At 59.4% G+C, this 224675-nt stretch carries 226 protein-coding genes, 1 tRNA gene and 1 riboswitch (2 of these 228 only partly in view); of the genes, 107 read left to right on the forward strand and 120 right to left on the reverse strand.

The window, feature by feature from the left end; genetic code table 11:
- From ACR0KL_RS02270 to ACR0KL_RS02290, 5 genes are all read left to right on the forward strand, one after another.
- On the forward strand, positions 1-737 hold the 3' portion of the coding sequence (locus ACR0KL_RS02270; RefSeq protein WP_170676296.1) for a DUF2927 domain-containing protein. 628 nt of this gene lie to the left of the window's left edge; 737 of the gene's 1365 nt are visible here — the last part of the coding sequence; its start codon lies beyond the left edge, outside the window; its stop codon occupies positions 735-737.
- A gap of 7 nt (positions 738-744) precedes the next feature.
- Positions 745-915, forward strand: a complete 171-nt coding sequence (locus ACR0KL_RS02275; RefSeq protein ID WP_170373958.1) for a hypothetical protein — start codon at positions 745-747, stop codon at positions 913-915.
- A gap of 3 nt (positions 916-918) precedes the next feature.
- A complete protein-coding gene (locus tag ACR0KL_RS02280) occupies positions 919-2103 on the forward strand; it encodes a vWA domain-containing protein (RefSeq protein ID WP_170638441.1) in 1185 nt (394 codons plus the stop codon).
- Between the two features lie 686 nt (positions 2104-2789).
- On the forward strand, positions 2790-3476 hold the full coding sequence (locus ACR0KL_RS02285) for a hypothetical protein (RefSeq protein WP_480776598.1): 687 nt from the start codon (positions 2790-2792) through the stop codon (positions 3474-3476).
- Between the two features lie 85 nt (positions 3477-3561).
- Positions 3562-4248, forward strand: coding sequence for a M48 family metallopeptidase (locus tag ACR0KL_RS02290; protein ID WP_170373962.1), 687 nt, complete (start codon positions 3562-3564; stop codon positions 4246-4248).
- 70 nt (positions 4249-4318) lie between these two features.
- Here ACR0KL_RS02290 and ACR0KL_RS02295 read toward each other — a convergent pair whose 3' ends face one another.
- Genes ACR0KL_RS02295 through ACR0KL_RS02315 form a run of 5 tightly spaced genes read right to left on the reverse strand, consistent with a single transcriptional unit; the run spans position 4319 to position 9586 of the window.
- Entirely contained in the window at positions 4319-4861 is a 543-nt protein-coding gene (locus tag ACR0KL_RS02295; RefSeq protein ID WP_170373963.1) for an RSP_2648 family PIN domain-containing protein, read from the reverse strand.
- On the reverse strand, positions 4858-6060 hold the full coding sequence (locus ACR0KL_RS02300) for an RSP_2647 family RNA methyltransferase (protein WP_170676301.1): 1203 nt from the start codon (positions 6058-6060) through the stop codon (positions 4858-4860). The genes ACR0KL_RS02295 and ACR0KL_RS02300 overlap by 4 nt, the downstream gene beginning before the upstream one ends.
- A gap of 38 nt (positions 6061-6098) precedes the next feature.
- Positions 6099-6371: a hypothetical protein gene (locus tag ACR0KL_RS02305; protein ID WP_170676303.1), complete on the reverse strand. Its 273-nt coding sequence runs from the start codon at positions 6369-6371 to the stop codon at positions 6099-6101.
- Positions 6355-9150, reverse strand: coding sequence for a [protein-PII] uridylyltransferase family protein (locus tag ACR0KL_RS02310; RefSeq protein WP_170676305.1), 2796 nt, complete (start codon positions 9148-9150; stop codon positions 6355-6357). Before ACR0KL_RS02310 ends, ACR0KL_RS02305 begins: the two co-directional genes overlap by 17 nt.
- A 49-nt stretch (positions 9151-9199) precedes the next feature.
- Positions 9200-9586, reverse strand: coding sequence for a DUF4440 domain-containing protein (locus ACR0KL_RS02315; RefSeq protein ID WP_480554460.1), 387 nt, complete (start codon positions 9584-9586; stop codon positions 9200-9202).
- 143 nt (positions 9587-9729) lie between these two features.
- Between ACR0KL_RS02315 and ACR0KL_RS02320 the strand changes: the two genes are divergently transcribed.
- From ACR0KL_RS02320 to ACR0KL_RS02335, 4 genes are all read left to right on the forward strand, one after another.
- Positions 9730-10152, forward strand: a complete 423-nt coding sequence (locus ACR0KL_RS02320; protein WP_170373967.1) for a DUF2852 domain-containing protein — start codon at positions 9730-9732, stop codon at positions 10150-10152.
- Between the two features lie 66 nt (positions 10153-10218).
- On the forward strand, positions 10219-10650 hold the full coding sequence (locus ACR0KL_RS02325) for an RDD family protein (protein WP_170482976.1): 432 nt from the start codon (positions 10219-10221) through the stop codon (positions 10648-10650).
- A gap of 75 nt (positions 10651-10725) precedes the next feature.
- Entirely contained in the window at positions 10726-11550 is an 825-nt protein-coding gene (locus ACR0KL_RS02330; protein ID WP_170676309.1) for an arginyltransferase, read from the forward strand.
- Between the two features lie 7 nt (positions 11551-11557).
- Entirely contained in the window at positions 11558-11947 is a 390-nt protein-coding gene (locus ACR0KL_RS02335; RefSeq protein WP_170676311.1) for a VOC family protein, read from the forward strand.
- A 124-nt stretch (positions 11948-12071) separates the two neighbouring features.
- On the opposite strand, the gene ACR0KL_RS02340 is transcribed toward ACR0KL_RS02335, so the two are convergent.
- From ACR0KL_RS02340 to ACR0KL_RS02350, 3 genes are all read right to left on the reverse strand, one after another.
- A complete protein-coding gene (locus tag ACR0KL_RS02340) occupies positions 12072-14426 on the reverse strand; it encodes a TRAP transporter large permease subunit (protein ID WP_170676313.1) in 2355 nt (784 codons plus the stop codon).
- Between the two features lie 17 nt (positions 14427-14443).
- The gene (locus ACR0KL_RS02345) at positions 14444-15370 is read right to left on the reverse strand and encodes a TRAP transporter small permease subunit (RefSeq protein ID WP_170466343.1); all 927 of its coding nucleotides are present in this window, start codon (positions 15368-15370) and stop codon (positions 14444-14446) included.
- A 120-nt stretch (positions 15371-15490) separates the two neighbouring features.
- Positions 15491-16573, reverse strand: a complete 1083-nt coding sequence (locus tag ACR0KL_RS02350) for a TRAP transporter substrate-binding protein (RefSeq protein WP_170373973.1) — start codon at positions 16571-16573, stop codon at positions 15491-15493.
- Between the two features lie 248 nt (positions 16574-16821).
- Here ACR0KL_RS02350 and ACR0KL_RS02355 point away from each other — a divergent pair, with 248 nt between their 5' ends.
- On the forward strand, positions 16822-18255 hold the full coding sequence (locus ACR0KL_RS02355) for a cache domain-containing protein (RefSeq protein ID WP_170466340.1): 1434 nt from the start codon (positions 16822-16824) through the stop codon (positions 18253-18255).
- Positions 18252-18890 carry a response regulator transcription factor gene (locus ACR0KL_RS02360; RefSeq protein ID WP_170373975.1) on the forward strand — a complete coding sequence of 213 codons (639 nt, stop codon included), beginning with the start codon at positions 18252-18254 and terminating at the stop codon, positions 18888-18890. Before ACR0KL_RS02355 ends, ACR0KL_RS02360 begins: the two co-directional genes overlap by 4 nt.
- 79 nt (positions 18891-18969) lie before the next feature.
- On the opposite strand, the gene ACR0KL_RS02365 is transcribed toward ACR0KL_RS02360, so the two are convergent.
- Positions 18970-19353 carry a bleomycin resistance protein gene (locus tag ACR0KL_RS02365; RefSeq protein WP_170676315.1) on the reverse strand — a complete coding sequence of 128 codons (384 nt, stop codon included), beginning with the start codon at positions 19351-19353 and terminating at the stop codon, positions 18970-18972.
- 46 nt (positions 19354-19399) lie between these two features.
- On the reverse strand, positions 19400-20245 hold the full coding sequence (locus ACR0KL_RS02370) for a HalD/BesD family halogenase (RefSeq protein WP_170676317.1): 846 nt from the start codon (positions 20243-20245) through the stop codon (positions 19400-19402).
- A 425-nt stretch (positions 20246-20670) separates the two neighbouring features.
- On the opposite strand from ACR0KL_RS02370, the gene ACR0KL_RS02375 reads away from it, so the two are divergent.
- The 3 genes from ACR0KL_RS02375 (at position 20671) to ACR0KL_RS02385 (ending at position 24032) form a co-directional block, all read left to right on the forward strand.
- A complete protein-coding gene (locus ACR0KL_RS02375) occupies positions 20671-22422 on the forward strand; it encodes an acetolactate synthase 3 large subunit (RefSeq protein ID WP_480776599.1) in 1752 nt (583 codons plus the stop codon).
- A 66-nt stretch (positions 22423-22488) separates the two neighbouring features.
- Positions 22489-23049, forward strand: a complete 561-nt coding sequence (gene ilvN / locus ACR0KL_RS02380; protein WP_170373979.1) for an acetolactate synthase small subunit — start codon at positions 22489-22491, stop codon at positions 23047-23049.
- A gap of 281 nt (positions 23050-23330) precedes the next feature.
- Positions 23331-24032: a helix-turn-helix domain-containing protein gene (locus ACR0KL_RS02385; RefSeq protein WP_170676321.1), complete on the forward strand. Its 702-nt coding sequence runs from the start codon at positions 23331-23333 to the stop codon at positions 24030-24032.
- On the opposite strand, the gene ACR0KL_RS02390 is transcribed toward ACR0KL_RS02385, so the two are convergent.
- The 6 genes from ACR0KL_RS02390 to ACR0KL_RS02415 all read right to left on the reverse strand — a co-directional run bounded on the left by ACR0KL_RS02390 (position 24029) and on the right by ACR0KL_RS02415 (position 32697).
- Positions 24029-24802, reverse strand: a complete 774-nt coding sequence (locus tag ACR0KL_RS02390) for a DUF2189 domain-containing protein (protein ID WP_170676323.1) — start codon at positions 24800-24802, stop codon at positions 24029-24031. The genes ACR0KL_RS02385 and ACR0KL_RS02390 overlap by 4 nt on opposite strands.
- Before the next feature lie 23 nt (positions 24803-24825).
- Positions 24826-26226 carry an amidase gene (locus ACR0KL_RS02395; RefSeq protein ID WP_170676325.1) on the reverse strand — a complete coding sequence of 467 codons (1401 nt, stop codon included), beginning with the start codon at positions 26224-26226 and terminating at the stop codon, positions 24826-24828.
- Positions 26227-26416: 190 nt separating this feature from the next.
- Positions 26417-27541: a peptide chain release factor 2 gene (gene prfB / locus ACR0KL_RS02400; protein WP_170373982.1), complete on the reverse strand. Its 1125-nt coding sequence runs from the start codon at positions 27539-27541 to the stop codon at positions 26417-26419.
- Between the two features lie 112 nt (positions 27542-27653).
- Positions 27654-30143: a penicillin-binding protein 1A gene (locus ACR0KL_RS02405; RefSeq protein WP_480776600.1), complete on the reverse strand. Its 2490-nt coding sequence runs from the start codon at positions 30141-30143 to the stop codon at positions 27654-27656.
- Between the two features lie 106 nt (positions 30144-30249).
- Positions 30250-31470, reverse strand: coding sequence for an N-acetylmuramoyl-L-alanine amidase (locus ACR0KL_RS02410; protein WP_480776601.1), 1221 nt, complete (start codon positions 31468-31470; stop codon positions 30250-30252).
- A 66-nt stretch (positions 31471-31536) separates the two neighbouring features.
- Positions 31537-32697, reverse strand: coding sequence for a pyridoxal phosphate-dependent aminotransferase (locus tag ACR0KL_RS02415; protein ID WP_480668879.1), 1161 nt, complete (start codon positions 32695-32697; stop codon positions 31537-31539).
- On the opposite strand from ACR0KL_RS02415, the gene ACR0KL_RS02420 reads away from it, so the two are divergent.
- On the forward strand, positions 32696-34078 hold the full coding sequence (locus ACR0KL_RS02420; protein WP_480776602.1) for a M48 family metalloprotease: 1383 nt from the start codon (positions 32696-32698) through the stop codon (positions 34076-34078). The genes ACR0KL_RS02415 and ACR0KL_RS02420 overlap by 2 nt on opposite strands.
- A complete protein-coding gene (locus tag ACR0KL_RS02425) occupies positions 34075-34833 on the forward strand; it encodes a DsbA family protein (protein WP_480776603.1) in 759 nt (252 codons plus the stop codon). Before ACR0KL_RS02420 ends, ACR0KL_RS02425 begins: the two co-directional genes overlap by 4 nt.
- Positions 34834-34869: 36 nt before the next feature.
- On the opposite strand, the gene ACR0KL_RS02430 is transcribed toward ACR0KL_RS02425, so the two are convergent.
- The 4 genes from ACR0KL_RS02430 to hemA form a co-directional block, all read right to left on the reverse strand.
- The gene (locus tag ACR0KL_RS02430) at positions 34870-35439 is read right to left on the reverse strand and encodes a hypothetical protein (protein ID WP_170676335.1); all 570 of its coding nucleotides are present in this window, start codon (positions 35437-35439) and stop codon (positions 34870-34872) included.
- A gap of 89 nt (positions 35440-35528) precedes the next feature.
- Complete coding sequence (gene ispG, locus ACR0KL_RS02435) at positions 35529-36650, reverse strand: flavodoxin-dependent (E)-4-hydroxy-3-methylbut-2-enyl-diphosphate synthase (protein WP_170676337.1); 1122 nt, start codon at positions 36648-36650, stop codon at positions 35529-35531.
- A gap of 70 nt (positions 36651-36720) precedes the next feature.
- A complete protein-coding gene (locus tag ACR0KL_RS02440) occupies positions 36721-37917 on the reverse strand; it encodes a helix-turn-helix domain-containing protein (RefSeq protein ID WP_480776604.1) in 1197 nt (398 codons plus the stop codon).
- A gap of 129 nt (positions 37918-38046) precedes the next feature.
- The gene (gene hemA / locus ACR0KL_RS02445; RefSeq protein ID WP_170660136.1) at positions 38047-39270 is read right to left on the reverse strand and encodes a 5-aminolevulinate synthase; all 1224 of its coding nucleotides are present in this window, start codon (positions 39268-39270) and stop codon (positions 38047-38049) included.
- 328 nt (positions 39271-39598) lie between these two features.
- On the opposite strand from hemA, the gene ACR0KL_RS02450 reads away from it, so the two are divergent.
- Positions 39599-40984, forward strand: a complete 1386-nt coding sequence (locus tag ACR0KL_RS02450) for a dipeptidase (protein WP_480776605.1) — start codon at positions 39599-39601, stop codon at positions 40982-40984.
- Between the two features lie 136 nt (positions 40985-41120).
- Here ACR0KL_RS02450 and lpdA read toward each other — a convergent pair whose 3' ends face one another.
- Entirely contained in the window at positions 41121-42515 is a 1395-nt protein-coding gene (gene lpdA / locus ACR0KL_RS02455; protein WP_480776606.1) for a dihydrolipoyl dehydrogenase, read from the reverse strand.
- Between the two features lie 216 nt (positions 42516-42731).
- On the opposite strand from lpdA, the gene ACR0KL_RS02460 reads away from it, so the two are divergent.
- Positions 42732-43166 carry a hypothetical protein gene (locus tag ACR0KL_RS02460; RefSeq protein ID WP_170676344.1) on the forward strand — a complete coding sequence of 145 codons (435 nt, stop codon included), beginning with the start codon at positions 42732-42734 and terminating at the stop codon, positions 43164-43166.
- Here ACR0KL_RS02460 and ACR0KL_RS02465 read toward each other — a convergent pair.
- From ACR0KL_RS02465 to ACR0KL_RS02480, 4 genes are all read right to left on the reverse strand, one after another.
- Positions 43163-43741 carry a DUF924 family protein gene (locus ACR0KL_RS02465; protein ID WP_170373995.1) on the reverse strand — a complete coding sequence of 193 codons (579 nt, stop codon included), beginning with the start codon at positions 43739-43741 and terminating at the stop codon, positions 43163-43165. The two genes, ACR0KL_RS02460 and ACR0KL_RS02465, sit on opposite strands and share 4 nt — an antisense overlap.
- 100 nt (positions 43742-43841) lie before the next feature.
- Positions 43842-45122, reverse strand: a complete 1281-nt coding sequence (locus ACR0KL_RS02470) for an MFS transporter (protein ID WP_170466251.1) — start codon at positions 45120-45122, stop codon at positions 43842-43844.
- Between the two features lie 112 nt (positions 45123-45234).
- Positions 45235-46281, reverse strand: coding sequence for a tRNA preQ1(34) S-adenosylmethionine ribosyltransferase-isomerase QueA (gene queA, locus ACR0KL_RS02475; RefSeq protein ID WP_170676700.1), 1047 nt, complete (start codon positions 46279-46281; stop codon positions 45235-45237).
- A gap of 41 nt (positions 46282-46322) precedes the next feature.
- Positions 46323-49706 (reverse strand): YhdP family protein, encoded by a 3384-nt coding sequence (locus ACR0KL_RS02480; RefSeq protein WP_480554467.1) that lies wholly within the window; start codon positions 49704-49706, stop codon positions 46323-46325.
- Positions 49707-49774: 68 nt separating this feature from the next.
- Between ACR0KL_RS02480 and ACR0KL_RS02485 the strand changes: the two genes are divergently transcribed.
- From ACR0KL_RS02485 to aqpZ, 6 genes are all read left to right on the forward strand, one after another.
- Complete coding sequence (locus ACR0KL_RS02485) at positions 49775-50236, forward strand: peroxiredoxin (RefSeq protein WP_480776607.1); 462 nt, start codon at positions 49775-49777, stop codon at positions 50234-50236.
- A gap of 86 nt (positions 50237-50322) precedes the next feature.
- Complete coding sequence (locus tag ACR0KL_RS02490; protein ID WP_480776641.1) at positions 50323-51141, forward strand: ferritin-like domain-containing protein; 819 nt, start codon at positions 50323-50325, stop codon at positions 51139-51141.
- A 174-nt stretch (positions 51142-51315) separates the two neighbouring features.
- Complete coding sequence (locus tag ACR0KL_RS02495; protein ID WP_480776608.1) at positions 51316-52647, forward strand: DUF5930 domain-containing protein; 1332 nt, start codon at positions 51316-51318, stop codon at positions 52645-52647.
- Positions 52637-53137, forward strand: a complete 501-nt coding sequence (locus ACR0KL_RS02500; RefSeq protein ID WP_170676405.1) for a bactofilin family protein — start codon at positions 52637-52639, stop codon at positions 53135-53137. Before ACR0KL_RS02495 ends, ACR0KL_RS02500 begins: the two co-directional genes overlap by 11 nt.
- A 125-nt stretch (positions 53138-53262) precedes the next feature.
- Positions 53263-54078 carry a M90 family metallopeptidase gene (locus tag ACR0KL_RS02505; RefSeq protein ID WP_480776609.1) on the forward strand — a complete coding sequence of 272 codons (816 nt, stop codon included), beginning with the start codon at positions 53263-53265 and terminating at the stop codon, positions 54076-54078.
- Between the two features lie 92 nt (positions 54079-54170).
- Positions 54171-54857: an aquaporin Z gene (gene aqpZ, locus ACR0KL_RS02510; RefSeq protein WP_170458789.1), complete on the forward strand. Its 687-nt coding sequence runs from the start codon at positions 54171-54173 to the stop codon at positions 54855-54857.
- Positions 54858-54914: 57 nt separating this feature from the next.
- On the opposite strand, the gene ACR0KL_RS02515 is transcribed toward aqpZ, so the two are convergent.
- Positions 54915-55469, reverse strand: coding sequence for a peptidylprolyl isomerase (locus tag ACR0KL_RS02515; RefSeq protein WP_170374003.1), 555 nt, complete (start codon positions 55467-55469; stop codon positions 54915-54917).
- Positions 55462-55968 carry a peptidylprolyl isomerase gene (locus ACR0KL_RS02520; protein ID WP_170374004.1) on the reverse strand — a complete coding sequence of 169 codons (507 nt, stop codon included), beginning with the start codon at positions 55966-55968 and terminating at the stop codon, positions 55462-55464. Before ACR0KL_RS02520 ends, ACR0KL_RS02515 begins: the two co-directional genes overlap by 8 nt.
- Before the next feature lie 132 nt (positions 55969-56100).
- On the opposite strand from ACR0KL_RS02520, the gene ACR0KL_RS02525 reads away from it, so the two are divergent.
- From ACR0KL_RS02525 to ACR0KL_RS02555, 7 genes are all read left to right on the forward strand, one after another.
- Positions 56101-57291 carry a phosphoglycerate kinase gene (locus tag ACR0KL_RS02525; RefSeq protein WP_170676409.1) on the forward strand — a complete coding sequence of 397 codons (1191 nt, stop codon included), beginning with the start codon at positions 56101-56103 and terminating at the stop codon, positions 57289-57291.
- Between the two features lie 161 nt (positions 57292-57452).
- Entirely contained in the window at positions 57453-57752 is a 300-nt protein-coding gene (locus ACR0KL_RS02530; RefSeq protein ID WP_170482904.1) for an FtsB family cell division protein, read from the forward strand.
- A 129-nt stretch (positions 57753-57881) separates the two neighbouring features.
- A complete protein-coding gene (gene pdhA, locus ACR0KL_RS02535; RefSeq protein WP_170676411.1) occupies positions 57882-58871 on the forward strand; it encodes a pyruvate dehydrogenase (acetyl-transferring) E1 component subunit alpha in 990 nt (329 codons plus the stop codon).
- 15 nt (positions 58872-58886) lie between these two features.
- Positions 58887-60260, forward strand: a complete 1374-nt coding sequence (locus tag ACR0KL_RS02540) for a pyruvate dehydrogenase complex E1 component subunit beta (protein WP_425082999.1) — start codon at positions 58887-58889, stop codon at positions 60258-60260.
- Positions 60260-60520, forward strand: coding sequence for a hypothetical protein (locus ACR0KL_RS02545; RefSeq protein WP_170374009.1), 261 nt, complete (start codon positions 60260-60262; stop codon positions 60518-60520). The genes ACR0KL_RS02540 and ACR0KL_RS02545 overlap by 1 nt, the downstream gene beginning before the upstream one ends.
- A 1-nt stretch (position 60521) precedes the next feature.
- Positions 60522-61826 (forward strand): pyruvate dehydrogenase complex dihydrolipoamide acetyltransferase, encoded by a 1305-nt coding sequence (locus ACR0KL_RS02550; protein WP_480776610.1) that lies wholly within the window; start codon positions 60522-60524, stop codon positions 61824-61826.
- A gap of 148 nt (positions 61827-61974) precedes the next feature.
- A complete protein-coding gene (locus ACR0KL_RS02555) occupies positions 61975-62214 on the forward strand; it encodes a hypothetical protein (RefSeq protein ID WP_170676417.1) in 240 nt (79 codons plus the stop codon).
- A 3-nt stretch (positions 62215-62217) separates the two neighbouring features.
- Here ACR0KL_RS02555 and cysE read toward each other — a convergent pair whose 3' ends face one another.
- The 17 genes from cysE to ACR0KL_RS02640 form a co-directional block, all read right to left on the reverse strand.
- Positions 62218-63027 carry a serine O-acetyltransferase gene (gene cysE, locus ACR0KL_RS02560; protein WP_170374012.1) on the reverse strand — a complete coding sequence of 270 codons (810 nt, stop codon included), beginning with the start codon at positions 63025-63027 and terminating at the stop codon, positions 62218-62220.
- 132 nt (positions 63028-63159) lie between these two features.
- Positions 63160-63456 (reverse strand): DUF7742 family protein, encoded by a 297-nt coding sequence (locus ACR0KL_RS02565; RefSeq protein ID WP_170676419.1) that lies wholly within the window; start codon positions 63454-63456, stop codon positions 63160-63162.
- Positions 63457-63461: 5 nt separating this feature from the next.
- Entirely contained in the window at positions 63462-67403 is a 3942-nt protein-coding gene (locus ACR0KL_RS02570; RefSeq protein WP_480776611.1) for a baseplate multidomain protein megatron, read from the reverse strand.
- Entirely contained in the window at positions 67403-67849 is a 447-nt protein-coding gene (locus tag ACR0KL_RS02575) for an NlpC/P60 family protein (RefSeq protein ID WP_170676423.1), read from the reverse strand. Before ACR0KL_RS02575 ends, ACR0KL_RS02570 begins: the two co-directional genes overlap by 1 nt.
- A complete protein-coding gene (locus ACR0KL_RS02580) occupies positions 67846-68733 on the reverse strand; it encodes a DUF2163 domain-containing protein (RefSeq protein ID WP_480776612.1) in 888 nt (295 codons plus the stop codon). The genes ACR0KL_RS02575 and ACR0KL_RS02580 overlap by 4 nt, the downstream gene beginning before the upstream one ends.
- Positions 68733-69365 carry a DUF2460 domain-containing protein gene (locus tag ACR0KL_RS02585; RefSeq protein WP_170676427.1) on the reverse strand — a complete coding sequence of 211 codons (633 nt, stop codon included), beginning with the start codon at positions 69363-69365 and terminating at the stop codon, positions 68733-68735. The genes ACR0KL_RS02580 and ACR0KL_RS02585 overlap by 1 nt, the downstream gene beginning before the upstream one ends.
- A 12-nt stretch (positions 69366-69377) precedes the next feature.
- A complete protein-coding gene (locus ACR0KL_RS02590; protein ID WP_170676429.1) occupies positions 69378-70040 on the reverse strand; it encodes a phage tail tape measure protein in 663 nt (220 codons plus the stop codon).
- Positions 70027-70236, reverse strand: coding sequence for a rcc01693 family protein (locus ACR0KL_RS02595; RefSeq protein ID WP_170482874.1), 210 nt, complete (start codon positions 70234-70236; stop codon positions 70027-70029). The genes ACR0KL_RS02590 and ACR0KL_RS02595 overlap by 14 nt, the downstream gene beginning before the upstream one ends.
- The gene (locus ACR0KL_RS02600) at positions 70233-70550 is read right to left on the reverse strand and encodes a gene transfer agent family protein (protein WP_170458820.1); all 318 of its coding nucleotides are present in this window, start codon (positions 70548-70550) and stop codon (positions 70233-70235) included. Before ACR0KL_RS02600 ends, ACR0KL_RS02595 begins: the two co-directional genes overlap by 4 nt.
- Complete coding sequence (locus ACR0KL_RS02605) at positions 70550-70963, reverse strand: phage major tail protein, TP901-1 family (RefSeq protein WP_170374021.1); 414 nt, start codon at positions 70961-70963, stop codon at positions 70550-70552. The genes ACR0KL_RS02600 and ACR0KL_RS02605 overlap by 1 nt, the downstream gene beginning before the upstream one ends.
- A gap of 20 nt (positions 70964-70983) precedes the next feature.
- Positions 70984-71397, reverse strand: a complete 414-nt coding sequence (locus ACR0KL_RS02610) for a DUF3168 domain-containing protein (protein ID WP_170458824.1) — start codon at positions 71395-71397, stop codon at positions 70984-70986.
- Positions 71394-71732, reverse strand: a complete 339-nt coding sequence (locus tag ACR0KL_RS02615) for a phage head closure protein (RefSeq protein WP_170639586.1) — start codon at positions 71730-71732, stop codon at positions 71394-71396. Before ACR0KL_RS02615 ends, ACR0KL_RS02610 begins: the two co-directional genes overlap by 4 nt.
- Positions 71729-72328 (reverse strand): head-tail connector protein, encoded by a 600-nt coding sequence (locus ACR0KL_RS02620; protein ID WP_170676432.1) that lies wholly within the window; start codon positions 72326-72328, stop codon positions 71729-71731. The genes ACR0KL_RS02615 and ACR0KL_RS02620 overlap by 4 nt, the downstream gene beginning before the upstream one ends.
- Positions 72329-72498: 170 nt before the next feature.
- Positions 72499-73677, reverse strand: a complete 1179-nt coding sequence (locus ACR0KL_RS02625; RefSeq protein ID WP_170676434.1) for a phage major capsid protein — start codon at positions 73675-73677, stop codon at positions 72499-72501.
- A 33-nt stretch (positions 73678-73710) separates the two neighbouring features.
- A complete protein-coding gene (locus ACR0KL_RS02630; protein ID WP_480554474.1) occupies positions 73711-74256 on the reverse strand; it encodes an HK97 family phage prohead protease in 546 nt (181 codons plus the stop codon).
- A gap of 26 nt (positions 74257-74282) precedes the next feature.
- On the reverse strand, positions 74283-74501 hold the full coding sequence (locus ACR0KL_RS02635) for a GTA head formation protein, RCAP_rcc01685 family (RefSeq protein ID WP_170676437.1): 219 nt from the start codon (positions 74499-74501) through the stop codon (positions 74283-74285).
- Positions 74494-75642: a phage portal protein gene (locus tag ACR0KL_RS02640; RefSeq protein ID WP_170676439.1), complete on the reverse strand. Its 1149-nt coding sequence runs from the start codon at positions 75640-75642 to the stop codon at positions 74494-74496. Before ACR0KL_RS02640 ends, ACR0KL_RS02635 begins: the two co-directional genes overlap by 8 nt.
- A gap of 239 nt (positions 75643-75881) precedes the next feature.
- Between ACR0KL_RS02640 and ACR0KL_RS02645 the strand changes: the two genes are divergently transcribed.
- Positions 75882-76730 (forward strand): SDR family NAD(P)-dependent oxidoreductase, encoded by an 849-nt coding sequence (locus ACR0KL_RS02645; RefSeq protein ID WP_480776613.1) that lies wholly within the window; start codon positions 75882-75884, stop codon positions 76728-76730.
- A gap of 261 nt (positions 76731-76991) precedes the next feature.
- Positions 76992-77246: a hypothetical protein gene (locus ACR0KL_RS02650; RefSeq protein WP_170640794.1), complete on the forward strand. Its 255-nt coding sequence runs from the start codon at positions 76992-76994 to the stop codon at positions 77244-77246.
- Between the two features lie 72 nt (positions 77247-77318).
- Here ACR0KL_RS02650 and ACR0KL_RS02655 read toward each other — a convergent pair whose 3' ends face one another.
- Together ACR0KL_RS02655 and ACR0KL_RS02660 are read right to left on the reverse strand one after the other, a co-directional pair.
- Positions 77319-78620: a DNA-packaging protein gene (locus ACR0KL_RS02655; protein WP_480554476.1), complete on the reverse strand. Its 1302-nt coding sequence runs from the start codon at positions 78618-78620 to the stop codon at positions 77319-77321.
- On the reverse strand, positions 78598-78942 hold the full coding sequence (locus tag ACR0KL_RS02660; RefSeq protein ID WP_170466153.1) for a hypothetical protein: 345 nt from the start codon (positions 78940-78942) through the stop codon (positions 78598-78600). Before ACR0KL_RS02660 ends, ACR0KL_RS02655 begins: the two co-directional genes overlap by 23 nt.
- A 414-nt stretch (positions 78943-79356) precedes the next feature.
- Here ACR0KL_RS02660 and ACR0KL_RS02665 point away from each other — a divergent pair, with 414 nt between their 5' ends.
- Together ACR0KL_RS02665 and ACR0KL_RS02670 are read left to right on the forward strand one after the other, a co-directional pair.
- The gene (locus ACR0KL_RS02665; RefSeq protein ID WP_170676443.1) at positions 79357-80862 is read left to right on the forward strand and encodes a peroxidase family protein; all 1506 of its coding nucleotides are present in this window, start codon (positions 79357-79359) and stop codon (positions 80860-80862) included.
- Positions 80863-81181: 319 nt separating this feature from the next.
- Positions 81182-82438 (forward strand): DEAD/DEAH box helicase, encoded by a 1257-nt coding sequence (locus ACR0KL_RS02670; RefSeq protein WP_170676445.1) that lies wholly within the window; start codon positions 81182-81184, stop codon positions 82436-82438.
- Between the two features lie 43 nt (positions 82439-82481).
- Here the strand turns inward: ACR0KL_RS02670 and mltG are convergent, their stop codons facing one another.
- The 7 genes from mltG to fabD all read right to left on the reverse strand — a co-directional run bounded on the left by mltG (position 82482) and on the right by fabD (position 88803).
- On the reverse strand, positions 82482-83639 hold the full coding sequence (gene mltG / locus ACR0KL_RS02675) for an endolytic transglycosylase MltG (protein WP_170676447.1): 1158 nt from the start codon (positions 83637-83639) through the stop codon (positions 82482-82484).
- On the reverse strand, positions 83640-84905 hold the full coding sequence (fabF, locus tag ACR0KL_RS02680; protein ID WP_170676449.1) for a beta-ketoacyl-ACP synthase II: 1266 nt from the start codon (positions 84903-84905) through the stop codon (positions 83640-83642).
- Positions 84906-85094: 189 nt separating this feature from the next.
- A complete protein-coding gene (locus ACR0KL_RS02685) occupies positions 85095-85838 on the reverse strand; it encodes a 1-(5-phosphoribosyl)-5-[(5-phosphoribosylamino)methylideneamino] imidazole-4-carboxamide isomerase (RefSeq protein WP_170676451.1) in 744 nt (247 codons plus the stop codon).
- A gap of 124 nt (positions 85839-85962) precedes the next feature.
- On the reverse strand, positions 85963-86502 hold the full coding sequence (locus ACR0KL_RS02690; protein ID WP_170676453.1) for a GNAT family N-acetyltransferase: 540 nt from the start codon (positions 86500-86502) through the stop codon (positions 85963-85965).
- A 139-nt stretch (positions 86503-86641) separates the two neighbouring features.
- Positions 86642-86875 carry an acyl carrier protein gene (locus tag ACR0KL_RS02695; RefSeq protein WP_008756330.1) on the reverse strand — a complete coding sequence of 78 codons (234 nt, stop codon included), beginning with the start codon at positions 86873-86875 and terminating at the stop codon, positions 86642-86644.
- A 209-nt stretch (positions 86876-87084) separates the two neighbouring features.
- Positions 87085-87822, reverse strand: coding sequence for a 3-oxoacyl-[acyl-carrier-protein] reductase (gene fabG, locus ACR0KL_RS02700; protein WP_170676455.1), 738 nt, complete (start codon positions 87820-87822; stop codon positions 87085-87087).
- A gap of 42 nt (positions 87823-87864) precedes the next feature.
- Positions 87865-88803 carry an ACP S-malonyltransferase gene (gene fabD / locus ACR0KL_RS02705; protein WP_170676457.1) on the reverse strand — a complete coding sequence of 313 codons (939 nt, stop codon included), beginning with the start codon at positions 88801-88803 and terminating at the stop codon, positions 87865-87867.
- Between the two features lie 174 nt (positions 88804-88977).
- On the opposite strand from fabD, the gene ACR0KL_RS02710 reads away from it, so the two are divergent.
- Entirely contained in the window at positions 88978-90204 is a 1227-nt protein-coding gene (locus ACR0KL_RS02710; RefSeq protein ID WP_480776614.1) for a cytochrome b/b6 domain-containing protein, read from the forward strand.
- Positions 90205-90265: 61 nt separating this feature from the next.
- Here ACR0KL_RS02710 and ACR0KL_RS02715 read toward each other — a convergent pair whose 3' ends face one another.
- Both ACR0KL_RS02715 and ACR0KL_RS02720 read right to left on the reverse strand, forming a co-directional pair.
- Complete coding sequence (locus ACR0KL_RS02715; RefSeq protein ID WP_170676461.1) at positions 90266-90838, reverse strand: YceI family protein; 573 nt, start codon at positions 90836-90838, stop codon at positions 90266-90268.
- Positions 90839-90968: 130 nt separating this feature from the next.
- A complete protein-coding gene (locus ACR0KL_RS02720) occupies positions 90969-91487 on the reverse strand; it encodes a hypothetical protein (RefSeq protein ID WP_170553073.1) in 519 nt (172 codons plus the stop codon).
- A gap of 284 nt (positions 91488-91771) precedes the next feature.
- Here ACR0KL_RS02720 and rpsF point away from each other — a divergent pair, with 284 nt between their 5' ends.
- The 6 genes from rpsF to ACR0KL_RS02750 all read left to right on the forward strand — a co-directional run bounded on the left by rpsF (position 91772) and on the right by ACR0KL_RS02750 (position 95532).
- Complete coding sequence (gene rpsF / locus ACR0KL_RS02725; RefSeq protein WP_068332653.1) at positions 91772-92125, forward strand: 30S ribosomal protein S6; 354 nt, start codon at positions 91772-91774, stop codon at positions 92123-92125.
- A gap of 27 nt (positions 92126-92152) precedes the next feature.
- Complete coding sequence (rpsR, locus tag ACR0KL_RS02730; RefSeq protein WP_005608650.1) at positions 92153-92380, forward strand: 30S ribosomal protein S18; 228 nt, start codon at positions 92153-92155, stop codon at positions 92378-92380.
- A 12-nt stretch (positions 92381-92392) separates the two neighbouring features.
- Entirely contained in the window at positions 92393-93013 is a 621-nt protein-coding gene (gene rplI / locus ACR0KL_RS02735) for a 50S ribosomal protein L9 (protein ID WP_170374042.1), read from the forward strand.
- Between the two features lie 149 nt (positions 93014-93162).
- Positions 93163-93648, forward strand: a complete 486-nt coding sequence (locus ACR0KL_RS02740; protein WP_170374043.1) for a lytic transglycosylase domain-containing protein — start codon at positions 93163-93165, stop codon at positions 93646-93648.
- Between the two features lie 220 nt (positions 93649-93868).
- A complete protein-coding gene (locus ACR0KL_RS02745) occupies positions 93869-94570 on the forward strand; it encodes an autoinducer binding domain-containing protein (protein ID WP_170374044.1) in 702 nt (233 codons plus the stop codon).
- 107 nt (positions 94571-94677) lie between these two features.
- Entirely contained in the window at positions 94678-95532 is an 855-nt protein-coding gene (locus tag ACR0KL_RS02750; RefSeq protein ID WP_170676467.1) for an acyl-homoserine-lactone synthase, read from the forward strand.
- A 94-nt stretch (positions 95533-95626) separates the two neighbouring features.
- Here the strand turns inward: ACR0KL_RS02750 and tig are convergent, their stop codons facing one another.
- The 3 genes from tig to ACR0KL_RS02765 all read right to left on the reverse strand — a co-directional run bounded on the left by tig (position 95627) and on the right by ACR0KL_RS02765 (position 100219).
- The gene (gene tig, locus ACR0KL_RS02755; protein ID WP_170660300.1) at positions 95627-96958 is read right to left on the reverse strand and encodes a trigger factor; all 1332 of its coding nucleotides are present in this window, start codon (positions 96956-96958) and stop codon (positions 95627-95629) included.
- A 184-nt stretch (positions 96959-97142) separates the two neighbouring features.
- Positions 97143-98267, reverse strand: coding sequence for a porin (locus ACR0KL_RS02760; RefSeq protein ID WP_170553061.1), 1125 nt, complete (start codon positions 98265-98267; stop codon positions 97143-97145).
- Between the two features lie 308 nt (positions 98268-98575).
- Positions 98576-100219, reverse strand: a complete 1644-nt coding sequence (locus tag ACR0KL_RS02765; protein WP_170676469.1) for an NAD(P)H-hydrate dehydratase — start codon at positions 100217-100219, stop codon at positions 98576-98578.
- Between the two features lie 169 nt (positions 100220-100388).
- On the opposite strand from ACR0KL_RS02765, the gene ACR0KL_RS02770 reads away from it, so the two are divergent.
- The 5 genes from ACR0KL_RS02770 (at position 100389) to ACR0KL_RS02790 (ending at position 104867) form a co-directional block, all read left to right on the forward strand.
- Positions 100389-100727 (forward strand): P-II family nitrogen regulator, encoded by a 339-nt coding sequence (locus tag ACR0KL_RS02770; RefSeq protein WP_170325301.1) that lies wholly within the window; start codon positions 100389-100391, stop codon positions 100725-100727.
- Between the two features lie 33 nt (positions 100728-100760).
- Positions 100761-102167 (forward strand): type I glutamate--ammonia ligase, encoded by a 1407-nt coding sequence (glnA, locus tag ACR0KL_RS02775; protein ID WP_170374049.1) that lies wholly within the window; start codon positions 100761-100763, stop codon positions 102165-102167.
- Between the two features lie 103 nt (positions 102168-102270).
- Positions 102271-102915, forward strand: coding sequence for an MSMEG_1061 family FMN-dependent PPOX-type flavoprotein (locus ACR0KL_RS02780; protein WP_170676471.1), 645 nt, complete (start codon positions 102271-102273; stop codon positions 102913-102915).
- A gap of 63 nt (positions 102916-102978) precedes the next feature.
- A complete protein-coding gene (locus ACR0KL_RS02785) occupies positions 102979-103770 on the forward strand; it encodes a lytic murein transglycosylase (RefSeq protein WP_170676472.1) in 792 nt (263 codons plus the stop codon).
- Positions 103771-103970: 200 nt separating this feature from the next.
- Positions 103971-104867, forward strand: a complete 897-nt coding sequence (locus tag ACR0KL_RS02790) for a hypothetical protein (RefSeq protein WP_170639565.1) — start codon at positions 103971-103973, stop codon at positions 104865-104867.
- Positions 104868-104903: 36 nt separating this feature from the next.
- On the opposite strand, the gene ACR0KL_RS02795 is transcribed toward ACR0KL_RS02790, so the two are convergent.
- The gene (locus ACR0KL_RS02795) at positions 104904-105647 is read right to left on the reverse strand and encodes a heme-dependent oxidative N-demethylase family protein (protein ID WP_170676474.1); all 744 of its coding nucleotides are present in this window, start codon (positions 105645-105647) and stop codon (positions 104904-104906) included.
- 124 nt (positions 105648-105771) lie between these two features.
- Between ACR0KL_RS02795 and dddP the strand changes: the two genes are divergently transcribed.
- Positions 105772-107115, forward strand: a complete 1344-nt coding sequence (gene dddP / locus ACR0KL_RS02800) for a dimethylsulfonioproprionate lyase DddP (RefSeq protein WP_480776615.1) — start codon at positions 105772-105774, stop codon at positions 107113-107115.
- 4 nt (positions 107116-107119) lie between these two features.
- Here dddP and ACR0KL_RS02805 read toward each other — a convergent pair whose 3' ends face one another.
- A complete protein-coding gene (locus ACR0KL_RS02805; RefSeq protein WP_170666482.1) occupies positions 107120-107311 on the reverse strand; it encodes a hypothetical protein in 192 nt (63 codons plus the stop codon).
- Positions 107312-107527: 216 nt separating this feature from the next.
- Here ACR0KL_RS02805 and ACR0KL_RS02810 point away from each other — a divergent pair, with 216 nt between their 5' ends.
- Positions 107528-108742, forward strand: a complete 1215-nt coding sequence (locus tag ACR0KL_RS02810; protein ID WP_480776616.1) for a bifunctional alpha/beta hydrolase/OsmC family protein — start codon at positions 107528-107530, stop codon at positions 108740-108742.
- A gap of 12 nt (positions 108743-108754) precedes the next feature.
- Here the strand turns inward: ACR0KL_RS02810 and ACR0KL_RS02815 are convergent, their stop codons facing one another.
- The 4 genes from ACR0KL_RS02815 to ACR0KL_RS02830 form a co-directional block, all read right to left on the reverse strand.
- Positions 108755-109090: a hypothetical protein gene (locus ACR0KL_RS02815; RefSeq protein ID WP_170374057.1), complete on the reverse strand. Its 336-nt coding sequence runs from the start codon at positions 109088-109090 to the stop codon at positions 108755-108757.
- Between the two features lie 9 nt (positions 109091-109099).
- Positions 109100-109657 (reverse strand): hypothetical protein, encoded by a 558-nt coding sequence (locus tag ACR0KL_RS02820; RefSeq protein WP_480776617.1) that lies wholly within the window; start codon positions 109655-109657, stop codon positions 109100-109102.
- A gap of 140 nt (positions 109658-109797) precedes the next feature.
- Complete coding sequence (locus ACR0KL_RS02825; protein WP_170676482.1) at positions 109798-110385, reverse strand: biotin transporter BioY; 588 nt, start codon at positions 110383-110385, stop codon at positions 109798-109800.
- Positions 110386-110457: 72 nt separating this feature from the next.
- Positions 110458-110886: a DUF6314 family protein gene (locus tag ACR0KL_RS02830; RefSeq protein WP_170676484.1), complete on the reverse strand. Its 429-nt coding sequence runs from the start codon at positions 110884-110886 to the stop codon at positions 110458-110460.
- A gap of 117 nt (positions 110887-111003) precedes the next feature.
- Here ACR0KL_RS02830 and purB point away from each other — a divergent pair, with 117 nt between their 5' ends.
- The 4 genes from purB (at position 111004) to ACR0KL_RS02850 (ending at position 115202) form a co-directional block, all read left to right on the forward strand.
- Entirely contained in the window at positions 111004-112308 is a 1305-nt protein-coding gene (gene purB / locus ACR0KL_RS02835) for an adenylosuccinate lyase (RefSeq protein ID WP_170676486.1), read from the forward strand.
- Between the two features lie 174 nt (positions 112309-112482).
- The gene (locus ACR0KL_RS02840; protein ID WP_170676488.1) at positions 112483-113031 is read left to right on the forward strand and encodes a tetratricopeptide repeat protein; all 549 of its coding nucleotides are present in this window, start codon (positions 112483-112485) and stop codon (positions 113029-113031) included.
- Positions 113032-113108: 77 nt separating this feature from the next.
- Positions 113109-114194: a flagellar motor switch protein FliG gene (locus ACR0KL_RS02845; protein WP_480554486.1), complete on the forward strand. Its 1086-nt coding sequence runs from the start codon at positions 113109-113111 to the stop codon at positions 114192-114194.
- 84 nt (positions 114195-114278) lie between these two features.
- Positions 114279-115202 (forward strand): lysophospholipid acyltransferase family protein, encoded by a 924-nt coding sequence (locus tag ACR0KL_RS02850; protein WP_170666470.1) that lies wholly within the window; start codon positions 114279-114281, stop codon positions 115200-115202.
- On the opposite strand, the gene ACR0KL_RS02855 is transcribed toward ACR0KL_RS02850, so the two are convergent.
- On the reverse strand, positions 115203-115904 hold the full coding sequence (locus tag ACR0KL_RS02855) for a DUF1223 domain-containing protein (RefSeq protein ID WP_480776618.1): 702 nt from the start codon (positions 115902-115904) through the stop codon (positions 115203-115205).
- 222 nt (positions 115905-116126) lie between these two features.
- On the opposite strand from ACR0KL_RS02855, the gene acnA reads away from it, so the two are divergent.
- Positions 116127-118817 carry an aconitate hydratase AcnA gene (gene acnA / locus ACR0KL_RS02860; RefSeq protein WP_170676491.1) on the forward strand — a complete coding sequence of 897 codons (2691 nt, stop codon included), beginning with the start codon at positions 116127-116129 and terminating at the stop codon, positions 118815-118817.
- A gap of 144 nt (positions 118818-118961) precedes the next feature.
- On the forward strand, positions 118962-119663 hold the full coding sequence (locus tag ACR0KL_RS02865; protein WP_170676492.1) for an SDR family oxidoreductase: 702 nt from the start codon (positions 118962-118964) through the stop codon (positions 119661-119663).
- Here the strand turns inward: ACR0KL_RS02865 and ACR0KL_RS02870 are convergent.
- From ACR0KL_RS02870 to yajC, 10 genes are all read right to left on the reverse strand, one after another.
- Positions 119660-120199, reverse strand: coding sequence for a DsbE family thiol:disulfide interchange protein (locus ACR0KL_RS02870; protein ID WP_170374068.1), 540 nt, complete (start codon positions 120197-120199; stop codon positions 119660-119662). The genes ACR0KL_RS02865 and ACR0KL_RS02870 overlap by 4 nt on opposite strands.
- On the reverse strand, positions 120192-120350 hold the full coding sequence (ccmD, locus tag ACR0KL_RS02875) for a heme exporter protein CcmD (RefSeq protein ID WP_170374069.1): 159 nt from the start codon (positions 120348-120350) through the stop codon (positions 120192-120194). Before ccmD ends, ACR0KL_RS02870 begins: the two co-directional genes overlap by 8 nt.
- Positions 120347-121120: a heme ABC transporter permease gene (locus tag ACR0KL_RS02880; RefSeq protein ID WP_170676493.1), complete on the reverse strand. Its 774-nt coding sequence runs from the start codon at positions 121118-121120 to the stop codon at positions 120347-120349. The genes ccmD and ACR0KL_RS02880 overlap by 4 nt, the downstream gene beginning before the upstream one ends.
- A gap of 61 nt (positions 121121-121181) precedes the next feature.
- On the reverse strand, positions 121182-121838 hold the full coding sequence (gene ccmB / locus ACR0KL_RS02885) for a heme exporter protein CcmB (protein WP_170676494.1): 657 nt from the start codon (positions 121836-121838) through the stop codon (positions 121182-121184).
- Entirely contained in the window at positions 121835-122449 is a 615-nt protein-coding gene (ccmA, locus tag ACR0KL_RS02890) for a heme ABC exporter ATP-binding protein CcmA (RefSeq protein WP_170676495.1), read from the reverse strand. Before ccmA ends, ccmB begins: the two co-directional genes overlap by 4 nt.
- Before the next feature lie 145 nt (positions 122450-122594).
- A complete protein-coding gene (locus ACR0KL_RS02895) occupies positions 122595-122948 on the reverse strand; it encodes an Mth938-like domain-containing protein (protein WP_170721748.1) in 354 nt (117 codons plus the stop codon).
- 9 nt (positions 122949-122957) lie between these two features.
- On the reverse strand, positions 122958-123704 hold the full coding sequence (locus ACR0KL_RS02900) for a TSUP family transporter (protein WP_170721747.1): 747 nt from the start codon (positions 123702-123704) through the stop codon (positions 122958-122960).
- Positions 123697-124665: a protein translocase subunit SecF gene (secF, locus tag ACR0KL_RS02905; RefSeq protein WP_170374075.1), complete on the reverse strand. Its 969-nt coding sequence runs from the start codon at positions 124663-124665 to the stop codon at positions 123697-123699. The genes ACR0KL_RS02900 and secF overlap by 8 nt, the downstream gene beginning before the upstream one ends.
- A gap of 2 nt (positions 124666-124667) precedes the next feature.
- Positions 124668-126329, reverse strand: coding sequence for a protein translocase subunit SecD (gene secD / locus ACR0KL_RS02910; RefSeq protein WP_480776619.1), 1662 nt, complete (start codon positions 126327-126329; stop codon positions 124668-124670).
- Between the two features lie 33 nt (positions 126330-126362).
- Positions 126363-126650, reverse strand: a complete 288-nt coding sequence (yajC, locus tag ACR0KL_RS02915; protein ID WP_155151194.1) for a preprotein translocase subunit YajC — start codon at positions 126648-126650, stop codon at positions 126363-126365.
- A gap of 345 nt (positions 126651-126995) precedes the next feature.
- On the opposite strand from yajC, the gene ACR0KL_RS02920 reads away from it, so the two are divergent.
- Together ACR0KL_RS02920 and serS are read left to right on the forward strand one after the other, a co-directional pair.
- Positions 126996-128510 carry a mechanosensitive ion channel family protein gene (locus tag ACR0KL_RS02920; RefSeq protein WP_480554490.1) on the forward strand — a complete coding sequence of 505 codons (1515 nt, stop codon included), beginning with the start codon at positions 126996-126998 and terminating at the stop codon, positions 128508-128510.
- Between the two features lie 88 nt (positions 128511-128598).
- Positions 128599-129891: a serine--tRNA ligase gene (gene serS / locus ACR0KL_RS02925; RefSeq protein ID WP_170676501.1), complete on the forward strand. Its 1293-nt coding sequence runs from the start codon at positions 128599-128601 to the stop codon at positions 129889-129891.
- A 60-nt stretch (positions 129892-129951) separates the two neighbouring features.
- On the opposite strand, the gene ACR0KL_RS02930 is transcribed toward serS, so the two are convergent.
- The 5 genes from ACR0KL_RS02930 to ACR0KL_RS02950 all read right to left on the reverse strand — a co-directional run bounded on the left by ACR0KL_RS02930 (position 129952) and on the right by ACR0KL_RS02950 (position 135351).
- Positions 129952-130578 carry a helix-hairpin-helix domain-containing protein gene (locus tag ACR0KL_RS02930; RefSeq protein ID WP_480776620.1) on the reverse strand — a complete coding sequence of 209 codons (627 nt, stop codon included), beginning with the start codon at positions 130576-130578 and terminating at the stop codon, positions 129952-129954.
- A 72-nt stretch (positions 130579-130650) separates the two neighbouring features.
- Positions 130651-131640, reverse strand: a complete 990-nt coding sequence (locus ACR0KL_RS02935; protein WP_480776621.1) for a fatty acid desaturase — start codon at positions 131638-131640, stop codon at positions 130651-130653.
- Between the two features lie 162 nt (positions 131641-131802).
- Positions 131803-133266, reverse strand: a complete 1464-nt coding sequence (gene der / locus ACR0KL_RS02940; protein WP_170688891.1) for a ribosome biogenesis GTPase Der — start codon at positions 133264-133266, stop codon at positions 131803-131805.
- A 48-nt stretch (positions 133267-133314) separates the two neighbouring features.
- A complete protein-coding gene (locus ACR0KL_RS02945; protein WP_419739937.1) occupies positions 133315-134637 on the reverse strand; it encodes a PQQ-like beta-propeller repeat protein in 1323 nt (440 codons plus the stop codon).
- Positions 134638-134679: 42 nt separating this feature from the next.
- Complete coding sequence (locus tag ACR0KL_RS02950; protein WP_170466010.1) at positions 134680-135351, reverse strand: hypothetical protein; 672 nt, start codon at positions 135349-135351, stop codon at positions 134680-134682.
- A 224-nt stretch (positions 135352-135575) separates the two neighbouring features.
- On the opposite strand from ACR0KL_RS02950, the gene ACR0KL_RS02955 reads away from it, so the two are divergent.
- Both ACR0KL_RS02955 and ACR0KL_RS02960 read left to right on the forward strand, forming a co-directional pair.
- On the forward strand, positions 135576-136808 hold the full coding sequence (locus tag ACR0KL_RS02955; protein ID WP_170676510.1) for an efflux RND transporter periplasmic adaptor subunit: 1233 nt from the start codon (positions 135576-135578) through the stop codon (positions 136806-136808).
- Complete coding sequence (locus ACR0KL_RS02960; RefSeq protein WP_480776622.1) at positions 136805-140596, forward strand: efflux RND transporter permease subunit; 3792 nt, start codon at positions 136805-136807, stop codon at positions 140594-140596. Before ACR0KL_RS02955 ends, ACR0KL_RS02960 begins: the two co-directional genes overlap by 4 nt.
- 56 nt (positions 140597-140652) lie before the next feature.
- Here the strand turns inward: ACR0KL_RS02960 and ACR0KL_RS02965 are convergent, their stop codons facing one another.
- The 3 genes from ACR0KL_RS02965 to ACR0KL_RS02975 all read right to left on the reverse strand — a co-directional run bounded on the left by ACR0KL_RS02965 (position 140653) and on the right by ACR0KL_RS02975 (position 144442).
- Positions 140653-140976, reverse strand: a complete 324-nt coding sequence (locus ACR0KL_RS02965; RefSeq protein WP_170666440.1) for a hypothetical protein — start codon at positions 140974-140976, stop codon at positions 140653-140655.
- Between the two features lie 98 nt (positions 140977-141074).
- Positions 141075-142880 carry an ABCB family ABC transporter ATP-binding protein/permease gene (locus tag ACR0KL_RS02970; RefSeq protein ID WP_480554537.1) on the reverse strand — a complete coding sequence of 602 codons (1806 nt, stop codon included), beginning with the start codon at positions 142878-142880 and terminating at the stop codon, positions 141075-141077.
- Between the two features lie 77 nt (positions 142881-142957).
- On the reverse strand, positions 142958-144442 hold the full coding sequence (locus ACR0KL_RS02975) for a LysM peptidoglycan-binding domain-containing protein (RefSeq protein ID WP_480776623.1): 1485 nt from the start codon (positions 144440-144442) through the stop codon (positions 142958-142960).
- A gap of 126 nt (positions 144443-144568) precedes the next feature.
- Between ACR0KL_RS02975 and ACR0KL_RS02980 the strand changes: the two genes are divergently transcribed.
- The gene (locus ACR0KL_RS02980) at positions 144569-145108 is read left to right on the forward strand and encodes a TIGR00730 family Rossman fold protein (protein ID WP_170766970.1); all 540 of its coding nucleotides are present in this window, start codon (positions 144569-144571) and stop codon (positions 145106-145108) included.
- Between the two features lie 36 nt (positions 145109-145144).
- Here ACR0KL_RS02980 and ACR0KL_RS02985 read toward each other — a convergent pair whose 3' ends face one another.
- The 3 genes from ACR0KL_RS02985 to ACR0KL_RS02995 form a co-directional block, all read right to left on the reverse strand.
- Positions 145145-145603, reverse strand: coding sequence for a host attachment family protein (locus ACR0KL_RS02985; RefSeq protein ID WP_170482702.1), 459 nt, complete (start codon positions 145601-145603; stop codon positions 145145-145147).
- A gap of 234 nt (positions 145604-145837) precedes the next feature.
- Complete coding sequence (locus ACR0KL_RS02990; protein WP_480724142.1) at positions 145838-146623, reverse strand: ABC transporter permease subunit; 786 nt, start codon at positions 146621-146623, stop codon at positions 145838-145840.
- A gap of 185 nt (positions 146624-146808) precedes the next feature.
- A complete protein-coding gene (locus ACR0KL_RS02995) occupies positions 146809-147408 on the reverse strand; it encodes a superoxide dismutase (protein WP_170666430.1) in 600 nt (199 codons plus the stop codon).
- A 100-nt stretch (positions 147409-147508) separates the two neighbouring features.
- Between ACR0KL_RS02995 and ACR0KL_RS03000 the strand changes: the two genes are divergently transcribed.
- Positions 147509-148270: an FkbM family methyltransferase gene (locus ACR0KL_RS03000; RefSeq protein ID WP_480776624.1), complete on the forward strand. Its 762-nt coding sequence runs from the start codon at positions 147509-147511 to the stop codon at positions 148268-148270.
- Between the two features lie 109 nt (positions 148271-148379).
- On the opposite strand, the gene ACR0KL_RS03005 is transcribed toward ACR0KL_RS03000, so the two are convergent.
- The 4 genes from ACR0KL_RS03005 to ACR0KL_RS03020 all read right to left on the reverse strand — a co-directional run bounded on the left by ACR0KL_RS03005 (position 148380) and on the right by ACR0KL_RS03020 (position 153662).
- Positions 148380-148946 carry a sarcosine oxidase subunit gamma gene (locus ACR0KL_RS03005; protein WP_170676523.1) on the reverse strand — a complete coding sequence of 189 codons (567 nt, stop codon included), beginning with the start codon at positions 148944-148946 and terminating at the stop codon, positions 148380-148382.
- Positions 148939-151968: a sarcosine oxidase subunit alpha family protein gene (locus ACR0KL_RS03010; RefSeq protein ID WP_170676525.1), complete on the reverse strand. Its 3030-nt coding sequence runs from the start codon at positions 151966-151968 to the stop codon at positions 148939-148941. The genes ACR0KL_RS03005 and ACR0KL_RS03010 overlap by 8 nt, the downstream gene beginning before the upstream one ends.
- Before the next feature lie 43 nt (positions 151969-152011).
- The gene (locus ACR0KL_RS03015) at positions 152012-152341 is read right to left on the reverse strand and encodes a sarcosine oxidase subunit delta (protein ID WP_170676527.1); all 330 of its coding nucleotides are present in this window, start codon (positions 152339-152341) and stop codon (positions 152012-152014) included.
- Positions 152342-152417: 76 nt separating this feature from the next.
- On the reverse strand, positions 152418-153662 hold the full coding sequence (locus ACR0KL_RS03020; RefSeq protein ID WP_170666423.1) for a sarcosine oxidase subunit beta family protein: 1245 nt from the start codon (positions 153660-153662) through the stop codon (positions 152418-152420).
- 175 nt (positions 153663-153837) lie between these two features.
- Between ACR0KL_RS03020 and ccmI the strand changes: the two genes are divergently transcribed.
- The 3 genes from ccmI to ACR0KL_RS03035 are packed head-to-tail and all read left to right on the forward strand — an operon-like array spanning position 153838 to position 155773.
- Positions 153838-155064, forward strand: coding sequence for a c-type cytochrome biogenesis protein CcmI (gene ccmI, locus ACR0KL_RS03025; protein WP_170676529.1), 1227 nt, complete (start codon positions 153838-153840; stop codon positions 155062-155064).
- The gene (gene ruvX, locus ACR0KL_RS03030; protein WP_170676531.1) at positions 155061-155525 is read left to right on the forward strand and encodes a Holliday junction resolvase RuvX; all 465 of its coding nucleotides are present in this window, start codon (positions 155061-155063) and stop codon (positions 155523-155525) included. The genes ccmI and ruvX overlap by 4 nt, the downstream gene beginning before the upstream one ends.
- A 17-nt stretch (positions 155526-155542) precedes the next feature.
- Positions 155543-155773: a DUF1289 domain-containing protein gene (locus ACR0KL_RS03035; protein ID WP_170374099.1), complete on the forward strand. Its 231-nt coding sequence runs from the start codon at positions 155543-155545 to the stop codon at positions 155771-155773.
- 523 nt (positions 155774-156296) lie between these two features.
- Here the strand turns inward: ACR0KL_RS03035 and ACR0KL_RS03040 are convergent.
- From ACR0KL_RS03040 to dusA, 3 genes are read right to left on the reverse strand one after another with little or no spacing between them, the layout of a single operon-like run.
- A complete protein-coding gene (locus tag ACR0KL_RS03040) occupies positions 156297-157082 on the reverse strand; it encodes a hypothetical protein (protein ID WP_480776625.1) in 786 nt (261 codons plus the stop codon).
- The gene (locus tag ACR0KL_RS03045; protein WP_170676535.1) at positions 157076-157900 is read right to left on the reverse strand and encodes a sulfite exporter TauE/SafE family protein; all 825 of its coding nucleotides are present in this window, start codon (positions 157898-157900) and stop codon (positions 157076-157078) included. Before ACR0KL_RS03045 ends, ACR0KL_RS03040 begins: the two co-directional genes overlap by 7 nt.
- A gap of 38 nt (positions 157901-157938) precedes the next feature.
- Positions 157939-158946: a tRNA dihydrouridine(20/20a) synthase DusA gene (gene dusA, locus ACR0KL_RS03050; protein ID WP_170676537.1), complete on the reverse strand. Its 1008-nt coding sequence runs from the start codon at positions 158944-158946 to the stop codon at positions 157939-157941.
- A 146-nt stretch (positions 158947-159092) separates the two neighbouring features.
- Between dusA and ACR0KL_RS03055 the strand changes: the two genes are divergently transcribed.
- On the forward strand, positions 159093-161150 hold the full coding sequence (locus ACR0KL_RS03055; protein ID WP_480776626.1) for a CocE/NonD family hydrolase: 2058 nt from the start codon (positions 159093-159095) through the stop codon (positions 161148-161150).
- Positions 161151-161182: 32 nt separating this feature from the next.
- Here ACR0KL_RS03055 and ACR0KL_RS03060 read toward each other — a convergent pair whose 3' ends face one another.
- The gene (locus ACR0KL_RS03060; RefSeq protein WP_170488757.1) at positions 161183-161794 is read right to left on the reverse strand and encodes a TetR/AcrR family transcriptional regulator; all 612 of its coding nucleotides are present in this window, start codon (positions 161792-161794) and stop codon (positions 161183-161185) included.
- A gap of 138 nt (positions 161795-161932) precedes the next feature.
- On the opposite strand from ACR0KL_RS03060, the gene ACR0KL_RS03065 reads away from it, so the two are divergent.
- The 7 genes from ACR0KL_RS03065 to ACR0KL_RS03095 all read left to right on the forward strand — a co-directional run bounded on the left by ACR0KL_RS03065 (position 161933) and on the right by ACR0KL_RS03095 (position 170791).
- Positions 161933-162397, forward strand: coding sequence for a (2Fe-2S)-binding protein (locus ACR0KL_RS03065; protein ID WP_170374105.1), 465 nt, complete (start codon positions 161933-161935; stop codon positions 162395-162397).
- A gap of 3 nt (positions 162398-162400) precedes the next feature.
- A complete protein-coding gene (locus tag ACR0KL_RS03070; RefSeq protein WP_480776627.1) occupies positions 162401-164587 on the forward strand; it encodes a xanthine dehydrogenase family protein molybdopterin-binding subunit in 2187 nt (728 codons plus the stop codon).
- A 130-nt stretch (positions 164588-164717) separates the two neighbouring features.
- Complete coding sequence (locus tag ACR0KL_RS03075) at positions 164718-166037, forward strand: glutamine synthetase family protein (protein ID WP_170676543.1); 1320 nt, start codon at positions 164718-164720, stop codon at positions 166035-166037.
- A 59-nt stretch (positions 166038-166096) separates the two neighbouring features.
- Complete coding sequence (locus ACR0KL_RS03080) at positions 166097-166777, forward strand: type 1 glutamine amidotransferase (RefSeq protein WP_170676545.1); 681 nt, start codon at positions 166097-166099, stop codon at positions 166775-166777.
- Positions 166777-168135, forward strand: coding sequence for a glutamine synthetase family protein (locus tag ACR0KL_RS03085; protein ID WP_170676547.1), 1359 nt, complete (start codon positions 166777-166779; stop codon positions 168133-168135). Before ACR0KL_RS03080 ends, ACR0KL_RS03085 begins: the two co-directional genes overlap by 1 nt.
- 20 nt (positions 168136-168155) lie before the next feature.
- Positions 168156-169460, forward strand: coding sequence for an NAD(P)/FAD-dependent oxidoreductase (locus tag ACR0KL_RS03090; RefSeq protein ID WP_170676710.1), 1305 nt, complete (start codon positions 168156-168158; stop codon positions 169458-169460).
- A 116-nt stretch (positions 169461-169576) separates the two neighbouring features.
- Complete coding sequence (locus ACR0KL_RS03095; RefSeq protein WP_170676549.1) at positions 169577-170791, forward strand: aminotransferase class I/II-fold pyridoxal phosphate-dependent enzyme; 1215 nt, start codon at positions 169577-169579, stop codon at positions 170789-170791.
- Here ACR0KL_RS03095 and ACR0KL_RS03100 read toward each other — a convergent pair.
- The 4 genes from ACR0KL_RS03100 to ACR0KL_RS03115 all read right to left on the reverse strand — a co-directional run bounded on the left by ACR0KL_RS03100 (position 170779) and on the right by ACR0KL_RS03115 (position 174621).
- The gene (locus tag ACR0KL_RS03100) at positions 170779-171534 is read right to left on the reverse strand and encodes a trypsin-like serine protease (RefSeq protein WP_170676551.1); all 756 of its coding nucleotides are present in this window, start codon (positions 171532-171534) and stop codon (positions 170779-170781) included. The two genes, ACR0KL_RS03095 and ACR0KL_RS03100, sit on opposite strands and share 13 nt — an antisense overlap.
- Positions 171535-171545: 11 nt before the next feature.
- Entirely contained in the window at positions 171546-172094 is a 549-nt protein-coding gene (gene phaR / locus ACR0KL_RS03105) for a polyhydroxyalkanoate synthesis repressor PhaR (protein WP_170552879.1), read from the reverse strand.
- A gap of 134 nt (positions 172095-172228) precedes the next feature.
- A complete protein-coding gene (locus ACR0KL_RS03110; protein ID WP_170374114.1) occupies positions 172229-172675 on the reverse strand; it encodes a phasin family protein in 447 nt (148 codons plus the stop codon).
- A gap of 143 nt (positions 172676-172818) precedes the next feature.
- Positions 172819-174621, reverse strand: coding sequence for a PHA/PHB synthase family protein (locus ACR0KL_RS03115; RefSeq protein ID WP_480776628.1), 1803 nt, complete (start codon positions 174619-174621; stop codon positions 172819-172821).
- A gap of 111 nt (positions 174622-174732) precedes the next feature.
- Here ACR0KL_RS03115 and phaZ point away from each other — a divergent pair, with 111 nt between their 5' ends.
- Together phaZ and ACR0KL_RS03125 are read left to right on the forward strand one after the other, a co-directional pair.
- Entirely contained in the window at positions 174733-176004 is a 1272-nt protein-coding gene (gene phaZ, locus ACR0KL_RS03120; protein ID WP_170374116.1) for a polyhydroxyalkanoate depolymerase, read from the forward strand.
- Positions 176005-176009: 5 nt separating this feature from the next.
- Positions 176010-176588, forward strand: a complete 579-nt coding sequence (locus ACR0KL_RS03125) for a DUF6151 family protein (protein WP_170676555.1) — start codon at positions 176010-176012, stop codon at positions 176586-176588.
- Here the strand turns inward: ACR0KL_RS03125 and ACR0KL_RS03130 are convergent.
- From ACR0KL_RS03130 to ACR0KL_RS03145, 4 genes are all read right to left on the reverse strand, one after another.
- Complete coding sequence (locus tag ACR0KL_RS03130; protein WP_170640898.1) at positions 176585-177295, reverse strand: alpha/beta fold hydrolase; 711 nt, start codon at positions 177293-177295, stop codon at positions 176585-176587. The two genes, ACR0KL_RS03125 and ACR0KL_RS03130, sit on opposite strands and share 4 nt — an antisense overlap.
- An 82-nt stretch (positions 177296-177377) precedes the next feature.
- Entirely contained in the window at positions 177378-177992 is a 615-nt protein-coding gene (locus ACR0KL_RS03135) for a hypothetical protein (RefSeq protein WP_480776642.1), read from the reverse strand.
- Positions 177993-178032: 40 nt separating this feature from the next.
- A complete protein-coding gene (locus ACR0KL_RS03140) occupies positions 178033-179028 on the reverse strand; it encodes an alpha/beta hydrolase (RefSeq protein ID WP_480523201.1) in 996 nt (331 codons plus the stop codon).
- Positions 179025-179774 carry an alpha/beta fold hydrolase gene (locus ACR0KL_RS03145; RefSeq protein WP_170676557.1) on the reverse strand — a complete coding sequence of 250 codons (750 nt, stop codon included), beginning with the start codon at positions 179772-179774 and terminating at the stop codon, positions 179025-179027. The genes ACR0KL_RS03140 and ACR0KL_RS03145 overlap by 4 nt, the downstream gene beginning before the upstream one ends.
- Positions 179775-179989: 215 nt before the next feature.
- Here ACR0KL_RS03145 and thrS point away from each other — a divergent pair, with 215 nt between their 5' ends.
- The 5 genes from thrS (at position 179990) to ACR0KL_RS03170 (ending at position 184676) form a co-directional block, all read left to right on the forward strand.
- Entirely contained in the window at positions 179990-181948 is a 1959-nt protein-coding gene (thrS, locus tag ACR0KL_RS03150; protein WP_170676559.1) for a threonine--tRNA ligase, read from the forward strand.
- Positions 181949-182169: 221 nt separating this feature from the next.
- Positions 182170-182472, forward strand: coding sequence for a BufA1 family periplasmic bufferin-type metallophore (locus ACR0KL_RS03155; RefSeq protein WP_170374122.1), 303 nt, complete (start codon positions 182170-182172; stop codon positions 182470-182472).
- A 73-nt stretch (positions 182473-182545) separates the two neighbouring features.
- Positions 182546-183403: an MNIO family bufferin maturase gene (bufB, locus tag ACR0KL_RS03160; RefSeq protein WP_170676561.1), complete on the forward strand. Its 858-nt coding sequence runs from the start codon at positions 182546-182548 to the stop codon at positions 183401-183403.
- Positions 183400-184161, forward strand: coding sequence for an HvfC/BufC N-terminal domain-containing protein (locus ACR0KL_RS03165; RefSeq protein ID WP_170660229.1), 762 nt, complete (start codon positions 183400-183402; stop codon positions 184159-184161). The genes bufB and ACR0KL_RS03165 overlap by 4 nt, the downstream gene beginning before the upstream one ends.
- Positions 184158-184676: a DoxX family protein gene (locus ACR0KL_RS03170; RefSeq protein ID WP_170459064.1), complete on the forward strand. Its 519-nt coding sequence runs from the start codon at positions 184158-184160 to the stop codon at positions 184674-184676. The genes ACR0KL_RS03165 and ACR0KL_RS03170 overlap by 4 nt, the downstream gene beginning before the upstream one ends.
- Before the next feature lies 1 nt (position 184677).
- On the opposite strand, the gene ACR0KL_RS03175 is transcribed toward ACR0KL_RS03170, so the two are convergent.
- A complete protein-coding gene (locus tag ACR0KL_RS03175; protein ID WP_170660230.1) occupies positions 184678-185046 on the reverse strand; it encodes a hypothetical protein in 369 nt (122 codons plus the stop codon).
- 41 nt (positions 185047-185087) lie between these two features.
- Positions 185088-185405 (reverse strand): ArsC/Spx/MgsR family protein, encoded by a 318-nt coding sequence (locus ACR0KL_RS03180; RefSeq protein ID WP_170660231.1) that lies wholly within the window; start codon positions 185403-185405, stop codon positions 185088-185090.
- A 213-nt stretch (positions 185406-185618) separates the two neighbouring features.
- On the opposite strand from ACR0KL_RS03180, the gene ACR0KL_RS03185 reads away from it, so the two are divergent.
- A complete protein-coding gene (locus ACR0KL_RS03185) occupies positions 185619-185825 on the forward strand; it encodes a cold-shock protein (protein WP_008758035.1) in 207 nt (68 codons plus the stop codon).
- Between the two features lie 87 nt (positions 185826-185912).
- Here ACR0KL_RS03185 and ACR0KL_RS03190 read toward each other — a convergent pair whose 3' ends face one another.
- Both ACR0KL_RS03190 and thyX read right to left on the reverse strand, forming a co-directional pair.
- Positions 185913-186215 (reverse strand): hypothetical protein, encoded by a 303-nt coding sequence (locus ACR0KL_RS03190; protein ID WP_170488721.1) that lies wholly within the window; start codon positions 186213-186215, stop codon positions 185913-185915.
- Positions 186216-186273: 58 nt separating this feature from the next.
- Positions 186274-187185: an FAD-dependent thymidylate synthase gene (gene thyX / locus ACR0KL_RS03195; RefSeq protein ID WP_170676563.1), complete on the reverse strand. Its 912-nt coding sequence runs from the start codon at positions 187183-187185 to the stop codon at positions 186274-186276.
- Between the two features lie 177 nt (positions 187186-187362).
- On the opposite strand from thyX, the gene ACR0KL_RS03200 reads away from it, so the two are divergent.
- Genes ACR0KL_RS03200 through ACR0KL_RS03210 form a run of 3 tightly spaced genes read left to right on the forward strand, consistent with a single transcriptional unit; the run spans position 187363 to position 189202 of the window.
- Entirely contained in the window at positions 187363-187791 is a 429-nt protein-coding gene (locus ACR0KL_RS03200; protein WP_170374130.1) for a VOC family protein, read from the forward strand.
- The gene (locus tag ACR0KL_RS03205) at positions 187758-188492 is read left to right on the forward strand and encodes a DUF1194 domain-containing protein (RefSeq protein WP_170676565.1); all 735 of its coding nucleotides are present in this window, start codon (positions 187758-187760) and stop codon (positions 188490-188492) included. The genes ACR0KL_RS03200 and ACR0KL_RS03205 overlap by 34 nt, the downstream gene beginning before the upstream one ends.
- Positions 188489-189202 carry a DUF1194 domain-containing protein gene (locus ACR0KL_RS03210; RefSeq protein WP_170676567.1) on the forward strand — a complete coding sequence of 238 codons (714 nt, stop codon included), beginning with the start codon at positions 188489-188491 and terminating at the stop codon, positions 189200-189202. Before ACR0KL_RS03205 ends, ACR0KL_RS03210 begins: the two co-directional genes overlap by 4 nt.
- Here the strand turns inward: ACR0KL_RS03210 and ACR0KL_RS03215 are convergent.
- From ACR0KL_RS03215 to ACR0KL_RS03225, 3 genes are all read right to left on the reverse strand, one after another.
- Positions 189196-189693: a winged helix DNA-binding protein gene (locus tag ACR0KL_RS03215; RefSeq protein ID WP_170676569.1), complete on the reverse strand. Its 498-nt coding sequence runs from the start codon at positions 189691-189693 to the stop codon at positions 189196-189198. The genes ACR0KL_RS03210 and ACR0KL_RS03215 overlap by 7 nt on opposite strands.
- Before the next feature lie 77 nt (positions 189694-189770).
- Positions 189771-190028: a succinate dehydrogenase assembly factor 2 gene (locus ACR0KL_RS03220; RefSeq protein ID WP_170676571.1), complete on the reverse strand. Its 258-nt coding sequence runs from the start codon at positions 190026-190028 to the stop codon at positions 189771-189773.
- Positions 190021-190419, reverse strand: coding sequence for a helix-turn-helix transcriptional regulator (locus tag ACR0KL_RS03225; protein WP_170374367.1), 399 nt, complete (start codon positions 190417-190419; stop codon positions 190021-190023). Before ACR0KL_RS03225 ends, ACR0KL_RS03220 begins: the two co-directional genes overlap by 8 nt.
- Positions 190420-190511: 92 nt before the next feature.
- Here ACR0KL_RS03225 and ACR0KL_RS03230 point away from each other — a divergent pair, with 92 nt between their 5' ends.
- On the forward strand, positions 190512-191714 hold the full coding sequence (locus ACR0KL_RS03230) for a pyridoxal phosphate-dependent aminotransferase (protein WP_170676573.1): 1203 nt from the start codon (positions 190512-190514) through the stop codon (positions 191712-191714).
- Positions 191715-191727: 13 nt separating this feature from the next.
- Positions 191728-192129 carry a hypothetical protein gene (locus tag ACR0KL_RS03235; RefSeq protein ID WP_170676575.1) on the forward strand — a complete coding sequence of 134 codons (402 nt, stop codon included), beginning with the start codon at positions 191728-191730 and terminating at the stop codon, positions 192127-192129.
- Positions 192130-192132: 3 nt separating this feature from the next.
- Here ACR0KL_RS03235 and ACR0KL_RS03240 read toward each other — a convergent pair whose 3' ends face one another.
- The 3 genes from ACR0KL_RS03240 to ACR0KL_RS03250 all read right to left on the reverse strand — a co-directional run bounded on the left by ACR0KL_RS03240 (position 192133) and on the right by ACR0KL_RS03250 (position 195297).
- Entirely contained in the window at positions 192133-193485 is a 1353-nt protein-coding gene (locus ACR0KL_RS03240) for an MATE family efflux transporter (RefSeq protein WP_480776629.1), read from the reverse strand.
- A gap of 149 nt (positions 193486-193634) precedes the next feature.
- A complete protein-coding gene (gene ppk2 / locus ACR0KL_RS03245) occupies positions 193635-194564 on the reverse strand; it encodes a polyphosphate kinase 2 (RefSeq protein WP_170676577.1) in 930 nt (309 codons plus the stop codon).
- Positions 194565-194688: 124 nt separating this feature from the next.
- On the reverse strand, positions 194689-195297 hold the full coding sequence (locus ACR0KL_RS03250) for a peroxidase-related enzyme (protein ID WP_170676579.1): 609 nt from the start codon (positions 195295-195297) through the stop codon (positions 194689-194691).
- Between the two features lie 155 nt (positions 195298-195452).
- Between ACR0KL_RS03250 and ACR0KL_RS03255 the strand changes: the two genes are divergently transcribed.
- From ACR0KL_RS03255 to ACR0KL_RS03265, 3 genes are all read left to right on the forward strand, one after another.
- Positions 195453-196001 carry an NYN domain-containing protein gene (locus tag ACR0KL_RS03255; RefSeq protein ID WP_480776630.1) on the forward strand — a complete coding sequence of 183 codons (549 nt, stop codon included), beginning with the start codon at positions 195453-195455 and terminating at the stop codon, positions 195999-196001.
- Between the two features lie 111 nt (positions 196002-196112).
- Positions 196113-198071, forward strand: coding sequence for a DNA topoisomerase IV subunit B (parE, locus tag ACR0KL_RS03260; protein WP_170374141.1), 1959 nt, complete (start codon positions 196113-196115; stop codon positions 198069-198071).
- Between the two features lie 1141 nt (positions 198072-199212).
- Positions 199213-199494, forward strand: a complete 282-nt coding sequence (locus ACR0KL_RS03265) for a DUF1496 domain-containing protein (protein ID WP_170676585.1) — start codon at positions 199213-199215, stop codon at positions 199492-199494.
- A gap of 13 nt (positions 199495-199507) precedes the next feature.
- On the opposite strand, the gene ACR0KL_RS03270 is transcribed toward ACR0KL_RS03265, so the two are convergent.
- Entirely contained in the window at positions 199508-200278 is a 771-nt protein-coding gene (locus tag ACR0KL_RS03270) for an alpha/beta fold hydrolase (protein WP_170676587.1), read from the reverse strand.
- A gap of 103 nt (positions 200279-200381) precedes the next feature.
- On the opposite strand from ACR0KL_RS03270, the gene ACR0KL_RS03275 reads away from it, so the two are divergent.
- From ACR0KL_RS03275 to ACR0KL_RS03285, 3 genes are all read left to right on the forward strand, one after another.
- On the forward strand, positions 200382-201209 hold the full coding sequence (locus ACR0KL_RS03275; protein WP_419739984.1) for a hypothetical protein: 828 nt from the start codon (positions 200382-200384) through the stop codon (positions 201207-201209).
- An 89-nt stretch (positions 201210-201298) separates the two neighbouring features.
- Positions 201299-202036, forward strand: coding sequence for a CAF17-like 4Fe-4S cluster assembly/insertion protein YgfZ (gene ygfZ / locus ACR0KL_RS03280; RefSeq protein WP_480776631.1), 738 nt, complete (start codon positions 201299-201301; stop codon positions 202034-202036).
- Between the two features lie 109 nt (positions 202037-202145).
- The gene (locus ACR0KL_RS03285; protein WP_170639490.1) at positions 202146-203081 is read left to right on the forward strand and encodes an ABC transporter transmembrane domain-containing protein; all 936 of its coding nucleotides are present in this window, start codon (positions 202146-202148) and stop codon (positions 203079-203081) included.
- A gap of 55 nt (positions 203082-203136) precedes the next feature.
- Here the strand turns inward: ACR0KL_RS03285 and efp are convergent, their stop codons facing one another.
- Complete coding sequence (gene efp, locus ACR0KL_RS03290) at positions 203137-203700, reverse strand: elongation factor P (RefSeq protein ID WP_170459112.1); 564 nt, start codon at positions 203698-203700, stop codon at positions 203137-203139.
- A 218-nt stretch (positions 203701-203918) separates the two neighbouring features.
- On the opposite strand from efp, the gene ACR0KL_RS03295 reads away from it, so the two are divergent.
- Positions 203919-204239 (forward strand): DUF6280 family protein, encoded by a 321-nt coding sequence (locus tag ACR0KL_RS03295; RefSeq protein ID WP_108785849.1) that lies wholly within the window; start codon positions 203919-203921, stop codon positions 204237-204239.
- Between the two features lie 67 nt (positions 204240-204306).
- On the opposite strand, the gene ACR0KL_RS03300 is transcribed toward ACR0KL_RS03295, so the two are convergent.
- A complete protein-coding gene (locus ACR0KL_RS03300) occupies positions 204307-204876 on the reverse strand; it encodes a cobalamin biosynthesis protein CobQ (protein WP_480776632.1) in 570 nt (189 codons plus the stop codon).
- Between the two features lie 60 nt (positions 204877-204936).
- Between ACR0KL_RS03300 and ACR0KL_RS03305 the strand changes: the two genes are divergently transcribed.
- Positions 204937-206394 (forward strand): cobyric acid synthase, encoded by a 1458-nt coding sequence (locus tag ACR0KL_RS03305; RefSeq protein WP_170676592.1) that lies wholly within the window; start codon positions 204937-204939, stop codon positions 206392-206394.
- A 4-nt stretch (positions 206395-206398) separates the two neighbouring features.
- On the opposite strand, the gene ACR0KL_RS03310 is transcribed toward ACR0KL_RS03305, so the two are convergent.
- From ACR0KL_RS03310 to ACR0KL_RS03320, 3 genes are all read right to left on the reverse strand, one after another.
- The gene (locus tag ACR0KL_RS03310) at positions 206399-207154 is read right to left on the reverse strand and encodes a hypothetical protein (RefSeq protein ID WP_480554514.1); all 756 of its coding nucleotides are present in this window, start codon (positions 207152-207154) and stop codon (positions 206399-206401) included.
- An 86-nt stretch (positions 207155-207240) separates the two neighbouring features.
- Positions 207241-208659 (reverse strand): TolC family outer membrane protein, encoded by a 1419-nt coding sequence (locus tag ACR0KL_RS03315; RefSeq protein WP_170676596.1) that lies wholly within the window; start codon positions 208657-208659, stop codon positions 207241-207243.
- Between the two features lie 94 nt (positions 208660-208753).
- Positions 208754-209407 (reverse strand): protein-L-isoaspartate O-methyltransferase family protein, encoded by a 654-nt coding sequence (locus ACR0KL_RS03320; RefSeq protein WP_170676598.1) that lies wholly within the window; start codon positions 209405-209407, stop codon positions 208754-208756.
- A gap of 221 nt (positions 209408-209628) precedes the next feature.
- Between ACR0KL_RS03320 and ACR0KL_RS03325 the strand changes: the two genes are divergently transcribed.
- Positions 209629-209702: transfer RNA gene (locus ACR0KL_RS03325), tRNA-Cys, on the forward strand.
- Between the two features lie 39 nt (positions 209703-209741).
- On the opposite strand, the gene ACR0KL_RS03330 is transcribed toward ACR0KL_RS03325, so the two are convergent.
- Complete coding sequence (locus ACR0KL_RS03330; RefSeq protein ID WP_480554516.1) at positions 209742-210812, reverse strand: NAD(P)-dependent oxidoreductase; 1071 nt, start codon at positions 210810-210812, stop codon at positions 209742-209744.
- A gap of 26 nt (positions 210813-210838) precedes the next feature.
- Positions 210839-211042, forward strand: a riboswitch (cobalamin riboswitch).
- A gap of 83 nt (positions 211043-211125) precedes the next feature.
- On the opposite strand from ACR0KL_RS03330, the gene ACR0KL_RS03335 reads away from it, so the two are divergent.
- The 7 genes from ACR0KL_RS03335 to cobJ are packed head-to-tail and all read left to right on the forward strand — an operon-like array spanning position 211126 to position 219096.
- Positions 211126-211506 carry a DUF1636 domain-containing protein gene (locus ACR0KL_RS03335; protein WP_170676600.1) on the forward strand — a complete coding sequence of 127 codons (381 nt, stop codon included), beginning with the start codon at positions 211126-211128 and terminating at the stop codon, positions 211504-211506.
- The gene (cobW, locus tag ACR0KL_RS03340; protein ID WP_170676602.1) at positions 211503-212558 is read left to right on the forward strand and encodes a cobalamin biosynthesis protein CobW; all 1056 of its coding nucleotides are present in this window, start codon (positions 211503-211505) and stop codon (positions 212556-212558) included. Before ACR0KL_RS03335 ends, cobW begins: the two co-directional genes overlap by 4 nt.
- A gap of 5 nt (positions 212559-212563) precedes the next feature.
- Entirely contained in the window at positions 212564-215857 is a 3294-nt protein-coding gene (cobN, locus tag ACR0KL_RS03345; protein ID WP_170676604.1) for a cobaltochelatase subunit CobN, read from the forward strand.
- Positions 215854-216993, forward strand: coding sequence for a precorrin-3B synthase (cobG, locus tag ACR0KL_RS03350; RefSeq protein WP_480776633.1), 1140 nt, complete (start codon positions 215854-215856; stop codon positions 216991-216993). The genes cobN and cobG overlap by 4 nt, the downstream gene beginning before the upstream one ends.
- A complete protein-coding gene (locus tag ACR0KL_RS03355) occupies positions 216993-217622 on the forward strand; it encodes a precorrin-8X methylmutase (protein WP_170676609.1) in 630 nt (209 codons plus the stop codon). Before cobG ends, ACR0KL_RS03355 begins: the two co-directional genes overlap by 1 nt.
- The gene (locus ACR0KL_RS03360) at positions 217619-218347 is read left to right on the forward strand and encodes a precorrin-2 C(20)-methyltransferase (protein ID WP_170488651.1); all 729 of its coding nucleotides are present in this window, start codon (positions 217619-217621) and stop codon (positions 218345-218347) included. Before ACR0KL_RS03355 ends, ACR0KL_RS03360 begins: the two co-directional genes overlap by 4 nt.
- Complete coding sequence (gene cobJ / locus ACR0KL_RS03365) at positions 218344-219096, forward strand: precorrin-3B C(17)-methyltransferase (RefSeq protein ID WP_170676611.1); 753 nt, start codon at positions 218344-218346, stop codon at positions 219094-219096. Before ACR0KL_RS03360 ends, cobJ begins: the two co-directional genes overlap by 4 nt.
- Here the strand turns inward: cobJ and ACR0KL_RS03370 are convergent.
- Complete coding sequence (locus tag ACR0KL_RS03370; protein WP_480776634.1) at positions 219069-219833, reverse strand: cobalt-precorrin-6A reductase; 765 nt, start codon at positions 219831-219833, stop codon at positions 219069-219071. The genes cobJ and ACR0KL_RS03370 overlap by 28 nt on opposite strands.
- Here ACR0KL_RS03370 and cbiE point away from each other — a divergent pair.
- The 6 genes in view from cbiE to cobF are tightly spaced (each overlapping or abutting the next) and all read left to right on the forward strand, a layout consistent with a single transcriptional unit that may run on beyond the window.
- Entirely contained in the window at positions 219832-221031 is a 1200-nt protein-coding gene (gene cbiE, locus ACR0KL_RS03375) for a precorrin-6y C5,15-methyltransferase (decarboxylating) subunit CbiE (RefSeq protein ID WP_170676615.1), read from the forward strand. The genes ACR0KL_RS03370 and cbiE overlap by 2 nt on opposite strands.
- Positions 221028-221396, forward strand: coding sequence for a cobalamin biosynthesis protein (locus tag ACR0KL_RS03380; protein ID WP_170676617.1), 369 nt, complete (start codon positions 221028-221030; stop codon positions 221394-221396). The genes cbiE and ACR0KL_RS03380 overlap by 4 nt, the downstream gene beginning before the upstream one ends.
- A complete protein-coding gene (gene cobM, locus ACR0KL_RS03385; protein ID WP_170676619.1) occupies positions 221393-222187 on the forward strand; it encodes a precorrin-4 C(11)-methyltransferase in 795 nt (264 codons plus the stop codon). The genes ACR0KL_RS03380 and cobM overlap by 4 nt, the downstream gene beginning before the upstream one ends.
- Complete coding sequence (locus ACR0KL_RS03390) at positions 222180-223508, forward strand: cobyrinic acid a,c-diamide synthase CobB (protein WP_480554519.1); 1329 nt, start codon at positions 222180-222182, stop codon at positions 223506-223508. Before cobM ends, ACR0KL_RS03390 begins: the two co-directional genes overlap by 8 nt.
- On the forward strand, positions 223505-224233 hold the full coding sequence (gene cobA / locus ACR0KL_RS03395; RefSeq protein ID WP_170676621.1) for a uroporphyrinogen-III C-methyltransferase: 729 nt from the start codon (positions 223505-223507) through the stop codon (positions 224231-224233). Before ACR0KL_RS03390 ends, cobA begins: the two co-directional genes overlap by 4 nt.
- Positions 224226-224675, forward strand: the 5' portion of a protein-coding gene (cobF, locus tag ACR0KL_RS03400) for a precorrin-6A synthase (deacetylating) (RefSeq protein ID WP_170676623.1). Its footprint extends 294 nt past the window's final position; only the first 450 of its 744 coding nucleotides appear in the window; its start codon is at positions 224226-224228; its stop codon lies off the right edge, out of view. Before cobA ends, cobF begins: the two co-directional genes overlap by 8 nt.

Below are 224675 nucleotides of genomic sequence, written 5' to 3' on the forward strand. Positions count from 1 at the left end.
CCGATTCCGTGTTCAACGATGACAATATCCACACCGTTCTGACCGGGTTCGATATGTTGATCCTGCGGGCAGCCTATTCTCCTGAACTGCGCTCGGGGATGTCCCGTGAACAGGTCGAGGCCGTAATCCCCGGCCTGCTCAGCCGCCTCAACCCGCGCGGCGACCGGCTGCCGGTGCAACCGTTGACCGAAACCCCGCGCGAATGGGTCGACGCGATCAATAAAGCCCTCGGCCCCGGTCCCGGTTCCCCCCGACAGCTGCGCGCAGCAAAACGCGCGGCCGAGATCGGACGGCGGCAGGGCTGGACCGACCACCGCCGTGCTTATCCGCATTACCTTATGGGCCGCATGATCCAGTTTCGCGATCCCGCCGCCGCCTTGCAGAACTATCAGATCGCGCTGCAATTCCTGAACGCCACCCCCGGAACCGAGGTTCACCGCGCGCATGTCACGGCCCAAACAGCCTCTTTTGCGCTGGCGCAGGACAGAGGGCCCGAAATCCTGCCCGATCTGAACTCCGCAATTGACGTGATAACACGAGCCGAGAACGCCTCACTTCTGGCGACGTTGCTGCTATTGAAATCCGAGGCTCTGAAACAAGCCGGACAGGAGCAGCAGGCACGTGCCGTCAGGCTGGACAGTATCGGATGGGCGCGATACGGGTTTGGCTCGGATCTGGTGGCCCGGTCTCTGGCAGAGGGCGACGCGGGAACGTCGAGAAAGAATACAGGCGGATGACAGACGAATGCTCGTAGTAGTGGGAATGGCTGTTTTGGGTGCGATCCTGGGCGTAATGGCCGCGCGCAAGCGCAACGGCAACCGGGCCGACATGGCGCAATACGCCGCCGGTTACGGCATCGCCTTTGCGCTTTTGGGCCTGATCCTGTCTCTGATCCTTGTGCGGTTCTTGGTGTAGCCCATGTTCCTGCCCTTTTTCGAAAACCTCAGAAAAGCAGGCATTCCGGTCTCTCTTCGGGAATATCTGACCTTTCTGGAGGGGATGAAAAAGGGCCTGGCCACCTATGATGTCGAGGCGTTCTACTACCTCGCCCGTGTCTCGATGGTGAAGGATGAGCGCAATATCGACAAGTTCGACCGCGCTTTTGCCGCCAGTTTTGAGGGGCTGGGTGAGATCAATTTTGATCAAGTGTTGGAGGCGGTCGACATCCCCGCGGACTGGCTGGCCAAGATGGCCGAAAAACACCTATCAGACGAGGAAAAAGCTGAGATCGAAGCGCTTGGTGGCTTTGACAAGCTGATGGACACCTTGCGTGAACGTCTGAAGGAACAGCAAGGCCGCCATCAGGGGGGCAACAAGTGGATCGGCACGGCGGGGACCTCTCCGTTCGGGGCTTATGGCTACAACCCCGAAGGCGTGCGGATCGGCCAGAAAGAAAGCCGCCATCAGCGCGCGGTGAAAGTCTGGGACAAGCGCGAATTCAAGAACTTAGACGACACTGTTGAACTAGGAACGCGCAATATCAAGGTCGCCTTGAAGCGTCTGCGCCGCTGGGCGCGCGAGGGCGCTGCAGAGGAGTTGGACCTCGACGGCACAATCCGCGCCACTGCCGAACACGGCTATCTGGACGTCAAAACCCGCCCCGAGCGGCATAACGCGGTCAAGGTCCTGCTGTTTCTGGACGTTGGCGGATCTATGGACCCGCATATCAAGGTGGTTGAAGAGCTGTTCTCGGCTGCGCGGACCGAGTTCAAGCATCTGGAATACTACTACTTCCACAATTGCCTCTATGAAGGCGTCTGGCGCGACAATCGCCGCCGTTGGGACCAACAGATCCCAACCCACGAGGTGCTGCGCACCTATGGCGGCGACTACAAATGCATCTTCGTCGGAGACGCATCGATGAGTCCCTACGAGATCGCCTACCCCGGCGGCGCCAACGAGCACTGGAACCAAGAAGCAGGCCAAGTCTGGCTGCAACGCGCGCGCGAGCAGTGGACGTCAAACCTTTGGATCAACCCGGTGCCCGAGAAATACTGGGGTTACACCCACTCCATCGGCATGATCCAAGAGATTTTCGAGGACCGCATGGTGCCAATGACGCTGGCTGGGTTGGAACAGGGTATGAGAGAGTTGACTCGCTAGACGTCACTGCGCGCCGAAGTAGATCAACGCTGCTAAAAACAAGACAAAGTCATAGATTTTGCCCTCGAAATAGCTTCAGAGGAAACAATCGAAGCGATACTCCCCACATTTTTGAGATTCGTGGTATAACCCAGATGGATCGATGCTGGGGGGCTGAGATGACCGAATCTAAACTTCGCAATTACCTGACATCTTTTTTGACCATTTCTGCATTGGTGCTGGCGTCCGGTGCCGTTGCAACTTTTGCCTTTGCGCCGGATGCGGCTTACGCAAAAAACGATAAAGGCAACGGCAAAGGAAAGGGGAACGGAGGTGGCAAGGGGAATTCCGGTAAGGGAGGAAAAGACGGGGGCAAGAGCGGCGAAAAGGGAAAATCTGGCAAAAGCAACGGCGCAAAAAATGCCGGTAAGGATCATGGAAAAGCCAAATCCAAAACCCTGAGTTCTCGCAACCAATTCGGAAGTAGCAACAAGCAGAAAGCGAAGTCCAAAACCCAACGCTCTGGCAACCTATTTGGAAATGGCAAGAAGCAAAAAGCCAAGTCCACAACTCAACGCTCTCGCAACATATTCGGAACTGGCAACAAGCAGAAAGCGAAGTCCCAAAAACCTTCCAGCAACAAGTCGCGAAGCGGCAAAGTTCAGAAAACAACCCTGGCGAACGTTGGGCGAGAGTTCAAACGCGATGTGGAAGAACTGTTCGGCAAACGCTCACGCGTGAAACCCAAGGCCAGCGGAAAACGCGTAAACAAAGCCTACCGCAAAGCGTCCATTGCTCCGGTCGAATACTCCCCGCGACCAGTTGCTCGCTCGGACTATCGCACCAAGCGATACGACGAACAAAACCCGGACAAGCTTAGGTACCGCGATCCGCTTGTGGCTGCGATTACCGACCCCTATGGCTCGGACAAGTTGCGCAACCTGAACGCATCGAAAGCGGCGGCTCCGGCGTTTCGCAACGCGTCTCCCAACAGCAATGTCGGCAAGATCGCGACCTATCAGGCCGCTGCGGAAACCTACTATGACCTGCGCGGGGATCTCTATGACGCACGGCGCGAGCTACGTGATCTGAACGCAAGCTATGACGGTCGTAGCAGCGACGACATTGCGGACGACATTGCCGCGCTTGATCCTTCAGACCCCAATTACGAAGACGACCTGAACGCGCTTGAGGACGAACTGCGTGACGCCGAAACCTATGAAGAGGCACGTGACGACCTGCGCGCAGATGTAAGGGATTTAAGAGTGGATGCATTGGTCGCTGAGAAAGAGGCAGAACATGCCTTTTTCGAGGCTTCAAAAGGTGCGACTTTGACGAAATCGTCCCTTTCTGAATTCCATTCGAACTTGCAGCTTCCTCTGCCGGGTAGGTAGGTTCAGCATTCGGGGCATGTTTTGACCTAGGACTTAACTGCAATTGCGGCTTGCCTAGACTGGGTGGGCCGCCCATATCTATGTCATGCTTCGCTTAACTCCGATCCTTCTGGCGATTGCCTATGGCCTTGTGATGTACCGGATTTCCATCTGGCGCACCCATCGTGAGTTGGATCAGAAGTCGACCGAACTGGCTGACCCTGCCCTCAAACGGATGACGGACAGGCTGGCCGCTGCTTTGAATATCGCGCGGGTGCCGGTCTATATCTACGAGATTGACCCGGTGAACGGGTTGGCAGCTCCGGACGGGCGGATCTTCATCACGCGCGGGTTTTATCGCAAGTTTCGCAACGGTGAGGTCTCGGCCGAGGAAATGGCCAGCGTGATTGCCCATGAGCTGGGTCATGTGGCCTTGGGGCATGCGAAACGGCGGATGATTGATTTCTCAGGCCAGAACGCAATGCGCACCGCGTTGATCATGGTGTTGAACCGGTTCATTCCGTTCATCGGGGCCATGATTGCGAATGCGTTGACCTCGTTGCTGGCGTCGCGCTTATCCCGGCAGGATGAGTATGAGGCCGACGAATATGCCGCCGCCTTGCTGACGAAGGCCGGGATTGGGATCGCACCGCAGAAATCTCTGTTCCACAAGTTGGAAGACCTGACGCAGCAGCGTGCAGGAATTGTGCCTGCGTGGCTGATGAGTCATCCAAAGACGGATGAGCGGATTGCGGCGTTGGAGGCTTTGGAGCAGCGTTGGGCGCGTGGCTGAGGGTGTACAGCGAGAGGCCAGCCTCTCGCGCTCTCCGGGATATTTTTAGCCAGATGAAGGGGGATCCCGTTTAGGTGGTCAGGGCTTTGCCCAGGCGCGGCAGGCGGGCTTTTTTCATGAGCGCGCGTAGGGTCCATTGATCGCCCGATAAGCGGTTGGCTTCGGACAGGACCGCCTTGGCCGCGTTCGTCATGCCCGTAGGGTCGGTTTGCCAGAAGCTGTGGAGCAGATTGTCTGGGTCACGGCGCTCAAGGCCCTCTTCGGACAGGATGTTTCTGGGGAAGTCCTTGGCGTTGACGGTGACGATGACATCCGCCGAGGCCTCGATGGCCGTGGCCAGAACGTGGATATCGGCCTTGTCGGGCAGCCAGAGACGTTGTTCGATACCCATTGCTACCTTGCGTTCGGCTTTGGGCCAGTGCGCTTGGGCCAGAGCGATCTCGGCGCGGGCCTGTGCTTCGCCTTCGGGGCCGAGTTTGCGGGCGGCGCGGGCCCATTCTTCGAGGATACGCGCGGACCATATGGGGGTGAAATGGCCCAGTTTTGCCGCGCCCAGCAGCATCTCACGCATCACCGTGGGGTAGATGACGCATGTATCCAGAACCGCCTTCACAGCCGGTAGAATACGGCTTTGAGGTAACCGCTTTCAGCCAATTGCGGCAATTGTGGATGATCGGGTCCGGCAAAGCCCGTGTGGATCAATTGCGCCTGCCGCCCGGCCCGTCCGATCCCGCGAGATGAGGCATCGCGGAAACGGCCCAGATCTGCGGCATGAGAGCAGGAGCAGAGGCCCAGATAGCCGCCGGATTTGACCAGTGGGGCGGCGAGGCGGGCGATGCGTTCATAGGCGCGCAGACCAGCGTCGAGGGCTTGTTTTGAGGGCGCAAAGGCGGGCGGGTCGCAGATGACGACGTCGAACTGTGCGCCCTCTTCGCCCAGTTGCGTCAGCACATCGAAGGCATCGCCTTGGCGGGTTTGGAACCTGTCAGCACATCCGCTTGCTTGGGCCCCTTTGGTGGCTAGGTCCAAAGCGGCGGCAGAGCCATCGACGGATAGTGCCTGTGCCGCCCCTCCAGCCAGCATGGCGAGGCCGAAGCCGCCCACGTGGCTGAACACGTCCAGCACCTGAGCTTCGGGATGCACCAAACGCGCCGCAAAAGCGTGGTTGGGACGTTGATCGTAGAACAGGCCGGTTTTCTGACCGCCGGTCAGGTCGGCCATATAGGTCGCGCCGTTCATGGGAACGGGCAGAGGCGCGTAAGGCGCGGTTCCGCGCAGGGTTTTGTTGACGTCGTCCAACCCCTCCAATCCGCGAGTCCGGCCAGAGGCGTTTTTCAGAACCGTCGTCACGCCAGTCACCTTGAGCAGCGCGTCGGTTAGCGCCTCCAGATGCGCTTCGGCCCAGGCGGCGTTGGGCTGTATCACGCAGGCGTCACCAAAACGGTCGATGATCACACCAGGAAAGCCATCGGCCTCGGCGTGGATCAGACGGTAGTATGGCGCGTCGAACAGGCACTCGCGCATCTCAAGCGCGCGCTGCAGGCGGGATTCGAACCAGTTCGTGTTCAGATCGGCCTCAATATCGCGATCCAGAACGCGACACATGATCTTCGACTCAGGGTTCACCGCGACCAGAGCGATCGGAGCGCGCTTTTCATCCTCAAGCACGGCCAGCGCCCCGGCGGGGATTTTGCGAGTGCGCCGATCAGTGACGATGTCATTGGCATAGACCCATGGGAAACCATGGCGCAGCCCGCGCGCATTGGCTTTGGGTTTCAGGCGGATACGGGGGCGGTCTACGGCTTGGATCATGACCGCCTCATAGTCGCGAACAGCCCGAAGGAAAACCCCTAGCGCGGACGAGAGCGCCAGCCCCCGCGCCGTTTAGGCGCTTGGGCGGCCTGCAACCCCTCGGTCATCACCTGAGTCATGGGATGTTCGGGCTCCTGAGCGGAATAGACCGCATGCAGCTCGGCCAGAGCCTGTTTCTGGTCCACGCCATCGGGCAGGCTGAGCGCCCAGTCCAGAAAGATGCTGCGGCATTCGGGCATAGAGATACCTTCGATGTTATACGCCTCGCGGATCAGGCCCTTGGGGTCGTTTGGATCAGTGCTGCGCGCCATCTTCATCCTCTTTGATTACGCTGCCGATGATTTCGGCGGCGGTGGAATAGCTGTCCTGCAATGCGGATTGCAGCGCTTCGACCTGTTCGAACCCGGTGGCACGGCACAGGAAGGCCGCTCCGCCCTCGCCGATTTTGTCCGCCTCAATCACCTTGCCCGAAAGCAGCCGCGCCGCGCATTGTACCGACCAGCATAGATCGTAGCTGTCCTTCAATGTTTGTGCCTGCGCGACATCCAACAAACCGGCAGCGACCGCCCCGTCGAGGCCAGACATCACATCCCGGTTTGCGAGGCCTGCCATCAGCGCTCCGGTCTCGGCCATCAACTCGATATCCATCATTCGGCCCGGGCCGTTCTTGGCATCCCAAACGCCCGCCGGGGCCTTTGCCGCCGCCAGACGCGTCCGCATTTCGGCCACTTCGCGCAGAACTTTGCCTGCCTCCCGAGGGCGCGATAAAAGCTCAGTTCGGAAGGCTTCGATATCCTGAGCCAAGCCCGAGTCTCCGGCGACGACATGAGCGCGGGTCAGGGCGAGATGTTCCCACACCCACGCCTCTTCCTGCTGGTAGTGCGTGAAACTTGCCCAACTGGTCGCCACCGGCCCCTGATTGCCCGAAGGGCGCAGGCGCATGTCGACCTCATAAAGCCGCCCCTGAGACATGGGAGCCGAAAGCGCCGTGATCAGCGCCTGCGTGAACCGAGCGTAGTAGGTGCGCGTGGCCAGCGGGCGGGGACCGTCGGACATGTCCTGATCAAGCGGATCGTAAATCACAATCATATCCAGATCGGATTGCGAGTTGATCCGCCCTGCCCCGAGCGACCCCATGCCCAGAATGGCGGCTCCGCGCCCCGGTGCCGGGCCGTGTTTGCGGGCGAAGGCGTCGGTCACAAAGGGAAGGATCGCGGCGATAACGGCTTGCGCCAGCTCTGTATATTGTCGGCCGGCTTGCGCCCCATCGATCAGGCCGCGCAGGTGGTGAACGCCAATGCGGAAATGCCATTCCTTGCACCAGCGCCGCGCCAGATCGAGTTGCGTTTCATAGTCGGCTTCCTGCGCCAGTGCTTCCACCAACTCGGCCTGCAAAGCCTTCAAACCGGGCCAATCGCTGAAAAAACTGCCTCCGATCACCGCGTCAAAAACGGAAGCGTTGCGCGACAGGTGGGACGCCAGCGCATGAGAGGTGCCGACGATGTCGATCAACAGGTCGTTCAGATGTGGGTTGGCCTCAAAGAGCGAGAACAACTGAACACCCGCAGGCAGGCCTGCCAGAAACCCATCCAGCGCCAGCAGCGCCTCGTCAGGTTGCGCGGTTTTGGCGAGGCGCGAGAGGAGCTCGGGCTTCAACCGGTCGAAGATGCGCCGCGCGCGCTGGGACCTTAGGGCCGGATATGTGGCCCAGCGGGCGAGGATATTCTGGTCGAACGTCACCTCAGGCGTGGGCGTCGGCGCGGGCCCTGCACCCGGTGCAAAGAAGCCTTCCGTCAGCTCATGCACTTCGGTCAGGCGGCGGGTCAGACCCTTGGTCAGATCGCCGCTACTAAGCGCCAGCAGACAGGCGACCCGTTCGATCCCATCGTCAGATTGAGGGACCTTATGGGTCTGAGCGTCGTGGATCATCTGAATGCGATGTTCGACCTCGCGATGCGCGCGATAGTGATCGGTCAGCTTTTCCGCAACCTCTTCCGGCACCCAGCCCTTTTGCGCCAGAGCCGCCAGCCCGGGCACCGTGCCGCGCACGCGCAGATCGGGGTCGCGCCCACCTGCAATCAACTGCCGGGTTTGGGTGAAAAACTCGATCTCGCGAATACCGCCCTGACCCAGTTTCATATCATGACCAGGGATCGAGAGGCTACCGCCCGTCCCTTTGTTTTCTCGTATGCGCAGGCGCATGTCATGGGCGTCTTGAATGGCGGCAAAGTCCAGATGCCGACGCCAGACAAAGGGTTTCAGCGTATCCAGAAACCGCTCTCCGGCCGCCAAATCACCCGCACAGGCGCGTGCTTTGATATAGGCTGCCCGCTCCCATGTGCGGCCGAGGCTCTCATAGTACCGTTCGGCCGCCTCCGTCGCCATGCAGACCGGGGTCACCGCCGGGTCGGGCCGCAGGCGCAGATCGGTGCGGAACACGTAGCCGTCGGCGGTCTTGTCACTGAGCGTGGCGCAGAAATTGCGCGTGGCCCGCACCATCCCGTGCCGGGCTTCGTAGAAGTCATCCGGGTCAAAGCGTGTTTCATCAAACAGAACGATCAGGTCGATATCCGAGCTGTAGTTCAGCTCATGCGCGCCCATCTTGCCCATCGCGAGAATGACCATCCCGGCTGCGGTTTCGACATCATCCTCAGTCATTCCGGGCAGCTTCTTGCGGCGGATCAAGGCGGCAATCTCGGCCTTTGCGGCCACATCTGCCGCCAGCGCACCAAACTCGGTCAACGCTGCCGTGACCCTTTCCAGCGGCCAAGCACCTGCAATATCCGCCAAAGCGGTTAGTACCGCCATCCGCCGCTTGGCCAGCCTTAATCCCGGCTTGAGCAGATCTGGTGCCAAGGCGCGCGCGGCCTCCATCACCTCTGCCAAAGCGTGGTCCGGCTGGTGCAAGGCCTGCGGCAGCCACTCCCTCTCTTGCTCGATCAGGCCCTTCAGATACGGGCTGGACCCGGCGGTTCCGGCGATCAAATCGCCTTGTTCGGGCGTCAGGTCGGCAAGCAGAGCGCGGGTTTCATCGCCCAAAGACTGGTCGAACGCGCGCGGCAGACGGTTGATGGTCAAACTCTCAGTCATACCCGGACCCTGCGCACCGCTGGGCGGCAAGGTCAATGCGGCAAACGCATTATTCCTGTTCGACCGGAGTGTCCTGACTGAAACTGTTGATCCAAGCCCCCGCCCGACGTTCCCAAAGGGAAGATATGAGCATCGCCTCCCACTCCTCCGCGCCCGGTCGCACATAATCGGCCCGATAGGACAGCAACACGATATCCGGGGTCAAAATCCGCAGGTGCTCTTCGCTCAACTTGAATTCCGCCATTGTCGGAGCCTCAGCGAACTGCCCTACATGGTCGTCCCGATTTGCAAAACCCGACGGGTAGACACCCAGAAAATCGGCGCTCAGAAGCGCCCTGTCAGCCTGGGCGTCGCCTGTTGCCAAAGCAGACCATACCTGTTTTTCCAGCTCCAAGATCTCAACAAGCGTTGACGCATTTGCGTTCTCATTCATCATGTCCGCACCCTGCTGCCCGAGGCCTGCGTCGTCAACCAAATCCGAAAATGTAAATCTTTTTCACATCGACCCCTTGCAACCCCGCAAGCGCTCCCCATCTAGATCATGTGAAAGGAATTTACATCAACCCCAGGAGAGACCACATGACCGCATTGTCCGAACCCGCCGCACCCGCAAATCCGGGGTGGCTCTATCGTGCCGAGGCTTGGATGGACGACAAAGGCAAAGGCGCCTGGATCGCCGCCATGGTTCTTGGGTTCATCTTCTTCTGGCCCGTAGGCCTCGCCCTTCTGGCCTATATGATCTGGAGCAAACGCATGTTCAGCAAGTCCTGCAGCCGCCGCAAATCCTGGCACAGTCACATGAGTGCAATGAAGCCATCAGGCAACAGCGCCTTCGACGCCTACAAGGCCGACACTTTGGCCCGTCTGGAACGTGAACAGCAGGATTTCGAAGCCTTCCTGCGCCGCCTGCGCGAAGCCAAGGACAAAGCCGAGTTCGACCAGTTCATGGATGAACGCGCACGTGAAAACCACGAAGACGATGGCAAAGGCGAACCGGCCTGAATTGACTTGCCCTGTCCCGACCATTCGGGACAGGGTAACACGACCTACCCTTTCGGAAACCTGACAATGAACCATCTGCCCGATCCCGATACTCAACCCGAGTTCTACCAGTCCGTCGCAACCAAGCGTTTTGTCGCATGGTTGTTCGACATCGCCTTTATCTCACTTCTGTGCATCGTCCCCGTCTTCCTGACACTTGGGGCCGGGCTGTTCTTCTTGCCGCTGATCTATGCCGTGATCAGCTTTGTCTACCGGGTCATCACAATCTCGAACGGATCTGCCACGCTTGGCATGCGGTTCATGGGGATCGAGCTGCGCGACGCGTTCGGCGAACGGATGGATATGGGCAAGGCCGTGGCCCATACGGCCGGATACTTCATCAGCATGGCGTTCTTCGTTGTTCAGATCGTATCTGTCATCATGATGCTGACCAGCGCGCGCTGCCAGGGTCTGACGGATGCCTTCCTTGGCACAGTCATGATCAACCAGCGGGCCTGAACGCAACACACTTGAATCACTTGGCGGCTTGAAAATCCGTTGCTATCATCCGGTCCGAGGCTACATGGGACCTTCATGCGACACACGCTGCCAATTGCGCCACAATTCTATGTGACGGCCCCCCAGCCCTGCCCTTACCTTGAGGGCAGGATGGAGCGCAAACTCTTCACCGCTCTGCAAGGCGCAGGCGCGGATCAGTTGAACAATTCGCTGTCCCAACAAGGGTTTCGCCGGTCGCAGAACGTCCTCTATCGCCCATCCTGCACTGATTGCGCTGCGTGCCTTTCCGCCCGGATCGACGTCTCGGCCTTCCGCCCGACCAAAAGCCAGAAACGCGCGGCCAAACGTAATGGTTATCTAGAGCGCCGCGCAACCTCGCCCTGGGCCACCGATGATCAATACGAGCTGTTCCGTCGCTACCTCGATACCCGCCACGCTGATGGCGGCATGGCCGATATGGACGTTTTCGAGTTCGCCGCGATGATCGAGGAAACCCCAATCCGCAGCCGCGTTGTGGAGTATGCCGACCCCGAGACTGGAAACCTGATCGCCGTCAGCCTGACCGATGTTCTGGATGACGGCCTCAGCATGGTTTATTCCTTCTACGACCCAAACCAGCCGCAGAACTCTTTGGGCACCTACATGATCCTCGACCATATCGAGATCGCGCGTGAGGCCGGCCTGCCCTATATCTACTTAGGCTACTGGGTCCCGGGCAGTCCGAAAATGGGCTACAAAGCCAAGTTTTCCGGGCTAGAGGCCTATGTTCGGGGGCGCTGGGAGAAAATCTCCAACCCCGAGGCTTTCGCAGATGCCTCGCACCACCCTCTCGCCTCGGCCCCTATAGCCGAGCAAGTGGCAAACATCCAACTGCCTGACCGCCACCCCACTAAAGGCTGATCCTTTCATGAAACAGAGCCTGCACGCTGTCACCCTTGTGGTGCCTGACTACGATGCTGCGATCAATTTCTACACCGAAAAGCTAGACTTCACTCTTTCCAAAGATATTGATCTGGGAGGCGGAAAACGCTGGGTCCTCGTCACGCCGCCGGGTTTAGGAGAGGCCTCCTTACTGCTGGCCAAAGCCGACGGTCTTGAACAAGAAACTGCTATCGGCAACCAAACCGGGGGGCGTGTTGGGTTCTTTCTGCAAACAGATGACTTCCAACGCGATCACGCAGCAATGCGGGCAAAGGGTGTCCATTTCGAAGAAGAGCCCCGTGTTGAACCCTATGGCACAGTCGCGGTATGGCAGGACCCTTTCGGAAATCGTTGGGACCTCATCCAGTTCGCATGATCCCGTTCATCCGGCCGAAGATAACTCTTTTAAAGTCCGCGCAAGCTCTTCGCCTTAAACCTAAAATAAGAAAGTAAAAGGGGGCCTTCCAGGCCCCCTTTTTCATTTGGACTACACTCAGTGATCAGTTCGGAATCAGATCCGGCACGATGGTCACAATGGTCGGGAAGAACCATAGGATCGCAATACCGACGACCTGAATGATCACGAACGGTACGACGCCACGATAGATATGGCCCGTCGTCACCTCTTTCGGGGCGACCCCTCGCAGGTAGAACAAGGCGAACCCGAAGGGTGGCGTCAGGAACGAGGTCTGCAGGTTCACCGCCACCATGATGGTCACCCATTTCGGATCGAACGACCCGCCATAGATCACCGGCCCAACAATCGGGATCACGATGTAGATGATCTCAAGGAAGTCCAGCACAAAGCCCAGAATGAACAGCACCAGCATCACGATCAGGAAGACCGTGAACTCGTTGTCGAAGCTGCGCAGGAACTGCTGGATGTAATGCTCACCCCCGAAGGAGATCACCACAAGGTTCAGCAACTGCGACCCGATCAGGATGGTAAACACCATCGAGGTCACCTTCGCCGTCTCGCGCACCACCGGCGTCAGAACCCCGCTTGAGAACAGGACCCAGCAGCCGAACAACAGACCGAACAGAGCGTACAGGTACGTCGCATAAGCCAGAATGAAGGCGATCCAGGTCTCAACCGGGACATTGCCCTGATTGATACGCAGATCGAAATTCACACCCATCAGCAAACAGATGATGACTGCAAAGGTCGACCAGATGATCACACTTCCGGACCGGCCCTGATCCTGCAGCTTGCGGTACGCAGCCAACATGATCGCACCACCGGCACCCAGTGCCGCAGCAGGTGTCGGATTGGTAACACCGCCAAGGATCGAACCCAGCACCGCGATGATCAGAACCAGCGGCGGGAACACAACTCGTATCAGATCGTTGGTGGCACAACGCGCGGCAGCCTCCTTACAGCCGTAGATCGCGATGGCGAAGGGAATCGCCAGCAACACGAATGTCGCCCCGGATGAGGTTGTTGGCTGGATGAAGAGAATATCCACCAACAGCATCAACAACAGGCCAATCGCCCCAACGATCAGAGGTTGCGGCGAGCGTGAAGGCGCGATGCCACGACCCAGAACCAAGGTCAGCGCCAGCAGCACCACAACAATCGAAACGCCGGTTCCGATCGGAGCCGCATTGGCGATCTTGGCGTCACGGGCGGCGGCGAGTTCTTCGTCGCTCAGGCGCTCAGCGCTGGCAACGCCACCGGCGGCGTCGATTGCCTCTTGCTCGGCCACAGCTTGATCCCAGGCGGATTGGCCATGCAGTTCGATCATCGAGGCCTGACACTCAGCCGAGACATTCGTGCGCAAAGACGCGCCCTGCCCCACATCCGAGAAGGCCGAGACCGAGATGTTCTGGCTACCGATCACACCCGCGCTGCCCAGAAGCACCGCACCCACGATGATCGCAACCGGCGCACCCAGCAGCCAGGTCAGACCCTCAGAGCGGGTGATCGTCTCACCAGAGCCACCCGACAGCTCAACCGCAGGAGCCTTGTCCGGGTTCAGCAGTGCATAACCAAAGGCATAAAGCGCATAGAGCAGCGCCAGCATGATCCCCGGCAACAAAGCCGCTTGGAACAAGGTTCCAACCGAGACCACCGCAGGTTCGCCCAAAAAGGTCAGGGCATCGGTACAGCCTGCCTCGACCGCACGCTCTTCCTGCGCCGTCGAGTACAAGTCACCCGCCAAAGTGCCCAACAAAACGATCACGATCGACGGAGGGATGATCTGCCCCAGCGTGCCCGAGGCCGCGATCACACCTGTCGCCAACTCGGGCGAGTAGTTGTTACGCAACATCGTCGGCAGCGCCAGCAGGCCCATGGTAACCACGGTCGCGCCAACTATACCGGTCGAGGCGGCCAGAAACGCACCCACAACAACAATCGACACGGCCAGACCACCGGGCAGCGGGCCAAAGACACGTGCCATCGTTGTCAACAGGTCGTTTGCGATCTTGGAACGCTCCAGCGTGATGCCCATCAGAACGAACATCAAAACGGCCAGAAGGGTCTCAATCGACTGACCGGCCAGAACCCGTTCGTTCATGCGGTTGACGATGAAGGAAACGTTTCGGTCCAGCGCGGTTTCCCATCCCGAGGGGAAGACCGGCTCGCCTATCCTTGGTAAGTCCGGGTATCGGAAGACCGAGACCGTATCGGGTTTGACCCCCGAATTCACCAGGTCTCGGTAAGCTTGTGAACCAGTGTCAATCGCCTGGTGGATAAGCAGTCCAGCGCTGTCCAGCGCGGCGATGATCCCGAAGGAGATCACACCCGCTCCACCGATGGCGAAGGCCACCGGGAAGCCTGAGAGAATGCCTCCGAAAAGGCAAAAGAATACGATAATGAGGCCTATCTCGACGCCATCAAGTCCGAATAGCATTGTCTTGGTCTCCGTCCTTAATGTGCGCCTTCGTAGGCTTCTTCACCCTCACCAAGGCTATCCTTGTCGAGGTATTTTCCGGCGCTTTCCGGCCCTTCCACGTATTCCAGATACGACCGCCACAGGAAGGCAACCGCGTGCAGGAACACCATGCCCGCAAAGATCACGAGCAGGATTTTGAACAGGAAATACGCGTTGAAACCGTTCGGGCTGAAGCCGATGGTTTCCACGTTCCAGCGCAGGGCGCGCGACTTGGCCACCAGCCTGTCCAGTGTGTCACTGGCAGAGGGTTTCGGTACGATCAGGTGCCGCCACATGAAGTACCAGCCATACATCCAGGTCAGCACGGCCATCGGCATCATGAACAATACCGCTCCGCACATATCGACCACCCGCTTGGCGCGGTGGCTGATACCGGCATAGATCAGGTCAACCCGCACATGCCCGCCCTGCACGAAGGTGTAGGTGCAGCACAGGCAGACGACCATCGCGTTATAGAGCTTCAGCTCTTCGGCAAACCAACTGATGTCCTGATTGAAGGGAATACCCAGGCCAAAGGACATGTCAGGCCGGGCAAAGACCCGCTGCATGAACACGATAACGATCTGCTGGATCACCATAAGCAAACCCGCCCAGGCAAAGAAACGTCCGGTCGTGTTGGCGAAAGCCTCCAGTCCGCGCACCATGCCCCACATCACGTTTCGGTAGTAGAGGCCGATGGCCGTAAGAACCAGAAACAGCGTGAACACCACGAAGAAGAACTCGACCGAGCCTCCGTAGTAGACAAAGCGCATGATGGATTCTTTGTCGGACCAATCCAGCCACAGCTGCGGATGCGTGATCGCATATCCAAAATTATAGAAGGCTTCGGCAATGTTCTGAATGAACCAGATCAGTCCATTCCACAGGGCGCCGAAAAACGAGATACCGTTATCGTCCTGCATGTTGTCCCCGGGTCACGTCAGTTGCACTGCAAATTATAGCGGCATGATGGGTCCGCGCATATGCAACAAGAAAGGCTCCCCCGCGATTGCGGGGAAACCGTTTTGTCAGTTCACTTGGGATTAGCCGCGAACGCGGTCGCGCTGAGCGGTGTAAGCACCCGACGACAGGTTCAACCAGCCCGAGGACGATGCCATCGATGCCATTGCACTGTCGTGGATCTTCTTGAACAGCTCGTCGCCCATGTTCTCGTCCAGAACCTCTTGCGAAGCCTGACCGAACGCATCCCAAACGCTGTCTGGGAATTCCATGACCTTCACGCCACCCGACTGCAGACGCTGCAGAGCTGCACCGTTGTTGGCCAGGAACTGCGCCAGGTTCCACTGGTGCGCTTCGGCCGCTGCGATCTCGATGATCTTCTGCTGGGCCGGTGTCAGTTCGTCGAACACGTCGCGGTTGGTCGCCAGCGACAGACCTGCGCCCGGCTCGTGGAAGCCCGCGGTGTAGTAGGTCTTGGTGATTTCCTGGAAGCCCGCTTTTTCGTCCGCCCAGGGGCCGATCCACTCGGTGCCGTCAATCGCACCCGAGGACAGCGCCTGATACACTTCGGAACCCGGAATGTTCTGAACCGATGCGCCCAGTTTGCCAAGTGCCTGGCCACCCAGACCTGGCATACGGAACTTCAGACCCTGGAAATCCTCGGGGCCGTTGATCTCTTTCGAGTACCAGCCGCCTGCCTGCGCGCCGGTGTTACCCGCCAGGAAGGACTTCAGGCCGAAGATCGAGCCCAGCTCGTCATGCAGCTCCATGCCGCCGTCGTGGTAGTACCAGTTCACCAGTTCCTGCGCGGTCATGCCGAACGGAACAGCGGTGAAGAAGGCATAGCCTGGGTGCTGACCCACAAAGTAGTAGTCAGCCGCGTGGTACATGTCGGCCTGACCGGACGAAACGGCGTCGAACACTTCGAACGCGCCAACCAGTTCGCCTGCGGCCTTGATTTCTACGTTCAGGCTGCCATCGGACATCGCGTTGATGCTATCGGCGCAGCGCTGTGCGCTGTCGAACACCCCGGCCAGACCACGACCCCACGAGGTAACCATGGTCAGGGTCCGCTGACCCTGCGCATAAGCCGGTGCCGCCAGTGCGGTTGCCGCAGCAGCCGAGCCGCCCAGAGCAGATTTCTTCAGAAATGAACGACGATCCATATGAGTGTTCCTCCCCTTCATAAGTCATCACCCGGAGGTGTCCGGGCCTGTCGCTTTCAATGGATCGGAGCCTAGAGGCAGGGATATGAAAGGGAATACCTACTACTGCGTAGAAACCCGAATTTCTGCCCGTTTTTCGCAGATAAAATCGGCAAAAAAGCCAGCCATCCCACGTTCCCGAGGGCATTTACCCCCAGAAACGCTCAATCTTTTTGCATTTTCGCCGCCGCTTGCGTATCGATTCGACCATGCAAAGACTCCGACATCTGGTTTCGCTGACCTATGCGCAGAAACTGTCTTTGGTTGCGGCCATCCCTCTGGTCGTTGCCGTCGCGGCCATTGCCTTTCTGGTCGCCTATCAGGCCCGAGCGACATCCGAGCGCGAAATACAGGCGCTGGAGCTACGCCTGATCGAGGCCAAGAAGGAAGAACTGAAGAACTACGTCACACAGGCGCGCAACGGGTTTGCCTATATCTACGGGCGCGCTGAACCTGACGATGACGTCGCCAAAACGCTGGTAACTCAGATTCTGTCGGCGATGATCTACGGGCAGGACGGGTTCTTCTTTGTCTATGACTATGACGGCACGAACTTGGTCAGCCCCCGCCAGACCCAGTTCATCAACCGCAATTGGGACGGTCTGACCGACAGCGACGGTACTCCGGTCGTGGATGAGTTCATCCGTCTCGCACGCCAAGGTGCAGGCTGGCACAGTTTCATGTGGGAAAAGCCCTCGACCGGGGAAGAGGCGCAGATGATCGCCTATGTTGTGGGCCTGCAGGATTGGCGTTGGGCCGTGGGCACCGGTGTCTTCATCGACGACATATTGGCAACCGTCGCCAATGCCCGCGCGGAGGTCGAGGACCGGGTCCAACGCACCTTCATGTATATTGGCGCCATCGTTGTAGCCTCAGTCCTGATCGTCTTTGCCTCGGGCATGTTGCTGAACATACGCGAGCGGCGGCTGGCCGATGCAAAGCTGAAAGAGCTGACCCAGCGAGTGTTCGACGCTCAGGAAGAAGAACGCGGCCGGGTCGCGCGCGAGCTGCATGACGGGATCAGCCAGATTCTTGTCGGTGTCCGCTATGCTCTTGATAATGCGCGAAGGCGCTTGTCCCGAGGCGATGACGCGGGCGCGCAGGCCCCATTGGACAAGGGCATTGATCATCTCGGCACGGCGATCACCGAAGTACGCCGCATCAGCCGCGACCTACGCCCCGGCGTGCTGGATGATCTAGGCCTCGGCCCGGCCCTCAAGGCGTTGACCGATGACTTCCGCGAGCGCACAGGGATCGAAACCGAGTTTTCGACCGTTGTCTTCCGCAACCGGCTGGATCAGGACAGCAAGATCGCCCTCTACCGCATCGCTCAAGAAGCTTTGACCAATATTGAGCGCCACGCAGACGCCTCGCATGTTACAATCGACTTGCGCGGGCACAAGAAAGGCGCGACCATGCGGATCACTGATGACGGGCGCGGGCTGCGCTCTGAACCGGATCAGAGCGGCACCGGCATCGGGCTACGCAACATGCAGGAACGGATCGAACAGCTTGACGGCACGTTGCGTATTCTGTCATCACGCGGCCCGCACGGGGGCACGGTGATCGAAGTCAGCCTGCCCCTCAGCCACCTGCTGCCGCCGCAGGAAGACGCAACACCGAACCGAAAGGCCGGGACATGACCATCCGAGTCCTCATTGTCGACGATCACCCCATGGTGGCCGAGGGCATCCAGTCGATCCTCGAAAGCTATGATGAGATAGAGGTCGTCGGCACTCTGGGCAGCGGTCAGGCCGCGGTTGATCACGCGGCCGAGTTGACACCCGACGTGATCCTGATGGACCTCAACATGCCCGGTCTCGGCGGCCTGAGCGCGACCGAACTGATCCTCGAACGCCTGCCCGAAACCCGCATTCTGATCCTGTCGATGCATGACAGCCCCGAATACATCTCAACCGCGCTCAGCCACGGCGCCAAAGGCTATGTGCTGAAAGACGTCCCCACGGATGAGATCAAAGAGGCGATTGATGCCGTGATGAAGGGCGAGCAATATCTATGCACCGGCGCCAGCGGGTCCTTGAAGCCCAAAGGCGACAGCGCCCGCGAAGCCCTTACCGGGCGCGAACAGACCATCCTTCTTGAACTTGCGCAGGGAAAATCCAACAAAGAAGTCGCCCTGGCACTCGATATCTCGGTCCGGACTGTCGAGACGCACCGAAAGAACATCAAACGCAAACTGGGCATCTCCTCTACAGCAGGCCTGACCCGTTATGCGCTGGAACATGGCGTATTGCAGGGTACCGGCGTCGGCTTCTGAGCCACCCACAGCGCGGCACGCGCTGCCCGGCCCAACCAGAGGAGGCGCGCCGCAGGCGCGTTGACGATGGGCGGGAGGGCTACCCGCGCGGCCTGATATCCTCGCCGAAAAAGATCAATGTCCCATCCTCGTCAATGACGTGAAACTCGCGTTGCTGGTACGGCTGATCAAACGGAGAGCGCACACGTCCGTCGGGCAGATCTTCCAACCCCGGTTTGAGGCTGTCATACAGCGCATCAACCCCCTCGACATCTATGTAGAAGGACTGCTCTTCCCCCAGCAGCTTGCCATCGTCTCGCGGCGGGCATTCCAGCAGCCGAATAGCCAACGGTCCGCGCGAAAGAAAAGCATAATTGTCCTGTCGAAACCCGCAGCTGAATCCCAAGCGCTCACAATAGAAATCAATCTGGTTCTGCAACGACGAACACAAAACAAACGGAGTGAGTTGCAGTATACGCGCCATGCCAAAGCCCTCCCTGAATGGGCCCTAACCTACCTGTGTCGGCAACTCAGTCCAATAATTCATCGGCCCGGCGGCCCTCTCGCGCGTAGTGATGCGGCAGAACCCGACCATAGAGCTGCCGCGTCCTCTCAACCCCGCCACACATGCCTTCGGTGTCCACAAATGAGAAGATGCCAACGTAGCGCTTGCGCGCGCCTTCAACCGGCGCAACACGATGCAAGGCATAGCGACCCTTGAATATTTGCAGATCACCGGGCTGCAAGTCGATCCGGTGAACGGCCTGCATATCGCCATCCAGAACTCTTCTTACCGCCGAAAAATTCTCATCCTCAGAACTGCGTAGATCCGGGGCATATTCAAACGCGCCGCCTGTCTCGGCGTTCTGAATGGCCAAGGTCACCGTGTAGTTGTTGGTGTCGAAATGCCAGGGAAACCCCTGCCCCTCTTCCACGACGTTGATGATGACATCCGCCAGCGGATCATCATAGCGAAAGAACCGATCCTCAGGCTCATCCAGCGCATCGCGAATGAACGGCAGAAAACCGTCAAACTCATAAATACGCCGCAGAGGACCCGATCCGGGGAAATTGTCTGCAGGTACAAACGCATTCGACCTATCATAGAACCGACGCACCGGATGCCCGATCCCATAGCTGGGGTCATCCTTGGTGAAATAAACATTCGTACGGTTGAAAGACCGATGAGCCTTGGGCGCGACGGCATCTGCCTCTACCAGTAACTGCTCCAACCCGCCCTCATGCACAAATCCCGGCAGAACCGCGCAACCGTCATGCTCAAGCTCTCGGCGCAGATCACCGATCAACTGGCGGTACGCGGTCGAGTCCGGACGATCAATCGGATAGCGCCCCAAATCCACGAGTTCCTGCAGCAAGGCCGACCTCCCTATTTGCCCCTCATAAAAGGCAGCCTGCCGCAGCACATGACGCGCTTCTGGTTCATTTCAGACATCGCGTTGGCGGTTTTGGACAAGTCGGAAATCCGTCAAAACACCGCGCGCGCCCTATGGTTTTACCGGAAATTCCCGACATGCGGCATTTTGCGCAACAAAATGTCGCAAAATTCATCAATCCGGTCATGAAATTCATACGATTGACTGTTGACGCTCCGTCGTGCCGAACATAATGTCCCCTGCAAGCTGATAAGGAGCCTCTGGCGATGAACACGCTAGTCGTAATCGTAGGAAACACGCGTATGGGCCGGTAACGGAAAACCACAATCGAACCCATGCGCCTCCGAAAAACTCGGGGGCTTTTTTTTGGCAAACGCAAGACACATGTCGCGAACGGAGCAAAGCAGATGACACGTGAGATGACCGGCGCAAAGATGGTGGTTCAGGCCCTCAAGGATCAGGGCGTGGACACAGTATTCGGATATCCCGGTGGCGCCGTCCTACCGATCTATGATGAGATCTTTCTGCAAAACGACATTCGCCACGTCCTGGTGCGGCATGAGCAAGGCGCGGTCCACGCGGCCGAAGGCTATGCCCGCTCGACGGGCAAACCCGGCGTTGCGCTTGTGACATCCGGCCCCGGCGCGACCAATGCGGTCACCGGTTTGACGGATGCGCTGATGGACTCGATCCCGATCATTGTTCTGACCGGTCAGGTCCCGACCTTCATGATCGGCTCGGATGCGTTCCAAGAGGCCGACACCGTTGGCATCACCCGCCCCTGCACCAAGCATAACTGGCTGGTGAAGGACACGGATTCGCTGGCCGAAACCATGCACGAGGCGTTCCACGTCGCCACCTCGGGCCGTCCGGGTCCGGTGCTGATCGACATTCCCAAGGACGTGCAGTTTGCATCCGGAGACTATACTGGCCCCAAGACCTCGACCTCTCGCTATCAGCCTGTTCTGAAGGGCGATCTGGAAGAGATCACCGAACTGGTCGCTGCGATGGAGATCGCCAAGAAACCCGTTTTCTACACCGGCGGCGGCGTCATCAACTCGGGCCCCGCAGCCAGTCAATTGCTGCGTGAGCTGGTGGATGCGACGGGTTTCCCGATCACCTCGACCCTGATGGGCCTTGGCGCTTACCCGGCCTCGGGTGAGAACTGGCTGGGCATGCTGGGGATGCATGGTCTCTATGAGGCCAACCTGGCGATGCATGACTGTGACCTGATGATCAACATCGGCGCTCGGTTCGACGACCGGATCACCGGCCGCATCGACGCGTTCTCACCGAACTCGAAAAAGGCGCATATCGACATTGATCCGTCTTCGATCAACAAGGTGATCCGCGTCGACATCCCGATCGTCGGCGATGTTGCGCATGTTCTGGAAGATATTTTGAAGGTCTGGAAATCGCGCGGTCGCAAGACCGATGCGGCCTCGGTCGCCAAGTGGCAGGAGCAGATTGCCGACTGGCGCAAGGTCAACTGCCTTGCCTACACCAACAGCGAGAAGACCATCAAACCGCAATACGCGCTGCAACGCCTTGAAGAGCTGACGAAAAACCACGATCGCTACATCACGACCGAAGTTGGTCAGCACCAGATGTGGGCCGCGCAGTACCTTGGGTTCGAGGACCCCAACCGCTGGATGACCTCAGGCGGTCTGGGCACGATGGGCTACGGCACTCCGGCTTCGATCGGTGTGCAGATGGCGCATCCGGATGCGTTGGTCATCAACGTCGCGGGTGAGGCTTCGTGGCTGATGAACATGCAGGAAATGGGCACCGCCGTTCAGTACCGCCTGCCGGTGAAACAGTTCATCCTGAACAACGAACGCCTCGGCATGGTCCGCCAATGGCAAGAGCTGCTGCATGGTGAGCGCTACTCACATTCGTGGTCCGAAGCCCTGCCCGATTTCGTCAAACTCGCCGAGGCCTTCGGGGCCAAGGGCATCCTGTGTTCCGACCCAGCCGATCTGGACGACGCGATCATGGAGATGATCAACTATTACGGCCCGGTGATCTTTGATTGCCTTGTAGAAAAGCACGAGAACTGCTTCCCCATGATCCCGTCGGGCAAAGCTCATAACGAGATGCTGCTGGGCGAGGCCGAAACGCAGGGCGTGATCGATTCCAAAGGTTCGGTTCTGGTTTAACAACATTCGTCGGAATTGACCGGGCGCCCGACGCCCGGTTTTCGCAAGATGATGAAAGGGACATAAATGTCTGCCCTACATATCAAAAAAGGCTCCACCCGCCACTCGGCCTATAACCTACGCCCGACCTTTTCGGACGTGCAGGAGCGCCATACGATTGCGGTTCTGGTAGAGAACGAGCCAGGCGTTCTAGCCCGCGTGATCGGCCTGTTCTCGGGCCGTGGTTATAACATCGAAAGCCTGACCGTGGCCGAGGTCGACCATACAGGACACCTCAGCCGCATCACCATCGTGACCACCGGTACCCCGCAGGTGATCGAGCAGATAAAGACCCAATTGGGCCGCATCGTACCAGTTCACGAGGTCCATGACCTGACAGTCGAAGGCCCTTCGGTCGAGCGGGAACTGGCGATCATCAAGGTTGTTGGCGAAGGCGACAAGCGGGTCGAGGCGCTGCGTCTGGCCGATATTTTCCGCGCCAATGTGGTCGACAGCACGTTGAACTCGTTCATATTTGAGATCACGGGCGCGCCCGACAAGATCGATGCTTTTGCTGACCTCATGCGCCCGTTGGGGCTCGTCGAAATCGCCAGAACTGGCGTGGCCGCCCTGTTGCGCGGCGACTGACAGTTGCAAGGTCCCGGCAGGGTACCGCTGGGACCTTTCGCTTTTTACAACAAGTACCCATTTGATACTTCATTACAAAAAAGCCTGCAAATAAACCATAAAGATCACCACCAGCAGACAAATACCTATTGCCTTTACCCTACGTCCGATTAGCATCTCAAGTGCAACGCGGCGTGGGGAAACGTTGCTTTGGGGTCATCTTTACGATTTCGGTCACACATCCGGTCCGCCGGTCCGCACCGCTGTTTTCACGACTGAAACCGCCGATGCAGGGGGAACCGATGCCAGAGGATACGCGCAGCCCGGACGAACTTCGCGCCATGTTCGGTGCAAACCTCAGACGCTTGGCACGAAACTACCCTTCGATTTCGGCATTGTGCCGCGAACTGGGCATCAACCGAACTCAATTCAACAGATATCTTGCGGGCGAGAGTTTTCCGCGCGCGGATGTTCTGGACCGGATGTGTCGCTTCTTTGATGTGGATGCCCGCATCGTTCTCACCCCGCTTGACGACATCCCGGATGCCAATACGCATCATGTGAACGCCACTCTGACGCAATTCCTCGGCTCGGGCGCCCAGGCCACACATGACTGCACCTTTCCACCGGGTTTTTATGCGGCGACGGACACCCGAACGTCCATCGTATTGCACGCGAAAAGGCTGCCGCAATGCACGTTGATCCGAGGCTTCACACCGCGCAGCGCCATGCCCGGCAGCCCATCCATTGCACGAGAGGTGCGCGGCATAGCAAGCTGTTCCGGCGACTATGTCTACATGCTGATTTCCGGTCGTAACGGCCAGAACAGCCGGGTCTATGTGGTCAGCAAGAAAGATACCCTCTGGCAAGGCACAAGCTACACCCGCCCGGACAAAGACGACGCGCGCGCCGTGACCCTGACCCGATTGGGGCAGGATGCAACAGATGCGCTTGGTGTCGCGCGCAAGCTGATGCGGGCCAACAGGCCCGACGAACGGCGCTAGCTCGGGCCATCCTCGCAGATCAGGCGATACAGGTGCCAGCTTGCATGACCTAAAAGCGGCAGCACCAGAAGCAGTCCCAAGAACCATGGCACCATCGCGACAAACGTCAGCACGGCGATGAAAATGCCCCACCCGATCATGACCGGAAAGTTGTCCCTCACGTAGGAGAAACTTTCGATCATTGCCGTCACAAAATCCAGTTCGCGGTCCAGCAGCATCGGGATCGACAGTACGGTGATCATATAGAGGATGGTGGCAAAGACCGCCCCGACGGCCGACCCTACGGCCAGCATCATCAACCCGTTTGCCGTCAGATACACTTCGAGCGAGGAGGACACGTTCGTAAGCGTCGACAGCCCCATGAACAGGGCAAAGATCATGTGGCCCAGAAAGAACCAGAACAGAAACATAACCACAATGATCGCGCATATGGAGGGCAGCTGGCGACGGCTCTGCTGCAGCACAACCCCGAATATCGCGTTAAAATCAAGCTCCTCTCCGGCCTCCAAACGACGCGACACCTCATATAGCCCGACTGCCGCAAACGGACCGATCAGAGGGAACCCGATCGCGGCGAGGACCAACCAATAGCTTGTTCCTGTCCGGAGGGTCACCCAAGCGATCGCCCAGCCCGCCAACACATAGAACCCCGCAAATATCAAGCCGAACAGCGGCGCCCTGCGAAGGTCAACCCACGCCCGCCGCATCGCCTGTTTTAGCATCCCACTGTCAACAGGGCGCATCTGAGGCGCTCCGAAAGGTCTTTCCATCTGTTTCTCCTCCCCGTCTGGCCCTATCTCATCGCGGGCCTTTTCTGCGGCCATGTCGTTGCCTCGTGATACGCCGCCCCCATGGACAGCAGCCGCGCATCCGACCCTTTGGGTCCCAATAGCTGAAAGCCCATTGGCAGGCCTTCCGCTCCGAACCCGGCAGGCGCAGCCAGACAGGGCAAGCCAATCAGGCTGACCGGCACTGTCACCTGCATCCAGCGATGATAGGTATCCATCACTCGCCCCATGATCTCACGCGGATACGGCGTCTCGATATCGAAGGGCCAGACCTGTGCGGCCGGCAGAACCAAAACATCATAGTCCTGAAACAGCCCAGCCGCCCGCCGGAACCACTCCGACCGGGTAACGCTGGCCTCGTGCACCTGCATGGCGGATAGCATCAGGCCACGCTCCAACTCCCACTGTGCGCTGTCCTTCAAGGCCTCTGATTTGCCCTGCAACGGCTGCAATCCCGCCGCCACCGCCCAGGACCGCAGGGTAATCCAACTGTCCCACATCTTTTCGGCATCGAAGGGCGCAGACACATCTTCGACCACTGCACCCAGGTCTTCGAAAACGCTTAGGGCATCGCGGCAAAGGTCCAGAATGCCGTCCTCAAACGGAAATGCGTCGCCCCAATCTCCCAACCACCCAATCCGCGCCCCGCGCAGATCAGCGGCTTGAACGGGACTCACGTGCCCGGCATCCGAGACCAAAGGTGACCGGGGATCAGCGCCCGAGATCACGTCGAGCAAAAGCCCCAAATCCTCAGGGCTGCGCGCCATTGGCCCCAGAGTCGACAACTGATGCAGAAACCCTTCTCCAACGGGTTCCGACGGCACCCGCCCCCAGCTGGGGCGAAATCCGTAAACGTTGTTCCACGCGGCCGGGTTGCGCAGGCTTCCCATCATGTCCGAGCCATCGGCCAACGCGACCATCCCAGTCGCCAACGCAACCGCCGCGCCACCAGACGACCCCCCACAGGTACGCGCCCCATCATAAGGGTTCCGGGTTGCTCCATAGACAGGGTTGAACGTGTGCGAGCCAAGCCCAAACTCGGGTGAGTTAGTCTTGCCAATCAAGATTGCCCCAGCCGCGCGCATCCGCGCCGCGATCAGATCGTCCTGTTCGGGCACAAAATCACGAAACAGTGGCGATCCCTGCGATGACACTATCCCGGCGACATTGACCAGATCCTTCACCGCAATCGGCAACCCATGCAATGGCCCCCGCTTGGGACCCGTATCCATTGCCGCCGCCTCGGCCATCAGATCATCCGCATCGCGCAGCGCCACAATCGCATTGACCGTTCCATTCACGGCCTCAACCCGCTCCAGCGTCGCAGCCATCACCTCGACCGCTGAAACAGCACCAGATGACAACTGATCGACCAGCGTCTTTGCGGAAAGCTGAGTGATATCCATCCGGGTTTCAATCACCTCGATCTGTTTGGTTCAAATCCAGCCTAGCCGCGCACCCCGACCAATAAAACCCATTGTTTAAATACATCTTTTCCCGAATGGCTAAGCACCACCCGGATCCCCTTCATCTGGCTAAAAATATCTCGGGGGAGTCGCGGCTTGCCGCGGCGGGGGCAGCGCCCCCTGCCCAGACTTAGTCGCCCTGCGCCTCGGACCGGCTTTTGCCCGCCACGTTCAACGCCAGCGTCGCCGCCATGAACCCATCCAGATCTCCGTCCAAAACACCTTTGGTATCCGAGGTCTCATGATTGGTCCGCAGATCCTTCACCATCTGATAAGGCTGCAAGACGTAGGATCGGATCTGGTTGCCCCAGCCCGCATCCCCCTTTGCCTCATGCGCCGCGTTGATATCGGCGTTCCGACGGTCCAGCTCTTGTTGGTAGAGGCGCGATTTCAGCGCTTTCATGGCAATATCGCGGTTCTGGTGCTGCGACTTCTCGGATGAGGTCACAACAATCCCGGTCGGGATGTGCGTGATCCGCACCGCCGAGTCCGTGGTGTTCACGTGCTGTCCACCCGCTCCCGAGGACCGATAGGTATCAATACGAATATCGGCTGGGTTCACCTCAATCTCGATATTGTCGTCGACCACGGGGTAAACCCAGACCGAACTGAACGATGTATGCCGCTTGGCCGCCGAGTCATAAGGCGAGATTCGCACCAGACGATGCACGCCGCTTTCCGATTTCAGCCAGCCATAGGCATTGTGACCCGAAATCTTGTAGGCCGCCGACTTGATCCCGGCTTCTTCGCCGGCTGTCTCGGATTGCAGCTCGACCGTGTAGCCCTTCTTTTCCGCCCAACGCACATACATCCGCGCCAGCATCGAGGCCCAGTCACAGCTCTCGGTCCCACCCGCGCCCGAGTTGATCTCGAGGAAGGTATCGTTGCTGTCAGCCTCGCCATCGAGCAGAGCCTCCAGCTCTTTCTTGGCGGCTTTGTCCTTCAGAGACTTGATCGAGGCTTCGGCGTCCTGAACAACCTCTTCATCCTCTTCCATCTCGCCCAGCTCGATCAGCTCGATATTGTCGCTGAGATCGGTTTTGATGGACTCGTAGGTCTCGATCGCGTCGACCAGCATCTGCCGTTCGCGCATCAGTTTCTGTGCGTTCTCGGGGCTGTCCCACAGGTTCGGATCCTCGACCCGCGCGTTGAATTCCTCAAGCCGATGGGGCGCGGTTTCATAGTCCATGCGCTGCGCCAGCAGCTCTAGTGACTTTTCGATTTCCGCCACGATATTCTGGGTTTCGGCGCGCATGGTCTTGCCCCAACTTGGTCAAACAGGACTGCGTGATAGCAAGAGCGGAAGGCCACCACAAGACGGGCCAGACGGGATTGCACGTCTGGCCGAAAGAGATTTCACGAAGCGATCAGTAAAGGCCGCCGGTACTCAAATCCCCTTGCGAGGCTTTGGGGCCAACAGTGACAGTGCTGCCCGTCGAGGTCTGCACCTGAACGCCCGCGCGTTGCGCCTCTTCGAACAGCGGAAGGTCCGATCCGATGGCAAAGCCGCCGTCATAAACGCGGTCGATAAACCCATCCACACCATCCCGGAAGAACTCGGCCACGACATATTCGCCGGATGCGTCATCAGGCAGGCGCGCGCCACTGAAACGGTCGATCTTGATGAAGTGACCACCCTCGGGCACTTCGAACGGACCACCGCCGTATTTCTCAACGGCTTTTTCCATGAAGCTCTGGAAGACCGGCCCGCACATGGTGCCACCATAAGCCCCCCGGCCCATCGGACGCGGACGGTCATAACCGATATAGCAACCGGCCACGATGTTCGAGGTGAAGCCGATGAACCACGCATCCTTGGATTCGTTGGTCGTTCCGGTCTTGCCCGCCGTCGGCACCGGCAGGTTGACATAGCGCGACGCTGTCCCGCGATCCACAACACCCTTCATCATCGAGGTCAGCTGATAGGCGGTAATCGCATCCATGACCTGCGAGCGGTTGGTCTCGATGGTCGGCGACTCGTTTTGCTCCAACCAGGTCGAGTTGCAATCGAGGCACTGGCGATCGTCATGGCGATAGATTGTCTTGCCAAAGCGGTCCTGAATCCGATCGACCAGAGTAGGTTCGACCCGCTCACCGCCATTTGCGAACATCGCGTAGGCCGCAACCATTTTATACAGTGTGGTTTCTTCGGACCCGAGCGAGTTGGCCAAGAACGCACCCATCCGTTCATAGACACCAAACCGTTCCGCATAACCCGCAACGACGGGCATCGTGACCTCTTGCGCCAGACGGATGGTCATCAGGTTCCGCGACTGTTCGATCCCGGTGCGCAGCGGTGTCGGGCCGTAGAACTTGTTCGACGAGTTCTTGGGGCGCCACAGGCCCTGCGGTGTATTCACCTCAATCGGCGCGTCCACAACGATCGTCGCCGGGCTATAGCCACTGTCGAGCGCGGCGGCGTAAACGAACGGCTTGAATGAAGACCCCGGCTGGCGCTGCGCCTGCGTGGCGCGGTTGAACACGGTATCTTGATACGAGAACCCGCCCTGCATCGCCAGAACACGGCCCGAGTTCACGTCCATCGCGACAAAGCCACCCTGCACTTCGGGCACCTGACGGGCGGACCATTGGCCCTCTTCCCCGGCCATGACAAGGATCACGTCGCCACGTTTGAAATTGTCGAAGAAGTTGCCCTGCATCCACTTGATGTCAGAGCGAGGAATGGTGCCATCGGCGGGGCCATCCTCGATTCCGACGGTCAATTGTTGCTCAGCCACATCCAGCACAACGGCCGGGTACCACTGGGTCGGCAGGACGACGTCACGGGGGATCTCCATCTGCGCCAGCGCATCGCGCCATTGGGCCTCATCCGCCAGCTGTTCTTCTGCGATCACCTCGCCCGTGCCACGCCATCTGCCGCGTGACAGGTCGTATTTCTGCAACGCCTCGCGCAGCGCACGCGCGGCCTCGACCTGCATTTCTTCGTCAACCGAAGCGCGCACGGTGAAACCACCCGTAAAGAACTCACCCTCACCAAAATCCTCGCTCAGCTGGCGGCGGATTTCGTCGGTGAAATAGTCACGTGGCGGCAGTGCGGTGCGGAAGCTTTCAAAATCCCCGTTCTGGACTGAACGCAGAGGCATCTCGACCTCGGCTTCATAGGTCGCCTGATCAATGTAACCGTTCTGGTTCATCTCGCGCAGAACATAGTTGCGGCGAGCCAGCAGGCGTTCCTTTTGGCGGACCGGGTGGTAGTCCGACGGCGCCTTGGGCATCGCGGCCAGCATCGCGGCCTCATGCGGGGCCAGTTCCTGCAGGGTCTTGTTGAAATAGGTCTGCGCCGCAGCGGTCACACCATAGGAGTTCTGACCCAGAAAGATCTCGTTCATGTAAAGCTCGAGGATCTGTTCCTTGTCGAGCGTATCCTCAAGCCGGGTGGCGAGGATGATTTCCTTGATCTTGCGCTCGGCCCGACGGTCGCCCGACAGCAGGAAGTTCTTCATCACCTGCTGCGTGATGGTCGAGGCACCGCGAACAGTTTCACCTTTGGTGCGTACAGCTTCGACACCAGCAGCGATGATGCCGCGCGGGTCATAGCCCTGATGGGTGTAGAAATTCTTGTCTTCCGCAGAAATAAACGCCTGTTTCACCAGGTCGGGGATTTCCTCGGACGGGGTGAACAGACGGCGCTCCTGAGCGAATTCGTCGATCAACTGCCCCTCGCCGGAATAGATCCGGCTGATCGTGGGCGGTTTATATTGGGCCAGCGACTCGTGGCTGGGCAGGTCGCGACCATACATCCAGAAGACCGCGCCGATCACCAGCGCAACCATGAAGATACCCAAAGTCACGAGGCTGAAAACTGCCCCGAAAATCGATAGAATGAACCGGATCACGTCACTGCCTTTTTTTCGCGCTGCCGCCTATATAGGGATGCCAAGCCCAAGGGTCAAAACATGCGTCAAAACCACAAGCGCATTCTAGCCGTTTTGCGTCGTCAGGTCACTGTCCAATCAGGGATCGTCTGATCACATCTTGCTGCCGCCAGTCCTCGAGCCCCTGATAAATCCCCAGCGCCATCTTGGCGCGCCATTCGGGATTTTTGATGTTTTTCAGGTCTCTGGGGCTGGAAAGAAACCCAAGCTCCACCAGAACCGATGGGATATCCGCCGCCTTCAGCACCGAAAACGATGCGGTGCGCAGCGGTTTACGATTCATCGGCCCGCCCTGTTGCGCCATGCCATTGGCAATCGCGCCAGCAAGTGATGTGGTGCGGGGTTTGGTCTCCTGCCGCGCCATATCCAGCAGCACATCGGTGACCTGATCATCTGCCCCGTTCAGATCGACCCCAGACAAAAGATCGCCCCGATCATGGCGCTCGGCCAGTTTGACGCTGGCCACGTCCGAGGCATCCTCGGACAAGGTATAGACCGCCGCGCCGTGGGCCTGCCCGTCGGAGAGGGAATCGGCATGCAGCGAGATAAACACATCTGCACCCGCCCTGTGTGCCAGAGCGATACGACGCTCTAGTGAGACGAACTGATCCTCGACCCGCGTCAGCACCACCTCGTAACCACCTGACCTTAATAGTAATTCACGTAGTTCACGCGCGAAGGTCAGCATCATGGTTTTCTCGTCAATGCCACCGAATTCGGCGCCCGGGTCGATACCGCCATGGCCGGGGTCCAGCATCACCCGCATGACCTGCGCCACATTGCGCGGGACCTCGGACGTGGTGACGGCGGGTTCTGGAAGATCCCAGCCGTGGTTCTGCGGCACGCCAGCGGACGCGTTGAACGTGTCAAAATCGGTACCGACCAATTGAAGGGTCAACAGCGCCGCGCCCGAGGCCTCATCCAAACGCAACTCGGCCGCGTCCACCGCCATAGGGGCGCCCAGTTCCAGCACCATACGGGACCAGCCGGGGACATAGGCCCCGAACTGCACGCCACTGATCCGGTCGGTTTGTAGGAAGTCGTCGGCGTTGAGGCCGGTCCAGTCGACCTCTTGAAAGTCGAGGACCATGCGGTAGGGATCGCGCAGCGTGAAGATGCGGTAAGGCACACCCTGACTGACGCCAAGATCGACCTGAACCGCCGTGCGACCAGAATCGATGATGCGGCTTTGGTCCGGCTGCACGCGCGCCAACGCAGTGAAGTCCTGCGCCAATGCGGCACCGGACAGCGCCCAGATCAGCGCGATGCAAAAGAAAATCCTGCTCATGGCCTCAAGTTTTCCCGAGATCGTTTGAGCGTGACCCTAGCGCATCCGCCCCCTCTTGTGAACGCTTTACACCGGCTGCAACGCGCCGCGTTCGGCCATGAAGCTGCGCAGACGCTCTAACCCGTCCTGAATATCGGCAGTGGCCCTTGCGTAGGAGAATCGCAGGGTCGTATGTCCGCGCTCGGGATCGAAATCCAAACCGGGCGTGACGGCGACGCCGGCCTTCTCCAGAATCTCGGCGGCAAAGACGCGGCTGTCATCTGTAAGGTCAGAGACATCGGCATAGACGTAGAACGCCCCATCAGGTGGCGCAATATTCGTGAAACCGGCCTTGGGCAGCCCTTCGAGCATCAGCTCGCGGTTGCGGCGGTAAACATCGAGATTGGCCTGCAGCTCCTCGTCGCAATCCATCGCGGCCAAGGCGGCCACCTGGCTGGCATGGGGCGCGCAGATAAACATGTTCTGGGCAATCCGTTCAACCACGCGAACCTGATCCTCGGGCACGACCATCCAACCGACCCGCCAACCGGTCATCGAGAAATACTTCGAGAACGAGTTGATCACATAGCACTCATCCGTCAGCTCCAGCGCAGTGACGGCTTTGGCCTCATATTCCAGCCCGTGGTAGATCTCATCACTGATGAACGAGGCACCCTGCCGCTGCGCGGCGTCGATCAACGCGCCCATCGACGCGTGATCCAACATAGTGCCGGTCGGATTGGCGGGGGACGCGACCATCAGGCCCTGAAGATCAAGCCCGGCAAAATCCGAAGGCACCGGTTGCAGCCGATTCTCGGGCAAGGTCGGCAGGTCGACGGGCACCAATCCAAGCGCCTTGAGGATCTGACGGTAGGACGGATAGCCCGGCGCGCCGATCCCCACGCGATCCCCGCTGTCGAACAGCGCGGTAAAGGCCAGCAAGAACCCGCCGGAAGACCCCGGCGTTACCACCACCCGTTCGGGGTTCAGATCGACATTGTACCACTCGCCATACATCTGCGCGATCCGCTGGCGCAAGGCGGGCAGGCCAAGCGCAACGGTATAGCCCAAGGGGCCTTTTTCCATTGCTTTGGCCAATGCCGCAGTCGCGCCCTTCGGGGCGCCGGTTCCGGGCTGGCCGACCTCCATATGAATGATCTGGCGTCCGGCCTCTTCGGCTTTGCGCGCGGCCTCCATCACGTCCATCACAATAAACGGATCGACCCCGGACCGGGTTGAGTTTCTCATGCCCATCTCCCATGTTGCAGCCATGGCTTTTGAACGCGTATCCCGGCTGGCGTCAATCCCGGCCCTGATACTTGCGGCTGTCCTCTGGCTGACGGCGGCAGCGCAGAGCCACGCCCAAAGCCTGATCCGCGACCCTGATATCGAGTTCGGACTGCGCGAACTGGCCTTTCCGGTGCTGCGCGCCGCCGGGCTAAGCACCAATCAGGTGCGTATTCTGGTGGTCAACGACAACACCTTCAACGCCTTCGTGATCGACTACAACGCGATCTACCTGAACTACGGCCTGATCCTGTCGGTCAACAGCCCCGAAATGCTGCAAGCCGTCATCGCCCACGAGGCCGCCCATATCGCCAACGGTCATCTGGCCCGCCGTCACCAAAACCTGCAAGACGCGCAGCGCAAAGCGAGCCTAGGCACGGCGCTTGCTCTGATCGCAGCCGCCGCGGGCGGAGGGGAAGCCGCTGCCGGGATTGCAGCTGGCACGCAAGGCGCGGCCATTCGCGGCTTTCTGGGGCACACGCGGGCCGAGGAAGCCTCGGCCGATCGCAGCGCGGCCAGCTATCTGCGGTGGGCCGGAATCTCACCCAAGGGGATGGTCGCGATCCACCGCAAATTCGCAGGTCAGGAGTTGCTGAGCACGGCCAATCAAGACCCCTATATGCGCTCGCACCCCACCAGCCGGGACCGCTTGCGCGCGGCTGAGGCGTTTCTGGACGAGTTTGGCGATCAGACCCAACCCAATGAAACCGCCGACTATTGGTTTGCACGGGTGAAGGGCAAGCTCTCGGCCTTTCTGCGCTCTCCGAGTTGGACAATGCGCCGCGCGAAAGAGGAAACGGCTTACGACATCAGAATGATGCGCGAGGCGTCGGCCCATCACCAGAATCGCGATCTGGCCCGTGCGCGCGCAGCGATAGATGAAGCCTTGAAAATTCGACCCGAAGATCCCTTCTACTATGAACTGAAAGGGCAAATCCTTCTGGAAAACAGGCAATTATCCGAGGCTGTTAATGCATATGCCCAAGCGGTTGAAATGGCGCCGCACGACGCGCTGATCCTTGCCGGATACGGACGGGCGCTGCTGCTACAGGGCCAGACCGACACGGCGTTGGAAGCGCTTGAGAAAGCCCGCGCCCGCGACTACCGCAACGCGCGGCTGATGCGGGATTTGGGAGTGGCCTATTCCAAGGTGGGCAATAAAGGGATGGCCTCGACCGTCACCGCAGAACGATACGCCTTGCAGGGCCGACTGGCCGATGCAGGCATTCACGCAAAACGGGCCATCGGGCAACTTCCCGAAGGCTCACCGGGTTGGCAAAGGGCACAAGATGTGTTGATTGCCTCGAAACGCGCAGAGAAAGCGAAAAGGAAACGCAAATGATCCTGAAACATGCAGCCCCCGCCCTTTTGGGGCTTTCCCTGATATCGACTTCGGCGCAGGCGCTGGACCTGAACGCGCTCAGCGACGCCGAAAAGGCAGAGTTCGGAGCACAGGTGCGCGAGTATCTGCTGGAAAACCCCGAAGTGATCATTGAGGCGATCACCATTCTGGAGGAGCGCAACGCAGCGACCCAGGAGCAGGCCGACCGCGATCTGGTCGCCTCGAACGCGGATGAGCTGTTCAATGACGGCTATAGCTGGGTGGGCGGCAATCAGGATGGCGACATCACCTTGGTCGAGTTCATGGACTACCGTTGCGGCTATTGCCGCCGCGCCGTGCCCGAGGTGGCCAGCCTGTTGGCCGAAGACGGCAATATCCGTCTTGTGATCAAAGAGTTCCCGATTCTTGGCGATGCCTCGGTTCTGTCCTCGCGTTTTGCCGTGGCGACCAAACATGTCGCCGGGGATGACGCCTATAAACAGGTCCACGACGCCCTTATGGAATTCAGCGGAGAACCCAGCGAAGTGACCCTGCGCCGTATCTCAGACGGGCTTGGGCTGGATAGCGACGCCATCATCGCCGCGATGGACAGCAACCAGGTCACCGAAGAGATCACCCGCACCCGAGAGTTGGCACAACGGATGCAGATCACCGGCACGCCCTCGTTCGTTTTGGGCACCGAAATGCTGCGCGGCTTCCTGTCTGCAGATCAGATGCAGCAGATCGCAGACGGCGTGCGAGCTGAACAAGGGTAACTTTCACGGGGCGGTCATACCGCCCTTTTCTCTATACTAATCGAAGGGATATGGCGCGTCGCATTTCATGGACACGACCCATGTCGGCGTGCCGTTCGACTTGAACTCAGTTGCCGGAACCGCTTCGCCCTTGATACCGGCGGGAATAACATCGCGTCCCTGCCTTTGGCTTTCCGTCAGGATTGCCTCCAAATCTTGCGGATTGGTGTATTTGCGGATTCCGGTATTTTCAGTGATTGGCCCAGACGGGCAATAGGTGCCCCGGGCAATCTGTTGCGCAAACGCAAACGCCGCTTTTGCATCGCGACCATCGCGCAACGACAATGCAACCCGAGACGTCAACTGCGGATCAACTGTCATGATCGGCGTGAGGCTGCCCTTTGGTTTGCCCCTCCCGCCCGGGCTGATACGCACATCGGTGCGCGTCGTGGTTCCGTTCTCATTGAACCCTGATACGTTGACGGACAAGTACCCAAGCAGCGTTCCCTGCGTTGGCGGAACCGGGACATGAAAGGCGCCCGGCCGCTTGTTATAGTCGCTTGAAGGGCTGCTACACGCAGTCAAAGCGGTGGAAAAAAGCCCCGCGCAAATCGCTTTGAGTTTCAATACTCACTGCTCCTGAAATTCATTCCTTTGCCGCTACTAGTAGCGGCAAATCGGGCCAGAACATGGCATGATGCTATGAATCTCAGAAACTACTCGGCGGCCTCAGCCGTTGCATCTAATTCGGCTGCCTTCTTCTCCACCTCTTCCACGATGTGATCGATCATCTGATCGTTCGACATCTTGTGGCTGGCCTTGCCCGCCAGATAGACCATGCCCGACCCTGCTCCGCCGCCGGTGAAGCCGACATCGGTCATCAGCGCCTCGCCCGGGCCGTTGACCACGCAACCGATGATCGACAGGGACATCGGCGTTTTGATGTGTTCCAGGCGGTGCTCCAGCGCCTCGACGGTTTTGATAACGTCGAATCCCTGTCGCGCGCAGGAGGGGCATGAGATGATGTTGACGCCGCGATGGCGCAGGCCCAGGGATTTCAGGATTTCAAAGCCAACCTTGACCTCTTCGACCGGGTCGGCGGACAGGCTGACGCGGATCGTATCTCCGATCCCCATCCACAGCAGGTTGCCTAGACCTATGGCGGATTTGATGGTGCCGCTGACCAACCCTCCGGCCTCGGTGATGCCTAGGTGGATGGGGGCATCGGTGGCCTCGGCAATGCCTTGATAGGCCGCCGCAGACAGGAACACATCGCTGGCTTTCACGCTGATCTTGAACTCATGGAAATCATTGTCCTGCAGTATGCGGATATGTTCCAACCCGCTTTCGACCATCGCCTCGGGACAGGGTTCGCCGTATTTTTCAAGCAGGTGCCGCTCTAGCGAGCCCGCATTCACCCCGATCCGAATCGAGCAGTTATGGTCCCTTGCAGCCTTGATGACCTCTTTCACGCGTTGTTCGTTGCCGATATTGCCCGGGTTGATCCGCAGGCAAGCGGCGCCGGCTTCGGCCGCTTCGATGCCACGGCGATAGTGAAAGTGAATGTCAGCCACGATGGGAACCGGGCTTTCGCGCACGATCTCTTTCAGCGCCTTGGCCGAGTCCTCGTCCGGAACGGAAACCCGAACAATATCGGCCCCGGCCTCAGCCGCCGCCTGAACCTGCGCGACCGTTGCCGCCACGTCGGTGGTCAGGGTGTTGGTCATGGTTTGCACAGCGATCGGAGCATCGCCGCCGACCGGCACGGTACCGACCATGATCTGACGGGATTTGCGGCGGTAAATATCGCGCCAGGGACGTACGTGGTTGAGCGACATGAAGAGAGGTCCGCATCTGCCTAGGTTGCCTCATAGATAGTTCGGCAACCGCAGTTGAGCAATGGCAAGACTATTCGGCAGGCTCGTCCGCTGCTTGCGTCTGAAGCTCGGCCACCAATTGCTTGAGGGCGCTGTTCTGTTTAGCCTCGAGATCGGCGACGGCATAGGTCTCTGCCACTGCGTCCTTGGACAGGACGACGCCTTTCGCCACAGTGCCCGGCGCACCAACCGGACCAAAATGTTCACCGTTCATCGAGAAGAACACCGAACCCGACGCCCCGGCCCGCAACAGCGGGGGTTCTTCGGTCAGCGGCACTTCGAAAACACTGCCCTGTTCTACCGTGCCCAGCGTGCCTTCGAAGATCACACTGCCATCGGCGGCCGTGACGCGCATCCACGCAGGGTTCACGGCGACAATTTTCAACGTCGTATCCAACTGCTCGACCACCTGCGGCAAGGCCGGTCGTTCAACCGTATGCAGTTCGGCCACCTGAACCTCAGGCAGTTCCGGCGGACGGAACGTGCCGACGGTCCGTGGGTCAAGCGTGGAAATCGGAGCATCCCGCGCGACCATCACCGGAACATCCAGCGCTTGCGGGCGATAGAGGCGATCCAGTGCTTCGGTTGAAGCAGTCTCGGCAGTTTCTGTGCTACGTGCCGCATCAAGGGGGTCGAGGTCCGACAGAACAACAGGTGCTTGCTCAACCGGGCTGACCTGCACCTGCTGGATCTTGTTCAGCACGGCCCAGCCGCCATAGCCAATACCGCCGATAACGGCCAGCAACACTAGGGATGAGCCAATCGCGCGCGGTTCAACCTGACTGACAAAAGATTCTTTGCCGGGGATATATGGCGTGTTCGGAGACACAAACGGATCTCGCCCCATCGGGCCACGGGCCGGAAGATCTCCGGTCGGTTTGCGCACGACCGAGGCCTCGGCGGACATGCCATGCGCGACCTCAAAGCCGCTTTCCTTGCAAAAGGCGGCAAAGGTCTCATCCGGGTTCATGCCCAGATACCGTGCGTAAGAACGCACATACCCGGCGATGAAGCCGGGTGTATCGAACGCATCAGGATCGGCGTTTTCGATGGCAGCGATGTAGTTGGCTTTGATCCGCAGCTCGCGCTGAACATCCAGAAGGGATTTGCCCATGGTGGCGCGTTCGCCGCGCATCTGATCACCAAGCCGTACTTCATAGTCGTCAAAACCCTTTGGTCTGACTTCTACACCTTCTTCGGAATCGCGCTGTGATCTGCGCCCAATCATTCCTGCCGCCCCATTTTGCCTGTCGCGTGTTTCACGCTAATGGCGAATCGTCCCCATAACGATTCGTCCACTTATTTTGTTAGCGTAAGCTTAACACGCGGCAAACACGTTGCACACTTTAGCGTGAGGTTAACCGGCAAGTTCGGCGCGATTTAGCGCACAATGTGACCAAAGTTCGTCCATCGCCTGAACCAGACGGTTCATCTCACCGGGTCCATGGACCGGAGATGGGGTGAAGCGCAGGCGTTCCGTACCGCGTGGAACGGTCGGGAAATTGATCGGTTGCACATAGATACCGTGATCATCCAACAACCGGTCGCTCAGGATTTTGGTATGAACTGGGTTTCCGACGATGACTGGAACGATGTGGCTGCCATGGTCGATCAGCGGCAGGCCCAAGCCTTTCAGGCGTAGCTTCAGGATTTTGGCCTGTGTCTGATGCTGCTCGCGCAGTTCCGGCGTCACTTTCAGATGCGCGACCGAGGCCGCCGCACCAGCCGCAACAGCGGGCGGCAGAGACGTGGTAAAGATGAACCCCGGCGCGTAAGAGCGCACGGCGTCACACATCTTTTCGCTAGCGGCGATATAGCCCCCCATTACGCCATAGGCTTTCGCCAGAGTGCCATTGATGATGTCGATGCGATGCGCCAGACGATCACGTTCCGTCACACCACCACCGCGCGGGCCGTACATGCCAACCGCGTGGACCTCGTCAATATAAGTAAGCGCACCGAATTCATCCGCCAGATCGCAAATCTCTTCGATTGGGCCGAAGTCACCATCCATGGAGTAGACCGACTCAAAGGCGATAAGCTTGGGGGCTTTAGGGTCGTCTGCTTCGAGCAGCTCACGCAGGTGCGCGACATCGTTGTGGCGGAAGATACGCTTGGCGCCGCCATTACGCCGCACGCCTTCGATCATCGAGGCATGGTTCAGCGCGTCCGAATAGATGATCAGACCGGGGAACAGTTTCGGCAAGGTCGAAAGCGTTGCGTCATTGGCGATGTAAGCGCTGGTGAACAGCAGGGCGGACTCTTTGCCGTGCAGATCGGCCAGCTCAGCCTCAAGGCGCTTGTGATATACAGTCGTGCCCGAAATGTTGCGTGTCCCGCCCGAGCCGGCGCCAGCCGCATCGACGGCTTCGTGCATTGCGTTCAGGACAACCGGGTGCTGGCCCATGCCAAGGTAGTCATTGCCGCACCACACGGTAATGTTCTGTTGCGTTCCATCGGGACGGGTCCGAACGGCATGCGGGAAGTGCCCGTTGCGGCGTTCGATATCGATAAAGGTCCGGTAACGTCCTTCGTCATGCAGCCTGGCAATCGCTGAATCGAGCTGAGCAGTATAGTCCAACGGACCCTCCTTGATCGCCTCGGGCAAACCCCTCACCCAAAGCCTGTATTCCGCCACCCGAAAGGGCATCGCCCCTAAAGCAGCTTTGTGTTCGCACGTTCGACCTTTCTAATGCCGCTCGTTAGAACCCAACTTTGATTTGCATCAAATATAAGCTTCATAGCCGCGCAGCAAGTAAACTTACGTCTAAAAGACGCGGGGAAACGACGCAGGTACAGAAGCTTTAATTCGGCCACTTACTACGGGGCGGTGCGGCACACTCTGCTCTGGACGGCAGCGCCAACACTGCTAGGGTTCGCGCAAATCATTCCCAAGCAGGAGCCCTGTTATGTCGCTAGACGCCGTGCTGAGCCGGATCGACTCTGATCTGCAAACCTCGATCGACCGCCTAATGGAGCTGTTGCGCATCCAATCGATCTCAACCGATCCCGCTTTCAAGGCCGAAGTCAACAAGGCTGCCGACTGGCTGGTCTCGGACTTGCAGAGCATTGGTATTGCAGCAGAAAAGCGCGAAACTCCCGGACACCCGATGGTCGTGGGTCATGTGGGTGAGGGTAACGAAGGCCCGCATGTGCTGTTCTATGGGCACTATGATGTACAACCCGTCGACCCGCTGAACCTGTGGAACCGCGATCCGTTCGACCCCGCGATTGAAGAAACCGAAAACGGACCAGTCATTCGCGGCCGTGGATCATCCGATGACAAGGGCCAGCTGATGACTTTTGTCGAGGCCTGCCGCGCTTGGAAATCTGTCCACGGCACCCTACCATGCCGCATCACTTTTTTCTTCGAAGGTGAAGAGGAATCAGGCTCGCCCTCGCTGGTGCCGTTCCTCGAAACGAACAAAGACGAATTGCAGGCCGATCTGGCCCTGGTTTGCGACACCTCGATGGTGTCACGCGGAGTGCCTTCTATCGCGTCGCAATTGCGAGGCATGCTGAAGGATGAGTTCACCATCGTCGGCCCCCGCATCGACCTTCACTCCGGCCACTACGGCGGCCCCGGCCTGAACCCGCTGCGCGAATTGTCCAAAATCGTGGCTTCTTTCTATGACGATGAGAGCGGGCGCGTCGCTGTTGAAGGTTTCTACGAAGGCGTTCACGAGGTCCCGGCAGATCAGCTGCGCCAGTGGGAGAACTGCGGCTTCGACGAAGCTGAATATCTGAACTCGGTGGGCTACAGCCAACCGCATGGCGAAAAAGGCTATTCCACGCTGGAACAGCAATGGGCACGCCCCACACTTGAGGTCAACGGCCTTTGGGGCGGCTACAATGGTGCCGGATCTAAAACGGTGATTCCATCGGAAGCTCACTGCAAAATCACCTGCCGCCTTGTTGGCGACATGGACCCCGACGCCTTGCGCGACAAAATCCGCAAACACGTAGAAGAGCGCCTGTCCCCGGATGTCAAAGTTGTCTGGGACAATGACCTTGAAGGGTCACCAGCCTCGGTCATGAACCTGGATCGCCCTGAATTCGAAGCGGCCCGCGCGGCACTGTCTGACGAATGGGGCCGCGAGGCCGTGTTCACCGGAATGGGCGGCTCAATCCCGGTTGTTGGTTATTTCGACACCGTTCTGGGCCTGGATTCGATGCTGGTGGGTTACGCCAATGACGACGATGCCATCCACTCTCCGAACGAGAAATACGATGTCAAAAGCTTCCACAAGGGCATCCGCTCTTGGGCCCGCATTCTGGATGCTTTGAATTCATAGGAGTCTTTTGCGAGGCTCTGCCTCGCGCTCCGGGATATTTTCGGCCAGATGAAGGACGGATCCCATGCTTCATCTGGCTATAAATATCCTGGGGGAAACGCGGCTTGCCGCAGCGGGGGCAGCGCCCCCTAACCCCTTACATATGGATCACGCGATCATACGCATCCAGAACGCTTTCATGCATCATTTCTGACAGTGTCGGGTGCGGGAAGACGGTGTTCATAAGGTCTTCTTCTGTCGTCTCCAACTGGCGACCGACCACGTAGCCTTGGATCAACTCGGTTACTTCCGCGCCAATCATGTGTGCGCCCAGCAGTTCGCCGGTCTTGGCGTCGAAGATCGTCTTGATCATGCCATCAGGCTCTCCTAGCGCAATCGCCTTACCGTTCCCGATGAAGGGGAAGCGGCCGACCTTGATGTCGTAGCCCAGCTCTTTGGCTTTGGCTTCGGTATAGCCAACCGAGGCCACCTGTGGGTGACAGTAGGTGCAACCTGCAATGCTTTCGGGTTTGACCGGATGCGCGTGTCTGCCTGCGATTAGGTCGGCCACCATGACGCCTTCGTGGCTGGCTTTGTGAGCCAACCAAGGCGCGCCGGCGATATCGCCAATCGCATAGAGACCATCAACGCCGGTGCGGCAGAACTCATCCGTCACAACATGCGTACGGTCGATTTTCACGCCAAGTGCTTCCAGTCCCAGATTCTCGACATTGCCGACGATACCAACGGCCGAGATCACTGTGTCGAACTCGTGCTTCTCGACCTTGCCTTTGACCTCGATATGCGCGGTGACCTTACCCTTGCCGCGATCAAGCTGCTTGACCATCGCCTTTTCCATGATGGTCATGCCCTGCTTGGTGAAGGCTTTCTTCGCGAAGGCGCTGATTTCAGCGTCTTCGACGGGCAGCACGCGGTCCATCACCTCAACCACGGTCGTATCCGCGCCCAGCGTTTTGTAGAAGCTGGCAAATTCGATGCCGATGGCGCCCGAGCCGATGACGAGCAGTTTCTTCGGCATCCGCGGTGGCTGCAGTGCATGTTTATAGGTCCAGACCAGATCGCCATCTGCTTCCAGCCCTGGAAGCTCACGCGCACGTGCGCCGGTGGCAAGGACGATGTTCTTGGCGGTCAGCTCTTCGGTGCCCTTCTCGGTTTTCACCGAAACTTTGCCCTTTGCGGTAATCGTCGCCTCGCCCATCACGACACTGACTTTGTTCTTCTTCAGCAAATGGCCGATCCCACCCGACAATTGGCCAGCAACGCCACGTGAGCGTTTGACCACCGCGTCCAGATCATAGCCGAACTTGTCCGCCGTCAGACCAAAGTCCTTCGCGCGCTCCATCAGATGGAAAACCTCTGACGAGCGCAGCATTGCCTTGGTTGGAATGCAGCCCCAGTTCAGGCAGATGCCGCCCAGATGCTCTCGCTCGACCACGACGGTCTTGAGGCCCAGCTGCGCCGCGCGGATTGCGGCCACATAGCCGCCCGGACCAGCACCGATTACGATCAGATCAAAAGATTTTTCAGCCATGTGTCCCTCTCGGCCCAGGTCGGTTTGAAATTTAGTTTAGCATTAAACTATTTTTCACAGCGCATCAATATAGACATACCGCGACAAAAGCGACGTCGGTACGTTATGGTCGATACGTGCAGTTTTCAGCCTATACCCAAGCTTTTTCAAAGGCTAGAAAAGAACAGCCGGGGCCTCCGCCCGTCTTATATTCACAAAACATTCGAAAGACTTATCATGGCCAAGACCCTCAAAGACCTTCTCCTTGCACTTCTGAATGCAACGCTGATCCTTGTCGCGCTTTGCCTGTTTTTGGGATGGAAACTGGCTTCGACCGTCGAGGATGCCACCTCGGGCCTGTCGGAAAAGCTGCAAGTTGTTACTCCGTTGAAGGACGAAGCACAGGGTATTCGCGAGCAGCTATCAGGGCTGCGCAGTGATTTGGCCCGCATTCAAGAGGATGGTCTGGTGAGCAACACCGTTGTTTCACTGCGAATGTCCAATACGCTGGATAAGCTGGAAATGATAGAAACCAAGCTGCAGACCGTTCAGACGCGGTTTGCACAGTTGGCGGAATCACCTGACCAATTAATTGACCATGCAATTGAGACCTTGGCCGACGTGGTAGCCGACCGGATCATTGCTATTCGTGGATGCGGGCCCGAAGGTTAACCGGCTGCCTGCAACTCACGCACAGTGGCGCCGTAGCCGCCCATGTCGACATAGGCGGTCTCATGCACGGTTGGGGTGCGTGACAGGGCCTCATTCCGATAGGGGAAGCGTCCGAATTTCCGGATCACCTCACGGTGCGCGCGCGCGTGCAGCAGGTTGCTGGAGTCCTCGCTGCTGAGGTTCTGGCAGATCAGACGCACGCAGCGTTCCTGATCACACAGGTTTTCGGAATGCATCATCGGCAAATAAAAGAACTGCCGCGCGGGTTCGTCGATTTTCATATCCCAGCCCTTGTCCACCGCGCATTTCGCAGCGGCCAGAGCCGCCCGATCCGACGAAAAGGCCCGTGCCTCACCCCGGAACATGTTACGCGGGAATTGGTCTGTTAGGATGATATAGGCCAGCGACCCGCTGGGATATGTCAGCCAGAGCGAAAACTTGCCCTCTGCCGCGGCTTCCCAAGTGGTCAGGAAACGGTCGCGGATCTGCTGATCCAGCGCGTCGTCCTGCATGTACCACCCCTTGGGGCCGACCTCATCCAACCAAAAACTCAATACGTCTTCAGGACCAACCATTGCCCTTAACTCCGTGTGTTGCCCTCCCCAGGGACGTAAGGTCATTTAAGGCTGTTTTACAGATTTGTAACAGTAAAATATTACTACATTTCGGACATATTTAGGCGTTAGCGGAAACATCTTGTGCGTCTTCCTCGGCCTCGGCGGCTTCGATGGCCACTTCCTGGGCCACCTCAAGCGCAACGGGGGATGCGGACGGGTACAGAGGCGACATGGTGCCGGTTTCGTCGACTGGGATCGCCGCGCGCTGCGTCATGCGATACATTGCGTAGCCAGCCATCGCGAACAGCAACGCCGCGATGAACAGGAAAAAGCCCGGAGGTCCAAAGATCCCGTCCCCCATCAACCAACCTGTAATCAGCGGGCCAGCAATCGCGCCCAATCCGTTGATGAAAAGCAAACCCCCAGATGCAGCGGCCATGTCTTCGCGATCCAGAAAATCGTTCGTATGGGCGATCAGCAGGGAATAGAGCGGGTTTGACATACCGCCAATAAAGAAAGCGGTAACCAGAAGGATCGGGAAATTCACGCCGAATAGCATGCCAGCAACGGCGCTGGCACCACCTATGGCTGCCGCCAGCAGGATCAGGAAACGCCGATCCATTCGGTCCGAGAACCATCCCAGCGGGTATTGCAGCACGATGGCGCCGATGTAGAAGGCGGCCACGAAGGTCGAAATCTCGATCAGGCTCAGCCCAGCACGCGCGCCATAGACCGCCGCCATGCCGAACTGCGCCGAGAACACTCCACCCAACAGGAACATGCCCACACAGCCCAAGGGGGATTTGCCCATCAGCTCGCGCAGGGTCATGGGTTTGGTGGTGTCGAATGCAGGGGTCGGAGAAATCGACAAAAGGATCGGAGCGAACGAGACAGAAACGAGGATCGACGCGATCACAAACGTCTCATACCCAGCCGGATCGCCCAGCAAGACCAATCCCTGAGCCGAAATGATCCCCAGCATCTGCACAATCATATAAAGCGACAGCGCCTGCCCCCGGTTCTCGTTACTAGCCGCATTGTTCAGCCAGCTTTCAGCGGTCACATAAACGCCCGAGAAACAGAAGCCGATCACGGCACGCCCCAGGAACCACGCGATCGGGTCGGTCAGCATCGGATACATGATCATGACCGCGGAAATGAACGAGGCCAGGGCTGCGAAGACACGCACATGGCCGACCCTACGGATCATCTCGGGCGCAAGGCGCGATCCGCCCAGAAACCCCATGAAATAGGCCGACATCACAAAGGACATCTCGAGGGTCGAGAAACCTTCGATTTCACCGCGAACACCCAGAATCGTGCCTTGCAGGCCGTTGCCGACCATCAGCAGACCCATGCCGAGAAGAAGCGCCCAAGCGGTGGACAGAACCTGAATCATTTGGGCCTCCGGGATGTGCCAAGCTGATTTGCGAGTCGTTATGTGATCAAAACAAATGCAGATCGCGCCTGTCTACGACATTCCCTGTCTGACAGTGTCGCGGCTGAAGGTTTTAGGGGATCAGAAGGGATGAATCCCCATACGAAAAAAAGCGATATTTCTGTTCAATCGCATGGGCATAGACGGAACGCATACGCTCTTGCCCCATCAGGGCCGAAACCAGCATCAGCAGGGTCGATTTGGGCAGGTGGAAATTGGTCATCAGCGCATCCGTAACGTGGAACTGAAAGCCCGGATAGATGAAGATGTCGGTTTCCCCTTCCCAAGGCGCGATCTGCCCACTGCGCGCCGCACTTTCGATCAGACGCAGTGCGGTGGTGCCGACCGGGATCACCCGGCCCCCTGCCTCTTTGGTGGCGCTGATCTCATCAGCGGCCTGCTGGCTGACCCGGCCCCACTCGGCATGCATCTTGTGGGTTGTCACGTCCTCGACCTTGACCGGCAAAAACGTGCCCGCGCCCACATGCAGGGTCACGTGGCTGAACTCCACCCCGCGCTCTGCCAGTGCCGCCATCAGCGCATCGTCAAAATGCAGCGACGCGGTTGGTGCGGCCACAGCGCCCGAGTTGCGCGCCCAGATGGTTTGGTAATCCGTCTTGTCCTGCTCATCCGCTGGACGTTTGGCGGCGATGTAGGGTGGCAAGGGCATCGCACCGGCCTGTTCAAGGGCGGCGTCAAAATCCTCACCACTGAGGTTAAACTGGAGATAGGCCTGCCCGTCCTCTACCCGGTCCAGAGTCGCACTGAGATCGTCCGAGAATACGATCTCTTCGCCCGGTTTGACCTTTTTCAGCGGCTTGATCAGCGCGGTCCATGATCCATCCGCCTGAGGCTCGAGCAACGTCGCCTCAATCGCGGCGGAAACCGGCCCTTGGGCGCTGTCACGGTGCCGCCGCCCGCTGAGCCTCGCCGGGATCACGCGCGTGTCGTTCAACACAAGCCGATCGCCGGGGCGCATCCAGTTGGGCAGATCGAACACACGGCTGTCCGAGATCGCCTCGCCCTTGGCCACCAGCAAACGCGCGGACGAGCGCGGGTTGGCGGGCCGGGTCGCAATCAGGTCTTCGGGCAGATGGAAATCAAAATCGCTGAGTTTCATGGTCGCGCCATACAAGGCCGCAAGAGATTCGGCCATATCCCCTAGCGGTCGCTTTTCGGGGCGCCGTAAGTACGCTTGGGTTCGTCAGGTTTACGTGGTTGGGCATTCGGCCCATCTGAAACCGTTGGGGCTGGTGGACGCAGCAGGTTGCGCAGGAACAGCGGCGCGAGGCCCGACAGCGGGTTCACCGAGACCTTCGGGTCTGCCAAAGGCCCCGTAAGGGAATAATTGAACCCGATGACCCCCTCGCCCTTTTTGGTAAAGACGCTGCCGACCGCATTCAGCAGGTAGATCGGGGAAATAGCGCCTCGCAGGTTCAGCGTCCCAGCCACCGTATTCACCGTTCCATCAAAAGACAGCCCCATTGACGGGCCGACCGCACTGCCGCTGAGGATCTTGACCTCGGTCGGGGTGATCCGCATCCGGCTGTCGATGGACGAGAAGAAAATGCCCTGCCCGGCCATTTCATCCAGCAGTCCGACCAGACTGATCGCGTTCAACAGCGCCGCCATGGCCGGGGCATCCTGAATGCGAGTACTCACGATGCTGAGGATCACATCATAGCTGCCTGCGGTTGCGACCGGTTCCAACTGTACGTCCAACGTTCCGCCCCGTGCCTGCGTCAGCAAACCCGCCGAGCGCAAGACGGCACCGGCATCGTTCGAGGTCAGCTCTACCGCGCTGCGCGCGCCCCGCGGCGTGAGGCGCCCTTGCATGGCAGCCCCTCCGTTGACACGGGCTTTGAAGGTGCCGTTGACCCCTCCGGTCGTTTGAAACGTGCCCTTGAAGCCGGTCAGCGCCACGCCCTCAGTGACTTGGAGGCGGTCAAGCGTTACGTCGAGATTCGGGCCAGCGCCCGACCCGCTGCCGCCGCCCTCAGACCCGCCAAATGTGGCGCGGCCCAGGTTTAGCACCCCCCCGAGAACGCGAATGTCGGGTGTGGCGTTGCCCCGCCCGATCAGCTCGGCCGGAACCGCCAGCCAGTTACCCAAATCGAAGGAACTGAAGGAAACACGGTCAAACTCTCCCTCCCGGAAGGTGATCGACGCCGCAGTCCGCAACCCCGCCGCCTGTAGGTTCAGGGCATCAACCTTCAGCCCCTCGCCCAACGTTGCATCAGCGGTCAGAGTGCCACTTGTCGAAGCGGGTTTGCGCCATCCCAGCTCGGGTATGGCCAGCGTAACGCCCACCAGATCGGAGGAGGCCGACAGTTGCGGCGGCGCGCCTGCACCGATGCCCAGCGTAAAACCAGCCGTGCCAGACCCGCTGAGGAAGCTTTGCGGCAATCCGGCCTTCAATTCGGCCATGAGAAGCTGAGACAGCTCAATCTGCCCCGTCACGGTGCTGCGCTGCGCCGTCTCGCCATCAATCGGCTGTTGCCATTTGGCCTGCACGGGCACATCGCCGAACAGGCCCTGCCCCGCGATTTGCACGCCGGTTTGGTCTCCGGTCAGCTCCAGCATCGGTGCACTGACGGAAAATCCCGGCACCAGACGGTCGCTCCGCAGGTCGCCGAGGGTGCCTGCAAAGTGAAATTGCGTGTCCTGAAACTTTAGGCCCTTGATTAGCGGCAAGGACAACGTGCCCGAAAGCGCCACATTTCCCTCTGCCATCTCGACCGGCAGCCCTGCCTTGCTGAGCAGGCTGAGAGGCGGGCGATCCAGCAGGGATAGCGCAGCAGTGACACCCCCCGTCGCACTTATCCGTGCAATACCCGGCGTATTTTTTTTGATTTCGGTATCGGGAATAATGAAGGACGTACCCGACGCATCCACGGCCCCGCCCTGATCGGCCATCACCACTCCCTGCTGCGCGGTTGCGGTAAAGCGGTCGTCAATCAGACTGGCCTGCCCCTGCGCGCCTTCGACCGGAGGCAGGGTCTTGGCGAAACGAATGGTGGCATCCTCGAATCCGAAATCCAGATAGATGTCGGGTTTGTTGTCGGGCCGCAGACGCAGAGCGAAATCCATATCCGACAATGCCCCTTTGGAGAGGTTCTTTGTCACCCATTCACGCGGCTTCGGCGCAAGACGCTCGGGCCAATAGTTCAGAACCTCTTCAGAGTTCATTTGGTTGAGATGCGCATCCAGATCGGCCGACCAGCCATCTGCCAGCCCGACCAGCAGACCCGAGGCCCGCACGCGGTGGCCGCCATCCTCGATCGTCATCTGACCGACGCGCAGCCGGAAAGGGGCGAATTTCATCTGAACGTCCAGATCGGCACTTTTCAGGTTCAGCGGCTCGGGGAAGAGGTTGGCCGGGTTGACGTTGATCCCCGTCAGGCTCCACTGCCCATCCAGGCTGTCGAGCGTCCCGTTTTCCACCCCTTGCAGATAGGCTTTGCCCGCGGCCTGCACCGATCCCCAGGCGGAATCAATCGAGACCTCGTTGAAGTCCAGTTCCTGCCGGATTGGATCATAGGTGAAATAGGTGCGAGCGGAATCGAACGGGATGGCACGTGTCTCTGGATTCGGCTGCACCGCCCCGGCGCCCAGATTGAGCGTCGCGAAAACAGGGCCGAAAGCTCCTGAGCTATCGACACTGCCCCGCACCGCGCCTGAGATCGGCGTTTTCAGAACCTGCAACCACGCCAACGCCGGGCTTTGGCCGTAGATATCCTCGGCTGGAAGATCGGTGATCGTCACGCCAAAACGTGCCTCGGGCGTGCCCAGAATGCTGGTGTAATTGGCCTCGATCTGGCTGACAAAATCGCGCCCGGACAGGACCGAGAACCCGGTGGCCAGCCGCATGTCGTCGTCATTGCGGGTCAGCTGAATATGGCCGCCGTCTAGTATCCAGGACCTCCCCAACCGCAGATCGCGATAGTCCAGCGTGATCGCGTCCAACTGCACCGAGGTCAGCGCGGACAGGACCGGAGAAAGGAACACCTCATCCCCGGCCTCGATCAATTCGGCAAGGTTCGATGCGCTTTGCACGGGCGCGCTGCCAGTGCCCACCGTCAGGGTCAGCGCACCGTCCTCACCCCGCGTCAGGGCGATCTGTGCCCCACTGAGTATGATCCGCTTGGGTCGCACATGACCGCGCAGCAAGGGCCGCATCGCCAGGCTGGCCCGCATATCCGACACTTGGGCGATCTGTTGTCCGGCCTGATCACTGATGGACACATCCGTCAGACGCAAACGGGGCCGCCAACCTTCGTGAATGATAAAGCTGACATCGCCAAAGCGGATCTGGAGACCGCCCAGATTCTCCTCCAACCGCGCCTCAACGTGACTGCGCAGCCAGGCCGGGGCGTGCATGCGCTGACCCAGCACCATGAACCCTGTGACCACAGCCAGAACGACAAGCAAAACAACGCCGCGCAACGTCCAGATGCCCGCCGTCCGACGGCGCGAGCGGCGACGTTTCGGTTTGCCGACCTCTTCGCTATTGTCCTGATCCTGCTGCACCAATTTGCGTTCCACGCCTTTCAACCCGTCCGCGTTGCCCTATGATATCGGGCAGCGTTTAAAAACCTTTAGCGGAGTTTCCAATGCCCGACGTTTCAGACACGGCCCCTGACTTCACCCTTCCCCGAGACGGCGGTGGTGAGGTATCCCTCGCGGATCTGCGCGGCAATGCCGTCGTTTTATTCTTCTATCCCCGCGATGATACGCCGGGCTGCACCAAGGAATCCATCGGTTTTTCGGAGCAGCTTCAGGCCTTTGCCGATGCGGGCGCTCAGGTCTTCGGCATCTCGCGCGACAGCGTTGCCAAACATGACAAGTTCGTCGCCAAACACGACCTGACTACGCCTTTGCTGTCGGATGAAAACTCGACCGTCTGCGAGGATTACGGCGTCTGGGTCGAGAAAAACATGTATGGCCGCAAATCCATGGGCATCGAACGCTCGACCTTTTTGATCGACGCCGAGGGCCGCATCGTGCAGGTCTGGCGCAAGGTCAAAGTGCCGGGCCACGTGGATGCGGTACTTGAAGCCGTAAAGGCGATGTAGCCCCCTCGACCCCGCGCGCCATCCGGTCTATCCCCTGCCCCGACACGACAAGGTGGAGCGTACCAGTGCCCAAAACACTGACCCAGATGGCAACCGAGGTTCTGACCACAGCGGACGGGCGGGAGAAAACCGCCCTGTCCAAACGCCATGCCGCCGCTTGGTTCGCGTCGCGCAAGGGCGAGGGTGACGCGATTGAAATCGGCACCGCCACCCCGCCTTTGACCCCTGCACGCCCTGAAAAGCCCGAGCTGCTCTCACCGCGCGAAGTGCCAAAGCGCAAACCAGGGTCCGAGGCCGGGCGGATCGCGCTTTTGCACGCCGTTGCGCATATAGAGCTGAACGCGGTGGATCTGCATTGGGACATTCTTGCCCGCTTCGGTCACGTGCCCATGCCGATCGGATTTTACGATGACTGGGTCAAATGCGCCGAAGAAGAATCGCGCCATTTCGAGATGGTCTGCGATTGTCTTGAACGGATGGGCAGCTTTTACGGTGCCCTACCCGCCCATGCAGGCATGTGGTGCGCCGCCGAAGACACCGCCGAGGATTTGATGGGCCGCCTTGCTGTGGTTCCCATGGTGCTAGAGGCACGCGGGCTGGACGTCACACCCGGCATGATCGATATCTTTCGCAAGGCAAAGGCGGAACAGGCCATCGCTGCGCTCGAGGTGATCTATGCAGAAGAGGTCGGCCACGTCGCCTATGGCTCCAAGTGGTTCCATTTTCTATGCGGACGCGAAAACGCCGACCCCAAGGACGTCTTCCACCAATTGGTTCGGCGCTATTTCCACGGTGCCTTGAAACCGCCCTTTAACGAAGAGAAGCGCGCCGAGGCAGGATTGCCGCCGGACTTCTACTGGCCGCTAACCGAGGACATGCCCGCGCCGGGTCAGGTCTCAGACTGAGGTTAAAGGTTAATTTCGGCAGGTTTTCGCCGATCCGTAGGGGGAAATCTGCACCTTCGACAACAAATTGGTCAACAAACTTGCCCGAATGCTGAGACCCTATTAAGCATCCCGTCCAAGGGACGGCTATTGCACCACGACCGGTCCCGATCTTGGGGATGAGAGGTAAGACGCGTGAGAACACGTCTGGCAATTAAATTTCACTCGCTGCTCGAACGGCACTTCCCGGAACGCCGGGTTTTTCTGAAATCTGACAAAGACACACGGTACATCCGACTCAGCTCGGAAACGCAGATCGCTGCGGTGGCCGGTGTTGCAGTCATGGTTGGCTGGACCGCTGTCGCCACTGCGATCCTGCTTATGGACAGCATCGGATCTGGCAACTTCCGCGAACAAGCCAAACGCGATCAGGCCACCTATCAAGAACGTCTCAACATCCTGTCCGCCGAGCGTGACGCCCGCGCGCAGGAAGCCTTGGCCGCGCAGGACCGGTTCAACGCTGCACTGGCGCAAGTCTCGGCGATGCAGTCCGAGCTTTTGGCCTCGGAAAACCGTCGGCGCGAGTTGGAGACCGGGATCGAAGTGATCCAGACCACCCTGCGCGCCACGATGAAGCAACGCGAAGAGGCCCGTGGCGAGCTGGAGAAGATGCAACAGGATGCGGATTCAACGGACGCCTATGTCGTGGCCGCATCGGCCCCGGCGCAGATGGAATTCATGACCGACGCTTTGACCCGCACTGCGCAAGAGCGGGACCAGATCGCAACCGATGCGCGTGATGCGCTGGACCAGCGCGATGATCTGGAGTTGGAAATCCGACTGATGCAGGAACGCAGTGACGAGATTTTCCGCCAGTTGGAAGAGGCGATGGTGATCTCGGTCGAGCCTCTGGACAAGATGTTCCGTCAGGCGGGCATGCCCACAGACCGCATCATCGAAGAGGTGCGGCGCGGATATAGCGGTATGGGCGGTCCGCTAACCCCTTTATCCTTGAGCACCCGCGGCGAGGAGAGTGACATCTCCGCCGACGAGGTGCGCGCAAACCAGCTTCTGCAACAAATGGATCAGTTGAACCTGTATCGTCTGGCGGCCGAAAAAGCGCCCTTTGCGAACCCGGTTCATTCTGCTGTGCGATTCACCAGCGGCTACGGCACCCGCCGTGACCCCAAAACGGGCGGACGTCGGATGCATAACGGCGTTGATTTCGCGGGTCCCCAAGGCACCGATATCTTTGCAACCGCAGATGGTGTGGTCACCCATGCCGGTTGGCAGTCCGGCTTTGGACGCCTTGTGAAGATCAAACACGCCTTCGGGATTGAGACACTTTACGCTCATAACACCAAGATCCGTGTGAAGGTCGGCCAAAGGGTCTCGCGCGGGGATCATATTGCTGATATGGGTAGCACCGGACGGTCCACCGGCACGCATTTGCACTATGAGGTGCGCGTGAACGGAAAACCTGTAAACCCAATGACTTACATCAAGGCTGCGAGAAATGTTTTCTAAAAGCAAAATCAACGAGCCCGCATCCAAGGAGTCTGAGGCGGCAAAACCTGCTGCTCCGGCGACTCCGGCGGCCCCTGCCCCTTCTGAACCCAAAGCCAGCACGGCGCCCAAGCCGAAGCCACCCGCATCGGTTCTGTCTTCGGACCTGCACATCACCGGCAACATCAAGACAACCGGTGACATTCAGGTTGAAGGCACTGTCGAAGGCGACATCCGCGCGCATCTGCTGACCATCGGCGAAACCGCGACCATCAAAGGCGAAGTCACTGCAGACGACGTTGTGGTCAACGGCCGTATCGTGGGTCGCGTGCGTGGCCTGAAAGTCCGCCTGACCTCGACAGCACGGGTCGAAGGCGACATCATCCACAAGACAATCGCCATCGAAAGCGGCGCGCATTTCGAAGGCTCGGTGCAGCGCCAGGACGACCCACTGAATCCTGGCCGCGGCGCGAAACCGGGTGCCAACCCGGCTGCGGAAGTCAAACAGTAAAGCAAATCCAACCCGGATTTTCCAAACGCCGCAGGTCATCCTGCGGCGTTTTCGATTCAACTGCAGGCGTTCTTCTGAATCCAGTTCCAAGCTTGAGCTAGTACGGCTAAACTCTGTCCATGTGGATGTTTTTTGCTCTTGTCGCAGCCGTCGCAGGCGCGTTTCTATACTGGTCCTGGTCCAAGAAAAAGGCGCGCGCTGCGCTTCTGGCCGAGCCATTGAGCGAAGACGGCCGGCGCATCATTGCAGCACAAGTCCCAATCCTCCAACGCGTCCCATCCGACCTACGTGAGAAATTGGATGGCAAGATCAACCTGTTTCTGGAACAGGTGAGCTTTTATGGCTGCGACGGGCTCGAGGTCACCGATGAGATGCAACTCTCCATTGCCGCGCAAGCCTGTCTGCTCGTGGTGAACACGGATACCTGGTACGACAATCTGACAACCGTTCTGATCTACCCCAACGCCTTCAAGTCTCGGCAACAAAGGCGCAGCGGTTATGTGATAACTGAGAAAGAGATCATCCGAACCGGCGAAAGCTGGGACCATGGGCCGGTGATCCTGTCATGGGCGCATAGCAAACAGGGCGCGATGAATGACCATGACGGGCACAACGTGGTGTTCCACGAGTTTGCGCATCAGATCGACGACCTGTCAGGTGGCACCAACGGAGTTCCGGTTCTTGCAAAAGGACAGAGCTATGCCGAGTGGGAACGTGTCTTCTTGACGGCCTATTCCGACCATGTCGCAGCAGTAGAGGCCGGGCATCGCACCGTCATCGACCCCTACGGTGCCGAAGGCCATGAGGAGTTTTTTGCCGTCTCGGTCGAGGTGTTTTTTGAGCGCCCTCACGCCCTGCAAAAGGCGGCACCTCATGTCTATGAACAGCTTGCCGCGCTGTTCAATCTCGATCCCGCAACATGGGGCGAAAGGCCTAACTGATGCGCAGGCCGTGAAAATTCCCCCAAACGCAAGTTTCACAAATCACGGTTTTTGAATTACTCTGGTTCTCATTGATTAATGGAGGACTATTCATGTCATCAAAACTCATGGCCGAATTCTTCGGCACGTTCTGGCTGGTTCTGGGCGGCTGCGGCAGCGCAGTTCTGGCAGCAGGGGTCGCTGATGTCGGCATAGGATGGCTTGGTGTATCCTTCGCCTTCGGCCTGACCGTTTTGACCATGGCCTACACAGTGGGCCATATCTCGGGCGGGCATTTCAACCCTGCCGTCAGCCTCGGCCTGATGATCGGAGGGCGCTTCCCCGCCAAAGACCTACTGCCTTATTGGGTCGCGCAGGTGCTGGGTGCAATTGCGGCAGCGGTGGTACTGTACGTGATCGTCAGCGGCGCGCCCGGTTTTGAAGGCGTGGGCGGGTTTGCCTCAAACGGCTATGGCGAGGCGTCACCCGAAGGGTATTCCATGATGTCCGCGCTGGTGATCGAGATCGTGCTGACCGCGTTCTTCATCGTGATCATTCTGGGGGCCACCTCCAGCGGAGCACCTGCGGGCTTTGCCCCGATCGCCATCGGCCTGGCCCTGACCCTGATCCACCTGATCTCAATCCCTGTCACCAACACGTCGGTCAACCCAGCGCGGTCCACAGGCGTGGCCCTGTTTGCGGATGGCCCTGCCCTTGCACAGCTGTGGCTGTTCTGGGTCGCCCCTCTGATCGGCGGTGCAATCGGAGCGTTGATCTGGAAAGCAATGGGCGACGACTGATTTCAGTCCCTAGTCCACAAGAAAACCCCGGCGCATGACTTGCGCCGAGGTTTTTCGTTACTCGGTCACTGTGACCTTTTTCATCGCGTCAGGCTGGCCGACAACGGCACCGTTCTGACCCGCACCGCGCTTGATCGCGTCGACCACGTCCATCCCGTCCGTGACCTGACCGACAACGGTGTACTGGCCATCCAGAAATGGTCCCGGCTCGAACATGATGAAGAATTGCGAGTTCGCGCTGTTCGGGTTCTGAGACCGCGCCATGCCGACCACACCGCGATCAAAGGTGATGTCCGAGAACTCGGCCGGCAGGTCGGGACGGTCCGAGCCACCACGACCTGCATTCGCAGCGTTGAAGCTGCCCTTGGTCTGGTTGCCGAACTGAACATCTCCGGTCTGGGCCATGAACCCTTCGATCACGCGGTGGAAGACGACGCCGTCATATTCACCCGCATTGGCAAGCGCGGTGATCTGCTCAACGTGCTTGGGTGCGACATCTTCGAACAGGTCGACGGTGATGGTGCCATTGGCTTCACCCTCAACCTCGATCTGCAGCCCGGTGGCCAGCGCGGGGCTGGCCAACAGGACAAAAGCGGCGGCGAGCTTATGCATCTGCCGCTACCTTGACGCTGATCATGCGGTCCGGGCTCGCAGGCGGCTCACCCCGTACAATAGCGTCTACATGCTCCATCCCGTCGATCACGCGGCCATAAACCGTATACTGACCGTTCAGGAAGTGGTTGTCCTTGAAGTTGATGAAGAACTGCGAGTTTGCCGAATCCGGGTTCTGCGAGCGCGCCGCGCCCAGCGTTCCACGGTCATGTGGCAGTTTCGAGAATTCAGCCGGAACGTTCGGCAGCGACGACCCGCCTGTGCCCGCCATGCGGATGTTGAACCCGTCTTCCATGTCACCGTGCTGGACATCACCGGTTTGGGCCATGAAGCCGTCAATCACACGGTGGAAGGCCACGTTGTCATACTCCCCCCCACGGGCCAGCTCTTTCATCCGGGCGCTGTGCAGAGGTGCCACGTCGGGCAGCAGCTCGATGACGACATTGCCGTCTTTCAGCTCAATGATGATTGTGTTTTCGGGATCCTTGATCTCGGCCATCTGGCCCTCCTGTCGTTTGTCTTGCGCAAATACCTATGCGCCAAGCGCCTGAATGCCAAGTGACGCATTGACCTGAGGGCAAAATGCAGGAAAAGAACCGCCCAAAGGGTATCAAAACACGAGGATTGCGCGATGAGCTGGAAAACACTGGACGATATGGACCTGAACGGCAAACGCGTGCTGGTGCGCGTGGATATCAACGTGCCGGTCGTTGACGGTGTTGTGACCGACGCCACCCGTATTCAGCGCATTGTGCCCACGGTGCAGCACATTCTGGCATCCGGTGGCAAACCCATCCTTCTGGCCCATTTCGGCCGTCCTGGCGGCGAACGCCGCGAAAGCCTGTCGCTGAACCAACTTGTCCCGACCTTGGAGTCTGCTTTCGGAGCAAAAGTCCTGTTCGCCGCCGATTGTGTGGGCACTGAGGCTGAACTGGCCGCTGACGCCCTGCAGCCCGGTCAGGTGCTGCTTCTGGAAAACACCCGTTTCCACGCGGCTGAAACCAAGAACGATCCCGATCTGGCCGCTGGCATGGCGCGTCTGGGCGATGTCTACTGCAATGACGCGTTCTCGGCCGCGCACCGCGCCCACAGCTCGACCGAGGCGCTGGCCCGTTTGCTGCCCGCCTGCGCCGGTCGCCTGATGCAGGCCGAGCTTGAGGCGCTGGAGGGCGCTCTGGGCGCGCCTAAACGCCCTGTGACGGCCGTTGTTGGTGGCGCGAAAGTATCCACCAAGCTGGAGCTGTTGGGCAATTTGATCGACAAGGTCGACTATCTGGTCATCGGCGGCGGTATGGCGAACACGTTCCTTGTCGCCAAGGGCGTCGATGTCGGCAAATCGCTGGCCGAAACCGCGATGAAAGACACCGCCGCAGAGATTCTGGCTAAGGCCGAAACATCCGGCTGCACCATCGTGCTGCCCGTTGATGTGGTCGTCGCCGAGAAATTCGAGGCAAACGCGCCGCATCAGGTTTTGCCCGCCGATAAGTGCCCCCCAGACGGCATGATCCTTGACGCAGGCCCTGAAAGCGTCGCCGCCATCACTGAGATCTTCGGCAAAAGCCAGACCCTGATCTGGAACGGTCCGCTCGGCGCGTTCGAGTTGGAGCCCTTTGACGCCGCCACCAACGCCGCCGCCCTGAAAGCCGCTGCGCTGACACGCGCCGGTCAGTTGATCTCGGTCGCAGGTGGAGGCGATACCGTTGCCGCCCTGAATGCTTCGGGCGCGGCCCAGGACTTCTCGTATATCTCGACCGCAGGCGGAGCCTTCCTAGAATGGATGGAGGGCAAGACCCTACCCGGCGTCGCAGCACTGGACCAGTGACCTCCGCGGCACGCTCAAAACCAGGCCGCGAGACAATCTGACTCAACCACGCAATTTTTGCGAATCAGGGGATTCACATCCCGAATCACCTGTGACATAGTGTGTTCAGAGGCCCACAAAGGGCCCGTTATTGAGGCAGACTTCATACGGCGGTCAACAGAGTGTCCCGTTCCCATCGGCCCGGTTTGGGCGCAGTTTTTTTCTTTTCGGTGGCTTTTATGCTGGGTGTATATTTCACCTTCGCCGCCGTGCAAGGAGACTATGGCCTGTTTCGACGGGTCGAGATTTCGGCGGAACGGGACGCCCTGTCACGCGACCTCGCGGCGCTAAAAGCTGAGATCACCGAGATGGAAAACCTCACCCGCCGTCTTTCGGACAATTACCTTGATCTCGACCTACTGGATCAACAGGCCCGATCCGTACTGGGCATGATCCGCGCGGATGAAATCGTCATCCGCTAACCCCCTTCTCCCACTGCATGAATTGCGCAAAGCTACGCTGCGTCATATTTACGCTCGCCAGATCGCAAGAAATGCTCTAAAAGATAGTTTAACGCTAAACTATCTGTCCGAAAGGGGGAGATCGCCACAATGGCTGCGCGAAAAACCACAAAGAAACCAAACGTTTCTGCGAAAGAGCTGAAAACCTACTACCGCGAAATGCTGTTGATCCGTCGATTCGAAGAAAAGGCGGGGCAACTTTACGGTATGGGTCTGATTGGCGGTTTCTGCCACCTCTACATCGGACAAGAAGCGGTTGTTGTCGGCCTTGAGGCTGCAGCAAAAGAAGGCGACAAACGCATCACATCTTATCGCGACCACGGTCACATGCTGGCCTGCGGCATGGATCCGGGCGGCGTCATGGCCGAACTGACCGGGCGTGAGGGCGGCCTGTCTAAGGGCAAAGGCGGCTCGATGCATATGTTCTCGAAAGAGAAGCATTTCTACGGCGGCCACGGTATCGTTGGCGCTCAGGTCCCGCTGGGCGCGGGTCTGGCCTTCGCTGATAAATACAAGGAAAACGGTGGCGTGACCTTCACCTATTTCGGTGACGGCGCGGCCAACCAGGGTCAGGTCTACGAGACATTCAACATGGCAGCCCTTTGGGAACTTCCCGTGGTTTTCGTGATCGAGAATAACCAATACGCTATGGGCACCGCCCAGGCGCGCTCGACCTCTTCGGCGGATATCTATCACCGTGGTCAGGCCTTCGGTATCCCGGGCGAAATGGTCAACGGCATGGATGTTCTGGCGGTCAAAGCCGCGGGCGAGAAAGCCGTCGCGCACTGCCGCGCAGGCAAAGGCCCCTACATCCTTGAGGTCAAAACCTACCGCTACCGTGGCCACTCAATGTCCGACCCGGCCAAGTACCGAACCCGCGAAGAAGTTCAGAAGGTCCGCGAGCAAAGCGACCCGATCGAACATGTGCGCGAGCTGCTGCTGACTGGCAAACACGCGACCGAGGATGACCTCAAGGCGATCGACAAAGAGATCAAAGAGGTCGTCAACCAGGCCGCCGAATTCTCGAAAGAAAGCCCTGAGCCGTCGGTGGATGAGCTCTGGACAGATATTTACGCCTGAGAGGACGAATAAGACATGGCAACCGAAATTCTCATGCCCGCCCTTTCGCCCACAATGGAAGAGGGCACGCTGGCCAAATGGCTGGTCAAGGAAGGCGACACCGTATCTTCCGGCGACATCATGGCCGAGATTGAAACCGACAAGGCCACGATGGAGTTCGAGGCCGTTGACGAAGGCATAGTCGGCAAAATCCTAATCGAAGAAGGCACCGAGGGGGTCAAGGTCAACACCCCCATCGCGATCCTGGTTGAAGAAGGCGAAGATGCCTCCGCCCTGCCCGCGGCTGCCCCCGCAGCCGCAGCGGTGACCGAGGCCGCCCCTGCGGCGGTTGAGGCCCCCGCTCCCGCAGCCGCCGCCCCGGCCGCTCCGGTCGTGGACCTGTCGCCCGATTGGCCAGCTGACGCGGAAATGAAAACCGAGACTGTCCGCGAAGCGCTCCGCGATGCGATGGCCGAAGAGATGCGCGGCGACGAAGACGTTTACCTGATGGGTGAAGAAGTCGCCGAATATCAGGGCGCCTATAAAATCAGCCAAGGTCTGCTGGACGAATTCGGCCCCAAACGCGTGATCGACACCCCGATCACGGAGCATGGCTTTGCCGGTATCGCGGTTGGTTCAGCCTTCGGTGGTCTGAAACCCATCGTCGAGTTCATGACTTTCAACTTCGCAATGCAGGCGATTGACCAGATCATCAACTCCGCCGCCAAGACGCTCTATATGTCCGGCGGCCAGATGGGCTGCCCGATCGTGTTCCGTGGCCCCAACGGTGCCGCCGCCCGCGTGGCCGCGCAGCACTCTCAGGACTACGCCGCATGGTACATGCAGATCCCTGGTTTGAAAGTCGTGATGCCATACTCGGCCGCCGACGCAAAAGGCCTGCTGAAATCGGCGATCCGCGACCCCAACCCGGTGATCTTCCTGGAAAACGAAATCCTCTACGGACGCACTTTCGACGTGCCGCAAGTGGATGACCTAGCCATTCCTCTGGGCAAGGCCCGCATCTGGCGCGAAGGCTCGGACGTGACCATCGTCAGCTTCGGCATCGGCATGCAGTATGCCCTCGAAGCCGCCGACAAACTGGCCGAAGAGGGCATCAGCGCCGAGGTCATCGACCTGCGCACTATCCGACCGATGGACACAGGCGCGATCATCAACTCGGTGATGAAGACCAACCGTCTCGTGACTGTGGAAGAAGGTTGGCCACAAGGATCGGTCGGTAGCTACATCAGCTCGGTCGTGATGCAGGAAGCGTTCGACTATCTCGATGCGCCGGTCATCAACTGCACGGGCAAGGATGTTCCGATGCCCTATGCCGCGAACCTCGAAAAACTGGCCCTAATCACCACGGATGAGGTGATCGCTGCCGTCAAACAGGTGACCTACCGGTAATGGAGATCAGGGGCCGCGATCCAGCAACCGAATGCTACCGTGTCGAGATTGACATCGACAACCGCATCGTACGGGCGCTTGTGCCCGAGCGACTGGCGGCGGATATGCGGTTGATAGGCGCGCGCCCCTCGCACCAGACCGCCTATGTCTGGATGGCAGAGAACAAAGAAAAAATCGAGGCCGCGATTGCGACGCTCGCACGCGGCACCGGGCGCCCCAAGGCGCCCTTTGACCAAATTACTCTGATTGAGGAGCGCTGAAATGCCCACCGAAATCCTAATGCCCGCCCTGTCTCCGACCATGGAGGAAGGCACCCTTGCCAAATGGCTGGTCAAAGAGGGCGACACCGTCTCCTCCGGCGACCTGCTGGCCGAGATCGAAACCGACAAAGCCACGATGGAGTTCGAGGCTGTTGACGAAGGCACCATCGGCAAGATCCTGATCCCGGAAGGCTCCGAAGGGGTTAAGGTCAACACTGCCATCGCAGTTCTGCTGGAAGATGGCGAAAGCGCCGATGATATTGGCACAACACCAGCCGCGGCCCCAGCGGCTGCACCTGCCGCCGCCGCGAGTAACGAGGTCGCCGCGCCAGCGGCATCCGAGGCGCCCGCCCCTGCCCCGGCAGCGCCTGCCAAAGCCGATGGTGGTCGTATCTTCGCCTCACCGCTGGCCCGTCGCATCGCGGCGCAAAAGGGCCTTGATCTGGCACAGATCACTGGCTCCGGCCCGCGTGGTCGCATCGTCAAAGCGGATGTGGAAAGCGCAACCGTAGCGCCAGCAGCAGCCGCTCCGGCCCCTGCAGCAGCCGCCGCCCCCGCAACGGCGGCACCGGCTGGCCCATCGGCAGATGCCGTCGCCAAGATGTACGAAACTCGAGATTACGAGGAAATCAAGCTCGACGGCATGCGCAAGACCATTGCCGCGCGCCTGTCCGAAGCCAAGCAGACCATCCCGCATTTCTACCTGCGCCGCGATATTAAACTGGACGCGCTCCTTAAGTTCCGCAGCCAGTTGAACAAACAGCTGGAAGGCCGTGGCGTGAAGCTCAGCGTCAACGACTTCATCATCAAAGCTGTCGCCAACGCGCTGCAGCAGGTTCCCGAATGCAACGCAGTCTGGGCGGGCGACCGCGTGCTGCAGTTGAAACCGTCTGATGTGGCCGTTGCGGTTGCGATCGAAGGCGGTCTGTTCACTCCGGTCCTGCAGGATGCCGACACCAAGTCTCTGTCTGCCCTGTCGACCGAAATGAAGGACCTTGCCGGTCGCGCCCGCGAACGCAAGCTGGCTCCGCATGAATACCAGGGTGGCACATTCGCGGTTTCGAACCTGGGCATGTTCGGCATCGACAATTTCGACGCCATCGTGAACCCGCCACATGCTGGTATTCTTGCGGTCGGCACAGGCCTGAAAAAGCCAGTTGTCGGCGAAGACGGAGAGCTGACGGTTGCAACCGTGATGTCCGTCACGATGTCTGTGGATCACCGGGTCATCGACGGCGCGCTTGGGGCTCAGTTGCTGCAAGCCATCGTCGAAAATCTGGAAAATCCGATGGTCATGCTGGCCTGATCAAACTCTACCCGCCGGGGTCCGACCTCGGCGGGTGCTCTCTCGATTACGGCCACGAAGTGAGCAAGCGTGATAGCCCCAAAGGTTGCCGCAGCAACCGCGCTTTCCCAGCTTTTAAACAGACGGTTTTGAGAACCAAAGGTGGCCCATGCGCTTTTCCGTTTTGACCAAGATATTGCTTTTCGTTGCCGCGTCCTCAACTGCTGCTGACACGGCGCTGGCGAAACCCAACAGCTACCCGGGCGAAAACTCCAGGTTCAAATCCAGTGACCCAGCCGTCATCGCCCAGCAAAGAGCCGAGCGCCAGCAACGCATCGACGAGCGTAAGGAACGGCGGGAGCAAAGACGGCAAGAGCGGTTGAAAAGAAAGAACAACCGCTCGAACTGAGGTTTACTGGTCCTTGCCCAGCATGTGGTCCATCGAGATAGAGGGCTGATCGCACCCCGCCTCGCCCACTATTTTGGCCGGAATGCCGGCAACTGTCTTGCAAGCGGGAACCTCTTGCAGCACCACCGATCCTGCGGCGATCCGGCTGCAGTGGCCGACCTCAATGTTGCCAAGAACCTTGGCCCCGGCACCGATCAGAACTCCATCACCGATCTTTGGGTGGCGCTGCTCTTCTTCCTTGCCGGTTCCGCCCAACGTCACAGAATGCAGCATCGAGACATTGTCACCAACCACGGCAGTCTCACCAATCACGATGGAATGGGCGTGGTCGATCATGATCCCTTTGCCAATCCTGGCGGCGGGGTGAATGTCGATGCCGAAAATCTCAGACGAACGCATCTGGAAGAAATAGGCCAGATCATGCCGTCCCTTGCGCCACAACCAGTGGGCCACGCGATAGGCCTGCATCGCCTGATAGCCTTTAAAATAAAGGATCGGCTGCAGAAGGCGGTGGCAGGCTGGGTCACGCTCATAGACGGCCATCAGGTCGGCGCGCGCGGCCTCAATCAAACTTGGGTCGTCGGCATAGGCCTCGTCCACGATCTCACGCAGGACCATCATCGACATCTCGTTCGAACACAGCTTGGCCGCCACTCGGTACGACAATGCCCTTTCAAGACTGCGGTGATGCAGAATACAGGCATGCACCAGCCCGCCCATCAGGGGCTCTTGCTCAACGGCGGTATGGGCCTCAGTCGTGATCCGGTTCCAGACCGGATCGACGGGGGTCACGTGGCTGCGCTTTTCAAACATGGCTTTTGATCCTTTGCTGCGCCTAGCATGCCATTTAGTGGTAAAAACGCCAAACGCAAACCCGTGATCTTCAACTTAACCAAAATGAATGTGTTCCAAGTGGGTGCTGGTGCCTTTCGGCTCTCTAAAAAGTCAACCCAGCGCCCGCCGAGCCTGACGTAGTATAAGTTGGCGCAAAACCATCTCAAAACACTGGCAATAATCAAGATCGTCAAAGCCCGGTTCATCCGCCAGCACCCGAGTGCGGGCGGCTGTCATCAGGGATCCATTGCCGTAGAGCGGGTGCAGCCGACCAGTGCGCTGGACATGGCGGTCGGCCAGTTCGGCCTCTGCCACCATCCTGATACAGAGGGTTCGACGACAACGCTGCGGCACAGCCAAGAGGGCGCGTGCCGCAGCGCTGACGTCTCCGTGGAGGACGGGGCGCACAGGTCTTACGCGACTTGAATGCGAGCCGCCGGACCAGCGCCGTATGTGGCTGAGATTTGCGCGATCTCGACCTCATATCCACCTGTCAGGCCATCGGCGGACTTCACGGCTGCGGTATAGGCCCAGCGTGGTTCGGCCACGATCTGTTCGCGGACTAAGGCACCGTTGGCCCGGACACGTATGAGGTAGGACTCGTTTTCCTCACCTAACGGTACATCCAACCCCGCCCAGTCATCCCCTGCGATCCGCGTGCGCCTGATCCAACTGAACGTGTCCGCGTCCGGCAGGGTCTGCACAGACACATGCACCGGCGCATAGGGGCGTAGGCCGTTCCCGTCAAAGGCCTCGACCATATACTCGTAGGATGGGTCGTCATACCCGCGCGAGGCCGGGCCGATCCGAAAATGCCGGGCCACGCGCCGCTCGCTTGGCAACAGGCTGGTCTGCGCCACACGCTCATCCAGCAGGACGAAGTTTGATCCTTCGGGCCAGACGTCTAGCATCAGGGCATCCGTTCCTAGCTGACCGCGTAGACGTCCGGACAACGCATAGACCCCCGGCTCTTGCAGGGCGGCGTCAGAGAACTGGAACACCTCCCAATTGCCCGGTGTTCCGTCACCGATGGCCGCCAAATTGGCCCCATTCAGCAAGGATGTGCGCGGACGGGACTCCAGAATGCCGTCAATCAGCTTGACCCGCAGAGGCGCGCCCTCATCCCAGGTCCCGGCTGAGGCGCGATGCAGCGGCGTTTCCGTAAAGCCCATCACCGCCTGGTCCAAAATGACGTCGCGCAGCGCATAGTCCTCATCCCTGGCCGAGGCATGAACGGCGACGCTACCGGGCCAAGGATCGGCCGAGACAGCGAGATACGGCGCGTGCGGAGCCTCTGTCCCCGTCAACAGCGGCAGGTCCATGAACACCGGCACGACGGGCACAGGGGCGACGAAGGGCCGGATCGCTACTGGATCGTCCTGCAAGCCGTTGGCCGTGTAGACACCGCGTTCGATCCGCACGGCCTCGGCCAATTGCAGATCCGCTTTTTCCAACCGGTCGATACGGTAGAGCGCACTGCCGTCTTGTTCAGACAGGCGAACCACATCTCCGGCCCCCAGATGCAACAGGGAGGGAGGCAGGGCAAACCGGGCGGTGTCGCGGGACACGCGCGCCTCGCTGAGCCAGCGCTCGGCGGTCTGGCGACCCTCGGCACGGGTCATGGACAGGGGCATCTCATTGACCGCAACCGCATGGGTCTGCGCGTCCGGCAGAACGGCCTCTTCCGCGACCAGATCGTGATCGGCATCCGATTGAACAAAGCGCAGGCGAACACGTCCAGTCATCTCGGCCTCGGCCTCGCGGCGGTATTCGACGGTGCCGTCGAGATCGGAGCTGACAGCCAGATGATCCGGGTCCAGCGCCACAGCACCAAAGCCATCACGTGTCTGGAACCGCAGGACACCGTCCCTTTCAATCGCGTCAAACCCATAGCGCAGCATTAACGGTTGCAACGCCGAACGCGCGTCCGAGATATCCTCGACCGCATAGCCCCGGACCACGCCATAGAGCTGCGAGACGTCAATATCCGTGACCCCTGCCCCATGGCAGATTTCGGTCACCACTGAAGCCAAAGTACGCGCGCCAGATCGACCGTTCAGCCAATGCCCTCGGGCGTAGTTTTCGCCATCGTCCCATTGGCTTCGCAGGTTTGGAAAGGTGGGATAAGGCCGCGCGTCCCAGGCCCAGACATAGGCGTTGGAGAGGTCCAGCATCGGGCCGTCATAGATCTCGGATACCGGGTTGTTCTGCGGCTCGGACCAATAGCCCAGCGTTGCCGTCAGATATTGCACCTGAATGAAGTCATCCCTGAGGCCGTTGGAATGCGGCGGCAGGCTCGATTCCGAGGATTTGGGGTCGAGAAACTTGTTCGGCTGGTTGGTACCTTTATCCACGGCAGCACAGCCCAGTTCCGTGAACCAGATCGGCTTGGACCCTGGCACCCAGTCCGTCGGGTCGTTCTGCCGGAGGCCACCAATCCGTTCGTGGTGCCAGTTCGACCACCAGTTGCGCAGATCCTTGTAGCGCCAGATCCACGGCTCATAATGGGTGCTGTCTTCGATCGGAGTGCGAATCTGCGCCTCGGCCTCCTCGGGTGAGGCATAGTACCAGTCATAGCCTTCGCCGCCTTCGACATTGGCGCGCAGGTAGTCCAGATTGTAGATCGACCCGGCATCGGCGTCCTGATGATCTTCACCATCGCGCCAATCGGACAGAGGCATGTAGTTATCGATACCAACGAAATCGATATTGTCATCCGCCCAAAGGGGGTCGAGGTGAAAGAACCTGTCTCCTGTCCCCGAGGGCTGATAGCCGAAATATTCGCTCCAATCCGCAGCGTAGCCGATTTTGGTATCCGGGCCGAGAATTTGGCGCACATCCGCAGCCAGCTGGCGCAGCTGCTCGACGGCAGGAAAGCCGTTTTCTCCGCGAATTTGCGTCAGCCCCCGCATTTCGGAACTGATGCAGAAGGAACTAACACCGCCTGCGATCTGACAGAGGGTGGCATAGTGCAGGATAAAGCGCCGCAGCCCCCATTCCTGCGGGCCGGAATAGGTCACCTGCCCCGCGCTGATGCCAAAGTCGCTGACCTGAGCCACCCCGAAAAACGCGGCCACTTGCGCATCGGCGTCGGCTGTCTGGTCCGGCGACCCGGCGCGCCCCGGAGCCACGTCCAGCGTGATCCGTCCGCGCCAGGGCAGATGCGGCTGCTCGCCATCCGACCAGGGGTCTGGCAAGCCGTTCTGCTGCAACTGATCCATCAGGATGAACGGGTAGAACATCACATCTTTACCGCCGTCCTTAAGATGCTGGATCGCCTGCACAACCGCGCCATCCGCCGGAGTGCCACCGTAAACGGGCCGGTCATCCTGATGCTGGACCACCTCGGCCGTATGGCGCCGAAGGCCCGACACGACCCACGGCATATTCACACCATCTATGTCATCGCGCACCACCTTGGGCGTGATCTGACAGTCTCCGCAGCGCAGGTCATTTCCGAACCACGACACAATCAGGGAGGCCGCCTCGCAGCCCGGCAGCTCACGCGCCAGCGCTTTGGTCGAGGTGACCAGATCCGCCTCGCCCGAGGCCGAGTTGACATTGGCCGCCCAACTGCGCCCGCGCCCTTGGGAATAGTTCACCTGAGTGCTGGCCAATGCATATTCGCCAGTGCCCGGCATCAGGGCCACGCCCTTGACGATTTGGCCCAGCGCGGACACGCGATCCGGCATTTCGGGCTGTGTCGGACGCACCACTTCGAACGAGAACTGAGGCACCCGGTTGCCAAAAGACGCCAGCTGGAAGTCCTCAATCACCACATAAGCCGTACCGCGATAGGCCGGGACATTGCCGGTGCCCTCGACAGCCTCGATCAGGGGATCGGGGAGTTGATCCTGTGTCCCGTGATAGACACGGATGTTCAGGCTCGCGCGCTCTTGCTCCTCACCATCGGCCCAAACGCGCGTGACATCGGCGATCTCACCTGCGCCAACCGCAATCGCCAGAGAGATCGAGTAGCTGTAGGTGGTTGTCGTCACTTTGGGCGGTTTCGGCGAACCCTTGCCGCCCCCGCCCGAGGATTGCGTGCTAGTGGTCCGGGTCTCCAGAAAGTCCGAGGCCCAGATCACCTGACCACCCACGCGCATACGGCCAAAGACCGTGGCCACGGGGGCGCCCTCGGCCGTTTCGGTCAGGCGGAAACGGTCCATGCGGCCGGTCTCGACCACTTCGCTGCCGCTGCCCATGACCGATTGGCTCATCATGCGTTGGTCGATCACGCGGCCCAGCGTGGCCCCGACCGCCCGACCGACAATGGCAGTGGACAAACCGGCCACCGTGCCGCCGATTGAGCCGCCCAGTGCAGCCCCGGCTGCGGAAAGAAGAATAGTAGCCATCAGCGACCCTCCAACGGGAATTCAAAACAGGCGACCACCCGGCGGCGCCAGGGGTCGCTCAGGGCGTTTTCGACGACGCCATGTCCGGAATAGGCATGGATGAAACGCGGCACCTCGCCGATGCTGCTGACAATGCCCAGATGTTTTGCAACGCCGCTGTCCCGCATCCGGAACAGCAGCACATCTCCGGCGGCCATTTCAGCTGAGGGTTTTTCGCTCAGGTGTCTGCGCGCAGCTGCCCACATGCGTTCTTCACCCTGCGGTTCGGACCAGTCCATGCTGTAGACGGGAACCGCCTCGGGTTCGCGCCCGATCACCTCGCGCCACACGCCGCGCAGCAGGCCCAGACAATCCGTCCCCGCCCCGCGAACCGAGGCCTGATGCACATAAGGCGTGCCCAGCCACGCGCGTGCGGTGTCCACGATCTCTTGCTTGCTTTTCGTCATCGTCTGCTACCGCCTGTATTCGCGTTGCCTTTCTTGGGCACCGCCATCACCCAGTCTTCACCCGGAAGATCAGGAAAGCCCTGAAAGTTCAGAAAATTGTTGAATTTCAACCGGCAGGTCTCCATCCGCTTGTCGCAACCAGCGATCAGGCGCACCTGGTCCCCAACGGCCAATCCACCACCGATGCTGGCCCACAGGGTGATCTCGCGCCCGTCTTCCGTCCGGCGGTCCTGCTTGATCGACCCCCATAGCCCATTTGCCGAGCCCGAGGTCACATCCAACCGCCCCCGTTCGAACCAGGCCTCGTCCGAGGAGGCTCCACCAAGCAGCCGAAGCGACGTGCCTCCGTCAAAACCGGAGACCTCAGCCTCGACCTGATAACCGGGCAGGCTTACGGCAAATCGGCACGCGGCATCCCCCAAAACGGCTGTGCAGGGCTTTTGATAGATCCGCCCCAGCGGGCGGTTCAGCAGATCGGTCAGTCCGCGCAGTTCTGCATGAAAAGCTCCACTTGCCCGGCGCAACTCGCCAATCGAGCCGCGAAACTGCAACACACGCTGCTCGGGCGCGGCCCAATTGACCAGCCAGGCGCGCACTTCGGCCCCGTCAAAGCGACCGGCCTCAATATCATCCTCACGGACCGAGGCATCGGACAGCGCGCCCATCGCCTCGGAATTGTCGATCGACAGCCCGGTGGCCTGTTCGATGGCGGCTGCGGTCAGGCCAGTGCTGGCCCGAAAGGCCAGCCCGTCGAACCGCAGCTCCATATCGTGATCGGTGAAGCCAAAGACCTGACCGTCCTTGCGGGTGATCGCCCAGCATCGGCAGACCGTGGTCAGACCGCTTTGCAGATGGGCTTGAAGTGCCTGAGTATCCCCGCTCATCAGACGCGCACCTCGACCACAGGGACATTCGGCACATCCCCGGCCTGAAAGCTGGCCACGCTGGTCTGGATCTTGTCGGTGTCGAAACGCACCGGCACGTCAAACTCGAACCCCGCCGTGATCTCGACTTGCTCGGGCGGAGGGGCGACGAATGTGACCACCCCACGGGCCAGATCGACCTCATAGTCGACGCCTTCGCGCATGGCGTCCTGATCAAGGCCCAGACGCACCGTACCAAGGACAGGCTTGGTGATCGGTCGCACATAGCTGACCCCGCCCGAGCTATAGGTCTTCACCAGTTGAAACTCGGTGCGTTCTCCGTCGCCGCGCGCTATGACCTGATCGCCGTGTTCGACGTCAGCCGTGGCCGAGCCGGACTTGTAGTCCGACCAGTCCTTCCAGCGGAATCCGAACATCTGGCCCTGACGCGCCTCGAAGAATGAGATCATCGTTTCGATGTCATCCAACGACCGCATCCCCAGCCCGGCATCATAGCGCCTGCGCGAATGCGCCCAGGGCGTGTTGCGTTCTTCAAACCCGTTGGCCAGCGTTACGATATCCGTGCGCCGTTCCGGACCGCCAACCGAGCCAAAGCTTAAGCTCGCGGGAAATCTCACCTCGTGGAAATTCATCTTCTGCTCCCCTTATCTGTTGCGATTGCCACGACCCAAGGCGCGGCTCATCTGCGTCGCGATCTGGCCTTGCGACCGGCGGAACCCCTGCACGTCGGGCGTGGAGATATTCATCACCACGTTCACGGCACGCCCGCCGCCCTGCGTCCGAACGCCCAGCTTTCCGTCCGCGCCGCGCGCCAGAGGCATGATCGCCTCAGGCCCAGCCTCACCCATCAGCCCAGTGCCGCCCCGCATCGGGAACATCGTCGGGCTAGTGACCACGCCGCCATTGGCAAAAGGCATCACCCGGCCCTGGCTAAAGCTGCCTCCATCCGCAAAAGGCAATATGCCCTGCACCAGACTGCCAACCCCATTGGCCAGCATGCCGCCGAAATGATCCGTCACCGGCTTGATCGCCGCCGAATAGGCCGTACGGATCATCGAGTTCTTCAGCACATCCAGCGCATCCGACAGGTTCATCCCGTCCAACACCACGCCGTCAAATGCCTTGCGCAAACCGCCGGACAGGCCCCGTTCCAGAGTCGCAACGTCCTTCCCAGTCTCTTCAAAGGCGGCCCTGACCCGCTGCAAGTGACCATCAAACGCCGCCGCCATACTCGCCGCGTCACCCAGCGCATCGCCCAGCGACTCGCCCCGCTCCTGCAGGTCGTCAAAACCCTCACGATCCGTCATCACGCTCTCCTTGTTCCTTGTCCGGATAGGCCGCCAGCAAAGCGTCGAGGCCCTTCCGGTTCATCGCAGGCATCGCCGCGCCCTGCCCCAGCATCAGCCGCAACTCAGCCGGGGTCAGACGCCAGAATTGATCCGGCGTCAGCCGCAGGCCGAGGATCCCGGCCCGCATCAGCGCGGGCCAGTCGAACCCGCTCACTGCTCCGGCACCATGAAGGCGCGGGCCAGCAATTCGGCCGCCGCTTTGGCACCCGCCATCGGTCCACCAGCGATTTCGGCATGCAGCAGGTCATCGCGTGTGACCGGCGCGCCGCCGCCGCGTAGACCTGCGACCAACAGCGCCAGCACGTCGCCGCTGGAATACGCACCGCCTTCGAACCGCTGCACCAATTCGACCAGAGATCCGGCCCCCAGTTGCTGTTCCAATTCCGCCAAGGCACCCAATGTAAGCTTGAGCACCCGCTGCTCCCCATCGATGGTCAAAGCCACCTCGCCCGTCCACGGATTGGCCATCAGAGCGCCGTGAAGCTCAGCGCACCGGCGCTTGCCATGCTCATCTCATAGGTCGCCTCACCGTTATGCGAGCCCGCATATTCGATGCTGCTGACCTGAAACGGCCCTTCGACAATGCCGAAATCGGGGATGATCACCTGAAAACCGGGCGTCTCGCCGTCAAAGAACAGCTGACGCGCCCGTTCATCCGTGCCTTCATCCTTGAACACGCCCGAGCCTGAGATCGAGGCCGACTTGACCCCCGCCCCCGACAGCAGCTCGCGCCACCCGCCCTGACTTTCCAGGCTGGTGACATCGACGCTTTCCGCGTTGAAACTGATCCGCGTGGCGCGCAGGCCCGCGATGGTTTCGAACAGGCCCGTGCCGTTCATATCCACTTTGACCAACAGGTCTTTTCCGTTCTGGGCAGCCATGTGCTCTCTCCGTTGATTGCTTAGTCGTCTTCCACGCGGGCGCGGAATCTCAGGTCGATCTGGCGGATCGCGCCGCCAGTTCCAGTGCGTCGAGCGCTGGCCCGCTCGAACCACAAGCCCACCAGATGACCCCGGTCCAAACTCAGCGCCGCGCCTTCAAGCGCGTCACACACCGCGCCGGCCAGCGTCTTGGCGGCACCAAAGCCTGCCGCCTCGGACACCACCGAGACCGTGAAACGATGCACAGCCCCTGCGTTTGCGCGGTCCGAGGCCTCTCGCACCTCTTCCGGGCCCAAAGTCACGTAGGTTTGCGGCATGGTCCCGGCAGGCACCGCGTCATAGATCGCCCCGCCCGACAACGTGCTTACCTGCGCGTCGCCTGAAAGCTGTTGAAACACCGCCGCCTGCAAAGCGGCTGATACGCCGTAACTCATGCCGCCACCTCTTCATCTGCAAAACAGGTCAGGTACTGGCCCCGCGGATCCCGCTCGGCGACCGCGCGGATCACGAACCGCCGGGCACCTTCGCGGAACCGCTGGTCCGGAGCGGGCCGCATGCTCGACCCTTCAGGCGCGCCACGCACAACGATCCGGTAGCCAACGCGCGAGACCGAAGCCCCGCCGACCGCGCGTTCCGATCCGCTGCGCGCCGTCACCTCGGCCCAAAGCGAGCCCAGCGCAGCCCATGTCTCAGTATACCCCCCCGCGCCATCGGCACTCCGGACCGGAGCCTCCAGCACCAGCTTGCGGTTCAGTCGCGGCGCGCTCATTGCGTCACCCCGGCGCCAAAGCGCACCGTGCGATAGCGCTGGACCAGGCTGGTCACGCCAAAAGGCATGCAGCCCGCGCCCAGTGCCGTCTCATCACGATATTCATAGTAATGCGCCGCCAGCAGCAGCACTGCCTGACCCAGATCAGCGGGCAGCCCGCCCCAATCCGCAGCCATCCCGGCCGTGAAGACGATCTTCACCGATCCACCAGTCTGAATCGACGGCAAACAAGATCCCGCCGGACGCAACCGAGGGCCTTGACCATAACGTTCCAACCGGTAAGCAGCCGCTTCCATAACGGTCTCGACCCCCGCCGCATCCGTCAGCGTCACCGCACTGATCACCCCGACCGGAGCCACCGGCAGCACTTCGCCCGCCCCATCACGCCAGCCATTCAGGCCCCACGAAAAATCACGCTCGATCAGCACCTTGCCAGTGCGCGCCTCAATCGCCGCAATGGCCGCACGTAAAAAGCTTTTCAGCACCTCGTCCTGCACATTGTCTTCTGCAAAACCAGTGCCCAGCCTCAGATGCGCCTTGAACTGATCCACCGGCAGCGCCGCATCCGCGATGGCGGTTTCTTCGATCAACATCATCCATTCACTCCGCAATCTCGGACCCCTCCGGGGCCTCTCTCATGAAAATGACGGGCACGCGCCGCCCCACGTTGCTCGGACGGAGGGGAGCAGCTAGACAACGCGGGGGATCTCACCCCGGCCCGCGCCCGCCGTCCGAGGGGCCGATAGCCCCCCGGATCCGTCACCGCTTAGGCAGTGCCGAATTTCAGCAGCTTGATTGCAGCAAAGTCGCTCACGTCGCCGCCCACGCGCTTGGTCGCGTAGAACAGGACATGCGGTTTGGCGCTGAACGGATCGCGCAGCACACGCAGATCGGGACGTTCCGCAATGGTGTAGCCCGACTGGAAGTCGCCAAAGGCAATCGAATAGCTGTCGGTTGCCGCATCCGGCATATCCTCGGCGATCAGCACCGGATACCCCATCAGACGCGCGGGCTCACCGGCGGCCAGACCATCGGACCACAGGAAGCGGCCATCGCTGTCCTTGAGTTTGCGGATCATACCGGCGGTTTTCGAGTTCATCACGAAGGTGCCGTTCACGCGGTACTGCGCACCCAGCGCATATACCACATCCACGATCGCATCCGCATCGACTCCACCCGCGGTGCCGGTCGCAACGTAGCCCAGATTGCCCCAGGCCCAGACATCATTATCGACCGCCGGGTGGTCCAGAATACCCTTGGGCTTGTCCGCCCCGTCACCACCGATAAACGCGGCAGCCTCGGCGCGGGCGAATTTGTCGGCGATACGCCCGGCCAGCCAGCCCTCGACATCAAACGCGCTGTCATCCAGCAAGCGCTGCGAGGCTTTGGGCAGCGCGCTCAGCTCGTGCAGCGGAATGGAAATGCGATCAATCGACGGGGTGCCGGTTTCTGCCGTAGCCGCGTTTTCACCCGCCCAGCCCGCGCCAACATCGGTATGGTCGATCAGCACATCAAACGAGTTCGCCTCGACATTCACCACCGACGCAATCGAACGGATGGAGGCGGTCGAATTCAGAACCGACTTGATCGTCTCGGCGGTCTGCGGATCAACCAGATAGCCGCCATCGCTGTTCACCGCGCTCGACAGAGATTTCGACTCCATTTCAAGCCCGCGCAGTCCATCATCCTCGCCCGAACGCACATAGGCGTCGAAGGCCTTTTGATGTGGTGCGCCGTCCTGGATCGAGGCCGAAAGATGCGGGCGCGCCGCGATGGTTGATTTACGATCCAGCATGGTCAGTCGCTCTTCTGTCTGTTGCAGTTGTGTTTTAACTTTGGCCTTGAGGTCCTTGAATTCATTAACGAAGCCAGCCATCGCCTGCTTCACCTCCTGAACCAGGGGCGCACCCTCTCCGGTCAAGGCCGGGGTTTCGGTCTTGCTCATCAGCACTTCCTTTTTGGGTAGGATTGAGGCGCGCTAGGTCCGCGCCAGCTCCTGCCGAGCGTCGTCGAACGCCTCGGCAATACTGCGCCAGGTGTTCTCGGCCTCAGGGTCCACGCCCTTCGCCACCACCCGCGCACTGGACAGCATCGGGAAGGTCACCAAAGACACTTCCCAAAGCTCCAGTTCAGTCAGGACCCGCTGGCCCTTGTCGTTCTTCACGGCCCGCTTGGTGCGATAGCCGATCGACAGGCCATCCATCGCGCCCGCCCGGATCAGTTCCGCCGCCTCACGGCCCTTTTGCGTAGCCTCCAGCAGACGCCCTTTGACCCAAAGGCCCCGGTCGTCCTCGCGGACCTCGTCCCAGACACCGATGGGCTGCGCTGGATCGTGCTGCCACAGCATCTTGACCCGCTGCCCAGCCTTTGCCAGCCCGTCAAGCGAGCCGCGATACGCCCCGCGCTGCACCACATCGCTGCCCTGATCGACCTGTCCGAACAGGCTGGCATAGCCTTCGATCACGGCGTCATCGGTGACGGACAACCCGTCTCCGAACCGGGCAAATTTACGCTCTAAATCCATGAACTTCTCCATGTAAACTACTGAATTCAAGGCGTTACAACCAAGATGGATTGAAACGCCTGCGCCAGGATCACCGCGACCACGCCATAGACCGTCAGCCACAACCGGCGCTCCAGCCGCTCCATCATCTCTTCGATCTGATCCAGCCGCCTGCATAGATGCGCGTGCTGGATCTCGACCACCCGCTCATGCGCGGCCAGACGCAGGCCCGGCGCGCATTCGAACGGAGGATACCCTTCAGACATCGGCACGCTCTGGCAACCCTAACAACGCGCGTTTCTCGGCATCCGTGAGGAAATCAGCCCCGTTGACCCGCGCCCATTGCGCATCGCGTTCCGCCGACAGCGCGGGCACTTGATCCAGATCGGGTTTCAGCATCAGATCCTCGCCGGTAAAGCCAACCAGCCACTCCGACACCGCCGCCGCCACCCGCGCCACCAGGGGCAGCACGGTCAGGCGATAGAACGCCCGGTTGGCCTCCTGATAGTTCGAATAGGTCGCGTCGCCTTGTATCCCCAGCAGCATCGGTGGGACCCCAAAGGCCAGCGCGATTTCGCGGGCGGCGGCTTCCTTGGTTTTTTGAAACTCCATATCGGACGGAGAGAACCCCATCGGCTTCCAATCCAGTCCCCCTTCCAGAACCATCGGACGGCCCGCATTCCGCGCCCCGCGATAGTTCTGCTCGATCTCATCGCTCAGACGCCGGAACTGATCCTCCGCCATCACCCCATGGCCATCGCCTTTCCACACCAGCGCCCCCGAAGGCCGCGCCGCATTGTCGAGCAGCGATTTCGACCAGCGCGACGCGCTGTTATGCACATCAATCGCCATCGCCGCAGCCTGCATCGGCGAGAATCCATAGTGATCATCCTGCGGATGGAACGACTTGATATGGCAGATGTTTTCTGCTGCAAACCGGTGCTTCTTGCCACCCACCGCATAGTCATACGCCTTGGGCCACCCATCCGCGCCCGGCACGACGCTCATGCGATCCGAGCGCAAAACATGCAGCTCAACCGGCAAACTTTCATCAGTCTGGACAGCCTCCACATAGGCATTACCCGACAGCAGCAACTGCCCAAACAGTGCCTCCATCAATTCTGCCCGCCCCTGCGCCGCATTCGGACGCCGCATGAGGGACAGGATCGGATGCACGTCATAGCGCTGCGTCTGATCCTGCAACACCAAAGGCAGGGCCGCCGCCGCCTCGGCTATTAGCTTGACCGAGCGGAACCCCACCGGGTTCCCCGAAAATCCCGTCCGCGTCAGCGACACCGCATCCCGAGGGCTCCACGCCACGCGCCCGCCCGTCTGCCAAGCCACCACGGGGCCAGCCGCGCTCGCCTTCGCCTCGGGCGCTCCACGACGCAAGAAATCGAATACCATCTGTGCTCCTTTCTGCCGCCGTTGTGTCCGGCTTGTTGAAAGGAGTTATGACGGAAAGAAGTTTAAAGCTTGGGAATGGAGCGCGCGGAGGGAGAGCAACACAAGCACCCAAAATCATCTGTGGCCTGAGTAGTAGACAGAATTGGTGACGAGCCTGATACTCTATTGAGGCAACCTTTGTTACTTTTGGATGACCATTTCAAATTTGCGCAGCTTTATGGATCGGGAAGGAAAGCAAAATGTTCAACGACGCAGTGAATCATGGTGGCGTTGCGGTTGTTACCGGGGCGGCAAGTGGGGTCGGGCGTGCTGCGGCACTACGGTTTGCGCAGGCGGGTTTGGGCGTCGTTCTAGCAGACCTAGCCGGAGCACAACTTGACGCAGCTGTTCAAGAAGCACGCCAATTGGCGTCCGCTGACGCACCTATTGAAGGCATACCGACTGATGTGACATCAGATGAAGAGGTAAACAGACTTGCCGATCGCGCATTTGAGATAGGTCCAATTGCTGCTTTAATGAACAACGCGGGGATAAGTCTGCCGACAACCGCTTGGTCAGAAATGAAAAACTGGCAACGGCTTTTGCAGGTGAATTTTTTCGGCGTTCTACGAGGCGTGCAGGCCTTTATGCCTCGCATGATCGAAGCTAACCGCCCTGCTGTAGTCATAAATACCGGCTCGAAACAGGGTATTACAACACCACCGGGCAACCCCGGCTATAATGTCACCAAGGCCGCGGTCAAAGTGCTAAGCGAACAATTGGCTCATGAGTTGCGTGAAGCCGGAGCACCAATTTCTGTTCACTTGTTTGTGCCAGGTTTTACATACACTGGTATGATTGCGTCTTTCCTCCCGGAAAAACCGCCCGCGGCGTGGACCAGTGAACAAACGGTTGATCACTTGTTCAATCGAATGGCCAATGGTGATTTTTATATCCTTTGCCCGGACAACGATGTCGACGAGACACGCGACCGACGTCGAGCACAATGGGCTATTCAAGACATTACCGAAAACCGCCCTCCACTCTCTCGCTGGCACCCCGATTACGCAGAAGCATTTGCTAAATTCGAGAAAACTGGTGAGCAATAACTAAAGGCACCACGCCCAAGGCCGCCGATACGCCCCCGCGGGCCCCACCATCAACTCGTGCAGCGCCCTGTCCGGCGCGTCGAGCCGGTCGTGTGAGCCCTGCCCTGAATCCAAAATGGCCAATTGTAAGAATTGGCCGCTCGTTGAAGTTTGAGCCAAATTCCTTTTCAGTCGCAGCCAAAGTCTTTTGAATTCATGCCAGAGATGTTGTTTGCGTCTCACTTGCCCCCCACGTGCGCTTCGAGTGCAAGAGGCAACACAATGAATGAAAATGACCCTATCCCGTCCATCTACTACGATGCGCACGATATCTGGACAAACGAACCTACCGCTGCTGACAAACACGTCTACGAGGCGTTTGCGTCAAGTGTAGTCAATCTTGTGCAGGTGCTTGATGACTACAAAACAATGATGTCACCGGATGTCTATGCAAGGCTGTTTTCTTCGCTGTTGGCGTTGTCCCGATTGCTCGGTGAATATGAGGATAGTTGGAGCCAAGGGAAGCCGATGTCCTGAACCTGAGTGCTTCCAACAAGGGATCAGTCCGCTATGCAAAATGTGATTGATGGCAAGCAAACTTCTTAGAGTTCACAAACTCCGCACCCTTGGACGCCGATACACTCCCGCCGGTCTCACAACCAACTCATGCAGCGCCCAGACCAAAGCGTCGACGCGGTCGGGTGAGCCCTGCCCCTCGAACCCGCGCGCGGTCATCTGGCACATCTGCTCTTCCAGCGCGTCCAGCCCGGCCACATGGCTCACCCGCCCTTGCTCGTACAGAGCCGCCACAGGCTCGGCCCGCGCGACCTTGCCGCGAGAGGCTCGCACAGCGCGGAACGGGACCAAAGGGTCCACCTGCCGCACCACCTCATCCACCAGCTGCCCGCCCTGGTTGACCTCGGCCACCAACCGCTCAGCCCCGAATTCATCCATCGCGTCAATCGCCGCCAGCGCCCAGCCCGCCGGGCCGACGCCCTGCACAGTGCGGTCGGCCAGCACATAGGCGCGCCACTCCTCGGGCGGCCCTTGTAGCTGCGCGCCCACGACCACGATCCCGCAGGCATCCGCATTCGAGCCTGCTGTCACCGCCGGGTCAAGTGCAACGACCACCCGGTCCAACTCGGGCAGATGCGCGCAACGCGCCGTCTCCAGCATCGAGCCCGTCCAAAGCGCCCCCTCGGCATCCGACAGCAGCACCCCATCCAACTCCTGACGCCCCAGCCGTGTGCCCGTGTAGCGCGCGCGCACCTCCTCGAGGAAGGACGCGGCCAGATTGGCGCGGTTCGCCTCGGTCGGCGCGTGGGTTTGAACGGTGGAGGGCGACGCCAGCAACTCTTTCAGAACCTTCACATTGCGCGGCGTGGTCGTCACACAAACCCGAGGCTGATCCCCCAAACGCAAAGCAAATTGCAGCATATCCCAGGTCTCACCGGCCTTCTTCCATTTGGCCAACTCATCCACCCAGGCGGCATCGAACTGAGGGCCGCGCAACCCCTCGGGATCATACGCCGAAAATGCCTGCGCCTCGGCCCCGTTGGGCCAGATCAACTTGCGCTCCGAAACCTTCCATGTGGGCCGTCGATCGGGCGGCGAACACTGCAAAATACCGCTATCGCCAAAAATCATCACATCACGCACCTGATCAAAGGTCTCACCCACCAGAGCCACACGAGACGCAGCGCCCTTGTCCAAAGGCTTGGACCCTTCGACCATCGACCGCACCCATTCGGACCCCGCTCGCGTCTTGCCAGCCCCGCGCCCGCCCATGATCACCCAGGACCGCCAGTCGCCATCGGGCGGAAGCTGATGCGGCAGCGCCCAGAACTCGAAAAGAAAAGGGAGGGCACAAAGCCCCCCCTTCCCGATCTCACTCAGAAATCTGTCCTGCACCGCAACAGGTGCGGAGGCGAGCCAGCCTGCACCCGACCTCAAACCGAGCCCGGTCAAGGTCGAGTGCGTATCCCCCTTGGGCAATTCCGGCTTGTCTGTGATGTTGTTCGACAAAGCTTGTCTCCACTTTCTGGCAACTGCGGATCAGCCCCTCTAGCTGGCCGAGTTGTTTGCCTGTTCCGGCAAGGTCTGCATCCTCCCCGGCTCCGATCTGCTGGCGCAGTTCTTCCGCTGCATGGCGCAGATCGCGAATGGACCTCTCGAGCGACTGCAACAAGTCAGCCGTCTGGGAAATCCGCTCTTCCGGGGTAATCAAAGTCATGTTTGCCTGTGACCTCATGCGTGAGTTTTCTCCGCACGAGAGAAACGAAAAAACGGCCGCCGGGTTGCCCCGGGGCCGTTGCCCACTTCTTCTAGCATGGCACAACTTATACGAGAATAAGTGCGCAGTGTCAAGTTGGGGCGCAACGGGTCGCAACACCTAAGCCGTTCTTTTTATTAAACTTTTCACAACCCTCCGCGAGCGTTGTCCTGCACGAACCACCTTTTCGAAAGAAAATACCCCCAAATACAGCCTGCATACCCAGATTAAACACAGACTTATTCCTCAATTTCGTTTCCGATTTTGAGAAAAAGAAGGATTTATATCCTCTTTTGTGCTATTTTGACCATTATGCTCATCATTTTGTGAGCATGATTCAACCTAGAACGAAGTTGTTTATTTTTTGGAGTAGTTATGTCACGCCAACCCCATGGGCTTAGCCGATATGAAACGCTGGTAAAAGAATGCGCGGATACCCCACGCCCACCGCTGCCGGATACGTTTGGACGAATTGGGCATCGCAACCCTCTCTCAGGTATCGCCCCAGGCGGTGAGCCCTTTGATACCGCTGATGTCCTCGCCGCGTTTGATGCAGCGGTCGACTCAATGAAAGATACCAATGACCCACAGGGGCATGACGTCGCCGCCGGCATGACTTTCTTCGGTCAATTCGTTGACCACGATGTAACGCTGGACGCGACCTCAGCCATTGGGACAGTTATTGATCCAGCCACCATTCGCAATATCCGCACCCCGACACTGGACCTCGATTGCGTTTACGGTGATGGCCCCGAAGCATCGCCGCACCTTTATCACCCGCACCATCACGGTTTCCTTCTTTTTGGCAACGCTGACAATCATCTCGATCTTGCCCGAACCAAGCAAGGTACAGCGCTGATTGGCGATCCTCGTAACGACGAAAACCAAATCGTTTCGCAATTGCAGGGCGCTTTTATCTGCTTACACAACATCGTCATGACAGCCTTGGAGGCAGACAGTGGCATGGCGCGCAAAGCCTTGTCCGGCATCTCAGCGGCAGCCATGCATACCTTCAAGAAAAGCGAGGAGCCTTTCCAGGTTGCACGCCGTATTTGTCGGCTGCACTATCAATATCTCGTAGCCCATGATTTGCTTCAGGCATTCGTCGACGCCCACACTCTAAAACATGTGCGCGATCATCTCGAAGGCGGGACACTTCCAAAGCCTTTCAAAGATGACTCTCCGGTTATGCCGATAGAATTCTCCGGCGCTGCTTACCGCTTCGGACACGCAACAGTGCAATCCAAATACCAACTCAATCATGACAATCTGGATTTCGACCTGTTCCAGTTAGGACGGCCCGAGTTCTCCTTCCGGCCGTCAGACCTGAACATTCATTTCGAGAAATTGTTCGACTATCCCGGTCAAACTGCAGGCAAGCGTGCGCGTCCCATTGGGCGCAAAATGGCGCAATCCATTTTCGCGCTCCCCTTCATCAGCGGCACGGCCGATATCGGCGGCGCCACAATGACCGAGGATCAGAACCGCAAACTTCCTTTGCGCAACCTGCTGCGCGACCGCCTCACGTTGGAGCTTGCCTCAGGTCAACAAATGGCGCGTAAGATGCATGTGCCCGAACTTGCGGCTCCGCCTGAGCTGTCAGACCACGGCGTCACTAAAACACCGCTGTGGTATTACTGTCTGCAAGAGGCCGAAGGCAATGGCGGTCGACTTGGGCCGGTGGGCGGCACGATCGTCGCGACGGTGTTGCTGCGGCTTCTGTATCTTGACCCGGAAAGCCTTGTCTGCTCGACCCATGACTTTAAGCCGTGGAAAGAACTTGGCGCAGATGACGACGGAACGTATTCGATGGGGCATATGCTGAAATTCGTTGAAGCCAATCGCGATAGCATCGCCCATGCGGGGGATCTTCGCACCTAAACTTGCCCTGCCCTGATCCGATAAGCCGGATCAGGGTTTTCCCAAGACCAAGGAGCTATCACTGACAAGCCTTGACAATTCAGTTGCCACGCATCATGTGCCTCTGACCAGCGCTGACGCGTGAGCCTCGGCGGGCACCATCTGCCCCACAGCGCCACAGATTTTTCCAGTTCCCCATCACGCAGGGTTCTTAACGCGACGACCAGATAGAGCAGGATTCGCCTGCCTGTCCCGAGGTCCCGCTTGACCCTATCGGTCGCGAATGCGGCCCATCACGACTTGCCCGTTGGCGAATGCTGCGGGCGGCAAAGGATAAATATTGTTCGACTTCGATATGCTGGGCCTTGCACCAGCGCTCAACGATGCACTGAAAAGTGCGAATTTCTCACAGCCCACGCCGATCCAGAACCAGGCGATCCCGCTGGCTCTAAACGGGCATGATATTCTGGGGCTGGCGCAGACCGGTACCGGCAAAACGCTGGCCTTTGGCCTGCCTTTGATTGATCACCTGCTAAACCAACCCGGCAAACCTGCGCCCAAAACGGCCAAGGCTCTGATCCTCGCGCCCACGCGCGAGCTTGTGAACCAGATTGCCGACAGCCTGCGCGTTCTAACCGGCAAGACCAAATTGCGCGTGGCAACTGTTGTGGGTGGTCAGTCCATCAACAAACAGATCGCCTTTCTGGGCCGCGGCACAGATATTCTGGTGGCCACGCCGGGGCGTCTAATCGACCTGATGGAGCGGAAGGCCGTCGACCTTGGGTCGGTTCGCCACCTTGTTCTGGACGAAGCCGACCAGATGCTGGATCTTGGCTTCATCCACGCGTTGCGCAAAATCGCGCCTGCTCTGGGCACGCCGCGTCAGACCATGCTGTTCTCGGCCACGATGCCAAAGCAGATGGAAGAGATCAGCCGGGCTTACCTGACCAATCCGCAGCGGGTGCAAGTCTCGCCTCCAGGTAAAGCGGCGGACAAGATCACGCAATCGGTTCACTTCGTCACCAAACCCGAGAAACCTGGCAAACTGCGTGAGATCCTGTCGCAGGACACCGACGCCCTGACCCTTGTCTTCTCGCGCACCAAGCACGGGGCCGAGAAGCTGATGAAGGGGCTGGTTGCCGATGGCTACAACGCAGCCTCGATCCACGGCAACAAAAGCCAGGGACAGCGTGACCGCGCCATCAAGGCCTTCCGCGCCGGAGAGATCAACGTGCTGGTCGCAACCGATGTCGCCGCGCGCGGGATCGACATTCCCGGTGTGGCCTATGTGATCAACTACGACCTGCCCGAGGTGCCCGACAATTATGTCCACCGCATTGGCCGTACCGCCCGGGCCGGTCGCGAAGGCGAGGCGATTGCGTTCTGCTCGGCGGAAGAGGTCGATCTGCTGCGTCAAATCCAAAGGCTGATGAAGATCGACATCCCGGTTGCCAGCGGCACACAGCCCGAACCTGTTGAGGCGGAACGTAGCGGACGCCGCCAGAACAATCGGCGTTTCAAGCCGAGATCGGCGAACGGAAGTGCGAAGCCCGGGCAAAACAAGCGCCGGCGCCCCCGTCGCAAACCCGCGGCCTGATCAAAAAAACAGCGCCGAAAGCGGCGCTGTTTTTCGTTTTAACTTAGTTGCCCGAGTTTCGTTCGGCCTCAATCTCGCGCCATTTCGCGACATTGCGGTTATGTTCCTGCAACGTCTCGGCAAAGGCATGACCTCCAGTGCCATCCGCAACAAAGAACACATAGTTCGTGTTGTCAGGCGCAACGGCTGCTTCGAGGCTCGCCAGACCGGGGTTGGCGATCGGGGTCGGTGGTAGCCCGTCGATCTGATAGGTGTTCCAAGGTGTTGGCCGGTTCAACTCGCTGCGCCGTAGGCCACGTCCCAACGTTCCCTGCCCCTTGGTGACGCCGTAGATCACCGTCGGGTCTGTCTGAAGGCGCATGCCTTGATTCAGACGGTTCACAAAGACGCTGGCGACCTGGCCCCGCTCTCCGGGAACGCCCGTTTCTTTTTCGATGATCGAGGCAAGGATCAGCATTTCCTCAGGGCTTTCCAGCGGCAAACCCTCTTGGCGGTTTTCCCAGGCAGCATTGATCCGAAGCTGTTGTTTGTCCTGCATCGCTTTCAGGATGTCGTTGCGGTCCTGACCGGCAGCGACATCGTAGCTGTCTGGCGCAAGCGAGCCTTCGGCAGGAATCTCGGAAATCTCGCCGCTCAGCGCTTCAAAACCCTTCAACGCCTCAACCACCTGCCACGAGGTCACGCCTTCTGCGAGTGAAACACGATAGCGCGTGTCTGCCTCTTGGCGCTTCTCCTGATAGGCCGCCGGGGATTCTTCCTCGGCCATATCAAACTCGGCGATTTCGTCGAATTCCAGCGTGGCTGGGTTCAACTCACGCACGCGAGTCTGAGCGCGGGTCACGCCGATGCGGTATTCGATCTCCGAACCGCAGGTGCTCGCGCCGCTGCTGGTGATCTCGTAGATGATCTGCTCCATCGACGCGCCTTCACGCACCAAAAAGCTGCCTGCTTTCAACTGCTGCGCCCGGTCGGTGTAGTCGGCGGCCATGCGAAAGATCGTGGCGTTGGTGATCGCGCCCTGGTCCTCAAGCTCGCGGCTGACCCGCGTCATGTTCGAACCGCTTTCCACCCGCAGGCAGATCGCGGTTTCCAGCGGGCCTTCTGACTGATACTGGGTCTGGCCCCAAAGGATCAGACCGCCCACCAGAAACAGGCCGACCACCAGGATGGTCAGCGCGTTCGATGCAATGGCCCGCCACATTTAACTGGCCTTTCCGAAGATCACGCTGGCATTGGTGCCACCAAACCCAAACGAGTTCGAAAGGGCCACGTTGATCTCACGCTCGCGCTTTTCGTTCGGAGCTAGATCAATCGGTGTTTCAACCGCCGGATTTTCGAGGTTGATGGTCGGAGGAGCCACCTGATCGCGGATCGCAAGGATCGAGAAGATCGCCTCAATCGCGCCTGCAGCCCCGAGCAAGTGCCCCGTGGCCGATTTGGTCGAAGTCATGGTGGCATTCGCTGCATGGTCACCCAACAGACGCTCAACAGCACCCAATTCGATGGTATCCGCCATGGTCGAGGTGCCATGCGCATTGATGTAGTCCAGATCTTTCGGCTCCAGCCCAGCGCTGCGCAGAGCGGCTTTCATCGAACGCTCAGCCCCGTCGCCATCCTCGGACGGTGCGGTGATGTGATAAGCGTCGCCCGACATGCCGTAGCCCAGAACCTCGGCATAGATCTTCGCGCCGCGCGCCTTGGCGTGCTCGTATTCTTCCAGAATGACGATGCCTGCGCCCTCGCCCATAACAAAACCATCGCGGTCAACGTCGTAGGGGCGGCTGGCTTTCTTCGGATCGTCTGCATATTTGGTCGACAGCGCCTTACAGGCATTGAAACCTGCAATGCCGATCTCGCAGATGCAGCCTTCGCCGCCACCGGCCACCATGACATCGGCGTCGCCTGCGCGGATGATGCGGCTTGCATCCCCAATCGCATGGGCACCTGTCGAACACGCAGTCACGACCGAGTGGTTCGGTCCCTTGAACCCAAACCGGATCGACACCTGACCGGACGCCAGGTTGATCAGTGCGCCGGGAATAAAGAAGGGCGACACACGGCGCGGGCCTTTGTCACGGATTAAGTTAGCGGTATCCGCAATCGAGCCCAGCCCACCAATACCAGAGCCGATCAGAACGCCAGTGCGCAGGCGATCTTCCTCACCCTCAGGGGTCCAGCCTGCATCCTTGCACGCCATCTCCGCCGCAGCGATCGAGTACAGGATAAAGTCTTCGATCTTGCGTTGTTCTTTCGGAGGCATCCAGTCATCGGGGTTGAACGTTCCGTTTGTTCCGTCCCCACGCGGCACCTCGCAGGCATAGGTCGTAGTGACCCCGCTTGCCTCGGCATCGAAATGTGTGATTGGCCCTGCGCCGGACTCTCCGTCCAGCAGACGCGACCAGGTTTCCTCGACTCCGCTGGCCAAAGGAGTGACCAACCCCAGACCGGTTACGACGACTCTGCGCATGAAGTGCCTCTTGCCTGCTTACTGTTATGCGAACCGCTCATACCCCGGCCCGGGGTACGGGGGCAAGGGCCACGCTACATTCCCCGTCTGCATCTTGCGGTTTCAGCTTGATTTTGGGCGATCCTGCGCCTGCCAATCCCCCTCGCCCCGCTGACATCGCAGGGCGAGAGAGATTCATTTTCGGTACCGTTACTGGAACTGCGCCACTGGCTCATGCGCGCCAGCTGCTACGCCCAGAGCGTCGGACAGATCGACTGTTTTCCGGAACAAAGCCCTACCAACAATCGCACCCGCAATGTTCGGGATGTAGGACAGGCGTGAGATATCGTCCGCAGTACGCACCACGCCGCTGGCAATGACTGGCGTCCGCGAATGCTGCGCCAGACCGGAGATCAGGCCCAGCTGCGCCTCAACGTCTTCCATATCACTGTCGATATCGGTCACAACGATGGCTGCAAAAGGCGTGCCGTCAAAGGCATCAATAAACGCCTCGGGTGTGAACGCGCTTTGGCTGCGCCAACCGTCGGTCATGACAAACCCCTGCCAGACATCGACCGCAAGAACGATCTGATCCGGGTAGAGCTTGGCCAGCTCTTTCACCAAGTTGGGGTCCCGCGCCGCAAGCGTTCCGATCACAACGCGGCCCGCGCCCTTGTCAATCCAGTATTCGACCTGCTCGCGGTTACGCATACCACCGGCCAATTGCACGGGTATCTCGGCCGACCGAATGATCTCTTCCACCAGTTCATGGTTGGTATCTCGGCCTTCTACGGCATCGAAGTCCGTCAGATGCATCCACTCGGCCCCGGCCTCGGCCCAACCCCGCGCGGTTTCGACCGGGTTCACATGCCAGATCATCGCATCCTCCAGACGCCCTTTGTCCAAGGTGACGCAGCGACCGTTCTGAAGTTCCATTGTGGGGTAGATTCTCATGAGCTTTCTCCTCCGCCCAAGCGCCCTAAAATCTCATAGTAACATACACGCTCACTTCCGAGCCTGCTGCGACTAGGATCGGCATTGTTTGCGCTGTTTGCGGCATAGCGGTGTGTTGGCGGTATTACGCCCGCGCCGGAGGGCCGTTGCGACGAAGAAGATGGACCGGGGTGCCGTTGTACTTGGCCTCACGCATTACGACATAGCCCAGCTTTTTCGCCAGCTTCTGCGACGAGGCGTTGGCTGCGTTCACCATCGCCACCAATCGGCCCGGCATGATCCGATCAAACCAGTCATGGGCGGCCTGAGCGGCCTCATATCCGAGACCCAGCCCCTGAGCTTCGGGGGCCAGAACCCAACCGGCTTCGGGATAAGTGTCGAAATCCTCGCCCATTGCACGGTTTCCATAGAAGAAACCGGCCTGACCGATCAGCTTGCGATTCGATTGCTGCAGCACACCCCATTGCCCGAACCCGGCCATCTGCCAATGCCCTGCATTGCGCAGAAACGAGTCCCAGGCCTCACCGCGCGACCGCGGGGTGCCACCAATATGGCGCGTTACACACGGGTCGCGCCAGATCTCGGCGAACCGTTCAAAATCCTCAGGGCGCATCGCACAGAGTGTCAGACGTGCCGTGTTTATCATCGGGGTGGATCTTATCATGTCCTGCCCACCTTGAATTGTGCCTCAGTGGAAACAGTGCGAATCGAAATCGCCTCGTGCAACCCTGAATTTAACGCGGGCACAAAAAAGCGGCGCCTCCGTTGCCCGGAAGCGCCGCTTTTCTATCAGTACGATACGCTTAGGACGCTTCGCTGATGAATTTGACGGCGTCGCCAAAGGTCTGGATGGTCTCGGCTGCGTCATCGGGAATCTCGATGCCGAACTCTTCTTCGAAGGCCATGACCAGTTCAACGGTGTCCAGGCTGTCTGCGCCCAGGTCGTCGATGAACGAAGCGTTTTCCGCTACTTTGTCTTCTTCAACACCCAGGTGTTCAACAACGATCTTCTTCACGCGATCTGCGACGTCGCTCATGTCTATTCCTCATTCTTTCTTCAGGGCGATCCGCCCGGTTCTGCCCTTGCCCGCTCGGGATGGACTTGTTTTGCCCGTTCCGGGCGGTTTGGCTCCCGGCTGTCCGGGAAAGTCGAGGGCCGACCAAAACGACCGGCCCCAGCATAGATGCGCCGCCTATAACATAGTCGACGCGCAAGGCAAACGCTTTCGCACTGCCTTGGTTGAGGTCACAACATGGCCATGCCGCCGTTCACATGCAAGGTTGTTCCGGTCACATATCCGGCCTCGGGGCTGGACAGGTACAGAACAGCTGCCGCGATTTCCTCAGGGTCACCCATGCGACCGGCCGGAACTTTCAGCAACAAACCTTTTTTCTGCTCGTCCGTCAGCTTTTCCGTCATCGCCGTCGTGATAAAGCCAGGGGCCACTGCGTTCACCGTAATCCCACGCGTTGCGACCTCATGCGCCAGCGCTTTCGAGAACCCGATCATCCCTGCCTTTGAGGCCGCATAGTTCGCCTGCCCCGGATTGCCGATCGCTGCAACCACGGACGAGACATTCACGATCCGGCCCCAACGCGCCTTCATCATGCCCCGGATCACGCCTTTGCACAGCTTCATGGTCGAGGTCATGTTGACGTCAATCACGCTCTGCCATTCCTCGTCGGACATGCGCATGAAAAGGTTGTCACGGGTGATGCCCGCGTTGTTGATCAGGATATCGACCGAGCCCATCGCTTCAGCTGCCTGTTTCGGCAGGGCCTCGACGGCTTCGGAATCGCTCAGGTTGCACGGCAGCACGTGGGCGCGTTCGCCCAGTTCGTCGGCCAGTTTCTGCAGCGGTTCAACCCGCGTGCCGGACAGACCGACCGAGGCACCCGCGCCGTGCAGAGCCCGTGCGATATCGCCTCCGATACCACCCGAAGCGCCAGTGATCAGCGCGTTCTTACCTGTCAAATCAAACATTCTATTTCCCTCGTGAGACGCCCCGAAGGGCGCGTTCTATGCTTACGATTCGGCCTGTACGGCCTTTTGAACATCCTCAGGCGTACCAACGGCCTTGCCCGCAATTGCCCGGTCAATCTTGCGGATCATACCAGACAGAGCCTTGCCCGCGCCAATTTCCCATGTCTCGGTGACCCCCTGCGCCGCCATATATTGCACGCTTTCCCGCCACCGGACCGATCCTGTGACCTGCTCGACAAGCAATTGGCGGATCAGATCCGGATCTGTGACCGCCTCGGCCCGCACATTGGCGATCAGTGGAACGGCCGGTGCCTTGATCTCAACTGCGGCCAGGGCCTCGGCCATCGCATCCGCCGCGGGCTGCATCAGCGCGCAATGAAACGGAGCGCTGACGGGCAGCATAACCGCACGCTTTGCACCCTTTTCCTTGGCAATCTCAGCCGCACGTTCCACAGCAGCCTTCGCGCCGGATACCACAACCTGGGTCGGGTCGTTGTCATTGGCTGCCTGACAAACCTCACCCTGCGCGGCTTCTTCGGCAACGGCGCGCACGGCATCGAGATCCAGCCCCAAGATCGCGGCCATCGCACCTTCGCCTACCGGAACGGCGCTTTGCATGGCTTGCCCACGGGTCCGCAACAGGCGAGCAGTATCAGCCACCGTCAACGCACCAGCAGCAGCCAGTGCGGAATACTCACCCAATGAATGCCCGGCCACAAAAGCGGCATCGGTGACCGAGACGCCTTCGGCCTCAAGCGAGCGCATCGCCGCCATCGAGGTCGCCATCAGCGCCGGTTGTGCGTTCTGCGTCAGGGTCAGATCGGCAATATCGCCTTCCCAGATCAGCTGGCTCAGCTTTTCGCCAAGCGCGTCGTCCACCTCGTCGAAAATGGCCTGAGCTGCCGGGTATGCCTCGGCCAGAGCCTTGCCCATGCCTATGGTCTGGGCACCCTGCCCTGGGAAAACGAACGCGCGTGTCATTGCAACCTCTTGGATGACGTTAGGTTGCGGCGGGGTGTAAACCGTGTGAGGACGCGGCACAAGTAGGGCCTGCGCTCTGCATTCGGGCACCATCTCTGTGCGCGGGTCGGGCTTGTGCCGAATCCGTCTGGCTTTAGGTTCAAGACAGCCAATCGAATCCGGAGCGTGCAAGAGATGCCCTCGACCAATACCTTTTCCACCTATGGCAGCGTGACCAAGACTTTCCACTGGTTGACCGCCCTGCTGATCCTGACCGCCCTGCCCTTGGGCTGGTTTGCCAATGATTTGGCGCATGCCATTTATGACCCGAACATCCCGACCAGCGAATCCGATATCGCACGGGCCGCAACGCTGTTTTCCCTGCATAAAACGATCGGGGTCACCGTGTTCTTCGTGGCGCTGGCGCGTATCCTCTGGGCGCTGACCCAAACCAAACCCGGCCTGCTGAATGCCGACAACAAGCCCGAGGCCTTCGCAGCCGAAACCGTTCACTGGATGCTCTACGCTTCGCTTGTTCTGGTGCCCTTGACCGGCTGGATACACCACGCCGCGACCGAAGGCTTTGCGCCCATCTGGTGGCCCTTCGGCCAAAACCTGCCCTTCGTGCCCAAATCCCTCTATTTGTCCGAGGTGACGGCAAACCTGCATTGGCTGTTCATCTGGGTTCTTGGCGGGTCGCTGGCGCTGCACATCGCGGGCGCGCTGAAACATCATGTCGTGGACAAGGACAGCACCCTGCGGCGGATGCTGCCGGGACGCACTGACGCGCCCGAGCCTCCGGCCCAGCACCACTCACCCGTACCTGCATTTGCAGCCCTGGCCATCTGGGGTGCCGTTCTGGTCGGTGGCTGGTCCATCGGAGTGTTCGAGGATCACGCAAAAGGCGCCGTGGATGCGGCCGAGCTTGGCGATGTGCAATCCGACTGGAACGTCGAAGAAGGCACCCTGTCGATCACCATCTCGCAGTTGGGCAGCCCCGTCACCGGCAGCTTCGGCGAATGGACGGCCGCAATCGCGTTTGAAAACCCCGCCCAACCGGGCCCTGCGGGATCGGTGGATGTGACCATCGCCATCGCGTCGCTCAGCCTCGGGACGGTCACAGACCAAGCCATGGGCGCTGATTTCTTCGACAGCGCGCAATTCCCAACGGCCCAGTTCAAAGCTGACCTGTTCAAAACAGATTCAGGCTACGAGGCCCGAGGCCCCCTGACCATCCGAGACAAATCGGTGGACGTCGTACTGCCCTTCTCCCTGCAACTCGAGGACAACACGGCAACCATGTCCGGCACATTAGAACTGAACCGCATGGCGTTCGATGTCGGCACATCCCAACCGACCGAGGAGTCTCTGGGCTTCAACGTTACGGTCTCCGTTGACCTGACGGCGAAACGTTCAGAATAAAAAAAGAAACCGCCGGGGGTTTTGGCCCCCGGCGGTTGTGATCCAAAGGATCAGAGCAGATTTACTCGGCTTTCTGAGCCTCGACAGAGATCTGCACCTGAACTTCATCGCTCACGAAGGGCGCGAACTGACCCAGGTCGAACTCGCTGCGCACCAGCGTCGTTGTTGCGTCGAAGCCGGCCCAGGGCTTGTTTGCCATCGGGTGGCTGTCAGCCTTGTTCAGCTTGGCATCCAGAACAACCGACTTGGTAACGCCGTTCATGGTCAGGTCACCGGTGATATTGGCGGTGTTCTCGCCGGTCACTTCGATCGAGGTCGAGGTGAACGTGACCAGATCCCCTTCAGAGGCACCAAAGAAATCTTCGGTCATGAAGTGATCTTCACGCGGCTTCCAGCCCGTGAACATCTCCAGAACCGGCATCGAGACCGAAACGCTCGACGCGGCGGGGTCTTCCTGATCGAACATGATCTCGCCCTCAAAGCCCGAGAACATGCCGTAAGTGGTCGAGAAACCAAGGTGATCGTAGCTGAAAAGCACCTGGCTATGGCTGGGGTCCAGAACGTATTTTTCGGCGCTGGCGAAAGCAGTGGTTGCCGTTAGGGCAAGCGCGGCAGCAAGGAGGGTGGATTTCATGACTGTCTCCGGGTTTGTGGACTATACGCAAACATAGTGCGTTTGCTCGGAAACAAAAATGTGCTGCCCAAGGGCAGCACACAAGTCTTTTTGATTCACAATTTCTGTGCCTGGTTGAACAGAATAAATCTCAGGCGAAAATTGTTACACTTTGGCTGAGTTGCCCTTTCAGCGCTCGGCTGACATCCGCCGATTGCAGCGGCAGTTTCATCAGCAGGCTGCCGTCGACATCGAACAACTGCACCTCGTCATCCTCGAACTTTGCACCACCCAAGCTGTCATAGCTGCGACGCAGAACGGTCTGAGGGCGTCCGTTTTCATTCTTCTGCAGAACGCGCACCTCGCGGCGGATCGGGTCAAAATAGGCATCCGGGCGGCTGTCCATCACTTCGATCGTCAACAGGCTTACGCCAACGATCAGGAACACCATCGAGGCCACCATTTTGATCGGCCAAACCTCGGCACCCAACATCGAACCGGGCATCAGCCACATCGAAAAGGCGGAAACGATCAGGAAGGCTCCGACGGCGCGCGCCAAAACCAGCCGCGCTTGCCAGTTCGCTTTGAACGTGATCATGACCGGAACGGAATGCTCAAAGCTCGTACCCGTCGCTTTATTGTCGAGCGTATTTGTCTGTATCGCGGTCATAACATCCATACCCTTGTTAAGGTTACCGTCGTGAGTCTGTGCTATCCGGTTATTTCCGGGTTGCTTATCAACTTCGGGGCGAAAAGCGTCAGGAATTGGGCGCGGCAGTGGAAATTGGGCGACTTCACAGAGGCATATGTGGCAGGGCTTGCCCCGCCCGCTCAAACGTGTATACGGGGCCATCCTTCGCAGGAGATATGAATCGCGCAGCCTCTCGTGGCAGGGTCGCGAAGGACCAGATGGCCCCGCCTTTGAAATGCGCCTTGATATAAACAGGAGTGCACATGCCACTGTATGAGCATGTAATGATCGCGCGTCAGGATCTGTCCAACGCGCAGGCAGAAAGCCTTGTCGAACATTTCGGCACCGTTCTGGCTGACAACGGCGGCAACGTCGTCGAAAGCGAGTACTGGGGCGTCAAGACGATGGCTTACAAGATCAACAAGAACCGCAAAGGCCACTACGCCTTTCTGAAAACCGATGCCCCTTCGGGTGCGGTTCAGGAAATGGAACGCCTGATGCGCCTGCATGATGACGTTATGCGCGTTCTGACCATCAAGGTCGACGAGCATGCCGAGGGCCCCTCGGTCCAGATGCAGAAGCGCGATGAGCGCGAAGGCCGCCGCGAGCGCCGCTGATCAACGCCTGACGAAAGGACATAAACCATGGCCGCAAAACCATTTTTCCGCCGCCGCAAGGTCTGCCCGTTCTCGGGTGAGAACGCGCCGAAAATCGACTACAAAGACACCCGTCTGCTGCAGCGCTACATCTCTGAGCGTGGCAAGATCGTACCTTCGCGCATCACCGCCGTTTCGGCGAAAAAGCAGCGTGAACTGGCTCGTGCTATCAAGCGCGCCCGCTTCCTCGCCCTGCTGCCCTACGCTGTGAAGTAAGGAGAGACTGACATGCAAGTTATCCTTCTGGAACGCGTTGCGAAACTGGGTCAAATGGGCGACGTCGTTGACGTTAAGCCTGGCTACGCCCGCAACTTCCTGCTGCCCCAAGGCAAAGCCCTGAGCGCATCGAACGCCAACATCGCGTCGTTTGAAGCCCAGAAAGCACAGCTGGAAGCGCGCAACCTGGAAACCAAGAAAGAAGCTGAAGCCCTGGCTGAAAAGCTGGACGGTCAGCAGTTCATCGTGATTCGCTCGGCATCGGATGCTGGCGCTCTGTACGGTTCGGTCACGCCTCGTGACGCCGCAGACGCTGCGACCGAAGCAGGCTTCACTGTCGACAAGAAACAGGTCGTTCTGGTCGCTCCGATCAAAGAACTGGGCCTGCACGTGGTTGCAGTTCGCCTGCACCCTGAGGTTGAAGTCGAGATCAAGATGAACGTTGCTCGTTCGGAAGAAGAAGCCGAACTGCAGGCATCGGGCAAATCGATTCAGGAACTGGCTGCTGAAGAAGAAGCCGCTGCTGAATTCGAAATCGCCGAACTGTTTGACGACATCGGCTCGGCCGCGTCGGAAGACGAAGATCTGGCGCCCGAGGCCGCTCCGGCGGACGAAGACGAAGCCAAAGCCTGATCTGGCTGACGCAACAAGATTCAAGGGCTGCGCCACTCGCGCGGCCCTTTTTCGTATCGGAACCAGCAAAATTCAGCCAAACTTTAAAGCTAAGGTTGCGACAAGACCCGTGATCCATATGATCGCCGCCTGAAGTTCGGAGTAGTTTGATGGCCCTATTCTCTCGTCGCAGCATCATCGCTTTCCTTGCCCTGTCTGCCCTCGCCGCGTGCAGCGGTGCCGAGGTTTCACGCGGTGACGCCGATCCCTTCGATCCGCCGCTCTACCCCAACGAAACGCCCGAGCTGAGGGCCTCAATCAACAAATGGGCCGATCACTACGAACTCCCCAGAGAGCTGGTCCACAAACTTGCGATACGCGAAAGCACGCACAGGCCATGGGCTGTAAACCGGCCGTATTACGGGCTTTTGCAGATCCTACCCGCTACCGCACGTTCGATGGGATACAAGGGAAATGCCCAAGGTTTGCTGAATGCAGACACAAATCTTGAATATGCAGGCAAGTACCTGAAAGGTGCCTGGATGCTGGCGGACGGAGATCAACAACGCGCGATTTTCCTTTACGCCAAAGGGTTTTACCCCGAAGCAAAGGCGCGCGGAATGCTCGTAGAAACAGGGCTACGACCCGCGCCCTAGACCCTAGACGCTGTTAGCAGTTTGGGCAAAATAGTGACAAAAATGCTCTATAGCTTGAAACAACACGCCAAAAGCTTAGACATTTCCTGCATTGACTTGTCATGTTTTGAATTATGTGATGTCCTGATTGCCGTGAGGTAAGTTGGGTTCCACTCTAGGTAAATTGCAAGTCCGGCCACACCACTGGACTTCAAGATAAGCCGCAGGTCGTAGGCGAAAGATGGAGATCGTTGATCTGAGCACTCTGCCGGACTCAGAAACTCGGTACACCGAGTTTCTGAAGCAAGTGTGCGAAAAACACGATATGGATCACGCCGCCTACGCTGGGATGAACCCCGCTGCGGGCAAAGTTGCTGGCTTTGTGACCTATGATGATGCCTGGAACGAGCATTACCAGAAACAGGGTCTGGTCATGATTGACCCGACACTTCACATGGCAAAACGCAGCATCGCCCCCGTTGATTGGAGCCGCCTGGAACGCAGCCCCGACTTCCAACGCGTATTCCGCGATGCACATGATTTTGGCTTGTCCAATCAAGGCGTTACGATACCGGTTCGCGGCCCATACGGGGATATCGGGTTCCTGAGCGCGACGCGGGATTGCTCCAAGGAAGAATGGCGTAAGCTGTATACCCATGTGATCAGCGATCTGCAGTCCATGGCCGTGCATATCCATGACAACGTGGTGACCTCGGATGAGCTGACAGGTGCGCTTTATCACCCGAACCTCTCGACCCGCGAGGCCGAGATCCTGCAATGGGTGGCGGCAGGGAAATCTCAGCAGGATATCGGCGACATTCTGTCGATCTCGCACCGCACGGTTGAGGTTCATCTGCGCTCCAGCCGCGAAAAACTCAGCGCTTTGACGACGCCTCAGGCCGTTGGGCGGGCGATCGCGATCGGGCTTATCACCCCGGGATAAACACAAAAATCACACAATTCGGCCAAAATACGGGAAACCCCCAATAGAAATCTCCCTTCAAACGAGTAACGATCGGTTTACCGAACAACCACTCGAAGGGGGAAACCATGATCATCGTAGTAGATGGGCTGAACAGACACCAATTCAGCGACGTTCTTGACGAAATGTTTGAACTGCGCGCGCGCGTATTCGGCGAGCGCTTGGGCTGGGACGTCAAAATCGAAGACGGCAAAGAAATCGATGAATTCGATCATCTTGATCCTGCATACGTAATCGGACTCGACGACGGGGGGAATGTCGTCGCAGCCGTGCGCGCCCTGCAGACCACCGGACCGCACATGTTGTCGGACGTATTCTCGGCCATCCTTGACGGCGAACCTCCGATCCGCAGCGCGACAATGTGGGAATCCACCCGCTTCTGCGTCGACACCCAACGGCTGAACCGCGGCAAAGACAAGAACTCGGTTTCTTACGCAACCTGTGAGCTAATGATCGGTTCGCTGGAATATGCAAAGAACGCCGGTATTCAGGACATCATCACCGTGATTGACCCGATCATGGATCGGGTTCTGAAACGGTCGAACTGTGCGCCCTATGACTATGTGGGTAAAACCGTGCCGATGGGCAAAGTCTCGGCCCTTGCCGCCCTTCTGGATTGCACCGATGAGCGCATCGACGCCATTCGGGACTTTGCAGGCATCAAAACCGACGTTTTCCTGGAAGAAGACAAGGCGCTCGAGCTGTTCAACAGAAAGAAGCAGGTTGAACAGAACCCTGCAAATCGCGACCACAAGCCGCTCACAGAGCTTGAGAAGTACTTTGTGGAGCAGATGAACGCAGCGCGGAATGAGGCCGAACGGCAAGATGTTCTGAGGCTGATAGAGACGCTCTCCAACACCTTCACGCCAGAGCAGAAGACCGCTCTGCTACATACCCCCCGTGCTTTTGCTCATGAGGCCTGACCCCCTCACCTCATAGTACAAAGCCACCCTAGCGGAGTCGCCCTGATCAGGCGGCTCCGCTTCTATTTTGGCGCCCCGAAAGGGGGGAAGAGGATTATTCCTCTTCCAATGCCTCAACGGCTTTTTGCAGGTCGTCCTTGCTGACTTCTTTGTCAGATACCTGAGCCAGTTCGAACACGTAGTCGACGACCTTGTCTTCAAAAATCGGCGCGCGCAGCTGCTGCTGCATCTGTGCGTTCTGCTGAACGAACTCAAAGAACTGACGCTCTTGCCCCGGGTACTGACGCGCCTGGTTCATGATCGCTTGGGTCATCTCGGCGTCGGTGACTTCAACCTCAGCCTTCTGACCCAGCTCGGCCAGCAGCAGACCCAGACGCACGCGGCGCTCGGCCAGTTTGTTGTGCTCATCCGAAGGCTCGATCTCGCCGTGGTCATGGCCTTCCACATCCGGGTTTTCCTCGTGGAACAGCTGGTGTGCGATTTGCTTGGCTTCGGCTTCAACCAGCGACGGAGGCAGATCGAACGACACTTTGGTGTCCAGCGCGTCCAGCAGGCCACGCTTCATGACAGCGCGCGCAGCACCGGCATATTCAGCTTCCAGACGCTCAGAGATCTGGCCCTTCAGGGCTTCCAGATCTTCCGCACCGAATTTGGTTGCCAGCTCGTCGTTGATCTCGGCTGCGACCGGCTCTTTCACTTCTTTGATGGTGCAAGTGAAAACAGCGTCTTTACCGGCCAGGTGCTCGGCGCCGTATTCCTCGGGGAAGGTGACGTTGACGTCTTTTTCTTCCTCGGCTTTCACGCCAACCAGTTGCTCTTCGAAGCCAGGGATGAAGCTGTTGGAGCCCAGAACCAGCGGGTAGTCCTCGGCCGAGCCACCTTCGAATTCTTCGCCATCAACCTTGCCAACAAAGTCGAATACGATCTGGTCGCCGTCCTTGGCTTTCGAACCCTTGCGGCGTGCTTTGAAGTCCTGCGCGGTCTCGGCCAGGTTGTTCAGCGCTTCTTCAACGGCTGCGTCGTCCGCTTTGACAACCAGCTTTTCCAGCTCCACCGATTTCAGGTCGACCTCGGGGATTTCCGGCAGCGCCTCGTAGGACATTGCGACCTCGACATCGTCGCCTTCTTTCCAGTCCTCGTTGGTCATCTTGACCTCGGGCTGCAGCGCAGGGCGGTCGCCGCTATCTTCAAAGTGCTTGTTCATCGCACCGTCGATGGTTTCCTGCATGGCTTCGCCCAGCAGACGCTGGCCAAACTGCTTTTTCAGCAGCGCCATCGGCACCTTGCCTTTGCGGAAACCCTTCATCTCGACTTCGGGCTGCGCTTCGGTCAGCTTCTCGTTGACCTTGTCGTCCAGCTCGGCTGCGGTCACAACGATGTTGTAGCCGCGTTTCAGACCTTCGTTCAGCGTCTCGGTAACCTGCATTATGGTAGTCCCCATAGGATTCGGGGCGCGCAAAACGGCGCGCCGGGCAAATTTGACGCCTTCTATTTGCCCAGCCGCCCACGTGCAAGGGGGCAATGCCCGGATCACCCCGGTTTTACCGTCTTCAACAGCAAAAAAACGCCCCAGTTGGAACCAGAGCGTTTTGTGAAACATCTATCGCTGATCAGAACTGCCAGCGCGCGCCCAAGACCCAGGCTTCGTTCTTGTCGAACGACGTCCCATCTTCGAAATCGTGGTTGCGGTATTTCAGGTAGGCATCCGTGTTGATCGAGTCGATCCGCTGCACGACTGCGATACCCCACGCTTTGGTGTCCGACCCATCGTTGTTGAAGTCTGAGCCATCGTAGTAGTCGATGCCCACACCGGTTTTACCCCAGGCCACCCAGTCGCCCTCGTAAGCAATTTTTGCATACCAGAAGCTTGGGTCCGATGCGCCACTTGCGGTGTCGTCCCGCGACCCTGCAGCAGCGGTAAAGCTGAACCCGCTGGGCAGCAGAACCGAGGCAGACCCTATGGTATCCTTGCGCTCACCCGAAACATTGTCGAAATCTCGCACGGCATAGGCCACGCTGGCAGCAAACTCGACGCCACCGGCAAAGGTGTTGTTATACGCGATCGCAAAGTCGTAATACGTGTCATCGTCGCTGCTGGAGAGCGCGTTTTCACCATAGGCGACAGCTGCACTGAACCCGTTGAAGTCAGGCGTATCGTAGCGCACGCGCGTCCGGCGGCCACCGTCAAAGTTGCTGCTGGAGTCACCGACCGTAATGTCGCTGAGTACCCCATCGGTTCCGCGATAGAAGAAGCCCGAGTTTTCATCGTTGGTGAACGAATAGAGCGCCGTTCCAACATAAGACAAGTCCGTCTCAGCCGCCCCGTCCGAAGCCATGCTGCCCTGCCCCGCCGAGAACTTGCCGTAGCCGCCCTTCAGCGCGAAATCCACGTGACGGATATCTTCCCGCGTCCAACCGCTGAAATCCGTACCCAACTGGTTCCATTCGCTCGAGTTTGGCAGTCCTAGTCCGGTTTCGAGCCGAAACGTAAACTCGTTGTCGCCGTAGGGCTGCATAAGGCGCAAGCCGACACGGCTGTTGGACAGGTCGTTGTCCAGCAAACGTGTCTCGGTGTCTTGTCCGTCGTCAACTGAGATCAGCGCCGGGTTGAACTGTCCGTAGAGCTCTACATATCCGCCGCTATTGTTTTCGTATTTCAGCTCAGCCGCAGCTGGAATGGCCGTGGTCGCCGCCAAAAGCGCCGCAACAGACGAGGTTTTCAGGTTAAGGGTCATGTCACTCACCTTGAAATAGTTTGTTATTTGGTCTTGCTCACATGCTCACCACACCGAGCCGTTCCAATGGGGCGCGCCCTACGCCGAAAGAAGGTGACGAATCCGCAACAGAATACCTTGGCGCAATCAAGATAAGTTGTTTTAATTCAATCATCTAACTGCCTTCCCGCAAAAACAACGGGCTGCCCCCAAGAAAAATCCGATAGCTTCTCATGAGCGCAGCAAATAGCCGCTATGCGCACAGGGAAATTCCTGTAACGAACGCGCGATCAGATGTGATTTTCGCATCCCGATCGCGCAAGACGCACTTACATATTCATACACTTATAAACATCAGGCAAGACCTCAGGCAGGTCTTCAGCGATTAATCCAGGACCGAACCGACGCGCGCATTCCACGTGAAGCCACGCCGCCGTCTCCGCCGCGCCCATCGCGTCGAACCCCCGAGCCAATAATCCGGTGATGAAACCGGCTAACACATCCCCGGACCCGGCCGTCGCCAGCCAAGGGGCCGCGCGCTCATACTGCGCCGAATGAACCGAACACCGCCCGTCCGGGGCGGCGATCACTGTATCTGGCCCTTTGAACAGCACCACACAGCCCGCACGCTTTGCAGCCTCACGCGTTGCATCCACCTTAGAAAAGGCAGGACCACGGGTCGGTGGGGCGGAGAGCTTCTCGGCAATATCAGGAAACAGCCGCGCAAACTCGCCGCCGTGAGGCGTCAGAACACAAGCCACATGTAGCTGAGCGAACAAGGCCGAAGGGTCTTCGGAAAATGCCGTTAGCGCGTCCGCGTCCAACACCGTCGCGCGCTTCGCCGCGAGGGCAACAGGTACCAGATCCGCCGCCCGCTCAACACCCATTCCAGGACCAAGACACACAGCGTTAAGTCGATGATCCGTCAGAATGTCGCGCAAGTCGTCGCCCCCCTCGACCCGCATCATCATCAAGGCCGTGATCTGAGAGGCCACCTCCATCTGCGCCGAGGGCGGCACACCCAATGTCACCAACCCTGCCCCAATCCGTAACGCCCCCCGCCCAGACAGTCGCGCGGCTCCAGTTTTTCCAAACCCACCCGTCAGAATCAAAGCATGCCCATGCGCGTATTTGTGGCCCGGTACACCTTTCCCTAGCTCCTCGCCAGACGGCTGCCGAACCGCCGTCACCACCTCGGATGCGCTCGGCTCACCCTTAAGCCCGATATCCTTGACGACCAGCTTCCCGCAATAGGACGCCCCATCCTCCAGCACATGCCCAAGTTTGCGCGAATGAAACGTGACCGTCAGGGCCGAGCGGGCACAGCGCCGGCCATGTGCCGGAAACGCACCCCCCAAAACCTTTCCTGAGTCTGAACAAAGCCCCGAGGGCAGATCAATCGCGACGGTCCGTGGTGGCACGATATCTGTACCGCGCCCCTTCCGCCGCAAAGCCCAGGCATCTGCTGCATCATCATGCGCCCAAAGGTGTTCCCAAAGCGCAGCATCGTCGATTGGCCGCGCCAACCCTGTCCCAAACAGCGCATCAATCGACACATCCGGATGGCGCAAGTCCTCATCCCCCAAATCCGCAGCCGCGCGTGTTGGTCCACCCCACCGCTCATAATTCGTCCGCGCGTCCTCAGGCAGTTTTGACGGGTCGCCAAACAAGACCACCTCAACCGCCCACCCCCGTTGTCGAAGCAGCCGCGCCACCACAAAACCGTCGCCCCCATTGTTCCCAGGCCCGCACAGCACCATGGCTCGCAAGGGATCCCCTTCATCTGGCCTTAAATATCCCGGGGAGCTCGAGGGGCTTGCCCCTCGATCCCTCAGCTCTGGCCATTCCTCGAAGATCGCGTCCACAACGCCCTGACCCGCGCGCTCCATCAGCTCCAGCCCGGTCACCTCGCCCGAGTCGATGGCCGCCCGTTCCAGCGCACCCATCTGCGCAGCCGTCAGCAAATCAACCATCTCAATTCCTCACGCGATTCAATTTCGATTACTTTTTGTGCAAACCGATCAAAATTTGACCATGCGCCTTTTTTCAATGCACCAGATCACGCCGAAGCGCGCAATCGGATTGCTGCATCCCTTTAGACGTGATCACTGCACCTCAGACAACCATGCAAGGTGAGCCGGAATGAAAAAGATCGAAGCGATCATCAAGCCGTTCAAACTGGACGAAGTGAAAGAGGCACTGCAGGACGTTGGCGTCCAGGGTCTCAGCGTGATCGAAGTCAAAGGCTTTGGCCGCCAGAAAGGTCACACCGAGCTGTATCGCGGCGCGGAATATGTCGTCGACTTTCTGCCCAAAGTAAAAGTTGAGGTCGTACTCGACGACGATCAGGTTGACGCTGCGATCGAAGCCATCGTCTCGGCCGCGAAAACCGACAAGATCGGTGACGGCAAGATCTTTGTCTCACCTGTCGAGCAAGCCATTCGCATCCGTACCGGCGAGACCGGTTCGGAAGCCCTGTAACACACACATCTTCAACCCAGAGGAATCAAGAGAATGAGCAAGGACGCAGTTCTTCAGCTGATCAAGGAAGAAGGCGCAGAGTACGTCGACATCCGTTTCACCGACCCGCGCGGCAAGCTTCAGCACGTGACCATCATGGCCGACCAGGTCGATGAAGACTTCCTGGAAGAAGGCTTCATGTTCGACGGTTCGTCCATTGCGGGCTGGAAGTCGATCGAAGCGTCGGACATGAAACTGATGCCCGACACCGAAAGCGCCTATGTCGACCCGTTCTATGCGGAAAAGACCATCTGCTTGCACTGCTCGATTGTTGAGCCCGACACCGGCGAAGCCTATGAGCGTGATCCTCGCGGCACCGCTCAGAAAGCTGAAGCATACCTGAAATCCTCGGGTATCGGTGATGTCGCCTACATGGGCCCCGAAGCCGAATTCTTCCTGTTCGATGACGTCCGTTTCTCGAACAGTATCAATAAGGTATCCTACGAAGTTGATGCAACCGATGCGTCGTGGAATACTGACACCGAGTACGAGATGGGCAACATGGGCCATCGTCCGGGCGTCAAGGGCGGCTACTTCCCCGTGAACCCCGTTGACGAAGCACAAGACCTGCGTTCGGAAATGCTGTCGACCATGAAGCGTCTGGGCATGAAAGTGGACAAGCACCACCACGAGGTTGCGTCCTGTCAGCACGAGCTGGGCCTGATTTTTGACAGCCTGACCAAGCAAGCCGACGAGCTGCAGAAGTACAAATACGTCATCCACAACGTTGCACACGCCTACGGCAAATCGGCCACCTTCATGCCGAAGCCGATCGCAGGTGACAACGGCACCGGCATGCACGTGAACATGTCGATCTGGAAAGACGGCAAGCCTCTGTTCGCTGGCGACAAATACGCCGACCTGTCGGACGAAGCATTGTACTTCATCGGCGGCGTTCTGAAGCACGCGAAGACCCTTAACGCCTTCACCAACCCATCGACCAACAGCTACAAGCGTCTGATCCCGGGCTTTGAAGCACCTGTTCTGCGCGCCTACTCGGCCCGTAACCGTTCGGGTTGTGTCCGTATTCCGTGGACCGAAAGCCCGAAAGCCAAGCGCGTCGAGGCTCGCTTCCCTGACCCAGCTGCGAACCCCTACCTGGCGTTTGCCGCACTGCTGATGGCTGGTCTGGACGGCATCAAGAACAAAATCGATCCGGGCGAAGCCATGGACAAGAACCTGTACGATCTGCCTGCCGAAGAGCTGGCCGACATCCCGACCGTTTGCGGCTCGCTGCGTGAGGCTCTGGAAGCTCTGGCATCCGATCACGACTTCCTGCTGCAGGGCGACGTGTTCACCAAAGACCAGATCGATGGCTACATCGCACTGAAGATGGAAGAGGTCGAAACCTACGAGCACACACCGCACCCGGTAGAATACGGCATGTACTACAGCTGTTAAGCCGGTTGCAGACCTACCATTCCAAGGGCGTCCATTCGGGCGCCCTTGTCTCATATGGCGTGATCTTTCAAACTGGCCGTCAAAACAGGTTGGGAGAGAGCGCATGTCACCCGATGACCCGTTCGCGCAATTCAACGAATATGTGACCTCGGCTGATCAGCTGGAAGGCATCACCGGCGCGCCATTGCCTCAGATCATCGCAAAGGAACTTTCGGCTCTGGATCAGATGTGCCGGGACTTCATCGACAGGTCCACCTTCTGCCTGATCGCATCAGCCAACCCGGACAGTTATCTCGATATCTCGCCGCGTGGCGACCCAGAAGGATTCGTGCATGTCATCTCGGACCAGATGCTCGCCATCCCCGATCGCCCCGGCAACAAGCGCGTCGATACCTTTCACAACGTTCTGAAGGACCCACGCGTTAGTGTGATCTTCTTCGTCCCCGGCAAGATGGAGACGCTGCGCCTTCGCGGTACGGCGCGTATCTGTGTCGATGAAACGCTCTTGAGGACCATGGCCATCAAAGGCAAAGCGCCCAAGTTGGCGCTACTGGTCCATGTCGAAACCGCTTTTGCCCACTGCCCTAAATGCGTCATCCGCTCCAACCTCTGGCAGCCGGAGAACTGGCCTGACTCCTCGGATCTGCCGAACATGAACGCGATGATGGTCAAACACGCCAAGATCGGCAGAACGCCTGATGAATGGTTCGAAGACCTCAAGCAAGCTGGCGAGTTGGACCTGTATTAAACCCTTTTCGAAGCAAGGGCTGGCGTTTAGCCTTAATGCAGATTGTATGAGGGAATTGACCTGATGTTGCGCATTCTAACCCTGACGCTCGCTCTGTCTGCACCGACGCTTAGCCTCGCGGCCCCTTGTGGGAACACCAGTGCCGGGTTCGAGGCCTGGAAAGCTGATTTTGCCAAGCAGGCCAAGAAATCCGGGGTAAAGAAGAAGGGTCTGCAAGCCCTAGCACAGACGCAATATGCGACCGGAACCATTGCCGCGGATCGCAACCAGAAAAGCTTCAAATACTCGCTGGATAAATTCATGCGCGTGCGCGGGGCCGATACCATCGTTGCGCAGGGACGCAAACGTAAGGCAAGAAACCCGGAATTCTATGCCGCGTTGGAACGCCAATATGGAGTTCCAGCAGGGGTTCTGATTGCCATTCACGGTATGGAAACCGGCTTTGGGGGTTTTATGGGCGACAGTCAGGTTGTGTCAGCAATAACCACTCTGGCCTATGATTGTCGCCGATCCGAGTTCTTCATTCCTCACGCAATTGGGGCACTGAAGCTGGTCGATCAAGGCAGTATTACCATGGCGACAAAAGGGGCAAAACATGGCGAGTTGGGCCATACTCAGTTTCTACCCGGCAACGCGCTGACCTATGGTGTCGATGCCACTGGGGACCGGCGTGTCGACTTCTACAACATGACGGACGCGCTGGCCTCAACCGCCAATTTCCTGCGCAAGAAAGGCTGGAAACCCGGTCGCGGCTACCAGCCGGGGCAACCCAATTTCAAGGTTATCCAGCAGTGGAACGCCGCCTCGGTCTACCAGCAATCTATCGCGATAATGGCTGCCCGAATCGATGGATAGCCCGGCCGCGATCCCGCCGCGCACCCCTCACAGTTCAGCCACAATATCGCCATAGTTGCACGGAAAAAGCCTCAATCGCTTGGTTTCCAAAGCGTAGTCAATCCATCTGAATTTCGATTTTTTTTGTAGTTTCGTCAAATTCTGCCCCACATCGCGCTTTAGAATGATGCCCAAGACGACTTGCGGCAAAGGAATGCGCAGTGACCAAAAAGCACAGCTATCATGGCGGCTTGCAGTTTGCAGGCGACACCGACGGCGCGGTCGAGCGTTTCGGAACAATTGTCGCCGCGACCCTTGAAGATTACGGCCACCTCGTTGAGCGCAAGGCCCTGCTGAGCAACACTGAGGCGAGCATCGTCTGCAGCCAGTATCTGGTGCGGTTGACGCTCGAGACAGAGGAGCTGCAGCCCGACGACCGGCATGATCGCCTGGACCGCGCTGCCGGGCTGAAGACCCTGGTCAGGCCGTCTGCGTCGCGTCCTCGCAACCGGTTGGTTATCAACATCTCCCCAGTGTCCCCCTTGCTGGATGATTCCGAAATCTCGGAGTTGATGCTGGTGGTTATCCTGTATCGCATGGTCGACATCTGCTCATCCCAACGGGTGGAGTGGCTGTCGCCTCATACGGTTCTGACAGTCGAGCAGTTCATGAGCGCCTTTGACACGCTCGCACCGACCAAACCAAGAAATCGCAAACAGATCTTTCAGTCGGTCAGCGGACAGTTTGCAGGGTTGAACTATCCGGAACCCGAAGAGTCCGAGATTGCCAAACCTGCCCCCCGCCCCATCCAACTGACCGATGAGCAATTGCTGAGCATCGCCTTTCGAACCGAAGATGACCCAGTGGCGCAAGCGACACCTGATCCGCAAGAGTACACATCCGATCGCCCAAGCGACGCCCTACGGCTGAGTAGTTGGTGCCTTACTGGTGTCGTCGCCAGCATGTCGGCTCCGATTGCTGTGTCGATGGCCGCAGTCAACCTGATCCGGGGCGAGGATTTCCGCCTGAACACTCAGGTTCTGGTCTTTACCTTTGCCATCGTTGCGCTGAACGCCAGCAATGCATTTGCCGATGTCGCCACCGCGCTCGGCATGTAACCCAACTACCGAAGACCCTCCTTGGAGGCCCCGCCATCAGGCGGGGTTTTCCATTTTTGGCACCTGGTTTGCGGCCAGAACGTATGTATGGATCGAAAACACAACTGCGCGCGTTTCCGGCAGACGCAGAAGGGTCTGACGTTCGCTGCGCAAATATGGGGCGCGACCATGATCTCGGGTTTCACGCCGATCGTTGGCGCTACGGGGCTGGTGCAGCTCGGGGTCGTCATACCAGAGGGCATTGAACCGCCAAAGCGGTCGCCCCGGTTGTATCCCGTCAAACAGACGCTGCACGCGACGGGCGATATTGTCATCGTAGCTGTCCACGGGCACATGAATTCCCACCAACGGCCGCATGAACTTTTCACGCAAGAGCCAACTGGCCGGAAAGCACAGGATCGCACCGGTCAGAACATGCTCATTCCCCTGCTTCTGAAGGATGCAGAAATCCTCTTGCACCAGATTGCACAGCGTATCCAACGGGTTTGCAAAATCAATCGGCACACGCACGCCATCCGGGCGGAACGCGTAGTCCGTCGCGTCTGGATAAGTTTGGTGCAGAACAAACTGCAACAGCTCTTGCGCGGCGGGTTCCGCCTCGGGGGACAGGGCCAGAACATCGTCCCGCCGGTTTTTCAACAGGGCGGCACGGTGCGCCATCTGCGCGGCGAAGACATCGTCCTGGTGCAACCATTCCGCCATATCGGTGGGCTGAATGCCTGGCAAGGCACGGGTTTGGCTCGGATCGTATGGGATACTGGACTGTAAAATGGCAACCATGCCATCCACTTATCATCAGCCTGACCGACTGTCGGTAAAAAAGCGACCAAGAATCCGTCGTATTCTTCTGGGACACCCCAGACCGAAGTTTGATACCTCTCGGGTGAACCAGCAGAGGCCAGTCATGAACCAGCATTACCGCGATACGCGTAAAATCGACCCGACCCGAGGCGCAACGCTCGGCGACGGTACGCCGAATGACAATGACCGAATCGAAATCGGGCCCACCCAGCTTGCCTTTGAAGAATGGGCCGAGGCCGGGCTGACCCTGCCCAACCTCGAGCGTATGCGCGAGCATCGCTGGAAGCGTCTGACCCAAGCCATCGTGGATCGTGGATATGGCGGGCTGCTGATTTTTGACCCGCTCAATATCCGCTACGCAACTGACAGCACGAATATGCAGCTGTGGAACACCCACAACCCATTCCGCGCCGTTCTGCTGTGCGCTGACGGGTATATGGTGATCTGGGACTACAAGAACTCCCCCTTCCTATCCGAATTCAACCCGCTTGTGCGCGAGCAGCGCTCTGGCGCGGACCTTTTCTACTTCGACCGAGGCGACAAGGTGGATGTCGCGGCGGATGTGTTCTCGAACGAGGTGCGAATCCTGATCGATGAACATAGCGGCGGCAACAAGCGTCTGGCCGTCGATAAGATCATGCTGCACGGTCTGCGCGCGCTTGAGGCGCAAGGATTCGAGGTGATGGAAGGCGAAGAGCTGACCGAGAAAACCCGCGCCATCAAAGGCCCGGATGAGATTCTGGCCATGCGCTGCGCCAGCCACGCCTGCGAAACAGCCGTGGCCGAGATGGAGAAATTCGCCCGCGCCAATGTAGGGAACGGCAAGACCTCGGAAGATGACATCTGGGCGGTTTTACACGCCGAGAACATCCGTCGCGGTGGCGAGTGGATTGAAACCCGCCTGCTGGCCTCGGGCCAGCGCACTAACCCGTGGTTCCAGGAGTGCGGCCCACGCATCACGCAACAAAACGAGATCATCGCCTTTGATACCGATCTGGTCGGTTCATACGGGATCTGCATCGATATCTCACGCACATGGTGGATCGGTGACCAGAAGCCGCGCCCGGACATGGTCTATGCCATGCAGCACGCGCATGAGCATATCATGACCAACATGGAAATGCTCAAACCCGGCGTCATGATCCCTGAGCTTACTGCCAATGCGCACAAGCTGGATGACAAGTTCCAGGCCCAGAAATACGGCTGCCTGATGCATGGTGTCGGTCTGTGCGATGAATGGCCTTTGGTTGCCTATCCCGACAAAGCGGTCGAGGGCGCCTATGACTACGCGCTCGAACCCGGCATGGTCCTGTGCGTCGAGGCCGCCGTTGGTGAGGTCGGTGGGGACTTTTCGATCAAGCTGGAGGATCAGGTTCTGATCACCGAAGACGGCTATGAGAACCTGACCAAATACCCGTTTGATGCCCAATTGATGGGTCAGGAATAAGCACTCAGTCCGGCCAGGTTGAGCGCCGGACATTCCCGTGCCAATCCTCGGATGGAAGGGCGGCTTCGACACTGGTCGGGGTCGCCCTTTCCCAATTTTGACCCAGTGAAAAGCCCAATACCCCGCTTAGCATTATAAGGATCAGCAGATCAGCGCGGAGGTTAGGCTGGCGAGGGGTGCATAACGTATGTGTCATCTCGGTCTCCTTGTCTTGCTTGGTGTGACAGCTGCAAGATGGGGGGAAGAGATCAATTATGAAAACGAATATTTGATGTGTGTATCATCACATTTCGTGAATATCGAAATATTCACTGGTTTTTGCTCACCTTCCCGTGACGCTTCCTACAATGGGGTTGAGACATCCGGCACAACTGCACACTATTGATCCCATACCGAAATCCAAGGAACTGCCATGCCCACCGAACGCATCACTTTTGCCGGTCACGACGGCGGCCGTCTGGCCGCGCGACTCGACCTGCCGGAAGGACCCGTCCTGGCGACCGCTCTGTTTGCGCATTGCTTCACCTGCTCAAAGGACATTCCTGCCGCGCGTCGGATCTCGGCTCGTTTGGCGGCAATGGGCATTGCCGTTTTGCGTTTTGATTTCACTGGGCTGGGCCATTCCGAGGGCGAGTTCGCAAACACAACCTTCACCTCGAATGTCGAAGACCTGATCGCGGCAGCGCATTACCTTGCTGGCCGAGACATGGCCCCTGCATTGCTGATCGGGCATTCCCTGGGCGGTGCTGCGGTTCTGCGCGCGCGGGCGGGCATTCCCTCGATCAAGGCGGTGGTAACGCTTGGGGCGCCAGCCGATCCGGGGCACGTCTCGCACCATTTCGAACAGGCTCTGCCCGAGATCGAACAAGAAGGCAGCGCCGAGGTTTCTCTGGGCGGTCGCCCGTTCCGCATCGGCAAGGCCTTTGTCGATGATATTTCGGAGGCTGCGCTGACCCCCTCGGTCGCCGACCTCAAAGCCGCGCTTTTGATCCTGCACGCGCCGCGGGATGAAACGGTGAGCATCGACAATGCTAGCACGCTCTTTATGGCGGCCAAACACCCTAAAAGCTTCGTGACGCTCGACGATGCCGATCACCTTATCACTCGGGCAAGCGATGCCGAATATGCCGCTGACGTCATTTCGGCGTGGGTGTCGCGCTATGTCGACCTCCGCCCGCCTGCTCCGCCTCCGGGCGCGCCCGAAGGGGTTGTCCGGGTGACCGAGGCCGATCCCAATGGCTTCCTGCAGGATATCCAGGCCGGGCCGCGCCATCACGTCGTCGCGGACGAGCCCGCCTCATATGGCGGCACGGATCGGGGCATGTCGCCTTATGGATTTGTCTCGTCAGGGCTTGGGGCTTGCACGTCAATGACGATCCGCATGTATGCGCGGCGCAAGAAGTGGCCGCTGACCAGTGTGTTGGTCGATGTTTGTCACAACAAAGTCCACGCGCAGGATGCGGGGCTGAACGGCGATGCCAAGGTCGATCTGTTCCGCCGCAAGATTCGGCTTGAGGGGCCTCTGGATCAGGCCCAACGCGATCGTCTTCTGGAAATCGCCGACAAATGCCCGGTGCATCGCACGTTGGAGGGTTCGGCACATATCACAACCGAACTCCTCCCCTGAGCGTGACGATTCTCAGCCCCGACGAGGCGCGGGCCGATGGATCGGAGGCCGCGCTGCTGGCGGCCGCGCAACCGGAGGCCGTGGCCGCGCCGGAGGCTTTGCGATCGGCGGCGTCGGACGTGCCGGAGGTCTGTTGACCGGCGGTCGGTCCGGCCTGTCCGGACGGTCGATATCGATATCCACATCCACGTCGTGGTAATAATCGTTCCACAGCATCGAGTCGTAGAAGGGATCATACCCGTATCCGACCCCTACCCCGACGCTGACGCCATCACAGGCCGCCAACGTCAGGCTAGAAATCCCCAGACCCAACACAAGCACGGATCGCTTCATCAGTTTACGTGTCATCTGAGCCTCCTATTGCAACGACCGGAACGACGCGAACACGGCGTTCAGATCATCCACATAGGCAGGATCGGCCCCATTCCGCAGGATCGTCACGGCAATCGCAACGCGCTCACGGGGCAGATCAATAATGGTGGCAGTGAAACTCACCCCTCCGTCTCGCGTGCCGGTGCCCCGGATCACCTTGGCAGGCAGTCCTGCAATCCGAATGTCGCTGGTGCTGTAAACCGTGGGATCATTCACCAGAAACTTGTCGATATCATCCAGATACCGCAACCCGTCCTGAATGCTGTTAACTCCTGCCGGCGAGACAAAGCCCATCCAGACCGAGTCATCCGTGACCGGCTTGAACCCCATCACACGCGCCACAGCGCGGGGGTCGCCCAGCTCCGTGTCTTCAATGTCGCGTGGTCCGCCTGTGCGCAGCACCCAGAAATCCGGCACCGCAAAGCTGAAGAGCGCACGCCCGGCGTCGGTATAAGTCACCGGGGTATCTGCGGCAGCTGGCACAGCCGCCCCGACCCAAAGGGCCGCGCAGGCCGCCAGAGCCGTCTTTAAACGAATACGCATATCTCAATTGCCTAATTATTTCACTGATCGCAGATTGGCCCGTCGCGGCTGGTCTTGTCCAGCACCCCCTTGCCTGGAAAAGAAAAAACCCGCGCCTCGGATCTCGGGGCGCGGGTTAGAATTTCAGCAGGCTCAGGCGCTTAGCTGCGCGCCTCTCCGACCAGTTTCCAAACGGCGGGGATCAGCAGTGCCGCCAGACCCAGCTTGATGGCGTCGCCCAGCAGGAACGGTGTCAGGCCCCATTCCAGGATCGGCTTGTCCCAACCGTAGAGCTGACCCAGCCACAGCAGGCCCGGTACGTAGATCAGAACGTTGGCCAGCAGTAGCGCCAGTGCCAGTTTGGTAACCGAGCGGTCCCAGCCGCGCGCGGCTAGAGCGCCCAGCAGAACGGTCGCCATAAGGTAGCCGACCAGATAGCCGCCGGTGCCGCCCATCATGTAGGTCAGACCGAACTTCTCGGCCGAGGAACCTGCGAACACGTCAAAGCCCAGCGCGCCAACCAACAGGTAGCCAAGCATGGTGATCAGACCCAAACGTGCGCCATAGGCGGTGCCGATGGTCAAGACAGCAAAAGTGCCCATTGTGATAGGAACAGGCCACATCGGCACTTTGATTTTCGCAGCAACCGCCAGGGCCACGATGCCCAGAACGACCAGTACAACCTGCTTTACAAGCAGCGCCGTACCTTCACGCGGGCCAAACGCATTGGCCAGAACGTTTACATTCATCTTAACTTCTCCCAATTCGGACCAAGATTTCTGCACCAGCAATGCCTTGTCAGCGCTCAAACTGCAACATGATTACGCTACCGCAGCATAGTCTGTGGTCATTTCGTAGGATTTTCGCGGCCCATTCACCGTCCATTGCACCGACCAGCGGGGCCAGTCGTGGAAATCATAGACCGCATCGTAACTGTCAGGCGCACAATCATGGTGGTCCGAGGCGTTTTGGTCGCCCAGCGTCAAGGCATGGAAAAACCGCCCGTCGTCAAAATGGATCAACACGCGATCTCCACCGTCGTGCCAAAAATACTTGCGGGTCCCTTTCATCGAAGGCTGTCCGGGGATGTCGAGCGTCACCTCTTCGGTGTAGATCAGCCCGTCCTCGGATCGCTGCAGCAGGGCCTCTCCCTCTGCCTGCACGACCTGCCCGGCCCGAGCATCGCGGATTATGCGCGTCAGGCGCCAGCGCCCTTCGAAATCGGACAATGTTGTCGGTAAGGTCGTCATTTCCACTATCCCGGCCAGATCGCCGCAATCAGGCACTCATGCCTTGTTCCCATACGCCTGCGGCGTTAAACCCCGCCGCAACGCTCTCTGCCAAATCACAATAAGGTCCTGCTGCCAATGATTCCTCGTTATTCCCGCCCCGAGATGGTTGCCATCTGGTCGCCCGAAACCAAGTTCCGCATCTGGTACGAGATCGAGGCGCATGCCTGCGAAGCCATGGCTGATCTGGGCGTGATCCCGCGTGAAAACGCCGACGCGGTGTGGAAAGCCAAGGACGTGGAATTCGACGTGGCCCGCATTGATGAAATCGAAGCTGTCACCAAGCACGACGTCATCGCATTCCTGACGCACTTGGCCGAGCATGTGGGCAGCGAAGAGGCCCGCTTTGTGCATCAGGGCATGACCAGCTCAGACGTTCTGGATACATGCTTCAACGTACAGCTGACCCGCGCCGCCGATATTCTGATCGCAGACCTCGAAGGGTTGCTGGCCGCTCTGAAACGCCGCGCCATCGAACACAAAGACACGGTTCGCATCGGCCGCAGCCACGGCATCCACGCTGAGCCGACGACAATGGGCCTGACTTTCGCCCGCTTCTACGCCGAGATGGACCGCAACCTTTCCCGTATGCGCGACGCGCGTGCCGAAATCGCCACCGGCGCGATCAGCGGCGCGGTCGGCACCTTCGCTAATATCGACCCCCGCGTTGAAGAGCATGTCTGCGACCAGTTGGGCCTGGTGCCCGAGCCGATCAGCACTCAGGTCATTCCGCGTGATCGCCACGCGGCCTTCTTTGCAACTCTGGGCGTCGTCGCCAGCAGTATCGAGAACATCGCCATCGAAATCCGCCACATGCAGCGGACCGAGGTTCTTGAGGCCGAAGAGTTCTTCTCGAAAGGCCAAAAAGGCTCCTCGGCGATGCCGCACAAGCGCAACCCGGTTCTGACTGAAAACCTGACCGGTCTGGCCCGTCTGGTCCGCATGGCTGTCGTACCCGCGATGGAGAACGTGGCCCTGTGGCACGAGCGTGACATCTCACACTCGTCGGTCGAGCGGAACATCGGCCCCGACACCACCGTTACTCTGGACTTCGCGCTGTCGCGCCTGACCAGCGTGGTCGACAAGCTGGTCGTTTACCCAGAAAACATGCTGGCCAACATGAACAAATTCCGTGGTTTGGTCATGAGCCAGCGCGTTTTGCTGGCCCTGACCCAGGCCGGTGTCAGCCGCGAAGATGCCTACCGTTTGGTGCAGCGCAACGCGATGAAGGTTTGGGAAGAAGGCAAGGACTTCAAAACCGAACTTCTGGGTGATGCCGAGGTGACCGCCGCCCTCAGTGTGGAAGAGATCGAAGAGAAATTCGATCTGGGCTACCACACCAAGCATGTCGACACGATTTTTGAGCGTGTCTTCGGCGAATAAACCATCTCAGAAAAGCGCCCGGCCCCTCATCAACCGGGCGCTTTTTACATCACCACGCACTTCGTGAACAAAAATTCTGTCTGCTTTGTGAATAAATCGAAAAGCTCCGGTGTTAGCTTTTTTGAAGATCACACTATGATTTCAATGAGCAGACCTGACCACGGAGTTAAAACTATGCGCATTCTTCTTGCATCCGCGATTGCACTGACCTCTTTTGCCTTTTCCCCCATCGCAGCCCACGCGGCCGGTGGCGGCGGTGCCAATCCCCCCAAGCCCACCAACACGACAAAAAAATGCCTGTTCGGCCGGGTCTGGAGCGAAGACCGCGGGCGCTGCGTCAAACCGAGTGCTACGAATTTCACCGATGAGGACCTCTATGAGGCCGTGCGTGAGCTGGCTTATGATGGTCAGTTGGAAAACGCCCAGAGCATCCTGCGCGTGATGAGCGATCAAAGCGATGACCGCGTTCTGACCTACTGGGGCTTCACGCACCGCAAGATGGGCAACATTGAGCTAGCGAATGCCTATTACGAGCAGGCCATCGCAACAAACCCCGACAACCTGCTGGCACGCAGCTATATGGCTCAGGGTTTTATTTCCGAAGGGAAAACTGATCTGGCCATTGCGCAATGGCGCGAAATCAAGGCCCGTGGCGGCGAAGGCACCTGGGCGGAGGCGTCTCTGCGCGAGGCCATCAAGACCGGGCTGACCTACAACTACTGAGGTTCAGCCTTTCTTTACCTGATTCCCGCTAACCTGCCTGTGGAACGCAACTTTGGCACCGCAGGCAGATGCAAGACATGAATACTTTGGTTCAGGTGGCACCGGGGGCTCAGCCCTCGGGCGCAGGTCAGGCGGGCGACGCGCCCCGCGTCGTCCCACGCACACTTAGCAATCGCCAAAAGGCCGCTATCGTGGTGCGTCTGTTGCTGAATGAAGGAGAGGACATTCCACTAGAGGAACTGCCCGACGAATTGCAGGAAACACTCACGCATCAACTGGGTCAGATGGGTCTTGTAGACCGTGTGACGCTGGATGCCGTGGCGCAGGAGTTTGGCGACGCGCTGGATAGCGTGGGCCTGTCCTTCCCCCATGGCCTCGCCAGTGCGCTGGATGCGGTAAACGGCAAGATTGCCCCCGCCACCGCAGCGAGATTGCGCAAGATCGCCGGCGTGCGTCAGATTGGTGATCCGTGGCAAAGACTGCGAGAAATTTCGGCCGAGGATCTGGCCCAGATGGCGCAGGCAGAAAGCACTGAGGTGGCCGCCGTGATGTTGTCCAAGCTCGACACGGCCAAAGCCGCGCAATTGCTAGGGCACCTGCCCGGCCCCATTGCGCGACGCATCACCTATGCTATCTCCAAAACGGCCAATGTGACCCCCGAAGCGGTGGAACGGATCGGCTGGTCGATGGCTGCTCAATTGGATCAACGGCCTTCTCAGGCCTTTTCCGACGGCCCCGGCGCGCGTGTGGGGGCGATCCTGAATCAATCGGCGGCCTCGACCCGAGATGGTTTGCTGACGGCCCTGAACGAAGAGGATGCCGAATTCGCGGATATCGTGCGTCAATCCATCTTTACCTTCGCGCATATCCCGGCCCGTGTCGCCGCACGCGATGTGCCCGCCATTCTGCGCGGGGTGGAACAGACCAGCCTTATCACCGCGTTGGCGGGGGCCCCTGCCGATGATGAAAAGGCCTCGGTCGAATTTATCCTCTCCAACATATCTTCTCGTATGGCCGACAATCTGCGCGAAGAAATGGCTGAGCGCGGGCGCGTCAAACAGTCCGAGGCCGAAGAGGCCATGACTGAGATCGTAGGCGCAATACGCACGTTGGTGGACGACGGCACGCTTACACTGGTCGAGCCGGAAGAAGACGAAGACTGACCTAAATCGGCTGAGTGCTTGAGCTTGCCGAGCCGGGCCTGTATGTCAAACCCAGCAAAACGCAACACGCCGTGAGACACCTCCATGCCTGCCGAAAAGTCAGAGCTCAGCCGGTTTGAGCTTGGGAAATACTATGTCGCCAGTCTGTTCTTGAAAGGCGTGATCGGTGGCATGCGGCTTCTGCCCTATGGGACCCGCATCGCGGCAATGGGGGCCTTGGTGCGCGGATTGGCACCTTTGGTCGGGTTTCGCAAACGGGTCCGAAACAACCTGAAACTCACCTGCCCCGAACTGTCAGAACGTGACATTAACCGTATCTCTGCCGAGGTCTCGGACAATGCAGGTCGGGCCTTGATGGAACATTTCTCACCCGAAGGGTTCACGGCGCGCCAACGCAACGCCAAGCTTTCCGGCCCTGGTGTTGCCGCTTTTGATGCTGCCGCCGCCGAAGGGCGACCGGTCATGATCATCGCCGCGCATTTCGGCCACTACCTCGCAACGCGGATCGCGCTGCAAGCCCGCAGCGGGCGCCCGCTAGGCTGCCTCTACCGTCGCATGGCCAACCCCTATTTCAACGAGGCCTACGTCGAAGCCTTCTACAAAACCGGCTCACCCATGTTCGAACAGGGTCGGCGCGGGATGGTTGAGATGGTGCGCTCCCTCAAAGGCGGTGAAATGATCGCCATCGTCTCTGACCTGCATGTTCACGGCGGCGAGGAGTTGATGTTCTTTGGCAAGCCCGCCGTCACATCCGTTCTGAATGCCGAACTCGCGATGAAGTTCGACGCGGTCATGATCCCCTGCTACGCGGTTCGCCAACCCAATGGTCTGGATTTCGAAATCGCGATGCACGACCCGGTGCCGCATTCCGATCCCAAGACCATGACCCAATATATCAATGACGATTTGGAGCAGATGGTGCGCCAGCATATGGGTCAATGGTTCTGGATTCACCGCCGCTGGAAGGCCTGGAACGGACTTGGTGTTCAGCCCGAAGATATGCCCTGATCACTTCACATGCGCGGCCGCGATGATTGGCCCGTGACCTGCCCGCTGCACCAGAACAACCGCTGGCAGGTCCGAGTCCAACTGCGCTGAAAACGCCTGCTCGTTGCCCCCATCCCAGCGCCCGGCCATCTGCCAGCTTTCCACCACATTGGCATAGTCGAGATCATGGCCCGCGAGCTCTCCACGCCGGATCGAGGCATGACGCAGCGGCGTGTACTGGACGATCCGCACGTCGTAGGTATCCCCAGCTGGCAAGTCGATCGGCGTCACGCGCACCGTCACCTCTTGCCCCGAACGCTCGGCTTCAACTTCGGCTGTGGGCGCGGCGATCAGATGCGCCTTGATCAGCCGATCCAATTCCTGCGCCTTCGCACCAACCACATCATGCTGTCCGTTGATCACCATCTGTGGCGTGTAGATCATCGACCGGCCACCATTGCGAGCATAGGCCCGTTGCCGCGACGTATGATCAGGAATGGCGTATTCGTCCTTCCAGCCGATGTAATCCCAATAGTCCACATGCAACGCCAGCCCGATCACGTCGTCGCGCTTGACCAGCTCATGCAAAAGCCGATCCGCCGGGGGGCAGGACGAACACCCTTGCGAGGTGAACAGCTCGATCACAACCGGATCCTCTTGCGCCGATACTGAAAAGGCGGCACAGGCGGATAGAATGGCGGCTGCTACGGCGGATTTGAACATGAGTCCCCTCGGCTTGAAAATCTTGCAAAACGGATAATCGTTTTGCTCTTCAAGCTCCAATCAAGGTTTCTTGAGACGAGGCGACCTCCTGCCCTTGAATTTGCATACCACAGTATACACTTTCGATTTGTCACTAACTGACGCTTGAACCCCGGACAAACGTGATCAAGATAAACCGCAGCGAATCCCATTTTCCAAGTTATTTGAGAGGGAGGCCACAGGATGCCTATCAAAACCGGACAGGATACCGCCAAAACACGCCGCAGCCTGAGCGTGAATGGTAAAACCATTTCCTACTACTCCATCCCCGCCGCTCAGGAGGCCGGTCTGGGTGATTTCTCCAAGCTGCCCGCCGCGTTGAAAGTGGTGCTGGAAAATATGCTTCGATTCGAGGATGACGGATTCTCTGTCTCTGTCGACGACATCAAGGCCTTTGCGGAATGGGGCGAAAACGGGGGCGAGAACCCGCGTGAGATCGCCTATCGCCCTGCCCGCGTGCTGATGCAGGATTTCACCGGTGTGCCTGCCGTGGTTGATCTGGCGGCGATGCGCGATGGGATCAAAGCTTTGGGCGGAGATGCGCAAAAAATCAATCCGCTAAACCCGGTGGATCTGGTCATCGACCACTCGGTCATGATCGACGAGTTCGGCAACCCGCGTGCGTTCCAGATGAATGTGGACCGTGAATATGAGCGCAATATGGAACGCTACCAATTCCTGAAATGGGGTCAGAACGCGTTCAACAATTTCCGCGTCGTACCGCCTGGCACCGGCATCTGCCATCAGGTGAACCTAGAATATTTGGCCCAAACCGTCTGGACGGATACTGATCAGAATGGCGAAGAGGTCGCCTATCCCGACACCCTTGTCGGTACAGACAGCCACACCACCATGGTCAACGGCATGGCCGTTCTGGGATGGGGCGTCGGCGGGATCGAGGCTGAGGCAGCGATGCTCGGCCAGCCGATCTCGATGTTGATCCCCGAGGTCGTGGGCTTTGAACTGACCGGCGCGATGGTCGAGGGCACTACCGGCACTGACCTTGTGCTGAAAGTCGTCGAGATGCTGCGTGAAAAGGGCGTGGTTGGAAAATTCGTCGAATTCTACGGCGATGGTCTGGATCGCCTTCCGCTGGCCGACCGTGCCACGATCGCCAACATGGCCCCCGAATATGGCGCAACCTGCGGCTTCTTCCCAATCGACGGCGAAACCCTGCGCTACATGCGCAATACCGGGCGCGACGAAGAGCGACTTGCGCTGGTCGAAGCCTATGCCAAGGAAAACGGGCTGTGGCGTGATGAGAACTACGCGCCGATCTATACCGACACCCTGTCACTAGATATGGGCACCATTGTGCCTGCGATCTCGGGGCCGAAACGTCCGCAGGACTATGTGGCGCTGACGGAAGCGAAGGCCGCGTTCCTGAACGAGATGGAGAAGACCTTCAAACGCCCGATGGGCAAGCAGGTCGAAGTCAAAGGCGAGAACTACGGTATGGAATCAGGCAAGGTCGTGATCGCCTCGATCACCTCCTGCACCAACACCTCGAACCCCTATGTGATGATCGGAGCGGGTCTTGTAGCCCGCAAGGCCGCCGCGCTAGGTCTGGACCGAAAGCCATGGGTGAAGACCTCGCTTGCGCCGGGATCGCAGGTGGTTTCCGCCTATCTTGAGGCGGCGGGTCTGCAAGACGATCTGGACAAGATCGGGTTCAACCTTGTGGGCTATGGCTGCACCACCTGTATCGGTAACTCGGGTCCGATCCAGCGAGAAATCAGCGAAGCTATTTCCGAAGGCGATCTTGTCGCCACCTCGGTTCTCTCGGGCAACCGCAACTTCGAAGGGCGGATCTCGCCGGATGTGCGCGCCAACTATCTGGCCTCGCCGCCTCTGGTCGTTGTCTATGCGCTGGCAGGCGCCATGGATATTGACCTGACCTCCGAACCCATCGGTCAGGATCGGGACGGCAATGACGTCTTTATGAAGGACATCTGGCCCAGCCAGAGCGAAATCGCGGAGTTGGTCGAAGCAACCGTCACCAGCGAGGCGTTCCAGTCGAAATATGCCGACGTTTTCAAAGGGGATGAGAAATGGCGTGAGGTCGAGGTTCCGCAGCAGGAAACCTATGACTGGCCGCCGACCTCGACCTATATCCAGAACCCGCCCTATTTTCAGGGCATGGGGGCTGAGCCGGGCACGATCTCGAACATCGAGGGGGCCAAGGTGCTGGCGATCCTCGGCGATATGGTCACGACCGACCATATCTCACCCGCTGGATCGTTTGCCACGACCTCGCCCGCCGGTCAGTACCTGATGGAACGTCAGGTGCAGCCGCGTGAGTTCAACTCCTACGGCTCGCGCCGGGGCAACCATGAGGTCATGATGCGCGGCACCTTCGCCAATATCCGCATCAAGAACGAGATGCTGGACGGGGTTGAAGGTGGTTACACCAAGGGGCCGGATGGCGCGCAGACCTCGATCTACGACGCGTCGATGGCGTATCAGGCGAATGGCACCCCTCTGGTCGTTTTCGGAGGTGAACAATATGGCGCGGGCTCTTCCCGTGACTGGGCCGCGAAGGGGACTGCTCTGCTGGGCATCAAAGCCGTGATTGCAGAGAGTTTTGAGCGCATCCACCGTTCAAACCTCGTGGGCATGGGCGTGATTCCGTTTGAGTTCACCGGTGGTGATACCCGCAAAACGCTTGGGTTGAAGGGGGATGAGACGGTCTCGATCCATGGTCTGGACACGATTGAGCCGCTGCAGGAGGTGCCCTGCACCATCACCTATGGCGACGGGACAGAGAAGACCATCACCCTGAAATGCCGCATAGATACAGCCCCTGAGATCGAATACATCGAGAACGGCGGTGTTCTGCACTATGTGCTGCGCAATCTCGCGAAGGCGGGTTGACGTGGTGTTGATCCACAGACTGAAAAGGACGCCGGTCGGCGTCCTTTTTTTATGCGAGGCTCTGCCTTGCGCTCCGAGGTATTTTTGAACAGAAGAAGTTGATTGTGTCCTGAGTGGACTATCAACCGTGCGCGGGAGGTTGGTATGGAGAAAGTGGCTTTGGTAACCGGCGGCGCGCGGGGGATCGGGCGCGCCATCGTGGAAGACCTACGGCGCGATCATCGTGTTGCTTTCACATGGCTGTCCACCGAACCCGATCCGGTGTTGGAAGGGGAAAGTTTGCAACCGATACGGTCCGATCTGACGCAGGACGGACAGCCTGAAGGGGTTATACGCGACGTTGTCGAACGTTTCGGGCGGCTGGACATGATCGTGAACAATTCGGGTTTGGTCAGGTCTACTCCGAAAGAGGTTTTTGACCTGGAAGATCATCGTTCCATTTTAGATTTGAACCTGCTGGTCCCTGCCGCTTTGTTAGCGGCTGCTCTGCCCCATTTGAAACCGGGCGCGGCGATTGTCAGCATTTCCTCGATGAACGCCGTTTTGCCGCCGAAGGACGCGGTGATCTATGGGGCAAGCAAGGCAGCCCTGAACCTTTGGACACGCGGGATGGCAAAGGAGCTTGGATCTCAGGGTATTCGGGTCAACGCTGTGGCACCGGGGGCGATTAATATCCCCGAAGACCCACGCCCCGAAGACTTGACCGCTTTGTTCGTCGAGAACACAGCCATGGGGCGGATTGGGAAGCCAGACGATATCGCGAAGGCCGTGCGGTTCTTGGCGTCAGACGACGCCGCATTCATCACGGGTGAGACCTTGGCTGTGACCGGTGGCTACAGGCTCTAACCGCCAGCCGCTTTTTCAAGCGCCGGGCGGATCGTGCTTTCGATCACACGTTGGGTGATCGGACCGGCGAAACGCAGGACCACGGTGCCTTCCCCGTCGATCACATAGGTTTCGGGAACGCCGTAAAGCCCCCAATCCAAAGCCATGCGGCCCTGCTCGTCGCGACCGATGCCGGTATAGGGATCGCCCAATTCAGTCAGAAAGCTTTGCGCATTGTCCAACTTGTCTTTGTAGTTGACGCCGTAGACCGGGATGCCTTCGTTCGACAGCGCCTCAAGGTTTGGATGCTCTGCGCGACAGGGGGCACACCAGCTGGCCCAGTAGTTGACCAGCTTTACCTGCCCGTCCCGCAGGGTCGCGTCGTCGAAAGGCGTTTTGCCCGGAAACTCAGTCAGGACGACCGGAGGAGCGGGTTGCCCTTCGCGGGCGGATGGCAGGGCGTTGGGGTCGTCTCGGAACATGCCGATACCGGCCAGAACGGCAAAAGCACCGAAGATCAGCGGCGGCGCGACCATCAAAGGCGAAATCTTAGCCATTGCGCGACATCCTTTGTTCGATTTTCTCCATTTCGGCCCGCACTTTGCGTCCCCGGATCACGCTGAAGACGACCAGCGCAACGAGCAGCAGGATCGAAGCAGCGTAGGACGACAAGACAGCGTCTGCGTATTTTCCAAGATCAGGCATCATGCGCCCACCCTTTCACGAGCCAGTAGCGCTTTGACCCGACGCGCACGGATTTCAGTGCCGGTACGATACAGAACCAAAGCGATGAACAGCAGAACGAAGCCAATGATGCAGGTCAGCAATGGATAGAAGAACACGTTGCTGACCTTCTCTTCAGTATCCGTGCCCGTGACCGCTCCGGCCCGCATGACCGAGGCGCCCTGATGCAGCCCCTGGTTCCAGAAGTTTACCGCATAACGGCTGAGAATCGCGAAAACCGATCCCACAAGACACAGGACCGAGGTCAGGTCGGCGGCGGTGTCCGGGTCCTCGATGGCCTCCCACAAGGCGACGTAGCCGAGATAGAACAGGAACAGGATCAGGAACGAGGTCAGGCGTGGATCCCAGGCCCACCAGGTGCCCCACATCGGTTGGCCCCAAATCGCCCCGGTCGCCAATGCGATTAGGGTCATCACGATGCCCACAGGTGCGGCGGCACGCGCGGCCAGAGCGCTGACGTGATGGCGGCGCACCAACCAGACCAGCGAGGTCACCAGCATCATCAGCCAGCAATTGATCGCCATCAGTGCAGATGGGACGTGCAGGTAGATGATCTTTACGGTCGAGCCCTGTCGGAAATCATCGGGCGTGAAGAAAAAGCCCCAGACCAGTCCGACCGCCAGAAACAGGGCAGAAGTGATCCAGAAAAACGGCAAGACACGCTCACTGGTGGCAAGAAACTTGCGCGGGTTGGCATATTCCCAGAGGGCGTTGGCTTTGGCTGCGAGTGTCATGGGCGTTATTTAGTCTGAATCGGATGCGGTCTCAATTGACCTTGGTCAAACTTGTGGCGCTTCACCGCAGATTGATCCGCAGGACCGCCGCGCTGGCGAAGGGCAGCAGCGCAATCGTAGCCATCGTGATCCCCGCCAGCATCAAAAGTGGGGTTTGGGTCTCCATCCCGACGGCGCCCCGACGGGCGACTTCTGCACCAAAGATCAGGGTTGGGACATAGAGCGGTAAAACCAGCAGTGACAACAGAAGGCCACCGCGCTTCAGTCCGACGGTCAGGGCTGCGCCGAAGGTGCCGATGACGCTCATGGCGGGCGTTCCGAGCAGGAGCGAGATCACCAGCCAGAAGAAGCCCGGCGTGGGAAGGTTCAGCAAGACGCCCAAAAACGGTGCTGCAAGAACCAGAGGCAAACCGGTCGTGATCCAATGCGCCAGCGCTTTGATCGAGACGACGGCCTCTAGCGGCAGAGGAGCGGTGGCCAAAAGGTCCAGCGAGCCATCCTCCCAATCCAAGGCCAGAAGACGGTCGAGGGACAACAGGCAGGCCAGCAAAGCACCCAGCCATAGAATTCCCGGCGCGATGGTCGAGAGTAGCGACGATTGTGGACCTACAGCAAAAGGCACCAGAACCGTTACGATCAGGAAGAAGGCAAGGCCGAGACCAAAGCCTCCGCCTGCGCGGAAGGCTAGCTTCAGGTCGCGCAACAATAGGGCGATCACAGGAAGCCTCCGTCGAAGTCATCGATGGGTTGCGGCTTGGCCTTATAGGGGCCGACGTCCAGAACCTCTCCGTCGAGGCCGAGGTCGATATGGGTCGCGATCAGGGCCGAGCCGCCCTGCCCCAGATGCCGACGCACGGCGCTGGCGAACATCTGAACGGCGTTTTTGTCGAGTGAGACGGTTGGTTCGTCCAGCATCCAGATCGGCCGCCCCGTGACCAGCATCCGTGCAAGGCCCAGCCTGCGCTTTTGCCCTGCCGACAGATTGCCCGCATGGCGGTCGGACAGGTCATTCAGCGCGAAGGCGTCCAGAGCCGGCTGTATGTCATGGGTCCCAAAGACCGACGCCCAGAAAGCAAGATTTTCAACCACTGTTAGGGTTGGTTTCAAACCATCGGAATGCGAGGCGTAGGCGATCTGGTCCTCTGCCCCTTCGATGTGCCCCGCCAAGGCAGGTTGTAGCCCCGCCAAAGTGCGCAGGAGCGTTGTTTTTCCGATTCCGTTTGGCCCGCGCAAAATGAGCGCCTGACCGGGGGTGAGTTTGAAGCTCACCCCCTCGAGCACGGGCACGCCACCACGGGTGATGGTCAGATCGGAAACGGATAGTGTCATAAGACTCGCTTATCCGATTGGGGACGCAGGCAAAAGGTTGGATTTGACGCAGGGAGCTAGGGCAGTGCGCTTGGATGGGTTCGGATGCGAGGGGCCAGCCCCTCGCGCTCCCTGGGATATTTTTGGCCAGATGAAGCGGATCCCGTCAAACAGGGATCAGAGCGAGCGCGATGCGGCGACCTTCTGATAGAAGGACGTTGTAGGTGCGGCAGGCGGCGGGGGAGTTCATGATCTCGACTCCGATCCCAGCAGATTCGAGAGTTTGGCGCAGCTCGGGCGGGATGTGGGCCAGATCGGCTCCGGTTCCGATGAACAGGACATCGACGACCTCGGACAGTTCGCGCAGTGGCTCGTCGTCTGAGTATCCGCCCCACGCCTGCGTTCCCGTCGGGCCGATCAGCACGGCGCCTTGATGAACGCGCCCTCCGATCCGGAAAAAGCCGGGGCCGTACCCGTCAACGGGTTCGGCGTTGGTATAGTTGATCTCATTCAGTCGCATGCGTTGTGTTTACCCCCAAAGCGGCAGGCCGGACAAGGCCGCCAGGGCAATCACCATATAGGCGGCCGCGCGGTAGAGGCGTTCTCGGTCTGGTCGGAAAAGCCACCCGCCAAGCCAATTGCCCAGCAGGTTAGGTAGCGCCAGAAGCAGTCCCAGCCCAGCAGCGGCAAGGGTGACCTGCGCCATGCCGGTCAGGTAGCCGAGCAGCAGGAAGTCGAACCCGAACAGAAACAACAGGATTGTCGCGCGAATGACATCCACCGGCAGTGGACGCGACATGTAGAACAGGATGACGGCCGGACCAGGTAGCCCTGCGACACCGCCAAGGAACCCGGCGGCTCCGCCGATACCCGTGACCATCACGCGGCTGACATGACCGTGATAGCGCAGGCCGAGGATCAGAATGGCCAGCATCGCAAGGGCCAGACCGCTGACCGCATAGCGGAAAACCTCGGGCGCGACCTGCGTCAACACCCATAGCCCCAGCGGAAGAACCACTCCGCAGCCCAGCAGGAGGCGCATCAGATCGCCCTTGTTGACTGCACCCCATGCCTGGCGCAGATTCGGCAAGGGGCCAAAGATATCCATGATCGTCAGGCCGATCAGCGCTCCGAACGGGCCGAGATATGGGGTGGCGATAGGCAGGAAAACCAAAGCGGTGCCAAACCCCGAGAAACCGCGAACGACGCCCCCAAGAAAGGCTGCAAATAAGACAACGGCCAGACCCTGTGGGGACTGGCCGAAGATCTCAGGCATCTACGTTGGCAAACTGGTTGCCCGCGTTATTGGACGGCTTGGACCAGTCACGCTTGACACCCAGCCACAACAGGATGGTCGAGGCCACGAAGACTGACGAATAGGTCCCCACGATCACACCCCAGATCATCGCGAAGACAAAGCCTCGGATCACGTCCCCGCCAAGCACATAGAGCGAGATCAGCGCCAGAAGGGTCGTGACCGACGTCATCACCGTCCGGCTGAGGGTTTCGTTGATCGAGATGTTGAGCACCTCTTTGAGGTCTTTCTTCTTGTACTTCCGCAGGTTCTCACGCACGCGGTCAAACACGACCACAGTGTCGTTCAGTGAGTATCCCACGATGGTCAGAAGCGCCGCGATGATGGCCAGATCGAAGCGGATTTGAAGCTCCGAGAAGATGCCGATTGTCAGGATCACGTCATGCACAAGCGCCGCGACCGCGCCAAGAGCGAACTGCCATTCGAACCGCAGCCAGATATAGACGAGCACCGCTCCGATGGCCAAAACGATGGCGATCACGGCTGTCTGGATCAACTCGCCCGAGACTTTGGGGCCAACCGACTCCACCGATACGAATTGGATATCGGGGATCACGGCCTGCAACGCGCCCTCAACAGCTGTGATGGTCGAGGCTTCGACAGCTTCTGCATCTGCCTGCGCCTGAATACGGATCATTGCGACGTTGTCTTCTGGTCCGAAGGTCGGGTCGAAAATCTCGGTGATTGAGACGTCGCCCAGTTCGAGAGGTGCAATTGCGTCGCGATAGACACCCACGTCAATCGGCTGGGTGCTTTCGGTACGGATCGTTGTGCCACCACGGAAGTCGATACCGAAGTTGAGGCCCTGCAACATGAATGAGGCGAAGGCCACAACCATCATCAGGGCCGAAATGCCGAGCCAGAGCTTCCAGCGGCTGAAGAAATCGAACGAGGTGCTTTGGGGTACGAGTTTCAGTCTCATGATCAAACCTCGATCGTTTTCGGACGGCGGCGTTCGAACCACATGACGACCATCAGGCGCGTCACGAAGATCGCGGTGAAGACCGAGGTCAGGATACCCAGGCCCAGAGTGATGGCGAATCCGCGCACGGGGCCGCTGCCCATGGCAAACAGGATCACCGCCGTGATGAAGGTGGTCACGTTGGCATCCGCGATGGCCGACAGAGCCTTTTCATAGCCCAGCTCAATAGCACGCGCGGGGCCTTTGGCGGATTTCAGTTCCTCTCGGATACGTTCGAAAATCAGCACGTTAGCGTCCACGGCCATACCGACCGTCAGGACGATACCAGCAATGCCAGGCAGGGTCAGCGTCGCACCGATCAGCGACAGCAGACCGAACAAGAGGCCCACGTTGATGATCAAGGCAATGTTGGCGAAGAGGCCAAACAAACCATAGCTGAGCGCCATGAACACCAGCACTGCGGCGAAGGCTACCATAGTGGCGACTTTACCGGCGTCGATGCTGTCCTGACCCAATTCAGGGCCGATGGTACGTTCTTCGAGGAACTCCAGCTCGGCAGGCAAGGCCCCTGCCCGTAGCAGGATGGCAAGGTTGGTGCTTTCCTCGACCGTGAAATTGCCGGTGATGATGCCAGAACCACCGGGAATGTGGCTTTGGATCACAGGGGCCGAGATCACCTCATCATCCAGCACGATCGCGAAAGGCGCGCCGATATTTTCCAGCGTATAGTCACCGAATTTCCGCGCGCCTGATGTGTTGAACCGGAAACTGACGGCGGGACGTCCGTTCTGATCAAACGACGGCTGCGCATCAACCAGTTCCTCCCCAGTCACGACAGGAGAGGATTCAAGCGTGTAGTACACACCGCTTTCGTCAATCGACGGCACCACTTCTTCACCGATGCCTGCAACGGCATCCGGGTCCGTGCCACGACCGACAACCGGGTTGAAAGTCAGCTGCGCCGTCGTGCCGATGATCTCTTTCAGCTCGCCTGCACTTCCGATCCCGGGAACCTGAATCAGGATACGGTCTGCACCTTGGCGCTGAATGGTGGGTTCACGCGTACCAACCTCGTCAATCCGGCGGCGCACGATCTCAAGCGATTGACGCACGGTGCGATCATCCGAGGCCAGCTTCTCCGCCTCGGAGAGCTGCACAACGATTGTATCGCCATCGGCAAAGGCCTCGATATCAGTCGCACCGACACCAGTCAGCGTCTGAACCTGACGGGCTAGACCGCGAACGGTTTCGAGCGCGCGCGCCATCCCCTCGGGCTGGCTGATGCGGACGCGAATCTGATCGGGGTCCGAGTCCTGACGGCGGATCGTGCCAACGGTGGAACGCTCATCCCGCAGGGCGTCGCGGATTTCGGGCCACATCGCTTCCATGCGGGATTCGTAGACATCCTCGACCTTGACCTCGGCCAACAGATGCGCACCGCCCCGCAGATCGAGGCCAAGATTGACCAAGGAGGACGGCAGCCAGTTCGGCCACTGCGCCGCCTCGGCCTGATTTTCGGGCGTATCCGCGCCAAGCTCTATCGCAGCTTTAGCGTCGTTGGATTGTTCGACCCGCGTGTAGAACGCATTCGGCAGAGCCAAGAGCAGGCCGGTCACACAGACCAGCCAGATCAGAACCCGCTTCCAGGTATCAATTTGCAGCATAACCCTGCCTTTTCAAGGAATTGTAAGGCGAAGTTACTTCGCAGGTTCGGTCTTATTCAGAACCTGAGCGATGGTCGATTTGACCACACGAACCTTAACGCCCTCGGCGATCTCGACCTCGATCTCGTTGTCGCCTTCCTTGACCTTCGACACCTTGCCGATCAGACCACCCTGTGTGACGACTTGATCGCCACGGCGCACGGCCTCGACCATGGCCTGATGTTCTTTCATCTTCTTTTGCTGCGGACGGATCAGCAGGAAATACATGATCGCGAAGATCAGGATCAGCGGGAGAAACTGGGCGATTGCGCCACCTTCCATGGGATATTCCTTTTTCTTTGACCTGCGGCACCGTTCCGCAAATTTGGCGGGAACCTATGCGCTGATATGCGTGTTTGCAAGCAATGGCGGCAGCGTGACCCACCTGAACGCACACCTGCCGCCACAAGAACCGTCAAAACGTTGCAGATATGTCCTAGGAACGCTGTTCAAACCGGGTATAGTTCCAAACAAGGGGGACACATGGCACGGCAATTCAAACCCTTCCATTTGCTACGTTATTTGCTGACTGCAATGGCGGCAGCTCTTTGGCTAAGCCAACCTGTCGAGGCACAAGAGTCACCGACCGATGCGCCTGTGACAGAAGCTGCAGAATCAGAAACTTTTATGGCCCCAGTTATAATCGACGGGGACGTTCTGTTTCAGGTTCGAGGCTCAAGCGCACTACCCGCCCCCGAGCGTGCCGAAGAAGTTCAAGACAAGATCATAGAAATCGCCGAAGCGTCGGACGCGTCCGAGGTCACGATCAGCTTTGAGGAAACCGAGTTCGGCACCTGGGTTCTGGTTGATGGTGAACGGGTTTCGATCGTCACCGAAGCCGATGCAGAATTGGACCAGATGGAACTCAGCGTTGTCAGCGTTCTGCACGGCAATGCGATCAAACAGGCTATTGAGGCCTACCGTTTGAATCGAACAGAACAGGCGCGGGTTTCAGGTGCTATCGAAGCCGCGGCTTGGACCTTGGGCTTCGTTGTCTTTATCGTGATGATCTTGTGGCTGCACCGCAGAATCCGGCGGCGGACACTGAGATTCGTAAAGCGCTATCTGAAGGACGTGGAAACCGCCACTGCCAAGAGCGTTCAAGCTGAGGCCATTGCAGCCTTGGTGCGCTACGGTCTGAATTTCGTCCTTTTGGTGATTTTCTTCCTGGGTTTCTACTACTACCTGTCTTTCGTTTTACTGGCCTTTGCCGAAACTCGGTATTTCGCGCAATTGCTGCTGACCTATCTGACCGAGCCGGTCCTCCTGATCTTCAAAGGCATCCTCAGCTATATCCCAAACATGATCATGCTTGGCCTGATCGCCTGGGTAACTTTGTATATTATCAAGGGCATGCGGGTCTTCTTCGACGCGGTCGAAGCGGGATCGTTCGATATGGGCGATTTTGAGAAGCATTGGGTTAACCCGACCTTCAACATTGCCCGAGTGGTCGTGATACTGATCGCGCTGGTCTTTGCCGTGCCCTACATTCCAGGCTCGGATTCGGCGGCATTTCAGGGCCTGACCATTCTGGTCGGTGCCATGCTGTCGCTGGGCGCAAACTCGGTCGTATCGAACATGCTGGCCGGGCTGTTCGTGATCTATCGCCGCTCGACCTCAATCGGGGACCGTATTCAGATCGGAGACCACATCGGCGACGTGGTGCAGATCAAGCTGATGGAAACACATCTGAAATCCATCAAGAACGAGTTGATCTCAATCCCCAACGCGCAGCTGATGAATTCGGACGTGGTGAATTTCTCGAAGAAGACAGATGGCAGCGGGCTGTTGCTGCACACAACTGTAGGGATCGGCTATGAAGAGCCACCCGAAAAGATCGAGGCGATGCTGATCGAGGCCGCCAATCGCACCAAGGGCATCAAGTCCAAGCCCGAACCCTTTGTCCTGTGGACCGCGCTGGCCGACTACGCGATCAATTATCAGATCAACGGATACACGACCCGGGGCAGCATTATTCCCAAGATCCGGTCAGATCTGCATCGCAACATTGTGGCCGTATTCAACGAGAATAACGTGCAGATCATGACCCCCTCCTACATCGCTGATCCGCCCGAACCAAAGATCCCGACCGGGGAATGGGACGGACATCTGGCTCATCACGATGAGGAGCCGGACAGTTAGGCGCAGTTTGGTTAACCAACGCTACACCCTCCGAGATATATGGTGCATAAGCAGTCGCAGTGATTCACTGCATTCAAGGATCTGAACTATGCACGACATCCGCGCCATTCGCGAAAACCCAGCCGCTTTCGACGCCGCACTCGCGCGCCGTGGGGACGCGCCGGTGTCGTCAGACCTGCTGCGGCTGGACGAAAGCCGCCGCGCCAAGATACTGGCCGCAGAAACCGCTCAGGCCGAACAGAACAAAGCGTCTAAAGAAGTCGGTGCTGCCAAAGCCCGCGGTGATGAGGCCGAGTTTGAACGCCTGCGCGCGCTGGTGGCCGAAAAGAAGGCCGAAATCGCCCGGATGCAGACCGAGGCCAAGGATCTGGACGCTCTGCTGGCGGACCAACTGATCCGTATTGCCAACCTGCCCGCCGAGGATGTGCCAGAAGGTGCCGATGAGAACGACAACGTCGAGGTCAGCCGCTGGGGCACCCCACGCGAGTTAGACTTTGCCCCGAAAGAGCATTTTGAGATTGAGGCCGTTCAAAACGGTATGGATTTCGAAACCGCCGCGAAACTCTCTGGCTCGCGCTTTGTGCTGCTGTCCGGCGGTGTCGCGCGTATCCACCGTGCGCTGGCCCAGTTCATGCTGGACACGCATATCAACGAAAACGGACTGACCGAGGTCAACGGCCCGGTTCTGGTTCTGTCCGAGATGATGCAGGGCACCGGCCAGCTGCCGAAATTCGGCGAGGACAGCTATCAAACCCGCGAAGGTTGGTGGTTGATCCCGACCTCCGAGGTTTCGCTGACCAACATCGTCAACGACACAATGATCGAAGAAAGCTACCTGCCCCGCCGTTATACCGCGCATTCGCTCTGCTTCCGGTCCGAGGCCGGTTCGGCGGGCAAAGACACCCGCGGAATGCTGCGTCAGCATCAGTTCGAAAAGGTCGAGATGGTCTCGATCACCCATCCCGAGACCTCGGATGACGAACAAAAACGCATGGTGCGCTGCGCCGAGGGCATTCTGGAAAAGCTGGGCGTGCCGTATCGCACCGTTATCCTGTGTACCGGCGACATGGGCTTTGGCGCCCGCCGTACCTTTGACATCGAGGCATGGCTGCCCGGTCAGGACACCTATCGCGAGATCAGCTCGGTCTCGACCTGCGGCGATTTTCAGGCCCGCCGCATGAATGCACGTTTCCGGCCCGAAGGTGGCGGTAAACCGGAATACGTCCACACGCTTAACGGCTCTGGCCTTGCGGTGGGTCGCTGCCTGATTGCCGTGCTTGAAAACGGTCAGAACGCAGACGGCACCGTTACCCTGCCCGATGTCCTTGCCCCCTATCTGGGTGGCAAGCTGACGCTGCAACTGGACGGCACGCTGGTATAAGAAAACCGGCATCCGCGTTGCGCGGTGCCGGTCCGAAACACTTGAAAGGGCGAAGAAAGGCTACTTCTTCGCCTTTTTCTTATCCTTCTTCTTGTCAGATTTTTTGTCCGACTTCTTGGCATCCTTTTTGCCAGTATCTTTCTTCTTTTCGGCCTTTTTGGACTTGTCGTCCTTCTTGGATTTCTTCCCCTTCTTGGACTTGGCCTTCACCTTGTCCTTGGCCTTTGAGAACGCAGCCTCCATCTCGGCCCGCTTTTTCGCGGCTTTCTCAGCCTTGGCTTTTGCCTTGGCTTTCTTCTTGGCCTTCGCCTCTGCGGCTTCTGCAGCGGCTTTTTCCTCGGCGGCTTTGCGTGCAGCTTCGGCGGCGCGCTTCTCGGCAGCGGCGGCGACAACTGTCTTGCGTGCAGCGGGGCGTCGGGCCGCCGGTTTACGCGTAGCGGGCTTGCGGGCAGCAGGTTTGCGAGCGGCCGCGCGACGCGGGGCTGGCTTGGCAGCCGCCGGTTTCGCAGCGGTCGCCTCTTTTGCAGCGGCAATCAGGACCGCTGCGCGCGCCGCACCGACGCGGGGGACCTTGACCAGATCTTCCGGTTTCGCTTTCGCAACGGCTTCGGCGGTCTTGAGACCGTTATCCGCCAAACCTTTAGCGAGAGTATCGCCAACGCCTTTTATCTCGGTCAATGCGGTCATTCTGGGTCCTTTCTCTATCTCCCTGGTCACCTGTATATACACAGGATATACATTCTTCAAGCGGAGCTGCGCCTATGACGATCCATGGGCCAAGTCAGCAGTCTGCCCTTTTTTCGGAAAAGGCACCAGTCGCTTGGCGTCTTCGTCCCATAGTTTCAGGTTCAACGCTGCCACGGCTTCGGGGAACTTGATCCGACGCGGGGTGTACTCGAGCGGCAGGTTATAGTGGCATTCGCGCAACCGGTAGGACGGGATACGGGCGTTGAAATGGTGAATATCGTGCAAGGTGATGCAGGCCACCGCGTTGTCGAACCACCACCCGAAATCCAGCGCTGACGAGCCCTGAAGCGCCGCGATCTGCGGGTCCAGATCCGGGCGACGATCCCAATATGTGTCCTCGAAATTGTGCTGCAGGTAGACGAGGAATACGCCCAGCATCCCACCCAGCAAGGAAAACACAAGCCAGACCAAAATACCGGTCGTCCCGGCGATCAGGTAAAGCAGCCCGAGAAAAACGACGATCGAGAGGTTGTGCAGAACAACGCCCTTTACACCAAACCGCACCGTGTTTTTGGGCCACCGGTAGCGAATGAAATAAGTGAACAAAGCACCGACCGGCACCAGAATGAACGGGTTGCGGTACAGGCGATAGACAAGACGTTTGAGCCAGTCCGCCTCGTTCCATTCCCGCAGGGTCATCGTGTGGATTTCACCAGTCTCCCGATGCTCGAGGTTGCCGATCCCCGCATGATGCAGATTGTGGTTCTGCTTCATCACCTCAAAAGGGGCAAAGGTGAAAGGCGACAGGCCGTGCCCGGCCCATTCATTCTGCTGGCGCGTTTCGAACAGGGAATGATGGCCGCAGTCATGTTGCAGCACGTAAAGTCGCACTGCGGAAAACGCGAAAACAATCCCGGCTGGGACCATGACATACCAATGGTCGGCGTTCACAACCGCTAAGGCCAGCGATGCAAAATAGACGGCGAAGGTTCCGAAATAGCTCAGGGCTGCAAGCCTGTTGTCCTGAACCGCGTATTGCCGCGTGTAGTCTCTGAGATTCATCAAGCCCTCTCCCACGATGGCCCGGTTCAATGAGAAGCAAAAGGAATTCAGACCCGCCGCAGGACGGGCCGCGCACAGGAAACAAATGCACGCTCCTGAATGCTAGCGTGCAGAAAAGGCGCTGTCACGCCCTTGCGCTGAAAATGCTGAAAATTGGCGCAGTTACGCGCGTCCCTTGAGGTGTTTGGCCAAGGCACCGGCGTTTTTCTTGCGCCGCCCTTTGTAAGGGTTCTTGTCACCTTGCCCGCGCAACGTCAGGCGGATCGGCGTGCCGGGCATGTCAAAATCCTCACGCAGGCCGTTGACCAGATAGCGGGTATAGCTGGCCGGCATCTTGTCGGGATGCGAGCACATAACGACAAAGCCCGGCGGCCGCGTTTTTGCCTGGGTCATGTAGCGCAGCTTTATGCGGCGGCCTTGCGGGGCTGGCGGCGGGTGCTGCTCGAGCATGGCGGTCAGCCAGCGGTTCAGCGCGGCGGTGGGTACCCGGCGGTTCCAGATATCATGCGCACGCAAGATGGCGGCGCGCAAACGTTCCAGCCCCCGGCCCGTTTTGGCCGACACGGTGATCAGAGGTGCGCCCCGCAGTTGCGGCAGCAGCCGGTCGAAGGACTCTTTGAGTTCGCGCAGCTTCTCCTGCTTGTTTTCCTCAACGTCCCATTTGTTGACCGCGACCACAACCGCACGGCCTTCCCGCTCGGCCAGATCGGCGATGCGTAGGTCTTGTTGCTCGAACGGAATTGCCGCATCCAGCAGGACGACGACCACTTCGGCGAATTTCACAGCACGCAGACCGTCCGAGACCGAGAGCTTTTCGAGCTTTTCTTGAACCTTGGCCTTTTTGCGCATGCCCGCAGTGTCGAAAATCCGCATCGGAGTGCTTTCGCCATCCGGATCGGCCCAATCGACCCGAAGACTGATCGCGTCACGGGTGATCCCAGCCTCTGGGCCGGTCAGAAGGCGGTCTTCACCCATGATTTTATTGATCAGGGTGGATTTACCTGCATTCGGTCGACCTACGACGGCTACCTGCAACGGTTTGGCTGCGGTGATCAGAGGGGTTTCGCCCTCTCCATCCTCATCCAGCTCAATCTCGACCACAGGGGCGTCGTCTTCGGCCTCTTCCTCAGCCGCATCCGCCAGAGGCATCAGCTGGGCGTAAAGGTCGGTCATCCCCTCGCCATGCTCGCCGGAAAGGCGCACTGGTTCGCCAAGGCCAAGGTTATAGGCTTCAAGAACACCGGCATCAGCAGCCGACCCTTCGGCCTTGTTGGCAGCCAAAATCACGTGTTTGGAGCGTTTACGCAGGATCTCGGCAAACATCTCGTCGGTCGGAGTCAGGCCGGTGCGCGCGTCGATCATAAACAAGCAGACATCTGCCATATCGACCGCGCGCTCGGTCAGACGGCGCATGCGGCCCTGAAGGCTATCATCAGTTGCGTCCTCAAGACCCGCCGTGTCGATCACGGTGAACCGCAGATCACCCAGCCGCCCTTCACCTTCGCGCAGGTCGCGCGTCACGCCGGGCTGGTCGTCGACCAAGGCCAGACGTTTGCCCACGAGGCGGTTGAACAATGTGGATTTGCCCACGTTCGGGCGGCCCACGATGGCGAGGGTCAGCGACATGATACTCAACTTTCAAGACTCAGACGCGCCCTTTAGCGCATCTTTTGGTCAACGGAAAGCGTGTAGATCACCTTTGGTCGACACGACATACAGTGTTTGTCCGGCAACGACAGGCGCGGTGGTCGCGCCTCCGGGGACTTCGACCTGATGCACAAGCGCCCCGTTCACCGGGTTGAAGAACCGCAGGAACCCGTCATTCGAGGCGATCACAATGCGCCCTCCGGCCAGGATCGGGCCATAATGGGCCACGATCGGACCGCGACGGTTTGGTTTGTCCTTTACAAAGCCCGGTAGGTCCTGCGCCCAGATCACCGAACCATCGGCGCTGTTCAAGCGGACCAGCTGGCTGCGATCGCTGATCAGGAAGATGCTGTTGCCTGCGGGCCAGACGGTATCAACCGCGCCTTCATCTGCAGTCCAGCGGCGCTCACCTGTTCCCGCGTCAAATGCAACGGTGCGCCCAGAGTGGTTACCGATGAAGATGGTATCACCGACCACCATCGGGCTGCCGGTCACATCGACAATTCGAGCTGTGGCGCGCCCACGACGCCCCCCTGCCACCGAGGCATTCCAACGGCTGATCCCGCCCCGCTTGAATGTTGCGGCGATATCACCCGAACCAAAGGCAAAGACAGCTAGGTCCGAGGTCACAACTGGCGCAGGTGCGCCCAGAACGTTGCCGACGCTAGGGGTACCCTCAATCTGCCATTGGATGCGGCCATCCTTTGTGTCGACGGTCCAACCGGTTTCATCCCCAGCGACGAGGTACAGCAGCCCGTTACTCACCAAAGGCGCGCCACTGCCAGTTGCGTTCAGGCGCTTCTGCCACCGGATCGCGCCGGTCTTTGCATCCAACGCCGTCAGACGGCCAAAACCGGAGGAGACATAGAGAACGCCCCCCGAATAGGCCATACCACCGCCCGTGGCATCCGCGTCTCCGTCGGTTGCTGGAATCAGATTGGTGCTCCAGGCGACCTGTCCCTGCGGTGTCACCGCCGAAACCGTCGCCCCTGCGTCAAGCGTGTAGACCAGCCCCCCCGCAACAACCGGGTCTGCCGTAATTCGTTGTTTGCGGGAATCGCCATCCCCAATCGAGGCCGACCAAATACGTTGAGGTGTCGCACGCAGCGAAGCATTTGACGTCCGGAAGGCGGGCGTTCCGGGACTTTGCGGCCAGCTTGCATTGGCGCTCTGCGATGGAAGACTAATCGGTTGCGAGCCGCTTTTGGCGACCGTTTCAAGGTCTGAGGCGGGTCGGATATCCTCACGCTCGCCGGGCAAGATCTGTTCGGGTTCTTCACAAGCGGCCAGAGCGGTCAGGGCCAGTGCCGCAATCGGCAGTCCCACGCGAGAGAAAAGTCTTGTTACCATTTTAATCCGAACTCGCCTGTCATTAACCTGTGTTCCGCCCGATCAGCCCTGCTGAGCGACCAATGGCTCGGGCTCAGCGCCCAGTGCAACAATCAATTGCGCCGCGCGTTGTTGCAGATCCACGCTGACCTCTGCGTCCTGACGCAATGCCTGCAGACGCTCCAGCGCGGCATCTGTATCACCCTCGGCGATGTCGATCAGGGCCAGTTGCTCTTGGGCCAGAAGGCGCAGCGGAGCGCCGGGTGCGGCCAAAGCCTCGAACTGTTGCCGACGGTCTGCTGCGGGCATCGTATCGGATTGAAGCAGCAGCGCCTTGAAGCTGGCAATGGCGCGGTAAATCTCGGGCAGATCGCCCTGAACGGCCACAGCATTCAGACTGTCGACCGCGTCCTGCCGGGAATCAGCATCGAGCTGTGAGGCGGACAGAAGCATGTTGCGCACAGCCTCACCACCCGGCGTCAACACGTCCACCTGCTCGAGGCCAGCGACGCGTGCGGCCGTATCGTTTTCCGCCAGCGCGGCCAGAATGTCATCGCCCAGCTTCTGAGCCTGCGACGTGTCCCGCGCCTTGCGGTATTCGTTGAAGGCGGCCCCACCGACGATCAGCACGACGGCAACAACACCGACCCAGCCCCAACGCCGCAAAAGCAGATACAGCCGGTCGCGGCGCACCTCTTCTGTGACCTCATCAATGAAACTGTCGGTATCGCTCATACCTGCCCCCGAGCTGTAATCCTGTCTTGGTGGGCCATGTCATACCCCGGCGCCACGGCCAAGCCAAGGGCCGGATTATACACAATTCCGCTGACTGCGTGTGCCCTTGCCAAAAAAAATAAACCGAACTAATCAGTTTAGCGTAGAAAATACACAAGCCGACGCCCATCTTTCACTATACTAACCCGGTCTAAGCCGGCGAATTTTTTAAGGAGACCAGCATTATGCGTCTGATTTCATTCATCAATGCCGCTTTGGTGATTGTCGCGCTGTATTTCCTTGTTTTTGAGCGTGATGCGCTTTTCGCCTTTGCTGGCCGGGGTGACGACGAGGAAAGCACTACGTCTGAGACCGAAGAGGCCGTGGTTTCGCCGGCCAATGAAAATGCTGTGCGCGTAGTTGCCCTGCGCTCGGTCGCGCGCGAGATTGACAGCGCCGTCCTGCTGCGCGGCCAAACAAAAGCCAACCGTCAAGTCGAAGTGCTGGCCGAGACGACCTCGACCGTGATCTCAGAACCCAAGCGCCGCGGTGCTTTTGTCGAGGCGGGCGATCTGCTGTGTGAGCTTGATCCCGGCACCCGCCCCGCTAGCCTGGCCGAAGCGAAGGCAGGCAAGCTTGAGGCCGAAAGCCGTATCCCTGAGGCCGAGGCGCGCCTGGAAGAAGCACATGCCCTTGTGGCCGAGGCAGATATCAACCTGAAAGCGGCCCGCAAACTGTCCGAGACGGGCTTTGGCTCGGAAACCCGCCGCGTCTCCTCCGAGGCCGCGATGAGCAGCGCCGAGGCAGGTATCAAATCGGCTGAAGCCGGGCTGGAAGCCACCCGCGCCGGCATCGAATCCGCCGCGGCAGAGGTCGAAGCCGCCCAACGTGAAATAGATCGGCTGACGATCGAAGCTCCGTTTCAGGGCCTGCTGGAAAGCGACACCGCTGAATTGGGCAGCCTGATGCAGCCGGGAACGCTCTGCGCCACGATCATCCAGCTGGACCCGATCAAGCTTGTTGGTTTCGTGCCCGAAACCGAAGTTAACCGCGTTCAGGTCGGGGCGCTGGCCTCGGCGCAGCTGGTCACCGGTCGTCAGGTCGAAGGCCGCGTAACCTTCCTCAGCCGCTCGGCAGATGAGACGACCCGCACCTTTGAGGTCGAGATCACCGTGCCGAACGAAGACCTGACCATTCGCGACGGCCAGACAGCGACAATCCGTATCTCGGCCGAAGGGGCCAAGGCGCATCTGCTGCCGCAATCGGCTCTGACCCTCAGCAACGAAGGGCAACTGGGCGTGCGCACCGTCGGCGCGGGCGATGTGGTCGATTTCTTGCCGGTCCGCGTGTTGCGCGACACGGCCGAAGGCGTCTGGATCGACGGGCTGCCCGAGACAACCGATATCATCGTGGTGGGGCAAGAATTCGTCGTCAAAGGCGTCACCGTGAACCCGACCTATCAGGAGGTCACGCAATGACGGGTATCGTCAGCTGGGCCGCTGACCGGGCCCGCATGGTTCTGGCTTTCATTCTTATTTCGCTGGTCATCGGCGGGTTCGCCTATGTCAATCTACCGAAAGAGGGCGAGCCGGATATCGAAGTCCCTGCCCTGTTCGTATCGGTCGTCTTCCCCGGAATCTCGGCCGAGGATTCCGAAAACCTGCTGGTCAAACCGATGGAGACCGAGCTGGCAGATTTGGACGGCCTCAAAGAGATGACCGCCACCGCCGCCGAGGGCTATGCAGGCCTGTTTCTTGAGTTCGAATTCGGCTGGGACAAAACCGCGATCACTGCCGATGTCCGCGACGCGATGAACAGCGCACAGGCCGAGTTCCCGGACGGCGCCGAGCAATACTCGCTGAGCGAGCTAAACTTCTCCGAATTCCCCATCGTCATCGTGAACCTGACCGGCGCGGTGCCCGAACGAACCATGGCGCGTATCGCCAAGGACCTGCAGGACGACATCGAAGCGCTTGATTCCGTGCTTGAGGCCGGAATCGCTGGCAACCGGGATGAGCTGCTTGAGGTCATCATCGACCCTCTGCGCCTTGAGGCGTACAACGTCACTGCCAATGAGCTGATTACGGTTGTGCAAAACAACAACCAGTTGATTGCGGCGGGCGAAGTGGACAGCGCGCAAGGGGCCTTTTCGGTCAAAATCCCCTCGTCCTTCAAAACCGCGCAGGACGTGTATGGCTTGCCCATCAAGGTCAACGGCGACCGGGTCGTCACTCTGGGTGAATTGGCCGAAATCAACTACACGTTTGAGGACCGCGAAGGCACGGCCCGGTTCGACAACGTGCCGACCGTCGCTTTGCAGGTTGTCAAGCGCAAAGGCTTCAACCTGATCGACACGGTCGAGCAGGTCAAAGCGACTATCGCCGAAGCGCAAACCAAGTGGCCCGCCGAATTGCAGGCAGCTGTCGACGTGGGCACCTCGAATGACCAAAGCCGGATCGTTGGATCCATGGTCAGCCAGTTGGAGGGCTCGGTCCTGACGGCGATTGCGCTGGTGATGATCGTCGTCCTGGCCTCTCTGGGGTCGCGGGCAGCACTGTTGGTGGGCTTTGCGATTCCGACCTCGTTCCTGCTGTGTTTTGCCTTTCTTGCGGTCATGGGCGTCAGCATTTCGAACATCGTGATGTTCGGTCTGATCCTTGCCGTTGGTATGCTGGTGGATGGCGCGATCGTTGTGGTCGAATATGCGGACAAGCGTATCAAAGAGGGCGTCGGCCCGATGCATGCCTATGTCGAGGCGGCGCAGCGCATGTTCTGGCCCATCGTCTCCTCGACGGCCACGACACTCTGTGCCTTCCTGCCGATGTTATTCTGGCCGGGTATTCCGGGTGAGTTCATGGGCATGCTGCCGGTCACGCTGATCTTTGTTCTCTCCGCATCGCTGATCGTGGCCCTGATTTATCTGCCGGTTATGGGCGGTGTCTCGGGCCGGCTGAGCCGCATCTTCGACCGCGCCTCTGACTGGTTGCGCGGTCGCACGCCTTGGTGGCTGCGCGCCGTTCTGGTCCCCCCGTCATTCTATCTGGTCTTCCTAGGCGCGATGCAGGTGCTGAACCCCTCCTATTTGGTCGAGGGCGGTGGTTCGCTCCTTGGGGCCGTGTTGATGATCCTCGGAGCTTTCGCCGGATCGGTCACGCTAGGCGCGGCCCGGATCGAGCGCAAACCCGCTACCAAGGTTCACACGGCGAAAGAACACACGCCTTTCGGCTATGTCATCAAGTTCCTCGTGGGCAATCCGGTGATGCCGATTGTCTCGATCGCTGCCGTTATCATGGCTGTGATGACGGTGATCTCAGTGTTCGGCGAAAACAACCGGGGCGTTGAGTTCTTCGTCGAAAGCGAGCCGGAACAGGCCACGGCTTACGTCCGCGCGCGGGGCAACCTTTCGTTGATGGAAAAAGACGCCATGGTGCTGGCCGCCGAACAGGTGATTGCCGCGCACCCGGCCGTGATTAACGTCTTCTCGTTTGCGGGCGAAGGTGGGCTGACGCAGAATAATGGCGGCGCGCAAGACCCGGCAGACACGGTTGGACGCGTCCAGTTCGAAATCATCCCATGGGAAGACCGCCCCAACGTCTCGGAGCCCATTCTGGGTGGGCTGTTTGACCGGCATTTCATCGCCCCCGAATATGATGGCGACTATGTTCTGGAAGAACTGAATACCCAACTGGCCGAGCTGCCGGGTTTCGAGGTTGAGATTCTGGCGCTGGAACAAGGCCCGGCCTCAGCCAAGCCCGTGCATCTGCGGATCAAGGGCGACGGGTGGGAGCCGCTAACTGCTGCTACTGTCGCCGCCCGAGAGGTTTTCGACACGACCCCCGGCCTGATCAAGATAGAAGACACTCTGCCCCTGCCTGGCATCGACTGGCAGATCGACGTTGACGTCGCCAAAGCAGGCCGATTTGGCGCGGATGTGGCCACCGTCGGGGCCATGGTACAGCTGGTCACACGCGGTATCCTTCTGGGCGAAATGCGCCCCGACACCACGGATGAAGAGATCGAGATCCGTGTCCGCCTGCCCGAAGAGGACCGTGTTCTTTCAACGCTGGACACGTTGAAGGTACGCACGGCGGACGGCCTCGTGCCCCTGTCCAACTTCGTCACCCGCCAGCCGGTTGCCAAACTGGCCGAAATCAACCGGGTTGATCAGGAACGCTACTATGACGTCAAAGCCGATGTCGAAGCTGGCCTGAGCAAAGCAGTGGTCGCTGGACCAGACGGTGGTGAAAAACGTTTGGCCGTTCTGCGCGCGGTTGAGGATGGGGCTGACCCGTCCTCTGCAGCGATCACAGCGCCCAATGGCAAGCAGTACGATCTGGTGCAACTGACCGAGGCCGAGACAACCGAGGAGCTGCGCACCGCCGTTGAGAATGGCGAGGCCAGCATCGCGCCGATCAATCCAAATGAACGTATCGCCGTCCTGACCGAATGGCTGAGCACCAACCCGTTCGACCCCTCGATCACGTGGGAATGGACCGGTGATCAGGAAGAACAGGCCGAAAGCCAGGCCTTCCTGTCCAGCGCGTTTCTGGCGGCTTTGGGGCTGATGTTCGTAATCCTGCTGGCACAGTTCAACAGCTTCTACAACTCGGTTCTGGTTTTGCTGGCGGTTGTACTGTCCACGACCGGCGTTCTGATCGGGATGCTGGTGATGGAGCAACCCTTCTCGATCATCATGACCGGTACGGGGATCGTTGCTTTGGCAGGGATTGTTGTGAACAACAACATCGTTCTGATCGACACCTATCAGGAGTACAGCCGCTACATGCCGCGGATCGACGCGATCGTGCGCACGGCTGAGGCTCGGATTCGCCCCGTTCTGCTGACAACGCTGACCACGATGGCCGGTCTGACACCGATGATGTTCGGCCTGTCGCTGGACTTCATCAATGGCGGCTACACCATCGACAGCCCGACAGCACTGTGGTGGAAACAGCTGGCCACCGCTGTGGTCTTTGGCCTCGGCATCGCCACCGTGCTGACCCTGATCGTGACGCCATCGATGCTGGCCCTGCGGGTCTGGGTGACAACCTATGCCATCTGGCTGGGCAAACTTCTGGCGCGGGTCACAGCAGGCCGGTACAGCCAGATTGCACAGGACATGGCCATCGGCCAAAGCGCACGAGCCGCGCAAGCAACCGAGATTGTCTGGGACGAGCAGCCTGCGCCTCGGCCCGAACAGCCCACGGGGACAGAAGAGGACCACCCCACCATCCCACCTGGGTCGCCGCTAAAAGCAGCCGAATAACCAACAAAAAATGGCGAGCCGATGGCCCGCCATTTTTCATTTCTTCAAACGTTTTTCTATTCCGAGAACGCGTATTCGCCCAGATCGCACAGGTCCAGGTCGTAGTCCTCAACCGCGCTGCCGTCATCAAACACGCCGCGAATATCATAGACGCAGGTCACAAGCCCATCCGCGATCAATACATCGATCTCATAGTCTGGCGCGAGGTATCCACCCTGCAGAAGGTTCCCCTCCCAGCTGCCGGATGAGGCCGGGGAGACATTGAATTCGACCAGATCCGCACTGGTTTCATTGACCAGCAGAAACTCCAGATCTTCGGCTGACGCGGCAGATGCTGCGAGTGTCAAACCGAGTGTCAAGGATGTGACGATTTTCTTCATTCTTTGCTCTTTCTTGTTCGATGGCAAACCCAAACTTGACGCGATACTGCGCTAGTTGGGGTTTCAACCAGCGGACGAGTCGCGTCAAACAGAAAATCTCAGGCAGCCTGTGTGTCGGCCTGCTGGCGGTTCCACAATTGGGCGTAGCGACCTTCGCGCGCCAACAACGAATCATGAGTGCCCTGCTCGATGATCTCACCGCTTTCCAGAACCACAATCTGGTCGGCCTCGGCAATCGTGCTCAGACGGTGCGCGATGGTGATCACCGTCCGCCCTTCGCCCGCTCGGGCCAAAGCATCTTTGATCTCCTGCTCAGTGTCGGTGTCGAGGGCCGAGGTCGCCTCGTCCAGCAACAGAATAGGCGGGTTCTTGAGCAGCGTCCGCGCGATGCCGACGCGCTGCTTTTCGCCGCCCGAGAGCTTGAGCCCACGTTCACCCACCTTGGTGTCATAGCCTTCGGGTAGAGAGGCGATGAAATCATGGATTTGTGCTGCGCGCGCGGCCTCTTCCACATCGTCCTGAGTTGCGCCGTCACGGCCATAGGCAATGTTGTAGCGGATGGTGTCGTTGAACAGCACCGTGTCCTGCGGCACGACGCCGATGGCCGCGTGCAGGCTGGTCTGACGCACATCCCTCACGTCCTGACCATCAATCTTCAACGCACCTCCGGTCACATCGTAGAACCGGAACAACAAGCGCCCGATGGTGGATTTCCCGGACCCCGTCGCGCCCACAATGGCTACGGTCTGCCCCGCAGGCACCGACAGCGACACTCCTTTAAGGATCTCCCGCTCCGGGTCATAGCCAAAGCGCACATCATGGAGGGTCACCTCGCCACCATTGACCTTCAGGTCCGGGGCGTCCGGCTTGTCTTTCACTTCGGCGGGCTGCTCCAGCAGGTCGAACATCTGACCCATATCGACCAGCGCCTGCCGGATCTCGCGATACACGGTGCCCAGGAAGTTCAGCGGCACGGTGATCTGAATCATGTAGGCATTCACCATGACGAAATCACCAACGGTGAGCGTGCCGTTCTGGACCCCGATTGCCGCCAGGACCATCACCCCGATTAGGCCGCAGGTGATCAGGAAGGACTGCCCGAAATTCAGGAAGGCCAGCGAATAAGCGGTTTTCAAGGCCGCCACTGCATAGGCTTTCATCGACACGTCATAGCGGTTCGCTTCACGCTGTTCGGCGTTGAAATACTTGACGGTTTCGAAATTCAGCAGGCTGTCGATGGCGCGTTGGTTCGCCTCGGTATCCTGATCGTTCATCTCGCGCCGAAGCTTCACGCGCCATTCGGTGACGGCAAAGGTGAACCAGATATAGAGCGCAATGGTGACGGCCACGACGACCAGATACCAGATATCGAACAACCACATCAGAATGATCGCGACAAGCAGCAGCTCCAGAATCAGCGGCCCGATGGAAAACAGCAGGAACCGAAGAAGGAACTCGACGCCCTTGACCCCACGCTCAATGATCCGGCTTAGGCCACCGGTCCGGCGTCCAACGTGATAGCGCATGGACAGTTGGTGGATATGCTGAAAAGTCTCTAACGCGAGCGCACGTAAGGCCCGTTGGCCAACGGGGGCAAAGGCTGCATCGCGCAATTGTTGAAAGCCCACGGTCATCATCCGGGCGACACCATAGGCCACAGTCAACCCAACAGCGCCAAGGGCCAGCGGGGGCACGCCCTCGCCCGCCAGACCGTCCACTGCGCCCTTGTAAAGGATCGGCGTATAGACGGCGATCAGCTTGGCCAACACCAGCATCGCCATGGCAATCACAACGCGACGCTTCACCCATGGCTCATCATCCGGCCACATATAAGGCGCGACCTTGCGGATCGTCCGCCAGCCAGAACGGCGTTCGTCAATTCCGGCCAATTCGTCCGATGTCATGGGGGGCATACGTCGCATTACCTGCCTAGTGTGAAGTGCAATATGGACCCCGGCCCGAGAAAAGCCAGAGCCTGAGCTTATTCAGGAATGGTGAACACCTGCCCCGGGAAAATCAGGTCCGGGTCGCGGATCAGTTCGCGGTTAGCGTCGAACAGGCGGACATACAACACGCCGTCTCCGAACCGCTCACGCGAGATGGCCCACAGGGTGTCGCCCGCCTGAACCGTGACCGACCGGATCGGCGCAGAGGTTTCTTGCGGTTGCTCCGAGATCTGCGCCTCAGCCGCCTGCAACACCTCGACGGGTTCACGTTTGAAAGGCGTTTCAACCCGGCTGAGGACTGTGCCGTCGGAATGCACCTCGTCCACTCGCAGGGTGTAAACGCCGGGATCAATCCCCTCGAGGTCGCCCCGCCAATTGCCATCCTCTTGCGGGGTCACATCCGCCACCAGACGGTTGTTGAGGTATATCCGTACAGCCGATCCTTCGTTGAGACGGCCTGTCAGTTGCACATCGCCGGTGTCTGAATAGCCGATTGTGTCCAGCTCAACCTGCTGGGGCGCGGAGTTCTCTTCGGACGGGGATTGCACCAACTCAACCCCATCCTCGCCTGAACGCAGGATGGCAACCTGTTGGTTTTCAGCAGGGGTTTCAGTTGCTTCTTCCGAGGTCGATTCAGCCTCAACAACGGCCTTTTCTGTATCCGCACCAGTGTTCTGGGTTTCGGCACCGGCATCTGCAATTTCTGTACTGGTGTTCTCGGCTTCCGTACCCGCGTCTGCAGTTTCCGTGCCGGCGTCCTCGGCTTCCGTACTCGCGTCTGCAGTTTCCGTACCGGCGTCCGCGGCTTCGGTACCCGCGTCTGCGGTTTCCGTCGACTGCTCGGGCTCAACATTTGCCACAGTCGTATCTTCCGCCTCAGGCTCGGGATCTTCAGCAACTTCCGGTTCCGAGGACGTTTCCTCAACCGTTGGCGCTGGCTCCTCGGGGGCGGGTACTGGCAGTGCTGCTATCAGATAGTCGTCAGATCGAACGGTTTCATCCCCATCGGTAGACTGCAAAACAAGGCCACGTGGATCATCGCTGAATGGGACCGCAACGAATTCGGCGAACTCGCCCGTCTCATCGACCGAAAACTGATGCACGATCTCGCCGTTCAGCACCACATCAACGTCACTGCCCGGCTCTGCCTCACCCGACAGCAACGCGCTCCCGTCCGGCGACACGAAAATCTGATCCAACGCGGGAGGTGTCGTGGGATTGGCCTCAACCGCGACGTCTTCGGGCTGGGATTCGGGGTCTTCGGCTGCGGGTTCCTCAGCCTCGGCCTCGGTGACAGCCTCCTTTGGCTCCGGTGCGGGGTCCTGCAGGGCCTCTTCTTCGGGTGCGCCCTGAGGCGCAAGGGTTTCCTCTGCAACCTCAGCCTGTTCCTGCACGGGTTCCGAGCTGCTCGAAAACACGCCTGACAAATACAGACCACCGGCCGCAAGAATTGCCACAAGGCCGACAAGCAGCCCCCAGATGAAGCTGCCCGAGCTTCCGCTTCCCGATGTGCCGTTCATTCTTTCCCTTTCATTCCGCCGCGAAACTGATGTGAGTGACTCGTGTTCCGGCGGACAGTTGAGCCAACCTATCAATCTCGCTATCAGGGGTCAAAACGTCTGAAACAAGCCCGGAGCGCACCTGTTATGTCCCAGAAATCCGTCTGTGTGTATTGCGGGTCACGCAATGGCACCAATCCCGCCTATTCTGACGCCGCCAAACAGTTGGGAACCGCGCTGGCGCAAGAAGGCTGGCGACTGGTCTACGGGGCCGGAGATGTGGGTCTGATGGGGGAAGTCGCGCGCGCCACGCAATCTGCCGGGGGCGAGACCTTCGGCGTTATTCCGGTGCATCTGGTCCAGCGCGAGGTCGGCAAAAGCGACCTGACCCACTACGTGATCACCGAGACGATGCACGAGCGCAAGAAAGTCATGATCATGAATGCGGATGCCGTCGTGGTGCTGCCCGGAGGGCCGGGATCACTGGATGAGTTGTTCGAGGCGCTGACATGGCGGCAGTTGGGCCTGCATGATAAGCCGATTGTGGTGGTGAATGTGGGGGGCTACTGGGATAAGCTCCGCGACCTGCTGGAACAGGTGATCGAACAGGGATTTGCCGATCAATCTCTTTCAAGTTTCGTGACTTGGGTCGAGGATGCCGACGCGGCCATCGCCGCTTTGCGGTAGGCAAAAATGTGGGCGGCTGAAGCCGCCCGTTTTCATTCAAGCCAGACGTGGCGCAGGGCGAAGGCGCTGTTTCAGCACCTGTTCGACCTTGTGAAGCGGGTGGTTGGTTAGGGTTTTATCCACCTCGGCCACAACTTTGGCCAGCACCTCACTATGCAGCCTGCGCCGCAGCAGGCCCAGAACGTGCGGGCTGGCCACCAGAACAAGCCTGCTGAATTTGCCTTTCAAACCCTTGCGGTTCAGAAGATTGGCAAGGTCCTGCACGAACAGCGATTTCGCATGGGATTTCCAGTCTGGCTCCTCAACCGCTGATTTCTGGTTCGGTCCTGGATCAGACCGCCGACCGGCCCGGTCTGTGGGGCGGTCTTGCGCCTCTTGCTCCTCAACCGAAACGACAACCAGATTGGGGTCTTCGGCATCAGTGATGTTCTCGACGAACAGTGCCTTTTCCCCATCCGCGATAACAACCCAGGTTCCCTGTTCAAGTGCAGCCATTATGCTCTCCCGTAGTGGTTTCCATGGCCGTCCCTCATGTATTGGGCACAAGTTCTTTGCTTCGCGGCCAGAGCGTTCTGGCGCGGTGTTTGCTTGTGCTTCCAATGGGTGCGGTTCTCTCCCTCCGCTGTATTTACTTAAGCACTGGCGGACCGGGTACAATCCCGTCTCATACCGAAACTTGACGTATCGGCAAGTTTTCACCTGCGCTTCATGTTCGAGCAGATTTCGGCCCTAGTGGATGCCTGCGGTCAGACCCCGCATCAACCATCGCTGCAGCCCAATCACCACAATAGCCGGTGGCACCAGCGCCAAAAGCGCCAGAACCATACCCGCCGTTCCACCAAAGCCCGAATAGGCCATGCCGCGCACCAAAGTGTCATGGTCCTGACTGGTGGTGGTGATCATGATCGGCCAGACATACTGGTTCCATCCCAGCACAAACAGGATCGCAAACACAGCCGCGATCATCGGTAGAGACAGTGGGATAATGATGTCAACCAGCACACGCAGCGGTCCGGCGCCGTCCATCTGGGCAGCCTCCATCACCTCACTAGGGATCTGGCGCATGTATTGGCGGAACACCAGCACGCCCAGCCCGCTGGCCGTGATCGGCAGGATCATCCCCGCGTAGGAATTGAGCAGCCCAAGATCACTGGCAACGGCGAAGGTCGGCAGGATTCGGGTCTCGATCGGAAAGAACATCGCGATCAGAATCACGCCGTAGATCAACCCGCTGCAGGGCAGTCGAAAGAACACCAGCGCATAGGCGGCCATCATCGACATCACGCTTTTCAAGATGGCAACGCCAAGGGCCAGTACCAGCGAATTCCACATCATCGCCCCTGCCCCAATCCCAGCGCTGCTGAGGCCACCACGCCAGACCCGCTGAACCAAGGCCCAAAGCTCGGGCAGATCAAGGGCCGTGAGCAACTGCCAAAGCAGCAGGCAGACCGGCCCGCACATCAAGGCAACGCCCGACAGAAGAATCGCGTGATCGAGGAGATGGTTTCCACGCAAGCTTGAGGTCCAATCGTCAAAATGGCGGTTTGCCAGTTGGTTACAGCAGGACTGTCACGGTTGAGGCGGTCTCGCAAGGTTTGCTGCGCGGATTAACCAACCGCGCAGCATGAAAACTATACCAATGAAAAAGGCCTGCCAGCGTCTCCGCCAGCAGGCCCCTGTTCCCGAAAGGGACACTCAGATCACATGCGCGATGCGACGTTTTCCCAGTTCACCAGGTTGTCGAGGAAGTTCGACAGGTAAGCCGGACGCTTGTTGCGGAAGTCGATGTAGTAGGAATGCTCCCACACGTCGCAACCCAGCAGAGCGGTCTGACCAAAGCACAGCGGGTTCACGCCGTTTTCGGTTTTGGTCACGGCCAGCGAGCCGTCTGCGTTTTTGACCAGCCATGCCCAGCCCGAGCCGAACTGACCAGCGCCAGCCGCGCTGAACTGCGACTTGAACTCGTCAACCGAGCCGAAGCTTTCGGTCAGCGCATTTTCAAGTTCGCTAGGCATCGCGCTTTCGCCAGGGCCCATCATCTCCCAGAACTGGTTGTGATTCCACAACTGGCTGATGTTGTTGAAGATACCGTTCTGTGCGACGGCGTTTGCGTCGTAGGTACCTACGATGATCTCTTCCAGCGACTTGCCGTCCCACTCTGTGCCGGCGATCAACTTGTTGCCGTTGTCGACATAGGCTTTGTGGTGCAGGTCGTGGTGATATTCCAGCGTTTCGGCGGACATGCCCTTGGCTGCCAGCGCGTCATGTGCATAAGGAAGATCAGGAAGTTCAAAAGCCATGTCGGCCCCCTGTAAAATAAAAGTTGCGGTTCCCAAGGGTTAAATGCTTTGGCAACCGCCGCAGGTCAAGGGGCGAGACAATAAAACCCGGAGGTCCGCGATGCTGACACAGGCGCGCAAGATGTTTTACCGCGCCCGCGGATACTATGCAGGGAACCTGAATGGTCAGACGTTCCGGCTGGATCCCTACCATTCGAAATTCTGGCGCAAAGCCTCGGCCGGAGATTGGGAGCCTGAGACCTTCGCAGTTCTCGATCAGTTCCTATCCCCGGAAAGCGACTATCTGGATATCGGCGCGTGGATTGGGCCGACGGTCCTTTACGGTGCGCGCAAAGCCCGCCATGTGTTTTGCTTTGAGCCCGACCCGACCGCGTTTCGCCATCTGGCCTGGAACCTGGACCTGAACGATATCCGCAATGTCTCGGCCTTTGGGGTCGCTCTGTCGGATCAGTTCGGAGTGGCCCGCATGGCCTCAACCCGAGGAGAGCCAGGCGATTCCACCAGTTCCCTTTTGCATGACGCGGCGCATGGAACGGATGCTTTGACAATCGCATGGGATCAGTTCCAGGCCGCCCAGGATTTAAGCCGCGTCTCGCTGGTGAAAATGGATATCGAAGGGGCCGAGTTCTTTGTCCTGCCTACGTTACTGGACTGGCTGAAACAGAAACGTCCCGCTTTGTTTCTGTCCCTGCATGCGCCACTTTTGGAAGAGGCGAACCGACGTTCCCGTATGGAAAGCCTGCTAGAAAGCCTAAGGTTCTACAACCATCTGTGCGACGAAAACGGACAGCCGGTGACGGTACAGGCGCTGTTGGAACCCGCGGCGCTCAGCCGCTTTCAAACGATCCTTTTACATGATTGAAGTGGGCGCCGTTCGGGCCTCCGATCACTCTTAACTGGTATTCCCAAGGTCGGAACGCAAAAGGCTCCGGCCAAAACCGGAGCCTTTTTTGACATCAGTCGTCGGTTCGTTAGTAAACCCCGACCTCACTGCCCGGCTGCGCCGCAACCTTGAGCAGTTTGAACACATAGTCAGCCGCCGAACGGAAGCAGACGATGCGCAGGGTCTCGGCGTCGTCCATCCAGAATGCACCAGCCACCTGAGCTAGACGCGAACGGCGAATTTGGCCGGGTTGGAAAGCCGCAGGTGACAGATCGACCGGAGCAACCTTGCCCAGAACTTCACGCGCGTTGCTGCCCGTGACTGAGAACACCGCACGGGCGTCCGAGACATTGACGGCCAGCGCATGCGTACCGCCAAGCGCGTTGGCCATCTCGGCCAGTTTGGCCTCAACCTCGGCATAGGGCACAAGCACCAGCAGCTCATCGGTGGACATCCAGCACACGCCGGTATCGCCATCGACCAGAGCCTCACGCTGGCCGGGCATTTTTTGCCCGGTTGCATCCTTGACAGCCTTGGCCAGCACCTTGTCGGACAGATCGCCGCGCAGGGTGATCATGCCCTGCAGGCCGACCTCGGCTACTTTGGCGATACCGTCATAGCTGGCGTGGTTCAGTGCACTGATGGGTTCAGACATTCTGCTTCTCCCCGTCCTTGTCGTAGAAGATCGGATCGACGATCTTGGCTTTGTAGGTTTTGCCATCGGTTCCGGGGAACTCGACAATCTCGCCCATGCGGTCAGGACCGTGCTTGATCAGACCCATCGCGATGCCTTTGCCCAGATTGGCCGAGTAGTATGTCGAAGTCACACGCCCGATCATGTTGCGCTGACCGTTGGCATTGACGCCCTCGCCCACCGCATAGGCTCCGTCCGGCAGAACTGATCCATCCACAGTCTCCAGACCGACCAGTTTCCAACGCTCCGGATCGGCCATATGGGTCCGCGAATGGGCGCGCTTGCCGAGGTAGTCCTCTTTCTTCTTGGACAGCGCCCAGTGCAGCCCCAGATCCTGCGGGATCACGGTGCCGTCGGTCTCGTCGCCGATCATGATAAAGCCCTTCTCGGCCCGCAGGATGTGCAGACATTCGGTGCCGTAAGGCATCACGCCGAACTCTTTGCCCGCGTCGAACAGAGCGTCCCAGAACGCCTGGCCCTGGCTTGCAGGAACCGCGATCTCATAGGACAGCTCACCCGAGAACGAGATGCGGTAGGCCCGCGCGTCGAACGCGCCGATCTTGCCGTCACGCCATTCCATGAAGGGCAGCGCCTCTTTCGAGACATCCATGCCGCCGCCTGCTTGGGCGTTCAGCTTCTCCAGCACCTTGCGGGCGTTGGGGCCAACCACGGCGACCTGAGCGTATTGCTCGGTCACGTTGGCGACATAGACTTTCCAGTCCCACCACTCGGTCTGCAGCCATTCTTCCATGTGACCATGGATACGCTCGGCACCGCCGGTGGTGGTGTGGCAGAGCCATGTGTCCTCGTCGATGCGGGCAACAACACCGTCGTCGATCAGGAAGCCGTTCTCGGAACACATCAGGCCATAGCGACATTTGCCAACCTTCAGAGTGGACATCATGTTGGTGTACATCATGTCCAGGAACTTGCCCGCATCGGGGCCTTTGACGATCAGTTTACCCAGTGTCGAGGCGTCCAGCAGGCCGAGGTTCTCACGGGTGTTCTTCACCTCACGATTCACCGCGTCATGCACGGATTCACCGGGACGGACATAGGCATAGGTCCGGCGCCAATGGCCGACCGGCTCCCAGTCTGCGCCATTCTGATCGTGCCAGTTGTGCATCGGGGTCTGGCGGATCGGTTGGAACACCTCACCACGTGCTTCACCACCAATCGACGCCAGCGAGATAGGCGTATAGGGCGGACGGAACGTGGTGGTGCCGACCTTCGGAATTTCCGAATCCAGCGCATCAGCAAGGATCGCCAAGCCGTTGATATTACTCAACTTACCCTGATCGGTCGCCATACCCAGCGTGGTGTAACGCTTGGTGTGTTCGACGCTTTCATAGCCTTCGCGCGCAGCCAGCTGAACGTCCGAGACCTTCACGTCGTTCTGGAAGTCCAACCACGACTTCATACGCAGCTGGATGTCCGCATTCGCAGGCATCAACCAGACAGCAGCCATCGGAGCCTCGGCCGTGGTTTCGCCCGTAGGAGCCTTGGTGCGTTTTGCTTTGTACCCGGCCGCCTTCACCGCTGCTTTGCCTGCGGCATCCGCGTCGGTCAGAACGTCGCCGAGAGCCAGCGGACCGTTGGACGAACCCGCGGCGATCACGAAGCCTTCACCGTCTGCGCCCAGCGGAGGACGTTCAGGGTCAGGACGGAAATGGGCGTTCGCCTCATCCCAGATCAGCTTGCCGCCGCAATGCGACCACATGTGAACAACCGGAGACCAGCCGCCCGACATGGCGACTGCATCGCATTCGACCTCTTCCCGCGCACCACCGATGCCTTCCTGGTTGCACAGCGCAACTTTCTTGACGCGCTTGCCGCCTTTGACCTTGGCGATGGCCTTGCCGGGATCGACACGGATGCCCAGTTGGCGCGCCTCTTCCGCCAGAGGTCCGGCGCTTGCGCGCGCATCGACCACGCGTAGAACATCAACACCGGCTTTCTTGAGGGCAATTGCAGTGCGATAGGCGTCGTCATTGTTGGTCGCAACGATCACGCGGTCGCCGGGGGTCACGCCCCAGTTCACCACATAATCCCGCATAGCCGAGGCCAACATCACGCCCGGAACATCGTTACCCGCGAAAGACAGCGGACGCTCAATCGCGCCGGTTGCTGTGACAACCTGTTTGGCACGGATGCGCCACAGGCGATGACGCGGGCCTTGCACGCCCGGAGTGTGGTCCGTCAGGCGTTCGTAGCCCAGTACATAACCGTGGTCATAAACCCCTGCCCCCATGCAGCGATTGCGCAGGATGACGTTGTCCATTGTTTCGAGTTCAGAAACTAATTGTTCCACGAACTTATCCACAGGCTCACCGTCGATCGTTCCACCATCAACAGGAGCACGACCACCCCAATGCGCAGTCTGCTCGATCAGCATGACCTTCGCACCGGATTGAGCCGCCGTTTTGGCCGCCTGCAGACCGGCAACACCGCCACCGATCACCAGTACATCGGTGAAGTGATAGAAATGCTCATAGGTGTCTGCGTCACGGTTGTCCTTGTCGGGCGCTTTGCCGAGACCGGCGGACTGACGGATGAACGGCTCGTAGACATGTTTCCAGAACGGCTTCGGATGAATGAACATCTTGTAGTAGAAGCCAGCAGGCAGAAAGCGCGACAGATGGGTGTTGATCGACCCGATGTCGAACTCGAGGTTCGGCCAGTGGTTCTGCGACACGGATGTCAGACCGTTGAACAGCTCGGTTGTGGTGGCGCGCTGGTTCGGTTCAAACCGGTTGCCTTCGCCCAAACCGACCAGAGCGTTCGGCTCTTCCGCGCCACTGGCAACGACGCCGCGCGGACGGTGGTATTTGAACGACCGGCCCATCATCATCTGGTCATTGGCCAGAAGGGCGGATGCAAGGGTATCGCCTTCGTAGCCCTGCATCGAGGTGCCGTTGAAGGTAAAGGTAACCTGTTTCGACCGGTCAATCAGCCGGCCTTGATTTGCGAGACGGGTGCTCATGTTGCGGACCTTTCGCAGGCGGAATTACGGATGGCTGGGCGGATCATTTAAACTCTCTCCACGTCCAGCCGGGACGCTTCGCGGTGATAGCGTCCTTGATCTCTTGCGGTGGCTCGGTGGTCTGGGCCGAATAGGTGCCGAATACCTCAAGAGTGTTGGTGCAGCGCGCCGCGTGGAACCACTTGCCACAGCCATTTGCGTGGCGCCAACGTTCGAAATGAACGCCTTTAGGGTTCTCACGCATGAACAGGTAGTCGTGGAAATCATCATCCGACGAGCCGGGGCCAAAGCGCTTCAGATGCGCTTCGCCGCCAGCGGCCAGTTCAGTTTCTTCGGCATCGACGCCGCAATAGGGGCAATTCAGGATCAGCATATGGTCATCCTTTTCTCGGTTGGTCGGCACTCGGGCCGACCAGAATTCTGTGTTGTGGCCACCTCGGGCAGCGCCCTTAGTGAGCCACCCCGGCGGCGACGCTTTCGTCGATGAAGCGGCCCTCTTTGAAGCGGTCCATCGAGAAGGCCTCGGTCAGTGGTGAATGACCTGTCGCCATCAGCTGTGCCATACCCCAGCCCGAGCCCGGAATGGCCTTGAAGCCACCGGTTCCCCAACCTGCGTTGATGAAACAGCCCTGAAGCGGTGTTTTCGACAGGATCGGAGACCGGTCGCCGGTCATATCCACAATCCCGCCCCACTGACGCAGCATTTTCAGGCGCGAGATCATTGGGAAGGTCTCGACCAATGCGCGGACGGTTTCCTCGATGTGATGGAAGCTGCCACGCTGGGTGAAGTTGTTGAACCCATCGGTACCGCCGCCGATCACCATCTCGCCCTTGTCGGACTGCGACATGTAGCCGTGAACAGTGTTGGCCATCACGACCACGTCCATGCAGGGCTTGATCGGTTCGGACACCAGCGCCTGCAGCGCAACGGCTTCCAGCGGCAAGCGGAAGCCAGCCATTTCGGCCAGTTGACCGGAATGGCCCGCAACGACGATCCCCAGCTTGTCGCAGTCGATCGCACCTTTGGTGGTATCAACGCCGACCACGCGACCATTGTCCGAGCGAACGCCGGTGACTTCGCATTTCTGAATGATGTCCATGCCCATGGCCGAACAGGCGCGCGCATAGCCCCATGCCACCGCATCGTGACGCGCGGTGCCGCCGCGTTCCTGCCAAAGGCCACCCAGAACCGGATAGCGCGGACCATCCAGATTGATGATCGGCACCAGCTCTTTCACGCGTTCGGGCCCGATCCACTCGGTCTGAACACCCTGCAGCGCATTGGCATGCGCGGTGCGCTGATAGCCGCGAATTTCGTGCTGGGTCTGCGCCAGCATGATCACGCCGCGCGGGCTGAACATGATGTTATAGTTCAGGTCCTGACTCAGGTCCTCATAGAGGCCCCGCGCCTTTTCATAGAGCGCCGCCGAAGGATCCTGCAGGTAGTTCGACCGGATGATGGTCGTGTTCCGGCCCGTGTTCCCGCCGCCCAGCCATCCTTTTTCGATGATGGCGACATTCTGGATGCCGTAGTTTTTACCAAGGTAGTAGGCGGTCGCCAGACCATGCCCCCCGGCACCGACGATGATCACGTCGTATTTTTTCTTCGGCTCAGGCGAGCGCCATGCGCGCTCCCATCCGGTGTGATAGCGCAACGCTTCGCGCGCGACAGCAAAGGCTGAATAGTGTTTCATAAGCGAATCCATCCGGTTCGGTGATTGGCGCAGGTATGCCGCGTCGACCGGGTATATCCACGCCGGTCAACGCCGCAATATAGCACTATTGCGACATGTGGCACATTCGCGGCCATTTGTCCCTTTTTTTAGGCGGCCCGCAGGTCTAAGTCAGGGCAGAATTTCAGGAGAGAGCATGACGTTCTGGGTCATTTCATGTCTGATCGCGCTGCTGGTCGCAGGGTTCCTCGGCTACACGCTTTTGCGCGGCCGCCGCGCGGACGAACCAACCGCAGCCTACGATCTGCGCGTCTACCGCGAACAACTGGCGGGTGTTGACCGTGATCTGGCCCGAGGAGTCATTGGCGAAGCCGATGCCGAGAGGGTCCGCACCGAGATCTCACGCCGCATTCTGGCAGCAGACGCCCAGATGCAGGGCGACCGGGTGGCCTCGGGCCCGTCGCGCGGGGTTTCCGTCGTCACCATCGCAATCGTGATGCTGGTCGTGATTGGTGGCGCGCTGGCGATGTATTACCGAACCGGTGCCGTCGGCCTGCCCGACCAACCCCTGACCGCACGGCTGGCACTGGCCGAGGAGGTCCGGTCGAACCGCCCAGCGCAGGAAGCAGCCGAAGTCCTTGCCACCCCGCCGCAGCCGCGACAACTGGAAGAAAGCTACGCAACGCTGCTCCAGCAACTGCGCGACACCGTGGCGGCCCGGCCGAATGACCTGCAAGGGCATATCCTGCTGACACAGCACGAAGCCAATGCGGGGAACTTCAAGGCCGCTTATGCCGCGCAGCAACGCGTTGTCGAGCTTTCGGGTCAGGCTGCAACAGCCGATGATTACTCGGATCTGGCCGAAAAGATGATCCTTGCGGCAGGCGGCTACATCTCGCCCGAGGCCGAGCAAGTTCTGGCCGCCGCGCTTGAGCGTGATCCCCGACACGGCCCGGCGCGCTACTACTGGGGGCAAATGCTGGCCCAGACCGGCCGTCCAGACCTCGCCTATCGTGTCTGGGTCGACACCGCGCGGAATGCGCCAGCGGGCGCTCCTTGGGGTGATGCGATTCGCGCCCAATTGGATGAGCTTGCCTTTCGCGCGGGGGTTTTCAACGGCCCCGACCCCAGCTCATTGGGGCAGCCCGGCCCAAGTCAGGACGATGTCGCCGCCGCAGCGGAGATGACCCCGGAAGAACGGCAAGAGATGATCCAAGGCATGGTTGACCGTCTGTCTGATCGCCTGGCGACTGAGGGCGGCCCTCCTCAGGACTGGGCGCGCCTGATCGCGGCGCTTGGCGTCTTGGGTCAGGCCCAGCGTGCAATAGATATCCGCGACGAAGCCGAGGTCCTCTTTGCCGACAACCCCGAGGCGCTTGAGATGATCGATGCAGCCGCCCTGCAAGCCGGTATTGCCCAATGATCCACGACGATTTTGAAGGTTTCGCCGCTTCCCTGTCGCCGATGACGGCGCTGATGGGGCTGGATCTGGGTGAAAAGACCATCGGCGTGGCGGTCTCGGACCGGATGCGCGGGGTGGCTAGCCCTCTGGAGACCGTGCGTCGCAAGAAATTCACCCTCGATTCCGCGCGCTTGCTTGAGTTGATCAAGGATCGTGAGATAGGCGGCGTCATCCTCGGGCTACCAAAAAACATGGACGGTACCGAAGGCCCCCGTTGCCAATCTACCCGTGCCTTTGCCCGCAACTTAACCCGCCTAACCGACTGCCCCATCGGCTTTTGGGACGAGCGTCTGAGCACAGTTGCTGCAGAAAAGGCACTTTTAGAGGCGGATACGACACGAAAACGTCGCGGACAGGTTATTGATCACGTTGCAGCAGGGTATATCTTGCAGGGAGCGCTGGACAGGCTGCGCTTTTTGTAATGGGTCGGAGACCACGAATGACGAACATGGTTTGGCAGCGCGATGAGGTCGAAAGCCCCTGTGTACGAATCTGTGTTGTCCACCCGACAGAGCAGATTTGCACCGGCTGTTACCGCACCCTTGATGAGATCGCGCGCTGGTCACGTATGGACAGCAGCGAACGCGCCGAAATCATGGAGGCTCTGCCCGCCCGCAAACCGCGCCTCGCCAAACGGCGCGGCGGGCGTTCGGCCCGCCTGAAAAGCTGACCGCTCAGTCCACCGCGCTGGTTTCATCCTTTGATTTGTCACACCTGCCCTGTTGTCGGGTCGCGAGTTCTTCCTTGAACAGGTCTGAGTATTCGGACCGGCTGGTTCTTGGATGTTTTGCAGGCCGTTCCATCGTGGTGTCGACAGTCACGGGTTGCGCGTGATCTCGCAGCTTGGAAAAGCGTTGTAGAAAGCTTTTGAAAGACATTAAGAACCAATCAATTAAGTGTGCCTGCTGCGGGCCGGACGCACGCCTCGAAAAAAAAGCGAGGCGAAAGCCGGTTCCGTGAGTGAGTGGCGACCCGCAGCGGCACGGTCTGGCTAAAGAGTTTTCAGCCGGAACGACGAAGAAAACGCCTTCCGTTGTATATTCATTGACTCGGCAATCAATAAACTTATCGCAAAGTGACCCCACGTCATTTTTCGTGACAGGTCGGGTTTTGAAGCCCAAAAGTTGCGAAACGGGCAGATGTGGGCGTGGTCTGCTGGGGTAATTCGCGGGAACCGTTTCCCTCACGAGACATCAGCGTGTTTCAATCCACTCCGCGACGCCGTTGGCGCATTCGGGGCGGAAATAGGCAATCATCCGTCCATCCGGCCCAGCGGTCGCCCCCTCCGGCCATGGCGCAACACCATGCAGACAATGGCGGTGCAGCAGATAGGCCTCGCCGGGTTTGGCAGGCAATTCGATCCTTGGGCAGGTCTCGAAGACCTCGCGGCGGGTCGCCTGATATATATCGGTGATGTCGACCTGGCTCAGATCGGTCTGGGACTGATCCGCAAAAGCCGCTCTAAAGGCCTCGCCCATTGGGATATGACTACCTTCCCACAACACCATGGGCGAGGCATCGGGGCTGGCTTCCGACAGGGGAATGCCCAAAATCCACGCATGCGGTTCATCCACGCGACGGCGGCGATCCGGACCCATAGGTCGCAACCCATCCACATGGGCCGCGTCGCGATTGCGCCTGTAGCGCCCGGCGGCCTCGCTTTCACCCTTCCGAGGGCGGGGATACCCCGGATAGATGATCGACACCTGCCCCGGATGCAGCGGCAAGCTGCCCAGATGCGCGGCGATGAAATCCATGGCCAACCCGGACAGCGGTTTTGACGACGCAACCTGCCCAAATTCATCATTGGGCAAGGCATCTACGCCAATGAACCACGTGCCCTCACAATCCAGCCACTCGGCATGTTCAGGTGCCGTCGCGGACCGCTGAGCGTCGGGCAGAACCTGCCCAACCCATTCTGCTAGGGCGGGGTCGAACGGGAATTTGACCCAACCCTTCGCCCAGAAATCCTCTACCATCCCAATGCCTTCCGCAGCATGTTCAAAGCGACCAGTGTCAGGAACAGTGCAAAGACCCTCTTGAGCGGCTTCGGGTCCATCGCATGAGCGAGTTTAACGCCCCACGGGGCGGTGATCATCGTCATCGCGACTACTATCCCGAAGGCCACCAAGTTCACGGCCCCGATCGTCAGCGGAGGCCTGTGTTCAGGGGCAATCTCCAGAAAGAGAAAACCCAATACAGATGGCACGGCGATGATCACTCCGAACCCTGCAGCCGTTGCCACAGCCCGGTGGATGGGCGTGTTGTAAAGGCTCATGAGGGGGACGCCGAAACTGCCGCCTCCGATCCCCATAAGCACAGACAGGAAGCCCACGGATGGGGACAGAACCGCGCGCTTGATCCCCTTGGGCATCGCATCCCCTAAACGCCATTCCGAGCGACCAAAGCCCAGATACGCACCAATCACCATGCCCAGAACGCCGAACAGCGCCTGCAAGGCTTCAGTCCGCAGGGCCGAGGCGACCAGCACGCCAACAACCGCCCCTACGACGATGCCAGGCCCCCAGCCTCGCAGGATCTGCCAATCGACTGCGCCTTTCTTGTTATGGGCCAGCACCGACCGGATCGAGGTTACGATTATCGTCGCCAGCGAGGTCGCCAGACATAGCTGCATCAACTGCGGCCCACCATATCCAAGCGTTTGGAACGCATAGAAAAACGCGGGCACAAGCACGATGCCTCCGCCAACGCCGAGCAGCCCTGCCAAAACGCCCGCAAGTGCGCCAATTACAAGCAAAAGGCCCAGCATCTGGGCCAGCAACATCGTCTCGGGCATCTTCCCCCCAAACCGGTCAGAGACCGGGCTTCATTCGTTCAAACCTCGGCCAGAGGCGCCACGTGATCGAGCGCCTTCAGCATCACTTCGGGCCCTGCCCCATCCCGCACCGCCCCTTCTGACAGCGCGCGCCGCCAAGCCCGTGCGCCGGGGCGACCGGCAAAGAGGCCAAGCATATGCCGCGTGATCTGGTGCAAACGCCCTCCGTTGACAAGGTGCTGCTCGATATAGGGCACCATTTGCCGGGCCACTTCGATCGGGTCCCGAGCGTTGCCGCTCTGGTAAATTCGCATATCCGCTTCGGAGAGGATGTCAGAAGGCTGATGATAGGCCGCCCGTCCAATCATCACCCCGTCCAGCCCGGCCTCCAGATGCGTCTGCGCCTCGTCCAACGAGGTGATGCCGCCATTGATCGAAATGTGAAGATCCGCGAAATCAGCCTTCATCTGATGAACGAGGTCATAGTCGAGCGGAGGGATATCGCGGTTCTCTTTCGGGCTGAGCCCCTGTAGCCACGCCTTGCGCGCGTGGATCGTCACCCGTCGGCACCCGGCCTGCTGTATCTTGTCCAGAAAGTCCGGCAGCACGTCGCGCGGTTCCTGATCATCCACGCCAATCCGGCATTTGACGGTCACATCGACCGAGACGGCCGCACGCATGGCGGCCACGCAGTCGGCGACACGCGCGGGGTCTTTCATCAACACAGCCCCAAACGTGCCCGATTGCACCCGATCCGAGGGGCAGCCGCAATTCAGGTTGATCTCATCATACCCAGCTTCGGCCCCAAGCCGCGCGGCCTGCGCCAGTTCCTCTGGGTCCGAGCCGCCAAGCTGCAATGCAACGGGATGTTCCTGTGGGCTATAGTCTAGCAGATGCAGCGCCCCACCACGCACCAGCGCGGGCGCAGTGACCATCTCGGTGTAAAGCAGCGTCTGCTCACTCAGCAGCCGATGCAGAAACCGGCAATGGCGGTCGGTCCAGTCCATCATGGGTGCCACGCTTAAACGCGCTGCTCGGTCCAAGTTTTTCACGTTTTTCTCTGTCACCTGACAAATCCCGGTCTGTGCCTGCGTGTGGCTATCACAGCGGAACGGCAAACTTGAGTCACATTTTGCAGCCCGAAGCCTCCTATTCGCTTGCGCGCTGAACGGGTTGTGCGTTTCATACGACCAAAAGCGGCGACGCGACGAACGTGCTTGAGAGAAACGCAAGCCAAAACAACAGGAAGGACCCGGCCATGAACAGCGTAGAGGTGATCGAAACCGTCTGGATTCCGATGCCCGATGGCACGCAATTGGCCGCGCGTTTGTGGTTACCACCCAATGCGCGTGAGAATCCTGTCCCCTGTCTGCTAGAGTACATCCCCTATCGTCGCCGAGATCGCACGCGCCTGCGCGATGAAACCATGCATCCGCGCTTTGCCGAGGCGGGCTATGCCTCCATCCGGGTCGATATTCGCGGCAACGGCGATAGCGGTGGGCTGGCCGAGGATGAATACTCGCACCAGGAAACGCAGGACGGCGTTGATGTCATCGCGTGGCTGGCCGAACAGCCGTGGTGCGACGGCAATGTCGGTATGTTTGGCAAAAGCTGGGGGGCCTACAACTCATTTCAGGTGGCCGCCAAACGCCCCCCTGCGCTGAAAGCAATCGCGCCGGTGATGGGCTGCGACGACCGCTGGCGCGAAGACATCCATTTCTACGGAGGCGTCCTGGCCGGCGACAATTTCTGGTGGGGATCGATCATGCAATTGCTGAACGCCTTCCCTCCGGACCCCGAAATCGTGGGCGAGGACAAGTGGCGCGACCTCTGGCGTGAACGCCTTGAGGCGATGGAGTTCTGGCCCGCCATGTGGCTGGAACATCAGACCCATGACGAGATGTGGCGACGTGGCTCGATCTGCGAGGACTATGACGCAGTCAATGTGCCCGTCTATTATTTCGGCGGCTGGGCAGACCTGTATCGCGACACGCCGTTCCGTATTTCGGAACAGCTGAATGTGCCGGTCAAGGTGATGATGGGCCCGTGGTCGCATCTCTACCCGCATGAAGGAAAGCCCACCCCTCAGGTCGATTTCATCGCCGAGGTTCTGCGGTTCTGGGACTATTGGCTGAAGGGGATCGACACCGGGATCGAGGAGGAGCCACCGCTGCACCTATACATGATGGACAGCATGCGCCCCGCTGGAACGCAAACGCACCGCCCCGGGCGCTGGGTCGAGGAGCCCAGTTGGCCCTCGCCCAATGTTTCGAGTGAAACCTATTGGCTGAACGCGGGGTCGCTCGACGCACAGGCGCAAACAGGCGCGCCGATGCAGATCACCTCTCCGCAGACGTTCGGCTCGGCCGGTGGGGTCATGTGTTCTTTCGGTATTCCGGGCGATTTGCCTCTGGATTGTCGGATCGACGCCGCTGGGGCGATGGTGTTCCGCAGTGACACGCTGGAGTCATCGGTGGACATTCTGGGCCAACCTGAAATCGCGTTGCAGGTCAGTGTCGACCAACCTCAGGCCTTTGTCGCGGCCTTGCTGATTGATGAAGCCCCCGACGGCGCGCAGACCCTGATCTCACGCGGGTTCTTTAACCTGATGCACCGCGAAAGTGACACAGAACCAACCCCGGTCGTGCCAGGAGAAGAGATGGAGATCTCGATCCAGTTGCACGCCATCGGCTACAACGTTCCTGTCGGTCACCGGATCATGGTGCAGCTTGCGACCGCCTATTGGCCCATCTTGTGGCCCGCCCCGAATCCGGTTTGCGCGACTGTCGTGCCCGGCTCCTCGGCCTTGTCGTTGCCCGTTCGCACAAATGCGCCGGATGCGCCGACCCCTCGGGACCTTCCGGTTCCGGCCCCGGTTTCGGTACCCGAGACCTCGACCAGAGGTCAGGGCGGGTCCGAGACGACGCTGACTCGAGACACCCACACTGGCAGACTGACGGAACGTGTCTTCATCGGTGGCGGCGTCATGGGGCCGTCGTCAAAGAAGGTGCTGGAAACAGGGACCGAGATTTCCGACATGTCCGAGCGGATTTACTCCATCCTGCCCGATGACCCCCTATCCGCGATCGCGACCATGCGGCAGGAAACCCGCTTTGAGCGTGGCGATTGGGATGCACGTATCAAGACCTGGTCTCAGCAGACGGCCACGGCAACCGATTTCGTGTTGAACGCCACGGTCGAATGCTGGGACGGAGACTCGCTGTTCTTCAAAACGGAATGGAATCACGTGATCCCGCGCAACGGCATGTAGGGGCCGGTTTGTCCGCCGTACGGCCTTGAACACTACGCAGTGTCCGGGCCGTATCTGCGCATCATCATCTCGACGCTGTTGTTGATCGTGTCCGCCATTTCCTGATGGCTGAGAACCGTGCCTGAGAACAACAGCGGCCAGAACGCCCGCGCCTTGATCAGGCCGATGAATTCACGACCGGCCTGTTCGGGGTCGTCGATCTTCAATTGCCCGTCCGCGGCGGCCTCACGCAGCATGTCGATGAACGAGGCCGTCTTGTCCAGCTTGCCCTGCGCTTGTTCGGCCAACGTAGGGTTGCGCAGGATTTCGCTGATCACCATGCGGGACATGGCCATCACATCGGGCAGCATCAGAATGCGCCCCTCGGCCCAGGCCAGCTCAGTCAGTTGTTCGCGAACATCGCGCCCTTTTTCGTACCTGATCTCAAGCACTTCCGCAAAGCGACTGGATAGTTCCGCCACGATTGAGCGGAACAGATTTTCCTTGCTTTCGAAATACTTATAAAGCGTCCGCTTGGACACCTCGGCCTGGCGCGAAATACGATCCATGCTGGCCGCCGCGAACCCCTTTTCCTGGAATTCGGCCACGGCAGCTTCGATGATCTGTGCATATTTGGACGCATTGGGTGCGCTGATCTCATTCATTCCATTGCTATAGACCCATTGACCGCGCCGGGTCAAACACTAGGTAAACGCGGGAGTTTACAGGCGCGACTTTCTGTGCCACATGTAAACCCGCCAGTTTACCGACTCAGGTAGCAAGCCAACACGGAGTGTCCCCTCATGGCCATCAATCTGAAACTGAACGGCGAGACGCATACTGTCGACGCCGAACCCGGCACGCCCCTGCTCTGGGTGATCCGGGATGAGCTGAAGCTCACCGGAACCAAATTTGGCTGCGGTGTCGCATCTTGCGGCGCCTGCACCGTGCATCTGAATGGCGAGCCCGTCCGCTCGTGTCAGACCTATATCGAAGACGTCGAAGACGCCGAGATCACCACAATCGAAGCCGTCGGTGAGGACAAGATCGGCGCAGCTGTCCAACAGGCCTGGGTCGAGCTAGACGTGGTACAGTGCGGCTACTGCCAGTCGGGTCAAGTAATGTCGGCCGTTGGCCTGCTGGCTGAGAACCCCAAGCCCAGCGCTGAAGAGATCGACGCATACATGTACGGCAATGCCTGCCGCTGTGCCACCTATCAACGTATCCGCGCCGGCATCCAGCGCGCATCTGAAATTCTGGAGGCCTGATCCATGACCATCAACACCTCTCGCCGTGGATTTCTGAAAGGCGCCGCTGCTGCTGGTGCCGTCCTGCTGGTTGGCGCGCGTCCGGATGGCGCGCTGGCGGCTGCTTCGTCCGAGACCGCTCAGTTCAACCCGTTCGTGAAGATCGACGCGGATGGCACCGTGACCGCCATCGTCAAGCACTTTGAGAAGGGTCAGGGCCCTGCGACCGGCCTACCCACGCTGATCGCCGAAGAAATCGGCCTGACGATGGACCAGATCGAATACGAATTCGCGCCCTCTGATCCCAACGTCTACAACAACCTGCTGTTCGGACCGTTCCAGGGCACGGGCGGGTCGACCGCGATGGCGAATTCGTGGTTGCAATACCGTCAGGCCGGTGCTGCCGCACGCGAGATGCTGATCAACGCGGCGGCCCAAAGCTGGGGCGTCGACGCATCGGGCATCACAATCGAAGAAGGCATTGTCAAATCCGGCGACAAGTCCGCTCCGATTGCCGAATTCGTGGCCGCAGCCGCTCAGCTGGACGCTCCGTCCGAGCCGCGCCTGAAGGACCCGTCCGAGTTCCGCCTGATCGGAAACGAAGCCGTTCGGCGTAAGGATTCGGCGATCAAGGGCAATGGTCAGGCCATGTATGCCATGGACGTTCACCTTCCCAACCAGATGATCGCCATGATCAAACGCCCTGAATCCAAAGGCGGAATTGCGCTAGGGTTTGACGATAGCGCCTCGAAAGAGGTCAAAGGCTACATCAGTGCCGCGGTTCTACCCAACCAAGCGGGTGTCGCTGTCTACGCGGAAAACACCTGGGCCGCGATTCAGGCGCGTGATGCGCTTGAGGTCGAATGGGATATGTCGGGCGCTGAAACTCGCGACTCGGATCAGATCAAGGCCGAGATCATGGACGCGCTCGATGCCGAGCCGACCTACAACGTCAACAAGGCCGATTTTGCCGCCGTCTCTGCCGCTATCGACGGCGCTGACACTGTGGTTGAGCGGACCTTCTACTTCCCGCTTCTGGCCCATGCGCCGATGGAACCGCTGAACTGCACCATCGAACAGACTGCAGAGGGCGACATTGTCCTGCATGATGGCGCGCAGATGCCGACCGGCCCACATATGGCCTACCAGCAGATATTTGAACTTCCGGCCGAGAAGATTCACATCAACACCATGCTGGCAGGCGGGTCCTTTGGACGCCGTGCGACACCTGATGCGGACTATCAGGTCGAGGCCGCGCTGGCCTTCGTGGTCACCGACCGCTCTCGCCCGGTCAAACTGGTCTGGACACGTGAAGATGACATTCGCAGCGGCTACTACCGCCCTGCCTTTGGTCACAAAGTGCGTGTTGGTCTGGATGGCGAAGGGAATATCGTCGGATGGCACCATCAAATCGCCGGTCAATCGGTCATCAAAGGTACGCCGTTTGAAGCCGTCCTGGTGCATGACGGCATCGACCACAGCTCGGTCGAAGGGGTTTCTGACAGCCCCTACGCCATCCCCGGCATGGCCGTGGGTCTGACGGATACACCGAAAGCGACGACTGTATTGTGGTGGCGTTCGGTCGGGCACACCCATACGGCCTATGCGATGGAGGCCATGATGGACCTGGCCGCCGAGGCCGCCGGTCGTGACCCGGTCGAGTTCCGCCTGGCGCATCTAAGCGATGACAGCAACGCAGATCAGGCCCGCAAAGCCGGAGTTTTGAAGCTGGCGATTGAGAAGGCCGGATGGGGCAACGCTCCAGCCGGGCGCGCGCAAGGCATCGCGGTCCACAAGTCCTTTGGCTCCTATGTGGCCGAAGTAGTCGAGGTGTCCGGCGATTTGGATAGCGGAGTTCGCATCGAAAAAGTCACCTGTGCCGTTGATTGCGGCATCGCGGTGAACCCCGATGTGGTCAAAGCACAGATCGAAGGTGGTGTCGGCTATGGCATTGGTCACGTCATGCGCGACCAGATCACGCTGACCAGCGGCGCAGTAGACCAGTTCAATTTCCCGGATTACGAGCCTCTGCGGATTGGTGACATCCAGGCGATTGACGTCCATATCGTTCCATCAGCCGAAGCGCCCACGGGCGTCGGCGAGCCGGGCACGCCTCCGTCCGCCCCGGCGCTGGCGAATGCAATCCGCGCTCTTTCGGGCGTGAAGGTTACGACCCTGCCCATGGCGGAAAACGGCGTAACCTTCGTCTGATCCTAAGAAACAGAGCGTCGGCGCAATTTGTGCCGACGCCTTTTTACTACCGCCGAAATTTGATCAAATTTCGTGACAAGGCCGTTTGGCTTCGCTACATCTCGGATAACCGAGAGGAGCTACAGCCCCAATGGACCTGAACGCCTTGCATAATTTCCGCGTTGCCGCCTGCGACCTGAACGGTCAGATGCGAGGCAAGCGCGTCCCGCCTACCTATGCCGACAAGCTGAGCAAGGGTGCCGTGCGCATGCCATTCTCGGCCTTGAACGTCGATCTATGGGGCGCGGACATCGACGGAAGCCCCCTCGTATTCGAAACCGGTGACGCCGATGGTATCCTGCTTCCGACCGAGCGCGGGCCTGTGCCAGTGCCATGGCTGGAAACCTCGACGGCCCTGGTTCCCATGAGCCTCTATGACGATGACGGCGTTCCCTTTTCAGGCGACCCGCGCCATGCGCTTGCATCCGTGCTGTCGCGCTACGCGCAGCGCGGCTGGTCAGTCGTTGCGGCGACTGAGTTGGAATTCACCCTTGTTGACGCATCCGGCCCCCAACCGTTACCGCCTCTCAACCCCATCACTGGTCGCCGCCTGACGGATGAAGCGGTTCTGTCCGTCGCCGAAATGGACGCGTTCGAGGCGTTCTTCACCGACCTCTATGACGGGTGCGCTGCAATGGACATCCCCGCACAAACCGCCATATCCGAAAGCGGTATCGGTCAATTCGAGATCAACCTCAATCATCAGGACGCCATGCGCTGCGCTGATGATACGTGGCTTTTCAAGGCTTTGACGCGCGGTTTGGCCCGAAAACACGGTTTTGCTGCGACCTTCATGTCGAAACCATATGCCGAGGACGCGGGAAACGGGATGCATGTGCATTTCTCGGTCCTGGACCAAGACGGGCGGAACATCTTCGACGATGGCGGGCCCGAGGGCACCGACCTGCTGCGCTCAGCCGTGGCCGGGTGCCTTGCTGCCATGCCTGCCAGCACTCTGATCTTTGCCCCTCATGGGAATTCATACGCGCGGCTTGTGCCCAGCGCTCATGCCCCCACCGGTGCAAGCTGGGCCTATGAGAACAGAACCGCCGCCATACGCATTCCGGGCGGTGCCCCCGTGGCCCGACGTATCGAACACCGCGTGGCTGGCGGCGACATCAACCCTTACCTGATGCTGAGTGCCGTTCTGGGCGCGGCACTGGTCGGCATCGAGGACGGCATGGTGCCCCCCGCCCCGATCTCGGGCAATGCTTATGAAATTGACGGTCTGCCTCAGCTTGCTGGCGACTGGTCCGCCGCCATCGACCTGTTCGAGAGCTACCCGATCATTGCCCGGCTTTTCCCATCGGAATTGATCCGCAATCTGTCGATGACCAAACGGCAGGAAATTGCACGTTTTGCAGACCGCCCGGAGGACGAACACTGGCTAAGCTATCTCGAGGCCGTGTGACCCCCTTGCCCGAAGGCCCGCTCTCGGGTATTTCTGAATTTGATCAAATTCGGTGACTTATGAAAATCGGCATTCTACAAACTGGCCACACCCCTGATGCGCTCATGCAGGATTTCGGGGACTATGACTCTTTGTTTCCGGCGTTGCTGGACGGACATGGGTTTGAATTCAAAACCTTCGCAGTCGTTGACGGGATCTTCCCAGACAGCGCAGAAGACGCAGATGGCTGGCTGATCACAGGCTCTCGCTACGGGGCCTATGAGGACCTGCCATGGATTCCCCCGCTTGAGGACCTGATCCGCCAAATTCACCAAAGCGGCAAGCCGCTGGTGGGTGTCTGCTTTGGTCACCAGATCATCGCGCAGGCGCTGGGCGGCAAGGTCGAAAAATACCAAGGTGGTTGGTCGGTTGGACGTACTGAATATGACTTTGATGGCGACAACGTCTGGCTAAACGCATGGCATCAGGATCAGGTCGTGGACGTGCCGGACGGGGCCGAGGTGATCGGCAGCAATGACTTCTGCCAAAACGCCATGCTGCGCTATGGTGACCAGATCTGGACCGTGCAGGCGCATCCTGAATTTTCCAACGATTTCGTCTCGGGCCTGATGCGCACGCGCGGCAAAGGGTTGGTGCCTGATGACCTCATGCAAGCCGCGGCGAACAGACAAACAGCACCAGACCATAATGCCCGGATCGCGCAGATCATGGCGGATTTTCTGAAGAAAGCGAGGGCCTGATGGCCGATTGGACAGACGCAGCACCGCAGGCCGCACAAGACTATATCGCCGGACATCGGCTGGATGAGGTCGAGTGCATAATCTCGGACCTGCCGGGCATTGCCCGAGGCAAGGCCGTTCCCGCATCGAAATTCGCGCGGCAATCCTATTTCCACCTGCCTGACAGTATCTTCTACCAGACGATCACGGGCGGCTGGGGTGAAGCCGCGGGTGAGGACGGATTCATTGAACGCGACATGATCCTGAAACCGGATTTCTCGACCACATCGGCGGCGCCTTGGACTGGCGACTGGACGCTGCAGGTGATCCACGACGCCTATGACCGCGACGACAACCCGATCCCCTACAGCCCGCGCAACGTGCTGAAACGTGTTGTGCAGCTCTATCACGACAAGGGCTGGAAGCCGGTGGTCGCCCCGGAGATGGAGTTCTTTCTAGTCGCCCGCAACGTTGACCCGGCGCAGTCGATTGAGCCGATGATGGGCCGCTCGGGCCGTCCTGCCGCCGCGCGTCAGGCCTATTCCATGACGGCCGTGGACGAATTCGGTCCGGTGATCGACGACATTTATGATTTCGCCGAACATCAGGGGTTCGAGATCGACGGGATCACCCAAGAAGGCGGCGCAGGCCAGCTTGAGATCAACCTGCGCCACGGCAATCCGGTGAAGCTGGCGGATGAAGTCTTCTACTTCAAACGCCTGATCCGCGAGGCCGCGCTGCGCCACAATTGCTTCGCGACCTTCATGGCGAAACCGATCGAGGATGAGCCGGGATCGGCCATGCACATCCACCATTCGATCATCGACATAGCGACCGGCCAGAACATCTTCTCCGGTCCGCAAGGAGGTGAGACGGACGCGTTTTATCACTTCATCGCGGGCCTGCAGACCCACCTGCCCGCCGGTCTTGCCGTGATGGCGCCGTATGTGAACTCTTACCGTCGCTATGTGAAAGACCATGCCGCGCCGATCAATCTGGAATGGGCGCGGGACAATCGCACCACGGGTATCCGGGTGCCGCTGTCCGGCCCTGAAGCACGACGCGTGGAGAACCGTATCGCTGGAATGGACTGCAACCCGTATCTCGGGATCGCGTTGTCACTGGCCTGTGGTTATCTGGGTCTGGTCCAACAGGAACGCCCCCGCCGGCAGTTCTACGGTGACGCCTATGAGGGCGAAGGGGATATCCCGCAGGTGATGGGGAATGCTCTGGACCTGTTCGACGGAGCCACGGAGCTGCATGAGATACTGGGCCCTGAATTCGCCCGCGTCTATGGCATCGTGAAACGGGCCGAGTACGAAGAGTTCCTGCAGGTGATCTCTCCGTGGGAGCGGGAACATCTCTTGCTGAACGTCTGAGCCTTTTGGGGTCACCAGAGATGAACCTTCTCTATTCCAACGATAGCAAAGCCGAGTATCCGGCAAGCTGGTATGCCGCGACAGCCAATCCGCTCGCGCGTTTTCCTGAGTTCAAAGGCGAAACGCGCGCCGATGTTTGCATCGTCGGCGGCGGTTATACGGGTTTGTCGGCTGCGCTGCATCTGGCCGAGGCCGGGATGGACGTTGTCCTGCTTGAGGCACACCGAGTGGGCTTCGGCGCATCAGGCCGCAATGGCGGCCAGTTGGGCAGCGCCCAGCGCATGGACCAGGAGGATCTGGAGCGGCTCGTCGGACAGGACGACGCCACCAAGCTTTGGGATCTGGCCGAGGATGCGAAAGCCTTGGTCAAATCGCTGATTAAAAAGCACAAAATTGACTGCGACCTGAAGCCTGGCATCGCCAACCTGGGCCTGTCAGCGTCCGAGCGCAGCGATCTGCACGCCCATGCCGCGCATTTGTCGGACCGCTACGGCTACGATCAGATCGAGCTGTTGGATGAAGAGGCGGGCCACGCCCTTTGCCCCTCACCCGCTTACAAGGGTGGGTATCTGGACATGGGAGCGGCGCATTTGCACCCGTTGAACTATGCGCTCGGTCTGGCCCGTGCTGTTGAGGCCGCGGGCGTGCGTATTTTCGAAGGCACCGAGGTGACAGGGATCGAACAAGGCGACCCGGCTACTGTTCTTACCGAAGGTGGGAATGTCCGCGCCCAACACGTCATTCTGGCTTGCAACGGATACCTTGGAACGCTGAACCGGCAGGTCGCGGCGCGGGTGATGCCGATCAACAACTTCATAGCCGCGACGGAGCCGCTTGGGGATGAGGCCGCACATGTACTGACGCAGGATGTCGCGGTTGCGGATACGAAATTCGTGGTGAACTACTTCCGCCTCAGCGCCGATGGGCGCCTTCTGTTTGGCGGAGGCGAAAGCTATGGCTACCGTTTCCCCTCGGATATCGCCGCCACCGTGCGCAAGCCAATGACCGAGATCTTTCCGCATCTGCGGGACGTCAGGCTCGACTACGCGTGGGGCGGCACTCTGGCGATTACAATGCGGCGGATGCCTTATCTTACGCGTGTTGCGCCGAATATCCTGTCCGCCTCTGGCTATTCCGGCCATGGCGTCGGCACCGCAACACATGCCGGTCAACTGATGGCATTGGCCATCCAAGGGCAGGCCGAAGGGTTCGATACAATGGCCCGTGTCCCGGCCCTGCCCTTTCCCGGTGGTCCGGCCCTGCGCAGCCCTCTGCTGGTGCTGGCGATGACATGGTACGCGATGCGGGATCGGCTGGGGATCTAGCCCCCGTTTTCCATACGACAATTTGGTGAAATTTTGCCGATCTTGCGATTGGGGGCTTGGCACGGGCGGGATGCTTGATTTAATAAAGTGAAAGTTAGAATTCGGGAAAACCAAATATGACGCTGCCACCCAACGTTCATGACGCCGAACCCATCCCCGCCGCCGCACGAGACGCAATTGACGCCCTGATGCAGTCAGGCGACCTGTTTCGTTACACCGCGCCGCAGGACGCGCCGGTCTCTTTGCTGGAATCCGAGTTCGCCACACTACTAGGCACGAAATACGCATTGGCTGTTTCCTCCTGCTCGGCCGCTCTGTTTCTGTCGCTGAAGGCACTGGGCCTGCCGCGGGATGCGCGGGTTCTGATCCCAGGCTTCACATTTGCAGCCGTACCATCTTCGGTCGTGCATGCGGATTGCGTTCCGGTTCTGTGCGAAGTTGGTCCGAACTACCGCATCGACATGGCTGATTTCGAGGCCAAGCTGGACGATGTGCAGGCGGTCATCATTAGCCATATGCGCGGCCATACCTCGGACATGGATGCGATCATGGCGCTGTGCGACGCGCGCGATATCCCGGTGATCGAAGATGCCGCCCATTCGCTGGGCACGACCTGGCATGGGCGCAACATTGGCACCATCGGCAAAATTGGCTGCTTCTCGTTCCAGTCCTACAAGATGATCAACGCCGGCGAAGGTGGCATTTTGATCACCGACGACGCCGATCTGGTGGCCCGCACCGTGATCATGTCAGGGGCCTATGAGCATAACTGGAAGAAGCACAAAACTCCGCATGGCGACAACTCACCTGAGTTGGAGCAGGCCTTTGCCCGCTGGCAGAACAAACTGCCGCTATATAACTTGCGGATGAGCAACCTCAGCGCCGCAGTGATCCGCCCTCAGATTCCAGAACTGGCGCGCCGCGTGCGCGATGGGCTGGCGAACCACGATTATGTGGCGGAACGTCTGAACAGCTCGGACTATATCGACGTCCCTGCCCCGCTTTCGCCCGAACGTCGTGCGCCGGATTCGATTCAGTTCAATCTGGTCGGCATGGATGAGGATGAAATCCGCGCCTTTGCCGCCGCATCCGAGGCGCGCGGCGTCAAAGTTCAGGTCTTTGGCATGAGCGAAGACAATGCCCGCGCCTTCTGGAACTGGCAGTTCCTGCCTGAGCAATTCGAACTGCCGCAAACACGTGCCATGCTGATGACAGCCTGTGACGTGCGCCTGCCCGTGCGCCTGACGCGTGAGGAACTGGACGTGATCGCCGATATCTTGCTGGCCTCGGTCGGTGAGGTGATTGGCCCTGTCCCCGCTTACGGTACCTGAACTCCGAGCACTGAGACGAACAACGCATCGATCCCTTCGGGGGTCGGTGCGATGCGGGACAAGATAGCAGCCACCCGCAGCCCGCCCGAGGTATTCACCAACAGCGGTGCGCCGGAATCCCCCATCATCACCGGGCAGATCCCATGCAGCATTTGGCCTGCATATATACGCATGGGGCAAGTCTCTGTCTGGCTCAGGACATGAGGTCTTAGCCCCGGATAGCCCGCGACGAAACCCGCCTCGACCTCTTGATCTGCCGGTTTCACGAAACCGACCTCGGCCCCGATCGGAGCGTCCAGCACCAGAATGGCCCAGTCCAATTCGGGTTGATCGGAGAAGCTGGCCGATACGTCTTGACCTGCAGGCAAGATATAGTCATCGGCTCGCGCAACCGAGACCGCCTCGCCCCGCTGGTACCCGGCAGCAAATCGAATACTCTCGGGTGGTATCCAGCGTTTGCGTGATCGATTGTAGAGACAATGCGCCGCCGTCAACACATGGTTTTCCGAGATCAGAACGCCCGTACAATGAGATCGTTGGTCCCGCCCTGCGTAGTTGACGCGACCAATCGCGCGCCAAGGGGCCTCGGACGCATCGAGTATCTCACGCGCCCGGATATCCTGACATCCGGCAGAGGTATCTGTCCCCAACCGACAGACTGCCGACCAGTTTTCAGAGAACTGCCCCTCGGCCCAAACGGCTTGCGACCAAAGAATGGCGATACACAGGACCAGCCAGCGCATCGCTTATGCCTCTAGTTCAGTTTCGAAAGCTTCTGCTGCAACTCGGCCAATTGCTTTTTGATGTCGTCCAGGTCCTCTTTTGGTTCGGACTCATCCTCTTTATCCGGGCCTGACCAGTTGCCGGACAACCCGCCGGTCATCGCCTTGAGGAACGCCTGTTGCTGCGCCTGCATCGCCTCGAATCCCGGCATCTGAGACATCGGGTTCATGGCGTTCATGTTCTCCATCATCTTGCTTTGGCTTTCGCGCAGCATGTCGAACGAGCTTTGTAGGAATTGCGGCATCATGCCCCCACCCGGCACCATGTAGCTGCGCACCAGATCGTTCAGGACATTCACCGGCAGGACGTTCTCGCCCCGGCTTTCATGTTCGGCAATGATTTGCAAAAGGTACTGGCGGGTCAGGTCATCGCCCGTCTTCAGATCAATGATCTGAACTTCGCGCCCGTCGCGGATGAACCCCGCAATATCTTCGAGCGTCACGTAATCGCTGGTCTCAGTGTTATACAGCCGACGGCTGGCATAGCGCTTGATCAACAGCGGTTTTTCTTTGTCCGACACCTTGTACCCTCCCCAAGGATGATGCGTTGCAGCAGAGGTTATGCGACTGCAGCACAAAAAGAAAGGGCAGGTCAATCGACCTGCCCAACGCGATGGCACCTATAGGGAGGATAAGATGCTCGTCGCGGACGTTCTTACTTGGCAGCTGCGGCTTTCTTGGCAGCAGTCGTCACCTCAGAAGTCGCTTTCTTGACAGCTGCGGTTGCTTCTTCAGCAGCGTCTTTGCCAGCAGCCATCAGCAGCTCAACGGTTTCCGACTGAACTTTTTTCGCGATTTCAGCGAAAGCAGCCAGGTTTTCAGCAGCAACTTCAGCCGACGCGCTTGCGAAGTCGGTTGCAGCTTTTGCGTAGTCAGCAGGCTCGGCCTTTGCTTTCGACATCTCGGTCAGCTTGGCCAGGGTGTCCTTGGTCCATTTGTTCGAGATTTCAGCCGATTTCTCAGCCGCGTCCAGAGCAACGCCCGACAGCTTTTCGTTCAGCGCTGCGGTCGATTTGAAGGCACCTTCCATTGCGGTGGTGTCTACCGGAAACGCGCCCATGACGTCTTTCATGATCGCGGTGAAGTCTTGGGTCTTTGCCATTGTCCTAATCCTTTTCACCGAACCGGGCCCACCCCGGTTTCCATCGGCTTGAGGACAATATGATTTCTGCATCGCAGCATTTCAAGTTTTTTCTTGCTGCAATGCAGAAAAAATCAAGTTTCATTTTGAAATCAGCGATTTGCTCAACGATTTGCCTTGAGCAAAACATAGCTGCCAGGCGCTGGACACAGGCTCGGATGCTCCGAATCACCCGTTTCGCGCGCCGGGATCTGCTTGCCAGACCGTTTCTTCAGCCAAGCGCCCCACATCGGCCACCAGGATCCTTCGTGAAAGTCAGCGTCTTTTAACCAGGCCTCGGCATCCAATTTCAGATCAGGGTTGGTGTAGTGGCCGTATTTCTTCTTGCTGGGCGGGTTCACAATTCCGGCGATATGGCCGGACTCTGATACGACAAAAGTCTTGGACTTGGACCCCATCTGCTGAACACCGCGATAGCAGTCTTTCCAGCGGGCGATATGGTCCGTCTCGCAGGTGATAGCCATCAGGGGGACGTCCACATCCCTGACACGCAGCTTGTGGCCCAGCATCTCGAAGCCGTCGCCCACGAATTCGTTGTGCTGGCACAGGCCGCGCAGATACTGCACCGCCATCTTCCCCGGCAGGTTCGAGCCGTCGCCATTCCAATACAGCAGGTCAAAAGCCGGAGGGGTCTCTCCCATCATATAGCTGCGGATTGCAGGCGTGTAGATCAGGTCGCGCGAACGCAGGAAGGACATCGTACGCCCAAGAATCCACGCGCGTAGAAGGCCATCTTTGGCGACCTGATCCTCGATCCCATCCACAAAGTCGTTTTGCAAAAACGGCGTGAATTCTCCTTGATCGCCAAAATCGGTCAGAGCCGTAAAGAAGGTCGCCGACTTGACCGATTTGTCCCCGCGCTGTTTGAGCAGTGACAGGGTCAGGCTGAGCGTGGTGCCCGCAATGCAATACCCGACGGCGTTGACCTGTTTTACTTTGCAGATCTTCTTGACCGTCTCGATCGCAGTCAGGAACCCGTCCTGAATATAGTCCTCCATCCCCACATCAGCGTAGGTGGAGTCGGGATTAATCCAGCTAACGACAAACAGGGTGTATCCGTGCTCGGTCACCCATTTGATCAGGCTGTTCTGGGTTTTGAGGTCAAGAATGTAGAATTTGTTGATCCACGGCGGGAACAGAACGATGGGCGTTTCGTGCACCGTCTCGGTTGCTGGTTTGTATTGGATCAGCTCCATCATGCGGTTGCGATAAACAACATCGCCGGGGCTGGTCGCAATATTGACCCCAACCTCGAATGCACTGTCATCCGCAAGCTTGACCACAAGCTCACCATCATTGGCCTCTAGGTCCGAGACGAGGTTCTCAAGCCCTTGGATCAGGGATTGCCCCTCGGTTTCGACAGCTTTCTCCAAGGCATCGGGGTTGGTTGCCAGAAAATTGGTGGGGGCCATCAGGTCAATGATCTGCTGCGAGAAATACTGAAGGCGCTGCTTGTCCTTCTCTTCAAGGTCCTCAACCGACGACACCGCCTGCGCGATCGCTTCGGCATTGGTCTGGTACTGCTGGCGGATCAAGCGAAAATAGGGGTTGGTGTCCCAAAGCGGGTTGGAAAAGCGTTTATCCTTGGGTTTGGGTTCGTCTTCATCGACTTCACCTGTGGTCAGGGCCTGCTGAGCCTCGGCAAAGTTCAAAACGGACTTGCCCCAGTATTCGATCTGCTGCTCCAGCAGTTTGGCAGGATTCTGCAAGGCGTCGGCCCAATAGGCCGTTGCCGCACGTGCATAAAGCTCTTGATTCGGGCCGTCCAATGCCGGGACATGAGACTTTTTCGAAGCCATGACTTCGATCAGGCGCTTGGAGAGAGCCTCAACCTTCTCCATATTTTCTTTAATGCGTTCAATATGTTCTTCGGTAACTTGGCCCGTATTGTCTTCACTTGTTGTCATTTTAACAATTCACCCCTACTCTCGCTGCTATGCAGAATAACGTCGCGGACGTTGGTCGACAAAGCGACGAATGGTCCGAACTCTTAGGTTGATACTCCGGAGGATCCTTCGATGCGCTACATGATGACCTACGATCTGATGGAAACCATGCGCAATACGAACCAATGGCTTGGTTCGACGGCAAATGCGATGGCCTCCTACCCGCTGTTTTCGATGGTTCCCAACCCGGCGTTCAGCTGGATGGCCGCTTGGGGTGAAGTGACCGAGCGCACCTTTCAACGCATGGTCGCGAAGCCCGATTGGGGCATCCGGACGTTCACGTGTGAAGATGGCAAAGATCATCTGGTCGAAGTCACCTCGGTTCTGGAGCGTCCCTTTGGGGACCTTCTCCATTTCAAGGTAAACGGGCGCGAAACGCAACCTCGCAAGGTGCTTTTGGTGGCTCCAATGTCCGGTCACTACGCCACATTGCTGCGCTCGACCGTCAAAAGCCTGCTGGTCAATTGCGAAGTTTACATCACCGATTGGCATAACGCGCGCGATATCCCCGTGTCCGCCGGAAAGTTCGATGTCGAGGATTACACCCTCTACCTTGTCGATTTTATGAAGGAACTTGGTCCGGACACCCATGTGGTCGCTGTGTGCCAACCTGCGCCACTGACACTGGCCGCGACCGCCTATCTGGCCGAGGTCGAACCAAAGGCCCAGCCCAGCACCCTGACCCTGATTGGTGGCCCGGTCGATCCCGACGCCACCCCGACTGACGTGACCGACTTTGGCCGTCGCGTGACGATGGGCCAGTTGGAAGAGACCATGATCCAGCGCGTTGGTTTCAAATACAAAGGCGTGGGTCGAATGGTTTATCCCGGCCTGTTGCAGCTGGCTTCGTTCATGTCGATGAATGCCGAACGCCACTCCACAGCCTTCACGGATCAGATTCAGCGTGTGATGCGGGGGGAGGCCTCGGACCATGACGCCCATAATCGCTTCTACGATGAATACCTCGCTGTCATGGATATGCCGGCCGAATTTTATCTCTCCACGGTCGAACGCATTTTCAAAAACCGCGAGATTGGGCGGAACGAATTTGTCGTCGCCGGGCACAAGGTGGATATGGGCAAGATCACCGATGTGGCCGTGAAAACCGTGGAAGGCGCGAATGACGATATCTCGGCCCCCGGACAGTGTATCGCCGCGCTTGATCTGTGTACCGGTCTGCCGGACAGCAAGAAAGCCAGCCATGTTGAACCCGGTGCGGGGCATTACGGCATCTTCGCTGGCCGCAGCTGGCGCGACAATATCCGCCCGCTGGTCATCGACTTCATGAACGAGAACAGCCGCAAACCGCGTCGTCGGGCGGCCAACAGCAACAAAGTCGCGTAAGGGCTTTGGCGTCAGAGGCTGACCTCACCTTTTCTTGCGCCTGCAGGAAACTGACAGGCCGCATCACATCTGATGGTGCGCGTCTGGGTACCCATGCCGAATGTTTTTGCCACGACTGCCGTGCGGCCCAGCTTTACTTCGGCCAACCCGACCCGGCCCCCGGCCCGGTTGAGGTGTTTCAAATCGCCCCCGACGAGGCCACGATTGACAGCGGCGCCGAACATTTGGCGGCGATGTCACTAAGCCCGAAGGGTATGCTGCGATGGTATGCCAAATGCTGCAACTCATCCTTGGCTACGACACCACGCACCGCCAGATTTCCCTTTGTGGGGTTCATCGCATTGCGCATCGCCGATCGCGCACGACTTGGCCCGATCTCGACTCGTGGATTTGTGCCTCGGCCCAACGGCAAGCAAAAGCACGAAAATCTGGCTCCGGCGGCAATTGGGTTGCTTAGGCGCGTGATCAAATCAAGACTATCCGGCGGGTGGAAAAACACGCCGTTCTTTGATCCTGAGAGTTTTGAACCCGCCGTGACACCGACAGTGATCAGCAAAGAGGAACGCGCAGCGCTCTACCCTTAGGCCATGCGCAAGGGTTCATCCAGCCATGCTTGCATCAGGTCGATCACCTGCCCGGGCGCTTCCAGCGTTGGCAGATATCCAGCCGCGTCGATTATGTGCATCACTGCATTTGGGATCATGTCCGCCATGAAGGCATGCTTGCGCTCGGGCGTCAGCCGGTCATGTTTTCCACACAGGATCAGGCTGGGCGCTTTGATCCGGCGCAGCGTGCCCTGCTGATCCGCGCGCCTCTGTAGCGCACGCATCTGGGTAACAAACACCTCTGGGCCCAAGTCCAGTGCCATCGCCAGTAGGTCATTCAACACAGGGATGCGCTGCGTTCCCGGCGCCAGAGTGTCCGACCCCACAACCTGCCGCATCACCTCCTCAAGCCGACCAGCCTGCGCGCCGATGATCAGATCCTCCCGCGCGGCCGCGATCTGCGGTGTGTCGGCCTGCGCATCGGTTGAGATCAGGCACAGGCGCGACACCCGATCCGGGGCGCGACGGACAAGCTCCAACGCCACCACGCCTCCCAGCCCGTGCCCGGCCAGCGCGAACCGATGAGGCAGCTGATCCAGCAAATCCGAGGCGATCTCTTCGATCCGTTCCCCCCGGCTGATCGCCGAGACGACCACGGCGCCGCGGCGTGAAAAGGCATCAATTTGGGGATGAAACAGCCGGGCATCACACATCAAACCCGGCAACAACACCAGCGGCTCAATCAAGTGGGGCCTCCTTTTGCTCGGTTATCCGAGTCGTTCCTTCTCATCAGGATGGAAGGTTTGGATCAGCCCAGCAAGTGAATCTTTATGGATAGGCGATTCCTCGGAATGGCGGGAAGTCAGCATAGCGTTTCTGACGGGCTGAAAGCGTTTCGCCCGGCTCGGCCCCCGGTCGTAAAAGGCAACCTTTGGGTGCGATATAGCTGTCGATCCGGCGTTGAGGCTTTGGACGCCACACCAGATTGAATGCGCAGAGTTTCGGGAAAAACCAGATCTCGGAGTAGTCAAGATGATCATGCATCCACCAGCCCAAATCACGCCAGTCCCGCCCCTGCGCGTAGCGATCCGCAAACCAGGGGATCACGATAGATGCCCCAGCGACCCGCGCCTTGCCCTGCCCCCAATCCCAGATATGACACTCCAGCGGATTGTCGTTGCGCGCACAGTTAAGGCGGTTTTCGTTGCCAAAGGCATTCAAGGACGGCGACCGATAGCCCGAGCGCACCGCGACCCGGCCAAAGGTCTCCTCCAGCGGGTCCAGCAAAGTTTGGCAAAAGGCGCTGCCGGTTTCGATGGCCAGTTCCGGGTTCTCAGGCAGGTTCTGTTTTTGATGGAAATTCCCGATCTCGGAGTACAGGAAATCGCGCATGAAGAAATGCCGGGACAGACGCACACGACCCAGCGTCTCAAGGCTCCACATGCTGCCCGGCTTGCGCATCTCTATGCTCTTGAAGGAGGGGTCATTCGATCCCCTGCGTTTTCAACCACGCCAATATCCCATTCACCGTCGGCTCTGTCTGGTCCGGAGACATCAGGCGACCGGCAATCACATGCGACATCGGATCATCTTCAGGCCCCATCGTGACAAGCTCAACCGTTGCTGGCGCACCCCAGGCCTCGGCCACCTTGTGGGTCTTGTCCGGGCGCACGACCTGATCATCATCCGAGAACCAGAACAGCGCTGGCACCAAAGCTTGCGAGAAATCAAGACCGTAGACCGTTTCGACCAGAACTGTCATCGGCACCACAGCCTCCCACGGATAAACGGCCGTCCAGTACTTGTTCTTTTCTGGATCTGGCCCGGATACATCTCGTTCCGGCCCCATCAACAATGGCAACCAATCCCGCGCCCACGGCAGACCGGGTATGAACGCCCCTGTCGAATTCACTCCGAAATTCGGCGACACAAACACCATTGCCGCGACATCTTCGCTGAGTGCCGGGTTCAAAGCCGCCGCCGCCGCCAGCGTGCCGCCGGTCGATGTCGAAATGACCACGACCTTTTCCCCAACGGCCTTGGCCGCCGCCAGCCCCTCGGCCATGTCCTGCATCCAGCCAGAGGCGGTCGCATCGCCCATCGCGGCCCCACTGCGCCCATGTCCTTGCAAGCGTGCATATACCAGATTGGCCCCCAGAGCGTCAGCGACCATATCAGGCACGGGACGGATCTCTTCTGAACTGGCCGAGAAGCCATGGACATACAGCACCGAATAGGGCGTCCGCCGCTCTTTGAACCCGTCCTGCCAGATCACACGCTTTTCGACACCGGGGACGATATCGTCAAAGGCGGATTCCGTGCTTTCAAAATAGACCTGAACGCCTTCGCCAAACTTGCGGGGGTCGAAATCCGGGTTCAGGTTCACTTCTTCCCTCGGCCCAAACCAATAAATCAGGCCTCCGACAACGATCAGAACCAGCAAAACCCGGCCAAGAGCCCACCCAAACCAGCGCATCATTCATTCCCCAAAACGTCGAGAACGGCTTTTTCGATCAAGCCAAGGCATGGCCCGTCCGAGAACCGATGATCCGCATCCTTGACCAGCAACAATCGCATATCCGGTCCGGTCGCGTGCTCTAGCAGGCGAACGGCTGTTTCAGTCGACACCGCCGTATCAGCCGTCCCCTGCAAAAAACGAACGGGAAACGGCAGATCCAACGCGTTCCGCAGAACCAGGCGTTGCCGACCATCCTCGATCATACGTTTGGTGATGATGTAAGGCTCCATATAATCCGAGGGCAATTCTACATGCCCAACCTCCTCCAGCGCTACCTTCTGCGCATCTGAAAAGGACGCCCAATAGCCGTCCTCGGTAAAATCCGGGGCTGCCGCGATGGTCACCATGCCCACAATTCGCTCCGGCAACGCCTTTGCCAGCAGCAGCGCCTGCCAACCACCCATCGAGGACCCCACGACCACCAAAGGCCCCTCAGTCAAGGCACCCACCGCGGCCAGCGTATCTTCGTGCCAATCGCCAATGCAGCCATCAGTGAACACCTCAGAGCTTTCGCCATGCCCGGAATAGTCAAACCGCAAGAACGCCTGCCCCCGCGCCTGCGCCCAAGCCTCAAGATGAACGGCCTTGGTCCCCTCCATATCCGATTTCAAACCGCCCAGAAAAACAAGGGTCGGCCCGGCCCCTTCACTCTTGTGATAAGCCAACCGCCGCCCCTGCGCCGTTTCCAAAAAATCTGTTGCTGCCATGAAGTCCTCTTTGCTTTCCTGACATCATGCACGCCCCCCGCCTAAGTGCAATTCCGTGATCCCCCTTCATCTGGCCAAAAATACCTCGGGGAGCGCGAGGGGCTGGCCCCTCGCTCCCGCTCTTGACACAATCCCCACCACCTGCCAAAGCAGCCAGACGCAAATAACCCGCAACCGGGCGTTCAGTGGGCGCCGAACCGACGAGGAGAGCCGACATGGCCCTGGATTCAAAATCCGTCTCTCTTACCTTTCCCGATGGCAATGCACGTTCCTATGACGCAGGCGTAACGCCCGCGCAGGTGGCTGCCGACATCTCAACCTCGCTGGCGAAAAAAGCCATCTCGGCCACAGTGAACGGTCAGCACTGGGACCTGCAATGGCCCATCGATGCAGATGCCCAAATCGCCATCCACACCATGAAGGATGAAGCGCAGGCCAATGAGCTGATCCGCCACGATCTGGCGCATGTGATGGCCCGCGCCGTGCAGGAAATCTGGCCCGCCACCAAAGTCACCATTGGCCCCGTTATCGAAAACGGTTGGTACTATGACTTTGACCGCGAAGAGCCATTCACGCCCGAAGATCTCGGCCTCATCGAGAAAAAGATGAAAGAGATCATCAACAAGCGCGACCCCGTCACCACCGAGGTCTGGGATCGCGACCGCGCGATCGAATTCTACAAGGCCAACAATGAGCCCTATAAGGTCGAGCTGATCGAAGCCATTCCGGGTGATGAGCCGCTGCGGATGTACTGGCACGGGCACTGGCAGGACCTTTGCCGCGGCCCGCACCTGCAGCACACCGGTCAACTACCGGGCGATGCCTTCAAACTGATGTCCATCGCCGGTGCCTATTGGCGTGGCGACAGCGACCGCGCGATGTTGCAGCGCATCTATGGCGTAGCGTTCACCGGCAAGGAAAAGCTCAAAGCGCACCTGAACATGCTGGAGGAGGCCGCAAAGCGCGACCACCGCAAGCTGGGCCGCGAGATGAACCTGTATCACATGCAGGAAGAGGCTCCGGGTCAGGTGTTCTGGCATCCCAACGGCTGGAAAATCTACACCACCCTGCAGGACTACATGCGCCGGATGCAGGACCGTGACGGCTATGTTGAGGTCAACACACCGCAAGTCGTTGACCGCAAACTGTGGGAAGCCTCGGGCCACTGGGACAAATACCAAGAGAACATGTTCATCGTCGAAGTTGACGAAGAGCATGCCCGCGAAAAGGCGATCAACGCGCTCAAGCCGATGAACTGCCCGTGCCACGTGCAGGTGTTCAATCAGGGCCTGAAATCCTATCGCGACCTGCCGCTGCGCATGGCCGAGTTTGGCTCCTGCGCGCGCTATGAGCCCTCGGGCGCGTTGCACGGGATCATGCGGGTGCGCGGCTTCACTCAGGACGACGGTCACATCTTCTGCGCCGAGGATCAGATCGAGTCCGAGACCGCAAAATTCATCGCCTTCCTGTCGAAGGTCTATGCCGACCTTGGCTTCCACGACTGGACCATCAAACTGTCCACCCGTCCGGAAAAGCGGATCGGCAGCGATGAAAGCTGGGATTTTGTCGAGAAAGCCTTGGGCGATGCCTGCAAGGCCGCTGGCTATGACTATGAGGTTCTCGAAGGCGAAGGCGCGTTCTACGGTCCGAAGCTGGAGTTCACTTTGACAGATGCCATCGGCCGCAACTGGCAATGTGGCACGCTGCAGGTCGACCCCAACTTGCCGGAGCGACTGGACGCGAACTTTATCGGCGCGGACGGGTCCAAGCATCGCCCCTACATGTTGCACCGGGCTTGTCTTGGGTCGTTCGAACGGTTCATCGGCATTCTGATCGAAGAACACGCGGGCAAGTTGCCGTTCTGGCTGGCGCCGCGGCAGGTCGTTGTGGCCTCGATCACGTCGGATGCGGATGACTATGTCGCCGAAGTTGTTGAAACGCTCCGCGCCGCTGGCGTCCGGGCCGAGGCGGATATTCGCAACGAAAAGATCAACTACAAGGTCCGCGAGCACTCAGTCGGTAAGGTTCCGGTCATCCTGGCGGTGGGTCACCGCGAGGTGGATGATCGCACTGTAAGTGTCCGCCGACTGGGCGAAAAACAAACGCAGGTTCAATCTCTTGAGACTGTAACAAATGAGCTGTCCAAGGCAGCCACCCCACCGGACCTGCTGTAACATAAGTCAGTTTCTGACCCCTCATCCGGCCCTGAAATCGGGGCCGGATTGAAACATTTTCCATTTTTCAATTCAAAAACAATTTGTTAACCTGCAAGAGGGCATGACAATGCCTGACGCGCTTGTGAGACACGGCCTCGTGAATTTAACTGTGGCTCACTAGTCGTTACCTTTGTCATTGTCACAAGCAGACATACGCAGTCATCAAAAGGATTACCGAGATGTCGAACACAGCCAAATCCCTGGTTATCGCAACAGCAGTCGCAGCCGCCGTTTCGGGCGCAGCAACCACCGCCTCCGCACAAGCGAAAGAGAAATGCTATGGCGTTTCGCTGGCCGGTCAGAACGATTGCGCCGCAGGCCCCGGCACCACATGCGCGGGCACCTCGACCGTTGACTATCAGGGCAACGCCTGGACTCTGGTTGATGCAGGCACCTGCGCCGATATCGAACTGCCCGCACAGGCAGACGGCACCCCGCGCAAAGGTTCGCTGGAAGAACTGAACCGCGACCTGCCGGCATAATATCTGCCACACAAGATCCAAGGGGCGGGCCAAGTCGCCCGCCCCTTTTCACGTGATCATAGGGAACTGACACATGCTGGACGACGCATTCAGGTCGAACCGCCTGCCCGCAGCGCCGGGTGTTGGGTATAAACCGCAGCACTTTGCACAGATCCTTGAACACGCGCAGCCCGTCGCATGGCTGGAAATCCATGCTGAGAATTACATGGGCGACGGCGGCCGCCCACTGGCGCAACTGCGCCATCTATCAGAACAATTCCCAATCTCGGTCCACGGTGTTGGCCTGTCCATCGGCGGCGAAGGCCCGCTGGATGCAGACCATCTGGCGCGATTGAAACATCTGGTCGGCTGGCTGAACCCGGCCAGCTTCTCCGAGCATCTGGCTTGGTCGACTCATGACAGCCACTTCCTGAACGACCTTCTGCCCCTGCCCTATACCGATGCCACTTTGACCCGCATCTGCGATCATATCGACCAGGTACAAGAGGTGGTTGGACGGCAAATGCTGCTCGAAAACCCCTCGAGCTATCTGGCGTTTGAGGAAAGCAACTGGTCCGAGCCTGACTTCCTGCGCGAAGTTTCGAACCGAACCGGATGCGGGCTGTTGCTGGACGTGAATAACGTCTTTGTCTCGGCCACCAATCTGGACTTCTCGCCCCAGGGCTATATCGATGCCTACCCGCTTGAAAAGGTTGGTGAGATTCACCTCGGCGGTCACGATGAAGACGAAGACGACCACGGTAAACCTCTGCTGATCGACAGCCACGGGCGCGAGGTCGTTGATCCGGTCTGGGCGCTTTTGGACTATGTTCTGGATCGGTCGGGGCCGAAGCCTCTCTTGGTCGAGTGGGACACGGATGTTCCTGACTGGCCGGTCCTGCGGGACGAGGCCGTGCGCGCCCAGGCGGCTCTGGAGCGGATCCCGGCATGAGCGTGTCGCAAACCCAGTTCCGCGCCGCGCTTCTGGACGCCACTACCCCGGTCCCGGAGGGTTTGCTGGATTCTGAAAACCAACCCGCCGGTCGGCGGTTCAGCGTCTATCGCAACAATGTCGCTGTCTCACTGACCGAGGCCATGCAGCAGGCCTTTCCCGTGATCACCAAGCTGCTTGGACCACAGAACATGGATGGCCTTTCGGGCATTTTCCTACGCCAGCACCCGCCTACATCCCCGTTGATGATGTTTTATGGTGAGGAGTTTCCCGCCTTTGTCGCCGGAATGCCTCAGCTGTCCCATCTGGGCTACCTTGCCGATATGGCGCGGCTGGAACTTGCCCTGCGCCACTCCTACCACGCGGCAGACAGCACGCCCGCACCCGCCGATGCGCTGGCCGTTCCCCCGGAAGACGTGATGCGCGCACGGCTGAGTTTTGCCCCGGCGATGCGGGTGATCCAGTCGGATTGGCCGATCCACGCGATCTGGCGCTACAATTCGGAAGCGGACGCCCCTAAACCGGCCGCTCAAGCCGAGGATGTTCTGGTCACCCGCCCGGAATATGATCCAGCCCCACATCTGCTGCCCAAAGGCGGAGCAGACTGGATCGCACATATGCAAGCGGGCGACACCATCGGCAGCGCGTTCGAAAAAACCGCTGCCGACACGCCCGATTTTGATCTTGGAACCACTCTGGCACTGCTTTTGCAAGGCGGTGCAATAACCTCTGTGACTATCGAAAGGCTGGAGTCATGACTGCGCTCATCTCAATCCACAACTCCGTTTTGGGAAAGGTGGACCATGCGTCCGGTTGGCTGACGCCTACCCTCGCCCGGCTCGTGTTTATTGCTGTATTGCTCGTCTACTACTGGAACTCGGCGATGCTGAAGATTGATGGGTCGATCTTCTCGCCATCCAGTGGTGCGTTTGGGCAAATCTTTCCGAAAGCCGCCGAAGCCGTGCTTTGGGACGTCACGCAAATGACGTTCTTCCAGCGGATCGTGATCTTCCTTGGCACCGTGGCCGAGTTCGTCCTGCCCGCGCTGCTGCTGGTTGGTCTGTTCACGCGTCTGGCGGCGGTCGCAATGATCGGGTTTGTCTGGGTGCAGACCATTGTCGACGTGACCGGCCATGGCGTGAAACTGGGCAGCCTGTTCAATGCCGCGCCTGACCTTGTGGATCAGCGCACCATGTGGACCTTCCTGTTTCTGGTTATGGTCATCAATGGCGCAGGCCCGCTGTCGTTGGACCGCATCCTGCGCCTGAAATAACTCAGAAATGAGCCTTGGGTTCGTCCGGTTTTCCCGCGGCGAGCCCGAGCACCCCGGCTACCGCGGCAAAGGCAATCGGGAACATGGTGAAGACGCCGAAACCGAACGCATAGTACATCCCAGCAGCCGAGGCCAATAGCAAGATCCCCGCAATCAACGCCCGCGCATGGGCCATGGCCCCACCCGCGATCGCCAACAAAGGCGCAACGATCGAGGCCGCTTGAATCAGGTCAGGGTTATCCACCTGCTCGGCAATCCCTTCGATATCGCCAAAATGCTTGATGGCTTCGACATAGCCATATCCGAAAAAACCGACAATCATACCGATCAAACCGGCGATGACGCCCAAAATCATGGCAGCGTTTCGCATGTATCTTCCTTTACAGTTCGTATCAGCAGATAGGTACGCGGCTACGCAACACCAAGAGAGGCCCGTGTTTCAGCGGTCCACCCCAGAAACAACTCTCCGTCCTTTTCGATCAGAGGGCGCTTCATCAGCGTCGGATGATCGGCCAGCAACTCCAGCGGCGGCCGTGCGCGCTCGGCTTCGTCCAATCCGCGCCACGTGGTTGACCGGGTATTGAGCAAAGCCTCGCCGAACGTGGCAAAAGCTTGCGAAAGGGTCTCAGCCGGAACTCCGTCCGCCCTTACATCCACGAGAGTCGCTTCTGGTAGCGATTTCAGCGCCTTACGGCACGTATCGCAGTTTTTCAAACCATAAAGGCGCATTTTTGAGCTGCTCCTGCATTTGTAACTTTTTTATGCAAACTGGTTGGTTTCCAGCGGTAATTCTTGATTTTTTACTTCACCGTGCAATGTTGAAAAAGACGAAACGTGCATTTCGGACTGTATCTGACCCAGAAATCAGCCCGATACGCCATGACGTCGACACAGCCCCCACCAATTTGTGGGACAATGCGCAAGTAGAAGGAGACACGGGACATGCCAACCGGCACCGTGAAATGGTTTAACACTACCAAAGGCTATGGGTTTATTGCCCCTGATGAGGGGGGCAAAGATGTGTTTGTTCATATCTCGGCCGTAGAACGATCCGGCCTCACCGGACTCGCAGACAATCAGAAAGTCTCGTACGAGTTGCAGGACGGGCGTGACGGCCGCCAGATGGCAGCTGATTTGAAGCCGTTGTAACCTCCACCCCGCCAGATGTGGGGTGTTTCCAATCAAGGCTGACGGCCAATTTCAGGCCGTCAGCCAAATATTCCCTAGAAATCGGCGTTACCCACGTGTCGATTTTTCGTTGGTGCGGGCATGCCAGTCTTCGCCCATAGCCACGATGCAGGACGTTCCTGTCGCGTAAGTAACGACCATGGTCCAGTCGCCACGGTCGCTGCTCCAGACCTCCATGATCTGCTCGGGCCCGCGCATGCCGGTTGCCACGCGTTCGGCGCCGAATTGGCGTGTCAGTTTCTCTTGCAGCCTAGGAGTCGCTTCACACAGTATTTCGGCTATAGGTGATTTTGCCTGCGCAGGTGACGCCAGCACAAGACACAGTGGGATCAGGCGAAACAAATAAGTCATGAAGCCAATGTAACAGCTTCACGACAAAACGTATATACAAAAGATATGCTTCTGAGGCTCAATCCTTGCGGATTACATCCTCGAACTCACGCCATTCTCGCGCCGTCATGCCCGAGTTCTCCTGGGTCACAGTCTCACCTGCCAACATCCGGCGCAGGCTGTCGACCATTTGGGACGAGAGGTTAACGGCACCCAGCCGATAATCCTCGAACGCCCTATAGGCGAAAGGCACCCAATCGGCGACGATCTTGCACATCATATCGGCATAGACCCGGATCTCGTATTGGGCATGCGGGTCAGCGCGCAGACGCAGGAAGTGGAACAGATTGTGCAGGTCCACCTTCCAATACCACTGCGTATAGATGTTTGCGGGCAGATTCATCCGCGCCAGTTCGCGCGCCAAACCTTGTTGCCCGTCCTGATTGATCATCGCCTCATAATTGTCATAGCAGCGGGCGCTGTCGGCCTTTAGGATTTCCAGCACGCGCGCGGCCTCTTCCCCTTCCAAGGCGGACCCTCGACCCTGGTTGTTGACCTCGGACTGCGCGGCCACGTGGTCAGGGGCGGGAATATAGAACTCACGGTCGAGAATCGAATAGCGCGCCGAGTATTCGTTCACATTGGCGGTCCGGTGGCGAATCCACTGGCGCGCGACGAAAACCGGCAGCTTTACATGCAGCTTGATCTCGCACATCTCAAACGGCGTCGAATGCCAGTGACGCATCAGATAGCGGATCAGGCCCTCATCATTTTGCACGGATTTGGTGCCCTTGCCGTAGGACACGCGCGCCGCCTGACAAATGGCTGCATCGTCGCCCATATAGTCGATGACCCGGACAAAACCGTGGTCCAACACCTGATGGGCCGTGTACAGATGGTCTTCCATGCCCGGTGCAACAACGCGGCGAGTTGGATGCGATTGCGCGCGCTGCGCTTCGATCTCGGCCAGTTGGTCGGCAGACAGAGGCATGAAATTATCCTTTCCAAGAATGAGTCGATGCCCACTATATATCGTCAACTCCACCACTGGAACCGCGATATCTGCCGTAAACGGCGCGAAGTTCGAAATCGTGTTCGCCGCCCCTCTCGACACCTCGCGCAACCGCGCTAAGCTGCGCACCAAGCGAAGAAAAGGAGGAAGGCCAAGATGGGGCTGAGATATTTGCACACCATGGTCCGCGTGAAGGATCTTGAGAAATCAATGGCGTTCTATGAGCTGCTAGGCCTGAAGGAAACGCGCCGCCACGAAAGTGAACAAGGCCGGTTCACGCTGATCTTCATGGCCCCTCCCGGGCAGGAGGATCGCCCGCTCGAGCTGACCTATAACTGGGACGGTGACGATGCGCTGCCGAGTGACAGCCGCCATTTCGGTCATCTCGCCTATGGTGTCGACAACATCTACGAGACCTGCCAGCACCTGCAGGACAATGGCGTCGTGATCAACCGCCCGCCTCGCGACGGTCGGATGGCGTTCATTCGGTCGCCCGACAACATCTCGGTCGAGCTGCTGCAGAACGGTGACGCACTCGAGCCCGCCGAGCCATGGAGCAGCATGGAGAGTACCGGGCACTGGTGATCCGCACTCTGACAGCACTGGGGTTGGCCGCGTTGGCCAGCCCCGCGCAGGCCGAGGGCTGCCGCTTGGCCCTTTTGCTGGCGCTGGATATCTCGGTCTCAGTAGATCAGGCCGAGGATGCGCTGCAACGTCAGGGCCTTGCCGCCGCGATGCTCGCGCCCGAGGTTCAGGCCGCTTTTTTCTCGTCTCCCGCTCCTGTTGCGCTGGCCGTTTATGAATGGAGCGGCCGATCCACGCAGCACGTTGTCTTGCCTTGGAAGATGATAGAAAACGAAGGCGACCTGCTGGCAGCCGCAACCCGGATCAGCCAGTCCGAGCGTTCAGATTCCGGGTCTGCCACCGCGATGGGGCATGCGTTGGCTTACGGAGCCACCATGCTAAAGGATGGTCCGAACTGTCTGTTTCGGACCATTGATCTCTCCGGAGATGGGGCGAACAATGACGGCTATGGCCCTAAAATCGCTTACAAACATTTTCCCTTCGACGCCGTTACGGTGAACGGGTTGGTGATCAATGCCGCCGATTTCGAGGGCGAGTTGTTTCTGGTTCCATTCTTCCAGGAAAACGTTCTGCACGGACCGGGTGCTTTTCTTGAAATCGCGCAGGGGTTTGAAGACTTTGAGCGTGCCATGCGCCGCAAGCTGGAACGAGAATTGAGCGGCTTGCAACTCGGTTCTCTGCAAGAAACAGGTCATAGATGACCCGGTTGCTCACGATTGTTTGTTGCCTTCTGGCAGGATCCGTTTCCGCGCAATGTCGCCAAGCTCTGGCGCTTGGGTTGGATGTGTCCGGCTCTGTCGACGTTCACGAGTACAGGTTGCAGATCGACGGCTTGGCCGCCGCGCTGCGGCGCCCTGAAATCCGCAAGATCATATTGGCAAATCCCGCATTTCCCGTTCGCCTTGCGGTGTTCGAATGGAGCGAACCCGGCCATCAGCGCGTGCTTGTAAAATGGACCGAAATCCGCACCGAATCTGATCTAGGCAGGATCGCGGCGAGACTGGGAGACGTGACCCGCAGCGCCGCGCCGCAAGGCACAGCCGTGGGCGATGCGATGCTGTTTGGCGCGGACCTCTTGAATCAACAACCGGACTGTTGGAAGCGCACTTTGGATTTGTCCGGAGATGGGAAACATAATCTCGGCCTCCATCCACGCGCCGCCAAAGCGTTGCTGCAGGATACGGGCATCACCATCAACGGTTTGGTGATCGGTGTCGACGACTCCAACTACGGCGACCAACGGGATGTCCAGATTGGAGAGCTGTCAGCTTATTACAACGCCTGGGTCATCCTTGGCCCCGATGCGTTTGTCGAGGTCGCACTGGGTTTTGAGGCCTACAAGGACGCCATGACCCGCAAACTGATCCGAGAGCTGCAGGGGATCATCCTATCCCAAGCCTCTGATCAATAGATATAGCGGATCTGGTCCGTCCAATAGCGTTCGACCCGACGCAGCGAGGTGGTGATATCTTCAATCCCTTCCGACCCCAGAACGCCGCGGTTCTGTAACCCTTCGGCATGGCGCAGAAACAGCTCGGACACGATATCGCGAATCTCGCGCCCCTGTGGCGTCAGACGAACGCGGACCGAGCGCCGGTCAATCTCGCAGCGTTGGTGGTGCATATACCCCATCTCGACCAGTTTCTTGAGGTTGTAGCTGACATTGCTGCCCTGATAGTAGCCGCGGCTTTTCAATTCGCCAGCGGTCACCTCATGATCGCCGATGTTGAACAGCAAAAGCGCCTGAACCGCGTTGATTTCCAGCACGCCCACCCGTTCGAACTCATCCTTGATGACATCCAGCAACAGACGATGCAGACGCTCGACCAACGCAAGCGCCTCAAGATAGCTGGTCATGAAACCTTTGGCCCCCGACGCAGAGACCTGCATTTCCACACTCATCCGACCCTCCGATTCAGCCGTGTCGTTTCAGACACGATGACCTGAATTTCCGAAAAATCGGTTAAGTCTGATTTTCTTTATTTTTGAAACGTTTGCGCGATATCCAAGATCAGTTCAGCAAAAGGATCAGGCGTATTCACCTGCCCTGTGACCCATTGATACAGGTCCTGATCGTTTTCCTTCAGAAGTGCGTCATACAAATCCAGCCTGGCCGCATCCATCGTGTTCAGGTTGCGTTCGGCATAAGCCGACAGGATCAGGTCCATCTCTTTGATCCCACGCCGCATGGATCGCATCTGCAGACGTTTGATCCGAACCTCGCGTGTTTCAGTCATTCTTGTCCTGCTCCAGCATCAAACGCAGTTTCTTTTCCAAACGGGCGGCCCGCTCCGCGCTGGCACGCATCTCGCCACGAATGGCACGCAATTCGGCAACCGCGCCCGCCAGTTCCAGACTGGCTTCGCCCTCTTCTACCGGGGCCTCCATGCCTTCGCCTTCCCCGGTCAGCAGCCACATGATCGAGACGTTGATCATGCCCGCCATCATCGACAAGCGATTGGCGCGCGGTTCGGACAGGTCGTTCTCCCAGGCCGCGATCGTCGCCTTCTTGACCCCCAGACGGCGTGCCAATTGTGCCTGCGTCATCCCCGCCGCTTCGCGCGCCCCGGCTAGTCTGTCTCCGAACGTTGCAGCATCCGGTCCGTACCAGTCGGTTTCGTCGTTCATCGGGGTCTCCAATTCTGGTGTCTCATACAGCTTGATCGTCAATCGGGCGCACCCTATGACAGACAGGTTGAACATACAAACCGAGGCCGCTCATGAGTTTCCTTTCTGCGACATTGTCACGCGTAAAACCCTCTCCGACCGTTGCGATGACCGCAAAAGCAGCCGAGTTGAAAGCCGCCGGGCGCGATATCATCGCCCTCAGCGCGGGTGAGCCGGATTTCGATACGCCGCAAAACATCAAGGATGCAGCCGTTGCGGCCATTGCTGCGGGCAAGACGAAATATACAGCGCCCGATGGCATTGCCGAGCTGAAACAGGCGGCTTGCGCCAAGATGAAACGCGATCATGGGCTGGACTACACACCCGCGCAGATCTCGGTTGGAACAGGCGGTAAGCAGACGCTATATAACGCGTTGATGGCGACGATGAATGAAGGTGATGAGGTTCTTATCCCTGCGCCTTATTGGGTCAGCTATCCCGATATGGTCCTGCTGGCGGGCGGAACGCCTGTTGTGGTCGAGACCACTTTGGAAAACAGCTTCAAATTGACGCCCGAGCAGCTTGAAGCCGCGATCACACCCAAGACCAAATGGTTCATCTTCAACTCGCCCTCGAATCCCACAGGCGCGGGCTATAGCAGGGACGATTTGAAAGCGCTGACCGACGTTCTGATGCGCCACCCGCATGTCTGGATCATGTCGGACGATATGTATGAACACCTTGCCTATGACGGGTTCGAGTTCTGCACGCCGGCCGAGGTTGAGCCTGGCCTCTATGATCGCACGCTGACCTGCAATGGCGTCTCCAAGGCTTATGCGATGACCGGCTGGCGGATCGGCTATGCCGCCGGTCCGGTCGAGATCATTGCCGCTATGCGCAAGATCCAGTCCCAGTCTACGTCGAACCCTTGCTCGGTCAGCCAATGGGCAGCGGTAGAGGCGTTGAACGGCACGCAGGACTTTCTGGCCCCCAACAATGAGACATTCAAACGCCGCCGCGATCTGGTCGTCGGCATGTTGAACGCCAACGAGGGAATCACCTGCCCGACGCCTGAAGGCGCGTTTTATGTCTACCCCTCCATCGCGGGGCTGATTGGCAAGACCACGCCGCTAGGCACGGTGATCGACTCGGATGAAGCCTTTGCTACCGCCCTATTAGAAGAACATGACGTTGCCGTCGTCTTCGGTGCAGCCTTTGGCCTGTCGCCGAACTTCCGAGTGAGCTACGCAACCTCGGATGAGGCCTTGACCGAAGCCTGCACGCGTATCCAGCGTTTCTGTGCCTCTTTGACCTAAGCCGGAGCCACGCATGACCGCAGAGCTGCCAGAGTATTATTTCCGTGTCCGAGAAAACGGGGCCGTGGTGTTCAGGATCGACACCGAGAATCGGCAGCAGCGGATCGAGATGGATCAGATCGCGGTCATCAATATCCGCAACGGAGAGGTCAAGCCACATGGTCAACGCAGCCTGACCGAGGCCGACAAGGCCGAGATCGCCCGATGGATGGATGCGCGCAAGGCCCTGCTGGCCCAGCGCGATATTGACGATATTCACCGGGCCGTCGACTACCTGAACCTGACCACGCAATGGGCGCAGTCCAAAGCCTCGGAGGAACAGCTTGAAGAGGTAACCGGCCGGCTGTTGATGGCGATGCACGATTTGCGCTCGGTTCTGGTGCGCAAGAAAGCGGATCGGCTGAAAGGCGGCTGAGGGTTACTCGGCCGGTACGCCCACCTCGCGGACAGATCGCATCCAGAACCGCGCCATCAGCAAGACCGCCGCAAAGGCCAGCCCGAGCACAAGGCCCATCCAGACGCCAATTCCGTCCATGCCCTGCACGAAGCCGAAATAGTAGGAGGCCGGGATTCCGATCACCCAATAGCTGAGGGCTGCCATGATCATCGGCACTTGTGCATCCTGCAAACCGCGCAGCAGGCCCAGCGCGATAACCTGCGCACCATCGACCAGCTGAAACAGGGCTGCCATGGCCAAAAGGCCGGTGCCAATCGCCAAAATCTCGCCGCGCTGTGCGTTGTCGGCCTCCATAAATAGCGAGATCAGAGGCTCGGCACAGGTTAGGAACAGTATGATCGTCAGCACGGACACGACCAGAGACATCCCCGTCACCGCAATCGCGCCACGCTCCAGATGCGCGCGGTCGCGGCGGCCCAGCGCGTTGCCCGCGCGAATGGTCGCCGCGTTTGACAGGCCCAGATGCACCATGAAGGTGGCCGAAGCGAGGTTGAGGGCAATCCCATGCGCCGCCAGCGGCACCTGCCCCAGCCACCCCATCATAATCGCTGAGGTCGCAAACAGTGTGACTTCGGCAAGTGTGGTCAGGCCAATCGGAACGCCCAGCCGCAAAACCCTGCCAAACATGTCCCAATCCGGACGCCAGAAGCGTTGAAACAGACTGTGTTCCGGCAGCACCCGAACCGCATAGATGACAACCGCAACCAGAGATACGATCTGAGTCACCACGGACGCAATTGCTGCCCCCATGACCCCAAGCTCGGGCGCGCCCCAATTGCCGAAGATCAATGCATAATTCGTGACGCCATTCACGACCGCAGCGATCACGGTGATCCATAGCACGATCTGAGTACGCTCCAACGCGGCCAGATAGGACTTCAGCACCATCACCAGCAGCGCAGGAAACAACCCCCATCCTGCAACGCGAAGATATTCCGAGGCGGTCTGCGCCACCTGCGGCTCCTGTTTCAGGGCAATCAGGATGGGATAGGACCACCATAGCAGTGGCATCATCAGTGCGGCATAGAGCAGTGACAGCCACAAGCCCATGCGGGTCGAGCGGCGGATGCTGGTCTCATCCTCTTCCGCGGCGGCCGTCGCTACCATGGGCATAACGGCCCAGCCAAATCCGGCCCCAAATAGGAACAACACAAAGTAGTAGCTGCTTGCCAGTGTCACTGCGGCCAGGGCCTCAACCCCGTACCAGCCGAGCATCACTGTATCGGTTAGGCCGATTGCGAACTGCGCCAAATGCCCGCCAACCAGCGGTAGGCCAAGCACAGCAATCGCCCGGAAATGGGCGGGATATGTCATCACTTTCGTCATCTCGCCAGCCATAGGCCCGCGCCCTGCCCAAAATCAAGGCAGAAAAGAAAAACTCAGTGTGAGACTTTAGATGGAAGCCCGCCGAAAGAAGAAGCCGTTGCAGGTTGGCACTAAACGGCTTCTTTCCACTTTGCGTTTTAGTTGGATTTGGCGTCCGGGTGCAGCGCCGTTCCGAGAATATGATCCGAGCGGTGAATCACATGATGCGCCTGACCGACGATCAGCGGATCAGGCTGATCAACTACGGAGACGTCTTTGTCCGGATAATCCAGCGTCGACAGGAAATGGCGCATGCAGTTCAGGCGCGCGCGTTTCTTGTCGTTGGATTTGACGACGGTCCATGGCGCATCGGCGGTGTCGGTGTAGAAGAACATCGCCTCTTTCGCCTCAGTGTAGTCGTCCCACTTGTCCAAGCTGGCCTTGTCGATGGGCGACAGCTTCCACTGTTTCAGTGGGTCGGTCTCGCGGCTCTTGAAGCGGCGCTGCTGTTCTTCCTGTGTTACCGAGAACCAGTATTTGTAGAGATTGATGCCCGAGCGTACCAGCATCCGTTCCAAATCCGGGGTTTGACGCATGAATTCCAGATACTCGTTGGGATCGCAAAAGCCCATCACCCGCTCAACGCCGGCACGGTTGTACCAGGAGCGGTCGTAGAACACCATTTCGCCAACGGTGGGCAGCTCCTGAATGTAGCGCTGGTAATACCACTGGCCTTTCTCCTCCCACGTCGGCTTGTTGAGCGCGACGACACGCGCCTGACGCGGGTTGAGATGTTCCATGAAGCGCTTGATGGTACCGCCCTTGCCCGCAGCGTCGCGACCCTCGAACAACAAAACGAAACGCTGGCCCGTATCCTGAGCCCAATGCTGAACCTTCAGCAATTCGGCCTGCAACTTGGCTTTCTGCGTCTCGTAGTGCTTGCGTGCCATCTTGCGACCATAGGGGTACTTCCCGCTTTCGAACGCGTGCCGAATCTTCTCGGCGCTGGGCACGGCCGGTTCGGGTGCAGGTGTCGGCACTACCTTGATGTTAACGGCTCCGGGTTTCTTCTGGGCGGTCGTTTCCATTCAGCTGTCCTCTTGTTGTTCTTGTCTTGAGAACGAGCTAGCAAAAAGCGCAAGATCCCGCGTTGATTGGGATCAAATTGGGACGAATTTCGACGAAAAAACTGGGGCTTCCGAGATGACCAACCTAGCGGTGCCCCCAATCATCGGGATTATCCGAGTTGCTAGGCGACAGCCCCAGCACGTCCCCCTTAGTCGAACAGCCCAAGCCTAGAACCGTTCGGTTGGCGTAGTTGAAATATGCGCAGACCTGATTGATCTCGAGGATTTCTCCGTCGTCCCACCCGGCGTCGCGCAGGGCTGTGACATCGGCCTCGACCATGGCGCCGGGCGCCTCGGTCAACTTACGCGCATGGTGCATCGCTGCGATCTGCGCCGCGTTCAAAGGCGCGGCCTCCGGGTCGCCCGCCTCAATCGCCGCGCGGATCGCATCACCCCTTGGAGGATCGGCCAGAAGCCGTTGCAGACCGTTGAAGTGATGCTCGACGCAATAGGAACAGGTGTTCAACGCACTGACCCAAACACCGAGCGTCTCCAGAAACCATTTGGGGATCGTGTTGGCCGAATGATGCAGCACGTTTTTGTACAGCGTCATGTGGCCTTCCATCGAATGCGGGCGCAGGGAATGCGCCATCATGATGTTGTCCACATTATTGTCGGGCCCAGTCACCCGGTCATACAACTTTTTTAGCTTACCGGTCGCTTCCTGAAATGGCACGGTTTTGATCCAGCTCATTGAAACGAGGCCCCTTTTTCCTTGAACATTTTAGGTCACACACAGCTTGGCTACATTTGAGGCAAACAATCAACCGCTATTGAAAACAGATGCCAAAAGGGTTGAACTCCCTCCAGATTCTTCACCCCAGACGCGATTCCTTGCCAGAGGCCACCGTGCGTATTCTCATTTTTGCTTTTCTTCTATCCTCCGCCGCTACTGCCTTTGCCGCGCTCTCTCTGATTTCAACCGATTGGCTTTTGCTAACTGCCCCTTGTGCCATGGCGAGTGCGCTTTTGATCCTGGCAAGGTGGCTTAAACACAAGCCACGCAGCTGGGCCGTTGTCGACGGATCGAATGTCATGCACTGGAAGGATGGCGAACCTCGCATAGAAACGGTGCGAGAAGTAGTCGAGAAACTGACCCGCGCGGGTCTAACGCCCGGCGTAGTCTTCGACGCCAATGTGGGCTACAAGATCAAGGGCCGCTACCTGCACCACAACGCCCTTGCCGATCTGCTAAACCTGCCCGAGGATCGCGTCATGGTGGCCCCCAGCGGTACGCCCGCCGACCCCCTGGTGCTGCAAGTTGCAAAAGATTATAGAGCAATCGTCGTATCAAACGACCGCTTCCGCGACTGGGCCGAGGAGTTTGGCGCGGTTTTGCAACCGGAGTATTCCGTGCGTGGCGGGTACAGGGATGGGGCGCTTTGGCTGTCTTTGTAGGGTGTCAATCGCCGACATTTGGGCAATCCATCCACAATACCTCGGGTCCCTCTTCCCCCGACCCACATCACCTGCCATAATGGGGGAAACTCAAAAACAAGAGCAGCACCGATGCCCGACGATCTGTTGACGCCCAGCGCGACCGCCACTTATGACGCCTCCTCGATCGAGGTGCTTGAAGGGCTGGAGCCGGTTCGAAAACGCCCCGGTATGTATATCGGCGGCACCGATGAGCGCGCTTTGCACCACATGGTCGCTGAGATTCTCGACAACTCCATGGACGAGGCGGTCGCTGGTCACGCCAACCGGATCGAGGTCGAACTGCATTCCGATTACGCCCTGACCGTACGCGACAACGGGCGCGGTATTCCTATCGACCCGCACCCCAAATTCCCCGACAAATCCGCGCTTGAGGTCATCCTATGTACCCTGCACGCGGGCGGCAAATTCTCGGGCAAGGCTTATCAGACCTCGGGCGGTCTGCACGGTGTGGGTGCGTCGGTCGTCAACGCGCTGTCGGATTCGATGGTCGTACAGGTAGCGCGGGACAAAACGCTGTTCGAGCAGCGATTCTCGCGCGGGATCCCCCTGGGTCCAGTCGAAAAGGTCGGCGCGGCGCCGAACCGGCGCGGTACGACCGTAACCTTCCACGCGGATGCCGAGATCTTCGGTCACCATAAGTTCAAACCGGCGCGGCTGTTCAAATCCATCCGCTCCAAGGCCTACCTGTTCTCGGGCGTCGAAATCCGCTGGAAATCTGCCATTGATGACGGTGAAACACCAACCGAGGCCACGTTCCACTTCCCCGGCGGCCTGTCGGACTATCTGAAGGAGACGATGAACGGCTCCTCCACCTATGCCGAGCAGCCCTTCGCGGGCACCGTGGACTTCAACGAGAAATTCGGAACGCCGGGCAAGGTCGAATGGGCGATCAATTGGACGCCCTCGCGCGACGGGTTCATCCAGTCCTACTGTAACACCGTCCCCACGCCCGAAGGCGGCACCCATGTCGCCGGTTTCTGGGCGGCGGTTCTTAAGGGAATCAAGGCCTACGGGGAACTGATCAACAACAAGAAGGCCGGTCAGATCACCCGCGATGACCTGATCACCGGCGGCTGCGCGCTGGTGTCGTGCTTTATCAGCGAGCCCGAATTCGTCGGCCAGACCAAAGACCGCCTTGCAACGGTCGAGGCGCAACGGCTGGTCGAAAACTCTGTCAGGGACCATTTCGACAACTGGCTGGCGGCTGACACCAAGTCCGCCGGCGCGATTCTGGACTTCCTCATTCTGAGGGCTGAGGAACGTCTGCGCCGACGGGCCGAGAAGGAAACACAACGCAAATCCGCCACTAAGAAACTTCGTCTCCCCGGCAAGCTGGTGGACTGCTCAAGTTCAACACGCGACGGAACCGAATTATTCATCGTCGAAGGCGATTCTGCGGGCGGATCGGCCAAAATGGGTCGCGATCGCAAGACACAGGCCCTTTTGCCCCTGCGCGGCAAAATCCTGAATGTGCTGGGCGCGGCCAGTTCGAAACTGGGCACCAATGCCGAGATCAACGACTTGACCCAAGCTCTGGGTGTGGGCCTTGGCACCAAGTTCAACGTCGACGACCTGCGCTATGACAAGATCATCATCATGACCGACGCGGATGTGGACGGGGCGCATATCGCCTCGCTGCTGATGACGTTCTTCTTCACCCAAATGCGCCCGATGATCGACGCGGGCCACCTTTACCTCGCCTGCCCGCCCCTCTACCGCCTGACCCAAGGGGCCAAACGCGTCTATTGTCTGGACGAGGCCGAGCGTGACGAATGGCTTGAAAAAGGTCTGGGCGGCAAAGGCAAGATCGACGTCTCACGCTTCAAGGGGCTGGGTGAAATGGATGCCAAGGACCTGAAAGAGACCACGATGGACCCGGCATCCCGCAAACTGATCCGCGTCACCATCGACGAGGACGAACCCGGCGAAACCGGCGATCTGGTCGAGCGCCTGATGGGCAAAAAACCCGAACTGCGGTTCCAGTATATTCAGGAGAACGCGCGGTTTGTGGAAGAGTTGGATGTTTAGTGGCTAACAAGAAAATCGGCACCTGCCTCCTCACTGGGAAGACCGACAAGCTCGTCAAATGCCATATTTTACCGCAAGCCTTCACTCGTCCTGCAATAAACGGTGAGCCGCTTCTTCAGTCGACAAAAGGTGAAGGCCATAGAAGGCGTTGGACGAGTTGGTATGACGCTTCACTAGTGGCACGTGCCGGCGAAGACATTCTAAGCGCGATCGATGACGTAGCTATAAAGGAACTGAGACGAGCGAAATTGGTGTGGTCAGGTTGGGGAATCGTGCCACCGGTTTTCGAGCCGATTGGCCCGTACCTGCCAGACCATGGCCTACGTACCGTCAAAAAAATCAATCAGGAAGCCATCTGGAGGTTTTTTTGGAGTATCGCATGGCGAGCTAGTGTTTCCCAAATAGCTGATATGAAGTACTTTCAGCTTCCCGAGGAAGTTGAGGTAATGGCGCGAGATGCCATCTTGAAGCAGAGAACCTCATGCTTGGAACTTCCAGTGTCACTTATCCAGTTGTCTACCAAGGGAGAAGCACACAATCATTCCCCATCATTGATACGAAATTACAACCAAGTTCAGATGGCAAAAACGAGAAGCAGGTACCTTTCGCTAGAGTTTACGTAGATGGGTTAGTCGCGCACCTTGAGTTCTCGCCAATATCCAAAACACACGACGGGGATCTCTCAATCTGGCTTGGCGATCGACCTAACATTGCTGTCAGCACGATTTCATACGAAGCCTCATTTCACTATCAGAATATGCTGAACATAGCTTACGAAAGCTATTTTGGCCCTCTTAGTGAGTCTGCCTAACTATTCCCAAGCAATCCTTCTCGCCCATGTAAGTCGATAACGCGCGGCATCTTCGCCCCCCGAAGCAAGCGTAGGATGGGTTTCCAACCCATCAAATTTCCCGCCTCCAGATGGGTGTAAACACCCATCCTACACCACCACAATCCCGGCGTCCGATCTCAGCGATATCCCCGTAGGCCGGGCTTCAGCCCGGCACACCGCAACCCCCTTGCCTAACCCGTTGATCCCGTTCACACTTACCCTCAAACCGTCATCCAAGAACGACATTTGAGGTTCCGAGCGTCCAAGACCCAATCTAACCACGAACAGAGTTTCGAACAGGAGGACGACATGAAAACACTTACCCTAGGTCTGGCGCTGGCCGTACTGGCCTCGACCGCCGCCGCGCAGCAAACGCTTAGCCTTGCATCGCCCATACCGGATGGGGCCGAGAGCCGGTTCTGCTACTACGAAGGCTTGGCCTATTCCGAAGACGCCTTTGTCCTGCTGGTCGGCGACAACACCGTCACCGACACAATTTCCACCGTGCAGGAACGCCTGTTACGATGCCACCGCGACAGCGACGGTACCCTGAAATGGCGACCACAGAGTACATTCTCTACCAATAACTAACGAGCCTGCCGCCCTACCCCACCTTTTGATCCAGCCAGTCCGCGATCTGCGCGACTGGTCCCTCCCATCCCGGTTCCATGAACAAGAAATGTGCGTGGTTTTCGGCAGGCAAAAAGGTCGCACGGTCTCCGTAGAGATCCGCTAAGGCGCGGCAGGTGTTGGGGTTCACGGCCCGGTCCTCGGTGCCGGACACTATCAGCACGGGGCATTCGACCTTGTCGATATCCACTTTCATCGCGTGGTGGTCGTCGAACATCCAGAAGAACATCTCGAACATCACCCGCCCGCTTTCCGGACCAAGCCGATCGAAGACCGCGTGTTGTTGCGCCTCGGGCAGCTTGTTCAGCGCGAACGGGGCCATGAGATCGAAATCGACCCGCATGGGCTGCTTCCAGAAGGCCCCACCCTCCATCAACGCACGCGGCACGGCGCGTTCATCGTCGGTCTCGGGCAGAGTGCCCCAGGCGGCGTTTGGGTTGATCAGCACGATTGCACTGGCCAGGCCGCGCGCGGCGACCTGTTGCGCCACGACCCCGGCAATGGCGTGGCCCAGCAGCACAGGCTTGCTGTCGAGCCCTTCGACAAACTCCGCGATATCATCCGCATAGTCCATGACGCTCGTGTCAGTCAGGCCCGGATCAGGTTCGGCCTTGGGGTCCGCATCGTGATACCGCAGAGCCGGGGTGTGGACCGTCCAACCGCGGTCACGGAAAAAACCAGCGTAGTCCTCCATACACCAAGGGCCGGCAAACGCGCCGTGGATCAGGACAATATGCTTCTTCATAAAAACCTCCCACCTATTTCCGCCCAGTATGGTCATCCTGAAAGACGAAACAACAGCGCGTGATCGCTGTTGCGTGAGGGGGCGGACCACTTAAACTTGTCTCATGACTTTTGTGACCGAAAACCAATTGCCTCTGCTGATCCTATTCTTCCTGATCGGATCGGTTGGAACGGGCTTTCTGTTTCGTAAACCAGCCGGGCACAGGGCGTGGAAGCTGGCCGATTTGGTTTGGGTGGTCCTCGGCGGGATCGGCGCTCTGGTAGCCGTTCTAGCGGGGCTTTATACATCCGACAGCTCGCGGCTGGATCGGCAGATAGACGTGGCCTACGCAGCATCCTCGGCTTTTGACCGTGATGCGGCGCGGTTCCGGTTGCGGTTTTGCGACCCCGCCTATGACCCCGACACCGGTGCCTTGTGCGAAAAGGTCGAGTTTCTGTCGGCCTCAACCGCCAGCAATACCGATCTGCCTCTTTTCATCGCGGTCACAAACGAGGTCGCCCCCCTGCAGGGTTTGCATTTCCTGTTCGGTCGGCAAGAAAAAGACGAGATGGAGGAGATGGCTGCCAAAGCCGATGCATTCGATATTGAACAATTTCTGGTCTTCACCTCGCTGGATGACGAAACCCAAACCGCCATCGACAATTTGCGCCGCAAAGTCCCCGCAATTGCCGGAGACTATCTGATCCTCGCCCAAAGCTACGATGAGCTGATCGAGCAGGTCAGCAAGCTGAAAGATGAATGGGAGTATCTGCAGGCCAACGCACACATTCTTGTTCTACAGATCGTAGCGCTGTGTCTTGTCAGTTTTGCCGCGCCCTTCCGATTGGGGAAATCCATTGTCGAGCTGCGGACAACGCTGCATCCTGACGCGCCGCAGGAGGTGACCGATACAGCGCCTGACAGCCCTAGCAAAGCGCAGGCAGACAGCTAGTGCAGGCCTGTCAAAGCACCGAAACCTACTGGTCTCGGCCACAAAACTCCCTATATCTCGGGGCCGAGGCAGATGATAAGGACCACGCCATGCCAACCCGTCGCATATTGCGCCTGACCGGCTCGGATACCGAGAGCTTTTTGCAGGACCTGATCACAAATGACATCAGCGGGCTGGATGCAGGGCTGGTCTATGCCGCGCTATTGACGCCGCAGGGCAAATACCTGGCCGATTTCTTCCTGAAACGCGACGGCGACGCCGTGTTGCTGGATGTGGCCGAGTCGTTGGCGGATGGCCTGATCAAACGGTTAGGCATGTACAAGCTGCGGGCGGATGTGGCGATCGAGGCCTCGGACCTTAACCTGCATCGTGGCACCGGGCCTGCGCCAGAGGGCGCACTGCCTGACCCGCGTCATCCTGACTTGGGCTGGCGGGCTTACATCGCGTCGACGGAAAGCGATGATGATACCGATTGGGACGCAATCCGCGTGCGCCATTGTATTCCCGAAACCGGCATCGAATTGCACCCGGACAGCTATATCCTCGAATCCCGGTTCGAACCGCTGCAGGGCGTCGACTTCAAAAAGGGCTGCTATGTCGGTCAAGAGGTGACTGCGCGCATGAAACACAAGACTGAGCTGCGCAAAGGACTGTGTCGCGTCGCCATCGACGGGGCAGCCCCTGTGGGCAGCGCGATTGAGGCCAACGGCAAGCCGGTGGGCACCCTGTTCACGCAATCGGGCGGCCACGCCATCGCCTATCTGCGCTTTGATCGGGCAACCGGTGACATGCAGGCCGACGCGGCCACGATCCGTCTGATCGACTGATTTTTTGTTGCTCAATCGGCACGTGGCCAAAGCGGTTTCAACGCTGACCCTTTGAACCCCGGTCCCCGCCCTGCCACAGTGCGGCTATTCGAATGAACCGGATACCCGCATGCTCAGACTTTACTCCGCAATTTGGCGCGCAAGCGCCGGGCGTCAGATCCTACTGATCCTACTCTCGGTGGCCGTGGCCGCTCTGGCCGCTGTTCCGCTGGAGTTTCAACGCGCAATCGTCAACCATCTGACCTCGCTCGATGTGGGCGCAGAACGCCTGGTCTATCTGGGTCTTGGCATGATGGGGGTGATCCTGCTGAGCCTCGCGTTGAAATGGGTTCTGGGTTACCGCGCGGGTACTTTGGGCGAGGACATGATCCGCTTGATCCGCCAACGCCTGCTTTGGCGGTCCTCAGACATCAACGAAACCGGCGAGAGCGTGCGCAAGGGCACCATGACCACGGCAATCTCGGCCGAGGCGGAGGAGCTGGGCAAATTCGCAGGCGGCGCATTCTCGGACCCGGTGGTCCAGATCGGCACGTTGATCAGTGTCATCGGCTATATCTCATCCACGCAGCCGGGGCTGGGCCTGATCGCCTTTTCGATGATCGTGCCGCAGATCATCATCGTTCTGGTCTCGCAGCGCAAAGTGAATGTCTTCGTGGCCGAACGCGTCCGCATCCTGCGCAGTGCGACCGATCAGCTGACAACCGAGGATCTTGACGCGGTCGAGCAGGATATCAATGCCCTGTTCGACGACATCTATGAAACCCGCAAACGAATGTTCCTGTGGAAGCTCTCAGCCAAGTTCTTGCTGAGCGTGATCAACGGCGCGGGAACGGTCGGCATTTTGATGCTAGGCGGCTGGCTGGTGCTTGAAGGAAAAACCGATGTGGGGACCGTTGTGGCCGCCACCAGTGGCCTCGGCCGCATTCAGGGACCCACGGCCTTCTTGATCGCCTTTTACCGGCAAGTCAGCGCCAACCGGATCAAGTATGAGTTGATGCTAGAGCTGTTTGGCCCTGATCCGACACGCTATCGCCACCGCACATAAAAAGACCGCGCAGCGGCAGGCTAGCGCGGTCTGTTTCAATACATACGGGCGGCGATCAGGCGCGCTCAGAATATTCCATGGTTTCGGTGTTCACCACAATCATCTCGTCCTGACCGATGAACGGAGGCACCATAACCTTGACGCCATTGTCCAGAACCGCCGGTTTGAACGAGTTCGCAGCGGTCTGACCTTTGACCACCGGCTCGGTCTCGACGATCTGGCAAGTGACCTTTTGGGGCAGCGTGGCGTTCAGCGCCTCGGATTCGTAAAACTCGACCACGATGGTCATGCCGTCCTGCAGAAACGGGCGACGCTCGCCCAGCAGGTCTGCAGGCAGTTCGATCTGCTCATAGGTCTCGGCATCCATGAACACCAGCATGCCGTCGGATTCGTACAGGAACTGCTGATCCTTCTGTTCCAGCCGCACACGCTCGACCTTGTCCGCCGACCGGAACCGCTCGTTCAATTTAGACCCGTTGCGCAAGTTGCGCAGTTCGACCTGTGCAAAAGCGCCGCCTTTACCGGGCTTTACATGGTCTACTTTTACAGCCGCCCACAGCCCGTCATTATGCTCAAGCACGTTGCCGGGGCGAATTTCGTTCCCATTGATCTTGGGCATGACATAATTCCTTCACAAACGGTTGATGCGTCAGTTGTCGTCCCTATATCTGGCAGGACCATCCCTGACAAGACAACGACACCTAGTGCTGCACATGCAGCAAGCCATGCAAATGACGCAACGCAACTATGCATTTTAGCTGTATCCGAATCGGAGCTAATAGGTCATAAGGACCGTCACGCCGAAAATGCAAGAGCAAGAACAACAAGGAAGACGAGATGAGAGATTTCGTTGACGGCACTGCCTTTAACAATGAGCAAGGCAATCGTGCGCGTAAACTTTTCGCGGCTGTTGTGCTGGCCGCACTGGATGATGCCATCGCCGATGACAAGAAATACGGCAACGGCCCCGAACAAATCGCCCGCTGGGCCCGCTCGCGCGATGGTCGCGAGGTGCTGTCCTGCGCGGGTATTGACCCGAATGAGCGGGTTGTTAGCGGATTGATGGACTTCGTTGGCCGTGGTGTGCGGACTTCCGTCGCCCTGTCACGCGAAGAAAGCGAGCGTCGCAACGCCGCCCAACAAGCCGAAGCCGCCTGATCCAAGGCGATTTCACTACGAAAAATCGCGCCTCCAGACTTTGGGGCGCGTTTTTCTTTGGCTCTGCCTAGAAGAACAGAACCCATTGCCGTGCGATCCAGATCTCGGCCGCCAGCAGCAGCGCGAAGAAGAGCTTTGCGGACAACGAAAGCCCCCTGCTCCAAAGCACGACATAAGAGCCGACGCATAGCGCGATTGACACCGGCATAACCCAAATCGAGTGATGCGACGTGTCCCAATAGCTGACCGGGCTGTGAAAGACCCAATCGCTCAGTGGCCAGAAATGAGGGCGCCCGTCCCCCGCATGCAGCCCGAAATCCATCATTATATGCAATAGCCCTGCCGATGCCGCGACCGACAGGACTCGCCACCCCCGCCAAAGCCCCAGCGCCAGTGCCAGCCCCCACAGGATGAACGAGTTATCGATGGCGAAAACCGTCTGCCATTGCGGTGAAAAATACAGTTCGTCGAACACCACATGTGGCGGGATGTTGAGAATATGCAAAGACACCCCCGCCATCAGGTACAGCGACAGGTCCGGCAACAGCGACCCCAGCACAGCCGCCCAAAGGATGCGCCCGCGTGCAGGCCGCGCAAAGGCGGCTGCGCCGATCAAAAGATGCGCAGGCGTGTTCATCTGGGGCTTTCCCTTTGGCGTCAAATCAGGTCATTTGCCCCCAACATATAGGAGACGCCAATGGTTCGCGCCATCATGATTCAAGGCACCGGCAGCAATGTCGGCAAATCGGTTCTGGTTGCCGGGTTGGCGCGAGCGTTCACGCGGCGCGGTCTGAGGGTCGCCCCGTTCAAGCCGCAGAACATGTCGAACAACGCGGCTGTGACAGAAAACGGAGGTGAAATCGGACGCGCACAGGCCTTGCAAGCGCGCGCAGCCAAACGCCCGACCCATACGGATATGAACCCGGTCCTGCTCAAGCCCGAAACGGACACCGGCGCGCAGATCATCGTGCAGGGGCAGCGTGCCGGAACCATGAAGGCGGGCGACTATCGCAAGGACAAATCCAAACTGCTGGGGGCCGCGCTCGAAAGCTTTGACCGGCTGTGCGGCGACGCTGATTTGGTCCTGATTGAGGGCGCGGGCAGCCCGGCTGAGACAAACCTGCGCAAAGGTGACATCGCCAATATGGGTTTCGCCTGCGCGGCCGGGGCTCCAGTAGTGCTGGTTGGCGATATCCACCGGGGCGGTGTGATTGCGCAAATCGTGGGCACTCAGGCCGTGCTGGACGAGGGCGATCTGGCGATGATCCGTGGCTTTGCCGTCAACCGCTTCAAAGGCGATGTATCTCTGTTTGATGAAGGGCGCGATGATATCGCCTCACGGACCGGCTGGCCTTGCCTGGGTGTTGTGCCCTGGTTCCACGACGCATGGAAACTACCCGCCGAAGATATGATGGACATCCGCTCTCATACCGGTGGGGCCTGCAAGGTTGTGGTGCCTCAACTGGAGCGCATGGCCAATTTCGACGATCTGGACCCTCTGTCGGCTGAGCCCGGCGTCAGTGTCGAGATCATTCCCGCAGGCCGCCCCCTGCCCGGTGATGCCGATCTGGTGCTGTTGCCCGGCAGCAAATCGACCATCGGTGATCTGACCTATTTCCGGAAGCAGGGCTGGGATATCGACCTCTACGCACATGTGCGCCGTGGTGGTCACGTTTTAGGTCTGTGTGGCGGATATCAGATGCTAGGGAAAACGATCTCAGACCCCGAAGGCGTGGATGGCCGCCCCGGCACGGTTGAGGGCCTAGGGCTACTGGACGTTGACACGGTCATGGCGGGCAAGAAACACGTGACCCTAACCGAGGCTTGCGCCCTGCCAAATCGCGAACCCGTCAGCGGCTACGAGATTCACATGGGCCGCACCGAAGGGCCTGATTGCGCACGTGCCTGGCTTGAGGTGCAAGGACGCCCTGAAGGAGCAGCCAGTGCCAATGGGCGCATTCTGGGCAGCTATCTGCATGGGATTTTCTCATCCGACGCCTTCCGTGCGCAGTACCTGTCGGGTTTGGATGTCACCTCCGAGACCGCATACGAAGACGGAGTCGAACAGGCGCTGGATGATCTGGCAGACCATCTTGAACAGCATATGGATCTGGATCTACTGCTGGAGCTTGCTCAGACGCCGCAACGGGCCTGAGCTTCTATTCCAGCTCTTTGGCGGTCAGCGCGCGGTGAATCTCACGCCGGACCATCTTGCGGACATTTCGGGTGATGCGTTCCCCCAACGCGCCCTGAAGCTCGGACCGGACAACCTCGGCGATCATCTCACGCAAGGCCTCCTCCTCGGACGCAGACAACCCGATCTCGTCCTCGATCGCTTCCTCAGGCGCGTCGTCTTCAACTGGGTCTGCTTTAGGAGTGTCCCCATGCCGAACGAATGTCGCCGGTTCTTCTTTCGCGGCATCCGCCTCGCCTGAGGGCGCATCCACATCCTCGGCGTCCTCCTCTTCAAAGGTGGGCGCAGGTATCCAATGCAGCGCCTTCGAGGGCGTGCCGGAATACGCGTCGTCGCTGTCTCCGTCCGGCTCCCATTGGTCCTCGGTTCGCGCGATGGCGGCCTCAAGGGCTTCAATCTTGGCACTCAGGCTGCCGGTCGGGTTGTCCGACGTGGTCTCGTCGCCGACCTCCTCAGCACCATCGTGATTGGCTGCTTCGCCCGGCTGAACAATATCACAGGCCCGCAGGAGCATCGGCTTTGCCGAATCCTCGGGACTGTATTTAGGTTCCAGTTTCAGGGGTTCGGATTTTGGCGCGTCACCAACGCGCAGCGCGTCCGTCAAGACCAATCGGCCCGGCTTGCGTGGAGCGGCCGCAGTATCGGTATCCGACACTTTGCGACCGTCTTCGCTCACCAGTCGTTTTACCGACGACAGTACATCCTCGATACCTGAGGTCATGACGCTATCCGACATTGTTCTCTACCGCTCTATTCTTGAGACCAAGTGTAGCCAAACACGTCGGGCGTCACAACCAGTAGTATAGATCAGTCCCGCCGCAACGCTTTGAGAACGCGATCTAGATCCTTGCTTTGCTTGCTGACCTGCGCCGGAGCCTTTTTGACCAGATTGTAGTACAGCGTCGGATCATAGATCTGCACCGCAAGCCCCAGACGTTCAGCCGTCAGAAGGCCTTGCGCCTGCAGCAGCTGGTATGCCGCCAATGACCGTTCCGTGCGCGAGGCCACCTCGGCCAATTGGGCATCCAGAAGATCCTGCTGAGCGGTCAGCACGTCCAGCGTGGTTCGCGCGCCCAGCGTCGCCTCTTCGCGAATCCCGTCAAAGGCCACTTGCGAGGCCCGGACCCGCTCGGTCGAGGCCGTCAGGCTGGCCGTTGCCGTTTGGAACCGAACAAAGGCATCTGTCACGCCTTGCGTGATGTTCTTCTGCACGTTCAGCAGATTGGCCCGCGACGAATCCCGGGTTGCCATCGCGCGACGTACGTTGGCTGCAAGACGACCGCCTGCATAGATCGGCTGGTTGAAGTTCAGCGAAACCGTGGCGTCGTTGATGTAGTCATCATTGTCATATCGCTGCGTCACACCCGCATCCGCGTTCAGGCTGACATTGGGCCCAAGGTTGGCGCGTTGTTGCTGCACGATCAAATCCAGCGCCCGCACCTGGTGCTGAGCCGATAGAATCGCCGGGTGATTGCGCTGCGCGAGGCTGATTGCCTCGGATTGCGAGCGTGGGAGATTCGGAAGCCCCGGCTGCCCAGCCGTACGCCCCGGCAGTTTGCCGACCGCATTCACATATTCGGCCTGAGCAGTGCTGAGATCCCCTTTGGCATCCGCAAGATCCGCGCGCGAACTGGCCAGCTGCGCCTCAGAAAGAGCCACGTCGGTACGCGTGACTTCACCCACTTCGAAGCGGTCATTCGAGGCCCGAAGTTCCTCGCTCGACAGATCGACGTTGTTTTGCCGAATCTGAACTGTTTCTTCTTGCAGCAGGACGCTCAGATACGCGGTTGCGGCCCGGAAAAGAACTTGCTGCTCGATATCGATCAGCGACTGTCGCGTCGACAGAACCGTTTCCTGTGCGGACTGCTTGCCCAGCACCGATGCCCCGCCATCATACAAAAGCTGGCTGAGCGTCAGACCCGAGAAGAATCGCGACGGGTCGGTGCTTGTTCTGACGGAGTCAGTTCTTGTTCTCGTGTAATCCTGACTGACCTGAACCGTCCAGTTGATGATCGGGCGCAGCGCGGAAAGTGCAATTGCTACGTCTTCATCCGCTGCCCGCAACAGGGCTCGGTTCTGTTCCAGCAGACCGCTGGTGTTATACGCTCCGATGAACGCATCTGTCAGATTGTCAGCCCAGACGGCCCGTCCGGGAACAGTACTCAGGGCAATGGCCGCAGTCACTGCAAGCGCTTTGACCAGCTTTCCCGCTGTCTTTCCACGCATACCAAATCCTCTCAAATCGAAATTACGCTGCCTCTCCGGCAGTTTGCGTCTTTATGTTCAACTAATCAAGGTGGTGGAAACAACAGTCAGCGGACTATAGCGAAAATGCACACTCTTGGGAAAAACCGTCCAAAACCAGCGCACTGGCGTTGAAGGCATCCCGCCAACTGACCACACCACCGGCCTTGCGACCGATGCGAACCGTACCCAGTTGCCCGTCCACAAATAGACATGCGATCCGGCCCTGATCCTTCAATTGGTCCAGCACCGCGTCGGGCACATGTTCGACACCACCTTGTATCATAATCACGTCATAAGGGCCATGCTCGGCAGCCCCTTCTTCAAGAGGACCTACATGGATGACGGCATTATCGACGTTTTCTTCCGTCAGCACGCTTTGCGCCTCAGAGGCAAGATGTTCGTCGGATTCGACGCCTACCACCAGCTGCGCCATTCGAGCGGCGATTGCGGTCGAATACCCGTAGGCCGACGCGATATCGAGGACCATTTCTTCATTGGAGATATTCAGCGCATCCAACATCTTGGCTAGAGTGCGCGGCTCAAGAATGCAGCGGTTGTTGCCCAGATCGATCAACCCTTCGACATAGGCCGCTTCGCGCTGTGCAGTTGGCACAAAGCTTTCACGCGGAACGGACAGCATCGCGTCGATAATTGGAAACTTGGTCACATCCGAGGGTCGTACCTGCGTATCAACCATGGTGCGGCGCCGGGCTGCGAAATCTGACATCTGATCTCTCTTTTCAATCCCTTGGATAAATGGCTTGTGCCACACTCGACCTGTCTCGACAACGGCCCAGATGCCGCAAGCCTGGTTCACGATCCGTTTAGACCGGCCGCCCACAAATATTGATTTGCGGCCCAAAATCGACGGCAATCCTCTGGACGCCCCCGATGAAAGCTGCTAAAACGCCCACCACACCACGGCAAGTATTTGATTTTACTTGAAAAGGCGAGTTGGCGGAGTGGTGACGCAGCGGATTGCAAATCCGTGTACACCGGTTCGATTCCGGTACTCGCCTCCACATCCCCTTCCTCTAAATACCGTCTTCGGAAATCAGTTTTCAGGAGGAACGCCCCTGAGGCACAACCTCGTACCCTGGTTCTTCCGGCTCATCGTCCTGCATTTCCGTAGGAAAACCCGGTGCGCGGATGTCCAAGCCCGTGGCCTCCTCCAGGCGTTTGATGATGTTTGGCGACAACTCACGCTCGCCAAACCGGGCGATGCCATCCTCAAAGATCTTGATCATCACCGGATTGATTTCCAGCGGAACACCGGCGCGGTCGGCGACGTCCTGAAAGAGGCCGATATCCTTTTTCACCAAATCCATCGTAAACGAAATATCGCGCGAACCGTTCAGGATCACCTGGCTTTCCGTTTCGTGCACGAACGAGGTCCCTGACGAGATTTTGATGGCCTCATAGGTGGTGTTCAAATCCATACCGGCGGCCTTGGCGGTGACCAGCGCTTCGGCACAGGTGATCAGGTTGGCCGTGGCAAGATAGTTGGTCAGCACCTTCAGAACCGAGGCCGAGCCGAGCTCTCCGGTGTGCAGAACGCGCCGCCCCATGGTGGTCAGGAAGGGCAAGATAAGTTCGAACGTGTCGCGGTCGCAGCCAGCGAAGATCGAGATATTGCCCGTCGCCGCGCGGTGACAGCCACCCGAGACAGGGCAATCGACTGCGGCCCCTCCGCGCTCCAAAACCAAAGCCCCCAACCGCTTGACCTCAGCCTCGTCGGTGGTGGACATCTCCATCCAGATCTTACCTGGACCAACCTCGGGCAGCATCTCTTGCATCACCGCGTCCGAAGCCGCAGGCGACGGCAGGCAGGTGATCACGGCATCGCAATCGCGCATCATCTGGGCCGGGCTATCAGCCGCTTTGGCCCCCTGCGCGACGAAGGCCTCAACCAGATCGGAACTCAGGTCATGAACCGTCAGGTCGATTCCATTACGCAGCAATGACCCCGACAGCTTGCCGCCCACATTCCCAAGCCCGATAAAACCTACTTTCATGGATTTCGCCTCCGTTTGCGCCCTAAGGCCATGCGACCACGCCTCAGCGCCCGATTCATGCCGCCTAGCGACGCTGGCAGGTCGCTTTTCAACGCACCACAGCGGTCTGGACTGCATCGCGCTTGACAAGCTGAGGGTCGGTGCCGCATGAGCCTCCTGTTGGTGTCTGTGAGAGCAGATGAAAAGGGAATGCGTCAACGGGTTTTCCGCCAAACGCAGCCGCCCCCGCGACCGTGACCGGAGAGGGTGCCCGAGCCACTGGCGCAAAGCCGGGAAGGCGGGACATCCGACAGAGGACGCCTCTGACATCCGCAAGCCGGGAGACCTGCCAGCGCCCGAAGATGAAACCGGACGGGGTGTTCCGGTGTCGGGTCAAGGGACCCGCATGAAACCCCGTCCCCCACGATGAGGATTTGGGGGGATGAGAGACATGACCGAGACCGCTCCGGTCGAATTGCTGGTTTGCACCACCTGTCGTCGCGGACTGCCCGTTGAAGACGACGCGAAACGCCCCGGCACCCTGTTGCACAAGGCGCTTGAACAGGCGGACCTGCCGGAAGGGATAACCCTTAAAGCCGTGGAGTGTTTATCCAACTGCAACGAGGGCTGTTCCATCGTGCTGCGTGGCGGCCCGGAACGCTGGACCTTCGTCTATGAACATCTGAACGAAACCGACCATGTCGACGTGATCGTGGACGGCGCCACCAAGTACCTCGCGACCGAGGACGGCTTGGTCAAATGGCGTGAGCGCCCTGAACACTTCCGCAAAAACTGCGCAGCCCGTATTCCCCCGATTGGAGCCCTGAAATGAGCAACTTGGAAAAACTCCCCGTCACCGTGATCACTGGCTTCTTGGGCTCGGGCAAAACAACTCTCGTTAAGCACCTGATGCAGAACCCGCAAGGCAAGCGTCTGGCCGTGGTTGTTAATGAGTTCGGCGATGTCGGCGTCGATGGCGATATCCTGAAATCCTGCGCGATCCCGGATTGTCCGGCGGAAAACATCATGGAACTGGCGAACGGCTGCATCTGCTGCACTGTGGCCGATGATTTCATCCCGACCATCGAAGCCCTTATGGCGCTGGAGCCGCGCCCCGATCACATCCTGATCGAAACCTCGGGCCTCGCCCTGCCCAAGCCGCTGCTGAAGGCGTTCGACTGGCCCGATATCCGATCGAAAATCACTGTTGATGGCGTGATCGCGCTGGCCGATGCCGAGGCCGTCGCCGCTGGTCGCTTTGCTCCGAATGTCGAAGCGGTGGACGCTCAGCGCATGGCTGATGACTCGATCGACCATGAAACGCCCTTATCCGAGGTGTTTGAGGATCAGATTTCCTGCGCCGATATCATCCTGCTGACCAAGCCTGATCTGGCCGGTCCCGAAGGCGTGGCAAAAGCCAAAGAGATCATTGCCGCCGAGGCCCCTCGCCCGCTGCCCGTTGTCGAAGTGGCCGAAGGCGCCGTGGATGTGCGCGTCGTTCTGGGTCTTGAGGCCGCAGCCGAGGATGACATGGACGCTCGTCCTTCGCATCACGACGGTCACCACGATCACGAGCATGACGATTTCGAAAGCATCATCGTTGATCTGCCGGAACAGTCCGATCCTGCCGATTTGGTCGCCAAGATCGAACGTCTGGCCAATGAGCTGAACATCCTGCGCGTCAAAGGCTATGCCGCCGTGCAAGGCAAGCCGATGCGCCTGCTGGTGCAGGCCGTGGGTGCCCGTGTGCGTCATCAATACGACCGTCCATGGGGCCCCGGTGAGGAACGCCGCTCGCGCATGGTGGTGATCGCCGAGCATGACGATATCAAAGAAGCGGAAATCCGCGATATCCTCGCGGGTGTGACCGAGGCCGCCGAGTAAGGCCCATGCACGTCGTCTTCCGCGAAAGCCACGGGTTAGAAGAAACGGAAATCCCAACCGATCTGGGCCAGAGCCCGGCGGATTTGGTGGTGCTGTCCTTCTCGGACAGCGACCTTGGCGCTTTCGCGGCGGGCTGGCATCGCGGTGGCGGGCCGGATGGGCGTATGCCCACGATGCGGTTGGCGAACCTGACGGCGTTGAAACATCCTCTGTCCGTCGACACCTACGTGGAGCAGACGCTGGAGGGTGCGAAGGGCATTCTGATCCGCCTGATTGGCGGCGTGCCTTACTGGGCTTACGGGCTGCAGCAAGTGCTGTCGCTGGCGAAGGCCAAGGGCATCGCGTTGGCCGTCCTACCCGCCGACGGGCGTGAGGACCCGCGGCTGGATGACTATTCCACCCTGCCCGTCTCGACCCTGCGCCGTCTGGCACATCTCTGCGACACAGGCGGCGAAGTCGCGGCACAGGCCGCCTTGGCGCAGATGGCGTTGGCGGCGGGGCTTTATGCCGGCCCTGTTATGGGGGCTAAAACCCTGCCCGAATCTGGCGCGTGGTGTCCTGATCGCGGCGTGATCCCGGTTGAGACTGCCTTTGCGGGCGACGCAAAACGTATCGTCGTCACCTTCTATCGCGCCTATCTGACCTCGGCGGACACGGCCCCTGTCGCCACCGTGATCCGCAGCTTGCGAGATCGCGGGTTCGAGGCCGTAGGTCTCTTCGCCCCTTCGCTCAAGGCTCCTGCTGCGGCTGAGTGGTTGCGTGACAACATCGTCGCGCTGAAGCCTTCGGCAATCATCAACGCAACCTCGTTCTCGGGCAAAGGCGCATCGGGTACGTCCCCTTTGGACGCGGCGGGCGTGCCCGTGTTTCAGATGGCCCTCGCCACGTCCCGCCGCAAGGCTTGGGCCGAGGCCGAACGGGGCCTTTCCCCTGCCGATCTTGCCATGCATGTGGTGCTGCCCGAAGTCGACGGGCGCATTTCAGCGGGCATTGCCTCGTTCAAGGAACCGGGCAAGCGTGATCCGCATCTGGAATATTCCCGCTTTGCCCACCGGGCTGAGCAAGAACGGATCGAAGCGATTATCGACCGTGTCACCGGCTGGCTGACCCTGCATGACAAGCCCAAGGCGGATCAGGTGCCCGCGCTGGTGCTGTCGACCTATCCCGGCAAAGACTGGCAAATGGCGCATGCGGTGGGGCTCGACGCGCTGGCCTCGGCCGAGGCGATCCTGACCGATCTTCAGGCCGAGGGCTACAACACCGCACCGGCCGAACCAATTGCTGAAACCCTGCTGGATGCGCGCATTTCATGGTCTTTGGAAGATTACCAGGCAGCCCTAGCTGACCTGCCTGAGCAACTGCGGGCCGATCTCCAAACCGTTTGGGGCAAGCCCGAAGACGACCCGGTTTTTACTGAAGGCGCGTTCCACTTCACCGCCCTGCGCCGAGGCAACGCGCTCGTTGCTCTACAGCCCGAACGCGGCACACCCGAGCTGCGCAATGACGACTATCACGACCTGTCTCGCACCCCGCGTCACAGCTACGTCGCCTTCTATCTGTGGCTGCGCAAGGGGCTGGGCGCAGACGCTTTGATCCATATCGGCGCGCATGGCACTCTGGAATGGCTTCCGGGCAAGTCCGTTGCTCTGTCGGCGAATTGCTGGCCCGAGGCGCTGATCCGCGACTTGCCAGTGATCTACCCCTTCATCGTCAACGACCCAGGCGAGGCCGCGCAAGCCAAGCGTCGGATCGGGGCCGTGACGCTGGGCCATATCCCGCCCCCTATGAAGGAAAGCGGCACCCCAGATCGTATGGTACGTCTGGAGTCTCTGCTTGATGAGTTCTCGAACGCAGACGGGCTTGATCCCAAACGCCGTGACCGCCTGCAGGAAAATATCCGCGACGAGGCACAAGCCATCGGGTTGGAAAGCGATCTGGGTCTCGATCAGGCCACCTGCACCGCCGAGGCGATTACCCGCATCGACCGCTTTGTCTGCGATATCAAAGAAAGCCAGTTCGGCGACGGGCTGCATATCTATGGCCGTGCGCCTGAGGTTCCCGGTACTTTCGACCCCGCGCCTTCGGCCCATGCGGAACGCAACGCTCTGATCGACGCGCTGGCCGGGAAACGGATCGAGGCCGGGCCGTCCGGTTCCCCCTATCGCGGTCGCTCGGATGTTCTGCCGACCGGGCGGAACCTCTATACCACCGACCCCCGCTCGGTGCCGACGCGGGCGGCCTACACCCAAGGCGTCAAACTGGCCGAGGAACTGGTCCGCCGCCACCTTCAGGAAGAAGGCGACTATCCCAAGGGGCTGATCGTCGATCTGTGGGGCTCGGCCACCATGCGCACGGCGGGAGAGGAATTCGCCATGGCGCTGCACCTTTTGGGCGTGAAACCGGTCTGGGATAAAGGCTCTGAGCGGGTCTCGGGGATCGAGGTGCTGCCGATCACCGACCTCAGCCGCCCGCGCTTGGACGTGACGCTGCGCGTGTCGGGCCTGTTTCGGGACGTTTTCCCGACCCTCTCGGCACTTTACGGTCAGGCGATCCGCGCATTGGCGGCGCGGGATGAGGCGACCGACTGGAACCCCTATGCCGGTCAGGCCCCGTCGGCCCGTGTGTTCGGCCCCGCGCCCGGCAGCTATGGCGTCAACATGACCCAGCTGTCCGAGGTCTATACTGAAGAGGCCCGCGCGCAGGCGGGTGAGGCATGGCTTGAGGCCAGCTCTTTTGCGCTGGAGGGCGAGAATATCGTTCAGGATAAGGCGGGCATCACACAACGCGTGGCGCATGCCGACAGTTTTGTTCACCTGCAGGACCTGACCGAGACAGACCTGCTGCTGGCCAATGACTACGCCACGCATGAGGCCGGTTTTGCCGCCGCCAAGAAGGCTACGGGCGGCACCGCGCAGCTGTATCATCTGGACAATACCAACCCTGCAAACCCACGCGCCCGAACCCTGCCGGAAGAGATCAGCCGCGTTGTCCACGCCCGCGCTGCCAATCCGGACTGGATCGCCGGGATGCAGCGGCACGGCTTCCGGGGCGCGGCCGAGATCGCGGCGACGTTGGATCACATGGCCTCGTTTGCGCATCTGTCGGGCACCGTTGCGCCGCATCTGTTCGACCTCTACCACGATGCCACACTGGGCGATGAAGATGTGGATGCCTTCCTGCAGCAGGCCAATCCGCAGGCCCATCAGGCCATGCAGGACCGGTTCCGCGCCTTGCTGGATGCCGGTTTGTGGAATACGCGGCGCAACTCGATCCGTGCGGATCTGGAGGGGCTGGGATGAGCGCGCCCACCCCAAAACCAGTCGTCCAAGGTTGGTGCCCCGGCGCCCACCGACCGATGATGTCTGGGGATGGGCTGGTGGTGCGCGTGCGCCCTCGGCTGGCTCGGCTGACCGCGCCACAAGCGCTTGGCTTGTGTGAACTGGCCCAGCAATTCGGCAACGGCACAATCGACCTGACCAACCGTGCGAACCTGCAGTTGCGCGGCGTGCAGGAAAGTGAACACCAGGCATTGCTGTCCGAGCTGTCCGCGCTTGGGCTGTTGGACGCGGAGCCGGGTATTGAGGTCCGGCGCAACATTCTGGTCTCACCGCTCTACCAGCCGGGCGATCTGACCGCGCGGCTGACGCAGGAATTGATCGACCGCCTGAACGATTTGCCCGCGCTGCCGGCCAAATTCGGCTTTGCCATAGATACAGGACCGGAGCGCCTGCTGGCGGCGGATTCGGCCGATATCCGGTTGGAGCGTTCCGCCGAAGGTCTGATCCTGCGCGCAGATGGGGCGCAGACCGGACGTGTCGTCTCCGAGGCCGGGGCCATTTATCACCTGATTGCTCTGGCCACATGGTTTGCCGAGGTCTTCACACCAGACACCCGCCGCATGGCCCGGGCCGTGGCGGCTTTTGGTCTGCCTGCGGAATGGCAGGGCCGCGACCCCGGACCAATTGGCGCGTCGTTACAACCAGGCACTTGCGATCTGGGCAACCTCTACGGTGCGGCCTTCGGGCAATTGCCAGCAAATGAGCTGCACGCACTGATCCGCGACGGCGGCGCCTCTGCCCTGCGTGTCACCCCTTGGCGACTGATCCTGCTGGAAGGCGGGGCGGCGGTACCCGCACCGGGTTTTGTCACGGATGGCACCGACCCGCTTATGACCACTGACGCCTGCCCCGGCGCTCCGTTCTGCCCGCAGGCGCAAGCGGAAACCCGCGATATCGCGCGCGAATTGGCCCCGCTTGTACCCGGCACACTTCATGTTTCGGGGTGTTCCAAAGGGTGCGCCCGGATGGGCCCCGCGGATGTGACTTTAGTCGGCCAGAACGGACGATTTGATCTTGTCAAACAGGGCCGTGCGGGGGATGAGCCAATCCTACGCGGGCTGACCCCCGAAACACTGATGACGATGGACTTCAACTGATGCCCTACACATACGAAACCGACGGCGCGGCGATCTACAAGGAGAGCTTTGCAACCATCCGGTCCGAGGCCGATCTGGCCCGGTTCGACGCCGATGAAGAGCAGGTCGCGGTTCGGATGATCCACGCGGCTGGCATGGTCGGGCTGGAAGAGTTCGTCCATTTCTCACCCGGTTTCGTCAGTGCCGCACGCACCGCTCTGGAAAAAGGCGCGCCGATCCTGTGTGACGCGCGCATGGTCAGCGAGGGCGTAACCCGGTTCCGCCTGCCCGCCGAGAATGAGGTCATCTGCACCCTGCATGACGAGCGCGTGCGCCCTTTGGCCGCTGAGATGCGCAACACACGCTCGGCCGCAGCGCTTGAGCTGTGGCGCCCGCATCTGGCAGGCGCTGTGGTCGCCATCGGCAACGCGCCGACGGCCCTGTTTCACCTGCTGAACATGCTGGAAGACCCCAACTGCCCGCGCCCCGCCGCCATCATCGGTTGCCCTGTGGGCTTCGTCGGCGCGGTCGAATCCAAGGACGCCCTGTGGGAGGCGCAGCCGGTGCCGTCCTGCATCGTCAAAGGCCGTCTCGGTGGCAGCGCCATCACAGTCGCCGCCATCAACGCCATCGCGAGCCGCGCCGAATGAGCGCCGGCAAGATATATGGCGTTGGCCTCGGCCCCGGTGACCCCGACCTGATGAGCGTGCGGGCCGACCGCCTGCTGCGCAATGCCCGCCATGTGGCGTTTTTCCGCAAACCCGGCCGCAGTGGTCAGGCCCGCCAGATCGTCAACGGTATGATCCCGGAAGGCGCGGTAGAATTCCCGATGGAATACCCCGTCACAACCGAGATCCCTCTGAACGATCCGCGCTACAACGAGTTGTTGGCCGCGTTCTACGAGGACTGCGCGCAGCATCTGAAAGCTCTTGCTGAGAGGGGCGAAGACGTCGTCGTGCTGTGCGAGGGTGACCCGTTTTTCTACGGCTCGTTCATGCATCTCTACACCCGTTTGCGCGACATCGCCCCCGTCGAGGTCGTCCCGGCCATTACCGGCATGTCCGGCGCTTGGACAGCAACCGGCGATCCGATCACATGGGGCGACGACATCCTGACCGTTCTGGCCGCCACCCTGCCCGAAGAGGTTCTGGCCGAGCGTATGGCGCAGACCGACGCACTGGTCGTGATGAAGATCGGGCGCAACATCGACAAGGTGAAGCGCGCGCTTAAGACCGCCGGAATGTATGATCGCGCGTGGATCGTGGAATACGCGCAAATGCCAAACCAGCGGGTCTGCAAATTGTCCGAGAATTGTGAGGGGATCACCCCCTATTTCTCGATCATTCTGGTACACGGTCAGGGGCGACGGCCATGAGCGGCTGGGTCAAGATCGCGGGCCTCGGGCCGGGAAATGAAGACCTGGTCACGCCCGAAGTCTCCGCTGCACTGGCCGAGGCGACCGATGTGGTCGGCTACATCCCCTATGTCGCGCGCGTGGCCGAACGCCCCGGCCTGAGTGTGCATGCCAGTGACAACCGGGTTGAGATCGATCGTTCGCAACACGCGCTGCAGATGGCGGCTGAGGGGAAACGCGTGGTTGTTGTGTCCTCGGGTGATCCGGGTGTCTTTGCGATGGCCGCTGCGGTGTTCGAAGCGCTGGAGAACGGTCCAGAAGAATGGCGCAACCTTCAGATTGATGTGCTGCCGGGTATAACGGCGATGCTGGCCGCGTCTGCCCGTGCCGGCGCGCCCATGGGGCATGATTTCTGCGCCATCAACCTTAGCGACAACCTCAAGCCCTGGTCGCTGATCGAAAAGCGGTTGCGTCTGGCGGCACAGGCGGATTTCTCGATGGCCTTTTACAATCCGCGCTCGAAGTCGCGGCCAGAAGGATTTGTAAAGACGCTGGAAATCCTGCGCGAGGAATGTGAGCCTGAACGTCTGATCCTGTTCGCGCGCGCCGTGTCGCGCGAGGACGAAGCGATCCGGATTTCCACCCTGGCCGAGGCCACGCCCGAAATGGCGGATATGCAGACGGTGGTCATCGTCGGATCATCGCGCACACGCGTGATCGAGCGCGACGGCGCGCCGATCGTCTACACCCCGAGGTTCACCCCGGAATGAGCCAGCCAGTCCAGAACCTGTGCAATCGTCGACAGCTCGGTCCGCTCTGGCAGGACCGGACGGTCGATCATCAGCACTGGCAGGCTCAGCGCCCGCGCCGCATCCAGCTTGGCCCGCGCGCCCTTGCCGCCTGCGTTCTTGGACACAACCAACTGCGTCCCGTGCATCTGCATCAACGCGCGGTCGTCAGCCTCGGCAAACGGGCCGCGGGCGACAACCACGTCGGCATTCGGCAAGGGCAGCTCTTCGGGCGCATCGACCAGACGCAGCAGATAGTGATGCTGGGGCTGGGCAGAGAACTCCTCAAGGTGCATCCGACCAACCGCAAGGAACACGCGCTGCGCCTCGACGTTCAACGCATCAACTGCGGCGGGGATATCGGGAACGTGTCGCCAGTCATCACCGGGCTGCACGCGCCAAGCGGGTCGCGTCAGCGCGGCCATTGGCGTTTGCGCTGCACGGCAGGCCTCAATCGCGTTTCGGCTCATTTGCGAGGCGAATGGATGAGTCGCGTCAATCACATGGCTGATCCCGTTGTCGCGGATATAAGCAACCAGACCCTGCACGCCGCCAAACCCGCCGACCCGAACCGGCAAAGGCTGCGGGCGCGGATTCTCGACCCGGCCTGCGTAGGAATAGGTCGCCGCAAGGCCCTGTTCGGAAACAGTTTTGGCCAAAGCGTTCGCCTCGGTCGTGCCGCCCAGAATAAGCACATTGGGGATCAGGAGGTTGGTCATGTCTGATACTCCGTGGATGACTGTTCTGGGTCTGGGTGAAGATGGGCTTGATGGCCTGTCGCCCGCAAACCGTCAAGTGCTGGATCGGGCCGAGGTCATCATGGGCCCGCCCCGCCACCTGTCACTGGTGCCGGAAACAGGGGCTGAACGGATCGAATGGCCAGTGCCTTTCTCCGACGGCCTGCCGATCCTGACCGGGCTTCGGGGCCGCGCGACGGTGGTTCTGGCCTCGGGCGATCCGTTCTGGTTCGGCGCGGGTTCGGTGATTGCACGCAATTTCGAGGCTGCCGAGTGGACCGCCCGGCCCGGCCAATCCACCTTTTCTCTGGCCGCCGCGCGTTTGGGGTGGCCGTTGGAGGGCACCCAGACCTTTGGCCTGCACGCCGCTCCTCTGACGCGTCTGCGACCGCACCTGTCTCCGGGGCTGCGGGCGATCATCCTGTTGCGCAATGGTGCAGCCGTTGCGGAACTTGCGACCTATCTGACCGAGACGGGGTTCGCCGATACCCAGTTGCACGTGATGGAGGCATTGGGCGGCCCGCGTGAACGCGCGCGCTCGGTCTCGTTGACCGAGGCGCTTCTGGGCACGTTCGATCACCCGGTCTGCGTCGGGCTGGAGGTTGCAGGCGAAGGGCGCGTTTTCCCCAAGGTATCCGGTAAACCCGACGATATTTTCGAAACCGACGGCCAGATCACCAAACGCCCGATCCGAGCGCTTACCCTGTCGGCGCTGGCCCCGCAACGCGGCGAGCATCTATGGGATATTGGTGGCGGTACAGGCTCGATCAGCATTGAATGGTTGATGTGTGATCCGACCTTGACGGCCACAACCATCGAACCGCGTGCCGACCGTGCCGAACGCATTCGACGCAATGCCGATGCTTTGGGGCAAGATCGGTTGAACGTCATTCATGGCACGGCGCCGGATGCGCTGTCAGGTCTGCCTCTGCCCGATGTTGTGTTCATCGGAGGCGGTCTCAGCGCCGATCTCTTGGCGTGGCTCCGCGATGCCCTTCCTGCGGGCACCCGGTTGGTCGCCAATGCCGTTACACTGGAAAGCGAGGCGCTATTGGCCCGCTGGCACGAAGAATTGGGGGGAGATCTTCTGCGGATTGAGCTCGCGCAATCGGCTCCACTCGGCCCCCGGCGTGGGTGGAAATCGGCCTATCCGGTCGTGCAGTGGAGTGTGACGCTATGATCGTTGCAGGCCTTGGCTTTTCATCAAGCGCGACAGTGGACAGCCTGCGTGCAGCCTATAACGCCGCCGCCGCTGCGCATGACGTTCAAGCCCTGGCAACCGTTGCTGATAAAGAGGGTCATCTGGCTCTGGCCAGTTTCGCAGAAACCCTTGCCCTGCCCTTGCATTTCGTTGCCGCAGCCGATCTGGCCGGGCAACGCACCCTGACATGCTCGAACCGCAGCCGCGCCACCTATGGCACCGGCAGCGTGGCCGAAGCATCCGCATTGGCCGCCGCCGGAACTGGCGCGCGGCTTCTTTCACCCAGACATATCTCGGACGACCGGCTGGCGACATGCGCCATTGCCATCGGAGGACACTCATGACCGTTCATTTCATTGGCGCCGGACCGGGCGCTGCCGATCTACTGACCCTGCGCGGGCGCGATATTATCGCCTCCTGCCCCGTTTGCCTCTATGCGGGATCTCTGGTGCCCGAGGAGATCCTGAGCCATTGTCCCGAAGGCGCGAAGATCATCAACACCGCGCCTATGGATCTGGATCAGATCATGGCCGAGATCGACGCGGCGCATCAGGACGGACAAGACGTGGCACGCCTGCATTCGGGCGACCTGTCGGTCTGGTCGGCGATGGGTGAACAAATCCGCCGTCTGAAAGAGATGGGCATCCCCGTCAGCGTTACCCCGGGCGTGCCGTCCTTCGCAGCGGCTGCGGCGTCATTGGGCACAGAGTTGACCCTGCCCGGCCTGGCGCAATCGGTGGTTCTGACGCGGACCCCGGGCCGTGCGTCCTCAATGCCCGAAGGCGAAACACTGGAGAACTTCGCCCGCACCGGCGCGACACTGGCCATTCATTTATCGATCGGCAATCTGGACAAGGTGATTGCCGATCTGAGCCCTGCCTATGGCGCGGACTGCCCCGTAGCGGTCGTCTACCGGGCCAGCTGGCCGGATGAGCGGATCATCCGCGCGACATTGGCCACCCTCAAAGATGCTCTGGATGAAAGCATTTCGCGCACCGCGCTGATTATGGTCGGGCCTGCGCTGGCGGGTGAAGGGTTTGACGAAAGCTGCCTGTACTCAAAAGACTATGACCGTCGCTATCGCCCGCAAAGTGCGGACAGCCCGTGGTCAAGCTGGAGCCCCGAGGATGAATGACTCGATGACGAACCCTCCGGGCATTCTGATCTCGGCCCCCTCTTCGGGGACCGGCAAAACCACCGTGATGCTGGGCCTTTTGCGGGCGCTGGCTGAGGATGGCCTCACCGTACAGCCGTTCAAGAGCGGCCCTGATTATATCGACCCGGCCTTTCACCGCGCAGCGGCAGGGCGGGCGTCGTTCAACCTTGATAGTTGGGCGATGGGCGACGGGCTGCTTGGCGCGATCTCGGATCAGGCCGAAGGGGCGGATATCGTGGTGGCCGAAGGCTCGATGGGCTTGTTTGACGGCGTCGCCAAACCCGGAGAGCTGGGCCACGGATCGAGCGCCGAAACCGCGCAACGCATGGGCTGGCCGGTTGTATTGGTATTGGACGTGGGCGGTCAGGCCCAATCGGCAGCGGCGACTGCGCTGGGGTTCAAGATGTACAACCCTGACCTGCCTTTTGCCGGAGTGATCCTAAACCGCTGCGCCAGCCCTCGGCATGAGCGGTTGACGCGGTTGGGTATGGAACGGGCAGGTCTGCCGGTTCTGGGTGTATTGCCCCGTCGCGGAGACCTGACTCTGCCGGAACGTCATCTGGGGCTGATTCAAGCGGTTGAGCATCCCGATCTGGAAAGTGCCATCGTTGGATACGCAGCATTCCTGCGGGAACATGTGGACCTTGAAGCGATCAAACTGGCGGCTTCCTCAGGCCCCAAAGGGCCATCGTCAGCCGCGCTGCCGCGGCCTCCGGCGCAACGAATCGCGTTGGCCCGGGATGCGGCTTTTTCGTTCACCTATCCGCATCTGTTGGAGGGATGGCGCGCGGCGGGGGCTGAGATCCGGCCGTTTTCGCCATTGGCCAATGAAGCCCCGTCTGATGATGCCGATCTGGTTTGGTTGCCGGGTGGGTATCCGGAGCTGCACGCAGGTACTCTGGCTGCTGCGGACACGTTCCTGACCGGTTTGCGGAAGCATGCGGAGACCAAGCCGGTGCATGGGGAATGCGGCGGCTACATGGCCCTTGGTGAGGTTCTGATCGACAAAGAGGGCGCGCCGCACCAGATGGCTGGATTGCTGGGGCTGCAGACCTCGTACCAGAAGCGCAAATTCAATCTGGGGTATCGCCGGGCCGAACTGCTGGCGTCGATGCCAGGGTTTGCGCAAGGTGCATCGCTGCGGGGGCACGAGTTCCACTATTCCTCGATCGTCGAACAGCCAGATGCACCGCTGGCGCGTGTGTTCGATGCCGAAGGGGATGAAGGCCCGCAGACCGGATCGCGCCGTGGCAACGTCACTGGTACGTTCTTTCACCTGATCGCCGAGGCCTCGGCATGAGTGGGTTTGTATCATTCATCGGGTCCGGTCCGGGAGACCCGGAATTGCTGACCCTGAAGGCCGTGGACCGGATGCAGAAGGCCGACGCCGTTCTGTTCGACGATCTGAGCAGCGGGCCGATTCTGAGCCACGCGCAACCGGATGCTGATCTTGTGGGCGTCGGCAAACGGGCCGGGCGGCCCTCGCCGAAACAGGATCATGTCAGCCGCCTGCTCGTGGAATACGCGCAGACCGGACAACGTATCGTGCGGTTGAAATCCGGTGATGGCGGCATGTTCGGACGGCTTGAGGAAGAGATCGTCGCCCTGCGTACAGCCGGGATCGACTATGAGATCATCCCCGGCATCCCCTCGGCCATCGCAGCCGCAGCCGCTGCCGGTATTCCGCTGACCCGCAGGCTGACGGCCCGGCGTGTACAGTTTGTCACCGGCCACGATGTCAGCGGGCAACTGCCCCCCGATCTGAACCTGACCGCTTTGGCGGACGCTGCGGCGACCACCGTTGTGTTCATGGGCAAACGGACCTTTCCGCTGCTGGTCGAGGCCCTGCACGCCAACGGCCTGCCACTGGATACGCCTGCACTGATGGCGGAATCCGTTTCCACACCGGATCAGAAGCTGCACCGCTCGACCATTGGCGCGCTGGCCGACACGCTGAAATCCGAGATCGGAACGGCCCCTGCCCTTATCCTCTATGGGCCCTTGGCGGAGTTCGAGGATGTATGAGCTGTCCCTGGTCGGAATTGGCACCGGAAATCCCGATCACGTAACCCTGCAAGGCGCGCAGGCAATCCGCGAGGCGGATCTGATCCTGATCCCGCGCAAGGGTGAGAACAAAGCCGATCTGGCCGGACTGCGGGAGGAGATCATCGCCAAGGTCACTGAGATGCCTCCGCAGATCGCGTATTTCGATATCCCCAAGCGCCGCTCGGACGACGGATATCTGCAAGGCGTCGACGAGTGGCACGATGCTATTGCACTGCGCTGGCAAGAAGCGATGGCGGAACATCCTGAGGCCTCAAAGATCGCCCTATTGATCTGGGGGGATCCCTCGCTTTATGACAGCTCGCTTCGGATTGCCTCTCGGCTGGACCCGCAACCGCGCAAACGCGTGATTCCGGGGATTACCGCGCTACAAGCGCTGACAGCAGCCCATACCATTCCCATC

Source organism: Ruegeria sp. C8, assembly GCF_056537565.1.

What these genes read in the sequence shown, in the direction of transcription:
- ACR0KL_RS02275 (WP_170373958.1), top strand. Translation starts at nt 745, where the DNA reads ATGCTCGTAGTAGTGGGAATGGCTGTTTTGGGTGCGATCCTGGGCGTA.
- ACR0KL_RS02280 (WP_170638441.1), top strand. Translation starts at nt 919, where the DNA reads ATGTTCCTGCCCTTTTTCGAAAACCTCAGAAAAGCAGGCATTCCGGTC.
- ACR0KL_RS02290 (WP_170373962.1), top strand. Translation starts at nt 3,562, where the DNA reads ATGCTTCGCTTAACTCCGATCCTTCTGGCGATTGCCTATGGCCTTGTG.
- ACR0KL_RS02300 (WP_170676301.1), bottom strand. Translation starts at nt 6,060, where the DNA reads ATGATCCAAGCCGTAGACCGCCCCCGTATCCGCCTGAAACCCAAAGCC.
- ACR0KL_RS02305 (WP_170676303.1), bottom strand. Translation starts at nt 6,371, where the DNA reads ATGGCGCGCAGCACTGATCCAAACGACCCCAAGGGCCTGATCCGCGAG.
- ACR0KL_RS02310 (WP_170676305.1), bottom strand. Translation starts at nt 9,150, where the DNA reads ATGACTGAGAGTTTGACCATCAACCGTCTGCCGCGCGCGTTCGACCAG.
- ACR0KL_RS02315 (WP_480554460.1), bottom strand. Translation starts at nt 9,586, where the DNA reads ATGATGAATGAGAACGCAAATGCGTCAACGCTTGTTGAGATCTTGGAG.
- ACR0KL_RS02320 (WP_170373967.1), top strand. Translation starts at nt 9,730, where the DNA reads ATGACCGCATTGTCCGAACCCGCCGCACCCGCAAATCCGGGGTGGCTC.
- ACR0KL_RS02325 (WP_170482976.1), top strand. Translation starts at nt 10,219, where the DNA reads ATGAACCATCTGCCCGATCCCGATACTCAACCCGAGTTCTACCAGTCC.
- ACR0KL_RS02330 (WP_170676309.1), top strand. Translation starts at nt 10,726, where the DNA reads ATGCGACACACGCTGCCAATTGCGCCACAATTCTATGTGACGGCCCCC.
- ACR0KL_RS02335 (WP_170676311.1), top strand. Translation starts at nt 11,558, where the DNA reads ATGAAACAGAGCCTGCACGCTGTCACCCTTGTGGTGCCTGACTACGAT.
- ACR0KL_RS02340 (WP_170676313.1), bottom strand. Translation starts at nt 14,426, where the DNA reads ATGCTATTCGGACTTGATGGCGTCGAGATAGGCCTCATTATCGTATTC.
- ACR0KL_RS02345 (WP_170466343.1), bottom strand. Translation starts at nt 15,370, where the DNA reads ATGCAGGACGATAACGGTATCTCGTTTTTCGGCGCCCTGTGGAATGGA.
- ACR0KL_RS02350 (WP_170373973.1), bottom strand. Translation starts at nt 16,573, where the DNA reads ATGGATCGTCGTTCATTTCTGAAGAAATCTGCTCTGGGCGGCTCGGCT.
- ACR0KL_RS02355 (WP_170466340.1), top strand. Translation starts at nt 16,822, where the DNA reads ATGCAAAGACTCCGACATCTGGTTTCGCTGACCTATGCGCAGAAACTG.
- ACR0KL_RS02360 (WP_170373975.1), top strand. Translation starts at nt 18,252, where the DNA reads ATGACCATCCGAGTCCTCATTGTCGACGATCACCCCATGGTGGCCGAG.
- ACR0KL_RS02365 (WP_170676315.1), bottom strand. Translation starts at nt 19,353, where the DNA reads ATGGCGCGTATACTGCAACTCACTCCGTTTGTTTTGTGTTCGTCGTTG.
- ACR0KL_RS02375 (WP_480776599.1), top strand. Translation starts at nt 20,671, where the DNA reads ATGACACGTGAGATGACCGGCGCAAAGATGGTGGTTCAGGCCCTCAAG.
- ilvN (WP_170373979.1), top strand. Translation starts at nt 22,489, where the DNA reads ATGTCTGCCCTACATATCAAAAAAGGCTCCACCCGCCACTCGGCCTAT.
- ACR0KL_RS02385 (WP_170676321.1), top strand. Translation starts at nt 23,331, where the DNA reads ATGCCAGAGGATACGCGCAGCCCGGACGAACTTCGCGCCATGTTCGGT.
- ACR0KL_RS02390 (WP_170676323.1), bottom strand. Translation starts at nt 24,802, where the DNA reads ATGGAAAGACCTTTCGGAGCGCCTCAGATGCGCCCTGTTGACAGTGGG.
- ACR0KL_RS02395 (WP_170676325.1), bottom strand. Translation starts at nt 26,226, where the DNA reads ATGGATATCACTCAGCTTTCCGCAAAGACGCTGGTCGATCAGTTGTCA.
- prfB (WP_170373982.1), bottom strand. Translation starts at nt 27,541, where the DNA reads ATGCGCGCCGAAACCCAGAATATCGTGGCGGAAATCGAAAAGTCACTA.
- ACR0KL_RS02410 (WP_480776601.1), bottom strand. Translation starts at nt 31,470, where the DNA reads ATGAGCAGGATTTTCTTTTGCATCGCGCTGATCTGGGCGCTGTCCGGT.
- ACR0KL_RS02420 (WP_480776602.1), top strand. Translation starts at nt 32,696, where the DNA reads ATGCCCATCTCCCATGTTGCAGCCATGGCTTTTGAACGCGTATCCCGG.
- ACR0KL_RS02415 (WP_480668879.1), bottom strand. Translation starts at nt 32,697, where the DNA reads ATGAGAAACTCAACCCGGTCCGGGGTCGATCCGTTTATTGTGATGGAC.
- ACR0KL_RS02425 (WP_480776603.1), top strand. Translation starts at nt 34,075, where the DNA reads ATGATCCTGAAACATGCAGCCCCCGCCCTTTTGGGGCTTTCCCTGATA.
- ispG (WP_170676337.1), bottom strand. Translation starts at nt 36,650, where the DNA reads ATGTCGCTCAACCACGTACGTCCCTGGCGCGATATTTACCGCCGCAAA.
- ACR0KL_RS02440 (WP_480776604.1), bottom strand. Translation starts at nt 37,917, where the DNA reads ATGATTGGGCGCAGATCACAGCGCGATTCCGAAGAAGGTGTAGAAGTC.
- ACR0KL_RS02450 (WP_480776605.1), top strand. Translation starts at nt 39,599, where the DNA reads ATGTCGCTAGACGCCGTGCTGAGCCGGATCGACTCTGATCTGCAAACC.
- lpdA (WP_480776606.1), bottom strand. Translation starts at nt 42,515, where the DNA reads ATGGCTGAAAAATCTTTTGATCTGATCGTAATCGGTGCTGGTCCGGGC.
- ACR0KL_RS02460 (WP_170676344.1), top strand. Translation starts at nt 42,732, where the DNA reads ATGGCCAAGACCCTCAAAGACCTTCTCCTTGCACTTCTGAATGCAACG.
- ACR0KL_RS02465 (WP_170373995.1), bottom strand. Translation starts at nt 43,741, where the DNA reads ATGGTTGGTCCTGAAGACGTATTGAGTTTTTGGTTGGATGAGGTCGGC.
- ACR0KL_RS02470 (WP_170466251.1), bottom strand. Translation starts at nt 45,122, where the DNA reads ATGATTCAGGTTCTGTCCACCGCTTGGGCGCTTCTTCTCGGCATGGGT.
- queA (WP_170676700.1), bottom strand. Translation starts at nt 46,281, where the DNA reads ATGAAACTCAGCGATTTTGATTTCCATCTGCCCGAAGACCTGATTGCG.
- ACR0KL_RS02485 (WP_480776607.1), top strand. Translation starts at nt 49,775, where the DNA reads ATGCCCGACGTTTCAGACACGGCCCCTGACTTCACCCTTCCCCGAGAC.
- ACR0KL_RS02490 (WP_480776641.1), top strand. Translation starts at nt 50,323, where the DNA reads ATGGCAACCGAGGTTCTGACCACAGCGGACGGGCGGGAGAAAACCGCC.
- ACR0KL_RS02500 (WP_170676405.1), top strand. Translation starts at nt 52,637, where the DNA reads ATGTTTTCTAAAAGCAAAATCAACGAGCCCGCATCCAAGGAGTCTGAG.
- ACR0KL_RS02505 (WP_480776609.1), top strand. Translation starts at nt 53,263, where the DNA reads ATGTTTTTTGCTCTTGTCGCAGCCGTCGCAGGCGCGTTTCTATACTGG.
- aqpZ (WP_170458789.1), top strand. Translation starts at nt 54,171, where the DNA reads ATGTCATCAAAACTCATGGCCGAATTCTTCGGCACGTTCTGGCTGGTT.
- ACR0KL_RS02515 (WP_170374003.1), bottom strand. Translation starts at nt 55,469, where the DNA reads ATGCATAAGCTCGCCGCCGCTTTTGTCCTGTTGGCCAGCCCCGCGCTG.
- ACR0KL_RS02520 (WP_170374004.1), bottom strand. Translation starts at nt 55,968, where the DNA reads ATGGCCGAGATCAAGGATCCCGAAAACACAATCATCATTGAGCTGAAA.
- ACR0KL_RS02525 (WP_170676409.1), top strand. Translation starts at nt 56,101, where the DNA reads ATGAGCTGGAAAACACTGGACGATATGGACCTGAACGGCAAACGCGTG.
- pdhA (WP_170676411.1), top strand. Translation starts at nt 57,882, where the DNA reads ATGGCTGCGCGAAAAACCACAAAGAAACCAAACGTTTCTGCGAAAGAG.
- ACR0KL_RS02540 (WP_425082999.1), top strand. Translation starts at nt 58,887, where the DNA reads ATGGCAACCGAAATTCTCATGCCCGCCCTTTCGCCCACAATGGAAGAG.
- ACR0KL_RS02545 (WP_170374009.1), top strand. Translation starts at nt 60,260, where the DNA reads ATGGAGATCAGGGGCCGCGATCCAGCAACCGAATGCTACCGTGTCGAG.
- ACR0KL_RS02550 (WP_480776610.1), top strand. Translation starts at nt 60,522, where the DNA reads ATGCCCACCGAAATCCTAATGCCCGCCCTGTCTCCGACCATGGAGGAA.
- ACR0KL_RS02555 (WP_170676417.1), top strand. Translation starts at nt 61,975, where the DNA reads ATGCGCTTTTCCGTTTTGACCAAGATATTGCTTTTCGTTGCCGCGTCC.
- cysE (WP_170374012.1), bottom strand. Translation starts at nt 63,027, where the DNA reads ATGTTTGAAAAGCGCAGCCACGTGACCCCCGTCGATCCGGTCTGGAAC.
- ACR0KL_RS02570 (WP_480776611.1), bottom strand. Translation starts at nt 67,403, where the DNA reads ATGGCTACTATTCTTCTTTCCGCAGCCGGGGCTGCACTGGGCGGCTCA.
- ACR0KL_RS02575 (WP_170676423.1), bottom strand. Translation starts at nt 67,849, where the DNA reads ATGACGAAAAGCAAGCAAGAGATCGTGGACACCGCACGCGCGTGGCTG.
- ACR0KL_RS02580 (WP_480776612.1), bottom strand. Translation starts at nt 68,733, where the DNA reads ATGAGCGGGGATACTCAGGCACTTCAAGCCCATCTGCAAAGCGGTCTG.
- ACR0KL_RS02585 (WP_170676427.1), bottom strand. Translation starts at nt 69,365, where the DNA reads ATGAATTTCCACGAGGTGAGATTTCCCGCGAGCTTAAGCTTTGGCTCG.
- ACR0KL_RS02590 (WP_170676429.1), bottom strand. Translation starts at nt 70,040, where the DNA reads ATGACGGATCGTGAGGGTTTTGACGACCTGCAGGAGCGGGGCGAGTCG.
- ACR0KL_RS02600 (WP_170458820.1), bottom strand. Translation starts at nt 70,550, where the DNA reads ATGGCCAATCCGTGGACGGGCGAGGTGGCTTTGACCATCGATGGGGAG.
- ACR0KL_RS02605 (WP_170374021.1), bottom strand. Translation starts at nt 70,963, where the DNA reads ATGGCTGCCCAGAACGGAAAAGACCTGTTGGTCAAAGTGGATATGAAC.
- ACR0KL_RS02610 (WP_170458824.1), bottom strand. Translation starts at nt 71,397, where the DNA reads ATGAGTTACGGCGTATCAGCCGCTTTGCAGGCGGCGGTGTTTCAACAG.
- ACR0KL_RS02615 (WP_170639586.1), bottom strand. Translation starts at nt 71,732, where the DNA reads ATGAGCGCGCCGCGACTGAACCGCAAGCTGGTGCTGGAGGCTCCGGTC.
- ACR0KL_RS02620 (WP_170676432.1), bottom strand. Translation starts at nt 72,328, where the DNA reads ATGATGTTGATCGAAGAAACCGCCATCGCGGATGCGGCGCTGCCGGTG.
- ACR0KL_RS02625 (WP_170676434.1), bottom strand. Translation starts at nt 73,677, where the DNA reads ATGAGCAAGACCGAAACCCCGGCCTTGACCGGAGAGGGTGCGCCCCTG.
- ACR0KL_RS02630 (WP_480554474.1), bottom strand. Translation starts at nt 74,256, where the DNA reads ATGGATTTAGAGCGTAAATTTGCCCGGTTCGGAGACGGGTTGTCCGTC.
- ACR0KL_RS02635 (WP_170676437.1), bottom strand. Translation starts at nt 74,501, where the DNA reads ATGTCTGAAGGGTATCCTCCGTTCGAATGCGCGCCGGGCCTGCGTCTG.
- ACR0KL_RS02640 (WP_170676439.1), bottom strand. Translation starts at nt 75,642, where the DNA reads ATGGTATTCGATTTCTTGCGTCGTGGAGCGCCCGAGGCGAAGGCGAGC.
- ACR0KL_RS02645 (WP_480776613.1), top strand. Translation starts at nt 75,882, where the DNA reads ATGTTCAACGACGCAGTGAATCATGGTGGCGTTGCGGTTGTTACCGGG.
- ACR0KL_RS02650 (WP_170640794.1), top strand. Translation starts at nt 76,992, where the DNA reads ATGAATGAAAATGACCCTATCCCGTCCATCTACTACGATGCGCACGAT.
- ACR0KL_RS02660 (WP_170466153.1), bottom strand. Translation starts at nt 78,942, where the DNA reads ATGACTTTGATTACCCCGGAAGAGCGGATTTCCCAGACGGCTGACTTG.
- ACR0KL_RS02665 (WP_170676443.1), top strand. Translation starts at nt 79,357, where the DNA reads ATGTCACGCCAACCCCATGGGCTTAGCCGATATGAAACGCTGGTAAAA.
- mltG (WP_170676447.1), bottom strand. Translation starts at nt 83,639, where the DNA reads ATGTGGCGGGCCATTGCATCGAACGCGCTGACCATCCTGGTGGTCGGC.
- fabF (WP_170676449.1), bottom strand. Translation starts at nt 84,905, where the DNA reads ATGCGCAGAGTCGTCGTAACCGGTCTGGGGTTGGTCACTCCTTTGGCC.
- ACR0KL_RS02685 (WP_170676451.1), bottom strand. Translation starts at nt 85,838, where the DNA reads ATGAGAATCTACCCCACAATGGAACTTCAGAACGGTCGCTGCGTCACC.
- ACR0KL_RS02690 (WP_170676453.1), bottom strand. Translation starts at nt 86,502, where the DNA reads ATGATAAGATCCACCCCGATGATAAACACGGCACGTCTGACACTCTGT.
- ACR0KL_RS02695 (WP_008756330.1), bottom strand. Translation starts at nt 86,875, where the DNA reads ATGAGCGACGTCGCAGATCGCGTGAAGAAGATCGTTGTTGAACACCTG.
- fabG (WP_170676455.1), bottom strand. Translation starts at nt 87,822, where the DNA reads ATGTTTGATTTGACAGGTAAGAACGCGCTGATCACTGGCGCTTCGGGT.
- fabD (WP_170676457.1), bottom strand. Translation starts at nt 88,803, where the DNA reads ATGACACGCGCGTTCGTTTTCCCAGGGCAGGGTGCCCAGACCATAGGC.
- ACR0KL_RS02710 (WP_480776614.1), top strand. Translation starts at nt 88,978, where the DNA reads ATGCCCTCGACCAATACCTTTTCCACCTATGGCAGCGTGACCAAGACT.
- ACR0KL_RS02715 (WP_170676461.1), bottom strand. Translation starts at nt 90,838, where the DNA reads ATGAAATCCACCCTCCTTGCTGCCGCGCTTGCCCTAACGGCAACCACT.
- ACR0KL_RS02720 (WP_170553073.1), bottom strand. Translation starts at nt 91,487, where the DNA reads ATGACCGCGATACAGACAAATACGCTCGACAATAAAGCGACGGGTACG.
- rpsF (WP_068332653.1), top strand. Translation starts at nt 91,772, where the DNA reads ATGCCACTGTATGAGCATGTAATGATCGCGCGTCAGGATCTGTCCAAC.
- rpsR (WP_005608650.1), top strand. Translation starts at nt 92,153, where the DNA reads ATGGCCGCAAAACCATTTTTCCGCCGCCGCAAGGTCTGCCCGTTCTCG.
- rplI (WP_170374042.1), top strand. Translation starts at nt 92,393, where the DNA reads ATGCAAGTTATCCTTCTGGAACGCGTTGCGAAACTGGGTCAAATGGGC.
- ACR0KL_RS02740 (WP_170374043.1), top strand. Translation starts at nt 93,163, where the DNA reads ATGGCCCTATTCTCTCGTCGCAGCATCATCGCTTTCCTTGCCCTGTCT.
- ACR0KL_RS02745 (WP_170374044.1), top strand. Translation starts at nt 93,869, where the DNA reads ATGGAGATCGTTGATCTGAGCACTCTGCCGGACTCAGAAACTCGGTAC.
- ACR0KL_RS02750 (WP_170676467.1), top strand. Translation starts at nt 94,678, where the DNA reads ATGATCATCGTAGTAGATGGGCTGAACAGACACCAATTCAGCGACGTT.
- tig (WP_170660300.1), bottom strand. Translation starts at nt 96,958, where the DNA reads ATGCAGGTTACCGAGACGCTGAACGAAGGTCTGAAACGCGGCTACAAC.
- ACR0KL_RS02760 (WP_170553061.1), bottom strand. Translation starts at nt 98,267, where the DNA reads ATGACCCTTAACCTGAAAACCTCGTCTGTTGCGGCGCTTTTGGCGGCG.
- ACR0KL_RS02765 (WP_170676469.1), bottom strand. Translation starts at nt 100,219, where the DNA reads ATGGTTGATTTGCTGACGGCTGCGCAGATGGGTGCGCTGGAACGGGCG.
- ACR0KL_RS02770 (WP_170325301.1), top strand. Translation starts at nt 100,389, where the DNA reads ATGAAAAAGATCGAAGCGATCATCAAGCCGTTCAAACTGGACGAAGTG.
- glnA (WP_170374049.1), top strand. Translation starts at nt 100,761, where the DNA reads ATGAGCAAGGACGCAGTTCTTCAGCTGATCAAGGAAGAAGGCGCAGAG.
- ACR0KL_RS02780 (WP_170676471.1), top strand. Translation starts at nt 102,271, where the DNA reads ATGTCACCCGATGACCCGTTCGCGCAATTCAACGAATATGTGACCTCG.
- ACR0KL_RS02785 (WP_170676472.1), top strand. Translation starts at nt 102,979, where the DNA reads ATGTTGCGCATTCTAACCCTGACGCTCGCTCTGTCTGCACCGACGCTT.
- ACR0KL_RS02795 (WP_170676474.1), bottom strand. Translation starts at nt 105,647, where the DNA reads ATGGTTGCCATTTTACAGTCCAGTATCCCATACGATCCGAGCCAAACC.
- dddP (WP_480776615.1), top strand. Translation starts at nt 105,772, where the DNA reads ATGAACCAGCATTACCGCGATACGCGTAAAATCGACCCGACCCGAGGC.
- ACR0KL_RS02805 (WP_170666482.1), bottom strand. Translation starts at nt 107,311, where the DNA reads ATGACACATACGTTATGCACCCCTCGCCAGCCTAACCTCCGCGCTGAT.
- ACR0KL_RS02810 (WP_480776616.1), top strand. Translation starts at nt 107,528, where the DNA reads ATGCCCACCGAACGCATCACTTTTGCCGGTCACGACGGCGGCCGTCTG.
- ACR0KL_RS02815 (WP_170374057.1), bottom strand. Translation starts at nt 109,090, where the DNA reads ATGACACGTAAACTGATGAAGCGATCCGTGCTTGTGTTGGGTCTGGGG.
- ACR0KL_RS02820 (WP_480776617.1), bottom strand. Translation starts at nt 109,657, where the DNA reads ATGCGTATTCGTTTAAAGACGGCTCTGGCGGCCTGCGCGGCCCTTTGG.
- ACR0KL_RS02825 (WP_170676482.1), bottom strand. Translation starts at nt 110,385, where the DNA reads ATGAATGTAAACGTTCTGGCCAATGCGTTTGGCCCGCGTGAAGGTACG.
- ACR0KL_RS02830 (WP_170676484.1), bottom strand. Translation starts at nt 110,886, where the DNA reads ATGACGACCTTACCGACAACATTGTCCGATTTCGAAGGGCGCTGGCGC.
- purB (WP_170676486.1), top strand. Translation starts at nt 111,004, where the DNA reads ATGATTCCTCGTTATTCCCGCCCCGAGATGGTTGCCATCTGGTCGCCC.
- ACR0KL_RS02840 (WP_170676488.1), top strand. Translation starts at nt 112,483, where the DNA reads ATGCGCATTCTTCTTGCATCCGCGATTGCACTGACCTCTTTTGCCTTT.
- ACR0KL_RS02845 (WP_480554486.1), top strand. Translation starts at nt 113,109, where the DNA reads ATGAATACTTTGGTTCAGGTGGCACCGGGGGCTCAGCCCTCGGGCGCA.
- ACR0KL_RS02850 (WP_170666470.1), top strand. Translation starts at nt 114,279, where the DNA reads ATGCCTGCCGAAAAGTCAGAGCTCAGCCGGTTTGAGCTTGGGAAATAC.
- ACR0KL_RS02855 (WP_480776618.1), bottom strand. Translation starts at nt 115,904, where the DNA reads ATGTTCAAATCCGCCGTAGCAGCCGCCATTCTATCCGCCTGTGCCGCC.
- acnA (WP_170676491.1), top strand. Translation starts at nt 116,127, where the DNA reads ATGCCTATCAAAACCGGACAGGATACCGCCAAAACACGCCGCAGCCTG.
- ACR0KL_RS02865 (WP_170676492.1), top strand. Translation starts at nt 118,962, where the DNA reads ATGGAGAAAGTGGCTTTGGTAACCGGCGGCGCGCGGGGGATCGGGCGC.
- ACR0KL_RS02870 (WP_170374068.1), bottom strand. Translation starts at nt 120,199, where the DNA reads ATGGCTAAGATTTCGCCTTTGATGGTCGCGCCGCCGCTGATCTTCGGT.
- ccmD (WP_170374069.1), bottom strand. Translation starts at nt 120,350, where the DNA reads ATGATGCCTGATCTTGGAAAATACGCAGACGCTGTCTTGTCGTCCTAC.
- ACR0KL_RS02880 (WP_170676493.1), bottom strand. Translation starts at nt 121,120, where the DNA reads ATGACACTCGCAGCCAAAGCCAACGCCCTCTGGGAATATGCCAACCCG.
- ccmA (WP_170676495.1), bottom strand. Translation starts at nt 122,449, where the DNA reads ATGACACTATCCGTTTCCGATCTGACCATCACCCGTGGTGGCGTGCCC.
- ACR0KL_RS02895 (WP_170721748.1), bottom strand. Translation starts at nt 122,948, where the DNA reads ATGCGACTGAATGAGATCAACTATACCAACGCCGAACCCGTTGACGGG.
- ACR0KL_RS02900 (WP_170721747.1), bottom strand. Translation starts at nt 123,704, where the DNA reads ATGCCTGAGATCTTCGGCCAGTCCCCACAGGGTCTGGCCGTTGTCTTA.
- secF (WP_170374075.1), bottom strand. Translation starts at nt 124,665, where the DNA reads ATGAGACTGAAACTCGTACCCCAAAGCACCTCGTTCGATTTCTTCAGC.
- secD (WP_480776619.1), bottom strand. Translation starts at nt 126,329, where the DNA reads ATGCTGCAAATTGATACCTGGAAGCGGGTTCTGATCTGGCTGGTCTGT.
- yajC (WP_155151194.1), bottom strand. Translation starts at nt 126,650, where the DNA reads ATGGAAGGTGGCGCAATCGCCCAGTTTCTCCCGCTGATCCTGATCTTC.
- ACR0KL_RS02920 (WP_480554490.1), top strand. Translation starts at nt 126,996, where the DNA reads ATGGCCCCAGTTATAATCGACGGGGACGTTCTGTTTCAGGTTCGAGGC.
- serS (WP_170676501.1), top strand. Translation starts at nt 128,599, where the DNA reads ATGCACGACATCCGCGCCATTCGCGAAAACCCAGCCGCTTTCGACGCC.
- ACR0KL_RS02930 (WP_480776620.1), bottom strand. Translation starts at nt 130,578, where the DNA reads ATGACCGCATTGACCGAGATAAAAGGCGTTGGCGATACTCTCGCTAAA.
- ACR0KL_RS02935 (WP_480776621.1), bottom strand. Translation starts at nt 131,640, where the DNA reads ATGAATCTCAGAGACTACACGCGGCAATACGCGGTTCAGGACAACAGG.
- der (WP_170688891.1), bottom strand. Translation starts at nt 133,266, where the DNA reads ATGTCGCTGACCCTCGCCATCGTGGGCCGCCCGAACGTGGGCAAATCC.
- ACR0KL_RS02945 (WP_419739937.1), bottom strand. Translation starts at nt 134,637, where the DNA reads ATGGTAACAAGACTTTTCTCTCGCGTGGGACTGCCGATTGCGGCACTG.
- ACR0KL_RS02950 (WP_170466010.1), bottom strand. Translation starts at nt 135,351, where the DNA reads ATGAGCGATACCGACAGTTTCATTGATGAGGTCACAGAAGAGGTGCGC.
- ACR0KL_RS02955 (WP_170676510.1), top strand. Translation starts at nt 135,576, where the DNA reads ATGCGTCTGATTTCATTCATCAATGCCGCTTTGGTGATTGTCGCGCTG.
- ACR0KL_RS02960 (WP_480776622.1), top strand. Translation starts at nt 136,805, where the DNA reads ATGACGGGTATCGTCAGCTGGGCCGCTGACCGGGCCCGCATGGTTCTG.
- ACR0KL_RS02965 (WP_170666440.1), bottom strand. Translation starts at nt 140,976, where the DNA reads ATGAAGAAAATCGTCACATCCTTGACACTCGGTTTGACACTCGCAGCA.
- ACR0KL_RS02970 (WP_480554537.1), bottom strand. Translation starts at nt 142,880, where the DNA reads ATGACATCGGACGAATTGGCCGGAATTGACGAACGCCGTTCTGGCTGG.
- ACR0KL_RS02975 (WP_480776623.1), bottom strand. Translation starts at nt 144,442, where the DNA reads ATGAACGGCACATCGGGAAGCGGAAGCTCGGGCAGCTTCATCTGGGGG.
- ACR0KL_RS02980 (WP_170766970.1), top strand. Translation starts at nt 144,569, where the DNA reads ATGTCCCAGAAATCCGTCTGTGTGTATTGCGGGTCACGCAATGGCACC.
- ACR0KL_RS02985 (WP_170482702.1), bottom strand. Translation starts at nt 145,603, where the DNA reads ATGGCTGCACTTGAACAGGGAACCTGGGTTGTTATCGCGGATGGGGAA.
- ACR0KL_RS02995 (WP_170666430.1), bottom strand. Translation starts at nt 147,408, where the DNA reads ATGGCTTTTGAACTTCCTGATCTTCCTTATGCACATGACGCGCTGGCA.
- ACR0KL_RS03000 (WP_480776624.1), top strand. Translation starts at nt 147,509, where the DNA reads ATGCTGACACAGGCGCGCAAGATGTTTTACCGCGCCCGCGGATACTAT.
- ACR0KL_RS03005 (WP_170676523.1), bottom strand. Translation starts at nt 148,946, where the DNA reads ATGTCTGAACCCATCAGTGCACTGAACCACGCCAGCTATGACGGTATC.
- ACR0KL_RS03010 (WP_170676525.1), bottom strand. Translation starts at nt 151,968, where the DNA reads ATGAGCACCCGTCTCGCAAATCAAGGCCGGCTGATTGACCGGTCGAAA.
- ACR0KL_RS03015 (WP_170676527.1), bottom strand. Translation starts at nt 152,341, where the DNA reads ATGCTGATCCTGAATTGCCCCTATTGCGGCGTCGATGCCGAAGAAACT.
- ACR0KL_RS03020 (WP_170666423.1), bottom strand. Translation starts at nt 153,662, where the DNA reads ATGAAACACTATTCAGCCTTTGCTGTCGCGCGCGAAGCGTTGCGCTAT.
- ccmI (WP_170676529.1), top strand. Translation starts at nt 153,838, where the DNA reads ATGACGTTCTGGGTCATTTCATGTCTGATCGCGCTGCTGGTCGCAGGG.
- ruvX (WP_170676531.1), top strand. Translation starts at nt 155,061, where the DNA reads ATGATCCACGACGATTTTGAAGGTTTCGCCGCTTCCCTGTCGCCGATG.
- ACR0KL_RS03035 (WP_170374099.1), top strand. Translation starts at nt 155,543, where the DNA reads ATGACGAACATGGTTTGGCAGCGCGATGAGGTCGAAAGCCCCTGTGTA.
- ACR0KL_RS03040 (WP_480776625.1), bottom strand. Translation starts at nt 157,082, where the DNA reads ATGGTAGAGGATTTCTGGGCGAAGGGTTGGGTCAAATTCCCGTTCGAC.
- ACR0KL_RS03045 (WP_170676535.1), bottom strand. Translation starts at nt 157,900, where the DNA reads ATGCCCGAGACGATGTTGCTGGCCCAGATGCTGGGCCTTTTGCTTGTA.
- ACR0KL_RS03060 (WP_170488757.1), bottom strand. Translation starts at nt 161,794, where the DNA reads ATGAATGAGATCAGCGCACCCAATGCGTCCAAATATGCACAGATCATC.
- ACR0KL_RS03065 (WP_170374105.1), top strand. Translation starts at nt 161,933, where the DNA reads ATGGCCATCAATCTGAAACTGAACGGCGAGACGCATACTGTCGACGCC.
- ACR0KL_RS03070 (WP_480776627.1), top strand. Translation starts at nt 162,401, where the DNA reads ATGACCATCAACACCTCTCGCCGTGGATTTCTGAAAGGCGCCGCTGCT.
- ACR0KL_RS03075 (WP_170676543.1), top strand. Translation starts at nt 164,718, where the DNA reads ATGGACCTGAACGCCTTGCATAATTTCCGCGTTGCCGCCTGCGACCTG.
- ACR0KL_RS03080 (WP_170676545.1), top strand. Translation starts at nt 166,097, where the DNA reads ATGAAAATCGGCATTCTACAAACTGGCCACACCCCTGATGCGCTCATG.
- ACR0KL_RS03085 (WP_170676547.1), top strand. Translation starts at nt 166,777, where the DNA reads ATGGCCGATTGGACAGACGCAGCACCGCAGGCCGCACAAGACTATATC.
- ACR0KL_RS03090 (WP_170676710.1), top strand. Translation starts at nt 168,156, where the DNA reads ATGAACCTTCTCTATTCCAACGATAGCAAAGCCGAGTATCCGGCAAGC.
- ACR0KL_RS03095 (WP_170676549.1), top strand. Translation starts at nt 169,577, where the DNA reads ATGACGCTGCCACCCAACGTTCATGACGCCGAACCCATCCCCGCCGCC.
- ACR0KL_RS03100 (WP_170676551.1), bottom strand. Translation starts at nt 171,534, where the DNA reads ATGCGCTGGCTGGTCCTGTGTATCGCCATTCTTTGGTCGCAAGCCGTT.
- ACR0KL_RS03110 (WP_170374114.1), bottom strand. Translation starts at nt 172,675, where the DNA reads ATGGCAAAGACCCAAGACTTCACCGCGATCATGAAAGACGTCATGGGC.
- ACR0KL_RS03115 (WP_480776628.1), bottom strand. Translation starts at nt 174,621, where the DNA reads ATGACAACAAGTGAAGACAATACGGGCCAAGTTACCGAAGAACATATT.
- phaZ (WP_170374116.1), top strand. Translation starts at nt 174,733, where the DNA reads ATGCGCTACATGATGACCTACGATCTGATGGAAACCATGCGCAATACG.
- ACR0KL_RS03135 (WP_480776642.1), bottom strand. Translation starts at nt 177,992, where the DNA reads ATGTGGAGCCTTGAGACGCTGGGTCGTGTGCGTCTGTCCCGGCATTTC.
- ACR0KL_RS03140 (WP_480523201.1), bottom strand. Translation starts at nt 179,028, where the DNA reads ATGATGCGCTGGTTTGGGTGGGCTCTTGGCCGGGTTTTGCTGGTTCTG.
- ACR0KL_RS03145 (WP_170676557.1), bottom strand. Translation starts at nt 179,774, where the DNA reads ATGGCAGCAACAGATTTTTTGGAAACGGCGCAGGGGCGGCGGTTGGCT.
- thrS (WP_170676559.1), top strand. Translation starts at nt 179,990, where the DNA reads ATGGCCCTGGATTCAAAATCCGTCTCTCTTACCTTTCCCGATGGCAAT.
- ACR0KL_RS03155 (WP_170374122.1), top strand. Translation starts at nt 182,170, where the DNA reads ATGTCGAACACAGCCAAATCCCTGGTTATCGCAACAGCAGTCGCAGCC.
- bufB (WP_170676561.1), top strand. Translation starts at nt 182,546, where the DNA reads ATGCTGGACGACGCATTCAGGTCGAACCGCCTGCCCGCAGCGCCGGGT.
- ACR0KL_RS03165 (WP_170660229.1), top strand. Translation starts at nt 183,400, where the DNA reads ATGAGCGTGTCGCAAACCCAGTTCCGCGCCGCGCTTCTGGACGCCACT.
- ACR0KL_RS03170 (WP_170459064.1), top strand. Translation starts at nt 184,158, where the DNA reads ATGACTGCGCTCATCTCAATCCACAACTCCGTTTTGGGAAAGGTGGAC.
- ACR0KL_RS03175 (WP_170660230.1), bottom strand. Translation starts at nt 185,046, where the DNA reads ATGCGAAACGCTGCCATGATTTTGGGCGTCATCGCCGGTTTGATCGGT.
- ACR0KL_RS03180 (WP_170660231.1), bottom strand. Translation starts at nt 185,405, where the DNA reads ATGCGCCTTTATGGTTTGAAAAACTGCGATACGTGCCGTAAGGCGCTG.
- ACR0KL_RS03185 (WP_008758035.1), top strand. Translation starts at nt 185,619, where the DNA reads ATGCCAACCGGCACCGTGAAATGGTTTAACACTACCAAAGGCTATGGG.
- ACR0KL_RS03190 (WP_170488721.1), bottom strand. Translation starts at nt 186,215, where the DNA reads ATGACTTATTTGTTTCGCCTGATCCCACTGTGTCTTGTGCTGGCGTCA.
- thyX (WP_170676563.1), bottom strand. Translation starts at nt 187,185, where the DNA reads ATGCCTCTGTCTGCCGACCAACTGGCCGAGATCGAAGCGCAGCGCGCG.
- ACR0KL_RS03200 (WP_170374130.1), top strand. Translation starts at nt 187,363, where the DNA reads ATGGGGCTGAGATATTTGCACACCATGGTCCGCGTGAAGGATCTTGAG.
- ACR0KL_RS03205 (WP_170676565.1), top strand. Translation starts at nt 187,758, where the DNA reads ATGGAGCAGCATGGAGAGTACCGGGCACTGGTGATCCGCACTCTGACA.
- ACR0KL_RS03210 (WP_170676567.1), top strand. Translation starts at nt 188,489, where the DNA reads ATGACCCGGTTGCTCACGATTGTTTGTTGCCTTCTGGCAGGATCCGTT.
- ACR0KL_RS03215 (WP_170676569.1), bottom strand. Translation starts at nt 189,693, where the DNA reads ATGAGTGTGGAAATGCAGGTCTCTGCGTCGGGGGCCAAAGGTTTCATG.
- ACR0KL_RS03220 (WP_170676571.1), bottom strand. Translation starts at nt 190,028, where the DNA reads ATGACTGAAACACGCGAGGTTCGGATCAAACGTCTGCAGATGCGATCC.
- ACR0KL_RS03225 (WP_170374367.1), bottom strand. Translation starts at nt 190,419, where the DNA reads ATGAACGACGAAACCGACTGGTACGGACCGGATGCTGCAACGTTCGGA.
- ACR0KL_RS03230 (WP_170676573.1), top strand. Translation starts at nt 190,512, where the DNA reads ATGAGTTTCCTTTCTGCGACATTGTCACGCGTAAAACCCTCTCCGACC.
- ACR0KL_RS03235 (WP_170676575.1), top strand. Translation starts at nt 191,728, where the DNA reads ATGACCGCAGAGCTGCCAGAGTATTATTTCCGTGTCCGAGAAAACGGG.
- ACR0KL_RS03240 (WP_480776629.1), bottom strand. Translation starts at nt 193,485, where the DNA reads ATGACATATCCCGCCCATTTCCGGGCGATTGCTGTGCTTGGCCTACCG.
- ppk2 (WP_170676577.1), bottom strand. Translation starts at nt 194,564, where the DNA reads ATGGAAACGACCGCCCAGAAGAAACCCGGAGCCGTTAACATCAAGGTA.
- ACR0KL_RS03250 (WP_170676579.1), bottom strand. Translation starts at nt 195,297, where the DNA reads ATGAGCTGGATCAAAACCGTGCCATTTCAGGAAGCGACCGGTAAGCTA.
- parE (WP_170374141.1), top strand. Translation starts at nt 196,113, where the DNA reads ATGCCCGACGATCTGTTGACGCCCAGCGCGACCGCCACTTATGACGCC.
- ACR0KL_RS03265 (WP_170676585.1), top strand. Translation starts at nt 199,213, where the DNA reads ATGAAAACACTTACCCTAGGTCTGGCGCTGGCCGTACTGGCCTCGACC.
- ACR0KL_RS03270 (WP_170676587.1), bottom strand. Translation starts at nt 200,278, where the DNA reads ATGAAGAAGCATATTGTCCTGATCCACGGCGCGTTTGCCGGCCCTTGG.
- ACR0KL_RS03275 (WP_419739984.1), top strand. Translation starts at nt 200,382, where the DNA reads ATGACTTTTGTGACCGAAAACCAATTGCCTCTGCTGATCCTATTCTTC.
- ygfZ (WP_480776631.1), top strand. Translation starts at nt 201,299, where the DNA reads ATGCCAACCCGTCGCATATTGCGCCTGACCGGCTCGGATACCGAGAGC.
- ACR0KL_RS03285 (WP_170639490.1), top strand. Translation starts at nt 202,146, where the DNA reads ATGCTCAGACTTTACTCCGCAATTTGGCGCGCAAGCGCCGGGCGTCAG.
- efp (WP_170459112.1), bottom strand. Translation starts at nt 203,700, where the DNA reads ATGCCCAAGATCAATGGGAACGAAATTCGCCCCGGCAACGTGCTTGAG.
- ACR0KL_RS03295 (WP_108785849.1), top strand. Translation starts at nt 203,919, where the DNA reads ATGAGAGATTTCGTTGACGGCACTGCCTTTAACAATGAGCAAGGCAAT.
- ACR0KL_RS03300 (WP_480776632.1), bottom strand. Translation starts at nt 204,876, where the DNA reads ATGAACACGCCTGCGCATCTTTTGATCGGCGCAGCCGCCTTTGCGCGG.
- ACR0KL_RS03305 (WP_170676592.1), top strand. Translation starts at nt 204,937, where the DNA reads ATGGTTCGCGCCATCATGATTCAAGGCACCGGCAGCAATGTCGGCAAA.
- ACR0KL_RS03310 (WP_480554514.1), bottom strand. Translation starts at nt 207,154, where the DNA reads ATGACCTCAGGTATCGAGGATGTACTGTCGTCGGTAAAACGACTGGTG.
- ACR0KL_RS03315 (WP_170676596.1), bottom strand. Translation starts at nt 208,659, where the DNA reads ATGCGTGGAAAGACAGCGGGAAAGCTGGTCAAAGCGCTTGCAGTGACT.
- ACR0KL_RS03320 (WP_170676598.1), bottom strand. Translation starts at nt 209,407, where the DNA reads ATGTCAGATTTCGCAGCCCGGCGCCGCACCATGGTTGATACGCAGGTA.
- ACR0KL_RS03330 (WP_480554516.1), bottom strand. Translation starts at nt 210,812, where the DNA reads ATGCAGTCCAGACCGCTGTGGTGCGTTGAAAAGCGACCTGCCAGCGTC.
- ACR0KL_RS03335 (WP_170676600.1), top strand. Translation starts at nt 211,126, where the DNA reads ATGACCGAGACCGCTCCGGTCGAATTGCTGGTTTGCACCACCTGTCGT.
- cobW (WP_170676602.1), top strand. Translation starts at nt 211,503, where the DNA reads ATGAGCAACTTGGAAAAACTCCCCGTCACCGTGATCACTGGCTTCTTG.
- cobN (WP_170676604.1), top strand. Translation starts at nt 212,564, where the DNA reads ATGCACGTCGTCTTCCGCGAAAGCCACGGGTTAGAAGAAACGGAAATC.
- cobG (WP_480776633.1), top strand. Translation starts at nt 215,854, where the DNA reads ATGAGCGCGCCCACCCCAAAACCAGTCGTCCAAGGTTGGTGCCCCGGC.
- ACR0KL_RS03355 (WP_170676609.1), top strand. Translation starts at nt 216,993, where the DNA reads ATGCCCTACACATACGAAACCGACGGCGCGGCGATCTACAAGGAGAGC.
- ACR0KL_RS03360 (WP_170488651.1), top strand. Translation starts at nt 217,619, where the DNA reads ATGAGCGCCGGCAAGATATATGGCGTTGGCCTCGGCCCCGGTGACCCC.
- cobJ (WP_170676611.1), top strand. Translation starts at nt 218,344, where the DNA reads ATGAGCGGCTGGGTCAAGATCGCGGGCCTCGGGCCGGGAAATGAAGAC.
- cbiE (WP_170676615.1), top strand. Translation starts at nt 219,832, where the DNA reads ATGTCTGATACTCCGTGGATGACTGTTCTGGGTCTGGGTGAAGATGGG.
- ACR0KL_RS03370 (WP_480776634.1), bottom strand. Translation starts at nt 219,833, where the DNA reads ATGACCAACCTCCTGATCCCCAATGTGCTTATTCTGGGCGGCACGACC.
- ACR0KL_RS03380 (WP_170676617.1), top strand. Translation starts at nt 221,028, where the DNA reads ATGATCGTTGCAGGCCTTGGCTTTTCATCAAGCGCGACAGTGGACAGC.
- cobM (WP_170676619.1), top strand. Translation starts at nt 221,393, where the DNA reads ATGACCGTTCATTTCATTGGCGCCGGACCGGGCGCTGCCGATCTACTG.
- ACR0KL_RS03390 (WP_480554519.1), top strand. Translation starts at nt 222,180, where the DNA reads ATGAATGACTCGATGACGAACCCTCCGGGCATTCTGATCTCGGCCCCC.
- cobA (WP_170676621.1), top strand. Translation starts at nt 223,505, where the DNA reads ATGAGTGGGTTTGTATCATTCATCGGGTCCGGTCCGGGAGACCCGGAA.